The organism is Nocardioides salsibiostraticola (genome assembly GCF_054783655.1).
Genome location: NZ_BAAGQD010000026.1, coordinates 1 through 228,669, shown reverse-complemented (window position 1 = coordinate 228,669; position 228,669 = coordinate 1). Strand labels below are relative to the sequence as shown.

Below are 228,669 nucleotides of genomic sequence, written 5' to 3'. Positions count from 1 at the left end.
CCACGGGGTGGCCGAGACGGTGATGAAGAACTGCGAACCGTTGGTGCCCGGACCGGCGTTGGCCATGGCCAGCAGGTAGGGCTTGTCGAAGACGAGCTCGGGGTGGATCTCGTCCTTGAAGGTGTAGCCCGGGCCGCCGGTTCCGGTGCCGAGGGGGCAGCCGCCCTGGAGCATGAAACCGTCGATGACGCGGTGGAAGGCCAGGCCGTCGTAGAAGGGGCCCGTCTTGCCGTTGCCGGCGTCGTAGGACTTCTCACCCTTCGCGAGGCCGGCGAAGTTCTCGACCGTCTCGGGCGCGTGGTTCGGGAACAGGTTCAGGGTGATGTCGCCCCGGTTGGTCTTGAGCGTTGCCTTGTCGGCCATGGTTGCCTTCCGTCATGGGATGAGCACGTGCGTAGTGCCCGATGCCGTGGGTACCGGCAGGGTGAAATCACCCGCCGAGTTGCCCGTTGATCCTCCCATGGCCCCCAAGCCGCGCGGGCCGGGGTTGGTCGGCTCACCTCGACATGGTGGGATGAGACGGCGTGAACACCCGTGTTCGCGCGATGACCGAACATCCGAGAGTTGCATTCGATAGGAAGGGGCTCGGCATGGGCTTCGGCAAGAAGAAGACATTGATCGATCAGGCCGGCGACTACGTCGACTCCCTCAAGCCCCACGTCGAGGCGGCGATGGACTCGGCCCGCGACTTCGTCCAGGACACCGCGGTCCCCGCGTTCCACGACGCCAAGGAGAAGGCCGGACCGGCCATCGCCGACGCCCGCGTGAAGGCTGCCCCGGTGATCGCCGACGCCCGCGACAAGGCGGCCGCTGGTTTCGCCGACGCCAAGGTCAAGGCGGCGCCGTACATCGCCGACGCCAAGGAGAAGGCCGGACCGGCCATCGCCGACGCTCGGGAGAAGGCGGCAGCCAGCCTCGCCGAAGCCCGCGACAACGCCGGTGACCGTGCCGAGCAGGTCCGCGACCTGGCCGAGGCCAAGGTCGCCGAGGCCAAGGGTGAGCCGGCCCCGAAGAAGAAGGGCAAGCTCAAGCGCGTCGTGAAGTTCGCGGCCGTCGCCGGCGTTGTCGGCTTCGTGGCCAAGAAGCTGCAGGGGGGCAAGAACTCCAGCGACAACTGGCAGTCCTCCTACACCCCGACGCCTGCCCCGGCGTCGACCTCGACTCCCACGGCACCCACCCCGGTGACTCCCGCCGCCCCGCAGTCCGGACAGGAAGAGGACCCCTCTGGCTCCTCCCCCGACGAGGCCCTGGCCGACGCCACCGACGCGCCGAACCCGGTCAGCACCCCGGACAACCCGGCCGAGGTCATCGACCTCGAGGGTGACGACAAGGCCTGATCTGTGGTTTGCCGGGGGCTCAGCCCCCAGTGAACCGGACTCCTGACGTTCCCGGGGCACCTTCGCCCGGGGACGTCAGGAGTTTTCTTTCAGCGACCGGATGAAGCCGCCGTACGCCGTCTGCGTCGCAGCGCCCACCCACCCAGGAGCAGTGCTCCGCCCAGGACCGTGATCGCCACGTCGATGGGGGCCACGATCGAGCCGTAGTGGTCTGCGTCGTAGTAGCTCACCGGGCTGTTGAACCGCACCGACCACTCGAACGGGAACAGCAGCAGCGGCCCGTCGTTGTGGTGGACCGGGATGTCCAGGGCCGTGTGCACCGCACACCCCACGGCGAACGCCTTCAGACCGGCGCCCACCCGGGGCCGGCTGCGGCGTACGGCGGCACCCGCGGCGTACAGGCCCACCAGCACCAGCGGTGCATGCAGCAGGTTGTGGGCGACCACGAACGCCGGGTTCGAGTAGAAGTAGTCGTCGAAGATCGATTCGAAGGACTGGCCTACGCTCCAGCCCCGGCCGACCACGAGGTACGCCGTCGTGCCCGCCGTCATCATGAACAGGCCCAGGTCCGGCGCCAGGCCACCGAGGATGAACAGACGTCGTGTGGACCGGTCGGCGAAGAGCTTCCGGGTCTTCGACCATCGAGTCAGACCCACGTTGATGACCACGTGGGTGGGGGTGATCATGGGCCGGCGGTCTGGATCGTGTGGTGCGCGCCGTCCAGTTCCTCGGCGTACTCCTCCCGCACCCGAGCCGTGGCGCGACGCTCGGCCCAGAAGGAGACCACGGGGATCGTGCCGCTGAGCAGCGTGACGATGGTGAACCGCAGATCCCAGTCCGCCTTGCGGGAGAGCAGGAACGCGGTGATCAGGAAGATCATGTAGAGCCAGCCGTGGGCGACGCCGAGGTAGGCGGAGATGTCGGTCCCGATCCGCCAGCCCGTCCCCCCGGTCTCCGGGACGTTCGGGTCGACGGCCTTGGCCAAGAAGTCGGCGTCGAAGAGCAGGTAGCCGTAGTGCAGCGGCAGACCGACCAGGACGAGCACGATGAGCAGGACGCCGACCACGGCGGCCATCACGCGGTAGCGCTGCAGAGTTCCCTTCACGAACCCGACGCTACCGGCTCGGACCACGCCTGCTCGGTGGCGGTCTCGTCCACCACGAACCGCCACCACACGAACAGGGCGAAGGCGCCGAAGATCCACCACTCCACGGCGTAGAGGAAGTTGCGCAGCGCGGTGAACCGGCCCGCCGGAGGCAGCTGCTCCAGCGAGGCCGGCTCCAACCCGTCCAGGGGCGTGGTCGAGACGCCGTAGGCGCCGTACAGGTCCTGGTCGACCCGCTGGATGAGGTCACCGGTCCGCATCTGGGGCAGTACGTCGTCACTCGGGTCGTCGTCGGCCTGACCGGTGCCCTCGGTGGGTTGCAGCCAGGTCTCCACCGACGCGGATCCGGTCGGGTTCGGCGGGCCGTCCTCGAGGTCCGCGACCCAGCCGCGCACCACAGGCAGCGCGGGGTCATCGACCGCTCCGACGGCCAGGGAAGTCACCACCCAGTAGCCCTCGACCCCGTCGATCTCCCGTCCGGAGACGAACACGGTGCTGGCCGGCAACCACTCACCGGACAGGGTCACCGGTCGCCCCACGTCGCGACCCGGGAACGGGTCGTCGGGTCCCATCACGTCGGTGAGCGGGACCGGCGCGGACTGCGTCAGATCGGACTGCTCGGCGGTGCGGATGGCCTGCCAGGCGGACAGCTGCCACAGGCCCAGGGCCCCGGCGGCCATAACGCAGACGATCGCAAGCGCGGTGGCACCGATCAGTCGCGAAGTCAGATACCGGGCCACGGGCTCAAGGGTACGGACCCTGGGAGCGCGACTGTTTCGCGTCGGCTCCCACGGGTACCTTGCGGGGATCCCGACCGATCGATCGCGAAGGCCTACGTTGAACCCACTCACCCGTACGACCCTGGTGCTCATCACCGCCTCGTCGCTGACCCTGGTCGCCCAGCCGGCCCAGGCAGTTCAACCGGGTCAGGCGGCCCAGCCGGCCCAGGCAACAGCGGGTCGTACGCCGCTGGGTCCTGTGACTTCAGCGCAACGCACCTCTGCCCTGCGGATCACCGTGAGCAACGAACGCCAGTTGCGCCGCGCCGTCGTGCGAGCCAACGCCCGCGGCGGCGCGCGAACGGTCATCAGACTCGATCGGACCATCCGTTTCTCGACCACCCGGCCCACCCGGGGTCCCGCCACGCGCGGCGACCTCGATGTCTCCGGCAACGTCCTGCTCCTGGGTCGCGGGAAGGCGATCCGGGCCCGCGGCACCGACCGCATCTTCGACGTGCGCTCCTCGGGACGTTTGGTCCTGAAGTCGGTCACCCTCGACGGCGGCGATCCCGGACCAAGCACCTCCGGCGGCGCCATCCGCTCGACTGGTCGGTTGACGCTGCGCGGCAGCGTGGTCGACGGCAACTCGGTGACCGACGAATCACCCCGTGCGGTGGGCGGTGGCATCTCGATCGAGGGCGGCTCAGCGCGCCTGCTGGACTCCAGGATCTCCGACAACATCGGGCGTTGGTTCGGTGGCGGGGTGGCCATCCGCGGGGCCTCGGTGGTGATGCGGCGTACCGAGGTGAGCGGAAACCAAGCACGAAGGACCGATTTCCGTCAGCGCCGGATCTACGGGGGGAAGCACGGCGGAGGGATCTACGTCGGCGACCGGGGACGCCTCCTGGCCGATCGGGTGGTCCTCGAACGGAACATGGCGGAGATGAACGGTGGTGGACTGCTGATCGAGGGTGCATCCTCGGTGGGTCTGCGTGCCTCCACCCTGGTCGAGAACACCTCGTTCGCCCCAGACGAGGCCGGCTACGGCGGTGGCGGGATCTACGCCGCCGAGAGCGTCGTCGCCATCGCCGACTCGATGCTGAAGGCCAACTCCGCCTACTACTCATTCGGTGGCGGGATCCACGTGGACAGCGGAACCCTGACCATGACCGGTTCGCGGCTGCGCGCGAACGACGCGCGGGTCGCCGGGGGTGGATTGGCGGTGCGGGACGGCGCGGTCTCGATGGACTCCACGCTGACGTTGCGCAACTCCGTCGGTCTCAGGAGGTTCGACCCACCCCACCCAAGTGACACCTATCAGGCGTTCGGCGGTGGCCTGGCCCTCTACGGGCAGGGTGCGCTGGACGTCGTCGCCAGCGACATCGTCACCAATACCAGCGACGCTGGCGGAGGAGGAGTCTTCGTGGGCAGGTTGAGCCCGGGCGACGGCCCGCAGGGCTTCTCGCTGCGCAACTCGACGGTGCGTTCCAACGTGGTGACCAACAAATACGCGTGCTGCATCTCCGGCGGTGGCGGCGGGTTCTACCTCGAAGCCGGAGACGTTCTGCTCGACCAGGTAGCCGTGACCGACAACCGAGCGACCGGAAACTACTCGTCCGGTGCCGGATTGTTCGCGGACGCCGACGACCAGCACCGGTGGCCCTTGACGCTACGTCTGTCGAACTCGGTGTTCTCCGGCAATCGAGCCGCCACTTTCGGCGGCGGGATGTACCTCGCCGACGGTGAGCACGACCTGACCGACGTCGACATCATCGACAACCAGGCCGGACCGCACGAGGTCTCGGCGGCCGGCCACGGTGGAGGGTTGTACCTCAGGTCCGACGCGCCCGTGCGCTACCGCGGCGGTGTCATCGCCGACAACTCGGCCACCGAGGAGGGTGGTGGCATCTGGTCGGGCGGCCAGGACTTCGTCGGGACTGATCTGACGTTGCGGGACAACCGAGCCCCCATCGGTCCGCGCTACTGCTTCCGCAGCGTCGACAACTCCCTGAACGGGCGCTCGGTCGACCAGGAGTGCCAGTAGCCGCCTGCGGTAGCAGCGGCAGGCGTAATCTTCCCCAGCATGACCCATAGCGCCGTTCCGACTACCGAGTCCGCTGCGGGCACCGACCCCCTGACCGACCGGGAGGCCGCCGGCTTCGCTTCCGACTTCGACCGGATCGTCGGGTCGGTCGGTCAGGCGGTCCTGGGCAAGGAGCACGTCGTACGCCTGGCCACCACGTGCCTGGTCTCCGAGGGACACCTGCTGCTGGAGGACCTCCCTGGCACCGGGAAAACCATGCTGGCGCGCGCGTTGGCCAACACCGTCGAGGGAAGTCACGCCCGGATCCAGTTCACCCCCGACCTCTTGCCGACCGACGTCACCGGGGTGACGGTCTACGACCAGCACAAGGGCACCTTCTCCTTCCACCCCGGACCGATCTTCCACGACATCGTGTTGGCCGATGAGATCAACCGGGCCTCGCCCAAGACGCAGGCGGCGCTGCTGGAGGTGATGGAGGAGGGGCACGTCACCGTCGACGGAGTCACCCACTCGGTACACCGACCCTTCATGGTCATCGCCACCCAGAACCCCATCGAGCAGGCCGGCACCTACCGCCTGCCCGAGGCCCAGCTCGACCGGTTCCTGATGAAGACGTCGGTGGGCTACCCCGACGCCGAGTCGACCGAGGAACTGCTGCTGGGATCAGGCCTTCGCGACCGCGCCTCCCTGGCCACCGTCGCGGTGACCACCGCAGACCTCAACGAGATGGCGACCCTGGCCGGGCGGGTGTACGTCGACCGGGTCATCGTGCGCTACGTCCGGGAGCTCGCCGAGGCCTCCCGCACCCTGCCGCACGTGAAGATGGGTCTCTCCGCGCGAGGTGCCCTGGCGATGATCCGCGTGGCCAAGACCTGGGCCGCCTCGCAGGGTCGGGCCAGCGTCGTACCCGAGGATGTGACCGCGCTGGCCGAACCCGTCCTGTGCCACCGCGTGCTGCTGGACTCCCAGGCCCAGTTCAGCGGGGTCGGCATCAACGAGGTGATCGATCAGCTGCTCCGCACGGTCACCCCGCCCACCGTCCGCGCGTGATCCCCGCGACGTGATGAACCGACTGCGTCGCCGCCTTCCCGTGCTGATCAGGACGATCCTCGGTGGGATCACCCCCGCCGGACGGGCCGCCCTGCTCCTCGCGATCGCCGGGCTGACGCTGGGGGAGTACGCCGGCTACACCGAGTTCCGTCTTTTTGCCGCAGTGCTGGGACTGCTGTTCGTGGTCTCGCTGATCTTCACCGCGCTGCCCACCGTGGTCCGCGCCGAGCTCGACCTCTCCCCCGCCCACACCGTCGCGGGCAACGCGAGCCGCGCGGTTCTGAAGGTGACCAACCTGCGACGGATCCGGATGTACCACCCGCTGGTGATCGTCCCGATCAGTGCTCCCAACGGGGTCGTGCACGCCCGTGTCCCCGTCCGGCTCCCGGTGCTGCGACGCGGCGAACCGCACACCATGCCATTCGAGGTGCCGGCCCCGCGGCGCGGCGTACTGCGCGTCGGGCCGGTGGGGGCACGCCGGACCGACCCGCTCGGCTTCTTCTGGCGCCACGCCTCCTGGACCGTCCCGGTCGAACTGCTCGTACGGCCCCGGATGGTGCCGTTGGAGGCCATGGGCGCCGGGTTCGTCCAGGACCTCGAGGGCACCCCCAGCGACCAGGTGTCGATGAGCGACCTGTCCTTCCACGCGTTGCGCGAGTACGTCCGCGGCGACGACCTGCGCCATGTGCACTGGCGCTCCTCGGCCCGGACGGGACAGTTGTACATCCGGCAGTACCACGACACCCGGCGCAGTCACGCCGTCGTGATCGTCGACGACGACCGCGCCGCTTACTCCACCCCCGATGAGTTCGAGTTGGCGTTATCCATCGCCGCTTCGGTGGTTGGTCGGGCCGCCCTGGACGGCTACGACCTGAGCCTGGTCTGCGGGGTCGCCCACCTCACCGGGACCGCCGAGTCGGTGCTCGACGCCCTGTGTCGGGTCGAGTGGTCCGCCCGGGCCGACCTGGTCTCCGCGACCACCTCCGCCCGCTCCCTGATCCTGGCCGCGAGCCAGGTCATCGTGGTCAGCGGCGCCCACCTGTCCGACGAATCGGTCGAGCGCGTGCGCGCCGAGGCCACGGGAGAGGGCCAGTTGCTGACCCTGCGTGCCGACCTCAGCGGCGCCGAGGAGGCCACCGCCCGACCCGACCTCGTCACGGTCACCGACCTCACCCACCTCCCGGCCGCCCTGTCGGCGTACGCCGAACAGTCGATCGGATGAGCACCTCCCTCGCGGCCCGGATCCGGCCTCAACACACCGTCGACATCTTCTTCGTCGTCGCCCTGTCCGCGCTGGCTATGGTCGGCTGGTCCGCCACCTTCGCCGGTCCCGGTTGGTGGATCGCCGCGACCGCCGTGGCGCTGCTGGGGATCGCCATCGCGGTGGCCATCTCGGACGCCGGTGGTGGCGTGCAGTGGGTGTTGTTGGCCCTGATCGGTGTCTACCTGTTGATCGCCGGCCCCCTGGCCGTGGGTCGGGTGGAGTTGATCGGCCTGGACTCCTTCGAGGTCGGGATGACCCGGACCGGGTCGTCCTGGCTGACCCTGATGAAGACCCATCCGCCGGTGGATGCGACCGGGGCGGTGCTGATCCCGCCGGTGCTGTTGAGTCTCTTCGGTCCTGCGCTGGCGGTGTCGCTGTCGGTGCGGAGTCGTCGGATGCTCGCGCCCCTGATCCCCCCGAGCCTCGCCTTCGTCGCGGTGATCCTGATGGGTCAACACAGCACCACGTCGGTCATCGGTCAGGGGATGGCCTTCGCCGGGGTGGCCGTGCTGTGGATGCGGGTGCGGGCGTTGCGCGACGAGGAGAGCGGGACCGGACACGACCCGGCCCGCGGTCGTCGGATCGCCGCCAGCGTGGGCCTGATCCTGGCGGCCAGCCTGGCCGTCGTCGCCGTGGGCGCACCCACGCTGAGCCAGGCCACCGGACCGACGTCCGGCATCAGCGACGAGGAGATCATCCCGGCCATCCCGGACACCGAGGTCGACCCACCACCGGGAGCCGAGCGGTTCCTGCTGCGCGACCGCGCCGACCCCTTCGACGCCGAACGGCTCCGCACCCCGCTGGACCAGTTCCGCGACTTCACCCGACAGACCCCCGGGACCGAGGACAACGTCTTCGAGGACCGTCTGCTGCGGGTGGAGGGTGCGCCGACCGGGTCACGGATCCGGTTCGCGGCGCTCGACACCTACGACGGCCAACGGTGGAAGGCCGACAACAACACCGATCCGCTGCGGCTGGACGACCGGTTCCTGGGCGTCTCCTCGCAGATCGACAACCCTGCGAAGGGGAAGCGGGCCGAGGTGACGGTGACGCTGAGCGGGAAGTGGGACCTGCCCTGGGTGCCCACGGTCGGGGCCCTGCAGAGCTTCGAGTTCGACCGGTCGAGCAGCGCCGATCCGACCGACCTGCGCTACAACCCCGCCACCTCCACGGCTGTGATGAGCGGAGACCCGGCCACCCAGGAGCGCTACACCTTCACCACCGTCATCCCCGACACCTCACTGAAGCGCTCGGACGACGCGGCGCCGTACTTCGACGAGGACCTGTTCAAGCAGGCGCGGTTCATCGACGAGCCCACGACCCTGTTCCGCTTCGGTGCCGTGACCCGGATCGACGCGCTGTTCAAGGTCGCGGCGACGCTGAAGAAGATCGGGTTCTACAGCGACGGCATCTCGGGCTTCGAGTCACAGTTCGCCGCGGGACAGTCGGTCAAACGACTCGGCGAAGACTTCGTCCTGGCCCAACCCACCGTGGGCAACGACGAGCAGTACGCCGCCGCCTTCGCCCTGATGGTCAGCCGCATCCGGATCCCCGCGCGGGTCGTGGTCGGGGCCGTGGTGCCCAAGAACGGGCTGATCCGGGGTCGTGACGTGCAGGCCTGGGTCGAGGTGCGGTTGGCCGACGGCACCTGGCACACCGTTCCGACCGAACAGTTCATGTCGACGAAGCGACCCACCGGGGCCCAGGTGTTCGGGGGTCCGCAGCTGCGCGACTTCCCGGACCCGCCCGACCCGGAGGATCTCGAACAGGCCGAGCCCCAGCCGGAGGACCCCGCCCGGGAGGCCGACGAGCGTGACGAACCGCCCGTCGTGGACCGCGACTGGTGGTGGCTCCTGGTCGTCCCGCTGTTGGTGGTGTCGTTCGCGCCGCTGGTGCTGAAGACGGTGCGCCGACGTCGGCGACGGCGTACGGGCTCCGGAGCAGCACGGTACGCCGGGGCGTGGGCGGAGCTGATCGACCGGGCCCGCGACCTCGGCCACGACGTACCGCCAGGCCTGACCCGGCCGGCCCAGGCTCGGGTCCTCGCTCGAGGCGACCTGTTAGCCCTGGAGGCCGACCGGCGCACCTTCGCCAGCGCGGACCCCGGCGAGGAGGCGGCCGCCGAGTTCTGGGACCTCGTCGAGGGGGAACTCACCGATCTGCGCCACGAGGCCACCCTCTGGAGGCGGGTCTGGGCCCGGATCACCCCACGATCGCTTCGCCGGTCAGTCTGACCCAACAAAGTGGTCAGACCACTTGACCTCTGACCGGCCCAATGCCAGGCTCCGAGAATGCCCCTTCACCCCGTAGCCCGCCGGTCGGTCCCCGACGACGTCTTCGACCAGGTCCTGGGCGAGGTCATCTCCGGCGAGATCTCCCCGGGCGAGACCCTGCCCAGCGAACGACGTCTCGCGGAGGTCCTCGGCGTCTCACGTCCGGCCGTGCGGGAAGCCCTGCAGCGGATGGCGCAGACCCGACTGCTCGACGTACGACACGGAGGATCCACCACCGTCCGCGACTTCAAGCGCTACGCCGGACTGGACCTGCTCCCGGCCCTGCTGGTGCGAGCAGGGGGTCTCGACACGGTGGTCGTGCGCAGCATCCTCGAGGCCCGTCTCGCGATCGGCCCCGCGGTCGCCGCCCTCGCTGCGGGACGCGGCGGCCCGACGCTGGCGGTAGCGCTGACCGACTGCGTCGAAGCCCTGGGACGGACCGAGGACGGCGTCGAGCGCCAGGTCCATGCCTTGGAGTTCTGGGACCTCATGGTGGACGCCGCGGATTCGGTCGTGTTCCGGATGATGTTCAACAGCCTGCGCGCCGCCTACGAGCCGGCCCTGGAGGCACTGGCCCCGGTGATGGCCGAGGAGGTCGGACAGAGCGGGGCGTACGCGGTGTTGACCGCAGCGATCGGCGCCGGTGACCCCGAGACGGCCAAGGCGGCCGCCGAACGGGTCCTGCGCCCCGCGACCGACAGCATCCTGGCCGCCCTCACGGGCCTGGAGGAGTCATGACGAAGCCGGCGGACCGGGTCGAGGCTCAGGCCATCGAGCAGGTGGCGCGCGACGAGCGGCAGCTGCGAACCACCGGTCCGCGCAGGACCAACGTCTCCCTGCGGGAAGCCGCACGTCAGTTCTGGCGCCACCCGAGCCCCTACCTGATCGGAGGCTCCCTCGGAGCGACCATCGCGGTGCGGAGCATGCTGGGCCGAGGTGCCTGGTGGGAGCTGGCGATCCCCGTAGTCCTCGTGGTGTTGCTGCCGCTGATCGAATGGGCCATCCACGTGTTCGTCCTGCACTGGCGTCCGCGTCAACTCGCACGGGTGCGGATCGACTCGCTGCTGGCGCGCAAACACCGCGAGCACCACCGCGATCCGCGCGACCTTCCGTTGATCTTCATCCCGTGGCCGGCCCTGGTGTGGCTGCTCCCCGCGAGTGCCATCGTCGCCTGGTTGGCCATGCCGACTCCCCAGAGTGCGGGGTCGTTGCTCGTGTCGGTGCTCGCCCTGATGTTCGGCTACGAGTGGATCCATTACCTCGTGCACAGCGACTACCGGCCCCGTTCGCGGTGGTACCGCGCGGTCTGGCGCAATCACCGACTTCACCACTACAAGAACGAGAACTACTGGTTCACTGTCACCACCGCTGGGACCGCGGACCGTCTGCTCGGGACGTTCCCGCAGCCGACGGAGATCGAGACCTCCCCCACCGTTCGCAGACTGCACGAAAGTACCCCGTGATCCATCACCTGAACTGCGCGACCATGAACCCGATCGGCACACCCCCGGTGGTGGCGCACGTCCTGCTCGTCGAACGCACCGACGGTCTGCTGCTGGTCGACACCGGTTTCGGGTCGCAGGATCTGGCCACCCCGAAGCGCCTGGGGCAGCCCTTCCGCGCCCTGATGCGACCGGCCCTCGATCCGGCCGAGCCCGCGTTGGCCCAGGTCGAGCGCCTGGGCTTCCGGCGCGAGGACGTCACCGACATCGCGCTGACCCATCTCGACCTCGATCACGCCGGCGGGATCGGGGACTTCCCCCGGGCCCGCATCCACGTGCACGCCAACGAGCTCCAGGTGGCCCGCAATCCCGGGGCTCGTGACCGGGCCCGCTACGTCGCCGCCCAGTGGGGTCACGACCCGACCTGGGTGACCCACCGCGCGGACGGGGGCGACACCTGGCAGGGCCTCACCTCGGTGACCGCCCTGGATGACGACGTCGTCCTGGTGCCATTGCACGGTCACTCCGCGGGCCACTGTGGGGTCGCCGTACGCCGTCCCGAGGGTGGGTGGTTGTTGCACGCCGGGGACTCCTACTTCCATGCCGAGGAGACCGAGACGCCTCCCCGTTGCCCGGCGTCGCTACGGCTCTTCCAGCGGGTGGTCGCCCACGACAACCGTGCACGGGTGGCCAACCAGGCGCGGCTGCGAGAGCTACGGACCCCGGCGGACGACGTCACCGTCTTCAGCGCCCACGACGCGACGGAGTTCGCCGCGTTGGCTCGAGCTGAGTAGCAGGCCTCTAGGCAGGGCACGCCGCGAACGGCAGTCGGCCCTCGAGCGCGAGCGAGGCGGCCAGGACCGGGTCACCGAGATCGAACCCGATGCGGCCGCTCTGGGCGTCGGCGACCCCGCGCACGTACGCCGTGGCCACGTCGGGTTCGGCCAACGGGGGCTCGGCCAGGCTGCGGCGAGCGTTGAGGTCGGCGCGTCCCGGACCCACCCTGACCGTGGCCAAGGTGGATCCGAAGGTGATCGAGAAGGCGTCGAGGGGTTGGGTGCCACCCAGCGCCTGGGTCGTGGCGGCCGGTAGTGCCGTCAGCGGCCCGCCCAGCGCGGTCTCGGGGTCGACACAGGTCATCGCGAGGTAGACCGAGACGGCCGAGGGCGCGATCAGCGCGGCGACGTCGGGATCCGCGGCGAGGCTGTCCTCCTCCGCGCTCACGGCCCGCGACGACACGAGTCGATGCGCGATGTCCACCTCGCCGTCGACCAGGTCGCCCACGCCGTCCTCGACCGCGGCCTGCACCGAGCCCATGGACACGCCCTGGCGCAGCGCGAGGATCCAACCGGGCCCCTCGGGGGTCGTGAAGTCCGCCTCCCACACGACGTCGTCCTTGGTGAAGGCGTAGTCGGTGCGCAACTGCTGGTCGACCGGCCGCAGGAGGCCGCGGGTCAGGGTGGCGCTCTGGGAGAGGGTCTGACGCCAGAACTGTGCGCGCTCATCGACCGGGCTCGTGCTGTCGAGGTCCGGGGTCCCGAGATCGCCCTTGATGCGGGCGAAGTCGGTGAACCGTACGTCGGTCGCGGTGGCCGGGATGCGGGCGAGGGCCTGCAGTGCGGGCGTGGGTGCCGGCGCGGTCGTCGTCGGGGCCGGGGCCGGGGGCGCGGCCTCGGTCGCTTCGGGTTCGGCGGAGCAGCCGGTGGCCAACGAAGCAGCGATCAGCAGCGCACCGAGGCGGTGGTGGATCCCCATGCGCGGAGTGTCGCACTGTTCGGGGTGCTACGTCCTGCGGTGTCGCGGATGCCCCAGGATCAGAGAACCTGGAGTCGACCGGCCAGATCCCGTACGCGGGCGGCAATGTCGTCGCGGACCAGTCGCATCCGTTCGACACCTTCTATCCCGCGCTCGGAGGGTTCGTCGGTGTCCCAGTTCTCCCGTGCGGTTCCCTCGGGCGCCTCGACCACGGCCTCCCGGCCCAGGGTGATCACCAGATCGGCGGCGTCGATCATCTCGGCGGTGATGGGCTGGGTGCGCTGGTCGGCGATGTCGACGCCGACCTCGGCCAGGACCTCCACGGAGAGCGCGTTGAGGGAGGTGCCCGGACGCGTGCCGGCGGACTCCACCTCGACGCTTTCCCCCACGAGGTGTCGCGTCAGCCCGGCCGCCATCTGGGACTTGCCACCGTTCTTGACGCAGACGAACAGAACCCGCGGCGTCTCGCTCATGCCTTGCCCAGGGTGATCAGTTCGGGCGCCTCGGCAGGAGCCCCGCAGCAGCCGGCCGAGGTCGCGACGGCATCCGGTGCATCGAAGGCGCCCGCGCCGTTGCAGACCCCGGTCTCGGGCAGCACCAGCTCCACCCGACGAGCGGCCTCGAGGTCGCCGGCCAATGCGGCAACGACCGAGCGGACCTGCTCGAACCCGGTCATGGCCAGGAACGACGGAGCGCGGCCGTAGGACTTCATGCCGACGAGGTAGAGGTCGGCCTCGGGCTGACTCAACTCCAGGTAGCCGTGCGGCTCGACGTCGCCGCAGCTGTGGTGGTCCGGGTGGATCTGCTCGGCCAGGACCCGGGTCGAACCGAGCGCCGGGTCGAGGTCCAGGCGGACCTCGGAGAGGAAGGAGAAGTCGGGACGGAAGCCGGTGACCACGATGATCTCGTCGATGTCGGTGACCTGTTTGCCATTGACCGAGGTCACGGTGAGCCGGTCGTCGTCCTGGGCGGTGACGGACTCGGTGCGGAACTCGGTGACGTGGGTGACGTGACCCCGCTCGGCCGCGGCCTGCGCGTCCTGACCCAGCTTGCCGCGTTGCTCGAGCTGGTCGTTGTCGCCACCGCCGAAGGCCTCACCCACGCTGGGACGGCGCAACAGCCAGGAGACGGTGGTGTCCGCGTCCTGCTCCGCGAGCCGAGCGAGCCCGATGAGTACCCCTTGAGCCGAGGCCCCCTTGCCGGCGACGGCGACGTGCTTTCCGGCGTACCGCTGGGTGGTGAGGGGGTCGGTGAAGTCGGGGATCCCGTAGGTGATGCGGGCGGTGTTCTCGGCCTCGCCCAACGCGGGATAGCCATCGGCGCCCAGCGGGTTGGGCCGGGTCCAGGTGCCCGAGGCGTCGATGACCGCGGAGGCGAGCAAGCGCTCGTGCCCGGCAGCGGTCTGCACGTGAATGGCGAACGCATCGGCCTCCCGACCGGAGTCGACCAACAGGTCGCGGCCGGCGCGGGCCACCCCGGTGGCTCGGGCGTCATACCGGATCTGGCCGCGGTCCAGGCCGTCGAGAAAGGCGGCCAGGGGCGTGAGGTAGTGCTCGCGCCATTCGGCGCCGGTGGGGTACGCCGCGTCGTCCGGAGCGCTCCAGGTGCCCTGGGCCTCGAGAAGTCGCCGGGCCGCCGGGTCGATGAGTTCGGACCAGGCGGAGAACATCCGGACGTGGCCCCACTCCCCCACCGTCGCTCCAGCCTCGGGTCCCGCCTCGAGGAGGACGAAGTCGCGGTCGCGCTCGGCGGCGTTGGCTGCGGCGGCCAGACCGATCGGGCCGGCACCGATGATGGCGAGGGGCTGTTCCATGGTGTCTCCTAGGTATTCATCGAAGTAGGTCGATGAATAGACTGTATCGATGTCGGTCGATGAATACAAGGTAGGGTTCCTCAGGTGAGCACAAGTCCTACGTTGAGCCAGTCCGATGCGGAGAACTACGCCGAGTGGTTCGCCGTGCTGGCCGACCCGACCCGGGTGCGGTTGCTGCACGCCGTGTCCACGTCTCCTTCAGGTTCGGTGAAGGTAGGCGATCTGGCCAAGACGCTGGGGATCAGTCAGTCCACCTGCTCCCACCACGTCGAGTTGCTCCGCAGATCCGACTTCGTCGCGGTGGACAGGGTCGGCACCTCGAGCCTGGTGTCGGTCAACGCGGCCTGCTGCACCGGTCTGCCCCACGCCGCGGACGTGGTGATGGGCACCCTCGCCTCCGTGCCGTGCTGCCCCGAGGACCTGCCGACCGACGTGACCACCCGCGAGGTGACCGACGCGGATCTACCCACGATCCTGGCGATCTACGCCGAAGGCCTAGCCACGAGGAACGCTACCTTCGAGACGCAGGTGCCGACAGCGGAGGTGCTGCGCGCCAAGTGGCTGCCCGGGTTGGCCTGGGTCGCCACCGTCGACGACGAGGTCGTCGGCTGGACCGCGGTCATGCCGACCTCGACGCGCGAGTGTTACGCCGGCGTGGGTGAGACCTCGGTGTACGTCGCCGGGTCGGCCCAGGGACGTGGGGTCGGCAAGGCCTTGCTGCACCGGCAGGTCAACGAGGCCGATGCCGCGGGCATGTGGACGCTGCAGACCTCGATCTTCCCGGAGAACCGCGCCAGCCTGGCCCTGCACCACTCCGCCGGCTACCGCACGCTCGCCGTACGCACCCGTATCGCCCAGCTCGACGGCGTCTGGCGCGACACCGTCTTCCTCGAGCGCCGCGCCACCTGACACGAAGTCCGGCAAATGGCCCACCGAGGTGCGGCAAATGGCCCCGCTTGAACGAGTCAGAGACCCGTCGAAGGGCCAGTTGACGGCTTTCGAGGGGCCATTTGGCGAACTTCGCGGGCGGGTTCAGATGGTGGTGGAGCCTAGGAGATTCGAACTCCTGACATCTGCCTTGCAAAGGCAGCGCTCTACCAGCTGAGCTAAGGCCCCGTGAGGGTCAATATTCGGTTGTGGGGATCAAGGTTCCGTGGTCTCGACCAGCTCAACCAGCGGCTGGCGCTGGTTTCCACAGGGGCGACCAGCAGGTTTCAGGCGCGGTCGACGGTGTCGGTCGCCTCGGCCCACAGGGCCTGCTCTGCCTTGCCCTCTTGGACCTTCTTGTTCGCGAAGGCCGCGCCGACGCCGGCGAGTAGAACGAGGATGATCTTCTTCATCGTGGCTCCAACTGTGATCCATCGTGCTGCGGACAGGCAATCGATCTGAGAAATCGGGGTGGGCCTAACAGGACTTGAACCTGTGACCTCTTCCTTATCAGGGAAGCGCTCTAACCGCCTGAGCTATAGGCCCGCATCGGCAACTGCCAGCGGCGAACGTTACCCCACCGCTGGGAAGCCCTCATAATCTGGGTGGTGCTCAGTGCTGATCTTCGGCGAGGGTGACCTCGATGCCGCCCAGGAGCGCGGCGGCCATGTTGTAAAGGAAGGCACCCAACGTGGCGATCGCGGTCAGCAGTACGACGTTGACGGCGGCCACCAGCATGGTGAATCCGAGGACCCGGGAGGTCCCGACGTAGTTCTCCACGTCGAGGTCGGAGGTGCCAGGACCGCCGATGCTCTCCTGCACGGTCTGGTTGATCGAGTCCCACACACCCGCTGCACCGAGCACCGACCAGACCATGCCGACCGCCACCACGGTGACGATGCCGAACGCGATCGCGAGGAGGAAGGAGGTCTTCATGACCGACCAGGGATCGATACGGGTCAGTCGCAGGCGCGCCCGACGAGGTCCGCGGGGCGCCGACTTAGCGGCTTCAGCCTTGCGGTCCGCCGCTGCCCCGGTGACCCGCTCGGTGACCGAGCTGGTGGCTTCGGCGGCCTGGTTGAGCTTGGCCTGGATCCGCTCGGCGAGGCCTGGGCGTACGGCGGTGTCACCCGTGTCGGAGTCGTCCCCCGAGCGGGTTGCCGTGCCTGGGTTCGACTGGCCGGAACTCTCCGCCATCAGTCCTCAATCTCTCCGCAAGTCCTCGCCGCGGCCGGATCACTGTCCCCGGACCCGCGGTGTCCGCAGGGTGCAGACCCCCCGATTGTGACATCCGGGACCATATCCGACCATTCCGAGTCCGTCGCTCAGTCCTCGTCGTCGCTCTCGGGCGCCGCTTCGGTGGGCTCGTCAGACGCTTCCTCCGACGTCACATCGGCGGTCCCGGCCTCCATTTCATCCACAGGTCCGTCCACGGGTCCGTCCACAGGTGCATCAACGGCCGTTTCGTCCGTCGTACCCTCCGGGTTCTCCTCATCGACCTCGCGCGCCTCGACCGAGCGAGCCACGACGACCACGACGTCGTTCTTCTTCGGCGACACGAACTTCACGCCCATCGTGGAGCGTCCGGTGGCCCGGAACTGGTCGTTGATCGGGCTGCGCACGACCTGGCCCGCCTGGGTGATCGACATGACCTCGTCTCCCTCCTCGACGATGAAGCCACCGACCAGGACGCCACGGTCCTCGTTGGCCAGCGCCATGGTCTTGATCCCGAGCCCGCCACGGGACTGCAGGCGGTAGTCATCGATCCGGCTGCGCTTGGCGAAGCCCCCGTCGGTCATGGTGAACACGAACTGGGGACGCACCTCCTCGACCGCGGCCGCGGTGGGCTCGACCTCGGGGGTGTCCTCGGTGATCTCCGAGAGGCCTGCGGCCGCTTCGGCCGCGACCTGCTGGGCCCGGATGACCGACATCGACAGCAGGGCGTCGTCGTTGCGGAACTTCATACCGGAGACGCCTGAGGTCGCGCGACCCATGGGACGCAGCTGTGTGTCGTCGGCCCGGAACCGGATCGCCTGGCCCTTGCGCGAGACCAACAAGATGTCGTCCTCGGCGTAGACCAGCTCAGCGCCGATCAGGACGTCGTCGTCCTCACGGAAGTTGATCGCGATGACGCCGGCCTGACGCGGGCTGTTGTAGTCCCCGAGTCGGGTCTTCTTCACCAGCCCACTGCGCGTGGCCAACACGAGGTATGGCGCCTGCTCGTAGTCGCGGATCGCCAACACCTGGGCGATCGACTCGTCGGGCTGGAAGCTCAGCAACCCGGCGACGTGACCGCCCTTGGCGTCACGCGAGGCCTCGGGGAGGTTGTAGGCCTTGGTCCGGTAGACCCGACCAGCCGTGGTGAAGAACAGCAACCAGTGGTGGTTCGAGGTCGCGATGAAGTGCTCCACGACATCGTCACCGCGCAGGGTCGCTCCACGCACTCCCTTGCCGCCCCGCTTCTGGGTGCGGTACTGGTCGGCACGGGTCCGCTTGGCGTAGCCACCGCGGGTGATCGAGACGACCAGGTCCTCATCGGGGATGAGGTCCTCCATCGACAGGTCACCATCGGCGGCGATGATCTGGGTACGCCGCTCGTTGCCGTACTTCTCGACGATCTCGTTGAGTTCTTCGGCCACGATCCGACGCTGGCGGCTCATGTTCGCGAGGATGTCCTCGAGGTCGGCGATCTCCAGCTCGATCTCTGCCAACTGGTCGACGATCTTCTGGCGCTCCAGGGCGGCCAGGCGGCGCAGTTGCATGTCGAGGATCGCGTTGGCCTGGATCTCGTCGATCTCGAGCATCTCGATCAGACCCCGGCGGGCGTCGTCCACCTCGGGCGAGCGACGGATCAGGGCGATCACGTCATCGAGGGCGTCGAGGGCCTTGACCAGACCGCGCAGGACGTGGGCCCGCTTCTCGGCCTCGGACAGTCGGTAACGCGTCCGACGCTGGATGACGTCGATCTGGTGCTCGACCCAGTGGCTGATGAACTGGTCGATGGTCAGGGTGCGCGGCACCCCGTCGACCAGGGCCAGCATGTTGGCGGAGAAGTTGGTCTGCAGCTCGGTGTGCTTGAGCAGGTTGTTCAGCACCACCCGAGCGACCGAATCGCGCTTGAGTACGACGACCAGGCGCTGACCCGTGCGCGAGGAGGTGTCGTCACGGACGTCCGAGATCCCTTGGACCCGGCCGGAGTCCGCCAGTTCGGCGATCTTGAGCGCGAGGTTGTCGGGGTTGACCATGTAGGGAAGCTCGGTGATGACGAGCATGGTGCGGCCCTTGGAGTCCTCATCGATCTCGATGACCGCGCGCTGGGTCACCGAACCGCGACCGGTGCGGTAGGTCTGCTCGATGCCCTGGCGGCCCACGATCAGCGCGGCGTTGGGGAAGTCGGGTCCCTTGATCCGTTCGATGAGCGCTTCCTGCAACTCCTCGCGGGTCGCGTCGGGGTGCTCCAGCGCCCACAGGGCGCCGTCGGCGACCTCGCGCAGGTTGTGCGGCGGGATCGAGGTGGCCATCCCGACCGCGATGCCGGCCGAGCCGTTGACCAGCAGGTTCGGGAAGCGGGCCGGAAGGATCAGCGGCTCCTCGGACCGACCGTCGTAGTTGGGTCCGAAGTCGACGGTGTCCTCGGTGATGTCGCGGACCATCTCCATGGCCAACGGCGCCATCCGGCACTCGGTGTATCGCATGGCCGCAGCCGGGTCGTTGCCCGGCGAGCCGAAGTTTCCCTGACCGTTGATCAGCGGGGCCCGCATGACCCACGGCTGCGCGAGACGCACCAGGGTGTCGTAGATCGCGGTGTCGCCGTGCGGGTGGTACTGACCCATCACGTCACCCACGACGCGCGAACACTTCGAGAAGCCGCGGTCGGGACGGTAGCCACCGTCGTACATCGCGTAGAGCACGCGCCGGTGCACCGGCTTGAGGCCGTCGCGCACCTCGGGCAGTGCCCGACCGACGATGACCGCCATCGCGTAGTCGATGTAGGACCGCTTCATCGACTCGCGCAGGTCGATCGGCTCGATCCGACCGCCGGGGCCGGGTCCGTCGCCGCCGTCGCCGTCGCCGCCGCTAATCAGGTTCCCGGTGGACTCAGTCACGTGGGCTGCTCACTCTCGTTGCTTCTACGGTTATCTAAGAATTTGGGTAGAGAATTGAATAGTGGTCTCGACGAACTCGATGGCCGGTGGTTTCGAGGCTCAGGCCTGGCAGCCTTCGCACCTCAACCGGCGGCCGGGCTAGATATCGAGGAACCGAACGTCCTTGGCGTTGCGCTGGATGAAGGAGCGTCGCTGCTCCACGTCCTCACCCATCAGGGTCGAGAAGATCTCGTCGGCCTGAGCCGCGTCCTCCAACGTCACCTGAAGCAGGATCCGCTGCTGGGAATCCATCGTGGTCTCCCACAGCTCGTCGGCATTCATCTCACCGAGACCCTTGTAGCGCTGGACCGGGTTCTCCTTCGGCAACTTCTTGCCGTTGGCCAGACCGTCGGCCTGCAACGCGGTGCGCTCGGAGTCCGAGTAGACGAACTCGTGCTCGTGCGGCTTGTTCCACCGCAACCGGTAAAGCGGAGGCTGGGCCATGTAGACGAAGCCGTGCTCGATGAGCGGCTTCATGAACCGGAACAGCAGCGTCAGCAGGAGTGTGTTGATGTGGTGGCCGTCGACGTCGGCGTCAGCCATCAGCACGACCTTGTGGTAGCGCAGCTTGTCCAGGGTGAACTCCTCCTGGATGCCGGTTCCGAGCGCGGAGATGATCGCCTGGACCTCGGTGTTGGCCAGCACCCGGTCGATCCGCGCCTTCTCGACGTTGAGGATCTTTCCCCGGATCGGCAAGATGGCCTGGGTCCTGGGGTCGCGACCCTGCTTGGCCGAACCGCCCGCGGAGTCACCCTCGACGATGAACACCTCGCACTCGGCCGGGTTGGTCGACTGGCAGTCCGCGAGCTTGCCGGGCAGCCCACCGCCGCCGAGCAGACCCTTGCGGGACCGGGCCAGGTCACGAGCCTTGCGGGCCGCGATCCGAGCCGACGCGGCCGCCTGGGACTTGCGCACGATGTCGCGGCCCTCGGCCGGGTTCGCCGCGAACCACGCGTCGAGTTCGTCCTTGACGACCCGCTGGGTGAAGCCCTTGGCCTCGGAGTTACCGAGCTTGGTCTTCGTCTGTCCCTCGAACTGCGGCTCGGCCAACTTGATCGAGATGATCGCGGTCAGACCCTCACGGATGTCGTCACCGGAGACCCGGTCCTCGGGCTTCTTCATCAGGCCCCACTCGAGACCCCAGGTGTTCACCAACCCGGTCAACGCCGAACGGAACCCCTCCTCGTGCGTGCCGCCCTCGTGGGTGTTGATGGTGTTCGCGAAGGTGTGCACTGACTCCGAGAAGGTGGTGTTCCACTGCATCGCGATCTCGAGGCTCATGTGGTGCTCGACGCTCTCGGCGGTCTCGGCCTCGAAGGAGATGATCGTCGGGTTGGCTGCCTGCTTGGTGCGGTTCAGGTGCTCGACGTAGTCGACCAGGCCGCGTTCGTACTTGAAGATCTGCTCCAGGCCACCGGTCTCGACCTTCGCGATGTCATCGGGGTGCGAGGCATCGATGTCGTTGGCCACGGTCTCGTCCTCGACCGCGTCGGCGATCTCGTCGGCCGCGGCACGCTCATCGCGTACGACGATCTCGAGGCCCTTGTTCAGGAAGGCCATCTCCCGGATTCGTGAGGTGATGGTGTCCAGGGAGTAGCGGGTGGTCTCGAAGATCTCTTCGGAGGCGTAGTAGGTGATCGTGGTGCCGGTCCGCTCCCCGGCCTCCATCGGCCGCACCTGCTCCAGGGGCCCGTCGGGCACCCCGATGCTGAAGGTCTGGCGCCACTCGTTTCCGCGGTTGCGCACCTCGGCGATCACCTGGCTCGACAGCGCGTTGACCACGGAGATGCCGACGCCGTGTAGACCACCGGAGACCTTGTAGCCGCTGCCGCCGAACTTTCCTCCCGCGTGGAGCAGGGTCAGGGCCATCGTCAGAGCGGGCAGTTCCTGTCCGGGCGCGGTGTCGGTGGGGATGCCGCGTCCGTTGTCCTGGACCCGAATGCCGCCGTCTGCCTGGAGGGTGAGGATGATCCGGTCGCAGTAGCCGGCCAGCGCCTCGTCGACCGCGTTGTCCACGACCTCCCAGATCAGGTGGTGCAGTCCGCGCTCGGAGGTCGATCCGATGTACATACCGGGGCGTTTGCGGACCGCCTCGAGACCCTCGAGGACCTGGATCGCGGAGGCGTCGTAATCGCCGTTGCTGTCCCGCTGGATCGATTCGGACACGTTGTCGTCGCTCACGCGGGGGTTCCTCTTCACAGTTCGGGATCAGGCCACCAAAGAGCCGCTGGGTGAGCCCGAAGGAGTTCACCGACGAGTTCACCAGCGGCAGAACCCCATGATAGCCCGCCTAGGGGCTAGGGGCACGTATCTATCCACAGGAGGAGGAGACAATTTGTGCGCGATGGTGCCTAGGAGGGCTCTCAAGGCCACTACGAGCGCTGCGCAGGCCCGGATCTGGGGGCCCATACGTTCGAGGTCCTCCTGGTTCGCCTGTTCGATGGCCCGTCGATCACCCGTAGGTGTCGCGTGGACCGCGTCCGTCCCGGGCCGAGAGTCGTCCCTTCTTCCACGTCGGACCCTCCGGTCCCAGCACCTCGATCACCGTCACGGTCCCGTCGCCCAGGTCGGCGTTGAGGCGGCGTACGACGTCGGGGGCAAGCAGTTTGAGTTGAGTGGCCCAAGCCGTGGAGCTCGTGCGCACCACCAGTCGACCGTCGGCGAAGGACTCCGGAGTGGTGTGGGTGGCGATCTGGTCACCGACGAGCTCAGCCCACCGGGCGAACACGCCACGGACCCGGAGGTCCAGGGCCCAGCCCCGGTCATCGATGAGCCGGGCCACCTCGCCGTCGAGCATCTGCGGGTCCCGGTCGTCGGGGTGGGCGCCTGAGGATCGACCCGGTCGCCGCATCGAGTTGTCCGCCCCTTCGCGGGACTTGTAGCGACGCCGTGCGGCCGGGGTCGTTCCAGCCGTGGCCCTGGTCAGGGCTCGCGCCAGATCCAGGCCGTCGTCAGTGGCCGGCTCGGACGACCCCGATTGATCGGCCGGGGTCGGTGGGTTCGGCGTGGTGGGGTCCGGCTCGTCCTCACTCATGGACAACCGTGCCCTCTCGGACCAGGAAGCGATCACCAGCGAGGACCTCGGGCACGTCCGCACCGACCGCCGCGGTCACCAGGACCTGTTCGGCATCGGCCACCAGCGCGGCCAACTGTTCGCGCCGCTCGGTGTCGAGTTCAGCGAAGACGTCGTCGAGGATGAGGATCGGGTCGTCGCCGTCGCTGCGCAGCAAATCGTAGGAGGCGAGCTTGAGCGCCAGTGCGAAGGACCAACTCTCCCCGTGGGAGGCGTACCCCTTCACCGGCATCCGAGCCTCGGGGGGTCCGCCCAGGGTCATGACCAGTTCGTCGCGGTGTGGGCCGACCAGCGACACCCCTCGATCGAGTTCGTCGGATCGCCGACGTCCCACCTCGGCCAGCAGGGCCTCCTCGAGGTCGCTGCGCGACAGCGGCCCCGGGGGCAGCTCGAAGGAGCACCGGTAGGAGATCGCCGCATCGTCTCGCGTCGCCCCCCTGGCCACCGTCGTGTACGCCGTCGCGAGGTAGGGAGCCAGCTCGTCGACCAAGCGGCGCCGCTCGTCGAGCAACTCCGCTCCCACCCGGGCCAGGTTGGCGTCCCAGACCTCGAGGGTGGACAACGCGCTGTCCTGACTGGCTCCACGCCGGTGACCCGCGGTCTTGAGCAGGGAGTTGCGCTGCCGCAGGATCCGGTCGTAATCGGAACGGACGCCGGCCAACCGGGGCGCGCGCAGGATCAACAGGTCATCGAGGAACCTTCGACGGTCCGAGGGATCGCCTTTGATCAGGGTCAGGTCGTCAGGGGAGAAGATCACCGTCCGCACCAGACCCATGATCTCGCGCACCCGCGGCAATGTCGACTTATTGATTCGTCCCTTATTCGACTTTCCGGGGTTGATCTCCACCTCGAGGATCGCGGTCCGCTCGTCCTTGACCACCGCGGCACGCACCACGGCCTGCGGGCACCCGGCCCGGACCAGGGGGGTGTCGCTGGCTACGCGGTGGGAGGAGAGCCGCGAGAGGAAGTCGATGGCTTCCACGAGGTTGGTCTTGCCCTGGCCGTTGCGTCCGATGAACGCCGTCACCCCAGGGGAGAGCGGCAGGTCGAGACTGGAATAGGACCGGAAGTCGTAGAGGCTCAGGTGCGAGACGTGCACGTCAGGGCTCCGGACTCACGAGGGGTCACTGGGAGGAGGCCTCGCCACCGGGAGGCGGGTCGGTGTGCACCGCGTGGCCACCGAACTGGTTGCGCATGGCGGCGATCGCCTTCATGGCCGGACTGTCGTCCTGGCGCGAGGTGAAGCGGGCGAACAGTGAAGCGGCGATGACGTTCATCGGGACGGCGTGGTCGATCGCGGCCTGCACGGTCCAGCGCCCTTCTCCGGAGTCATCGGCGTACCCCCGCAACTCGTCGAGGTGGGTGTCCTCCTCCAGGGCGGCGACCAGGAGATCCAGCAACCAGGAACGGATCACCGTTCCTTCGCGCCAGGAGTCGAAAACCTCCACGACATTCTCGACCAGGTCGACCTTCTCGAGGAGCTCGAAGCCCTCGGCGTAGGACTGCATGATCGCGTATTCGATGCCGTTGTGAACCATCTTCGCGAAGTGCCCGGCGCCCGGCTTGCGGCCCGCGTGGACGAAGCCGGAATCACCCTCGGGGCGCAGCGCGTCGAAGGCCGGTTGGGCCTTCGCCACATCGGCGTCGCTGCCGCCACACATCAGGGCGTAGCCGTTCTGCAGACCCCAGACGCCACCAGAGACGCCACAGTCGACGAAGCCGACGCCCTGTTCGGCCAGGGTCGCGGCGTGCTCCTGATCATCGGTGTACTTGGAGTTGCCGCCGTCAACGACGGTGTCGCCCTCGTCGAGGTGATCGGCCAGGGCCGCGATGGTCTCGGCGGTCGGAGCCCCGGCCGGGACCATCACCCACACGACGCGTGGAGCCGACAGCGTCGAGCACAGCTCGGCCAGGTCTGCGACGTCGGAGAGCTTCGGGTCGCGGTCGTAGCCGACGACGGTCAGGCCCTTCTCGCGCATCCGGGTGCGCATGTTGCCACCCATCTTCCCGAGTCCGATGAGGCCGATCTCCATGGGCGTTCCCTTCGTGTGCGCGGGGTGGCTGGACAGCGAACCGGTCAGCTCAGGAGGCGACGCGGCATCAACAGGTAGCGGAATCCGGTGTCGGCGCCGTCGTTCGAGACGCCGCTGATGACCACGGGCTTGGCGGCCTGGGTGAAGGCGAGTTCGACGACGGATTCATCGATGGCGGTCAGTCCGTCGAGGAGGAACTGGGGGTTGAAGCCGGTGGTGATGTCGTCACCGGTGATTTCCGCGGAGATCGACTCCGAGGCCTGCGCCTCGTCGCCGGAGCCAGCGTCGAGGGTCAGCAGCCCGTTTCCGAAAGCCAACTGAACCGCTGAGTTGCGGTCGGCGACCAGGGACACGCGCTTGACCGATTCGATGAGCTCGGCCTTCTCGACCCTCGCGGTGGTGAGTTTCTCGCCCGGGAAGAGGCTGCGGACCTTGGGGAACTCACCGTCCAGGAGGCGGGTGGTGGTGCGGCGTACGCCGCCGGCTGCTTTGCCCTCGAAACCGATGATGCCCTCACCGGTCCCGGAGTTGGACAACGCAATGCTGATCTCGGACCCACCGGTCAGAGCCTTGGCGGTGTCGGCGAGCACCTTTGCGGGAACCAGCGCGGCCACGGACTCGTCCGGGGAGTTGGGGTCCCAGGTCAGTTCGCGGTGCGAGAGCCGGAAACGGTCGGTCGCCAGCAGCGAGATGGAGGATCCGTCGATCTCGATCCGGACACCGGTGAGCACCGGGAGCATGTCGTCGCGGCCGGCGGCGGTGACCGCTTGGGCGACCGAGTGGCTGAAGACGTCACTGGGCACGGTGCCGGTGGCGGTGGGCATCGCCGGGATCGCGGGGTAGTCCTCCACGGCCATGGTCTGCAGGGTGAACCGTGCGGAACCACAGGTCAGGGTCACCCGGACGCCGTCAAGGGTGAGCTCCACCGGCTTGGCCGGCAGACTCCGACAGATGTCGGCGAGGAGTCGACCACTGACCAGGGCTCGTCCCTCGTCGCTGACCTCCGCCGAGAGCGTGGCTCGTGCCGAGGTCTCGTAGTCGAAGGTCGACAGCACCAGGCCCTCGTCGCTGGCATCGATCAGGAGGCCGGCCAGGACCGGGGCGCTGGGTCGGACCGGGAGGCTACGAGCCGCCCAGGCGACAGCGTCGGCGAAAACATCGCGTTCGACTCGGAACTTCACGGTGTCGATCCTTCACAAGGGTCTGGGAGTTCCCGCTGTTGCGGGAGAGGGCTGATACCGGCCGGGGCCGTGGGGATTGCATCTTGCCATGCGTTGGGTCGGTGATGTCAGAGGGCGGAATGACAAGAGGTTGGTGACGGGCTGACAAGGGTTCGGCTTGGACGGTGTTGCGGGGCGCTGTGAGCGGCTCGGCCCGGGGTTCATCCACAGGCGGAGGCCCGAGAAGAGTTTGGCGAATGACCCGTTGATGAGAGGTCCGGAGTAGTCGTAGGAGCTGTGCACTTTGTGGAGAACTGTCGTCCGCGCAGGTGGCGGGGCGTGGCGTCCTCCACAGGGGGTGTGCAGGGAGTGTGCAGTTGCGGTCGGTCGCTGTGGAGGAAAGCTGGGTTGTGCGAAGAACAAGGTCGGGACTGCACAGATCCTCCCCATGTAGTTCGTACCCGGGGGACGGCGCGTTCCACAGGGAGGATCTGCTCTGCGGACCGCCAGTTCATGTGATGGGCGGTCCGCAGGTTCGGCACTTTCAGGATTGGCGGGCCTGGAGCTTGACGCGGTTGGTCAACTCACTGACCTGGTTGAAGACCGCCCGCCGTTCGGCGAGGAGCTGGTTGATCTTCCGGTCGGCGTACATCACCGTGGTGTGGTCACGGTTGCCGAACTGGGCGCCGATCTTCGGCAGGGACAGGGCGGTGAGCTCGCGGCATAGATACATCGCGATCTGACGGGCCATGACCAGGTGGCGTCCGCGACTGGGCCCGGTGAGCTCCTCGATGGACAGTCCGAAGTACGCCGCGGTCTGGGCGATGATCAACGGAGCGGTGATCTCGGGCTCGCCGCCCTCGGGGATCAGGTCCTTCAGCACGATCTCGGCCAGCGTCATGTCGACCTCCTGGCGGTTGAGGTTCGCGAACGCGGTCACCCGGATCAAGGCCCCCTCCAGCTCGCGGATGTTCGTCTGGATCTTGGAGGCGATGAACTCGAGCACGTCCGGGGGCGCGGTCAGCCGGTCCATGGCGGCCTTCTTGCGCAGGATCGCGATGCGGGTCTCGAGGTCGGGGGCCTGGACGTCGGTGATCAGGCCCCATTCGAAGCGGTTGCGCAACCGGTCCTCGAGCGCCTCGAGTCGCTTGGGCGCCCGGTCGGAGGTCAGCACGATCTGCTTGTTCGCGTTGTGCAGCGTGTTGAAGGTGTGGAAGAACTCCTCCTGGGTCTGGGTCTTGCCCTCGAGGAACTGGATGTCGTCGATGAGGAGTACGTCGACATCGCGGTAGCGCCGCTTGAAACGATCCTGGCGGTCGTCCCGGATGGCGTTGATGAACTCGTTGGTGAATTCCTCGCTGGAGACGTAGCGCACCTTCGCCCCGTTGTAGAGGCTGCGAACGTAGTGACCGATCGCGTGCAGGAGGTGGGTCTTGCCCAGTCCGGAGTCCCCGTAGATCAGCAACGGGTTGTAGGCCTTGCCGGGGGCCTCAGCCACAGCCACGGCGGCGGCGTGCGGGAATCGGTTCGAGGAGCCGATGACGAAGGTCTCGAAGCTGTACTTCGGGTTCAGCCGGGTCTCCATTGCGGTGGACCGAGCCGATTCTTGGGTCTCTGCCGCGGGGGCCTCATGGATGGGCGGGAGGTGGTGCACGTTATTTGTCGACTTGTCGACGAATCGATCAGTCGATGATTCGTTGTTCGTCTGGGCGCTGTTGGTGTGGGCCTCCAGAGCCGGGTTCACGGCCACCACGATGCGGATCTCTCGGGCGTAGGCCTCGGTGAGGCCGTCCTCGAGTTGGTTGCGCAGACGTCCCTCGACCTGGGAGCGGGTGAAGTCGTTGGGGACGGCGATGATTGCGCTGCTCTCGTGCAGGGTCATCGGCTCGCAGTGATGCAGCCACGCCTGCTGATGCGGCTGGAGATCTGAAACCAGCGAATGCCATGCCTCGACCAGGTCGGGTTCTGGTGCTGGTGGGTTCATCGGGGGGTTGGCGGGCCCCTGGGTGGTGTCGTCTTCGTCATGGGCCATGGGGGTCGCCCGCCCTTCTGTCCTGGTGTCGAGTCTTTGTCGTGGGATCTGTTTCCACAGACTTATCCACAGGATGTGTATCAATCGTCGTACCGAGGGGCACCCGGAGAACCTGGTGGCTTCTTCAACCCCGCTCCGCCGTCATATCCGCAGGTCAGAGAGGTTCGAGGACAGCATTTTCGGTGTCGTGTCGAGGGCCTGTGATCCAGGACCCGGTGCCTGCGGGGGAGTGGCGACTGTGGAAACCTAACCCCGTAGGGAGGTCTCCGGCAAGAGTTCATCCACAGGCTGACCGGCGCGCGGTCGCGAAGGCTCCCGCTCTCGATGAGGTCGGTTTGACCCCGTGGAATCCCAACGCGTACCGTTCATTGGTCATCGGTCGTCGACCGGTGCCGCAGGCTCACGGGTGGTCCCAGGACATGGGGCTCACCGTGGGGCGGCGGTGCCAGCCGAATCCGGGTGGGTCCCGCGCGCAGAACGGCGGGATGAAACCCAGCGATTTCGGGCACCATTGCCTGTTCCGTACGGACCAGCCAAGGTCACCAACAGCATCAATCGAGAGGCACGTCGTGAGCAAGAGAACGTATCAGCCGAACAACCGTCGCCGGCACAAGGTGCACGGCTTCCGTCTGCGCATGCGGACCCGCGCGGGCCGCACGGTGCTGTCGAACCGACGTCGCAAGGGCCGCAAGAACCTAGCCGTCTGACGCTGGGCAAACGCCTCGTGTCCGGGACCTGAGGATGCTTCCTCGCGACCACCGCCTGACGCACCCCGCGGACTTTTCCACGGCGGTGCGCGGTGGTACCCGTGCGTCCTCACGCCATGTGGTCCTCCACGCTCGCTGGAGCAACGAGGCCGCCGGTTCCACCGGCGACCCCGGAGGGACTCCCCGAGTCGGGTTTGTGGTGAGTAAGGCCGTGGGGGATGCGGTGACTCGCAACCAGGTCAAGCGGCGACTGCGACACCTGATGGCCGACCGGATGGATCAGCTCCCTCCGGCGGCCCTGGTGGTCGTTCGCGCTCTACCTGCCTCATCCGGTGCTGACTCCGCGGAACTCGGCGTCGGCCTGGATCGTTGTCTGGCTCGGGTCCTGCGTTGAGGACGGTGTCGTGAAGTACCTGCTTATCGGGGTGTTACGCCTCTATCGTGCGGTGATCAGTCCGCTCTACGGCCAAGTGTGCCGGTACTACCCCACATGTTCGGCCTACGCTCTCGAGGCGGTGCAGGTGCACGGAAGCGTGCGAGGTAGTTGGTTGGCGGCTCGTCGTGTGGGTCGCTGCCACCCCTGGGCCGAAGGCGGAGTCGATCACGTACCGCCCGTGAAATCTTCTGTATCCACCCAACAAGGAGCCTGAATTCATGGGAATCTTCGGCGACATCGGCGGCTTCATCATGACGCCGCTCTACTACGTCATCTCCGCCATCATGCTCGGTTGGCACGAGATCTGGACGTTGGTGGGACTGGACCCCGAGGGCGGTCTGTCCTGGGTGTTGTCCATCGTCGGACTGACCCTGGTGATCCGCACAGCGCTGATCCCGCTGTTCGTGAAGCAGATCAAGTCCAGTCGCAACATGCAGTTGATCCAGCCCAAGGTCAAGGAACTGCAGAAGAAGTACGGCCACGACCGGCAGAAGCTGGCCGAAGAGACGATGAAGCTCTACAAGGATGCGGGCACCAACCCGTTCGCCTCCTGCTTGCCGATCCTGCTGCAGATGCCGATCTTCTTCGCCCTGTTCCGGCTCATCGACTTCGCCGCGAAGAATCAAGAGGGACGAGGGTTCCTCACCGACGCCAAGGCCGTGGAGTTCGGCCAGGCGGAACTGTTCGGGCAGATCCCGATCAAGGAAACCTTTCTGCAGTCGGGTCCGTGGACCTCAGGTGGCGCCGACATCGGCGTGATGCTGCTCTCTGCCGTGCTGGTTCTGGCCATGACCGCCACCACGTTCATCACCCAGCGTCAGTTGATGAGCAAGAACATGCCGGCCGACGCGATGACCGGCCAGTACGCCCAGCAGCAGAAGATCCTGCTCTACGTCCTGCCCGTGGCCTTCGGTCTCGGTGGTGTGTACTTCCCGATCGCGGTGTTGATGTACTGGACGACCTCTAACCTGTGGACGATGGGTCAGCAGTTCTACGTGATTCGGAACAACCCGGCTCCCGGCACACCGGCCTTCGACGCCAAGCGTCAGCGTGACCTGAAGAAGGGCATCGGCGTCGCCGATGACGAGGGCACCGGCGGAGTGGCCACCCTCGTCGAGGAGGAGCAGCGTCCCGTCCAGCGTCAGCAGCCCAAGCGTCAGACGAAGGCGCAACGCAAGCAGTCCGCGGCCAAGGCGCAACCCCAGACCCCGTCCCAGTCGCCCTCCGAGACGCCGGGCACCGGCGCGGAGCCGTCGCCGACTAAACCCGTCGATCGCGGATCGACCCAAGCCAAGGGGCCGGCATACGGCCCGCCGATCAAGAAGAAGAAGCAGGGTGGCAAGAAATGAGTTCTGACGTGGATCAGGTCGAAGAGACTCCGGAAGCCGAGCAGACCGAGGAAGCCACCGAGCCCACCACGGGATCGAGCAGCAACCGCCTCACGTTGCTCGAGCGCGAGGGCGACATCGCTGCGGACTACCTCGAAGAGTTGCTGGACATCGCCGATCTTGATGGTGACCTCGACATGGACGTCGAAGGCGATCGTGCTGCCGTTTCGATCGTGGGCGAGAACCTCGGCCAGTTGGTTGGTTCTGACGGGCAGGTCCTAGAAGCCCTTCAGGAGCTGACCCGTCTCGCGGTGTACCGCGAAACCGGTGAGCGTTCACGTCTGATGCTCGACGTGGGCGGCCACCGCGCCCAGCGTCGCGAAGAGCTGGAAGCCCTGGCCGCGGATGTGGTCGCTCGGGTGCGGGAGTCCGGTGAGCGCGAGTCCCTCACCGCGATGTCGCCCTTCGAACGCAAGGTCGTGCACGATGCCGTGGCGGGGGCGGGTCTGGTCTCGGAATCCGAGGGGACCGAGCCTCGCCGCTTCGTCGTCGTCCTGCCGGCGGAGTAGTGGTGTTTCACGTGAAACTGCCCCGGTTGGGTCACGCGTGACGACCCGTTCACCTGGCGAAGTGCCCCCCGTTCCGGATTCGGTGCGGGGGGTCTTCACTTCCCCAGGTCTTGAAATGGCGCAGGAGTACGTCGGGTGGTTGGCCGATGCGGGAGTCGTGCGGGGTCTGATCGGGCCTCGTGAGACGCCCCGCCTCTGGAGCCGACACGTATTGAACTGTGCGCTACCGGCTCACCTGCTGCCCGAGTCCGGAACGGTGTGTGATGTCGGCTCCGGTGCTGGTCTCCCGGGTCTGGTGCTGGCGATCCTGCGACCCGATCTCGAGTTCACGTTGTTGGAGCCCTTGTTACGCCGAACCAATTTTCTCGACGAAGTGGTCGCTGACCTGGGTCTGAGCAATGTGGAGGTGTTACGCGGGCGCGCCGAGGAGTTCCATGGCACGCGTACCTTCGACGTCGTCTGTTCGCGCGCGGTTGCTCCCCTGGACCGACTGGTGGGGTGGTGCCTCCCCCTCTGCTCCCCCCTGGGTGAGGTGCTGGCCCTGAAAGGATCGAGTGCCGCTGAGGAGGTCGCTGAACATAGGGAGCACCTCCAAAAGTTGTCGGCCGGCACCCCTACGGTGGAGCAACTGATCCCCGCCGATGGTTCGGAGTCCACTTTCGTCGTCAGAATTCCCTGGGGAGACCCCAGCCGAGTATCTTTGCCACGCGGCCCCGGGTCCTCCCCCGCCAGTCGGCCGCGAACCTCTAGCAAGCGGAAGTCGAGGCGTTCCCAGTGAGCGATAGCGTCCCGCAGGACACCCCCACGGGGGTCAGCGAGACCGATCCGGCCTCTGTTTCACGTGAAACAGACGGCTCTCCTTCGGTTTCACGTGAAACCGAGTTCGTCGTGCGCACCGCGGCCGACCTGGCCGAGGGCCCGGAGTTCGACGACAACCTGACGCCTCTGGCCCGGGCGGCCCAGCACAGCTTGCTGGCCCGTCAGGCTACGACCGCCCGGCCCTCGGTGACCCGGCCGGAGGCCACCCGGATCTTCGTAGTGGCCAACCAGAAGGGCGGGGTAGGCAAGACCACCTCGACCGTCAACGTCGCCGCCGGCCTGGCTCAACTGGGCCAACGGGTCCTGGTCATCGACCTGGACCCGCAGGGCAACGCCTCGACCGCGCTGGCCGTGGATCACCACCGGGGGGTGCCGTCCACCTACGACATGTTGGTTGATGGGGTCCCCCTCCAGGACGTCATCTCGGCCTGTCCAGATATCCCCAACCTGGACGTCGTACCAGCCACCATCGATCTGGCCGGCGCGGAGATCGAACTGGTGAGCCTGGTGGCGCGGGAGAACCGGTTGAAGCGCGCCTTGTCTGCTCACCCGGGCATCGGGACCCAGGCGGAATCGGGAGAAGACCGGTACGACTACGTCTTCGTGGACTGTCCCCCGTCGCTAGGTCTGTTGACGCTCAACGCCTTGGTGGCCGGTGACGAGATGATGATCCCGATCCAGGCGGAGTACTACGCCCTCGAAGGACTCGGTCAGCTGATCGAGACCGTCGAGATGGTGCGGGCTCACCTCAACCCCACACTCAGCGTGTCCACGATCCTGGTGACGATGTACGACGCCCGCACCCGCCTCGCGGCCGGCGTCGCTCAGGAGGTGCGCGACCACTTCGGTGCGCAGGTGCTGAAAACCTCGATCCCGCGATCGGTGCGCGTCTCCGAGGCGCCGTCGTACGCCCAGACCGTGATGACCTACGACCCGGGCTCCCCCGGGGCCCTGAGTTACTTCGAAGCCGCGCGAGAGATCGCCACGAGGGGAACCACACGATGAGCGATTCACGTCAGCAGCGCCGAGGACTGGGTCGGGGTCTGGGGTCGTTGATTCCGACCGAGGCGCCCGGTACTCCCGGGTCGTCCGGTCCGAGTGCCGGGCCCACGGCCAGCGAATCGAACGGATCCGGAGCGGTCCCCCAGCAGGGACCCTCGGCTGCGGTGGTCGAGAACGCTATCCCCTCTGGTGCCTACTTCGCCGAGCTACCGATCGAGGAGATCGTTCCGAACCGGGTGCAGCCCCGCCAGGTCTTCGAGGAGGAGGCGCTGGCCGAGCTGGTTCACTCCATCACCGAGATCGGGCTCCTCCAGCCCATCGTGGTGCGCAAGCGGGATCAGGGCTACGAGTTGGTCATGGGGGAGCGTCGCTGGCGCGCCTCCCAGGTGGCGGGCCTCAGCGTCATCCCGGCGATCGTGCGTCAGACCGACGACGAGGACATGCTGCGCGACGCCCTGCTCGAGAACCTGCACCGCGCTCAGCTCAACCCGCTCGAGGAGGCGGCTGCCTACGGTCAGTTGCTGGAGGACTTCGGCTGCACCCACGAAGAACTCGCCTCGCGGATCGGTCGGTCCCGCCCGCAGATCAGCAACACACTGCGCTTGCTGCGCCTGACTCCGGCGGTGCAACGCCGAGTCGCGGCGGGCGTCCTGTCCGCAGGTCACGCGCGGGCACTTCTGGCGATCGATGACGCCGAGATCCAGGACCGGATGGCTCAGCGGATCGTCGCCGAGGGGATTTCCGTCCGCGGAATCGAGGAGATCGTTGCTGTCGGCGGCCTGGAGAAGGGTGAGGAGGCTCGGGTCAAGCGACGCAAGCCCACAGCCCCAGGGCTCGCTGACCTGGCCGAACGTCTCTCCGACCGCCTCGAGACCCGGGTGAAGGTGGATCTGGGTCAACGCAAGGGCAAGGTCACCATCGAGTTCGCCTCGCTGGATGACCTCCGCCGCATCGTGGACGTGATCGACCCGAGAAATCGAACCGACAAGCCGATCTAGTTACTAGTCCATAGGTCGCTTTGTCGATATAGCGCTAACGCGCTGGTTGAGGTGTGAGCGCAGCGAGCCTCGAAACCAAGCCCTGGTTCCCGTGTGGGCCGGGGGTCTCGAGGCTCCTCGCTGGCGCTCGTCACACCTCAACCACCGGCGGCGAGGGTTCAGCCCTTGGCCCTGCGGGCGGCTCGCTTGGCGGCTCGTTCGCGCTTCTCCTCGGCGTCGAGGCGCTCGGCCTCCTCCAACGTCGGGGCCGAACCACCGTGACGGGCCGGCAACCACCAGGATCCGGGAGGCTGCTCCTCCGGGGGATACTCCGCGATCGCCTCATCGAGCAACACCGACATGCGCGCCTTCAGCTCCGCGGTCTCGGCGACCGGGTCCTCACCGGTGGGATACAGGGGTTCACCGACCTTGATCACGATCGTCTTCCCGCGGGAGAAGTCCTTGTCGTGGTCCTTGGTCAGCATCCGCTGGGTTCCCCAGAGGATCACCGGCACCAGGGGGACCCCCGCGTCGGCCGCGATTCGCACTGCGCCGGTCTTGAACTCCTTGAGCTCCATGGCCCGCGAGATGGTGGCCTCGGGGAAGATCCCGACCGCCTCACCCTTCTTCAGGTAGTCCACCGCTGTGGCGTACGACGCCAGCCCAGCACCCCGGTCGACCTCGATGTGGTGCAGGGAGCGCATCAGCGGTCCACCGAACTTGTTGTCGAAGATCTCGCGCTTGGCCATGAAGCGCACCAGGCGACCCGAGGGGTTGGCGGCCAGTCCGCCGTAGACGAAGTCGACGTACCCGATGTGGTTGACCGCGAGCATCACCCCACCCTTGCGCGGAACGTGCTCGGCGCCGCTCATCCGGAAGGTCTGCCCCAGGGCGCGAAACAGGGTCTTGGCCGTCAGGATGATCGGTGGATAGGTGAGGTCGAGCAACGGGGACTCCTCGGACGCGGCGGACACGGGGTGGTTCCGCGAAGCGTACGACGTGCGAGGCCCCTAGCGCTGGGTGGCGAGAAAGTCCGAGATGCGGCCGATGGCCTCGGTGAGCATGTCCACGTCCGGAAGCGTGACGAGCCGGAAGTGGTCGGGCTTGGGCCAGTTGAAGCCCGAACCGTGGGTGACCAGCAACTTCTTGGCCCGGAGCAGCTCGATGACGAAGGCCTGGTCGTCCTCGATGGGGTAAACCTCGGGGTCCAGGCGCGGGAAGCAGTACAGCGCCCCCTGGGGTTTGACCGAGCTGACGCCGGGGATCTCGTTGAGCAGCCGGTCGGCGAGCATGCTCTGCTCGTAGAACCGACCGCCGGGCCCGATGAACTCCTCGATCGACTGATACCCACCCAGAGCGGTCTGGATCGCGTGCTGGGCGGGCACATTGGCGCACATGCGCATGTTGGCGACCAGGGTCAGTCCCTCCAAGAAGTCCTGGGCGACCTCCTTGGGCCCGGAGATCATCACCCAGCCTGCCCGGTAGCCGCACACGCGATAGGCCTTGGACAGCCCGCTGAAGGTCAGGCACAGGACGTCGGAGCCGGCCTCCTTGGCGGCGTGGTGATGCACCGCGTCCTCGAAGAGGATCTTCTCGTAGATCTCGTCGGCGAACACGACCAACTCGTGCCGGCGGGCGATGTCGATGAGACCGGCGACGATCTCCTTGCTGTAGACCGCGCCGGTGGGGTTGTTCGGGTTGATGATGACCAGGGCCTGGGTCTGCTCGGTGATCTTGGCTTCGATGTCGGCCAGATCCGGGTTCCAGCCGTTGGCCTCGTCGCACAGGTAGTGCACCGGCGTACCGCCCGAGAGCGTGACCGCCCCGGTCCACAACGGGTAGTCGGGGGCCGGGATGAGGATCTCGTTGCCGTCGTCGATGAACGCCTGCAGCACCATCGAGATGAGTTCGGAGACGCCGTTGCCGATGAAGACGTCCTCGACCTCGACATCCCGCAGACCGCACTGCTGGTAGTACTGCGCCACCGCCGTCCGCGCTGAGTAGATGCCGCGGGAGTCGCTGTAGCCCTGGGAGTCGGCCAGGTGATGGCGTACATCGGCCAGGATGGCCTCCGGCGCCTCGAACCCGAAGGGTGCGGGGTTCCCGATGTTCAGTTTCAGGATCCGGTGACCCTCCGCCTCCAATCGCTGGGCCTCGACGAGGATGGGTCCCCGCACGTCGTAGCGGACATTGAGGAGCTTGCGGCTCTGACGGATCTGGCGCACGCGGTCATCCTCGCAGGTCACCGGTCGGTGACGCGCCCGGGTTTAGGCATACCAACACCAACGGCCGCACCCTCGACGCGAACGTCGGGGATGCGGCCGGGTGATTTCAGGCTCGACCGAGAGGTCGATCAGGCCAGGTCGATCAGGCCAGGAACTCCTCGAGCTCCTTGAGCAGGGCAGCCTTCGGCTTGGCGCCGACGATGCTGCGGACGACCTCGCCGCCCTTATAGACGTTGATGGTCGGGATGCCGGTGACGCGGTACGACGCCGGGGTGACCGGGTTCTCGTCGACGTTCATCTTGTAGAACGTCATCTTCTCGCCGTTGGCGCCGGCGATCTCGTCGAGGATCGGGGAGACCTGACGGCACGGACCGCACCATTCGGCCCAGAAGTCGACGAGAACGGGCTGCTCGGCCTTGAGGACCTGCGCCTCGAACTCTGCGTCGGTGACGGGTGACATGTTGCCCATGGTGATTCCTAACTGTGGTTGTCGTGCTGGGATGTTGCGGGATGGATTGGCTCGGGTGGGACCGGGGTTGTTCGGGGTTGTTCGGGGGTGGTGCTGCGCTCAGGCGTTGACGGGCTGGGTTTCGGCGACCTCGCGGTCGGTGTCCTCGGCCGAGCCCGCGGTGGAGGCGGCGTGGTCGAGGTCGGCGAGGTACCGCTCGGCGTCCAGGGCCGCGGAGCAGCCGGTGCCAGCGGCCGTGATGGCCTGGCGGTAGTGGTGGTCGACCAGGTCGCCGGCCGCGAAGACGCCGGCCAGGTTCGTGGACGTCGAGGGGTGGTTGACCAGGACGTAGCCCTCGACGTCGAGGTCGATCTGGCCCGCGAGCAGTTCCGAACGCGGGTCGTGACCGATGGCGATGAACAGTCCGGTGGCGTCCAGGGGACTGGTCTCACCGGTGACGGTGTCGCGCAGGGTGAGGCCCTCGAGGCTCTCCTCGCCGTGGATCTCGGCGATCTCGGAGTTCCACACCATCTCGAGCTTCGGGTCCGCGAACGCGCGCTCCTGCATGATCTTGGAGGCCCGCAGTTCCCCGCGGCGGTGGATCAGGGAGACCTTGGAGGCGAACCGGGTCAAGAAGGTCGCCTCCTCGATCGCGGAGTCGCCGCCGCCGACGACCGCGATGTGTTGGTTCTTGAAGAAGAACCCGTCGCAGGTGGCGCACCAGGACACGCCGCGACCGGACAACTCGTCCTCCCGCGGCAGATCCAGCTTCCGGTAGGACGAACCGGTCGCCAGGATGATCGAGCGGGCGGTGTAGGTGTCGGTGGCCGTCTTCACGGTCTTGACGTCGCCGGTCAGGTCGACCTCGATGATGTCGTCGGAGATGATCTCCGCGCCGAACCGCTCGGCCTGGGCGCGCATCTCGTCCATCAGGGCGGGACCCATGATGCCGTCACGGAAGCCGGGGAAGTTCTCCACCTCGGTGGTGTTCATCAGCGCGCCGCCGGAGGTGACCGAGCCTTCGAACAGGAGAGGCTCGAGACTGGCTCGGGCGGCATACACGCCGGCGGTGTAGCCGGAGGGGCCGGAGCCGATGATGATCACATTGCGAAGGTCAGGCATCACACGTCACTTTCGGTGGGGTACGACGGCCTAACGGCACGTTCTGCCAGATCATTCCCGATCGGTCAACGTGGGGACCGCTCAGGGGCGCCGCCATGCGGACCTGTGCCGGACGCGCGACGGGCGTGTGACGCACCAGACGAGCTGTGGAACGGCTCAGCGACCCGTCGCGAAGGAGAGCGAGCGAACGATGTCGCCGGTGCCGCACTGGAGTACGTCGACGACCTGCGTCTTGCCGATGGGTGTGCGCAGGGCAAGCACGTTGGGGGTTCCCCCGTAGTAGATGGGGATCAGCCGTCCGCGCCCCCAGGCCGCCGGGGTGCACACGAAGTCGCCCACGAGGCTCAGCCCCGGGCCCAGCTCGGCGTCGGCGAGGTCGAGGTACCCGCTCTCGGAGACCGCCGCGCCACGGGCTGCCCGCATCACGCGCTGGACGGCCTGGTTCAGACCCCCACCGCCCAGAGCGATGGCGTACGACGCGGACTTGGTCGTGCGCTGGGTGTCCTGGTCGGCCGATGCTTCCGGGGCCGCCGCGAGGGGCGCCTCGAGGTCGCCCAGCGGGTCGGTGGCTCGGGTTCGGTCGGGCACGTCCTGCGAATCGGTGGCGCCGGCGTCCGCACTTGCCTCGAGGGCGGTCGTGGGGGCCGCGTCGGGTTCGGGTTCGTCGACGATGGCGTTGATCCCGATCCCGGCCACGACGACTGCTGCCGCGGCGAGCAGCAGACGCGACACGTTCCGGCGTCGGCGTCGGGTCAGGTGGTCGACGACCGGTTCTGCGCTCTCGCCGGGCACTCCCTCCAGCCCGTGCAGGACCCCGTCCAGACGGCGTACGACCTCCGGCGGAGTCGGTGAGTCGACTCGGGCGTCGGCCAGCAGTTGCCGCACACGAGCGTCATCCTTCGACGGAAGATCGCGCTCCTGGTCGGTCATCTGCAGTGTTCTCCTGAGGTACTCGGGGGGCGGCTAGGTGCCGGATGGGGTGTCGCTTCGGGTGGGTGGGGCACGTGGTGTTGTCGAGGATGAGACGGGTGAGGTCGACTCGTGGTTCCCGGTCGGGGGGGAGGGTTCGCCCGAAGCTACCTCCAGAAGGTCCCGGAGTTCGACGGCGAGGCGCGCACGCCCTCGCGAACAGCGGGACTTAACCGTACCCGTGGGGCAATCGAGCATCAGCGCCACCTCGGAAACGGGGTAGCCCTCCATGTCCACCAGCACCAGGGCGGCGCGCTGTTCGGGCGGCAGGGTGGCCAACGCCCGCAGCACGAGGCGACGTCGCTCGGCCACCACGCTCAGCTCCGCCGGATCCTGGGACTCGGTCGCCGAGGTGCTGGACGCGTCGCGATCCGGGTGATCCTCGCGATCGTCGGGAAGGGGTTCGGTACGCCGCACCTTCGCCGCGCGCAGCCGGTCCAGGCAGGCGTTGACGACGACGCGGTGAAGCCAGGTGGTGACCTGCGAGTCTCCCCGGAAGGTTTCCGCGCGTCGGTAGGCGGCGATCAGTCCGTCCTGCAGGCCGTCGGCGGCGTCCTCGGGGTTGCCCATGGTGCGCAGCGACACGGCCCAGAGCCGGTCCCGATGACGGGCGAACAGGATGCCGAAGGCCTCGGGCTGTCCGGCCACGTGCGCAGCCAGGAGTTCGGCGTCGGTGGGCCCAGAGTCGGGCCGGTCATCGGGCTGGTTGTCCGGCTCGGCGTCTTGTGGGGCGTCCGGTTGGTCCTCGGGTGGGGCCGGGACGCTCACCTGGAGGCCCCCCGCACCACGACCTCGGCCACGCGGCCGCGGAAGCGGTCCCCGTCCGCCGGAAGGGCGGTGAGCCAGACCACGAGGTATCGACCGGAGGGCGCCGAGTCGGGGGTCAGCACCAGACCCTCCTCGGTCGCCGTACCGGTGCTGATGGGCTCGAGGCCCTCGACGTCGGTGGGCACCTCGTCGGTGAGGTACAACTCGACGTCGGTCGGGGTGCCCTGGAAGAACACCCGGACGTCGGTGACCTCCGTGGTGGCGCCGAGGTCGATGGTCAGACCGACGCCGGTCTTCAGGCCCTGGGGTCCCAGCTGTTCGAAGTACCCCTCGGTCTGCCACACGGTGGAGCGATCCCCGTCGACGGCCAGCGGGGCGAGCTCGGGGTTCTCCTCCGGCACCGGCGTTCCGGCCGGATCGAGGTCGGTGGCCTGGAGTCCGGTCAGGGGCTCCGTGGTGGACGGGTCGGCGCTGGGGGAGGCGCTGTCGGTGGAGGGGTCGGCATCCGGCTCGGCCCCGGGCCCGCGGGTGACCGTGAACGCGACCAGGACAGAGACGGCCAGGACGAGCAGGGCCAACGCGCCGATGCCCAGGCGAACCCAGTTGCGTCCCGGGACCTCGTCCTCGGCCTCGAGCAACGCTCCGGCTCCTGGACCGGCACCGCTCTGCTCGACGGCGCGCTCGGTCGTAGCCCGACTTCCGCCCATGGTCTCCCAGGGCCAGAACCCACGCGGGACCGGCGCAGCGTCGGTGGAGGTGTCTCCGCTGAGGCCGTAGCCCGCTGGCGCGCTGGACAGCGCTTGCTCCGCCTGCGCGCGATCCACCGCGCGTTCACCCAACCGGCGAGGGGTGCGCACGGGTCCGCCGCCCTCGGGGTCGGGGGCGAACAGGGGCCGGGAGGCCGGTTCCTCGAAGGCGGGAGGCGGCTTGGGTCGGCTGGCCCTGGCCTGGAACCACTCGACGTCGTCCTCGTCGTCCCCGAAGATCGGCAGACCCGCCTCGGTGGGACGGTCCTCCTGCAGATCGGACGCTGCAGGCTGGGGTGGCGGCTGGGCCGGTGTTTGGGCCGGTGTTTGGGCCGCAGACTGGCTCGACGGCTGGGCCGGTGTGTGGGTCGGGGCCTGGGGCGGGGCTTGATTCACTGCCTGGCCTGGCTGATGCAGGGTGGCGATCGCGCTCGCGGCCAACTCAGGGGCGGCGGGCAGGACGACCTGGTCGGGTTCCCGGCGGTCCGGGCAACTGGCCAACAGGGCGGCGGGAATCCCGGCCGGGTCGCCGACGTACTCGGTGAGGTAGTCGCGGATCCCGGCGGCGGTTGTGATGTCACCCAGATCGCGTCGACCCAGGTGCGGGTGGAGGACGGCGTCACAAAGGACGTCGAGAGGCCGGGGGACCCCGGCGCGGACCCGTCGTGGGCGCAGGACCTGGTGATGCTCCGTGGGTGCCGGCGGAACGACCGACTCCGAGGGCCCGCCCCATCGGGTGGTCAGGGCGCAGTAGAGGAGGCCGGCCAGGTCGAGGACGTCGTTGCCCGGTCGGTCCAACGTCAGGCCCCGCAGGGCGGCGTCGACCCCATGGCCGATGATCCGGATCTCACCGTGCTGGTCGACCAGGATGTTCTCGGGGACGAGGTGCCCGTGCGGCACGTTCTGGGAGTGGGCGGTGGCCAGTGAATCGGCGACCTCGGCCACGAGCCAGGCGGCTCGTCGCGGTCCCAGGGGTCCGCGACTGATCAGCAGGTCGAGGGAGGTGCCGCTTCCCCACTCGTTGACGACGTAACAGACGCCCTCGGTCACTTCGGCGTCGAGCACTCGCAGCAGGCGGGCGTCCTGGACGGTGGCCGAGGAGCGAGCCGCCTTGAGCAGGGCCGTGGAGCGACGGTCCTGGGCGTCGAGGATGTGCAGCGCGACGGTGCGTTCCAGGACCTGGTCGTGGGCACGCCAGAATCGCCCGCCCCCGGTTTCGGTGAGCAGGTCCACGAGCCGATAGCGACCGGCGAGCACGTCGCCGGGTCGAATCGCCTGTCGCACACCGGTCCTCTCGATGGCCTTGCCCTGTGGGATCACTGTAAACGGATTGACCGGTGGCTGGGGGAGCAAACGGCCGATGTATCGCCCTTCGATCCGGGGCTCATCGACGCAGGCGTGCAGGAAGGCGGTCGGTGACCATCGTGATGATGGAGGTGACCTCGTGCAGGCGTACGGCCCGGGCGAGCAGGACGAAGGCGACGAGGTCGACCGCCGCGATCACCCCTGTGCGCAGGATCGCGACGGGGAAGGTCGCCTCACCGGTCAGGTGGCGCAGGAGCAGGGCGGTGGCCAGGGCCAGGCCCGTGGATCCCCCGACGACCAGCAGCAGTCGGGCCATGAATCGGACCAGCCTGGGTGTCTCGAGCCCACCGAGCCGGTGCCGCAGGACGGCGTAGGAGACCGCAGAGCCCACGACGTACGACGCGGTGTAGGCCAGGACCAGGGCCGGCGCGGTGAACGCGGCATCGGTCAGCGCGACCAGGGTGAGCGCCATGACGATGTTCGTGCCCGCCACGGCGCACTGGATGAAGAAGACCGTGCGGGTGTCCTCGAGGGCGTAGAAGCCCCGCAGCATCAGGTAGTGCAGGGTGAAGAAGATCAGCCCGGCCCCGAACAGGGAAAGGGTCGGCACGTAGCGGGGGTAGGTCTCCGCGGCGGCGAGGTAGCCCCAGATCAGCTTGGCCAGGTCCGGGGCCAGGAGTGGCAGCAGCGCCGCGAAGGGTACGACGACCGCCATCGCCGAGCGCACCGACGAGGCCAGGGAGCGGGCCACGGCGGCGTAGTCGTTCTCGGCGGCCAGCGCGGAGAGGCGGGGCATCACCGCGGTGGCCAGGGAGACGGTGATGATCGAGTGCGGAACCATCACGATCAGGAACGCGCCGGCGTAGATCACCGTGCCGGTGCCGTCGTTGCTCTCCGCGGGTCCACCGGAGCCCAACCGCACCACCACGACGTAGGCGATCTGGTTGACGATGATGAACAGCACCGTCCACAGACCCAGGCGCAGGGTGTGGCCCAGGCCGGTGTTGCGGAAGTCGAAGCGCGGTCGATAGGTGAAGCCCGCGGACTTCAGGTAGGGGATCAGGATGAGGAACTGGGCCACGATCCCCAGGGTCGAACCGATACCGAGGAGCAGTTCCTCGTTGGTGCTGTACGCCGCCGTCTGCTCGGCGGTCGTCGCGGCCCCGAAGACGAACAGGTAGGTCACCAGGACCAGGATCGCGATCACGTTGTTCGCGATCGGGGCCCACATCATCGGCCCGAACCGCTGTCGGGAGTTCAGGATCTGCCCGACCAGGACGAACATGCCGTAGAAGAAGACCTGCGGCAGGCAGTAGCGGGCGAAGTCGATGGCCGACTGACGTTGTTCGACGAGCTCGGGTCCGGAGTACTCGCCGTTGAGCAGGACGGCCATCACCAGCGGTGCCGCCACGACCAGGGCCGCGGTGGCGACCGCCAGGAACAGACCGGCCAGGGTGATGATCCGGTTGGTGTAGGCCTCGCCCCCGTCCTCGTCGTTGCGCATCGCGCGGACCAGTTGGGGCACCAGCACGGCGTTGAAGATCCCGCCCGCCAGCAGGATGTAGAGCATGTTCGGGATGGTGTTGGCGATGTTGAACAGCTCGGCGTGCACCTGGACGCCGAGGGCGGCGGCCAGCAGCGCCGATCGGACGAACCCGCTGGCGCGGGACACGATGGTCCCGGCGGCCATGACGGCGGTGGAGGCGAGGATCTTCTGGTCGTCGGTCTGATCCGATGTCGTCATGGGGCTGCCGTTTCGGGAGTGTGGGCCTGACGTCGGGTGGCGGCCCGTTCGCCGCGTACCCGGCGGAAGAGACGTACGCCGATGGCTCCGAACAGCAAGATCGCGCCGGAGCCCATGATCACCCAGATCACCCCGCTGACCTGCGCTGATCTGATCGGCAGCGAGTCGCTGCTGCCCAGGAGGTTCCCGGCGGAGTCGGTCAACATCAGCTCCACGTTGTGCACCCCGGCGTCGGCGGAGAACGCGGTGAGGTTGACCGAGGTGCGAGCGCCCGGGGCCAGGAGGATGGGCGGGACCGGGTCGATGGTGATCGCGCCGTCCTGTGCGACGGCCCGGATGTCGACGGTGACGGGCTGATTGAGCTTGTTCTCCACGATCGCGCCGAACTCCCCGCTGTCACCGGTCAGGGTCACGCCCGAGGGTGCGGTGATCTCGACCGAACGCAGACGTCCCTCGATCCAGGCCTTCGACACCAGCGCCGCGGTGCGCGCCTTCGCGGGAGCCTGGCGGGCGCCGTACGACAGTGAGGTGAGGGCCTGGTCGGCCACCGCGACCCCGATCCGGTCGTTGCGGGTGAGCAGGTTCTGCAGGCTCGCCCCGGCCTGGGCCAGCTCGGTGGCGGTTTGGAAGCTGGCTCGGTCCAGTTCCCGGCGACTCTGGGAGTCCGGGTAGACCAGGTCCTCGGCGTCGCGGGGTGATCCGTTGCGGGCGGTGGCGTCAGCCACGGTGGTCAGGTCGAGCCAGTCGACGTCCAGGCCGTTGAAGAAGTCGGCCCCGCCTGCGGGTCGCCACTTGGGGGGCAGCTGAACGACCAGGGGCAGTCGACCGGGACTGAGGAGTCGGACTGCGGCCTCGGAGAGCAGTCGCTGGCGCAGGGCTATGACCCCCAGTGGCCGCTGGGGCCCCGGTCCGCCGGCCGCGACACCGGAGGAGGTGACGGCGATACGACGACCGTCGACCGAGGCGACCCCGGGCACGTCGTCACCGAACATCTCGTCGGTCACCAGGACGGTCTCGTCGCCCACCAGACCGAACCCGGCGGGGTTCAGGTAGCCGGCGGGTGCGGCGATGGCGGGGTTGGGCTCGATGCCGAGCGAGGTGAGCACCCCGCCGGGCCGGTTGCGGGCCCGCTGATAGGCCGCGGGGTCCTGCTCGGCGGCTGCGGCGACGTCGAGGTCGCCGTAGGGGAGGGTGAGGACCTCCGAGTCGGCCAGCGCCTCGTCGAGGCGGTTGAGCCAGGCCTCGGCGTCGGTGGCCGTGGCCTCGATCTCGGGAGGAAGCAGGTCGGGTGCGTCGGTCGGCTCTGCCGGGGGCGGTTCGGGCACGGGGTCACTGCTCGACTCCGAAGGGCCCGGGGTCGATGCGTCGAGATCGCTCGGATCGGCCGTGGTCGGTGCCAGCGATCGGCCCCCGTTGCCGGTGCTGAGACGGCGTACGGCGTCGGGCAGGGCCGGGTCGACCAGCCAACTGACGGGCCGGTCCCCGGCTGCGGCACCGAAGTCGACGGCGGCCCGGAGCCGACCGCCGGGCGCGAGGGCCTTTCCCCAGGCGTCCGGGTCGGCCAGGGAGCCGTTGGGGGCGAAGTCCAGGTAGCGCCGCAGGGGGATGACCAGCGCCGTCTTGAGGGACCCCTGGGTGGACTCGGGGACGTAGGGCAGGAACGTGCGGGCCCGTCCGTCGGCGACCGAGGTCCCGTCTCGCGGGTCGGTCGCGCTGGATCCGATGGCGTGTACGCCGAACCAGTAGACCCCCGCCTCGGTCACGTCGAGCTCCGATCGCGGGATCGCCAGGGAGAAGACCGCGCTCTCACCCGGGGCGATGCGCTCGATCTTGTCCTCGGTGCCCGCGGCGATGATCCGGTCACCGACCCCCTGCTCCGGGTCGGTCTCGGTGGCCTGGGCCACCTCGACGGACGTGGTCATCGGGGCGTCGCCGAGGAAGGAGTAGACGTTGATGTTCTCCCAGTCGACCTCGTCGGCGTTGTGCACCTCGCCGGTCACCCGCAGGATCCCAGAGCGCGGGACGTAGGAGGGGTTGAGCGAGTCGATGGTGATGGTCAGCGGTGGGTCGTACTCCTCGTCGACCGCGGATGCCGCGGCCTGGACGGGCGGGGACGCCTGGCTGGGCGGGACCGGCAGGACCAGGGCCAACAGGAGCAGGGCCAGCAGGAGAGGGGTCAGCAGCAGGGTCAGCAGGGCTCCACGGCGCGCACACCCCACAGCTCTGACCACTCCGCGAGGGTATCGGGCCGGCGTACCGGTATCCCTCACGCTGCACCCCATCCCCCACGAAGTCCGCCAAATGGGGACGCGAAGTCCGTGAAATGGCCCCCCGAAAGCCGTGAAATGGCCCTTGAAGGTCACCGTGGCCCGATCTCAAAGGGCCATTCGGCGAACTTGGTGGGGCCATTTGGCGCACTTCGTGGTGAAGGCGGGGTGGGACCTAGACTCCGGTCGTGCCCGATTCGTCCCCCGCAACGCCCGCTTCGACCGCCACGCCCTCCTCGGGCGGCGTGCGTTCCTCGGGCGGCGTGCCATCCTCGAGCACAGCCCCCGACCCCGCGGCGCTGCCGACCCTCCAGGTCAGTGAGGTGCAGGCCTCGGTGACCCGGGAGTTGGACCGGATCGCCCCGGTGATCGACGAACTGGGCCGCCGCTTCGCCGACGCCGGGCACGAACTTGCCCTGGTCGGCGGGCCGGTGCGCGACGCGATGCTCGGTCGCCAGCACAACGACCTCGACTTCGCGACGTCCGCGCTGCCCGAGGAGACCGAGCGTCTACTCAAGGGCTGGGGACACGGACTGTGGGACATGGGCCGCGAGTTCGGCACGATCGGGGCCCGCAAAGGCGAGTGGATCGTGGAGGTCACGACCTACCGCTCCGAGGTGTACGACGCCACCTCGCGCAAGCCCGACGTCGACTTCGGCGACTCCCTGGACGGCGACCTGGGTCGACGCGACTTCACGGTCAACGCGATGGCGGTCCGGATGCCGGGCCGCGAGGTCGAGGACCCCTACGGCGGGGTGATCGACCTGGCGCACCGGGTCCTGCGGACCCCGGGCACCCCCGAGGACTCCTTCTCCGACGACCCGCTGCGGATGATGCGGGCGGCCCGGTTCGCCGCCCAACTGGGCTTCACCGTCCACCCCGACGTCGTCGCTGCCATGACCGCGATGGCCGAGCGCATCGAGATCATCTCGGCCGAACGGGTCCGTGACGAGTTGGTCAAACTGATCTGCGCGCCGTACCCCCGCCTGGGTCTGACCCTCCTGGTGGAGACCGGGCTCGCCGCCCGGGTGCTGCCTGAACTTCCCGCGCTGGCGTTGGAACGCGACGAACACCACCGCCACAAGGACGTCTACGAACACACCCTGACCGTGCTCGAGCAGTCCATCGAGCTCGAGGGCCGTCTGGGACTGGACGAGCCCGACTTCACCTCGCGCTTCGCCGCCCTGATGCACGACGTCGGCAAGCCCAGGACCCGCCGCTTCGTCGACGACGGGACGGTCACCTTCCACCACCACGACGTCGTCGGCGCCAAGCTGACCCGCAAACGGATGAAGGCGCTGCGGTTCTCCAAGGACCAGACCGAGGCCGTGTCCCACCTGGTCGAGTTGCACCTGCGGTTCCACGGCTACGGCTCGGGGGAGTGGACCGACTCAGCGGTACGCCGCTACGTGCGTGACGCCGGAGACCAGCTGCCCCGCCTGCACATCCTCACCCGGGCCGACTGCACCACGCGCAACCAGCGCAAGGCCGATCGTTTGCGCCGCACCTACGACGAGCTCGAGAAGCGGATCGAGAAGCTGTCCGAGGAGGAGGAGCTCAACTCGATCCGGCCCGACCTGGACGGCAACCAGATCATGGAGATCCTCGGGCTCGGCCCCGGCCGTGAGGTCGGCATGGCCTACAAGCATCTGCTGGAACTGCGGATGGATCGCGGGCCGATGACCCAGGACGAGGCACGCGAGGCCCTGACGGCCTGGTGGGCCGACCAGCAGCCGTGAGCCAGAAGTCATGAGTAGGGCCTCGAGTCTGGCGCAGCAGTGCCCCGAGTTGGGTCACCTCCGGTTGGGCTCCGCCCCCACGCCGGTGCGGCCGCTGGATCTGGCGTGGCCCGACGACCTGGAGGTCTGGGTCAAGGACGAGTCGGTGTTCGGTGACGGTGCGTGGGGCGGCAACAAGGTCCGCAAACTGGAGTGGATCCTGCCTGAGGCGCTCGCGCGCAAGCAGCGTGGAGGCACCGGGACGCTGTTCACCGTCGGAGGGATCGGCACCCACTGGGGCCTGGCCTGCGCGTTGTACGCCGCGGACGCCGGCCAGGGACAACTCAGAACCGTCCTGGGGTTGGTCGATCAGCCGGTCGACGACCACGTGCGCGAGCAACTGACCCGCCTCGAGGCCTCCGGCGCCACGATCTACCGCTATCCCACCGCCCGACGGCTCAAACTGGCCGCGCCGTGGATCCTGGCCCGGCACCGACCGTGGTACCTCCCCGCCGGGGGATCGAACCCGATTGGCACCCTGGCCTACGTCGACGTCGCCTTCGAGATCGCCGACCAGGTGGCCGCCGGGGAGCTGCCGGAGCCGGGCACCATGGTGGTGCCCGTCGGGTCCGGGGGCACGTACGCCGGCCTGGTCCTGGGCCTGCGTCTGGCGGGTCTGCGAACCCGGGTGCTCGGAGTGGTCGTCAACGACATGGTGCCGCTCGACGCGCGCACGATGGCTCGGCTCGCCAACCGGACCGGCCGGCGCCTCCGCGACCACGGCATGACCGGGGTGCGCGACGTACGCCCCGAGGAGCTGGACCTGCGCGGGGACTGGCTGGGGGAGAAGTACGGCGACCCCACTCCCGCCTCGGTCGCCGAAGTGGCCCGCGCGGCAGAGATCGGGCTCGAGATCGAACCCGTCTACACCGGCAAGGCCCTCGCGGCGATCCGGGATCTGGCGCGATCCCCGGCACCGTTCCCCGGCCCGGTCTTGTGGTTGAACACCCACGGTCCGCGCTGATCCCGAGGCGCGCGAGGCCCTGAGGGCCTGGTGGGCCGACCACCAGGCATGAGCCTGGCGCACTGCTCACCGGATCTGGCCGCCCATCTCTGACCGGGATAGGCTCCGACGGTCGCCACCCGGGGTGATCTTGGGGCTCACGAGGGGGGGTTCGATGTCGCAGGCACTCGACGAGTTCGCCTATCTCGGCCCCCAGATGATCTTCGGGTTGGACCCGCAGGGTCGATGCACGTTCTCGGTGGGTTCGGGACTCGGAGCGCTGGGGCTCGAGCCCGGCCAGTTGGTGGGCGCGGACCTTTTCGCCTTCTACGCCGAATACCCCACCGTCGTGAGAGACCTGAGGAAGGCAACGTCCGGTGAGACCTTTTCCAGCCAGGCGACGGTGAACGGTCGCCTGCTGCGGACCTCCTTTCAGCCGGTGCATGGCGCCGACGGCACGCTCGAAAGCTCCGTCGGAGTGACCACCGACCTGACCGAGCACAGGCGGGCGCTGGAGGATCTGAGCCGGTTCAGGGCCCTGGCCGACGACTCCCCCGACTACGTCGCCATCGCCGACACGGAGGGCCAGATCGTCTATGTGAACCCGCGGATCGCAGCGCTCGGGCTGTCCCTGTCAGCGCCCGACCTCCGGTCGACGCTCGTGGAGCTGGTGACCGAGGAACGCGCTGACGAGTTGGTCAATCGGTTGGCCAACGGTGAGCGATGGTCCGAGGACCTCGATGTGCACCCTCCCACCGGCGACGCCATCGTCCGGGCTCAGATCTTCCCCCTCCACGACACCGAAGGTGTACGCCGGCTCGGGGCCGGCTGGATCGCTCAGGACATCACCGAGTTGCGGGAGTCGGCGGCGACACTGCAGGAAGCCAACCACGGCCTGAAGCAGTTCCGCGCGCTGGTGGAGGCGTCGAGTGACTTCATCGCGATCGCCGGCATGGACGCCAGGATCCGGTACCTCAACCCCGCGGCCCGTGCCCTGGCCGGGGTCCCGCCCGAGGTGGATGTGTCCACCACGGTGATCTCGGACTACCTCACGCCCGAGGGCGTCGAACAGTCCGAGAGGGTGGAGCAACCGGCCGTCATGGAGCACGGTCGGTGGACCGGGGAGTCGACGCTGCGACGCGCGGACGGCAGCGCGATCCCGGTCGAGATCGTCAGCTTCCTGGTGCCGGACCCCGAGACCGGTGATCCCCTCGCCCTGGCCACGGTGCAGCGCGACATCACCGAGCGACGCACCGCAGAAGCAGTCCAGGAGGATTTCGTCGCTCTTGTCGCGCACGAGTTGCGCACCCCCCTCGCGTCGGTGAAGGGCTACGTCGAGATCGTGACCGAGTCCTTGGCGGTGCACCCGGACACCGCCGAGAGCCGCGACCACCTCGACGTCGTGTCGCGTAACATCCTCCGGATCGAGCGCCTGGTCGAGCAAATCCTCCGCGTAGCCGGTGAGAAACGAATGCCGCCCGGCGAGCGTCAGCCCCGCGACCTGGTCAGCATGGTGGAGCAGGCCGTGGAGTCCGCACGCCCGGCCGTCGAGACCGCGGGGCTCTTGTTCGAGCTCGAGACATGTCCTCCGATCGTGATGACCCTCGACGAAACCCTCGTCGAGGTGGTCGACAATCTCGTGTCGAACGCCGTGAAGTACACCCCCGCCGGTGGGCAGATCAGTGTGAGTGTCGCTCGCGACGAGGACGTCGCCGTGCTCACCGTCACCGACACCGGACCGGGCATCTCACCGAGCGAGCGGGATTCGATCTTCGAGAAGTTCGTCCGCGGGGATCTCGTCCAGCACCAGACGATTCCGGGGTTCGGCCTCGGGCTGTTCATCACCCGGGCGATCGTGGAGTCTCACCAGGGGGAGATCTCTGTCTTCGATCGACCCGGCGGCGGCACCCGGTTCGTCGTACGACTCCCGCTGACGACGTCCGATCCCGCCACCTAGAAGGCATCGAGATCCCGCCCCCTGATCAGCGCCGCAGCCGAGCGCGCCGCGTCGTACTCTTCGCCCATGAGCGAACCCACGTCACCGCAGTTGGAACAATCCGTCGAGATCGCCGCCGAGCCCGCCCAGGTCTGGGCGCTGGTCACCGACGTCCCCCGCATGGCTCAGTGGAGCCCCCAGGTCGTGCGCAGCAAGGTCAAGGGCGGTGAGGTCAAGATGGGCGCGAAGTTCTCGAACGTCAACCGCCGCGGCCCGCTGTTCTGGCCCACCACGGGCAAGGTCGTGCGCTGCGAGCCGCACCGCGACTTCGCCTTCCGGATCGCCGAGAACAAGACCATCTGGTCCTTCGAGCTCGAGCCGACCGCGACCGGCACCAAGGTCACCCAGCGTCGCGAGACCCCCGACGGCATCTCGAAGGTCTCCAAGGGCCTGACCAAGGTCGTCCTCGGCGGGCAGGCCAAGTTCACCGCCGAGCTCAGCGACGGGATGAAGCAGACCCTCGACCGGATCAAGGCCGAGGTCGAGAGCGGCACCGCCTCCTAGGCACGCCCCCCGCTCTCCCCGAACACAGACAACGCCCGCCCGGGATGACCCGGGCGGGCGTCGTACGTCGTGGGGAGGGTCCTACTGGTTGACCACGAACCCCTCGATGAAGCCCTGACCGCCGCTGATCACGACCCGGACCGTGTGGTTGCCGCCGCCGAAGCCGCGGAACGCGGACCGCTTGTTGAACGTCAAGCCACCACCCTGCTTCTTCATCGACAGGCTGCGAACCCGCTTGCCGTCGATGAACACGGTGGCCTGGCCGCCGTTCTTGGCCTTGGCCCGCACCATCATCAGGTAGTTGCCCCTGAAGTTCATGGTCAACACGTCCTGGCCGCGGCCCCTGCCCTGGGTGTCGCAGAAGACGGTGCGTCGGGCCTGCTTGTTGCGCAGCTTGCGCCAGGAGCCGTCGCGGTCGACGCGACCGGAGTTGCAGGTGACGTAGCGCAGCACCTTCAGGCGCTTGCGCACCGTGGTGGAGTTGCCGGCCTCATCGGTCACGGTCAGCGTGATCCGCTGGCGACCCGCCTGACGGAACTTCGTGTTGAAGGCCGCCGCGGTGGAGTCCACCGAGGATCCGCCGTCGTTGAGGTTCCAGGCGTAGGTCAGGTCCCTCGGATCACTGGTGTCGTCGGTGGTGCCGAGGCTGGACAGCGTGACGGTCTCGCCGGTGAAGGTGCGTTTGGTGCTCAGGGTGACCTTCACCCGCGGAGGCGTCGTGTCCTCGGTCGTGGGCGTGGCCGTCACCTTGATTTCCACCGAGTCGGTGTCGGACAGGCCGCCGGGGTCGGTCACCGTGACGGTGGCCGTGTAAGTGCCCGGAGTGGCGTACGACGTGGTCACGTCCCGGCCGCTGGCGTCGGAGGCGTCTCCACCGTCCCCGAAGTCCCAGTCATAGGTCAACGAGCCCGGCGTCTGGACGTCGGTACTGTCGGCCCCCGAGAGGGCGACGTCCTCGTTGATCGTGACCGAACTCGGGGTGGCGGTCGCCGCCGCCGTCGGAGCGGTGTTGCCCGCGGTGGGCTCCACGACGGTGACCTCCACCGACGCGGAGTCGTTGAGACCATCGGGGTCGGTCACCGTCACGGTCGCGGTGTAGGTGCCAGCCGTGGCGTACGACGCGGTGGCGTCGCGACCGGTGGCGTCCTTGACGGGGTCACCGTCGCCGAAGTTCCAGCTGTAGTCGAGATCGTTGGGCGTCTCGGTATCGGTGCTGCCCACGGCGGAGAGGGTTACGTCGACCCCGGTCTCCACGGTGGTCGGGGTGGCCTTGGCCTTGGCCGTCGGCGCCGTGTTGGGCTCCTCGGCCTCCGGCTCGTAGCCGGCGTCGAAGGCCTTACAACCGGCGCCGGTGACGAAGGTGACGTCGCCGGTGAGGTCGCCGTTGGAGGTGGCCGGACCGTTGGCGTTGCCGCTCATGGAGTCGACGGTGAAGTCGAGGCAGTCGTAGCGGAAGCGCCACGGGTTCGCGACATTCGGGTACGCCGGGTCGGTGGTGCCCTCGGCGGGGTCGTTGTAATTGTCCGTGTGACCCTCGCCGGCGTCACTGAACGACTTGCGTCCCGCCGCGGCGGTGAAGGCCGCGTCGTTCAGGTTCGGGCTCGCGCTCCCCGGGGTGGGGGTGGAGTCCAGCGGGGACTGGGCCGGCGGGTCGTCGGTGCCGGCGTTGCCGTACCCGTGTGCCTCGTCGGTGTAGGAGAGGTAGAGCCCCGCCTCCCAGCCGATGTCGCCGCGGCCGTCGATCTGGCCCTTGCCGTCGAGGTCGAAACCGGAGCGGTCGCGCATCTCGAGGTAGTAGGCGTGGTCGAAGTCGGCCTCGGACCCGGCGGCCACGTAGTTCCAGCCCTTGGTGCAGCGTCCACCGGGGTTGTCGGCCTTGCAGCCACCGTTGAAGACGAACGGGTCGTCGGGACCACCGGAGGTCTCGAAGTCGGTGTCGAGCAGGATCTTCTCGCCCGACGGCGTGGTCGCGGTGACCGAGACGTCGTCGATGAACCAGCCGGGACGGGCCAGGCCCGGGTCGGTGGAGTAGCTGAACCGCAGCACCGGGATGTCGGCGCCGACGAGCTCGGAGACGTCGTAGGTGTCGGAGAGGAAGAGCGACTCGGGGGTGTTGCCCGCGACGCGATCCACGGCCTCGGTGCCGGCGTCGTACGAACCGCTGGTGCCGGTCAGACCGTTGTCGTAGGCGCCGAAGCACCCGTTCTGGTTGGCGTTGCCGGGGATCCCGGCCAGCGAGGTGGTGTAGCCGTTCTCGGAGGCGTTCGAGGTGAACTCCTCCCCACCGTCGGTGGAGGTGAGTACGAAGCCGTAGTCGTAGTCCCACTCGATGTCCCACAGGGACTTGAAGTCGAGCTGGATCGTCGAACCGGCCGGCAGGTTCTTGGCCGCGGGGATGGCGAAGTCGAGGTTGTGCCCCCCACCGTCCGTGGCGCAGCCGAAGTCGTTGCCGGACCCGGAGAACCAGGCGTGGGTCTTGGACGCCTTGTCACCGGTGTCGAACTTCTCGGGCTTGATCAGTTGACGACCGGGCAACTTGGCGGCGTACATCAAGGAGTTGTTGACCTTGCCGTCCGCTCCGTCGGTCAGGGTGTACGGCGTCCCGTCGGGGCGCTCCCAGGTGATGGTCCCGGTGTTCTCCTTGGAGTCGGTCATCGCCTTGGCGTTGGTCGTCGCCGAGGGGGCGAGCACCTGCGGGACCACCCAACCGAGCTCCTGACGAGCGAAGGCGTCCATGTTCTGCGACTTGTCGGTCGCCATCAGGTTCCAGTCGCCGTAGGTGTCGCGGCCGCCGGTGGAGTAGAAGTCCGGCAGACCCAGCGAGTGGCCGTACTCGTGGCTGATCACCGACGCGGCGTCGATGGCCGTCTCGGGATTCACGTTGTAGGGGCCGACCCGCACGAAGACGGGGAACTCGGTGACCTCGGTGGTCATGTCACGACGCTTGGCGTCGGTGTAGAACAACTTGCGACCCTCGAGGTCCTTGAGCTGGTCGTCGGAGACGTACCCGGTCTGGCCGGTGGTCTCGTCGGTGTAGGTGAACTCCAGCGAGGAGCTGTGCGGCCAGATGTTGTCGTACGGCGCGGTGTCGCCTGGGGCGTCGGAGCAGGCGCCCAGTTGCGAGGCACCGTTGCCGCCGCAGCCGGCGTAGACGACCATGAAGAAGTCGACGACGCCGTCCTTGTCGGTGTCGAAGTCGGAGTAGTCGATCTCCGGGTCGGCGATGGCGGCGGTGTCGAAGACGAGCTTGCCGGTGGGTCCGCAGCCGGAGTCGATCTGCTGCAGCGCGGCCACACCACCCAGGGCTCCGACCAGGGCCGAACCGTTGGCGTCGGCTCCGTAGTAGCTGGTGTTACCGGGCAGGTTGTAGACCCCGCCGGTGATGCGCTCGGGGTAGTTGATCGGGTTCGGGATGGAGCCGGGCACGTCGGCCAGGGTGACGCCCGCGGGGCAGGTGCCGCCGGGGACGAAGTTGGTGAAGTCGAAGCCGGGTTCGTAGGAGAAATCGGCCGTGGCCTGCCCCAGCGAGGGGACGGTGCCGTTGGGGAAGAGCTGCCCCAGAGACATCTCCTGGAAGAGGTTGAAGGTCGAGCCCTCGAAGGCGGGGTCGTTGATGATGCGCTCGAGGTCGCCGCCGTCGTGGCCATCGACGTACGTGCGGTCGGTGTAGTTGACCGGCACGACCGGGAAGGGGCGGTCGCCGTAGCGGGCCGCGTCGTAGGACTCTGCGGGCGGGATGACCTTCGGTCCGTGGCTCGTCACGGTGTCGGTGCCGCCCGAGGTCAGGGTCGCGGTGGTCGACAGGTCACGCCAGACGATCGTGGCGAGTTCGCTGACCTTGGCGGCCTTGCTGTCGAGCACCATGGCCACGCGGCCCGGGGTCAGGCCATTGGCGGCGGGGACCGAGGGGAGGGTCCAGGTCACCGAGGTCGGACTGGCCACGGTGGCCGTGCCCGGAGCGTTGGCGCTGACGAAGGTGCTGCCGGTCGGGGCACTGACCTGCACGGTGGCGCCGGTGATGGCGGCGTCGGTCGGGTTGGTGACGATGACCGTCGAGGGGTAGGACTCGCCCGGCTTCACCCACCCCACGGAAGAGACGAAGCTGTTCTCGATCTCGAGACCGGAGGTGGCGGCTCGGACCACGACGGCACCGGCGCCGGCGTCCTGGGCGGAGAAGTCGTCGTACGACGCCTCGATCGCGCGCAGGGCCAGGGTCTGGGCCCCGCCGTTCTCGGGCAGGGCCCGGGAGACCGACCCGGGGATCGTGGTCGAGAAGGACCCGTCCGCCGCGGCGGTGATGTCCTGGGTGCCCAGCACCTTGCCGCTGGCGTCGGTGACGGCCAGGGTGAACTCGGCGGGTACGCCGTCCCCGATCGTCGCGACGGCGGCCGGCTTGACCGTGCTCACCGTGCCGGAAGCCTTGATCTGGTCACCTCGGCGTACCGAGGTGTCCTGGCCGTCGAAGGTCACGGAGAGGGCCTTCACGCCGATGCTCGAGGCACCACTCGGTGTCGGCTCGGCTGCCTGGGCCGGAAGGGTGAGGGGGGTCAGCGCGACCCCGGTGATCAGAAGCGTGGAGACCGCGAGTGTTCGGGCGCGGACAGACAGCCGAGAGGGCGTCATCGAAATCCTTACGAAGAGGGAGTATCGAGCAGTCAGACTCCTGCTCAACGACGCCTTCCGCCCTCGGGTTACGTCTTGTCTGACGATTTACCGGAGCGTCACCGCTTCCACCGACGTCTCACCAACGAGAACGTGGTGGACCCGACGCACCGAAGTGCGTCGAATCCACCACGTTGGTAGATCTCAATTCAGGCTTCAAGACTCACGCTGGGTGAGTCACGTGGCCTGGGTTCGCTGCTACTCCTCGCCAGCGATCTGTATTGCTGGCTCGGATCCGCAGCGTGACTCGCCTAGGGCGAACAGGTGAGGCCTGGGTTCGCTGCTACTCCTCGCCAGCGATGAAGGCCTCGACGCGGCGGCGGCCCTCGTCGTCAGGCAGCTGCACCGGCGGGGACTTCATCAGGTAGGACGAGGCGCTGATGATCGGGCCACCGAGGCCGCGGTCCATGGCGATCTTCGCGGCGCGGATCGCGTCGATGATGATGCCGGCCGAGTTCGGGGAGTCCCAGACCTCGAGCTTGTACTCCATGTTGAGGGGGACGTCACCGAACGCGCGACCCTCCATGCGGACGTAGGCCCACTTGCGGTCGTCGAGCCACGGGACGTAGTCCGAGGGTCCGATGTGGACGTTGCGGGCGCCGAGGTCGTGACCGATGTTCGAGGTCACCGCCTGGGTCTTGGAGATCTTCTTGGACTCCAGGCGGTCGCGCTCCAACATGTTCTTGAAGTCCATGTTGCCGCCGACGTTGAGCTGGAAGGTGCGGTCGAGGACGACGCCGCGGTCTTCGAACAGCTTGGCCATCACGCGGTGCGTGATGGTGGCGCCGATCTGGGACTTGATGTCGTCGCCGACGATCGGGACACCGGCGTCCTCGAACTTCTTGGCCCACACGGGGTCGGAGGCGATGAAGACGGGCAGCGCGTTGACGAACGCGACGCCGGCGTCGATGCAGGCCTGGGCGTAGAACTTGTCGGCCTGCTCGGAACCGACGGGCAGGTAGGAGACCAGGACGTCGGCCTGGGTGTCCTTGAGGACCTGAACGACGTCAACGGCTTCGCCGTCGGCCTCTTCGATGGTCTCGCGGTAGTACTTGCCGAGCCCGTCGAGGGTGTTGCCGCGCTGGACGATGACCCCGGTGGGGGGGATGTCGCAGATCTTGATGGTGTTGTTCTCGGAGGCCTGCGTGGCCTCGGAGAGGTCGAAGCCGACCTTCTTGGCGTCTACGTCGAAAGCCGCGACGAACTCCACGTCGTTGACGTGGTACTCGCCGAACATCACGTGCATGAGACCGGGCACGACGCCCTCGGGGTTGGCGTCCTTGTAGTACTCGACGCCCTGGACCAGGGACGTCGCGCAGTTGCCGACTCCCACGATTGCTACTCGTACCGATCCCATAGGGATTCCTTCCTGTCTGCCGCTGGGCTGGGTGCTCGTTGCGGGCGGATTGTTTCGTGACTTCGTTCAGGTGTGTGGATGCTCGGTGGGGCCAGCCGCACCGAGATTGCGTTCAGCGTTGATCAGGTCCGAGATCCACTGGACCTCGCGTTCGGCCGACTCCAGGCCGTGGCGTTGCAGTTCGGCGGAGTAGCGGTCGACCTCCTTCTCGGTGAGAGAGAGTTGGCCCTGGACCCGATCGAGCCGTTCTTGCAGACGCATCCGGCGCCCTTCGAGGACGCGGAGGCGGATCTCCATGTCGGTGCGGCCGAAGAAGGCGAACCGGATGTCGAAGTTGTCGTCCTCCCAGGCCGTCGGACCGACCTCGGACATCAGTCGCTCGAACTCGGCGGTGCCGGCCTCGGTGACCTGGTAGACGATGCGGGGCCTGCGCGAGACCGGTGCCGTGGTGGTGGCGGACTCCTCGATGAGGTTGCCCCGCAGCATCTTCTTCAGCGCCGGATAGAGCGATCCGTAGGACAGGACGCGACTCCATCCGAGCATCAGGTTGAGGCGTTTGCGCAGCTCGTAGCCGTGCATGGGTCCCTCGTGTAGCAGTCCGAGGACTGCCAACTCGATGGTCTCTGCGCGACGTGCCATGTGACCTATCGTAGCGATATATCTTCTGGTTGCGAATTCTCGATGGGTCTGGCGCGTCAAAGGTGATCCAACCGACAACCCGAAGAAGTGGGCGTGTCTGGACCGGTTGCGTACTCTGATCTGCTGGAGCATGCCCCGTGCCCACCCTCAGTGCTCGAACCTCGTAGAACGTCGGAGACCACATGGCAGGCAAGCGCAAGGTCGCGGAAGCGGCCTCGTCATCCCCCAAGACCTGGAAGAGCCGTACCCGCACGGCCCTGAAGTGGACCGGTATCTCTGGGTTGCTGGTCGTGCTGATGGCGGGGGTCGCCTTCCTATACCTCTACAAGACGGTCGACATCCCGAACCCCAACAAGGACTTCCTGACCGAGACGTCGAAGGTCTACTACGCCGACGGCGAGAGCGACCTGGGTGAGTACGTCACCCAGAACCGGGAGTCCATCCCGCTCTCGGAGATGCCCCAATCTCTCCAGGACGCGGTCATCGCGATCGAGAACCGCACCTTCTACACCGACTCGGGCATAAGCCCTACGGGCATCATCCGCGCCGCGTTCAGTAACGCGAAGGGTGGCAGCACCCAGGGCGCATCCACGATCACCCAGCAGTACGTCAAGATCCTCTACCTCACCCAGGAGCGCTCGCTGACCCGCAAGGTCAAGGAAGCGATCTTGTCGCTGAAGGTCCAGCGCACCCAGTCGAAGTCGCAGGTCCTCGAGGGATACCTCAACACCATCTACTTCGGTCGCGGCGCATACGGCGTCGAGGCCGCCGCCCAGACGTTCTTCGGCAAGCCGGCCAGCAAGTTGAACCTGCGCGAGTCCGCCGTACTGGCCAGCGTCCTGAACAACCCCACCAGCTTTGACCCCAAGAACGGCAAGGCGGCGCGCGAACGGCTGAAGGTCCGCTACGGCAACGTGCTCGATGGCATGGTCGAGATGGAGACCATCAGCTCGGCCGAACGCGACACGGCGATCCGCAAGCTGCCGAAGTTCAACAAGACCGAGCCCGACAGCCGCAACGGTGGCCAGAAGGGCCACATGCTGACCATGGTGCGCAGCGAACTGCAGCGCCTCGGCTTCTCCGAGGAAGAGATCGACGGCGACGGCCTCAAGGTCACCACCACCTTCACCCAGGACGCCATGAAGGCGGCCGAGGAAGGCGTGAACGAGGCCCGCCCCGAGGGCCAGGGGCTCGGCGACAAGAACCTGCACGTCGCGGTAGCCAGCGTGCAACCCGGAACCGGTGCCCTTCAGGGCTTCTACGCCGGCCAGGACTACCTGGAGTCCCAGATCAACTGGGCCATCGCCGGTGGTCAGGCGGGTTCCACGTTCAAGGCCTTCGCGCTCGCCGCGGCGATCGACCAGGGCTTCTCCCTGCGCGACACCTTCGATGGCAACTCGCCCTATGAGTTGGCCGACGGCACCGAGGTGGAGAACCAGGGCAACGACAGCTACGGCTCGCGGATCAGCATGATCTACGCGACTCAGAAGTCCGCCAACACGGCGTTCATCGACATGACTCTCGCCATGGACGACGGTCCCGAGGCGATCATCAAGATGGCCAACAAGATGGGCATCCCGCCGGAGGAGGCGACCAAGCAGCTCGGGTTCCCCAACCGGACGCCCGGCCTCCAGCCCGTCACCGGGGTCTCCCTGGGGTCCCAGACGGTCAGCCCGATCAACATGGCCAACGGATACGCCACCCTGGCCAACAACGGGGTCGAGGCCGAGCCCTTCATCATCGAGAAGGTCGAGTCCTCCACCGGCGAGACCCTCTACAACCACAAGGTCAAGACCAACCGGGCGGTCTCGGCCGACATCGCCGCCGACGTGTCCTTCGCTCTCCAGGAGAACGTGCGCGACGGGACGGCCTCGAAGGCCTCGGCGCTCGGTCGGCCGGTTGCGGCCAAGACCGGAACCGCCACCGCCACCGACCAGCAGGGCAACACCGTCGTTTCCTCGGCCTGGTTCGTGGGCTACACCCCACAGGTCTCCACCGCGGTGATGTACGTCCGCGGCAAGGGCAACGAGCAACTCGAGGGCTACCTGCCGCAGTTCTTCGGTAGCGCCTTCCCGTTGACGACCTGGCTGGCCGTGATGGGTCGGATCACCGAGGGCATGGATGTGGAGGAGTTCCCCGAGCCGGCGTACGTCGACGGTGAACCGCCCAGCAGCGGCTTCGAGCCCACGACCGGCAGCGCGCCGGCCCCGGCCCCGGCCCCGCAACCGACGAAGCAACCGTCCAAGCAGCCCTCGAAGCAGCCCTCGGAGTCGCAGACGCCGACCAAGACTCCGAAGCCGACCCCGACGCCGACGCCGACCCCGACTCCCACCCCCAGCCCGACCGGAGACGGCTGTGGTCTCCTGGGTTGCCCGGATCCGACGCCCACCCCGACGCAGCAGCCTTCGCAGTCGCCGACCGCGTCGAGCTCACCCTCCGCCAAACCCAGCGGACAGCCGTCGGCCACCCCGTAGTCGGAGCGGTGGGCGAGGGCATTCACCCCACCCAGGACGACTCGGTGGTCGCGACCTGGAGTGCGGGGATCGGCGGTCCCCTGGGGGAGCACGCCAGGACCGGGCGCAGTTGGTTCACCCCGACCCGGGTGATCCTGCTGTTGGTGGCGGTGACCTTCGCGCTGGGGATGCTCCAGAAGAACGCGTGCTACGACACCAACTGGCGTGACCCCGACGTCACGTACTCCCGCATGTGTTACTCCGACCTGCCGTTCCTCTACACCGGCCGGGGGTTCGCCGACCAGGCGTTCCCGTACACCGATGATGCGGACACCCGCTCGCGGTACGAGGCGATGGAGTACCCCGTCGGGATTTCCTACTGGGCCTGGGCCACCGCCAAGGTGGCCTACGTCGTCAACGGTTCCCCGGACCTGGGGCCTCGCTTCGCCACACCTGCCGACGAGGTCGCTGCGGATCTGACGGTGCAACGCGAGGTCCGGATCTTCGTCATCCTCAACGCGCTCGGGTTCGCTCTGTTGGCGATCGCCTCAGCCTGGTTGTTGACCCGGGTCAATCCCCGCCGGCCCTGGGATGCGGCGATCTTCGCGCTCTCCCCAGCGCTGCTCCTGACCGGGATGATCAACTGGGACCTGTTGCCGGTGGTGCTGGTGGCTGCGGCGCTGTGGTCCTGGGCCACGGGCCGGCCGATCCTCACCGGGATCCTGATCGGGTTGGGCACCGCCACAAAGCTCTACCCACTGTTCCTGCTCGGTGGGATCCTCGTGATCTGCCTGCGTCAACGACGAATGTGGGACTTCGCCCGGCTGACCGCGGTCGCGGTGGTGGTGTGGGTGGTGGCCAATGCGCCGGCGTACCTCTCCTCCCCGACGGACTGGAAGGTGTTCTGGACCTTCAACTCCGAACGCACCGCCGACCTCGGCTCCATCTGGTTGGTCATCGATCAGGCGGGTTCCCTGAACATCTCGGCCGACACGATCAACCTGGGGTCGTGGTTGTTCTTCGCCCTGTGGTGTGTGGGCGTCTTCGCGGTGGGGATGCGCGCACCCCTCACCCCGCGGCTGGCCCAACTCGGCTTCCTGATCGTCGCCGGGTTCCTGCTCGTCAACAAGGTCTACTCACCGCAGTACGTGCTCTGGCTCCTCCCGCTGGCGATCCTGGCCCGACCCCGCTGGCGTGATCAGTTGATCTGGCAGGCCGGCGAGGTCTTCTACTTCGCGGCGGTGTGGTGGTACCTCGGCGGGGCGATCGCCCCCGCGGGCGGAAGCGACGCCGGCGTGTACTGGGTGGCGATCATCGTGCGCCTCGCGGCACAGTTGTATTTGGTGACCGTGGTGACCCGTGACGTCCTGCGGCCCGACCTCGATCCGGTGGACCGTCCCGGCCCGCCTCAACCGACGATGAGGACCTCGTCGAAGTCCGTGGCGGTGTAGCGGACGCGTACGTCGACCCGCTCGCCGACCTCGGGGACCCGGGAGCCGGTCGGCAGGAAGAGCATCGAGGCCTGCATGTGCGGCGGTTCGGCGAACAGGCGCTGCTTGCCGTCGATCGAGAAGGGTGAGCGGACGAAGCCGACCGCGTCCAGGCCCCCCCGGGCCACCGTCGCGGCGCGTGCCTTGATGGAGGAGTCGCCCGTGGGGGCTTCCAGGCCGATGCCGTGGGCGGTGCCGCCGCTGACGATCAGCAGGTGTCCCGCCTTGGGCGCGGTGCGCGAGCGGTAGCCGAAGGCGTCTCCTCGCTCGAGGTGATGGACGTCGATGACGGTGGAGGTGACCTTCATGGAGCCCCGGTCGCCCAGCCAGAGCCCGGTGCCGGTGCGCGGTCGCAGCGTGTAGTCGGGGTAGGACGCGCGCAGTTGGCGCAACTCGTCGATGGTCAGGTGGCTGACCCACACGGTGGTGCCGGGGAGGTCGGCGGCCACCACGTCGTTGAGCAGTCGGGTGGTCTCGCTGAGGTGCGAACCCTGCTGGAGGGGCAGGTGGAGGGCGACCCCCTCGAAGCGGGCCCCACCGCCCTGCGCGGAGCGGACCTGATCGCCCATAGTCCAGAGCTCGCGGGCCGACATCCCGTGGCGACGCATGCTGGTCATCCGCTCGAGCACGAAGCGGGCCCGGGGGTCGCGGGCCACCAGGGCGGCGAGGTCCTCGGGTCGGCTGACGGTGTGGATAACCCGTGCGGCCAGGGCTGGGGCGAGGGGGGCGACGTACGGGCGCCATGGGGTCATCACGACCAGGCTGCCCTCGAAGCGCGTCTCGACCTCGCCGAGGTCGTCGTAGGTTCCGACACAGATGGTGTCGGCGCCCAGCCACTGCGCGCGGCGGGCCAGCCGGCCGGGGGTGAAGCCGTAGCCGTTGCCTTTGATCACCGGGGCCAGGCCGGGGGTGGCGTCGAAGGTACGCCGCAGATGGGCGCGCCAGCGCTCGCCGTCGACGGTGAGGGTCAGGCTCATGATCAGCGCCGCTTCATGTAGAGGTCGAAGGCTTTGTAGAGAACCCGGTTGAGGGGGAGGTCCCACTCGCCGGCGTACTCGACCGCCTGTCCGCCGGTCCCGACCTTGAACTGGATGAGGCCGACGTGGGAGTCGTCTGAGTCCAGGGTGTCGGTGATGCCGCGAAGGTCGTAGACCGTGGCCCCGGCGGCCAGCGCGTCGCACATCATCGCCCACTGGATGGCGTTGGAGCCGCGCACATCACGCTTCTCGGTGGAGGAGGCGCCGTAGGAGTACCACGCGTGCGTGCCGACACGGATCGCGATCGTGGCCGCCACCAGATCGCCCTCGTGCCGGGCGAAGAACAGCTTGATCCGGTCGGGGCTCTCCCCGCTCAGGGCCTCGACCATGGTGCGGAAGTAACCCAGCGGCCGGGGGGTGAAGTGGTCGCGCTTCGCGGTGTGGACGTAGAGGTCGTGGAATGCCTTGAGGTCGTCCTCATCGGTGGTCGAGCCGGTCGAGACCTCGACTCCGTGCTTGGCCGACTTCTTGATGTTGCGTCGCCACTGCTGGTTCATCCCCTTGAGAATCTGCTCCTCGGAAAGGGGCCCGTCCTGGTCGGCGAGGGGGACCTGGAAGACGTACTTCGGCTGGCCGGCGGCGAAACCTCCCTCGGTGACCTGCTCGCGCCACCGGAGTTCGCTCAGCTGCGCGATCACCCGGGCCCCCAGGGGCTCGCGGGTGTCGGGGGCGATCTGGCCCAGGCGGGCGACGGCATCGTCGGCAATCCCCTCCTTGACCTGCGCCGCGGTCCAGCGGCGGGTCACCACCGGCGGTCCCATCCGCACCCCGAAGGCGCCCTGCTTCTTCAGGTGCGCGGTCAGGGGGGTGAGCCAGGCGCCGAGGTCGTCGCACGACCAGTCGATCACCGGCCCCTCGGGCAGGTAGGCGAGGTAGCGCTTGACGCGAGGCAACTGGCGGTAGAGGACCAGGGCGGTGCCGACGATGATCTGACCGTCGAACCACCCAAGGGACTCCCGGCGCCATTCGCTCTTGACCCGGGCCCAGGCGGGGGTCTGTAGGAAGCTCGCCGAGGGCTGCGTGTCGAGGTAGGCGAGGTGCTCGGACTCGGAGATCTCACGGACGGTCAACACGAGTCCGAGGCTAACGCCTGCGGCCTAGAGGCGTTCGCGCAGCCAACCGAAGTCGCTGACGTGTTCCTCGGCCCCACCGGGGGTCTCGCAGATCACCGGTGCCCCTGCGTCCCGGATGACCGAGGCCAGCAGCGCCGGATCGATGTGACCGGCTCCGAAGTTGGCGTGTCGGTCGGCGCCCGAGTCGAACTCGTCGCGGCTGTCGTTGGCGTGGACCAGGTCGATCCGTCCGGTGATCGCGCGTACGTCGGCCACCACGGTCTCGAGGTCGTTGCCGCCGGCGTGGGCGTGGCAGGTGTCCAGGCAGAAACCGACCTGGTCGAACCCCTCGGCGCCCGAGATCGCGTCCCAGACCCGACCGATCCGATCGAGGTAGCGGGTCATCGCGTTGTCGCCGCCGGCGGTGTTCTCGATGAGCAGGGGGATCTTCAGATCGATGGCCTCGATGGCCTTGCGCCAGTTGTCGAAGCCCTTCTCGGGGTCGTCGGCCTTGTTGACGTGACCGCCGTGAACGATCAGACCCTTGGCGCCGATCGAGGCGGCGGCGTCCATGTGTTGCTGGAGCAGCTTGCGGCTGGGGATCCGGATCCGGTTGTTCGTCGTGGCCACGTTGATCAGGTAGGGCGCATGGACGTAGAGATCGACCCCGGCTTCGTGCGCATCGGCCTTCAACGCGTCGGGGCCTCCGGCGTACTCGATCACGGGACCCTTGTAGCTCTGCGGGTCTCCGAGGAAGAACTGGACCAGTGGGGCCTTGCGGGCGGCCGCCTCCGCAAGCGGATCGACCTGGTCGACGTGGGCTCCGATGGACAGGTCGGTGGAGTGGAGGTCGCTCATGACCTCACTGTAGGAGCACGGCTCACGGGCTGCTCAGGCGCCGGGATCGACCGTGGATCCGTCGTGATTGCGGATGCTCCCGTCGGGGTAGGTGATGGTGCCGTCGGCGTTCACCACGCTGTCGGTCGGGTGAGTCGTGTCGGCGTGGGTGGGGACCCTCTCGCCCGCAGGGGCCCGGTGGTCGGGGCTGTGACCGTCGGACGTCGCCGGGTTCTGGGGGGTGTAGTCCTTGGCGCGGTGGTTCACGTCGGGGTCGACGCGGTCGGCGCGGCGTACCTGGTCCTCGATGGACGCCTCTTCGGCCGCGTGCACGCGGCGCGCCTCGGCGGCTTTGGCCTCGGCCTTCTCCGCCTCCAGGCGGCGACCCTCGGCCTCATGGTCGGCCACGCGGACCTGCTGCTCTGCCTGTTGCAGTCCGCCGGTGTTCGCCACGGCCTCCGACCGCAGTTCGGCGGCCTGGAGCCGATCGCTCTCGACCCGCTTCCGACGGGTGGCGAGCAGGGCGACGCCCACCGCCAGCAGGACCAGGATGATGACGGCAGCCACGGCCACCACGATGATGATCTGCGAATCCACGAGATTGCCTCCGGTTCAACGGGCCGCGTCACCCGAGGTACGCGGCGGATTATCGGACGGTACCCGTTTCGGCGCGCTTCACCCCCTCGCCCGGCGGAAGCCCGGTTGTGGGCCGCTCCGTGCCCGAGCGCGAATTGCTTCGCCGCCGGTGTGCGCTGTTACTGTGTGATGTCTTTCGCGCGAGCCCACCGATTGGGTCGATCCGCATAGACGATGTGAAGCCCTCCTGCCACGGAGAGACCGTGGCCGCCGAGTCCAGAGGAGGTGGAGACCGCTTTGCGCCCATATGAAGTCATGGTCATCCTCGACCCCAGCCTTGAAGAACGAACGATCGAGCCGTCGCTCGACAAGTACCTCAACGTCATCCGTAAGGATGGTGGAACCGTCGAGAAGGTCGACGTGTGGGGACGCCGTCGTTTGGCCTACGAGATCAACAAGGGTCACGAAGGCATCTACGCCGTCCTGACCCTGAAGTGCGAGCCGGCCACGGTCAAGGAGTTCGACCGCCAGCTCACGCTGAACGAGTCTGTGATCCGTACCAAGGTGATCCGTCCCGGAGCCCGTTCACTCACGTGAGTGGGGCCCGTTCGCGGGCACCTGTGGATAGACGCTTTCCCTTGTCGGTGCCCCGCGCTTTGATGGGCCTCGACATCGCACGACATCAGCACGACACGGATCCAGACAGGGAGGCCTGAAATGGCAGGCGAAACCGTCATCACGGTGGTGGGCAACCTCACCGATGACCCCGAGCTGCGGTTCACCCCTTCGGGGGCGGCCGTAGCCAACTTCACCGTGGCCTCGACGCCGCGCACTCTGAACAAGCAGACCAACGAGTGGGAAGATGGCGAAGCCATGTTCCTGCGCTGTTCGGTCTGGCGGCAGTCGGCGGAGAACGTCGCCGAGTCGCTGCAGAAGGGTGCACGCGTCATCGTCAACGGCCGCATGAGGGCACGCACGTGGGAGACCCGCGAGGGTGAGAAGCGGACGTCCTTCGAAGTCGACGTCGACGAGATCGGCCCGTCCCTGAAGTGGGCGACCGCCAAGGTTGCTCGTGCAGGACGGTCCGGCGGCGGCGGTGGCGGCTACTCCGGTGGCGGCCAGGGTGGCGGTCAAGGCGGCAACCAAGGCGGCGGCTACTCGGGCGGCGGTGGTGGCCAGAGTGCCTCCAACGACGACCCGTGGGCCACGTCGGCTCCCCGTCAGGGCGGCTCGGACCAAGGCGGCGGAGGCCAACCGGCCAACGACCCGTGGTCCACTCCGGGCGTCAGCTCGGATGAGCCCCCGTTCTGATCCAGCTCCACATATCCATCGACCACTCGCACACCATTCCGGCTTCGGCCGGGCTCTATAGAAGGAGAGCACCACAATGGCTAAGGCAGTGATTCGCAAGCCCAAGAAGAAGGTTTGCCAGTTCTGCAAGGAGAAGGCGACTGGTGTCGATTACAAAGACACCACCCTGCTCCGGAAGTTCATCTCCGACCGCGGCAAGATCCGCGCCCGGAGGGTCACCGGCAACTGCGTGCAGCACCAGCGCGACGTTGCCATCGCAGTCAAGAACGCGCGTGAAGTCGCCTTGCTGCCCTACACGTCCACCGGACGCTGAGAGGAGCTGAGAAGACGATGAAGCTCATTTTGACGCAAGAGGTCGACGGTCTCGGTGCTCCCGGCGACGTGGTCGAGGTCAAGGACGGCTACGGCCGTAACTACCTCATCCCGCGGGGCCTCGGCCTGCGCTGGAGCCGCGGTGGCCAGAAGCAGATCGAGTCGATCAAGGCTGCCCGGGCGTCCCGCTCGGTGCGCGACATCGAGCACGCTGCCGAGGTCAAGACCAAGCTGGAAGGCGCCCCGGTCGACGTGACCGTGGCCGCCGGCCCCGGCGGACGTCTGTTCGGTTCGGTCTCCGTCAGCGAGATCGCCTCGGCGATCGGTGAGGTTTCCGGCGAGAAGGTCGACAAGCGCACGATCATCGTGGCGCAGCCGATCAAGTCGCTCGGCGCCCACACGGTGTCGGTCAAGCTGCACGAAGACGTCACGGCCCGCGTGGCCCTGAACGTCATCCCCGGCTGACCTCAGCACGCCTGTAGCACCACAGAAGCCGTCCCACCTTCCGGTGGGGCGGCTTCGTGCATTTGCCTTGTTACTGACCGTCGTTACTACTACCGGACTGTTACAACGGTCCGGTAGTAGTAACGACGGTCAGTAACTAACTCCGCGGCGATTGCTCGGTGGGGGGAGGGGGCGCCCCTGCCCACTCGCGCCCGGCGTAGGAGAAGCACAGGACGATCAGGCCGACCAGGGTGGCCAGCGCGGCCAACTCGGCGATCCCGGTCAGGGAGGAGAGGCCGGCTCCGAAGACCAGGACCGGGAGTACGGCGCTCACGGTGGCCCCGGTGACCACCAGTTGCAATCGGGTCGCCTCCCGCTTGTCGCCGGCCTCGCGGGCAGCAGCACTCAGCGCCCAGCAGAGTAGGCCGATGAAGCCCAGCCGGGGCAGTTCGCTGGCCCAGGCCAGCGACGGGTCGGCGTCGCTGAGAGCGTTGGAGACCGGCCCGGTCCACAGCGGGATCGAGATCAGGGCGGCCAGGATGCCGAGTGTCCACAAGGCGTTGCGCTGGGGCATCCCGGACGGCAGACCACTCAGGCCGTAGAGCACGAGGAGCCAGCCGAGGGGGTCGGGGTAGAGGTCGTAGCCCCCGAGACGGGCGTAGAGGACCAGGAAGACGAAGCCCATGGCCACCGCCTGCAACGGCTTCATGGTTCGCGCCGTCTGGTCATGGATCCACCCTAGAAGACGGGGCGGCCGCGCCCAGGACCATCCACCGACCGGTGCGCTCCCGGCCCACGAGGGTCAGGAATCGGCCGCCCATGAACACGCCGACGAACACGATCCACACCCCGACCAAGCCCGCGTCGCGGGTGCTGACGATCAGTACGACGGGAGTGTAGACGACCAGTACGGCGGCGCCGGCCCAGGCGAGAAACGTTCCGTCGCCGGCTCCGATCAGGACGCCGTCGAGAACGAAGACGATGCCAGCGACCGGTTGGGCGATCGCCGCCACGAGGAGCACCGGCACCAACAGGTCGAGGACCTGGGAGTCGGTGGTGAACAGTGGTCCGAGGAAGGGCCCGGAGGCGGCCAGCATCAGCCCGGTCACCACACCGGCGCCCAGACCCCACTGGGTCATCCGCCTGGTGACCGCGCGGGCCGAGACGCTGTCCCCAGCCCCGAGATAGCGCCCGGTAATGGCCTGGGCGGCGATGGCGATCGCGTCGAGGACGAACGCGAGGAAGCCCCAGATCGTCATCGCCAACTGGTGCGCGGCGATCTGCGCCGCACCGTCCGGTGGGACGGCCTGCCGTGTCACGGCGTACGCCGTCGCGAGGATGGCCGCGCGCAGGGTCAGGGTGCGGACGAAGAGCGCGACCCCCGATCGGGCCGCTGCTCGGATCCCGGCAAGGTCGGGCCCCAGCGGCGCGTGCTCGCGTCGGGCCGCCGCGATCACGACGACGACCAACGCCACTGCCGAGGCTGCCTGGGCGATCACCGAACCGACCGCGGAGCCGGCGATCCCCCAGCCGTTGAAGCTCCCGACGCCGTAGACGAGCACGATGTTGAGCACCACGTTCAGCGCGTTTCCCGCCACGGCGACGATCAGTGGGGTGCGCGTGTCCTGGAGTCCACGCAGCACGCCGGTCGCGGCCAACATCACCAAGAGCGGGACGGTGCCGAGGAAGGCGATGCGCAGGTACTCATCCGCGCGGGCGGAGACCTCGGCTCCGGCTCCGAAGAGCCCGATGAGTGAGTCGGAGAAGACGACACCCAGGGCGGTGACGACGCTCCCGATGATGACCGCCAGCCAGATCCCGTCGACGCCGAGGGCCAGCGCCCGCGGAGTGTCGCCGGACCCGAGATGTCGAGCGACGCCGGCGGTCGTCCCGTAGGCGAGAAACACGCACAGCCCGATGGCGGTCTGCAGGATGACCGCAGCGACACCCAGGCCGGCTAGTTCCGGAGTGCCCAGCCGACCGACGATGGCGGCGTCACTGAGGAGGAACAACGGTTCGGCCACCAGGGCCAAGAAGGCCGGCACCGCGAGCCGCAGGATCTCCCGATCGTGGGTGCGGCGGGAACCGGGCGCCATCGGTGGCCCTTCAGTGGTCAACGGTTTCCTTCACTGTCTCGCCCAGTGGATAACTCGGGTTCCCCTGTGGATAGCCGCCCCGGAGGGGGTTATGTCGACAAACGGGCACCCATCGGGCGGGCAGTGAGACGCTCAGCAAGATTCCTTCGATTTCATTTCTGTGCACACCCCCACAGCGTGCATTCGTGCAGGTCAGAGACGCATAGGATGCGTTGGTTGAATACTTATCCACAGGTCCCTCCCCAGGCTGTGCACAGCCTCTCCGCGTGTTGTCCACGGCTATCCCCAGGTTATCCACAGGGCCTGTGGATGGGGTGGTGGCCGGGGGCGGCTGAGACCCGTAGGTTCGCGCCGTGAGTCCCACTGTCGGTGGCCGACCCTAGCGTCGCGCTCACAGTCTCAGCCAGCCATCGAGGAGTCATCGTGAGCGTCACCGAATCCGACTCCGCCGGACCGAGCTTCCCCGACGAGCCACCCCCCTACGAGGACTGGAACGACGGTCCCGCCGCCTACGCACCCGGTGACGCCCCGCGCTCCGCCGGGGATCGGACCCCGCCGCAGGACATGGCCGCGGAGCAGTCGGTGATCGGCTCGATGCTGATCTCGAAGGACGCCGTCGCGACGGTGTCCGAGGCGCTGCGGGGGATCGACTTCTACCGGCCCTCACACGAGACCATCCATGACGCGATCATCGACCTGTTCGGCCGCGGGGAACCGGTCGACATGATCACGGTCGCCGCCGAGTTACAGCGCCGCGGTGAGCTCCAGAAGATCGGCGGGGCGCCGTACCTCCACACCCTGGCCGCCAACGTCCCGATCGCGGCGAACGCCGAGTTCTACGCCCAGATCGTCCGCGACAAGGCGATCCTGCGGCGTCTCGTCGACGCCGGCACCAAGATCGCCCAGATCGGGTACGCCGGTGAGGGTCACGTCGACGACATCGTCGACCGAGCGCAGGCGGAGGTCTACCAGATCGCCGACGGCAAGTCGAAGGAGGACTACGCCCCCCTGTCGGCCTTCATGGACCAGGTCCTCGACGAGATCGAGGCCATCGGGAACCGCGAGTCGGGGCTCTACGGCGTGCCCACCGGCTTCGCCGACCTCGACGACCTGACCAACGGTCTGCACGCAGGTCAGATGATCATCGTCGCGGCGCGTCCCGCCATGGGGAAATCGACTCTCGCGCTCGACCTGTGCCGGGCGGCGTCGATCCACAACAACCTGACCAGCTGCTTCTTCAGTCTGGAAATGACGCGCTCCGAGATCACCATGCGACTGCTCTCGGCCGAGGGCCGGATCCCGCTGAACCACATTCGCAACGGAAAGCTCAGCGACGACGACTGGGCGAAGCTGGCCCGCAAGATGGGCGAGGTCTCCTCGGCTCCCATGTTCATCGACGACTCCCCGAACATGACGATGATGGAGATCCGGGCCAAGGCACGTCGCCTCAAGCAGCGCCACGACCTCAAGCTCATCGTGATCGACTACATGCAGCTGATGACTTCGGGCCGCAAGGTCGAGTCCCGTCAGCTCGAGGTCTCGGAGTTCTCCCGGCAGATCAAGCTGTTGGCCAAGGAACTCGAAGTCCCGATCATCGCCTTGTCGCAACTGAACCGTGGTCCCGAGCAGCGAGGCGACAAGCGCCCGATGATGAGCGACCTTCGTGAGTCCGGCTGTCTCAGTGCCGACACCCGACTGATGCGCGCCGACACCAACGCCGAGATCACGCTCGGTGAACTGATGGAGTCCGGTGCCAAAGATGTCCCGGTGTGGTCCTTGGACGACCGGCTGAAGTTGGTGCCCAGAACTCTCACCCACGCGTTCCCGTCGGGGACCAAGCCGGTCTTCGATCTGACCCTGACCTCGGGGCGACGCATCCGTGCGACCGCGAACCACAAGTTTCTGACGCACGAGGGCTGGATGCCGTTGTCCGAGCTCCCCGTCGGGTCTCGCATCGGCTCCGTCCGGCACGTGCCGCCGCCGCTGGAGACGGTGCGCGGCAACGACGACGAGATCGTGCTGCTCGCCCACATGCTCGGCGACGGGTCGTTCGTGAAGCGTCAGCCGATCCGCTACGCCAGCGTGGACGACGCCAACCTGTCCGCGGTCGGTGAGGCCGCTTCCCGTCGTTTCGGGATCACCCCGAAGCGTGACGACTACCCCGCCGCGCGGGTCACCACGCTGCGTCTGCCGGCGCCGTTTCACCTGACTCACGGACGCCGCAATCCGATCGCCGCCTGGCTGGACGAAAGTTCGCTGTTCGGTCTGCGAAGCCACGAGAAGTTCGTTCCAGACTGGGTGTTCGCTCTGCCCAAGGATCAGGTCGCTCTGTTCGTACGCCACATCTGGGCCACCGACGGGTCGGTCGGCTACGACGAGAAGCGTCGCATCGGCCGTGTCTACTACGCCTCGACCAGTCGGCGCCTCGTCGACGACCTGGCGCGTCTCCTCCTTCGCCACAACGTGTTCACTCGGATCAAGCGCGTGCGCAAGGAGGGTTACCGCGACGGCTTCCATCTCTGTATTTACGGCGTGGAGAACCAGCTCCGGTTTCTCGACGAAATCGGCGTGCACGGGGCTCGCGGGGAGAAGGCGAGGGTTCTCGCGAAGCACCTGCGCGACGTCGTACCCAACACGAACGTGGACACGATCCCTCAGGAGGTGTGGGGCAAGGTCCGGACCGTTCTGTCCGAGCAGGACATGACGCACCGAAAGTTCGCCACAGCGATGGGCACCCAGTTCTGTGGCTCGACCATGTGGAAGCACTCTCCTAGCCGGCAACGGCTCGCCAAGGTGGCCGCCGTCCTCGACGACGCCGACCTGGAAATCCTGGCGACCAACGACGTGTTCTGGGACGCGGTGGCCTCCGTCGAGCCTGCCGGAGAAGAGCCCGTCTACGACGCGACGGTGATGGGCACCCACAACTTCGTCGTCGAGGGGATCGCCGCCCACAACAGCCTGGAACAAGACGCGGACATGGTCATCCTGCTCCATCGCGACGACGCCTACGAGAAGGAGTCCACCCGCCCCGGTGAGGCGGACCTGATCGTGGCCAAGCACCGTAACGGCGCGACGCGCGACATCACCGTGGCCTTCCAGGGGCACTACTCACGCTTCGTGGATATGGCCCACTGAGGCGGGCCCGATGCGACGATCGGCGAATCTGAGTTTGAATTATCCGCCGGGCGTTCCTTGATTTCGACGGCCAGTGGCAAGGGGCCGTTGGGGTGTGCTCACATGGAGAGGGTAGGCAGGAACAGGAACGAGCCGCCGAGGGCGATGAGCGCGATGGACCCGAAGGCGAAGACGGCCAGCGTAAGGGCCGCGCGAGGTGCCCGGACCCGCAGGAACAGACCCAATCCTGCCAGAAGGGCGGCAAAGACGCCGGGCACGGCCACGATGACCGCCATGACGTATCCGAGACCGGCCAGGCTCTCGTCCCCGCCGGGTTCCGGGACATAGGTGGCGGTCATGTAGGTGAAGAAGGCCGCGAGTCCGAGGAGCGCGAGTGCACCCAGGAGGGCGAAGGAGGCCAGCCAGGTGACGGGGCGCGTGTTGATGTCGGCGGTGGCGGGGCGCTCATGCAGCGTGCTCATGCGAACATCACGTCCACGTGTGTGACGAAGATTTCCATGAAGCCGATCGAGGGGGCGCCCAGGGTCTGTGTCATGTCTCTATCGTCGGCGAAGCGTGGCCGCAGCGAATCGGTACAGATACTCAGGTCCGACCCTTCAATATGCGGAGGCGTTCACGCCCACGACCGCACTTGAGAGTTTGGGTTGAGGCCTTTCGATGCGATCCGAATCGTGAAACGGTCTAGCCCGTTACGAATCGCAGAGGAGGACTCGATGACCATTCCTGACGCGACCCCGCATGGGCCGCACGAGAAGCTGTCCGTCTTTCTGGGGGACTGGCACGCCGAAGGCACCTCGTACGGCGGGGAGGACCAGTCGATGGCAAACCCCCACGCCGGACAAGCGCCGTGGCGAAGCGTTCACTCGGCGCGCTGGCACTCAGGCAACTACTTCGTCGTCCAGGAGGAGCGGGCGGATGGGCCGTTCGACACGTTGAGCCTGATGGGCTGGGACGCCGACGCCGGGCGCTACTTCCTGCGCTCGGTGGAGAATCACGGCTTCGCCCGTGACTACACCCTGACGCTGGATGGCAATGAATGGACGCTGACCGGCGAGCACGAGCGAGCGACCTTTCGATTCAGTGAGGACGGCCGAACCCAGGAGGTGTCGTGGGAGTGGAAACCCGACGACGACTGGTTGCCTCTGTGCGACCGCACCGCTCATCGCATCAACTGACACCTCGATCACGCTGGCCGTCGGGGAGGGCGTCCAGAGGACTCCGGTCACAACCAGCACCGGTAGTGCGTCACTCCTAGAAGACGACGAGCCAGTTGGGAGTAGGACGGTGGATCAGACCGCGGCCTTCGAAGCCGAACGACCACGCTTGCGGGGGCTCGCCGCCCGCATCCTGGGCGACCCCATCGAGGCCGAGGACATCGTGCAGCAGGCGTGGCTCCGGCTGGACAGAACCGATGCTTCGATCGAGGAGCTACCGGCCTGGCTGACCACGGTGACCTCCCGTCTGTGCCTGGATCGGCTTCGCAAGCGGACACCGGTTCCCGCTGCTGCGGTCGACGAGGTCGGCCCGGGCGACTCGGTCGACCTGAGCCCGGACCCCGTCGAGGACGTCCTCCTCGCCGAGGCCGTGGGAGCGGCGCTGCACCTTGTGCTGGACCGACTCAACCCCCGGGAACGGGTGGCGTTCGTGCTCCACGACAGTTTCGGTGTCGATTTCGACACCATCGCCAGCGTCCTCGACACGTCCCCGGAGGCAGCACGCAAGCTCGCGTCCAGAGCGCGGGCGAAGGTGCGGCTGCCGCCGGACGAGAACAGCGCGGCTTCGTCAGCGGTGGTGGACGCCTTCCTGGCCGCTGCCCGAGAGGGTGACTTCACCCGCCTTCTGGAACTGCTCGCCCCGGACGCGGTCATCGTCGGCGATCCGGCCGCGGTTCTGGTCGGCACACCCGCCGAGATCAGGGGGCAGCGCGAGGTGGCGACCTTCTTCAACGGGGCGGCAGCAGCCGCCCTGCCCGTGACCATCGCGGATCGACCCGGTGCGGCGTGGTTCCACCGTGGAGAACCCAGGGTCGCCTTCGACTTCACCGTCACTGACGGTGTGGTCGCACGCATCGACTTCCGGGCCGACCCCGCAGTCCTGGCCCTGATCGGGCGTCGTACGGACACGACCCGACCCTGACCATCACCACTCGCCAAAGAGAAGAGAACCCATGAAGACCATGACCTGCCGCGACCTCGGAGGCCCCTGCGACCTGAAACTGCGCGGAGACTCCGCCGACGAGATCATCAAGGCGCAGGACCGCCACCTCAAGGAGGCCGTGGCCGCCGATGACAGCGCCCACGAGGCAGCGCACAAGGAGATGAAGGGCCGCTGGCGGCACCCCAAGAAGTCGATGGGGTGGTACTCCGCGACCAAGAAGGCCTACGCCGAGCTGCCCGAAAGCTGACAGGCGGCGCGGACGGCTCAGTCCAGTGAGGCGACCTCGTCGACGCTCTGCACCACGGCGGGCCGCACCCCGGCTCCACAGTCGGGTTCGGGCAACACGTGCTCGGGGTCCGCGACGGTCACGTGGTGACCGTCCTGGGTCAACCGCAGGATCATCTCGAGCAGCATCCGCCGCGCAACTTCGTTGACGCTGTGCACGCGGCTCAGGTCCAGCACCACCTCGTGGGCCAGGCCCTCCGCCTCGGCGAGGTCCCGGGCGAACCGCTCGGCGCCGGCGAACTGCAGCGAGCCGAGCAGCGAGTAGATCGTCGCCGCCCCACCGTCGGCGTGTTCACCCGAGCGCATCCGACGGATGGCCGACCGGGCAGGCTGCGGCGGATCCATCATGTGCATCCCCATGTCCTCGGACAGGCGTCGACACACCTCGACCCCGCGGACGCTGCTTCCGTGTTGGTCCAGGCGGGGGGAGAAGGCGGCGATCCCGAGCTGCCCCGGGAGGGCGCCGATGATGCCCCCGGACACCCCGCTCTTGGCCGGGATACCGACCGTGGATATCCAGTCACCGGCCGAGTCGTACATGCCACAGGTCGCCATCACGCTGAGCACCTGCCGCACCACCCAACGGTCCACGACCTGCTCCTCGGTCAGCGGGTGCACCCCACCGTTGGCCAGGGTCGCCGTCATCAGGGCCAGGTCCCGGCTCGTGACCCGGATCGAGCACTGCCGCGTGTAGGCGGCCACCACGTCCTTGGGGTCCTCGCTGATGGAGTCGCGGCTGCGCAGCATGTTAGCGATGGCGTAGTTGCGGAACGCGGTCATCTTCTCGGACTGGTACGCCGCCTCATCGACCTCCAAGGGCCGACCGGCGAAGGCGGACAGACCCGCCAGGATCCGGTCACTGCGCTCGGCGAGCGAACAGTCGCCACCGACCAATGTGTGGGTGACGATGGCGCCGGCGTTGATCATCGGATTGAGCGGTCGCCCGGACGCCTTCTCCAGAGACAGCTCGTTGAACGCCTCGCCCGACGGTTCCACATCGACCTTCTCCAGGACCGCGGCCAGTCCACGGTCGGCCAACGCGAGGGCGTAGACGAAGGGCTTCGAGATCGACTGGATGGTGAAGCAGTCGTCCGCGTCACCCGCGCCGTAGACCGCGCCGTCCACCGTCGCCAGGACCACGCCCAGGCGATCGGGGTCGACGCCAGCCAACTCGGGAATGTAGTCGGCCACGGCACCGCTGGTGTCGGAACCGCAGGCTCCGAGGACCTCGGTCAGGTAGTCGGGAATCAACGCACGCATCCCAGCAGCATGACGCCCGAACTCCACCCGGAGCCAATCGGTTGTCCGACCACCGATCATTGCGACCCGTCGCGTTGGTCTACCTTCTCGTCAACGGTCAGCACTTAGGAAGGCAACCCACATGGGCACCATCAAGGTCAGGGAGTTCATCACCCTGGACGGCGACATCGGCGTACCGACGTTCACCTTCGACTTTCCCTCCCCCCTATGCGCACTGCCGGCGACCTTCACCCTGACGCACGCGGAGAAGTTCGACAACGGCGTCCTGCACCTGAGCTACGCGTCATGAGCTCGAGTGAGATCTGGTCGGTGGTCCACGCGGAGCGAGCCGCACTGATCAGTGACCTCGAGGGCCTCGCACCAGAACAGTGGGACACGCCTTCACTGTGTGAGGGCTGGACCGTGCACGACGTCGCCGCTCACCTGGTCGACTCCGCCCGGACGACGAGGATCGGGTTCCTCGTCGCCTTGGCCGCATCTCGCTTCGACTTCGACCGGCTCAACCAGCGCGGTGTTGATCGTGAGCGAGGCGAGGACCCCTCGGCGACGCTGACCCGGCTTCGCCAAGTGGCGGGTCGCACCAGCACTCCGCCGGCCTCGCTCGACACGCGCGTGGTGGAAGAGATCGTGCACGGAGAAGACATCCGGCGACCACTCGGTATCCACCGTGATTACCCGATCGATGCCGTGATCAGGGCGCTCAGACTGCAAGCCCGGACACCCGCGTCGTTCGGCGGTGCCAAGGAGTTGCTGGGCCGAGTCCGCCTGCAGGCCACCGACGCAGACCTCGCGCTGGGTGCCGGCCCCCTGGTGGAAGGGCCGGTGCTTGCGATGCTCCTGGTGGCCTCGGGCCGTCGATCCGCCGTGGACGAGCTCCGCGGCGAGGGTCTGGACGCATTTCAAGAGGCATAGTCAGCCCCGCGGACCTGGACCACCCCGGTTCTACGCGGGTGGTTCCGCGCGCCGGAGCAACTATGCCTGTTGAAATACGGTCGGGCGCTACTGCTCCGCGATCTTCTTGATCGCCGCGAGGGTCTGCGGGATGCCTTCGTAGGCCGCCCGGGTTCGGATCTCGATCTCCTCCTGGGCGCGGTCCCCGAACTTCTCGCGGAACATAGCCAGTCCACCGGGGAGGAACTCCCACTCCTCGGTGAGTTCGGTGCCCCCCTCTGCGGGGCTCATCCGGTATCCCCAGCGCACCAGATTGCCGCCGACCTGCCAGGCGAACTCGACGCCCGGCTCGGCCACCACGACCTGGGACCTCGTCTCCCACTCCCGCTCCGGGGTCACGTTGCGACCGGTGAACCACGCCCCCATCTGGGGGCCGGCGCCGTCCTCCCAGGAGCACGAGACGCAGATAGGGCTCCACTCCCCGGTGCGTCCGATGTTCGTCACGAGGTCGTAGAGCTCGGTCGGGGTCGCGTCGATCTGGATCGACTGCGCGTGGGTCATGTCCATGCCCGGGAGCCTAATGGGGCCCGACACAGGACGCCCCTCGTCGGGCGGCACCGTCCGTAAATGTGGACAGACTGTCGAGAGATTTAACCGTATTCATCCTCACGGGTGGTGGTTTCGTCGGGCGCCTCGTGGTGATCTGTGAAGGTCCCGCACACAACGGAAGGCTCGGCTATGAACATCGACAACTTCGACCTGGAGGGCATCGCGACGCAAGTGGTCGGTGCCGTGGTGATCCTCCTGGTGACCTGGATCCTCGCTCGTGTCGTCAAGACGGTCCTGACCAAGGGCCTCGGGAAGGTGTCCTTCCTCCAGAGCAGGGGTGAGGACGGGGAGAACCTCGCCGCCTCGCTCGGGACCATCGCCTCGCTGGTGATCTGGCTCCACGGTCTGATCGCCATCCTCAACGTGTTCCAGCTGACCGAGGTCGTCGCTCCGTTGCAGAACATGCTCAACCAGGGGCTAGCGGTCCTCCCGGGGATCATCGGTGCGGCCCTGGTCTTCTTCGTGGGCTACGTGCTGGCCAAGATCGTCCGGGAGATCGTCGAGATCGCCCTGCAGTCCGCCGGGGCGGACCACTGGCTCTCCCAGGCCGACGCCAGCGCCACCACCGACACCGGGGGCGACAACCCGGCGCCGATGAAGCTCTCCAAGATCGCCGGCCAGGTCGTGTTCGCCCTGATCCTCATCGTCATCTCGATCTCCGCACTGCAGGTGCTCGGCATCCGCGCGATCTCCGAACCGGCTACCGAGATGCTGTCGCTGATCCTGAACACCCTGCCGCTGATCATCGCGGCCGCCATCCTGCTGGGCCTGGGCTACTTGATCGCTCGCTTCGTGGCCCCAGTGCTCGAGAACGCCCTGCGCGGCCTCGGCACCGACCGCTCGATGAACGAACTCGGCGTGACCTCCGGGAGCACCAGCGCGTCGGCGTTGATCAGTCGCGGCGTGCAGGTGGCCATCATGTTGTTCTTCGCCGTCGCGGCGACGCGGGTCCTGGGTTTCCCCGAGATCACCCGCATCCTCGAGACCGTCCTGGAGATCGGTGGCCGCGTCGTCTTCGGTGGCGCGGTCATCGCCGCTGGTGTCCTGATCGCGACCATCCTCAGCCGCCTGGCCTCCGGTCAGACCGCGGTGATCATCCGGTACGCCACCATCGCGCTCTTCGTCGCTATCGGCCTGCAGTTCATGGGGCTGGCCGACATGATCATCACCCTGGCCTTCGGCTCGATCGTGATCGGTGGTGCTCTCGCGGCGGCCATCGCCTTCGGTCTGGGAGGACGCGACGCAGCCGCCCGTCAGCTCGAGCGGATGCAGTCGCGCCAAGCCAGCAGCACCACCCCGACCAGCCCCAGCGCCGGCACCACACCGTCCTACGGGAGTGACCCGCTGGGCTGACCGCCCGACGTGACCCGCGGCGTCGTACGTCCTTTTCGAGGACGTACGACGCCGCTGGAACATCTGAGGAACCCGTGCGGTTATGCCTCCCATGACTTTGACACCTAACGCCCAGACGCCCCAGCTCGCGCTGCCGCTCACCGCGGGGGGGACCACCGACGACCTCAAGCTCGGAGCCGGAGTCGACGGCCGCTTCACCCTCGTGGTCTTCTTCCGTGGCCTGCACTGCCCGGTCTGCCGCAAGCAGCTCGGCGAGCTCGACCGCAAGCTCGACGACCTCGCCGAGGCGGGGATCGGCCGCGTGGTCGCGGTCAGCATGGAGACCCCCGAGCGCAGCACTGAGCTCGTCGATTCCTGGAAGTTGGAGAACCTCTCCGTCGCGCACAGCCTCACCGAGGCGTCCGCACGGGAGTGGGGGCTCTACATCTCGACCGCCATCAACGACGGCGAGCCCGACCTCTTCAACGAGCCCGGCATGTTCGTGCTGGACTCCGACGGCTCCCTGTTCTGGAGCAGCGTCGCCTCGATGCCGTTCGGTCGACCGGCCCTCGACGACGTGATCGCCGGGCTGAAGTTCGCCCAGAAGAACGACTACCCGGCTCGCGGAGCCGCCTGACCGAAGGCGTAGGACTCCAGGGGAAAGGTGCTGGCGGCCCGATAGGCGTTCCACGTCGACGTCGGGCGTAACAGCGTCGCCTCCCCGTGTTGGTTGAAGTAGTAACTGTTCGCCGTGGCGCACGAGCCCAGGGTGAAGATCGAGTGCCCGACCCGGTCGCTCATCCGATCCAGGAACTCGGCGTTGGCCTGCTCGGTCACCTCGAAGGTGTCGGCGCCACGGCGATCCAACTCGCCGAAGAGCCGGTCCATGTGCCGCATCTGTGACTCGATGGTGGTGAAGTAGGACAGTCCCGAGTAGGAGTAGGGGCTGTTCAACGAGACGAAGTTCGGGAAGCCGGGTACGGCGATCCCCTCGAAGGCCTGGAAGCGGCCCTCCCGCCAGAATCGGCCCAGATCGACGCCGTCACGACCGGTGATACTGATGGCCGGGAAGTTCGCCTCCCACAGGTCGAAGCCGGTCGCGAGAACCAAGACGTCGAGATCGGTCCGCTCCCCATCGGCGGTGACGATGCCGCCCGCGTCGACGTGGACGATCGAGGTCGTCTCGAGGTGGACGTGAGGCTGGGTGAAGGTCGGGTAGTAGGTGTTGCTGAAGGTCGGCCGCTTGCATCCGAAGGTGTAGTCCGGGGTCAGCTGCTCCCGCAGCGTCAGGTCCTTCACCTGCCGCCGCAGGTGCCGACGGCACATCCGTTCCGCGCCTGCGTTGACCACCGGCAGCTGGTCGTAGTGCAACACCCCGGAGACCATCATCGTCTCAAGGAGCGCCGTACCCCCGACGCGCACCGCGCGCTGCAGCAACGGCACCTTCTCGAAGGCCGACCGGGCCGCCTTCGGCACCGGCAGGTCCGGTTTGGGGGCCACCCAGATCGGGGTGCGCTGGTAGACGGTCAGATCGCCGGCGACCTTCGCAAGCTCTGGGATCAGCTGTACGGCGGTCGCCCCGGTCCCGATGATGCCAACCCGTTTGCCCGTCAGATCGATGTCGTCGTCCCAACGGGTGGTGTGCACGACGGTGCCGGCGAAGGACTCGATGCCGGGGATGTCGGGCAGCTTGGGCTGCGAGAGGAAGCCGGTCGCCGTGAGCAGGAAACGCGCCGAGAGCACCTCTCCGGCGGTGGTGGTGACCCGCCACACGGAGCCCGACTCGTCCCAGACGGCCGCCTCCACGGTGGTGTTGAAGCGCATGTGGCGGCGCAGGTCGTAGGAGTCGGCCACCCGGGCGGCATAGGCCTTCAGCTCGGCCCCCGGAGCGAAGAGCCGGGTCCAGTGCGGATTGGGCTCGAAGGAGTAGGAGTAGGTCGAGGACGGGATGTCCACGGCCAGACCCGGGTAGTGGTTCACATGCCAGGTGCCGCCGAGGTCGGACTCGCGCTCGAGGATGACCAGGTCGTCGTACCCCAGACGGCGCATCTGGATCGCGGCCCCGATCCCGCCGAATCCGGCTCCGATGATCAGGGCGTCGTGAAGGGTGTCCATGGGGTCGACGGGAGGCTCCTGGGGGGTGCGCGCGGGGGTCGGAATCTTATGTCAGTTTCGGAATCCTATGTCACTTCTCAGGCGCGAACTCTAGACTCCACGAGGTGAACGCAGCAGCAAAACCACCGTCCCGGTCGCAGCTCCGTAAGTCGGCGTTGCGCCAAGAGATCGTCGACGCGGCCTTCGACGCCTTCGCCGAGCAGGGCTATCACGCCACCTCCATCGCTGACATCGCTCAGCGACTCGGCATCGGCCACGGAACGTTCTACCGCTACTTCAAGAACAAGCGGGACATCATCGAGCACGTGATCGATGGCCTGGTCGACGAGCTTCTCGAGACCCTCGCCGAGGACAACGCCCCGGAGGCCGTCACCACCCTGGAGGGGTACCGCTCCCAGTCCGTGCGCATCGGGGGAGCACTCGCGAAACTCTTCGGAGGCGACCCTCGGGTGCCACGTCTCCTGTTGTTCGAGGCACCCGGCGTCGACGCGGCCCTGCGCGAACGGGTGTTGGACTTCCTGGACTCCGCAGCCGACCTGACCGCCGCCTACCTCACCCACGGCATCGAGCACGGCTACCTACGAGCTGGCCTCGACGTACAGAACACGGCCCGGGCCCTGAACGGGATGATCCTCGGCGGCGTGGTGCACGGGGTCCGCCAGTGTGACCTCGAGGCTCAACAGGCGATGACGAAGGCCATCCAGAGCGTGATGTACGACGGGATCTCGGCTCCGCGGGCGCAGGACGCCCCCTCGGATCCCGGCTCGGACCCCGGCTCGGAACCCGTCGGATGACGGTGAAGTTGCGGACCCACCTAGAGGAGACGACCTGATGAAGCAGTTCCAGATCCACCGCGAGGACATCAGCCGCACCCGGGTCGTCGACACCCCCGACCCCGAACCGGGGTCGGGCGAAGCGCTGTTGAGCGTGCAGCACTTCGGGTTCACGGCGAACAACATGACCTACGCGGTGCTGGGGGACCAGCTCGGCTACTGGCAGTTCTTCCCCGCCACCGAGGAGCCGGACCAGTGGGGCGTGGTCCCGGTCTGGGGGTTCGCGGAGGTGATCGCCGAGCAGGGCTCGGGGCTCGAGGTCGGGGACCGACTCTTCGGCTACTTCCCGACCGCCACCCACCTGATGATCCGGCCCCAGGGTGACCCGGGCAGGACGGTCGTCGACACGACGCCGCACCGGGCGGCGCTGCCCGCGGCGTACAACAGCTATCAACGTGCTGCGGCCGACGCGGACCGGCTGACCGAGGATCTGCGGATGCTGTTGTTCCCCCTCTATCTGACCTCCTGGGCCATCGGCGACATGCTCGAGGACAAGGGCTTCTTCGGCGCTGACCAGGTGCTGGTGGCCTCGGCGTCCTCCAAGACAGCCCTCGGGGTCGCCTACGCGATCCGGACCGCGGCGAACCCGCCCGCCCTGGTGGGTCTGACCTCTGCGACGAACCGGGAGTGGGTGGAGGGTCTGGGGCTCTACGACCGGGTCGTGGTCTACGACGACGTCGAGACCGAGATCGAGAAGCGGCCCACCGTCATCGTCGACATGGCTGGCAACGGTCCGCTGCTGGGACGTCTCCACACCCACCTGGCCGAGGCGATGCGGCGTACGGTCAGCGTCGGCATCACCCACTGGGAGGACTTCGGCGCCCACCCGGACGTGATCGGGGAACGGACCGAGTTCTTCTTCGCGCCCACCGTGATCGCCGACCGCATCGAGCAGTGGGGGGCCGGCGAGTTCGTACGACGCTCGGAGGCCTTCATCAGTGAGGCCGCCAGTGCCAGCGCGGGTTGGTTGAGCATCGTCGAGTCTGCCGGGATCGACGCTCTTGGCGAGCTGTACGCCGAGGTGCGCACCGGTTCCGTCGACCCGAATGTCGGGTCCGTGGTTCGGGTCTGACCCTGGTGTGATCCGGAGAACCTGATTCCCTCCCAGATGGTCGCGAAACGGGTCCGCGGGCGACCATTCGGGAGGGACTGAGATCGGAGGGGTACGGCCTACCGGGCGTCCCCGAGGGTGGCGTGCTCGTCCCGCAGTTGCCGCTTGAGGATCTTCCCGCTCGGGTTCTTGGGCAGGGCATCAGAGATCACGACGTACTTCGGGGTCTTGAAGCCGGCCAGCACCGATCGGCTGTGCTCGATGACGGCCTCGGAGGTCAGCTCAACCCCAGGCTTGGGTACGACGACCGCCACCACCGCCTCCACCCACTTGGGGTGGAACACCGCGAACACGGCGACCTCGGCCACCCCGTGCAGGGTGTAGATCGCCTCCTCCACCTCCCGGCTGGCGACGTTCTCCCCACCGGTCTTGATCATGTCCTTCTTGCGGTCCACGACGTAGATCCGGCCTTCGTCGTCGACGTACCCCAGGTCCCCGGAGTGGAACCACCCGTTGCGGAAGGCCTCGGCCGTCTTGGCCTCGTCGTTGTAGTAGCCCAGGGTCGCGTGCGGGGATCGGTGCACGATCTCCCCGACCTCACCAGCGGGAAGGGTCACGTCCTCGTCGTCGACGATCCGCGTCTCGACGTTGAGGACGGCCCGACCCGCGGATCCGGGGGCTGTGAGTTGCTCCTCAGGTCCCAGCATCGTGGCGAGCGGAGACATCTCGGTCTGGCCGTAGAGGTTCCACAGATCTACGTCGGGAAGCCGCTCGGCCATCTCCTTGAGAATCTCGACCGGCATCGCGGAGGCACCGTAGTAGCCCTTCCGCAGCGAGGACAGGTCGGCGTTCTCGAACTCGGGGGCGCGCAGCAGCCCGATCCACACGGTGGGTGGGGCGAAGAACTTGGTGATCCGGTGCTCCTCGATCGCCGCCAACACCGCCGCGGGGTCGGGGCCCGGGAGGAGGACGCTGGTGCAGCCGAGGTAGATGTCGACCCCGAAGAAGACGTCGAGTTGGGCGGTGTGGAACAACGGCATCGAGTGCAGTTCCACGTCGTCGACGTGCATCGAGGCGTCCACCACACAGGAGACGTACTGCCACATCAGGGCCCGACTCGACAACAAGGCCCCCTTGGGCCGGGACTCGGTGCCGGAGGTGAACATCATCCGGATCGGGTCGTCGTCGGCCACGCTCACCGGGGGCGGGGTCGCCTCCCGGTCGAACCAGTCCTGGGCGTCGACCCATCCGTCCGGTACGGCGGTCCCCTGCAGTCGGATCAGCGCGCGGGTGGTGACCTCCGGGGCGGACTCGAGCGCGGCCCGGCCGACCTCCAGGAGACCGTCCTCGACCACGAAGGCCACCGCGCCGCTGTGCTGGAGGATGAACGCGACCTCGCTGGCCCCGAGCATGTAGTTGATCGGCACCAGCACCACTCCCACCCGGGCAGCGGCGAAGTCCAACACCCCGAACTGCCAACAGTTGTGGCTCAGCAGCGCCAACCGGTCACCCTTGACTAGCCCGGCCTCGGCAATGGCCGCGGCGGCGTGATCGACCAAGCGGTCGAAGTCGGCGAAGGTCAGCCGGGTGTCACCGTCGATGATGGCGAGCTTGTCGGGAAGCCTCAGCGCCGTACGCCGCGGGAGGTCGCCCAGGGAGTGCTGCCGGGCCTGGGACACGAGCGATGGGGTCGTTGCAGAAGTCGTTGCAGGGGTCATAGCGACGGAACCTACGCCGCATCCGACCTCCTGTCTGCGCCCACCCGGGAAGGAAACCGGCAGCCTGGTGGTTGTCAGGGTGTGACTGACACCAACACCGAACACTTCGACCTGATCATCATCGGCAGCGGATCGGGGAACTCCATCCCCGAGTACCTCTCCCACAAGTCGATCGCGATCGTCGAGCGCGGAACCTTCGGGGGCACCTGCCTGAACGTCGGGTGCATCCCCTCGAAGATGTTCGTGCTCCCCGCCGACGTGGCGGTGCAGGCGCAGAACAGCGCCAAGCTGGGCATCGAGACCTCCTTCGAGAGCGCCGACTGGGCCGCCATCCGGGACCGGGTCTTCGGCCGCATCGACGCCATCTCCGCCGGCGGTGAGGCGTACCGCGCCACCGGCACGGAGAACGTCACTCTGATCCAGGGCACGGCGCGCTTCACCGGCGACCGCACCTTCGACGTCGAGGGCCGCACGATCAGCGCCGACCAGGTGCTCCTCGCCGCGGGTTCCCGCCCCTCGGTCCCGCCGATTCCCGGCCTGACCGAGACCGGGTTCCACACCTCCGACTCCGTGATGCGGCTCGAGAGCCTGCCCGCCCGGATCGGCATCATCGGCGGCGGCTACATCGCCTCCGAGATGGGGCACGTGTTCTCCGGTCTGGGGTCGCAGGTCACCTTGATCAACCGGTCGCCGCAACTGCTGCGTGGCCAGGACGACGAGATCGCCCGTCGCTTCACCGAGGTGTTCGGGCAGCGCGTCGACCTGCGCCTGGGTTCTGTCCCCACGAAGGTCGAACGCCGAGGGAACGAGATCGTCATCCACAACGCTGGTGAGGAGATAGTGGTCGACGAGTTGTTGGTCGCCGCCGGTCGCGAACCCAACAGCGACCTGCTCGACGTGGAGACCGGGGGCCTGACCTGCCACCACCACGGGACCGTGGTGGTCGACGAGTACCTCCAGACCGCAGCCGAGGGTGTGTGGGCCATCGGTGACCTGGTGAACCAGTTCCAGCTCAAGCACGTCGCCAACCGGGAGGCCACCACCGCCTTCTGGAACATCGCCCACCCCCACGACCAACGCGCCGTGGACCACAAGGCTGTCCCCGCCGCGGTCTTCAGCAACCCTCAGATCGCCTCCGTCGGAATCACCGAGGAACAGGCCCACCAGGAGGGGCACGACTTCGTGGTCGGCAAGCGGGACTACGCCGGCACGGCGTACGGCTGGGCGCTGGTCGACGAGACGTCGTTCGCCAAGGTCTTGGTGGACCGGAAGTCGGGCCTGATCCTGGGCGCCCACATCATCGGAACCCAGGCGGCCACCCTGATCCAACCCCTGATCCAGGCGATGCAGTTCGACCAGACCGCCCGCGAGGTCGCTGAGGGTCCCTACTGGATCCACCCCGCGCTGACCGAGGTGGTCGAGAACGCCCTGATCGAGGCCGTCAACCAGCTCTGATCCGCCGCTGGTTGGAGTGTGAGGAGCGCTAGCGACGAGCCCGGTTCCGCACGGGGGTTGAGGTGTGAGGAGCGCTAGCGACGAGCCTCGAAACCAAGTGCCATCGACGGACCTGGGTGGCACGGTTGCGTGGTTTCGAGGCTCAGGCCTTGGCGGCCTTCGCTCCTCAACCAGCGTCGGGTTCCTAGCCGGCCTTCGCACCTCAACCAGCGCCGGGTTCCTAGCCGGCCCTTGCACCTCAACCAGCGGCGGGGCCCCGACGGCGTACCGTCGCAGCATGCGCATCGAGGAGCTCGACTACCAGGACACCCCGATCGGGGTGATCAGCCTGCGGCGCCGTCACGACCGGACCGTGGGGCGGGACGTCTACGAGGTCAAGATCGACGACGAGTTCCTGATGTCCAGCCTGTTCACGGTGGTCGAGCGCGAGTTGTCGCACCTCGGGTTGGCCCAGGCCCAGGGTGAGAACCTGCGGGTCCTGGTCGGGGGCCTGGGCCTGGGCTACACCGCGGTGGCCGCGCTGGAGGACCCTCGGGTCACCGAGCTCACCGTCATCGACGCGGTGGCAGCGGTGATCGACTGGCACGAGCGTGACCTGTTGCCCGAGACCGTCGGGCTCGCCGCCGACCCCCGGGTGCGTCTGGTGCAGGGCGACTTCTTCGCCCTGTCCGCTGCCGCGGAACTCCCCGATGCGCCGTACGACGCGATCCTGCTCGACGTCGACCACTCGCCGGCGAATCTGTTGCACCCCAGCCACGGGCCGTTCTACACGGCCGCTGGTCTGACCACCCTCGCGACGATGCTGGCGCCCGGCGGGGTGTTCGGGCTGTGGTCCGACGATCCGCCCGACCGCGGGTTCGAAGCGGCCCTGGCCGCTGTCTTCGCCACCTCGGCCAGCCACGTGGTGACCTTCCCCAACCCCATCACGGGCGGGGAATCGGCGAGCACGGTCTACGTCGCCGTGACACCAGCCGTGGCCCCGGCCTGACCCCGAGCCGCTACAGCGACTCGTCGAGCACCGGCGGGGCGCCGTTCTCCTCGACGACCTCCACGGAGGTCTCCGGCTCGCGGGCGTGGTCGGCGATGTGGATGACCGCATCACCGCTGTTGACCAGCGGCGCCTGGGTGCGACCGATGATGATTCCGTCCCGGTCGGAATGCACCAGACGGACCCGCTTGCCGAAGGAGTCGAAGAGCCCGCCCAGCTTCTCACCCTTGGCCACCCACTGCCCCAGGCTGACCTCGACGTCGAGGATGCCGGTGCCCCGCGCCCGGACCCAGCCGCTGCGCCAACAGTCCACGCTCGGCGGTGGCGGGTCCTCCTGGACCGGGTCGGTCATCTCGAGGGCAGCCAGCACACGGCGTACGCCGGCCACCCCGGCGTCGATGGCCCAGTCGTCCAGGCGCCAGGCCTCGCCGGCTTCGTAGAGCAGGACGGTAGCGCCCCGCTCGCGGGCGGCGTGACGCAGCGATCCGTCGCGGATCCGGGCGTGCAGCATCACCGGGGCGGCGAAGGCCTCGGCCAGCCAGCGGGTGCGCGGGTCCTCGAGGTCGGCGCGGATCTGCGGGAGGTTGGTCCGCCGGTCCGAGCCGGTGTGGAGGTCGATGCCCACCTCGCACTTGGCCACCACCTCGGTCATCATCAGGTGCGCGATCCGGCTGGCCAGGGACCCCCGGGCCGACCCCGGGAAGGAGCGGTTCAGATCCCGGCGGTCGGGCAGGTAGCGGTCTCCGGCCATGAAGCCGAGCACGTTCACGATGGGGATGGCGATCAGGGTGCCGCGGAAGGTTTTGGGGTTGAGGTCGGCGATGACCTGACGCACCACCTCGACCCCCACGGCCTCGTCACCGTGGATCGCGGCGTCGATCCACACCGTCGGCCCGTCCTCGCGGCCGTGCACCACACGCACCGGGAGGTCCACCTCGGCACCGGTGACCAGACGGGTGATGGGCAACGCCACCGATCGGGTGGTGCCGGAACGGATCCGGACGTTGCCGATCTCGAAGGAGGCACGAGCCACGGGTCACTTACCTCGGTTCTTGCGTCGGCTGCTGCGCGGTGGTCGACCGCCAACGTAGGAGCGACCTGGATCGACGAGGAACGCGCGGCGCAGTGCCTCGCGCCCCACCAGCATGCGGAACCCCATCTCGTCGCGACGACTCAGCGTCATCTCGGCGTCAACCGAGTGGCCGACGAGGCTGAGCTCCATCATCACCACCAGTCGTTCCTCGGTGTGCCCCGAGGAACTGCGCACCCCGCGTCGGTCCAGGATGGGGCTCTCCGCCACCACCGAGTCCTCGGCCGAGCGCTGCCAGGGGTGCACCGAGTAGCGGACCCACGGCGTCCCGTCCCGATCGAACTCCTCGAGATCGAAGGCGTGGATGGCCGAGGTGCGGGCACCGGTGTCGAGCTTGGCCTTCACCCACGGCACCCCGATCGAGGGCAGGCTCACCCATTCTCGCCAGCCGGCGATGGTGTGGGACGGCTCAGGTGTCACTCGTCGATCCTCTCAGGCGCGACCAGTCAAACAGGACAGCGGCACGGTCGACCCGCGTCAGGCTGACGGGACGAGCCAGATCTCCTCCTCGCCACCCGGAGAGCCGCCGAGGGCGAGGCATCGGGTTCTGGGCACGACCTGAACGTCGAAGATCTCTTCGATCCCGGTGGTGAACTCGAGGGTGGCGACCGTGGATCCGGTGGCTAGGTCGATCACGCCGAGACCACACTTGAGTTGGTCGTAGTACGCAGCGATCGGGACCCGCCCGAAGATCGCGGTCTCCCGGATCCGGGATAGCCCCACGAAGGCAAGACCTCCGTGAAGGGCGAGTCCGCGGGCGTATCCGGGCAGCAGCGCGACCACCTCGCGGCGACCACTCCCGAGATCGACCCGCTCCAGCCGGCCCATCCCGGAGTTCAACACGTACAGGGTGCCGTCGTGCCAGCGCGGTGAGTGGGGCATGGCGATTCCGGTGGTGACGACCTCTCCGGAGGCGACGTCGAGGATGGTGCCGGTGTCGGTGTCCAGTCCTCGCCATCCGGACGGTTGGTTGGTCTGGGCCATCACGGTGACGTAGGCCGGTGCTCCGTCGCGCATCGCGAGTCCGTTGAGGTGGCAGCGGTCCTGCCCGGCGAGGTCGGTGATGAACGGGGGTCGCCAGCGGGGGACGAAGCTGTGGTCGTCATCGAGCCCGGCCAGGCAGGAGAACAGGGTGTTGACCAACCACAGGTCTGGCTCCCCGTCGTGGTCGGTGCCCCAGGCCATCTCGTGGGAGTGGATCTTTCCGGTGACGTGGGTACGCCGAGGCAGGAAGCACCGGTCATACCTGCCGGCGGGTTCGATGCTCCCCGCGAGCCCGGAGTGATCGGTCAGGCACCAGACCTGGTTCTGAGACCCGACCGCGATCTGATCCGACCCGACCGCGACGCCCATCGCATGGTCGAACCGACGAAACGAGAACTGCGGCCGACCCTGATCGACGCCTACAGCAATCAACTGACCGGCTTGGTAGGTCGAGATCAACAGCGAACACCCTGCCGCTTCTAGCGTCTCGGCGAACGAAGAGCTGTGACGGAACCCGGCTTCGACGAACCCGTCGGCGCTCCCGGGGGTGCTCACCGCCGTTTGATGATGAAGGTGCGCTTACGGACTTCCCGGGTGCCGCCGGAGCGCTTGAACGCGATCTTCACGCGGACCTTGATGTGCGCCGTCGTGCGGCCCTGCTTCTTGGCGTTGCGAAGTTTGCGGTTCAACTTCTGACGCCCGGCCTTGGTGGGCTTCACCGTCAGCCGAGTCTCGCCAGCCCGGGCGAGGGTCTTTCTCTTCACCTTCACCGGGGAGTTCCCCAGCGGCTGCAGCCGCAGGGTGCCGGGGCACGGTACGACGACCCTGACCCCTCTGGTGCCCTTCTCGGTGTTGGCCCGGCCCTTCTTGCCCACGATGAATCGACCACCCGACTGGCCAGCGAGCGGGGGATCGTCAGTAACCCTCCACAAGTGCTCCTTTCTGTAATCAACGTCGTCAACGGTCGTGAAGTAGAGGACGCCTCCAACGTCGGTCATGGAGTACAGGGAGATGAAGCCAAGGGCGCAGATGTTGTCGACGCGCACGGTTCCCTCGTTGGTGCCGTCGGATCTCCACAATGGCCCTGAGTCGCCCGCTGGGTTGGTGAAGTACAGGGTTCCGGCGACGTCGGTCAGCCAAGACGGGTTGCGGGCCGCGCCGGATGTGTTGTATTCCACCGGGGTGGTCCCTGCGGTAGTGCCGTCGGACTTCCACAAGCGGTCGTTCAAGGCGACGAAGTACAAGATTCCGCCGACTTCCGTCAGGTTCCTCGGGCCGCTGCTTGATCTGCCCGGGATGATGTCTTTGACCAGGAAGGTTCCGGCCTCGGTGCCGTCGGATCTCCACAGCTCGTCCCCGGTCGTGCCGTCGTCGGCGGTGAAGAGCAAGGTGCCACCGACGTCGGTCAGGTAGTACGGGTCGTAGCTGTAGGGCCCGGGGTCTTGGCTCACGGTGCCGGGGGCGATCTCCTTGACCATCGTGGTCCCTGCGGTAGTTCCGTCGGACTTCCACAGCTCGTACCCGCTGGCGGCCGCGTAGGCCGTGAAATAGAGCGTGCCGCCGACGTCGGTCAGGTCGCTCGGCCGGCTGTCCGCGCCGCCAGGGTTGATGTCCTTGACCAGGCGGGTCCCGGTGGTGGTGCCGTCGGACTTCCACAACTCCATGGCGTTGGCTGAGTCGCTGGCCGAGAAGAACAGCGTTCCCCCGACCTCGGTCAGGTTGCTGGGGAAGCCACCACCGGTGCCGGGGTCGATCTCTTTGACCAGGGTGGTTCCGGTGGTGGTGCCGTCGGATTTCCACAGTTCGAGTCCGCGGGTGCCGTCGTTTGCGGTGAAGAACAGGGTTCCATCGACGTCGGTCAGGTTGCTGGGGTAACTGGTTGCGGTGCCGGGACTGATGTCTTTGACCAGGGTGGTTCCGGTGGTGGTGCCGTCGGATTTCCACAGTTCGAGTCCGCGGGTGCCGTCGTTTGCGGTGAAGAACAGGGTTCCATCGACGTCGGTCAGGTTGCTGGGGTAACTGGTTGCGGTGCCGGGACTGATGTCTTTGACCAGGGTGGTTCCGGTGGTGGTGCCGTCGGATTTCCACAGTTCGCGCCCGTGGGCGCCGTCGTTTGCGGAGAGGAACAGGGTTGCCCCGACGTCGGTCAGGTATCTGGCTCCGCCCGGGAACTCTGCGAGCCGCGCCAGCGAGTCGGGTTTGGGTGCCGCCGGGGCCGCGGGCGTCAGCGGCGCTGCAGGGACGGGCCCCGTCATGCCGGTGAGGGTGAACGCGCTGGCCACGACCACGGCACTCGACCTGGCGGCGATCCGTCGTGCGCGTCGTCGCCGCGACCGCAGAGCCGAACGTTGCTGGCCAATCCCATTGGTGATTCGTCGCCGCCGACTGCTCATGCCCCGGCACGCTACGCCCGGGAAGGGGTCGTGCGCGGACGATGATTTTCCGAAATTGGCGGGGCATGGCTCCGCGGCGCGTTGTTCGCGGAGGGGAGTTGTGCGGGGTCCCGCCCGCCCAGCCATGGTGTTGGATGGTCGCGATGTCTCACACTGATCTGCGCTGGACCCGATCGTCACTCCCCGTCGAGACCTGGAGGTCACGGCCATGAAGCTAGCCATCCTGTCGCGCGCCCTGGGTTCCTACAGCACCCAGCGGCTGCGGACCGCCGCGCTGGACCGGGGTCACCAGGTCAAGGTGCTCAACACCCTGCGCTTCGGTATCGACCTCGCCGGTGACGAACCGGACCTGCAGTTCCGGGGTAAGCCGATCTCGCACTACGACGCGATCCTGCCGCGCATCGGCAACTCGATCACCTACTTCGGCACCGCCGTGGTGCGTCAGTTCGAGCAGATGGACGTCTACACGCCCAACACCTCCAACGGCATCGCCAACTCCCGCGACAAGTTGCGCGCGAGCCAGATCCTGTCCCGTCACGAGATCGGGATGCCGGGCACCACCTTCGTGCGCGACAAGGCCGACGTGATCCCGGCGATCGAACGGGTCGGCGGGGCCCCCGTGGTGATCAAGCTCCTCGAGGGCACCCAGGGGATCGGGGTCATCCTCGCCCCCGACATCAAGGTGGCCGAGGCCATCGTGGAAACCCTTCACAGCACCAAGCAGAACGTCCTCATCCAGCGTTTCGTCAAGGAGAGCAGGGGCCGCGATATCCGGGCCCTCGTCGTCGGGGACCGGGTCGTGGCCGCCATGCGTCGGGTGGCCCAGGGAGACGAGTTCCGCTCCAACGTGCACCGCGGTGGCAGCGTCGAGGCTGTGGAGCTGACTCCCGAGTTCGAGAAGGCCGCCGTGCGGTCCGCCCAGATCATGGGCCTGCGGGTGGCGGGCGTCGACATGCTCGAAGGCGACTCAGGTCCGCTGGTGATGGAGGTCAATTCCTCCCCCGGACTGGAGGGCATCGAGCGGGCCACCAACCTCGACATCGCCGGGTCGATCATCGACTACATCGACAACCAGGTCGCCTTCCCCGAGATCGATGTGCGTCAGCGCCTGACCGTCTCGACCGGGTACGGCGTGGCCGAGATCGTGGTCCAGACCGGTTCGGACCTCGTCGGCCGGACCCTGGGCGAATCGGGGCTGCGCGAGCGCGACATCACAGCACTGACCCTGCAGCGCGCCACGAACGTCATCCCCAACCCGCACAGCCGCTATGTGCTCGAGGACGGCGATCGGATGCTGTGTTTCGGCAAACTCGAGGAGATGCGGTCGATGATCCCGGCTCGTCGACGCAAGAGGACCCGGGTCCGCAAGCTCCCGAAGGCTCCGATCCACGACGCGTGACACCCCATTATCCGCTTTACGGTAATTCGGACGGTCTGCCCCAAAACCTTCCGAAAGGCCCATCCGGCCCGTACGGTCAGGACTAGCCCAAATATCGGGGGACTAGCGCACTGGGGGGACAATTCGGTGATTCCGAAGTCTGTGTGCGCGGAAATGGGGCAGCATTATGGTGGCCGGTTCATCAGGTAATCGGATAACGACCATCGGATCGGGGGATCCACTGATGGCAGGTGATCCCCACGACCCTGCCTCCAGACCCGATCCCAGGATCGAGGCCGTCCGCGCGGTCCTGGCGGGAGGGGACGTCGACGAGGTCGCCCGACAAATGTCGATCGACCCCACCCTGGTGGAACGCTGGGTCACGATGTTCGTCGACGCCGGCACCGGGGCCGTCACCAACCGTCCCAACGACCAGACCGCCGTGCAGCGCGACCGGTTCCTGGCTGCGTTCGCCTTCGAGGTCCGTGCACCGTTGACCGTGGCCATGGGGTGGGCGGACCTGATGGGGTCCGGCGACCTGGACCCCGAGTCGTACGTCGGCACGGCGGGCCGCCTGCAAGCGGCCCTGGACGACCTCTCCGAACGGATCATCGACGCCGAGTTGCTGGTGGCGGCCTCCCTGGGTGGGCTGGTCCTGGAGAAGACGCGAGTCACCGCGGGTGAGATCTGCACCCTCCCGGGCCTCCCTCCGGTGCTCGGCGCAGGACCCAACATCGCCTTCGATGTCGACGTCGACCTGTTCCGCTGCATCGTGCGGGACCTGTGGAACGCCGCCGGACAACGACCCAGTCCGACCTCGCGTGGCCTCGAAGCCGTGGTCCGGGGGCCCTGGGTGGAGTTGAGCGTGACCCGCAAGGGCGACCCGATCGATGTCGATCATCTCCAGGCCCTCTTCGAACCCTTCGACCATGACCTGATCGGCAGCGGCGTCACCGTCGGCCTCTATCTCGCCCGAGCGCTCAGCGTGGCGCACGGGGGCACTATCGGAGTAGATCAAGATGATGACGGAGCGGTGTTCTGGGTCCGAGTCCCGCGCCACTCCACTCAACGGGGTCAAGACCCCACAACCAACGGAGGAAAGTCATGACTTTCAAACTCGCCTGTGGTGACGTGATGCCGGGTTGCGCCTCACGCTTCGAGAACGACTCCAAGGACGCCCTGATGAACGACGTGGCGATGCACGCCAAGGAAGATCACGGCATCACCGAGATCACGCCCGAGATCGCCTCGGCCGTCGAAGGCAAGATCCACACCGCCTGACCTCGCAGGGACCACCGGAGTGCCGGGTCGTCACTTGGCCCAGCGCGTCGGCATCTCCGTGGTGTCCAGCATCTCGGGCTGGCTCTCGTGGGCGGTGGAGAGCCTGGCCGCGAGCCGGCCGGTCCAGGGGTTCGCGCTGACGCCGTGCGCGACGATGCTGATCAAGATGGCCAGGGTGGCCGTCACGAAGATCGTGTCGGCGGCCGGACCCTCGATCTCGTCGACGACCAGCAGGGCGAAGAGGATCGAGGCCAGCCCGCGGGGCCCGAACCAGCCGATGAAGAAGCGCGTGTGGACCAGGGCGCCTGATCGCCATAGAGCGATGAGCACCGCGACGGTGCGGATCACCAGCAGACTCAGGGCGGCGTACAGCACCGAGGACCAAGTGACCTCGGCCAGGGCGGACCCGGCGAACAGGGCTCCGAAGATGAGGAAGGTTGCCGCGGTCAGCAGTTGGCCCTCGTCCTCGGTGAAGTCCACGATCTCGTGGCACTCCGTACGGGCGACGCGTCCGAAGGCGAGCCCGGCTACGAAGGCAGCCACGAAGCCGTTGCCGTCCAACAGTTCCGCACCGGCGTACGCCGCGGCTGCGATGGAGAGCACCCCGAGCTGTCGGTAGACCCCCTCGACCCGGCCGGCCATCGAACTGCGCTGCAGGATCCAGCCGGCACCGAGCCCGCACACGAGGCCGGCGGCCAGCCCGAAGCCGATCTGCTTGGCCACGAATGCCCCCCAGACGTCGAACCCGCCGCCCTCGGCAGCCGCCAGCGCCAGGAGCACCGCCACCACGGGCACCACGATCCCGTCGTTCAGGCCGCTCTCGACATTCAGTCCCTGCCGCAGTCGCACCGGTAGGCGCCGGTCGCTGACCACGGCCTGGCCCAAGGCGGCGTCGGTGGGGGCCAGGACCGCCGCGAGGAGCGCGGCCTCGGGCCAGGTGAACTCCGGGAAGACCAGCAGGGCGGCGAGGGTCCCCAGGATCAGCATCAGGGGAAGGCCGATTCCCAGCAGACGGGCGGGCAGCCACGCGTCGTGACGCAGGGCCCGCACGTCGATGCGAACCGCGTCGGTGAACAACACCAGGACCAGGGTCGCCTCCACCAGGATCGCCACCCCCTCACCCTCGAGCTCGAGGTCGAACAGACTCAGGCCCTGACCCCCGACGGCCAGTCCGACCACGGTGAAGACGATCGGGGCGGTGATGACCGAACGCGAGGCCGCCATCGAGAACAGCGAGAAGACGAAGAGTGCGAGAGCGACCACCAGGAGTTCGATCATGGTCCCATCGTCTCAGGCGCGTCGTTCCTTCCGATGTCATCGTTCTGTAGGGCAGGGTTGCTCGGGTGGCCGACCACGGACAGCTACAGTCCGAAGTGACCTGACTCCCGCCCGGAAGGCCCACTGATGGAACCGATCGAGGCCGTCATCTTCGACGTCAACGAGACCCTCACCGATCTGACCCCGATGCGGGATCGCTTCGTCGAGCACGGTCTCGCCGCCCATCAGGTCGACGCCTGGTTCGCGTCCGTCCTGCGCGAGGGCTTTGCTCTGACCAGCGTCCAGCAGATCGCGTCGTTCGCCACGATCGGGGGTGAGTTGCTGCACGGGTTGCTGCGGGCCGACATCCCCTCGGATGCGTCACGGGACGAGGCGGTCACCGCGATCCTGAGCGCGTTCAGCTCCCTGCCGGTGCACGACGACGTCCCCGAGGCCATCCGCGACTTGGCCGCACAGGGCCACGCCCTGGTCACCCTGAGCAACGGATCGGCGAAGGTGGCAGCAACCGTTCTCGAGGCGGCGGACCTGACCCGCCACTTCGACTCCCTCCTGTCTGTGGAGGACGCAGGGATCTGGAAGCCCGCCGGGGGCGCCTATGCCCATGCGTTGAAGCACGGAGGCTGGACTTCGGCGAAGTCACTACTGGTCGCCTGCCACCCGTGGGATCTGAACGGGGCCAGGGTCGCCGGCTTGGCCACGGCCTGGGTCAACCGGACCGGAGCGACGTGGCCGTCGTACTTCGCGGAACCGGACCTGACCATGACCGACCTGCGGGAACTCCCGGGCCTGCTGAAGGCTCCTGCCTGACTCACCGTTCCCTCCGAGATGGTCGTCCGGATAGGTGCGAGGCGACCATCTGGGAGGAAACGGGGTCTGTGGCCCCGGGTTGTGAGGGTGCTTCAGACGGCGGGCAGGTGCAGGGTGAAGGTGCTTCCACCGCCGAGCGTGGATTCCACCTCGATGCGACCGCGGTGCCGGGTCACGATCCGATCGACGATGGCCAGCCCGAGGCCGGACCCGCCACGGCTGCGAGCCTCGGGGTCGGCGGAACGGAAGAACTCGCGGAACAGATTCTCCTGATCCTCCGGCGAGATTCCGATGCCGGAGTCGGAGCAGGAGATGCGGATCTCGCGGTCCACGGGTTCTACCGTCAAGGTGACCGTGGAGTCCGGTGGGCTGTACTTCAGCGCGTTCGTGACGAGGTTGCCCAGGGCGCGGTCGAGTTGCCGTGTTTCTCCCAGGGCCCGGACGGGGCCCTCCGGCAAGATCACCTCCACGGACTGTCCGGACTTCTGTGCGGTCACTGCGGTCAGGTCGCGGACGGCCAGGGCCACGCTTCGTATGTCGACCGGTTCGAACGGACTGCCCGGATCGGGATCGCTGACTCGGGATAGCAGGAGAAGGTCCTCCACGATCGTCACCAACCGCTTGGCCCCGCGATCGGCCGCGGCGAGTGCGGCGGTCGCCTCATCGGCGGTGAGGTCCTCGACATCGAGGAACTCCAGGTTTCCCAGGATCGAGGTCAGGGGCGTGCGCAGTTCATGAGAGATGGTCGAGATCAGCTGATCCTTGTAGGCGTCGATGCTCTGCAGTCGTGCAACCAGGCGGTCCTGCTGGTTGAGGGTGCGCAGGTTGAGCACGGCCCGGCCCAAGTCGTGTCCGAGATCGAGTGCGGTCGAGGCCTCGACGTCGCTCCACCCGGGGTCGTGGCGGCCACGACTCAGCATCAGGGCGCCGAGGCACTGCTCGGCAGCTCCCAGGGGAACCACCATCAACGAACCGATCCGACGTTCGTCGAGGAACCGGCGGGTGACCTCCTGATCGGTCGGATCCAACTCGGTGCCGAGCGCTTGGTCCACGGTGAGCCGGATGACCTGCTGGCTCTCCCAGGCCGTGACCGCGAGAAGGCGGGTGACGCGGGCGACCTCATCGGTGGAGTCCCGGGCGCCGACGAGCACGGTGGAGGGTTCCTCGAGGAGATTCTCGTCGAAGACGTGCACCCAGGCCTCGCGCGCGGCGTACCCGGACTGAAGGGCTGTGCGGCAGTCGGCCACGATGTCGGACAGGGATGTCTGAGCGGTGGCCGTGCGTACGACGCGTCGGGCGATCTCGGCCATCCGGGTGCGCTGAGCGAGCTCGTCGTACTCCAACTCGTTGAGGATCGCCCGCAGGGCCTGGATCGCGCAGCGCTCCAGGATCCTGCGTCTGGCCGGTCCGGGTCGGCGACCGTCTCGAGGACGGTCGAACGACAAGATGGCGCGCAGTTCACCGTGTCGGTCGTAGAGCGGCGCGAGGAGCACGTCTAGGGGTCGCCAGGGCTTGTCATCGTCCGGCGGAGCGTTGTGACCTGCGGGGATGGCCCGGAAAGGAGCGGCGAGCTGGGTCAGGGGCCCCTCGGGTACGAACCTGAGGATGCCCCAGTCCTGCGCCTGGGACACCAGGGTCAGCAGATTGCCGATCGTGGTGCGGACGCCCAAGGCGGCGGCCACACTCGCCGGGTCTCCGGACACGGCGACCACTTCGAGTTCGTCCTGACGGACCAGGGCGATCCTCGCGATGTCGAAGCCACTGAACTCGGTGACCCCTTGAGCGATGACCTCGAGGCTGTCGAGCCGCAGCGCATCGCTCCAGAGCAGGGGCGGAGGAACCTGGGAGGCGTCCTGAGGTCCTGGCATCGAACCAGTGTTCCATCCCGCGAAGCGCGCGTGTCCTCGTCAGCCCCGACCCGGACCCCATGACCGGGTCGAGGCTGGCGAGATTCACGTGTCGCACGGCGGCCCGCCATCACCCCTGAAAGCGGGCCACCGTGCTTCTGGGGGAACAACGAGAACGGCCGCCTGAGGTTACGGAAGCAAAATTTCGGACGAAACTGGTCTAAACCAGCTCAAGTCGCGTTAAGTGGATGCCGATACCCCCTCTAGGGCCGCCATATCTTGACGTTTCTCATGGTTGCCCCTGAGCCGCCTCCTGAACGCTTGGTCCCCCGGAAAGCCCCATGACTCCCGAACCTTCCCCCGAAGTCAGCGCGCTGCGCGACCTCCATCGGGTCGTCATGCTCGTGCACTCGGGCCAGGACCTCACCGAGGTCCTCCAGGTCGCCGCGGAAGGAGTCGCCGCAGCCCTCGGCTTCGAGAGCGCAACCATCAATCTGCTTACGCCACGCGGTGACTACGAAGCCGTCACCTCGGTGGGTCCGGGTGCCGCACTGCTCCACGGGACGCGCAACGACCGCGCCGAGTTCGAGAGCGAGCTCAGCATCGCGGACGCCTGGGGTTCGCTGCGGTTCGTCCCAGCTGGTCGGTACGCCGTGCCGGCGGGTGTCGTGGTGTTCCGCCCCGACGAGGAGCCCTTGGACGTGCCCGACGCCTGGCACCCGGACGACGCGCTCTACGCGCCTCTTCGCGATCAGAGCGGCGAGATGCTCGGCATCCTCAGCGTCGACCTGCCCCTGAACCGTCGTCGTCCGAGTCTGCTCAAGCAGCAGTGCCTGGAGATGTACGCCGTCCAGATCGGTTTGGCGATCGCCCACGCCCGCGAGCGCGAGCGCCTCGAGCAGCGGGTGCGGCTGACCGAGGTCATCAGCAGCGTGACCAACGCGGTGGCTGAGGCCTCCGAACTAGACGTCGTACTGGACGCCAGCCTGACCCCGATCCGGGTCGGCTTCCAGGCAGAGTTGGCGTGGTTGAGGCTGTTCTCCGACGAGCAGGCGGGTTGGGCGGCGGCCAACTACGCCCGGGATCTGACCGACTGGTTGCGTCCGTCGCCGGCCGCGACGGGTGATGAACGGCCGGTGGTGCCGCAGGAGGACTTCGATGCTGCCGCGCAGTTGGCGCAGGCCTGCTGGCACCAACGCCGGCCCGTGGTCGTCACCGACTGTGGGCACGACACGAGCCGAGGGATGCTCACGCGTCGCGACCGTCAGCGGATCCTCGACTGGCTTCGGGGGGTCGAACTGGACACCTTCATCCTGTTCCCGGTGGGGACGGCCCACCACTGCGCGGGATTCGTCAGTCTGGCCCGGCGAGCGAGCGCCGGTGAGTGGACCCCGACCGAGGAGGACGCCGCCTCTGACGTCGGTCGTGAGTTGGGCCGGGCGATCAGCATGGCGCGGGCCCGCAAACGCGAGACACAACTCCTACGGAAGTTGGAGGAGATCGACACCCACAAGAACGAGATGATCGCCACCGTCGTCCACGAACTGAAGAACCCGCTGACCTCGATCAGAGGGAACCTCGAACTGATGGAGGACGACCCGGAGGTAGCGGACCGCGCGTCCTCGGCCATTGCCTTCAACGTCGATCGCATGCTCGGTCTGGTCCAGAACATGCTGACACTGAGTCGATTGCGCGACCCGCGCACCGAACTCCACGCCGTCCTGGTCGACCTGACCGCGATGGTGCTGTCGTTGGAGTCCCTGGTGGAGATCCAGGCCCAGCGATCCGGGGTGGTCGTCTGCTTCGAGAACGTCGAGGCGGACATCAGCTTCCACGGGAACCGGGAGGGGCTCGAGCGGATGATGGTCAATCTCGTTTCGAACGCCGTCAAATTCAGCGAGCCCGGCACCCAGGTGCGCGTCAGCCTGTCGGCCGCGGCCGACGCGGTGGAGTTCACGGTCGTCGATCATGGGCTGGGGATCTCGGTCAATGAACAGAACCACCTGTTCGAGGAGTTCCACCGCTCAGACGACCCGGAGGCTCGCGCGCGCCCGGGGACCGGGCTGGGACTGGCCATCGTGGCCAGGATCGTGGAGCGGCACGGTGGCCGAATCCGGGTGGACTCAGACCTCGGGGTCGGGAGCACCTTCGCTGTTCGCCTGCCCGTGGCTGGATGAGGACTCGTTCTCCAACGCCCGGTCGGTGCGGATGCGGCGTACGACCAGGGCCAGGGCGATGACGAGCAGCGCTCCGAGCAGGTAGGGCAGGAACGCAGGGAAGCCACCGGTGCCCATCTCGTCGAGTGTCTGAGCCTCGCCCGGAGAGTCCAGCGACAGGTCGGAACAGGCGGCGGTGAGGTCGTTGTCCGGGCGCTCGCCGCCGGCGACGACCTCGAAGGAGTACTTCCCGCGGATCAGGTCCCCGTCGTCGCTGGTGGCGGAATACTCCAGCGTGTGGACCCCCGGTTCCAGGGGGCCGGTGGTCGCGCACACAGCGGTCGCGTCCGCGGTCGTCTGCGCGGGCCCGACGGCGATCGGGTCACCGCCAGCGTCGAGGATGGCGATCAGAGCCCGACCCTCCTCGGCGAGATCGTCGAACTCGAGCGCGACCACGACTCCGCCCGGGGCCAACGAGTCACCAGGGCCGGGGCTCCCGTCGACGAGGTCGCCGTGAGCAAGGGCGGCGGGCGCGAACAGGCCCATCACCGCCCCGAGGAACAGGGTGGTGACCAGCGTGGTGAGGGAGGCCCTCAGGAGCTGAAGTCGGCGCATACGAGGCGGTTGTCCATCGAGTCGGCGGGGTGGACGATCGCGGAGGGAGCCAGGTCCTCGACCCGACGGTCATTGGTCACGGTTGCCTCGCCCGTGCCGTCATCGCTCGCGGTGAACCCGAGGTGCACCTCGTTCGGGGGCACCTCCTCGCCCTCGGGATCGAAGGCGAAGTGCGGACCACCGTTGTCCTCGCTGCACGACTGGGCGTGCAGGTGCGAGACGTACTCGACGCCCGGTTCGAGGCCACTGAGACGGATGGTCACCGTGGTGCCGTCGTCGTTCTGGGCCAGCCAGGCCTGGCCGGCGACGTCGTCGCTGCCCGGAGGAGCGGTGTCGAGGAGGGTGAAGGTGCCCTCGGTGACCTCTCCGTCCACCTCGTCGGCCGGGGTCGCGTCGGGCTGGTTCGCCTCCGACATGTCCATGCCGTCCATGCCGTCACCTGCGCCGGCGGAGTCGTTCATGTCGGGCATGTCGGACCCCTCCTCGGTGGAGGCGTCGCTGCCGCAGGCGGCAAGAGTGCCGGCCAGAGCGAGAGAGGCCAGTACAGCGGTCGTGCGTCGCAGACGGGTCATGAGGCAGAAGGTACCGGGACGGAGGGCTGTTCTACAAGTTGTAGAAATAACCGATCCTCAGTAGACCGATACCGACCCGAGCACGGCGACGCCCAGGACGTCGCCGACCTTGCGCACCACCCCGCCGGTGTCCCGGGCGGTCAGCCCGATGGAGCCCGAACGCAGTCGCACCGAGGAGTAGGGGCCGAAGAAGCCCACCTCCTCGACCGTGGCCTGGGGCAGCGTCGCGTCGTCGACGAGGTCGATCTGTTCGGGACGGATCACGATGGTGACGTCGCGGCCCTCGTTGGCGGCGACGTCGTACGCCGGCGACACGGTGAGGCTTCCCAGCCCGCACTCGACGCGACCGTTGGTGATCCTGGCGGGCAGCACCGTGGCGCCGCCGACGAAGGAGGCTACGTCGGTGTCGGCCGGGGCGGCGTACAGGTCGGCGGGGTGGGAGACCTGGGCGATCTTCCCGCCGCGCATGACCGCGACCCGGTCCGAGAGGGACAGCGCCTCTCCCTGGTCGTGGGTCACTAGGACCGCGGTCGTGCCGGCGGCCCGCAGGACTCGCACCACGTCCTGGCCGGTCGAGGTGCGCAAGGCGGCGTCGAGGGAGGAGAAGGGCTCATCGAGGAGGACGACGCCCGGTCGAGGTGCCAGGGCACGGGCCAGCGCCACCCGCTGCTGTTGCCCGCCGGACAGTTGGTGCGGCGAGGCGTCGGCGACCGCGGGGGGCAGGTTGGCCAGATCCAGCATCTCCGCGAGCCGGGCCTCGGTGCGGTCCTTGCGGGGCAGGCCGAACAGGATGTTGCCGCGCACGGTCAGGTGCGGGAAGAGCGCACCTTCCTGCGGGACGTAGCCGATCCGCCGTTTCTGGGGCGGGACCTGCTTCTCGTGGGTGGCCACGACCGATCCGTCGACGGAGACCGATCCGGCGTCGGGGTCCAAGAACCCGGCCAGGATGCGCAGCATCGTCGTCTTGCCGCAGCCGGAGGGCCCCAGGACGGCCATGATCTCGCCGGGGGCGACATCGAGGTCGACCTCGTCGAGCACCTTGAGGGATCCGAAGCTCCGGGACAGTCCGCGCAGGGAGACGGAATTGCCAGTGGGGTTGCCGGTGGGATGGCCGGTCATGCGCGCGACACCTGACGGCTGAGCATCCAGGTCGCGGGCACCGAGACCAGGATCAGCAGGAGGGCGTAGGGCGCGGCGGCGCCGTACTGCACCGAGGACGACTTGGACCAGAACTCGGTGGCCAGGGTGGTCGTCCCGATCGGGGAGAGCAGCAGCGTGGCGGTCAGCTCGGTGGAGACGGCCAGGAACACCAGGGCTGCCCCGGCGCCGAGGCCGGAGCGGATCATCGGCAGGGTCACCCGCCACAGGGTGGCAGGTCGGCTCAGTCCCAGGGAAGCCGACACGTCCTCGAGCACCGGCGCGGCGTGCTCCAGACTCGACCGTGCGCTGACCACGGCGCGGGGCAGGAACAAGATGGCGTACCCGAGGATCAGCAACGGTGCGGTCTGGTAGATCCAGGGAAGGTTCCGGGCTGCGATCGAGACCAGAGCGAGGCCGACCACGATCCCGGGCAGGGCGTGGGCGGCGAAGGTGGAGCGTTCGACCACGGTGCTGATCGGGCCGCGGTGGCGCACCGCGAGCCAGACCACGGGCAGGGCCAGGATGACGGTGACCACGGCGGCGGCGGCCCCGAAGGTGACGGTGGTGAGGGCGGCGGAGCCCAACTCCCCCAGCGGGAAGGCGGTCGAGGTGCCGACCAACAACCACTTGGTGAGGCTGGCCAGGGGGACCCCTAAGGAGAGGGTGACGACCAGCAGGGCGGCGATGATCGCGGGCGCCGTGAGGCGGCCCAGGCTCAGCAGTGTGGCCGGGCGGACGGTGCCGCTGCCGACCCGCCAGAGCGCCGCGTCGCCGCGCAGCCGCAACTCGATCATCAGCAGGATCAGGCAGAGCAGGAGGAGAACGCCGGACAGGATGTTGGCGGGAGCGGAGTTGAAGGCCGAGCGGTACTGGTCGTAGATCCCGGTGGTCAGCGTCGGGTAGTTCAGCATCCGCAGGGCGCCGAACTCGGCCAGGACGTGCATGCCGACCAGGAGCGCGCCGCCGAGGATGGCCGGTCGGACCCCCCGCAGGGTGATCTGGCGGAAGGTCGCCCAGGGTCCGTGGCCCAGGGACAGGGCCACCTCCTCCAGGGACGGGTCCAGGGTGCGGAAGGCTGCGAGCGTCGGCAGGTAGACCAGGGGGAAGTAGGACAGGCTGACGATGAACAGGGCGCCGGCGTAGCTCTGGACCGACGGCGTGAGCGAGACCCAGGCGTAGGAGTTCACGAACGCGGGGACGGCCAGCGGCGCGACGAACAGCACCCGCCACAGACCACGCAGGGGGATGTCGGTCCGCTCGACGAGCCACGCGGCCGCCACCCCGAGCGTCGTGCTGAGCGCGACCACGCCGACCAGCAGGGTCAGGGTGTTGGTCAGCAACGTGCCGACCCGGGGGCGCACCAGGACGTCGTACGCCGCCCCGGGACCGAGGTCGACGGCCGAGACCACGACGTACCCCAGGGGCACGAGGGTCATCAGCGCGACGGTGATCCCGGCGAGGGCCAGGAACAGGGGCGGTAGACCGTGGTGCTCCCGGCGGATGCGGTTCCCGGGTTCCTCCGTCAGATCCACGGGGGTGTGGCGCGTTCGTTCGAGCAGGCTCACAGGAAGCCGGCTTCCTCCATCAGGTCGACCACCTGGGGACCATTGAGGCTCGCCACGTCAACGGTGGGCGGCTCGAGGTCGGCCAACGGCATCACGTCACGGTCGAGGGGGACCTCGGGGTTGAGGGTGTACTCGAGGGCGTAGCTGTCGGCGATGATCTGTTGCCCGGCGGGGGAGGTGAGGTACTCGACGAACTTCTGGGCGTCCGCTGCGTCGTCGCTGCTGGCGAGAACGCCGGCTCCGGAGACGCTGAGGAATGCGCCGGGGTCCTGGTCGCCGAAGAAGTGCAGGGCCGAGTTGTCGGAGTCGGCGCCACTCTCCTCCTGGTCGCGGTACCAGTAGTAGTGGTAGATCACGCCGGCGTCGACCTCACCGGAGTTGACCGACTTGAGCACGACGTTGTTGCCGTCGTAGATCGTGCCGTTCTCCTTCAGGCCGGCCAGCCACTCGCGGGTGGCGTCTTCGCCCTCGGTGGCCAGCACAGCGCTGACGATGGCCTGGAAGTCGGCGCCGGTGGGAGAGAAGGAGATGCGGTCCTTCCACTCCGGGTCGGCCAGGTCGAGCAGCGACTCGGGCATGTCGGCCTCGGTCATGGTGTCGGTGTTGTAGACCATCACCGTCGAGCGAGCCGCGAACCCGGTCCAGTCACCGTCGGTGGGGCGGTACTCCGCGGGGATCATGTCCAAGGTGCCCTGGTCCAGCGAGGCGAGCAACCCCTTGCTGTCGACCAGGGACATGCCGGGGGAGTTCTCGGTGAGGAAGACGTCCGCCGGGGAAGCGTCGCCCTCGGCGACGATCTGGTTGGCCAGTTCCAGGTCGGACCCGTCGCGCATCTGCAACTCGATGCCGGTGTCCTCGGTGAACTGCTTGGCGACCTCGTCGATCAACTGCTCGTGCTGAGCGTTGTAGATGACCAGGGAGGGACCGTCGTCGCCGCAGGCGGTCAGCAGGGAGAGGCCGAGGACGGCTCCGGTGGCGCCCGCGAGCAGACGCATCCGGGAACGGGGGGAAGGCATGGGGAAGGCTCCTGAGCATTCGGGAGTTGATGTGTAGGTAAGGCTTACCTTTACTATAGCGTCTGTGCCTGATCTCGACTCCCCGGTGGTGCCCCCGCACTCTGCCCCCTCCCTCGACGAGGGGGTGGTGTCCGCGCTGCGTCGGCACGGTCCGCGCACGGCCCTGGTGGGTGGATCGGTCCCCGACGGAGCCCTGTCTTACGTCGATCTGGCCCGCCGCGTCAGCCAGGTGCGCGACCGGCTGGGCAGCACGCGACGTCTCGTGTTGATCGAGGCGACCAACGATGCGGACACGGTCATCACCTACCTCGGTGCACTGGCCGGCGGGCACCCGGTGCTGCTGACCGGCCCCGACCGGTCACCGGCCCTGATCGATCGGTTCGACGTCGACGTGGTGGCGTCGGGTGCCGAGATCACCGAGCGTCGTACCGGCACGGCGCACGACCTGCACCCCGACCTGGCGTTGTTGTTGTCGACCTCGGGCACCACCGGATCGGCCAAGTTGGTCAGGTTGTCGCGCGAGAACCTGTTGGCCAACGCCCGATCGATCGCCGAGTACCTCGCCCTGCGACCCGACGACCTCGCAGCCACGACCCTCCCGCTGCACTACTGCTACGGACTGTCGGTGCTGCACAGCCACCTGCTCGCCGGTGCCGGGGTCCTGCTCACCGACCGGTCCGTGGCCAGCACATGCTTCTGGGAGGAGTTCGAGGAGGCCGGCGCGACCTCCTTCGCCGGTGTCCCCCACACCTTCGACCTGCTCGAGCGGTCCGGCTGGGCCGAGCGCGACCTGCCGCGGCTGCGCTACACCACCCAGGCGGGCGGCCGGATGGCCCCGGAGGACGTACGCCGGTGGGCGGCCCGGGGTCAGCGCAACGGCTTCGACTTCTTCGTGATGTACGGCCAGACCGAGGCCACCGCCCGGATGGCCTACCTGCCTCCCGACCTCGCGGCAGCCGCCCCCGACGCGATCGGGACCCCGATCGCGGGTGGTCGTTTCGAGATCGAGGACGCCACCGGCGAACTGGTCTACTTCGGACCCAACGTGATGCTCGGGTACGCCGAGAACGCGGCCGACCTGGCGCGAGGGCGCGAGATCGACTCCCTGCGCACCGGGGACCTGGCGCGCCGACGCGAGGACGGCCTGTTCGAGATCGTGGGTCGCTCCAGCCGGGTGGCCAAGGTCTTCGGGCTCCGGGTGGACCTGGACCTGGTCGAGCGCACGCTCGCAGCGAGAGGCGTGGTGGTCGCCGCCGCGGACGGCGGGGACCGGCTCGTGGTGGCCGCCTGCTCGGCGGCGCGCCCGGTGGACGAGGGGCGGGTGCGCCGGCTGATCTCCGAGGAGTTCGGCCTACCTGCTGCCGGTGTCGTCGTGCTCGCCCTGGACGACCTGCCACGGTTGGCGTCCGGCAAGGTCGACTACTCCGCGCTGGTTGAGGTGCGAGGAGCGCCAGCGACGGCCCACACGTTGGTTGAGGTGCGAGGAGCGCCAGCGACGAGCCTCGAAACCACCGCAGCGGACCTCACCCACCTCTACTCCCGCCTGCTCGGCCGACCCGCCACCGAGAGCGACTCCTTCGTGGGGCTCGGCGGAGACTCCCTGTCCTACGTCGAGTGCTCCCTCCAGCTCGAGGCCGCGCTCGGTCGGTTGCCGGCCAATTGGCCGACCCGGACCATCGCCGACCTCCTCGCCGAGCCCCCGCGGTCGACCCGCCGGCGATGGGGGACTCCGGTGGAGACCAACGTGCTCCTGCGCGCCTTCGCCATCATCAGCATCGTCGGCACCCACGCCAACCTCCTGACCATGCTGGGCGGCGCCCACCTTCTCCTGGGGATCGTCGGGTTCAACTTCGGCCGCTTCCAGGTGACCGGGGTGGCGGGTCGGCCCCGACTGGCGCGGATGCTGCGCAGCATCGGGCGGATCGTCGTCCCCTCAGCGCTGGTCATCGGCACCGTCTCCCTGTACACCGAGGGGCTGGGTTGGCGTCAGATCCTGCTGGTGAACTCGCTGACCACCTCGACCTGGTCCGAGCCCGGTTGGTACTACTGGTTCATCGAGTCGCTGGTCTACACCCTCGTCGCGATGGCGGCCCTGCTGGCCATTCCGTGGGTGGCCCGACTCGAGGCCCGTTTTCGGTTCGGTCTGCCCTTCGGCTTGGCGGTCGCCGGACTGCTGACCCGCTACGGCGTGGTCTCGCTCGGTGGTGAGGACGAGATCCATCGCGCCCACGTGATCTTCTGGCTCTTCGCCCTCGGTTGGGCGACCGCGAAGGCCGACCGGTTGGGTCACCGGGTGCTGCTCTCGGTGCTGCTGGTGGCCTCGGTGCCGGGGTTCTTCTCCGGTTTCGAGCGCAACGCCTACGTGGTGATCGGGATGCTCCTGCTGGTCTGGGTCACCCAGCTCCGGGTGCCGGTCATCGTCGGCCGCCTGGCGGGTCTGCTGGCGGGAGCCTCCTTGTGGATCTACCTCGTGCACTGGCAGATCTACCCGCTGCTGGAGTACCGCATCCCCCTCCTGGCCACCCTGTTCTCCCTCCTCGCCGGTGTCCTGGCCTGGCGTCTCTCCACGAAGTTCGCCGAATGGGGCGTCGAAGTTCGCCAAATGGGAAGCCGAGGTTCGTCAGATGGGGAGCCGAGAACCGGATCCGGCCTCGACGTCAGGGTTTGACGGCATGGACCTTGGCCCCACAGGTGGTGGCCTTGGGGTTGGCGTCATTGGCGCCGACGGTGACCGAGTGCATGTAGTAGCCCTCGGCCTTGAGGTTCCACCGGGGCAGTGAGTAGGTGCCGTCCGCTGAGATCGTGCGGGTGGTGAACTTGTCATAGGGCGATGCTCCGCTGCGACACTTGGCCTGGGAGCCCCTGGCAAAAGGCCCGATCCGTTCGATCGTGACCTGCCGAGCGTCGTCTCCCACGCTGCCGGTCACCGTGAAGGTTCCCTTCGGGGCCTTGCCGACCTGAGTTCTGTTCCGTGTGACGAACACGCGCACCTTGGGACTGCCGGCGGTCACTTCTACCGTTCCGACGCTCCGCAACGAGCGCTTCACGCCAGCCACAGCGACCCGGGACGCGGCCTTCCTGACTGGCTTGCGCACGAGCAACCGGGTGTTGGGAACGCGGTTGACCTTCGTGTCGACCCGGTGAGTGCCTGCCTTTGGCGTCGGAATGGAGACGAGGGCCTGGCCGGATCCGTCGGTGTCTGCGGTTCGGGTGGCTCCCTGACTCCGCACTGTCAAGGGCAAGCCCTCCATCCCCGCCCCGGAACGCTGAGCCGTCACGGAGACGAGGATCTGCGCTTCACCCCCGGGTACGGCGGTGCCACGTTGGGCGGAGGTGACCAGGTAAGGCCCGGCGTACCGAGCCGACTCTCCGACCAGGGAGCGGGCCATTCGCTTCACGGCCCAGGGGCGCCCGGTGCGCAGGATGCGGTTCTTCCCCTTGGCTCGGCTCAGGCGGTACTTCCCACCCTCGAGGAGGTGCAGGAGCGAGGCATCGACAGCGGCGGACTGGACGTCGAACTTGACCGTGCCGTACTTCGCGAGGATGTACGCCGCGCGGCTGGTGGCGAAGCGACCCGCCGACACCTTGCGGCCCTGGCCGGAGAGCTTGGCGACCTTCTTCACCGGTCCGAAGCGGGGTCCGGACTCGCGGGCGGCGCGAGGATCGATGCGGTAGACCACTCGCTTGCTGAGCTTGCGAGCCCCGACCCACGGGGTCGCGGCGGTGTTGTCCTGGGCGATGCGGAAACCGGACCAGGGCCGGTCGGTCGGACGACTTGCTTCCGCCGGGGACACAGAGAGGCTGGCGCCCACCAGTGCCCCGAGCGCCGCAACGACAGCCATCCGAGTGGCGGGTGTTGATCGATTCATGAGGAACTGCCTTCCGAGTAGGTACTGGTGCGCTGTTGAGGTGACGCGTGAGTCACAGATCATCGGGATCGATGGGACCGGGCCCGTCGTCGTCGGGGTCGCGAGGACCCGGAGGTCCTCCACCCGTCCCGCCGGTGCCCTTGGGTGGGGGTTTGTCGGGCTTGGGCGGCGCGGGCCGGGGCGGGCTAGTCGCGGCCGGCGATGAGTCGGTCACGGGGGTTGGCTCGGGGGTTGGCTCGGAGGCCGGGACGGATGAGCCGTTCGGCTGACCCGAGGGCGCGGTGACCGCTGGTGGCGCCGCGATGGTGGCCCGACCACGCTCGGCGCGCTCACCGGGCACGTCAACCCTCCACTGCACATCTCCGGCGGGCAGGTCGACGAAGCGGACGCTCTTCGCACCTGCCTCCCTGACCCGGATGGTTCGGCGGCGGAGGACCGACCCGTCCGCCTCGAGGATGACCTTTGCCGACACCGCCCGCCGAACTGTCAGGGTCAAGCGGAGTTCGGCGATCCCGGCACGCGGGCGCACGGACTCGATCGCCCGTGGCGCGAAGGAGGCCCCGGGCAGGATGGTCTGCGCTGCGAGTCTCACGGAGATCTCGTCGGTGTCGGAGGGCCCCGGTGGGTCGGGGATCGTCGCGGCCGGCGGGGCCTCAAGGGGGTTCGGGGCGATAGGAGTCCCTGCCGCTTCGGCTTCCGCCTGGGCTGAAGCGGACTTCGGGGAGGTCCGGTCGCCCGCGTCGTAGGCGTGCACGACCAGGATCGCGGCGCTGACACCGATCGTTGCGGAGGCCGTCACGAGTACGGCGCGGTGGCCGAGCCTGATCAGCAGCGGTCGTCGGCCTCGGGGCCGGGCCCCTCGACCGGCCCTCCGACGGCGACGGGGTTGGCGCTGCGCCCATTCCTCATCGGTCAGGACAGGCAGGGCCGGCGTGCCGTCGGTCGTCGCGCGCAGGCGCGTTTCGTCGTCAGCCATCTGCTGACCCGCTGCCGCGACGCCGCGGCGTACCACCCGAGATGTGCATGGTTTCCCCCGAAAGAAACGTTCTCCGTACAACTCGGGAGCCTAAGTTGTGGCGCGGGAAATGGCACCCCCCTCCGACTCGGATCTGTGGAAAACTCCGCACTCGAGACTTCAGCCGCCTCACCGGTCCCATCCGCCTCATGCATCTCGGGGGTTGAGCGAAAGGCGGGCGGCCGCGATGCTGGGTCGGTGCTCCCACCCCGTGACCTGCGCCCGCTGCGATGGACGACCACAGTCGCGGTGACCTCGGTGGGTCTCCTCCTGCTCGCGGTCAGCCAGGGGTGGCTGGGCGAGGACGTGGGACGAGGCGCGAACTTCTGTGAGGCGGCTCGAGCGGGACTGCTCAAGCAGCCCGCCAACAGCCTGTCCAACGCCGGGTTCGTCGTCGCTGGCCTGATGGTCGCCTGGCGTGCCGGACGCCGTTCCGACCTGGGCGACACCTTGCCGCAACACCCCGGTCTGCCCACGGTGTACGCCGTCGTCCTGGTGCTGCTCGGCCCGGCCAGCGCGGCGATGCACGCCACCCAGTCCTCCCTCGGTGGCCACCTCGACCTGCTCAGCATGTACCTCATCGCCTCCTTCGCTACGGCGTACGCCGTGATGCGACTGTTGGGTCAGTCGACGCTGACGTTCGTCCAGGTGGGACTCCTCCTCGTGGCCGGTTGCGAGCTCGTGGAGGCGGCCGGGGCCGGGCGAGAGATTCCGGTGGTGATGTCCACGGGAAACCTCGCTTTCGGCACCCTGTTGGTGGTGGCGGTCGTCCTCGAAGTGGTGCTGTGGCGGCGCGGCGTCGAACGCACCGACCTGCGGTACGGCGCAGCCGCACTGGGCGCGATCCTGATCGCGTTCACGATCTGGAACCTCTCCAAGTCGCGCTGGTGCGACCCCGATTCCCTGCTGCAGGGGCACGCGGCGTGGCATCTGCTGTGTGCCGTCGTGGCGTACTTCTTGTTCCGGCTCTACGCCTCGGCGAAGGCCGAACAGCCCGAACCGGTCAGCCTCGAGAGCGCAGAACGTTGAGGTCGACCGGTCCGTCGACTCCGCTGACCGAGGCGGTCTGGCTGCGCTGCCACAACCACCACTTGCGGCCGGGAGGCTGGTCCCCGAGTCGGCGTACCCACTGGCGACGGTCGAGGTCGTCGGCGAATCCGTAGCGCTCCTCGAAATCGGGGAAGGAGTAGACGACCACGCGTTGCCCGGTGGCTTGCTCCACGACTTCGAGGAAGGCGCGGACCTCGGCGAGCAACTCCTCGCGCGCCGGCGGGCCGGTGCAGGAGCCGAGCAGCTCCAGGTCGACAGCCGGAGGCAGGGCGAGGCGTACGCCGGCATCGGTCTGGGCGGCCATCGTGGCGGCGAAGTGCTGGCCCTGCTCGCCGCCCGCTGAGCACAGGCTGAAGTAGTGATAGGCCCCGACCCGCAACCCGGCCGAGTCGGCCGCCCGGCTGTTGGCCGCGAAGCGGGGGTCGGTGAAGGTGCGGCCCTCGGTCGCCTTGAGGTAGGCGAAGTCCACCCGATCGCGGCTGACGGCCGCCCAGTCGATGGATCCCTGGTGGTGGGAGACGTCGATCCCCAGCAGCGGCGGAGTCGGCGGGGTTGGCTCGGGTGTGGTCTCCGGGGCGGGCTCGAGGGTCGGCTGGGGCGTCGGCTCGACCGTCGGGTCCGGGGTGGAGGACGGCGTACCGGTCAGTGGCGCGGACGCGCTCGGAACATCCGGGGTGGGTGTGGGGTTCCCCTGAGGAGACGCAGTGCTCGAGCACGCCGCGACCGACCAGAACAGACACAGGGTCACGAACGCGCGGAGCATGACGTCACTCAACCACTGGATCGACCTACGAGGAGCACCGATGCGCGCAGTGTGGAACGGCCAGACCATCGCCGAGAGCGACCAGACCGTCGTGGTGGAGGGCAATCACTACTTCCCGTTGAACTCCGTGGTCGACGGCGTCCTCAAGCCGTCGGACAAGACGACGGTGTGTGGGTGGAAGGGCACCGCGTCGTACTTCGACCTCGAGGTCGACGGCCAGACCAACGCCGACTCGGTCTTCCAGTACTTCACCCCCAAGCCCGCGGCCGCCGAGATCGACGGACACGTCGCCTTCTGGAAGGGCATCACCGTCACCGAATGACCCGTGAGTCGGCGCAACTTGACGCCGGATTCGGCCCCAGTCGGCGCGTCGTGTGCAACTAGCGCCGACTCGGTGACCTTGGAGCGGGTTGCCACGCTTGGGGGCATGGTGCGTTCCCTGCTTCCCCTGGCCCTCGCCGCGCTCGTCCTCTCCGGATGCGCGGGTGGATCGGGCGCGGACAACGAACCGAGCGACGGTACGACGACCGCGGACGTCGACTCGGCTCCCGCCGCCGAGCTGAACGCCACCGACTTGGCCACCGATCTCACCAGCCCCTGGGGTCTGGTCACCCTCGGGGACGGGTCGGTGCTGGTCAGTGAGCGCGACACCACCGACATCGTGCATGTGCTCTCCGATGGCACCTCCGAGGTCGTGGCCACCATCGAGGAGGCCCGCCCCGCCGGTGAGGCTGGGCTGCTCGGGCTGATCGCCACCCCGGACGAGAGCACCGTCTTCGCCTACTACACGGCGGAGAACGACAACCGGATCGTCTCGATGACCTGGGACGGTACGACGCTGGGCGCACCCGACGTCATCTTCGACGGCATTCCGATCGGTGACGGGAACCGTCACGAGGGCGGCGGTCTCGAGCTCGGGCCCGACGACCTGCTCTACGTCGGCACCGGCGAGACCGGGGTCAGCCCGGAGCTGGCCCAGGACCGAGAGTCCCTGGGCGGCAAGATCCTGCGCCTGACCCAGGACGGCGATGCCGCCCCCGGCAACCCCTTCGACTCCGCCGTCTATACGTGGGGTCACCGCAACGTCGAGGGCTTGGCCTTCGACGACCAGGGCCGGCTCTGGGCCTCGGAGTTCGGGGACAGCCGGTGGGACGAGTTGAACCTGATCGAGGCCGGCAACAACTACGGCTGGCCCGAGGTCGAGGGATCCGGCGGCGGCGACGACTACGTCGACCCGGTCGCCGTCTGGCGGACCGAGGACGCTTCCCCGGCCGGGCTCGGGTTCTGGGACGGCAGCCTGTGGATGGCGGGGCTACGCGGCGCGACCCTCTGGGAGATCCCGCTCGACGACGCCGCAGAGGGACCCGGTGCCGGTGAGCCGGTTGCTCATCTGACCGGGGAGTACGGCCGGTTGCGCAATGTCGAGCCCACCGCCGATGGTTCCGCCCTCGTGCTCGCGACCTCCAACACCGACGGCCGCGGCGACCCCGACCCTGGCGACGACCGCCTGCTCTCCCTCACCCGTTGACCACGAAGTTCGTCAGATGGGGCGCCGAAGTTCGTGAAATGGGGCCGCGAGAGCCGGTGCTACCGATGTCGACGCCCCATTCGGCGTACTTCGTGTCCCCATGTGCCGTACTTCGTGTCCCCATCTCGCGAACTTCGTGGTTAACGTTTGCCGGGGACGATGGCGCGCAGGACGCCCATCGCGGCGCCCTTGGTGAAGTTGGCCAGGCTGAAGTGGTCGTCCCACAGGGTGATGAGGCCGTCGCGGACCTCGAAGGTGCCGCAGACCCAGAACTCGTTGGCGAACCGGCCGAGCTTGATGACGTCGATGCGGTCGGTCAGGACGACGTTGCCGGTGGTCGCGACGTGGGTGAGGCGCGCCTCGAACCCGATGCGGCGCTTCTCCATGTCGCGCAGCAGACCGCCGACGCGCTTCTTCCCGCGGACCGTGGGCAGACCCGTGTTGCGCCACTCGACGTCCTCGGCCAGGAGCGCGACGGCCTGCTCGGCAGCACCGTCCTCGAGCAGGGTCAGGAAGCCGCGAACCACGATCTCTGCGTCAGGCATGGGCCTCAGCGTACCGATTCGGCCGATCGACGGATCCGCCGAAGCGCCACCTCGATGATCGCGAGGTACGCCGGCGCCCACACCGGGACGTCCATCCCGACCTCGCAGGAGTCGGCTCCGGTCGGTCGGACCCAATGCCCCGTCGCGGGTACGCCGGCCACGCGCCACCCCCAGCGAAGCTCGTCGGGCTCCTCGGTCCACTGGGTCACGGTGTAGGGGATCCACACCCCGACCGGGGTACGCACCGCCCCCGTCGCGCCGGGCCCGATCCGCGAGCCCGGACCGCCGTCGACGCGTGCGCCGGTCACCGAAGGACCCCATGAGGACCAGTGGGTGGTGTCGACCAGTTGCTCCCAGGCGGCTGCCGCCGGGGCGTTGACCTGAAGGGACCGCGACCAGTTCGCCATCGTCCTCAGACCTCCAGTTCCGGCTCGTCGGGGGAGGCCATCTGACCCTCACCCGCACACTGACTGAGGGTGATCTGCTTGTACTTTTCAAAATCCGGGGTCTCCACCGCGGCCGGGTAGTCCTCGGCGGGCAACTCGGCGTAGTACTCCACCGCCTCGAGCAGGTCATCGGCCAGACGCGATGGCTCCTCCTCCGCGGCCGTCTCGGCCAGCGGGAGTGCCTCCTCGAACCGGGACACGGTCTCCTCGAGGTCGCCCTGGTTGAAGGCGTCGATGCCGGCGCGGACCTCCGCGCAGGAGCTGGGTTCGTCTCGTGGGGGCTCCTCGGGGTCCGACTCATCCGCACCGGGCGGGGAAGCGCTCGGAGGTCTTGACTGCGCCTCCGGGCTCGGGCTCGCGCCATCCCCCGAGGACCCTCCGAGACCGCAGGCGCTCAGCGCGATGAGCAGCAACGACGCCACGAGAATCCTCACCTTGCCGAGGTTACCCCTGACGTGGATCGATGGTGGTCGTCGTGACGCGGTACCGCACGAAGGAGGGTACGACGAGCGCAGCGACCACCGTCCCGATCACCACCAGCACCCCGCCGCCAGCCGCCGCGGTCGCCGTACCGACCATGGCCGCGCTCGCGCCGTGGACCACGTCGGCCACCCGGGGGCCACCGGCGACCACGACGAGGAAGATGCCCTGGAGCCGACCGCGCACCGCGTCGGACGCCGCCGCCTGGAGCATGCTCATCCGGAAGGCCGCGCTGGCCATGTCGGCCGCTCCGCCGACGGTCAACATGAGCACCGCGACCCCCAGCATCACCGTGGGCCACCGTGACGCGAGGCCCACCGCGAGGCCGAAACCGATCATCGCGACCCCCCAGACCAGGATGCAGATGACCACGGCCTTCCCGTGGGCGGAGACGTGCGAGACCCACCCCGACAACACCCCGCCGATCACGGCGCCGATCGGGATGGCGGCGAAGAGCAGCGCGAAGGCCAGGCCACCGGCCTCCGGGCCGCGGAAGCTCTCGGCGGCGATCTCGGGGAACAGCGCGCGCGGCATCCCGAAGACCATGGCGATCAGGTCGACCACGAACGACATCAGCAGCACCGGCTGGGTGCGCAGATAGTTCAGCCCCTCGACGACCGACCGGAACCCCGGTGTCCCCGTGGCCGCACCCTCCACCGGCAACCGGGGCAGGCGGATCACGGCCGACAGCGTGGCGAACAGGGTGAACGTGTCGATGAGGTACAGCCACTGGAACCCGATGAACGGGATCAGCACCCCTGCGATCAACGGCCCGGCGATCGCCCCGGCCTGGAAGACCGTCATGTTCAGCGAGTTGGCGGCCGGCAGCAGCGCGGGTTCCACCAGTTTGGGCACGATCGCGCTGCGAGCGGGCTGGTTGATCGCGAAGAAGGCCTGCTGCACGGAGAACAGGCTCAACAGGAGCCAGACGTTGGTTCCGCCGGCCGCGGCCTGGGCCCAGAACAGCGCGCTGGTCACGATCAGCCCGACGGTCGAGCCGATCAGGAGGGTACGTCGATCGAACACGTCGGCCAGCGCCCCGCCGTACAGGCCGAACACCACGAGCGGGACGAGACCGAAGACCCCCGTCAGCCCGACGTACGCCGAGGAGCCGGTTGCCCCGTAGATCTGCGCCGGCACCGCCACCACGGTCAGCTGAGCCCCGATGACCGTGATGATGTTGGCGCGCCACAGTCGCCGGAAGTGTTCGTTCTTCAGCGGTCGGGTGTCGGCCACCAGGCCGCGGATCTGCACTCGCAGAATGTACGCGTCGTCCGGCCCTACCGCTCAGGGACGGCGCCCTGGACGGTCGGCCCGGTCAGACCAGAAGGACTACCGGGTTACTGGCCCGGGCCGGCGATGTTGAACATCCAGTGGATCCCGAACCGGTCGGTCAGCTGACCGAAGAAGTCACCCCAGGGCGCTGCCTCGAGCGGGTCCTTGATCGTGCCGTCGGCGGCCAGGCCATCCCACCAGCCGCGGAGCACGGTGTCTTCGTCGCCACTGACCGTGATCGGTCCGTTCGCCTGGTCGGAGCCGGGCATGTCCGACCCCATGAGGCTGACGCTGTCGTTGACCAGGAGGTCGGCATGCATCACCAGATGGTGCTGGTCCTCGGGCATACCGAGCCCGCCCATGTCGGCGTACTTCATCACGATGAACTCGCCGCCGAGGACCGAGTGGTAGAACTCCATGGCTTCTTGGGCTTGACCCTGGAAGGTGAGATAGGGATTGAGGCGCATGGTCGTGACTCCTTTTGGTCGTAGACGATTCACGCTAGTCCTCCCGAACCTTCCCGGCTAGCGTCTCGCCATGGCCCCTCACTACGACGTGCTCGTCGTCGGATCCGGATTCGGTGGCAGCGTCACGGCGCTGCGGTTGAGCGAGAAGGGATACCGGGTCGGGATCCTCGAGGCCGGGCGACGCTGGGCCGACGAGGACTTCGAGACCCAGACCTCCCAGGACATGTTGTGGGCGCCCCGCCTGGGCATGTTCGGACCGATGCGGATGAGCATGCTCGGGGAGATCTCGCTGTTCAGCGCGGTCGGGGTCGGGGGTGGTTCTCTGATCTACGCCAACACGCTCTACGAACCCCACGACGCCTTCTTCACCGACCCCTCGTGGGGACACATCACCGACTGGCGCTCGGAGTTGGCGACGTACTACGACCAGGCGCGCCGGATGCTCGGGGTGACCACGAACCCACGGTTGTGGCCGGTCGACGATCTGCTGCGCGAGGTCGCTGCGGACCTGGGCGTCGAGGACACCTTCCAGGCCACTGACGTCGGGGTGTTGTTCGACGAGAACGAACCCGGTCGCGACATCCCCGACCCGTTCTTCGGCGGAGCCGGTCCTGTCCGCAAGGCGTGTGTTCACTGCGCGCGCTGCACGTCGGGCTGCCCCTTCAACGCCAAGAACACCCTGCCGAAGAACTATCTCTACCTGGCTGAACAGGCCGGAGCCGAGGTGCACGCGCTGACCGAGGTCACCGACGTCCGGCCCCGTCCCGAAGGTGGGTACGCCGTCCGCACCCGACGGCCGGGCCGCGGCAAGCAGGACGCGGGGACCTTCACCGCCGACCAGGTCGTCTTCGCGGCGGCCGCCCGCGGAACCCAGCAGCTACTGCACCAACTGCGTGCGAACGGGTCGCTGCCCGACCTCTCTCCGCGCCTGGGCGAACTGGCCCGCTCGAACTCCGAATCGATCGTCAACGTGCTGGCCCGCGAGCCCCAGGGCTTCGCCCAGGGTGTAGCGATCACCTCCTCCTTCCACCCCGAGCCGCACACCCACGTCGAGTTGGTCCGCTCCAACGAGATGCAGGACAAGGCCGCCGCGATGAACGTCCCGCTGGTCGACGGCGGACCCGGACGGGTGCGCCGCTTCATCGTGGAGCAGGTCCGCGGCCCCGGAGCCTTCCTGCGCACCCGGCGCCTGAAGAACTCCTCCTCCCGCACGGTGAGCCTGCTGGTGATGCAGTCGTTGGACAACTCCCTCACCTCCTACCTGCGACGCGGCAAACTGCGCACCCGGGTGGGTGGCGGCACCCCGAACCCGTCGTGGATTCCGCTGGCCCACGACGTCGTACGACGGTTGGCGGCGAAGGTCGACGGCGACGCGACCTCACTGGCCAGCGACCTGGTGGGCACCCCTGCCACCGCTCACTACGTCGGGGGCGCCGTCATCGGAGACAGTGCCGACTCGGGGGTCGTCGACCCCTATCACCGGGTGTACGCCTACCCCGGGTTGCACATCATCGACGGGTCGACCATCGGGGCGAACCTGGGCGTCAATCCCTCGCTGACCATCACCGCTATGGCAGAACGGGCGGTCGCGCTGTGGCCGAACCGGGGCGATGAGGATCCTCGGCCAGCCATCGGGGCGGCCTACGTACGTCTCGACCCGGTGGCGCCGGGGTCACCCGCCGTTCCGGCCGAGGCCCCAGCGGCCCTGGTGTGGCTGGGCGTGCCCGAGCGCCCCGGCCCGGTCTGAGCCGGAATTACTCCTCGACCGCCCACCGCGGCACGATGAACAGACCCTCGGCCTCCACAGCAGCACCGTCCACTCCACCGATCTCGGCGGTCACCGTGACCTTCCGTCCGGTGTCGGAGACGACACGTCCGGCGAGCCACACCTCACCGAGGGGAAGCGGCCGGGTGTAGCGCAGCGTGAGGGTGCCGGTCATCGTCAGTTTCTTCATCGCGGAGGCGGTGACCCCCATCAGATGGTCGAGCAGCAGTGCACTCACCCCGCCGTGCACCAGGGTGGGGGGTCCCTCGTAGGCGGGACTCAGGGTCAGCCGTGCCGAGGTCGTCCCGTCCTGGTGTCGCTCCACCACCATCGGCGGGGCGATGGCGTTGCGCTGGCCGACGACCGCGTTGCCCCACTGCCAACTGCGTCCGGTGGCGTTGTACTGAACCCCGGCCGGCCCCGGACGCGTCCGATCGCGCAGGATCTCGGCGGCCGCCCGCAGATGCTCACGAGCCCGGGCGACCTCCTCGTCACCGACCTCGGAACGGATCGTGAGGTCGACCAGTTCACGGACGTCCTCGGTCAGCGGCACGTAGAGGTCGTAGATCGCGTCCACGTCGGCGTCGCTGAGGTCGGAGAGTTGGAAGAGGCCGCCGTACGCCGGTCGCCCCTGCTCGGGCGTCGTCACCGGGTTGCCCCGCCAGCGGCGCGCTTCGCCTTCGCGAGGGTGTCCTCGACGATCGAGTTCAAGCGGGCGCCCTGGGGCCAACCGGCGTAGTGGCTGAGGAAGATCACGATCTCGCGCAGTTCTTCCTCAGTGAGTTCCCCGTTGGCGTACGCCGCCGGAATCTGCAGACCCAGCACGTCCGCGGCACCCTGCCCGGCGAGCAGGCCGATCAACAGCAAACGGCGGTCGCGGTCGGTCAATCCCGGACGGGTCCAGATGTCGGCGAAGAGGTGGTCGGCGGTGTAGGCGAAGAAGTCGCCGGCGCCGTCGGTCAGGTCGAAGCCGTAGATCGCCTCCATCTTCTCCAGGCCTCGGCGGCGGGTCTCGGGAAGGTCGTCGAACTGACCCATCACTGCTCCTTCGTTGGTGGTGCATCGGTGGTCGGAGGCAACCCCAGCCCGGGCCCCAGTCGGGCGAGGGCGAGTTCGGCCAGCGGCACCTCGACCCCCAGCCGGTCGGCCAGATCGGTCGCGAAGCGCAGGTCCTTCTCGCCCAGGTCGCGCACGTGGGAGAACACCCCGAACCAGAAGTCGTCGGGGTCGAGCGGAGCGGTGGTCTCCCGGTGCATGATCGCTCCGGGGCCGCCGGTGATCGCGTCGGTATGACGCACCACGTCGCCCAGGACTTTCAGGTCGAGCCCGGCGGCCTCGGCCAACCGCTGGGCCTCGGTGGCGGCGGTGAAGGCGACGAAGTGCATCAGGTTGCGGGCCAGCTTCATGGCCGTGCCGGATCCGATCGGGCCGACGTGCAGCACCTGGGAGCCCATCGCCTGGAGGGCCGGACGGGCCGCAGTGAACCCCGCCTCGGAACCGCCGACGAGGATCGCCAGCGAACCGTCGGCCGCCCCCATCGCACCACCGGAGACCGGAGCGTCCACGAGGAGTACGCCGCGCTCGGCCGCGATGAGCTCCAACTCTCGCGGCGTCTCCGGGGCGACGGTCGAATGCACCGCGATGACCAGCCCGGGACGGGATGAGGCGAGGGCCCGGTCCAGGACCTCGCGCACCTGGTCGTCGTCTCGGACCATCACACACAGCACGTCGACCGCCGCGGCGAGTTCGCCGACCGAGTCGGCCATGGTGGCGCCAGCCGCCTGGAGGGCGACCAGGGGTTCGGGCGCGACGTCGTACACCGACAGATCGATCCCCTGTGCGACCAGACGCAGCGCCATCGGTCGACCGATGGCGCCGAGCCCCACGAAACCGACGCGCATCAGGCGGGCTCCGCGATGGTCTTGGTCTCGAGGTACTCCTCGAAGCCGGCCACCCCCATCTCGCGCCCGATCCCCGACTGCTTGTAACCGCCGAAGGGTGCGTCGGGGCTGAACCAGACCCCGCCGTTGACCGAGAGCGTGCCGGCGCGGATCCGGGCCGCCACCGCCTTCGCCCGCTCCAGGGATCCGGAGTCGACCGACCCCGAGAGCCCGTACGCCGAGTCGTTGGCGATCCGCACCGCGTCGTCGTCACCGTCGTGAGCGATCACCACGAGCACGGGACCGAAGATCTCCTCCTGCGCGACGCGTGAGGTGTTGTCGAGTCCGGCGACGACGGTGGGTTGCACCCAGAAGCCCTCCCGCTCGATGATCGCGCCACCGGTGGCGAAGGTGCCGCCCTCCTCGACCGCGAGCCGCAGGTAGGCCTCGACCCGGTCGCGCTGGACCCGCGAGATCACCGGCCCACACACGGAGCCCGGATCGCTGGGATCCCGAGCCCCGATGGACTCCATGGTCGCGGCGGCCACCTGCACCGCCCGGTCGTACTCCGCCCGGGGGACGACCAGCCGGGTGGTGATCGCGCATCCCTGGCCGGCGTGGATGCAGGCGGCGAACGCGGCAGCGCCGGCCACCGCGCTCACATCGGAGTCGTCGAGGGCGATCGCAGCGGACTTGCCGCCGAGCTCGAGGAAGACCCGCTTCAGGGTTGACGCAGCGGCGGCCATGAGCGCCTTGCCCACCTCGGTGGAGCCGGTGAAGGACACCATGTCGATGCGCGGATCGGTCGACAGCCCCGAGGCCACCTCGTTGGAGCGTGGGGTCACGATGTTCAGCACCCCGGCGGGGAGATCGGTGTGCTCGGCGACCAGACGACCCAGCTCGCAGGCGACCCAGGGGGTCTCCGGGGCCGGCTTCAGCACCACCGTGCAGCCGGCGGCCAACGCAGGGCCGATCTTGGCGAGATTGATCTGGGTCGGGACGTTCCACGGGGTGATGGCCGCGACCACCCCGACCGGTTCGCGGCGTACGGTCCGGCGCGAAGGGATCCCCATCGGCTCGGCGACCCCCAGGTCGGTCTCGAAGTCGTACGCCGCGGCGAGGTCCGTGACCCACGCGAGACCCTCGACAGGGACGTCGAAACCGGCGGCGGCCATCAGCACCGCAGGCATCCCGACCTCCGCGCGGGTCAGCGCCCGGAACTCCTCGGCGTGGTCGATCAGAGCCCGGTGCAGTTGCCGCAGGCAGCGCACCCGCAGGTCGACATTCACCGACCAGTCGGTCTCGTCGAAGGCCCGTCGGGCGGCCGTCACAGCGGCGTCGACGTCCGCGGCCGTGCCGTCCGGAGCTCGGCCGATCTCACGCCCGGTGGCCGGGTCGATGATCGGGTAGGAACCGCCGTCGGAGGCGTCGACGAGCCTTCCGTCGATCAGCTGCTTCGCGGCGGGGGTCGCGAGGTCGGCTGGGTCGGTCGGGCTGACGGGGCTGGTCGGACCGGTCACCGGATCAGCGTCGCTTCACGGACGTCACGGGCACCGAGGCGAAACCACGGACGCTGACCGAATGGACCCGGAGACAGTCCTCGTGGGCCACGTCGATCGAGCGGACCCGGTTGACCAGTTCGCGCAACGCGATCCGGGCCTCGAGGCGGGCCAGGTTGGCGCCGAGGCAGAAGTGTCGGCCGCCGCCGAAGCTGACCATCTGCGCCAACTCCGATGCCGGGCGGTGGATATCGAAGACGTCGGGGCGGTCGAAGACCCGTTCGTCGCGGTTGGCCGACCCCAGGGCCAGCGCCAGTTTGGCGCCGGCCGGAGCGACCCTGCCGTGGAGCGCTACGTCCTGCAGGAGGTGTCGGGCCAGGACCTGGGTGGAGGTGTCGTAACGCAACGTCTCCTCGATCCAGGGCTCGACCAGTCCACCTACACCCGCGGGACCGGGGGCGGCAAAGACGTCGGCGTACTGCTCCTCGTGGCGGGTCAGGTGGAACAACGCGTGACCCAGCAGCTTCGTGGTGGTCTCGTTGCCCGCCACGACCATCAGGAAGAGGAACGCGATGATCTCCTCGTCGGTCAGCCGGTCCCCTGCTCCTGCCACGTTGATGGCTCCGTCGTCGGTGTCCATCCGGGCCGCGATCAGGGCGCTGGTCAGGTCCTCGGTCGGTCGCCGGCGTCGCTGGGCGACCATGTCGGCGTAGTAGACGACCAGCTCGAGCGCCGCGCTGACACCGGCGGCGGGTACGTCGTGGACACCGTCCTCGCGGTGCACGACCAGGTCAGCCAGGCGGCGTACCTCGTCACGATCGGCCACCGGAACCCCCATCAGTTGGGAGATGACGTCCATCGGGAGTTTGCTGGCGAAGTCGGTGATCCAGTCGAACCCCTGCCCGCTCTCGGCGAGGTCCAGGCATCGGGTGAGGTACCGATCGGTCAACTGTTCGATCTGCGGAGCGAGTTCGGTGACGCGACGGGGGGTGAAACCCTTCGAGACCAGGGAACGCAACCGCTGCTGCTGATCGCCGTCCATCCCGAGGAAGGACATCATCTTCGGGGCGTGCGGACCCCAGGCGCTGGGCTCGAGGGAGACGCCCATGGCGTTGGAGTAGACGTCCTCGGTGCGGAAGGCCCGGTGGACGTCCTCGTGGCGGGTCAACACCCAGAAGTCGTGGGTCTCGTTGTGGTGCAGCGGTTCCTCGGCCCGGCAGCGCGTGTAGACCGGGTAGGGGTCCTCCTGGAAGCCGTAGTCGAAGGGGTCGAAGGCAATGGGCTCGACGGCGTCGGCGTGGCTCACAGGTCGTGTCCTTTCAGGATGACGGCAACCACGGCTTGGAGTTGGTCGGCCATCTCGGCATAGGTCATCAGCCCCATCCCGCCCTGGAGCAGTGCTCCGAAGAAGGCCAGGGTGACGGCTTCGAGGAGGTGCGGATCGGCGTCGGGTCCCAGCGCGGAGTGGAAGCGGCTCACGAACTCGTGACCGATCTTCACCCGTAGGCGCTCTACGTCGGGGTCGGTCCCGAGCAGCGCCGGGGTCACGGCCGCGGCGAGGTGTGGGGCCTGTGCGAGCCGCTCGACCAGCCGCCGGGTCACCCGTTGGAGTCGCTCGACCGGGTCCGCCGTGGTCGGTTCCACCGGCGGGTCCTCGACCAAGAATCGCCAGAACAGCTCGGCGAACAGATGGTTCTTCGAGGCCAGATAGGTGTACGCCGTGGCGGGGGAGACCCCCGCCCGGGTGGCGACCGATCGGACCGTGAGCGCCTCGTGCCCCACCGCACCGAGTTCGGCGAGACCGGCGACCATCAACCGCTCGACGGTCTCGGCCTGGCGGGCGTTGAGGCTCTGGCGGGAAGAACTGGACACTTGACTGGACACCTGTTCAGAATGCCTGGAATCGACGCTTCTGTCCAGCGGTCGTGCGGTCGCCCGGGATCGCCGAGTTGGAGGTCGCCGGTTGACTTGGCCCATGAGGATCAAGCCAGTGAAGCCCGGCCCCGGCCAGGAGTCCGCGTGGGACTACCCGCGACCGCCGGCCCTGGACACCAGCAACGAGTCGATCGTGATCGAGCTGGGCGGGATGGTCATCGCCCGGTCCACAACGAGTTGGCGGGTGCTGGAGACCAGCCACCCCCCGACGTACTACCTCCCGCGCGAGGCGTTCGTCGAGGGCGTCCTGCGCCCCATGAACGGAGCGACCTGGTGTGAGTGGAAGGGGAAGGCCTCCTACTACGACCTCGTCGCCGGCGACACCGTGGTGGCGGCCGGGGCCTGGAACTACCCCGAGCCGACGGCGCGCTTCGCCGCCCTGAGCGACGCGATCTCCCTGATGCCCGCCACCGTGGACCGGATCACCATCAACGACGAGGTGGTGACCCCCCAGGAGGGCACGTTCTACGGCGGTTGGATCACCAGTCGGGTGGTCGGACCCTTCAAGGGAGCCCCCGGCACCGGGCACTGGTGAGAGTCGGACCTACGCCGGGTCGTCGGTGGCGCGGGTGAAGGCGCTGGCGTACGACGTCGTACCCACCGCGATCGAGTAGGTCTCGTAGAACTCCTCGATGCCCCGCCGCTGGGCTGATCGGTGCCGCGGGTGTTCGCGCCACCCCGCGTGGGCTGCGGGATCGGCGAACGTCACCACCGTGGCTCGCTCCCCGTCCTCGGCGACGAAGGTCTTGGTCTCCACGAACCCCGGCATCGACCGGGCCAGCTCGGCGACCACCGCGAGTTCGTCGGCGTACTGCGAGGTCGACTCCGGGCGAAGTCGGTTGCGGAAGACGGTGACGACCTGACCGACGCGGGGCTCCATGGAACGATTCTGCATGAGAGGTGGCGAGGGTGGGCTCGACCACCGAGAACCACCCTGGCCGTACCGTTGCGCTGTGACTCTCGAACCCCTCTCGCTGCCCGCCGACGACCACGCCGAGACCTGGGTCAGGGACCGTGCCGAGCACGGCCTGGCCGCCGCCCGCCGTCTGGCCGACGACTTGCGCAGCGGACCCGCTCGCGACGCTGCGGCGACGCTGAAGGAGTGGGACGAGCTGAACCTGCAGCTCGGCAATGTCGCCGCGATGGGCTCCCTGCTCTCCAACGTCCACCCGGGCGAGGCCGTGCGCACCCTGGCCGAGTCGGTCGAGCAGGACGTCAGCCGGATGGCCACCGAGCTCGGTCTCGACCGTGCCCTCTACGACGCCTTCGCCGCCCTGGACGGAAGCGACCTCGATCCGACCGCCCAGCGGTACCTCACCAAGGTCCTGGCCGACTTCACCCGCGCCGGCGTCGACCGGGACGAGGAGACGCGCGCCCGGATCACCTGGATCAACGAACGCCTCACGCAGCTGGACCAGGAGTTCTCGCGCAACATCCGTGACGACACCCGATCGATCCGGGTCACCCCCGAGCAGCTGAAGGGCCTCCCTGCGGACTGGCTCGAGGCGCACCCCGCCGACGACGAGGGCCTGGTCACCGTGACCACGGAGTACCCCGACGCCCTGCCCACCCGGATGTACGCCGAGGACGCCGGCGTCCGTCGCGAGATCGCCGTGGCCTCCCTCTCGGTGGGGTGGCCGCAGAACGACACGCTCCTCAAGGAACTCTTCGCGCTGCGCCACGAACTCGCCACGCTGGTCGGGTACGCCGACTGGGCGTCCTACGACGCCGACGTGAAGATGATCGACTCGGGTCCGGCCATCCCGGAGTTCATCGACCGGATCGCCGCGGTGGCGCGTCCGGCGATGGAGCGCGACCGCGCCGTACTCCTCGAGCGCCTGCAGCGCGACGTCCCCGAGGCGCAGGGGTTGGAATCTCCCGACTCGATGTTCTACACCGAGATCGTCCGTCGCGAACAGTTCGAGGTCGACTCCCAGCAGGTGCGGACCTACTTCGACTTCCCCAAGGTGCGTCAGGGTCTCCTCGACGTCACCGCGCGGCTCTTCGGGCTGCGCTACGAGCCGGTCGTCGACGCCACGGTGTGGCACGAGGACGTCACCGTCTACGACGTGTACGACGCGCGCACCGGTGTCGGGGCTGGTGTCGAAGGCGGGACCGACCAGGCCAGCTTCGGTCGCATCTATCTCGACCTGCACCCGCGAAAGAACAAGTTCAACCACGCCGCCCAGTTCACGCTGACCGACGGGGTCGCGGACCGGCAACTGCCCGAAGGGGTGCTGGTGTGCAACTTCTCCCGGACCCTGATGGAGCACGACCACGTGGTGACGCTGTTCCACGAGTTCGGACACCTGGTGCACCACGTCCTGGCCGGTCGCGGGGAGTGGGCGCGGTTCGCCGGCGTCTCCACCGAGTGGGACTTCGTCGAGGCGCCGAGCCAACTGCTCGAGGAGTGGGCCTGGGACGCCGACGTGCTGGCGTCCTTCGCCACCAACGCCGCGGGCGAGCCGATCCCGGCCGACCTGGTCACCGCGATGGTGCGCGGGGACGACTTCGGCAAGGGCATCCAGGCCAGCTCGCAGATGTTCTACGCCGCGATGTCCTACTGGTTCCACACCGAACGACCCGAGGACCTGACCGCGCGGACCCGCGAACTCCAGGAGCGCTACGCCCCGTACCCCTACCTGGACGGCACCCATATGTTCGCCAGCTTCGGTCACCTCGGCGGCTACTCCTCGGCGTACTACACCTACATGTGGTCGCTGGTCATCGCCAAGGACTTGTTCAGCGCGTTCGACGGCATCGACCTGGCCGCAGCCGGGGCCCCCGACGGCCCCGACGGAGCCGCAGGCACCGGGGTCGCGGGTCGCTACCGCGACGCGATCCTGGCTCCCGGTGGCAGCAAGGACGCCGCGGACCTGGTCGAGGACTTCCTGGGGCGCCCGTTCACCTTCGACGCCTACGCCGAATGGCTCGCCCGATGAGCGACCTGTCGGCCGGGCCGCGGATCGCCATCCCCGACCTCCTGGCCGAGTTCGACACCGCGCGTGCCTACACCGAGTCGCTCTACGCGGACCTGAAGTCCGATGAGGTCTTCTGGCGTCCGCACGAGAACTCCAGCGCCATCGGTTGGCACCTGGGCCACCAGGCGGCCGTCACGCACTTCATGGTCCGCAACCTCACGGCCGCCGAGCCTTCGCTGGATCCCGAGCTCGACCGGCTGATGGACGCGGCCACCGCCGAGTCCGCCCGTGGCCAGTTGCCGGTGCTGGACCGGATCCGGGACTACCGGGCGGCCGCCGCCGATCGGCTCCACGTGCGGATGACCGACATCGTCGACGGACGTGTGGGTGCCCCGCAGCAGCTCTCCCACATCGCGGTGGGTCTGATCGTGGCGGTCACCAACCACGAGTACCAACACAGCCAGTGGATCGGGGAGGTCCGCAACCGGGACCTGGGCCACGCCCTTCCCGAACGACCCACCTCGGAGTTGATCTGTGAGATCGACGGCTACTTGATGGTCGGCTGACGGTCGGCTGACCCGACTGGTCCACGGCATGAAGTGCCGGGGTTCGGGGTACAGGCAGGGTATGACGACCTCGGCGCCTGCCCTCATGCGCGTGGTCGGGCGCTCGCGATTCCTGGGACAGATCGCCGGGGTCGGGTCGACGAGCGGGGTGCGCATCGTCGTCGGCAACTGGGCCGACAGCCCGCTGGGCTCGTTCGGCGACGCCATGGTCGAACTACCCGGCGGACATCGCATCCTGGTTGCCCCCTCCGGGGCGGTGGCCAACTTCATCGGGGCGACGTACCGCTTCGACGAGATCCGCGTCGAGCCGTTCGACCTGGTCGACGACGGGTCCACCTGGTCGATCCGTTCGGCCTCGCTGCACCTGGACTTCGAGGTGGGGCGTCGGACGTGGCTCGGCGCCCTGCTGCGGCTGGTCCCCCGGACCGTGGCCCACGCGCCCCGGTGGATCTCCCTGATCGACCTGATCGCGCGGCTGGTGTTGCGTGGGGTGCGGGTCGCGGGAGAGACCGTGAACGGCCGCAAGGAGTGGTACGGCGCGACCGACAACCGTGTGGTCACCTCGCTGGCGGGCACCTTCGACGGCCGCGACCTGGGTGCGCTCGCCCCGGTGGAACCCTCACCCCGGTTCGGGTTCTCCTCGACTCCGCCCCGACCGTCGGTGACCCGGATCTGCACCACGGTCGAGGTGCCGGCCGCGGGTTAGCCGAGCTTTCGGTCGATGGTGTGATCGGGCGCGGAAACCCTTCGCGAAGGACGGGTTTCGGCATGCCTCGATGATGACGCGCCACCGGCCCGGAAGCCGCGCAAGGTTCGCGACGATCCGGGCCGGGCGGTGTTGTCGGGGTCGATCAGGGGTCGATCAGGCGTTCGCGTTCGCGATCGCGGAGACGTCGAACTCGAGCTTGACCTTCTCGGAGACCAGCACACCGCCGGTCTCGAGTGCGGCGTTGAAGTTCAGGCCCCAGTCTGAGCGGTTGATGGTGGTGCCGCCCTCGAACCCGATCCGCATGTTGCCGAACGGGTCGCGCGCCGAACCGGTCTCCTCGAAGGGGATCTCGACGGACTTCGTGGTGCCCTTGATGGTCAGGTCGCCGGTGATGGTCCACTCCGAACCGTCGCGGGTCACCTCGGTGGAGACGAAGGTGATCTCGGGGTTCTCCTCGGCGCCGAAGAAGTCGGCGGACTGGAGGTGACCGTCGCGGTCGGCGTTGCCGGTGGTGATGCTGTCGGTCTTGATGGCCAGGCGCACCGAGGAGGCGGCGGGGTTCGCGGTGTCGACGGTGGCCTCACCGGTGAACTCGCCGAACTGTCCGCGGACCTTGGTCACCATGGCGTGGCGGGCGCTGAAGCCGAGGCGGGAGTGGGAGGGGTCGATCGTGTACTGGCCGGTGATGTCACTCAGGGCGGTGGTGCCCGTGTCGAACTCAGTCATGGTGGTGCTCCTTCGGGAGGTAGTTGGTTGTACTTACAACTAACTCAAGCAAGGCCCATCCCGATCTATTCCGCCCTCCCCCAATCTTCTGGTGAGTCGGCGCAACTTGACGCCGAAAAGGGCCCGAGTCGGCGCTAACTGCGTCAACACGCGCCGACTCAGCGGAAGGCGGAGGTCCCGGTGAGGGCCTGGCCGATGACGAGCTGGTGCACCTCGGCGGTGCCCTCGTAGGTCAGGACGGACTCCAGGTTGTTGGCGTGCCGCATCAACGGCCACTCCAGCGTGATCCCGGCGCCGCCCAGGATGGTGCGGCACTCGCGGGCGATCTTGATCGCCTCGCGGGTGTTGTTCAGCTTGCCGACGCTGATCGCAGGCGCTTCGAGCCGGCCCTCATCCTTCATCCGGCCCAGGTGCAGAGCCAGCAGCATGGCCTTGTTGAGCTCGACGCTCATGTCGGCCAACTTCGCCTGGGTGAGTTGGTACGCCGCGAGGGGCTTGTCGAAGATGTCGCGCTGTGCGGCGTACCGCAGGGTCGCCTCGAGGCAGTCGCGGGCGGCTCCGACGGAGCCGAAGATGATGCCGAAGCGGGCCTCGGTCAGGCACGACAGCGGGCCGGAGAGCCCGCGAGCCTCGGGCAACATCGCCGAAGCGGGGACCCGCACCTCGTCCAGGATGAGCTCTGAGGTCACCGAGGCGCGCAGCGACATCTTCTGCTTCACGTCGGCGGTGCTGAACCCGGGGGTGTCGGTGGGAACGATGAATCCGCGGATGCCTTCCTCGGCCCGCGCCCACACGATCGCGATATCGGCCACCGAGCCGTTGGTGATCCACATCTTGTTGCCGGTGAGGATCCAGTCGTCACCGTCGCGGACGGCCCGGGAGCGCATGCCGCCGGGGTTCGAGCCGAAGTCCGGTTCGGTCAGTCCGAAGCAACCGATCGCCTCGCCGGCCGCCATCTGCGGCAGCCACTCCTGCTTCTGCTCCTCCGAGCCGTGGGAGTAGATCGCCTGCATGGCCAGGGAGCCCTGGACCGAGGCGATCGACCGCAGCCCGGAGTCGCCGGCCTCCAACTCCAAGCACGCCAGCCCGTACGCCGTGGCGCTGGTCCCGGCGCAGCCGTAACCCTCGAGCTTCATCCCGAGCAGTCCGAGCTTGCCGAACTCCAGGGCCAGGTCCCGCACGGGCACCTTGCCCGCGTCGTACCAGCCGGCGATCTCGGGCTTGAGGCGATCCTCGACGTAGGAGCGCACCGTGTCCCGGATCGCCCGGTCCTCGTCGTTGATCAGCGCATCGGTGTCCAGCAGGGCCAGGGGAGACATGGAATCGGTCACCACGCCATTGTCACCCGTGGAGCCAACGCATCACAGGAATGACCCCGAGGAGGGGGTGTGTGCGGTGGTTCAGGCGGCAGCTACGACGGCGATAGGCGCGACAGCGGCGGCGACGGGGACCGCAGGTGCGGCACTCGGGTCGACCCAGCGCGCTTCGAGGCGTTGGCGGCCATTGTCGTCCTGAACGCTGACCCAGCGCATTTCGCAGGCGGTCTGCCCCTGCGAGGTCATCTGGCTGTAGGCCATGAGACATCTCCTGTTCATCTGCTGTTCACCAGACTAACACGGTCCCCAATTCGGGCGGTCAGATGTCCGAGAACCGCCCTTTTTGCCCCACCTGAGGGCCGGATCTGCGCCGCAGAGGGGGTTGTCGCACCCCGCGGGGTGCGGCCGCTTCGAGGAGACGGGCGACCGGAAGGTCCCACGCGCAGAAGACTGTGACGCAACCTTTTTTCCGTCGAATCGAGACGTGGGCCCTATTACCACTACCGTTGGCGAGTGAACAACGCAGAACCGGCCTCCGAGACCAGCCCAGCAACCGACCCCACTTCGCCGGGCGACGAGCCCACTCAGACCCCTCCAGCACCAGACGCTGGCCCGACCTTCGCCGACCTCGGCCTGGGTGACGCAGTCCTCAAGGCGCTGCGCGACGTCGGATACGAGTCCCCCTCGACGATCCAGGCGCAGACGATCCCGCCACTCCTCGCGGGTCACGACCTCGTCGGGCTGGCCCAGACCGGGACCGGCAAGACGGCCGCGTTCGCGCTGCCGATCCTCGACCAGCTCGACGTCAAGCAGAAGACCCCGCAGGCGCTCGTCCTGGCCCCGACCCGTGAGCTCGCGCTCCAGGTCTGTGAGGCCTTCGAGAAGTACGCCTCCCACTCCCGTGGCGTCAAGGTCCTGCCCGTCTACGGCGGCCAGGGCTACGGCGTCCAGCTCAGCGCGCTGCGCCGCGGTGTCCACGTGGTCGTCGGAACCCCCGGCCGGATCATGGACCACCTCGAGAAGGGCACGCTCGACCTGACCGAGCTGCGCTTCCTGGTGCTCGACGAGGCCGACGAGATGCTCAACATGGGCTTCGCCGAGGACGTCGAGACGATCCTGGCCGACACCCCGGACGACAAGCAGGTGGCCCTGTTCAGCGCCACGATGCCGGCCGCGATCCGGCGGTTGTCCAAGAAGTACCTCACCGACCCGGTCGAGATCACGGTCAGGAACAAGACCACGACGTCGGCGAACACCACCCAGCGCTACCTCATCTGCTCCTACCCGCAGAAGGTCGACGCGCTCACCCGCATCCTCGAGGTCGAGAACTTCGAGGGCATGATCGTCTTCGTCCGGACCAAGAACGAGACCGAGACCCTGGCCGAGAAGCTGCGCGCCCGCGGCTTCTCCGCGATGGCCATCAACGGTGACGTCGCGCAGAACCAGCGTGAGCGGACGGTCAACCAGCTCAAGTCGGGCAAGCTCGACATCCTGGTCGCCACCGACGTAGCCGCTCGCGGGCTCGACGTCGAGCGGATCAGCCACGTCATCAACTACGACATCCCCACCGACACCGAGTCCTACGTGCACCGCATCGGTCGCACGGGCCGCGCTGGCCGCAGTGGGGACGCGATCAGCTTCGTCACGCCGCGCGAGAAGTACCTGCTCAAGCACATCGAGAAGGCGACCCGTCAGCCGCTGACCCACATGCAGCTGCCCACGGTCGACGACGTGAACTCGACCCGACTGGCCCGCTTCGACGACCAGATCACCGAGGCGCTCTCGCACGCCCAGATCGGGTTCTTCCGTGACGTGGTCACCCACTACCTCGGCGAGCACGACGTCCCCGAGGTCGACGTGGCCGCCGCACTGGCGATCGTCCTGCAGGGCAAGCAGCCCCTGCTGCTCGAGCCGGAGCCGCAGCGCCCCGCCCGCAGCGAGCGCCCGCAGCGCGACCAGGACGACCGTCCGGGCCGCGGCAAGGACCGCCCCGAGCGCAGCGAGCGCTCCGGGAACTCCTCGCGAAGCAGCCGTGGCAGCCAGAGCAACGTCCCCATGGCGCCGTACCGGATCAGTGTCGGGAAGCGTCACAAGGTCGAGCCGCGCCAGATCGTTGGCGCCATCGCCAACGAGGGCGGCCTGTCCCGTGGGGACTTCGGTCACATCGCCATCCGCCCGGATCACTCGATCGTCGAACTCCCCGCGGATCTGTCGAGTGAGTCGTGGGAGAAGCTCAAGGGCACCCGCATCAGCGGCAAGTTGATCGAGTTGCAGAAGGACACCGGCCCGCCGGCGCGATCGGCCCGCAAGGAGTTCGGTTCCGACTCGGACTCCGACGGCCCGCCGAACCGATCCAAGAAGCCGCGGCACAAGAAGAACTTCTCCAACGACTGAGTCGACGCCCGGTTGCTGAACCGCCAGATCGCCGAGTGACACCTGACGCAGGATTCTCCAGCGCTGAACCCTGCAGGGTGTGTCACTCGGCGCTTTCGTGATGGTGATGCTGGCGCCCTGCACCGAGTCGTTCATCGAGGATGTCGGCTCCGGCTGATACACAAGGCGCATGTGGGAGAACCGTCGTCGCCGAGTGCGGCTTGCCGTGTGCGCGTCGAGCCTTGCCCTGCTCGCCAGCGCCTGTGATGCGATCACCCCGGGTCCCGACGGGCCCGAGCCGGAGCCCGCGGCCGAGGCGTTGGCCACGGCCCTCGCGGCCGGCGATCTCACGGGGTTGCCCCTGTCCGGCGCGACTGCCGACGAGGCCACGACGACCTACTCCGCGATCCTCGAGGGCATGGGCGAGATCCAGCCCGCCGTGACCGTCGCCCAGGTCGAGCGGCTGGAGGGCGCCGACCCCGAGCCCGACACCGCCACCGCCACCCTGACCTGGACCTGGCCGCTGGGTGAGGGCGGTGTCGATGGCGGGGCCACCGACGGAACCACAGACGGAACCACAGACAGGCCCACCGAGTGGACCTACGACGTCACCGCCGACCTGAGCCTCGAGCCCGGTGAGGGGCAGGAGTGGCAGATCGCCTGGGACGAGAGCCTCATCGAACCGTCCCTGGCCGGGTCCGCGGTCCTCGAGGTGAACACCTTCACGGGCAGCCGTGGCGACATCACCGGGGCGCGGGGGCTGGCCATCGTCACCAACCGTCCGGTGGTCCGCGTCGGGATCGACCGGACCCTGGTCGGCAAGGGGCGCGCGGTCCGTTCGGCCAGCGGGCTGGCTCAGTTGGTGGGGGTCGACGCGACGTCGTACGCCGACCGCGTGGAGGCGGCCGGCGACCAGGCCTTCGTGGAGGCCATCACCTTCCGGGCCGATGAGATCCCGCCGGCGGTGCGTGACAACTACGAGAAATACAAGGGCGCCCGGCTGATCGGCACCGACCAGCCCCTTGCACCCCGTAGGGGTTTCGCGGCCCCCATCCTCGGCAGCGTCGGCGAGGTGACGGCCGAGATGATCGAGGCCGAACCCGACCGGTTCGAGGTGGGCGACACCGCCGGGCTCTCGGGGCTTCAGGCCCGCTACGACGAGCAACTGCAAGGAGAATCGGGCGTCGCCGTCACGGCGGTCGGGTCGGACGGCAAGGAGCGGGAGGTCTTCCGATCCGAGGCGGTCGACGGCGAGCCCCTGGTCCTGACGATGGATCTCGATCTGCAGATCGAGGCCGAGCTGGCCCTGGCTGACGTCGGACCGGCCAGCGCATTGGTGGCGATCCAACCCAGCACCGGCAACATCCTGGCCGCCGCGAACGGACCCGGGACCGGTGGGATCAACCTGGCGACCTTCGGTCAGTTCGCACCGGGATCGACCTTCAAGTCCGTCAGTGCCCTGGCGCTGCTCCGCTCGGGGCTCGAACCGAGCAGTCAGGTGTCCTGCAGCCCCACGATCACGGTGGACGGCAAGTCCTTCAAGAACTATTCCGACTACCCCAGCAGTGGGATCGGCCGGATCCCGTTGCGCACGGCGGTCGCCAACTCCTGCAACACCGCCTTCATCGCCGAACGGGGTCGATTGAAGGACGGCGATCTGGCCGCGGCCGCAGCCTCCCTCGGGTTGGGGGTCGACCACGACCTCGGCTTCCCGGCCTTTTTCGGGTCGGTGGAGCCGGCGACCACCCAGACCGGTGCCGCGGCTGCTCTGATCGGTCAGGGCACCGTCCTGGCTTCCCCGATGGCGATGGCCACAGTCATGGCCTCGATCCAAGGGGGTTCCCTGGTGGTGCCCCGGCTGATCGAATCCGTGACCTCGCAGCCTCCGTCCGGGGTGGCGCCCCTGAAGCCCGCCGAGGCCGCGCAGGTCAAGGGTCTGTTGCGTGGCGTGGTGACCGATGGCAGTGGTCGGGGGCTGGCGGACATCCCGGGCCCGGACATCATCGCCAAGACCGGCACCGCTGAGTTCGCCGACGGCAACCAGATCCGCACCCACGCCTGGATGATGGCCGCTCAGGGTGACCTCGCGGTGGCCGCGTTCGTCCGGGTCGGCGACTCCGGGTCACAGACCGCCGGGCCGATCCTGGAGCGCTTCATGCGAGCAGCCCGTTGATGCTCGCCGTGCAGTCTGACCCCGGGTGGGTACCGTGCAAGAAATGGAGCGAGCCCCCCGCTGCATGGGGTCAGCGAGGGGCTCTGTCGTCTCCAAGGTGCTCCCTCCGAAGGACGACACGCAGAACTATACGTCTCACCTCCAATCACGTCACGGAAAATTTCTTGACCAACCAATTGATGGGCGATTACCAATGAGTGGACTGGACCGCATTCCGACCGAGAACCGCCAACTCTTCATCGGCGGTGCCTGGCGAGGCTCGTCGACCGGAGCGACCTTCGAGGTCATCGACCCGGCGGACGGGTCGGTCCTGGCCGAGGTGGCGGACGGCAGCACCGCGGACGCGGCCTCGGCCCTCGACGCAGCCGTCGCGGCCGGACCCGAGTGGGCGGCGACCCCGCCGCGGGAGCGTGGCGAGATCCTGCGCCGATGCTTCGAACGGGTCACCGAGCAGGCCGACGACTTCGCCGAGATCATGAGCCTGGAGATGGGCAAGACGATCGCGGAGGCCAAGGGCGAGGTCGGCTACGGCATCGAGTTCTTCCGCTGGTACGCCGAGGAGGCGGTGCGCATCCACGGCCGCTGGATGACGGCACCGGCCGGTGGCAGTCGTCTGTTGACCGTGAAGAAGCCGGTCGGCCCCTGTGCGTTCATCACCCCCTGGAACTTCCCGCTCGCGATGGGGACACGCAAAATCGGTCCGGCGATCGCGGCCGGGTGCACGATGGTCATGAAGCCCGCGGCCCAGACGCCTCTGACCATGCTGGCCCTCGCGGCCGCTCTAGCCGAGTCCGGCCTTCCCGACGGGGTCCTCAACGTCATCACGACGACCGACTCCAGCGGGTTCAGCACGACCCTGCAGGGCGACGACCGGCTGCGCAAGATCTCCTTCACCGGGTCGACCGGGGTGGGCAAGAAGCTCGTCGAGCAGTCCGCCCGGGGACTGCAGCGGGTCAGCATGGAGTTGGGCGGCAACGCCCCGTTCCTGGTCTTCGGCGACGCCGACGTCGACGCGGCCGTCGAGGGCGCGATGGTCGCCAAGATGCGCAACATGGGGGAGGCCTGCACCTCGGCCAACCGGTTCCTGGTCCACACCTCGGTGGCCGAGGAGTTCGCTGAGAAGCTCGCGGCGAAGATGTCCGCCCTGACGATCGGTCGCGGCCAGGACGACGGCGTCGACGTCGGACCGCTGATCACCCCCGAGGCCGTCGAGTCGGTCAGTGAGTTGGTCGCCTCCGCCGTCGAGTCGGGAGCCCGGATCGTCTGCGGCGGTTCCGCCCCGGAGGGTGCCGGGTACTTCTACGAGCCGACCGTGTTGGTCGACGTCCCCGCCGACGCGCGGGTCAACTACGAGGAGATCTTCGGACCCGTCGCCCCGATCAGCACCTTCACAGAGGAGGCCGACGCGATCCGTCGCGCCAACGACACCGAGTACGGCCTGGCCTCCTACGCCTACACCCGCGACATCGCCCGGGTCATCCGGCTGGCCGAGTCCCTGGACTACGGCATGGTCGGGATGAACACCGGTCTGGTTTCCAACCCGGCCGCCCCGTTCGGGGGGATGAAGGCCAGCGGCTTCGGTCGCGAGGGCGGATTCGAGGGGATCGAGGAGTACCTCGAGACGACGTACGTCGCGCTTCCCGCCGACTGACCGGGAACCGACCCTCCACCCTCGTGCCACGATGAACTGATGCGGACGAGGGTGGGGGCACTGGCGGTGGGTTGTGTCCTGGTGCTGGCGGGGTGTGGCTCCGAGGCAGGTGAGAAGGCGGGGGAGAACGGGGACGTGGGCCCGGTCTCCCCGGCCCCGGTCACCGGGCTCGCCTCGAGCGACCCGACCCCGCAAGGGACGACGAAGAAGCCGGGGCTCAGCCGGACCGAGCGGGAACAGGCCCGGCTCCAGGCCGAGGCGGAGGCCCAGGCGCAAGCCCAGGCCCAAGATCAGGGGGAGGGATCGGGAGCCGATCCGGTTCTGGGCGCCGACATGAGTTGGCCACAGTGCCCCAAGGGACTCGGCCTCCCCGAGAAGCGCACCTTGGGTGCGCCGTTGCCCATCGACGCGGCGCAATACATCGTCGTCGGGCTCACCAACGGTCCCGGCTTCGTGGTCAACCCGTGCCTGGCCGAGCAGGTCGACTACGTGCGGCAACGCGGCAAGCAGATCGCGGCGTACGCCGTGTCCAGCTTCCCCGACAACGTCGCGCTCGCCACCTACGGAGATGACGGCCCCTTCGACGGGAGCACCCGGCTCGGGGCGTTGCGCAACACCGGCTACCAGCAGGCGGGCTACAACGTGGCCTCGATGAAGCGCACCGGATTCCTGAGCCCCGTGGTGTGGATCGACGTCGAGCCGGTGCCGGACTTCGCGTGGAGCAGCGATCGCGAGGCGAACGCGGCGGTCGTGGAGGGCGTGGCGCGTGGCTACACCGACGCGGGCTACCGGATCGGGGTCTACTCCACCGCCTACCTCTGGGAGCAGGTCGTGGGTGGGCTGCGACTGGGGATCCCGGAGTGGCGGGCGGCCGGGCAGACATCACGCGCCGAGGCCCTGAAGCGATGTGGGGAGGCCAGTCAGATTCAGGGCGGTCCGGCGGTCCTGGGTCAGTGGGTCGAGGACAACCGGGACATGAACGTCACCTGCCCAGGGATCGCCGGTCAGATGGAGCGTTGGTTCCACCAGTACTGACCGGCATCGGTCAATGCCCCATCCGATCCCCGATCGGCTACGGATGGTCCGTGTAGCCTGCCCGCGACGTCGCCGCCCACGCGCGACCGAACCCGAGAAGGATCCACCGTGCCTGCCAAGCGACTCTCCCCCTGCCCCGACGGCTCGCAGAAGTGCGTGTCGACCCTGGACACCCAGAAGTACTGCGCGATGGACCCGGTCCCGTTCACCGGTTCGGCGGCGGAGGCCAAGGCGGCGGTGCTCGCGGTGATCGCCGACCACTCCCGGACCTCGGTGACTGCCGATGAGGCGGATTACGTCCAGGCCGTCTTCAAGACCCGGGTGATCCGCTGGAAGGACACCGTCGAGTTCGAGATCGACGACGAGGACAAGGTCGTGCACTTCCGCTCCGAGTCGGTCCCCTACGCCGGATCCGACCTGGGTGCGAACCGGAAGCGGATGACCAAGGTGCGCGCCGAACTGGTCGGCAAGCTCGCCTGAGCAGCCTCTGCGAGGACGGGTCGGTTCCGCTCAGACGGTGGTGCCGAACAGCGGCGCCAAGCCCCTGCGGGAGCGGATGCCGAGTTTGCGGTAGACCCGCGACAGGTGCCACTCGACGCTCTTGACGCCGACGTCGAGTCGTTCGGCGATGACCCGGTTCGAGTGGCCGTGGGCGGCTAGTTCGGCGACCCGACGCTCGGCCTTGGTCAATCCCGACAACCGCTCGGACTCCACGGGGGCAGACGCCTCGTCGAGGCGATCCAGCACACGGCGTACCCGAGCGCGCAGCGGCCACAACTGCTCCCGGCCGGCGTACGCCTCCGCCTGCCGCAGGAGTTGGACCGTTTCGTTGTGGGTGCCGGGTTCGTTGCTCAGGGCCAGCATCTCGGCCAGGTCAGTGGCGATCTGGGCGGTCAGCCGCTCGGTTGTTGCCCCCTCCACGGCGGCCAACGCCTCGCGCAGCAGCGCCACCCGTCGACCACCGCTGTCGCAGGCGGCGACCGTGCGAAGAGCCAGGGCCAGGGCGGGCTTCGAACCGGACTCCACCACCAGGTCGAGGTGGTCGGCGGCCAACGCCGCTGCGCCGCCGGTCCTGGTGTGGAGAAGGGCCAGACTGGCGCCGGTGCGCCATGGGATGAGCATGGACATCCGGGCGTCGGAGCCGATGTGGGCACCGGCGGCGGCGAACAGATCCGCAGCCTGCTGCGGGTCGCCCAACGCGGCGGCCAGGGTTCCTTTGCCGTACAGCGCCAGGCCGGCCGCGGTCCCCGCGGTGTCGAGGTGTTCGGTGAGTTCGTCGCCGGCCGCCATGGCCTCGAGGAGGTCGCCGCGGGCGAGACGGCATTCGAGGATGACGGTCCGCACGGCGGCGCGGTGGATGTCGGTGGCGCTGGAGAAGGTGGGGAAGTCCCGGTCAGCCTCGGCGCGGGCCAGGGCCCGGCCGATCGCACCCCGCTGGAGCAGCGTGCGCAGCTCGCCGAGGGTGGCTACCGGGGCAGGAGCGCTCGCGTCCAGGTCCGGGTCGAGGTGGGTGTCCAGCGACCGCTCGGAGATGGTCGACGTATTCGTCGGCTGAGCGTTGGGTTCCCCGGGCATGGCACCAGATTAGGACGCAGGATGACCGATTGAGGGGGAATGGCGGAATTGCGCCGTGCGGGAGTTTCACCGGCCGGCCGGTGAAACTGGACCTTGGACGAGAAAGTTTCATCGGCCAAGGTCCAGTTTTATCGGTCAAGCAGTGACACCAGCCAGCGTCAGTGCGCGCTGGGCCAGGGGTACGGCGGCCTCCCGATCGGCGGGGACGAGTCCGATGCGCGTACGCCGATCCAGCAGGTCGTCGACGTCGCAGGCGCCCTCGTGGGTGATGCCGAAGAGAAGCTCGGCCAGCGTCACCGGAATGGTCGACGAAACCGGCGCGAGGAGCTCGGCGTCGGGCAGACCCGTCACCGCCCGGGCCGATTCGAGCACCAGCTCCGCGTCGGTGCCGTAGCGCCGGATCAGACGCGCGGGGGCTTCCAACCGGGCCAGGTCGGAGCGGGGCGCGGCTCCGAGGAGCGGCAGATTGCGGGTGCGGCACTCCCCGGCGCGCAGGTCACCGTGAGTCACCGCAGCGTCGACCGCGTCCTGGGCCATCTGCCGGTAGGTGGTGAGCTTGCCGCCGACGATGGTCACGACACCGGATCGGCTGACCAGGGTCGCGTGCTTGCGGGAGAGATCGGCGGTGGAGTCCTCGCCGGCCACGTCGAGCAGCGGGCGGAGTCCGGCGAAGGCGCCGACGACGTCGCTGCGGTGCAGCGGACGGGTGAAGGCTGCGGACACGACGTCGAGCAGGAAACCGATCTCGGGTTCCGAGGGGGTGGGGACGTCGGGGATGTCGCCCTCGATCGGCTCGTCGGTCAGGCCGACGTAGATGGTGCCGTCGGGCTGGGGCAGCACCAACACGAACCGGTTGGTCTCCCCGGGCACGGGTGCGAAGACCGACACCGACAGGCCGGGCAGTGCCTGCGCGCGCAGCACCAGGTGGGTGCCGCGGCTCGGGCGCAGGGTGACCTCCTCGACCAGGTCCCCGGCCCACACACCGGCCGCGTTGACCACCGCGCCGGCGGTGACTGTGTGCTCGGCGCCGCTGAGCTCGTCGCGCAGCCGTACCTCGGTGCCCGTGGCCGAGAGCACCCGGGATCGGGTCCGCACGTGGGCGCCGTGATGGGCCGCCGTACGGGCGATGGTGGTGACCAGACGGGCGTCGTCCTCGAGTTGGCCGTCCCAGGAGAGCAGCCCCCCGCGCAAGCCGGCCGATCGCAGTGGTGGCGCCATCTGGAGGACCTCGGTCGCGGAGAGTCGACGAGGTTTGGGCAGCGTCTCGACCCCGGTCCGGGCGGAGCGGCGTAGGGCGTCGCCGGCCAACAGCCCGGCCCGGGTCAGCGCGGCCTGGAGGCGGGTGACCGAGGAGGACAGGGGGACGACCATCGCCATCGGGCGAGTCAGGTGGGGAGCGGTGATCTCCATCAGGATTCCGCGTTCGACCGCGCTCTCGTGGGCCACCCCGACCTGTCCGTTAGCCAGGTAGCGCAGGCCGCCGTGGACGAGTTTGGAGGACCAGCGCGACGTACCGAAGGCCATGTCGTGGGCGTCTACCGCCAGCACGGAAAGGCCGCGGGAGACGGCGTCCAGGGCCACACCGGTGCCGGTGACTCCGAGCCCGATGACCACGAGGTCGACGTGGGTGGGGGCGTCAGCTAGCCCGGCCCGGATGCGCGTCGGGGCGCTCACGGCTGCAGCGCCCGGGTGAGGAGTTCGGTGAGCTCGGCATCGAGTTGCTCTTCGGTGCAGTCGTCGTCCAGGACGGTCTGGGCGGAGAACACGAACCCGTAGCCGGTGAGCATGAGGGTGCGGGCCAGGGTGGTCGGGTTGCCCGGCCGGATCTCGCCCGCGTCCTGGCCGGCACGCACGGCCGCCTCGGTCAGGTTGAGCACCAGGTTCTGCGAGCGCCCGCGGCGGTAGAACAGGTAGGGGAGGATCAACTCCGGGTCCAGCTCGACGATCCGGACGAACAGCTCGTTCTCGCGCAACTCGTGCACGGTCGCGGTCACCTGGGCCACCAGACGGTCTACGCCGCTGCGTTGGTCCTGCTCGCGGACCACCGCCTCCACCACCCCGGACCATTCCCGCGCCATCAGGTCACTGAGGAGCTGGGGCATGTCGGGCCAGGTCCGGTAGATCGTCATCCGCGACACCCCGGCGCGACGAGCCACCTCGGTCAGCGTCGTACGCCGCCAGCCCACGTCGAGGATGCAGTGACGCGCGGCATCGAGGTAGCCGTCCCGGGCCTCGCGGGGCCCCTCCTTGGAGGCGGCGGTGCCACCCGCCTGGTCGGTCGACGCAGCGCCCGGCTGGGTGCCCGGCTGGTCCGCGGCGTCGAGACCACTTTGGTCGGAAGGGTTGTTACGAAGTGACGACATGTGTAACACTGTAACACATGACCTCATCACGCCCGCTCGTCGAACAGTCCGAGATGCACCCCCAACGGTGGGGCGACCCGGCCTCCCAGACGCAGTTGCCAACCAGCGCCCGGGACCTCGTCGAGATGGCCTTCGGCCTGACCGAGAACCCAGCCAGCGACGCCGTGGACCTGCCGCCGGTGGGGATCTCCTCGACCCTGGTCGACCACCTCAAGGACCTGTTGGGTGCGGCCCAGGTGCTGACCGACGACGCCACCCGTCGGCTGCGCACCCGGGGCAAGTCGACCCCGGACATGCTCAAGGCCCGCGCAGGAGACCTCACCGATGCCCCCGACGTGGTCGTCCGCCCCTCCACGCACGACGAGGTTGCCGCCATCCTGGCCTTCGCCGTCGAGCACCGGCTGGCGGTCGTCCCGTTCGGGGGCGGTACGTCGGTGACGGGCGGTCTGGTCGCCCGGACCGGTGGGTACGCCGGCTGCCTCTCGCTGGACCTGATCCGGATGAAGGCGCTCATCTCGGTGGACCACACCTCGATGACCGCGACCCTCGAACCCGGCCTGCGCGGACCCGAGGCAGAGGCGCTGCTGGCCGCCGAGGGGCTCACGCTGGGGCACTACCCGCAGTCCTTCCAGTACGCCACGATCGGCGGATTCGCCGCCACCCGCTCCAGCGGGCAGTCCAGCGCGGGCTACGGCCGCTTCGACGCCCTGGTCGTCGCGCTGCGTGTCGCCACGCCCCGCGGTGAATGGCGGCTGGGCAGCTCGCCGGCCAACGCCGCCGGACCGGACCTGCGCCAACTCGTGTTGGGTTCCGAGGGGGCCTTCGGTGTCATCACCGAGGTCACGGTCCGGGTCCGAGCGCTCCCCGAGACGCTGGTCTACGAGGGTTGGCGCTGGCCCTCCTTCGCCGTCGGCGCCGAAGCGATGCGGACACTGACCCAGTCGGGTCTGCTGCCGACGGTCATCCGGTTGTCGGACGAGGCCGAGACCTCGATCAACCTGGCCAACCCCGACGCCGTCGGCGGTGCGGGCGACCCCGGCTGCCTGATGATCACCGGCTACGAGGGGACCCCCGCAGCGGTGGAGGCCAAGCGGACCGCCGTGACCTCGGTGCTGACCGGGTTGGGCGGGACGAACGTCGGCACCGACCCCGGTGACGCCTGGGCCCACGGACGCTTCAACGCGCCCTACCTGCGCGACTCCCTGCTCGACGTCGGCGTCCTGGTCGAAACCCTCGAGACCGTCACCTGGTGGTCCAACCGGGATGCCCTCTACACCGCGGTGAAGACCGCGCTCGAGACCTCTCTGGGCGAGGGCACGATCGTGCTGTGCCACATCAGCCATGTCTACGAGACCGGCTGCTCGCTCTACTTCACCGTCGCTGCGACCGGTGCTGCGACGGGCGGCCTGGAGCGCTGGCTCGCTGCGAAGGCCGCCGCCAGTGACGCCATCACCGCCACGGGCGGCAGCATCACCCACCACCACGCGGTCGGCACCGACCACAAGCCGTGGCTCACCGCGGAGATCGGCGAGCTGGGCGCCTCGGTGCTGCGCGCCGTCAAGGCCGACCTCGACCCGACGGGCATCCTCAACCCGGGGGTGTTGATTCCGTGAGTGGTCCCGTGACGCGGTCCTTCACCTTCCTGGTCAACCCCAACTCCGGTGGGGGGGCCGCCCCCGAGGCCGTCGTCCCCGTTGCCCGGTTGCTGCGGGACGCAGGCGCCCGGGTCGACGTGACCTACTCACCCGGACCCAAGTCCATGGGCGGGTTGGTTCACGAGGCGGTCGAGCGCGGCGACGTCGTGGTCTCGGTGGGAGGCGACGGGATGCTGTCGTCGCTGGCCGGTTCCGTGCACGCCGTGGGAGGCACCCTGGCCGTGGTGCCGGCCGGGCGGGGCAACGACTTCGCCCGCATGCTCGGTCTTCCCGAGACCCCCGAGGGGGAGGCGAAACTGCTGCTCGAGGGCGAGGCCCGTCGGGTCGACCTGATCTCCTGGACGGTGCCCGGAGCGGCTCCCCGGATCATCGCCGGCTCGGTCTACTCGGGAGTCGACGCCCACGCGGCGGAGATCGTGGACCGGGTGACCTGGTTGCCTCGCTCGTTGCAGTACCCCTACGCCGCCCTGCGCGCCCTGGCGACCTACCGTCCGGCCCGCTACGTCGTGTCGGTCGACGGGGTCGACCACAAATTTTCCGCCTCGAACGTGGTCGTCGCGAACTCGGCGTACTACGGCAAGGGCATGAAGATCGCGCCCGCCGCGGTCGTGGACGACGGCCTGCTCGACGTCGTGGTCATCGAGGCCACCTCGAAGGTGGCGCTGATGCGGGCCCTGCCGACGGTCTACGACGGTGAGCACGTGTCCCGCCCCGAAGTCACCATGCTGCGCGGCCGACGGGTCGAGATCCGGGCCGACGGCGCCCGCGGCCAGGTGCCCGTCGGCGGCGACGGCGAGCCGCTGGGCGTCGTACCGGCCCTGGCCGGTGCGCCCGGTGTCGCCGAGGTGCTTCCGGGGGCGTTGTCGATCCTGGCGTGACCCGGGGTGGGAGTCCCCGGTTCGCCGGGGACTCCGACGCTGCCACGCGGTACGACGAGTGGCTCAGCTGCTCTGAGTGGTCTGCGGCTTCCACTCATAGGGTTGAACGATCACGAAGCCCGGGCCGTGGAAGGCGTACTGGAAGGCCTCTCCGGATCCCCCGCGGATCAGCGAGGACATCTTCATCGAGTTCACCACCTGAGGCACGAGGTTGGCCGACCAGGCGACGCAGGCCTGGGTGTCGACGTACGTCGGCTGCTGGGAGCAGTCCAGCAGCACCGGCTTGCCGACGGTGCACAGCGCGACCGTGCCGGTCCCGGTGACGGTGGTGTTGAACAGGCCGCCAGCGAGGATGCCCGCACCCTTGGTGCGGTTGATGTCCCAGTTCAGGGCGGCGTCGAAGGCCAGGAGGTTGCGGCCGTTGATGCTGATCGCGTCGCCGGTGAGTTCGACGAGGTAGATGTAGCCCGATTCGTTGGCGAAGAACACCTCGCCCTGGCCGTGGACCCGCATGAGCGGGTTGTCCTCGGCGGTGACCATCTTCTTGAGCAGCTTGCCCATGCTGCCGGCCTTCTCGTGCTCGAACTGGATCTGGCCCTGGTAGGCCACCATCGAGCCCTTCACGGCCAGCACCGGTTCCCCGAGGGCGACCCGGAGCATCTGGGAGTTCTGCTGGACGAACCGTTGGGTCGTCTCGTTCTCTTGCAGGGATTGGTCGAAGAGTTCGCTGCGCATGGGGCCATCCAACACGCTGGGCGGACCTGAGACCAGAGTCAGACCGGAGTCAGACGATGTCGAACACCCACACCAACAACAGCGTCGGCACACCGGCGGCCACGGTGTGCGCCGGCTCGTCGGTCATCTCGAACGCATCGCCCGCGGCCAACGGCTCGGCCATCGAGGAACGGGTCAGGGCTCCGGTCGCGACGTAGGCGTGGACCAGGGGACCGCTGGGGAGTTCGGCGGGGGATCCGGGCTCGAGGTGCAGCGCGTAGAGCGTGGCGTCGGGTCGGGGCCGGGCGATCTCGACCAGGCTTCCCGGCTGGACCGCAGGCGTCGAGACGTCGTACGACGTGGGTCGGGCGTCGTCCGCCGGCCGAACCCAGGCCTGGACGAAACGACACAAGCCGTCCTCGGTGGCGTGCTCCGCGTGCTCGACCCCACCCTCCGCCCCGTCGCCGGTGCTGAGGACCGCGACGGACCCGGCGGGCACGATCACCGATTCGCCGGATGCGTCGGTGTGCCGCAGGGCCCCGGACACGACGTACGACACGATCTCGAGGTCGGCGTGCTGGTGCAGATCGAACCCGCGTCCAGCCCCCAGGAGGTGGTCGTCGTGGCAGACCATCGGCCCGATGGCGAGCCGTTCGGGGTCGTAGCGCTCCCCGAACGACAGCGAATGATGGGTCATCCGACCCTCGGATCGTTCTGCGAACCGGGCGGAACCCCGGCGAATCTCTACCGTCACGTGCAAGATTGTGCCGGTGCCCCCTACTCGCCGTCCCGCACTACCCCCTGGGTTCAGCTTCGGCGTGAGCAGTTCTGCGCTCCAGATCGAGGGTGGCGAGGCGCGCGGGCAGAGCATCTGGGACACCTTCGCGACCCTCCCGGGTCGGATCGCGGACGGGACGACGCCAGCGATCGGAGCCGATCACTACCAGCGCTACCGCGAGGACATCGACCTGATGAGGCGGCTCGGCGTGGACGCCTACCGGTTCTCGTTCTCCTGGCCGCGGATCCAGCCGACCGGCAAGGGCCCGGCCGACCCGGCGGGCCTGGACTTCTACGACCGCCTTGTCGACGGTCTTCTCGAAGCCGGGATCGAGCCGACCGCGACCCTCCTCCACGGCGACCTGCCCAGCGAGCTGGAGGCCGACGCCGGGTGGATCAACCGCGCCACCATCGACCACTTCGCCCAGTACGCCGCCCTCCTCGGTGAGCGGTTCTCCGACCGGGTGGCGCACTGGATCCCGATCAACGAACCCAATGTGATCGCGCTGGTGGGGTACGGCACCGGTCGGTATCCCCCCGCCCGTGCCCTCGGCTTCGCCTGCCTTCCGGTGGCCCACCACCTGCTGGTCGCCCACGGTCGGGCGACGGTCGCACTGCGTGATGCGGGAGCCCGCAGTGTGGGGTGTGCGAACCTGCACGCCCCGATCTGGCCCGCGAGCGAGGACGCCGCGGACGTGGGGGCGAGCAAGTGGTTCGACTCGATCTGGAACGGCATGTGTCTCGAGACGATGCTGCTCGGTCGCCTTCCGGCCGATCTGGCCCCGATGCTCGAGGAGTTCGTCGAGGAGGGCGACCTCTCCATGATCCGCCAACCGCTCGATTTCTACGGCGTGAACTACTACAACCCGCTGAAGATCGGCGCTGCCGCGGAGGACGCGATCACCCCCTTCGTGGTGCAGGAGATCCTGGGCTACCCGACCACCGACCTGGGGTGGCCGATCGTGCCCGACGCGCTGCGGGAGTGGCTGGTCATGCTCCGCGCCCGCTTCCGCGCGGCGCTGCCGCCGATCGTGATCACCGAGTCGGGGTGTTCGGACAACACGCCCCTCGACGCCGACGGGGTGGTCGACGACCAGGCGCGCATCGACTACCTCGACGCCCACCTGAACGCGGTCGCCGAGGCCGCCCAGCGCGGGGTCGACGTACGCGGGTACTACGCCTGGTCGCTCCTGGACGGCTGGGAACTGATCGACGGTTACACCCAACGCTTCGGCCTGGTCGACGTCGATCACGAGACCCAGGTGCGCACGCCCAAACGCTCGTTCCAGTGGTACGCCGACAAGATCGCCTCGCAGTCCCCCTCGCTCGGCTGATCCGCTTGTTACTGACCGTCGTTACTACTTCCGGACCGTTATAACTGTCACCTAGTAGTAACGACGGTCAGTAACAAAGCCAGTCACACCGAGTAGCGGACCGCCAGCACCTCACGTACGGCATCGGCGTCGTACGGCTCACCCAGCCAGGCGAACATCGGCTCCAGGACACTCGGGTCGGCGACGTACTCGTCGTAGTGGATGCGGTACGCCGCGTCGCCCAGCGACTCGGCCAGGGCCAGGATGCCCTCCTCGACCCGGGCGAGCCCGTCGGCGTGGTCGCCCTGAGCCCACCAGCCGCTCGCCAGCACCGAGGCGTGGTCACGGGTGTTGATCAGGAACTTCGCGCCCGGGAAGACCTCACGCAACCAGGCGACGTACTCCTCCAGATCGGGTTGGTACCACCGGATCTCCTTGAACCCGGTCACCCGGGTGTCGGGTTTCGGGCGCAGTACCGTCTCCACGGCCAACCGCCGGATCAGCTTGATCGATCGCTCCGGGGGAAAGTCGCCGATCCCGAAGAAGGGATCGGTCTTCATCCGCAGCCGCTTGATGGGTTTGCGGGTCGATTCGGTGAGCATCGTGCGGTGGAACTCGAACAGGTGGTGCAGGGCGTCCCGGTTCTCGCCGCGGATGAGGTACCCCGGCAGCGAGTTCAACAGCCCGGCCACCAGGGTCGACCCCGACCGGCCGTAGGTGACCACGAAGAGGTAGTCGAGGTCGTCGCGGTGGGCGTTGCTGGGCACGGGGGCAGTCTGTCAGTCACACGTTCGCCCCGCCCATCTACTAGCGTGTGCGCCATGGCCCCCGACGGATCTTCAGCTGCCCCAGCCGCCCCGGCGGCCCATGGTGCGGGCCGCAAACGCCGGGTCGTCTTCGTCGTCGGCTCCGGCCGCAGCGGCACCAGCACCATGGCCGGCACCCTCCAGGCCCTCGGCATGCACGTGCCCCAACCCGAGGTCACCGCCGACGAGAGCAACCCCAAGGGGTTCGGGGAGCCGCAATGGGTCGTCGACTTCCACACCGAGCTACTGGCCCGCGCCAACGTCGCGGTCTCCGACTCCCGCCCCGCCGCGTGGTTCGAGTCCGGCAAACTCGCCACCGACGAGGCGCTGCGCGAACGGCTCCACGAATGGCTGGCCGGGCAGTTCGAGATCGCCCCCGAACTGGTCGTGAAGGACCCCCGCCTGGCCTGGTTCATGGGTCTGTGGCGCTCGGCGACCCTGCGCTGCGACGCGGCCCCGGCGTACGTCACCATGCTCCGCCCGGTCACCGAGGTCGTCGGCAGCAAGGAGCGCTACTACGCCGCCCGCTCCGGTGAGATCAACCGCACCGCCGCCTGGGTCAACATGATGCTCCACACCGAGCGCGGAACCCGCGGCTCGACCCGCGCCTTCGTCCGGTACGCCGACCTCCTGGACGACTGGACCGTCCCGCTCGCCGGCGTCGGCCAACGCCTCGACCTCGATTCGGTCAACTCCGCTTCGGCCAACAAGGTCCGCGCGGTCCACTCCTTCATCGATCCCGGCCTGCGCCGCGTCCAGCTGACCTGGGACGACATCGAGGTCCCCGCGCGGCTGCGCGAGATCGCCGAGGAGTCCTGGCAGGGCCTCAACCGACTCGCCGATCCGGACGGGGACACCCCCGAGGTCCACGACCAGCTCGACGAGCTGCGGGCGGCGTACTCCGACTACTACGGCGAGGCCGAAGCGGTCGCAGCCTCGTCCGCCTTGGCCGCGCACCGGGCCGGAAAGGCGGCCGGTCATCCCTCCGAGCCGACCCAGGGCCTGGTCCGCCGCGGTTCGGACCGCGTGCCCCACGGCGTCCGCGCGATGGTGCCCGAAAGCGCTCGCCGCAACCTGCGCAAGGCGCTGGGCCGGGAGCGATGAGCGCTTCGGTGGACGGGGCCCGAGCCGCAGACATCGCCTGCCGCGAGGGCGATCCGGGGTACGACGTCCGCTGGGCCTGGCACGACGGCCCCCTCAAGCCGGGACTGACGTGTGTGTTCCGGGTCAAGAACGAGGCGCGGAACCTGCCGTGGGTGTTGCCGCCGATGTTCGAAGCCGTCCAACACGTCGTCCTGGTCGACAACGGCTCCGACGACGGGACCCTCGAGGTCGCCCGACGGGTGGCCGAGGAGTGCGGGGCGAGTGACCGGTTCACCGGGACGACGTACCCCTTCTCGGTGAGTCGCGCCGGAGGCGAGCACCTGGCCACCCCGCCCGATTCGGTGCACTCACTGACGCACTTCTACAACTGGTCGTTCTCCCACGTGCGCACGGCGTACTCGATGAAGTGGGACGGCGACATGGTCCTGACCCGCGACGGGGTCGGGATGCTCGCCGACTTGGCCTGGCAACTCGAGGACTCCAACGCGGTCGTGGCCATCCCGCGGCATCCGATCACGATCGAGAGCGAGTCGGTGGGCTGGATCGACCTCGGGTTCCGGTTTCTGGAGCCGTGGATCTACCCCATGGGGCCGGAGTTCACCTACGTGAAGGCCTTCGAATGGGAGGTTCGCGAGTTCCCCGAGACCTCGGAGCGGATCATCGCGCCCGAGGGGCTGACGGTGGAGCTCAAGTGGCTCGACGCCGACGAGTTCGGCCACTGGACCAACCCCGAGGACTTCGAGGCGGCCCGTGCTCCGCGCAAGCGCCGCGAGTGGTTGGTGGACTCCTCGGTGCGTGCCGGTCGGGGTGCCGAGGTGCCGGGTCTGGTGCGGATCGAGGCGCCCCCGGGCGAGCACATCGTCGACTACGTGACCGGCACCTGGCTCCAGCAGGCCCCGCGTCCCCTGGTGCAGCGGCAGGCCTGGCGTGATGTGTGAGTCCCCACGCTGGTTCAGGTGTGACGAGCGCAGCGAGGAGCCTCGAAACCTGGTGACCGTTCTCGCTCACTTGGGTCTACACGATGCTTGGTTTCGAGGCTCAGGCCTGGCGGCCTTCACACCTCAACCAGCGCCAGGGCCCCTCGCACCTCGGCATGCCCGAGGCACGAATGCCTGAGCCACAGGCCGTCCGCGGGTTTCTCGACCAATCACCCGACGCGCTGCACCTCGACGGGACCCCTGGCCTGCCGGGGAAGTACCCCCGCGTCCTCGTCTCCGTCGCGGACGTCGCCGAGCTTCGCGCCACCGAGGTGGCCAGGGGAGTGAAGTCCCCGGTGATCGGGGTCTACCTCGCCTCCGCCGACGCCGCCCTCTCGCTGCGGCCCAAGCCCGAATGGCCGCGCCTGCTCGCGATCCGCAGCAACGAGGCCGCGGACGGGCAGGGCTGGATCACCGTGCTCCGCTTCGCCCGCCAGGTTCCGGTGGCCGAGGTGACCGCCGAACTCGGTCGACAGGCGGTCTGGCCCGACCGTCGTGGCAACGAGGGTCTGTGGGAAGTGGGCGCCGACAAGGTCGAGCCGGACGACCTCGGCCGGTGGCAGACCGACGAACCCGGACCGTTCGACGAGCGGGTCCTCAACCCGATCGGATTCGTCGAGGCCACCGACCCCCGCGTGCTCGACCTGGCCGAGATCGATCTGTACGGCGGGGTGACGGCCGGTCTGGTCGCCTCCCTACGTCCGTACGCCGGGGTTCACGCCGACTGGTCGATCCCCGAGATGAACACCGCCGTTGCTCAGTTGGCGATGGCCGGGGTCCCGCTCATCGCTGCGGACTCGCCCCCCGCGTTGCGCGCCATCGGGCCAGCCCTGGCGGCCCCGGTCGATCTGGCCGATCCCGTCGCGCGCGAGGAGCACAGCATCGTGCTGCGCCGGGCCGCGTTGGCGGCGTACTCCACGTCCGCCTGGCGGCGCCGTGTCGGCAGCGACCTCGGGATCAGGGTCGCGGCCCCCCCGTCGGTCAGCGTCGTGTTGGCGACCCGACGGCCCGAGATGTTGGACCACGCGTTGGCCCAGATCGCGCGTCAGCGCGGAGTCGCGGACCTGGAGGTCGTGGTCGCCCCCCACGGGTTCGAGCCCGACCTCATCCCTCTGCGCGAAGCACTGCCGGGCCGGGCGGTGACGGTGCTGGCCCAGCCGGAGACCGCGGTGTTCGGCGACGTCCTCGCCACAGCGGCTGGCGCCGCGTCCGGGGACGTGGTCCTGAAGATGGACGACGACGACTGGTACGCCCCCGACTTCGTCGCGGACCTGCTCCTGGCCCGTTCGTACTCCGGCGCCGAGATGGTCGGCTGTGCCCCCGAGTTCCACTACCTCACCGAGCAGGACCTCACCATCCGTCGCGGCCACCCGGCTGAGCTCTACGCCCGATTCGTCGCGGGAGGCACGATGATGATCGACCGCGCGATGCTCCGCGAGATCGGCAACTTCCGCTCGGTGCGCAGGTGGGTCGACGCGCAGTTGCTGGCGGCCGTCTTCGCGGCGGGCGGGACGGTCTATCGCACCCACGGTCTGGGCTACGTCCTGCGCCGCAACCCCGGTGGCCACACCTGGGACGCCGACCTGGAGTTCCTCCTGGATCCCGACCGGATGGCCGCGTCGTACCCCGGCTTCCGCCCCAGTCGCCTCCTCGAACTCCCCTGACCACGAAGTTCGTGAAATGGCCCCGCGAAGTTCGTGAAATGGCCCCGCGAGGTCGCGGTCGAGGGCCATCTGCCGCCCCTCGAAGGGCCATTTGGCGAACTTCGCGTCCCCATTTGGCGAACTTCGTGGGGGATTCAGGTGAGGGAGATGGCCAGGCGGTCGACGAGGTGGGTGAGGCGCTCGGGGCTGGTGGCGAAGTTCAGCCGGATGTGGCCGGTGAGGCCGGGGTGGAAGTCGTGGCCCGCGGACACCCGGATCCGACCTCGTTCGAGCGCGAACGCTGCCGGGTCCGCGTGCCCGTAGGGGCGCAGGTCGATCCAGGCGAGATAGGTGCCTTCGGGTCGCCGCATTCGGGCCGCGGGCAGGTGGGTGGCCAGTAGTTCGGTCAGTAGGGTCCGCTGATCATCGAGGCGGGCGACCAGCGCGTCGAGCCAGCCATCACCGGACTCGTACGCCGCGATCGCGGCGATCACACCGAAGGGCGACCACGAGTCGTTGACGACCATGGGAGCCCCGGCCAACCGTTCGCGGGACGATGCATCCGGCACCACCAACTGGGCGCACCGCATCCCCGCGGTGTTGAAGGCCTTCGACGCGGCAACGACCGCGACCGCGTGATCGCTGGTCCCCTCGAGATCGAGGTAGGAGGTGTGCGAGGCCCCGGGCAGGACGAGCGGGGCGTGGATCTCATCCGAGATCACCCGAGCTCCATGGCGCAGTACGACGTCGCGTACACCCTCCAGCTCGGCCCGGGTGAAGACCCGGCCCCAGGGGTTGTGGGGCTGGGTGAGGAGGAGGGTCCGGGCGCCGGCCGCGAAGTGTGCGTCGAGCTGGTCCAGGTCGAGCTCGGCCCGCTCGGCGTCCGGGTCGACGATCAGATCGACCCGGTCCCGGCCGGTGACCTGCGCGACCTCGAGTTGCGGGGTGTAGGCGGGCACCAACATCACCATGGGACCGGGCTCGCTGAGCACATCGAGAGCCACCCGGACCCCCGCGGTCACATCGACCACCGGCAGCACGGTGTCGGGGTCGACCACCTGTCCGTAACGCCGAGCCGCGAATCCGGCGTACGCCTCACGTAGTCGCGGGTCCCCACCGAATCGGGGATAACCCAGCTGCCCTCGGTCGACGGCGGCGTGCAGCGCTTGGGCGATCACCGGGGCCGGGGCGTAGTCCATCTCGGCCACCCAGGCGGGTGTCACGTCCGCCGGGCAGCTTCCCCACTTCTCCGGCATCGCCGCCCGGCACTGCTCATCGGTGAGGTCGACGATCACGAGTCGGAGCCGTAGGCGGTGGCGGCGGACTCCAGGATCCCGGGAGCCGCGGCCGTGGGGATCCACGGGAGTTCGAGTCGATCACGGTCGTCGGTGTAGCGCGGCACCACATGCAGGTGGAAGTGGAAGACGGTCTGCCAGGCGACCTCGCCCCAGCAGTTGAGCAGGTTGACGCCGTCCGCGCCCAGGTCGGCCACCGCCTTCCGCGCCATCCGCTGCGCGGTCAGCGAGCAGGCGGCCAGATCCTCGGGGGCGATCTCGCCGAGGTCGCGGCTGTGCTCCCGCGGGATCACCAGCAGGTGCCCCTCGGTGGCGGGGTTGATGTCGAGGAACGACACGGTCCGCTCGTCGGAGTCGATGATCGTGGCGGGCGCTTCACCGGCGACGATGGCGCAGAAGATGCAGTCACTCATGGAGTGACCCTAACGACGGTCGTAGCCAGACATACACAATTCGAGAACCGGTCCCTCAGGTGGCGCAACGGCGCGGGATCGGGAAACGAAAAAACGATATGTGTATGTCTGGCTACGAGCATCCGTTCAGAGAGCGGCGACCACGCGGGTCCCCTGCTCGATCGCACGCTTGGCGTCGAGTTCCGCGGCCACGTCGGCGCCGCCGATCAGGTGGCGGTCCTCAGCATCGAGCCCGCGCACCGACTCCTGCCCGGCGCACAGCACGACGTGGTCCACGGCGAGCACCTGCGGCTTGCCGTCCACGGTGATGTGGAGGCCCGCGTCGTCGATCCGGTCGTACGACGCCCCGTTGACCTGGACGATCCCGGACTGCTTGAGCACCGCCCGATGTGCCCAGCCCGACGTCTTGCCCAGGCCGATCCCGATGGGGGTGGTCTTGCGCTGGACCAGCGTGACCTCGCGGATCGGCTCGCGCGGCTTGCGTTCGGTCAGGCCGCCGGCGTGTAGGGACGGGTCGCCGACGCCCCAGTGGGACATCCAGTCCTCCATGGTGTCGGTGGGGTCGTGGGTGAGCCAGTGGCTCACGTCCACACCGATCCCGCCGGCGCCGATCACGGCTACCTTCTTGCCGGGCACGACCTTGCCGGAGAGCACGTCGGCGTAGGAGACCACGCTCGGGTGATCGACACCCGGCAGGTCGGGGATCCGAGGCACGACACCACTGGCCACGATGACTTCGTCGAACGGCTCCAGCGCAGCCTCGTCGGCCGTGGTCGAGAGACGCACGTCGACACCGAGCACCTCGAGGCGGCGTGTGTAGTAGCGCAGCGTGTCCGCGAAGTCCTCCTTGCCGGGGACCGCCATCGCGAGGCGGAACTGTCCGCCGAGCTGATCGTTCTTCTCGAAGAGGGTCACCTCGAAGCCGCGTTCGGCAGCGGAGACAGCCGCAGCCAGCCCGGCGGGACCCGCACCGACCACGGCGACGCGAGCCGAACGCTTGGTCGGCCCGAGCACCAACGTGGTCTCGCGGCAGGCCCGCGGGTTCACCAAGCAGGACGCCTTCCGGTTGGCGAAGACGTGGTCCAGGCAGGCCTGGTTGCAGGCGATGCAGGTGTTGATCTCGTCGGATCGTCCGGCCTGGGCCTTCACCACGAAGTCGGGATCCGCGAGCAACGGGCGGGCCATCGACACCAGATCGGCCTGACCGGAGGCGATGATCTCTTCGGCCATCTCGGGGGTGTTGATCCGGTTGGAGGCGCAGACCGGCACGGACACCTCCGCCTTGAGGCGGGCGGTCGCGTCTCGCCAGGCGCCGCGAGGGACCTGGGTGATGATCGTCGGCACCCGAGCCTCGTGCCAGCCGATGCCGGTGTTGAACACGGTGACCCCGGCCTCCTCGAGGCCGTGCGCGAGAGCCAGCACTTCCTCCCACGTCTGACCGCCCTCGACGAGGTCGAGCAGGGAGATCCGGTAGATCACGGGGAAGTCGGCGTCGACCTGCTCGCGCACCCGTCGCATGATCTCGAGCGGGAACCGCATCCGTTTCTCGGCGGACCCACCCCAGGCGTCGGTGCGGTCGTTGGTGCGTTCGGCGAGGAACTGGTTGATGAGGTAGCCCTCGGACCCCATGATCTCGACCGCGTCGTAGCCCGCCTTGACCGCCAGCGCGACGGAGTCGGCGAAGTCGGTGGCCGTCTGGTCGACCGCTTTGGTGGACAGGGCGCTGGGCTTGAAGGGGCTGATCGGGCTCTTCTTGTTGCTGGCGCTGACGTTGAGCGGGTGGTAGCCGTAGCGCCCCGCGTGCAGGACCTGCATGGCGATCGCGCCGCCGGCTTCGTGAACGGCGTCGGTGACGTCGCGGTGCCGCATCGCCTGCAGCCGCGTGGTCATCTCCGAGGCGAACGGCTTGAGCCATCCGCGCTTGTTGGGCGCGTAGCCGCCGGTGATGATCAGGCCGACCCCACCCCGGGCGCGCTCGGCGAAGTACTCCGCCAGAGCGGGCAGGTCCTTGGCCCGGTCCTCGAGTCCGGTGTGCATCGATCCCATGACCACGCGGTTGCGCAGGGTCAGCGACCCGAGGGTGACGGGTGCGAGCAGGTGTGGGTAGTTCACGGTGCCTCCGGTGATGGGTGTTCGCTGGGCTGTCTGCGGTCGAGGTATTCGGTGAGCCAGGTGACCCAGGTCTGTTCGGTGAGTACGCCGCCACGCAGGACGAGGTACTGGTCCAGCGCGAGCCCACTCAGTGAGTCCGGATCGGGGTAGTCCCGCTTCATCAGCTGTTCGTAGTGGCCCAGCCGGGTCTGGTGGTCGGCGAGGTTGGTGCGTACGACGTCCAGCACCGACTCGACCTCCCCGAAACTCGCACCCCGCAACTTCACCGCGAGTTCGCTGCGCAAGGCGTGCGGTTCGGTCGGTTGGGCGAGCCAGACGCTGAGGGCCTGCGACCCGGTCGAGGTGACGGCGTACTGCTTCTGGGTGGGCTTGCCGGGGGCGTGGACCTCGCTCGCCTCGACCCACCCGTCCTTTTCCATCCGGCCCAGCACGCGGTAGATCTGCTGGTGGGTGGCGTGCCAGAAGAAGCCGATGGAACGAGCGAAGCGGTGCGACAGTTCCTGGCCGGACGCTGGCTGCTCGCTCAACGAGACGAGCAGCGCGTGTTCGAGGGCCATGACGAAACCCTGCCACGGGTATGCAACGAGTTGCAAACAGACGTGACCGGGGTCTCGTCCCGCACCGTGACGGCGTCGGTGACAGCAGTTCTGTCATGATCGCGCCCATGAGCAACGACACGAGCATCGAGTTGGGCAAGGGCACCGGGCCGCTGAAGGGCGTCAAGGTGGTCGAGATCGCCGGCATCGGACCGGGGCCGCACGCCTGCATGATCCTGGCCGACCTCGGGGCCGACGTGATCCGCCTCGAACGGCCCGGCGGGCAGATGTTCTCCGGCGGGGCCACGATGTTGCTCAACCGAGGCCGCCCCAGCGTCGCGATGAACCTCAAGGACCCCGAGGCGGTCGCCACGGTGCTGGAGTTGATCAAGGGTGCCGACGTGCTCGTCGAGGGGTTGCGACCGGGCGTGACCGAACGGCTCGGTCTCGGCCCGGACGACTGCTTCGCGGTCAACGAGCGCCTGGTCTACGGCCGGATGACCGGTTGGGGCCAGGACGGACCGCTGGCCAAGGCGGCCGGCCACGACATGAACTACATCGCCATCACCGGCGCGCTGTTCGGCCTCGGTCAGGACCCGGCCAAGCCGCACTTCCCGGGCAACCTCGTCGGCGACTTCGGTGGCGGGTCGACGTACCTCGTCATCGGGATCCTGGCCGCGCTCCTGGAGAGCAAGCTGTCCGGCAAGGGGCAGGTCGTCGACGCGGCGATCGTGGACGGTACGGCGCACCTGAACACGATGACCTCCGCCTTCTTGGCGCAGGGCGGCTACAAGGAGGAGCGGGCCGCGAACCTGCTCGACGGTGGCGTGCCGTTCTACGACATCTACGAGACCTCCGACGGCCTGCACATGTCGGTCGGCGCCCTGGAGCCGCAGTTCTTCGACGCGATGGTCACCCTGCTCGACATCAAGGACACCTGCCCCGGCCAGCTCGATCTGGAGCGGTACGACGAGATGCGGGACCTGCTCACCGAAACCTTCGCGTCCCGGACCCAGGCCGAGTGGGTCGAGGTGTTCGAGGGGACCGACGCCTGTGTCGCCGGCATCCTGCCGCTCACCCAGGCCTCCCAGCACCCGCACCTGGTGGCCCGGGAGACCTTCGTCGAGCGGGATGGGATGACGCAGCCCGCCCCCGCGCCGCGCTTCTCCCGCACCGGGGCGACGCTGACCCTGCCGCCCTCGACCGAAGCCGGCGAACACACCCGCGCCGCGCTGACCGCGTGGGGGATCGCGGATGTCGAGGGCCTCCTCGAACGCGGCATCGCGGTGCAGCCGGAGGGATGACCGGTGGATGTGACCTCACTCACGACTGCTGAATAGTCGTCAACAGCAGGTTAGATTAGGAACATGCCTTCCGTGAACAGCCCCGAACACGTCGACGTCCTGATCATCGGAGCCGGCCTGTCCGGCATCGGAGCGGCGTGCCAGTTGCGCACCTCGCACCCGAACCGATCCATCGCGCTCCTCGAGACGAGGGACACCAGCGGCGGCACCTGGGATCTGTTCAAGTACCCCGGCATCCGCTCCGACTCGGACATGTTCACCTTCGGCTACCGGTGGCGGCCGTGGGCCAGCGACACCGCGCTGGCCGACGGTGAGTTGATCCTGAACTACGTGCGCACCGTCGCGAAGGAGTACGGCGTCGACCGGCTCATCCGCTACCGCCACCGCGTCACCGGCGCCGACTGGGATAGCGCCACCTCGCGCTGGACCGTGCGGGTCGACATCGACGGCGAGCCCACCACCATCACCTGCAACCTGTTGTGGGGAGCCTCGGGCTACTACAACTACGACCGGGGCCACGTCGTCGAGTTCCCCGGCCAACAGGACTTCACCGGTCAGGTCATCCACCCGCAGCACTGGCCCGAGGACCTGGACTACACCGGGAAGAAGGTCGTCGTGATCGGCAGCGGGGCGACAGCGGTCACCCTGGTGCCGTCGATGGCCGACAAGACCGAACACATCACGATGCTGCAGCGCACCCCGACGTACATCCTCCCGATGCCCAACCGGGACCCGCTGGCCAAGCTCCTCGCTCCACTGCCGCAGAAGGTGGTCTACCCCATCGTGCGGTGGAAGAACGTGCTGATGATGGTCGGCAGCTACAAATTCTCGCGTCGCTTCCCGGACGCGATGAAGAAGGTCGTGCGCAAGGCTGCGGAGGCGAGCCTGCCCGATCACGTGTCGTTCGACGAGCACTTCCAGCCGGCGTACAACCCTTGGGACCAGCGCCTGTGCGTGATCCCCAACGGCGACCTCTTCAAGGCTCTGAGTTCCGGGGACGCCTCGATCGTCACCGACACCATCGAGACCTTCGACGAGACCGGGATCCGGCTCACCTCGGGGGAGCACCTCGACGCCGACATCATCGTCACCGCCACCGGGCTGAGCATGAAGCTCTTCGGCGGCATCGACTTCTCGGTCGACGGGGAGAAGGTCGACCTTTCCAAGTCGATGGCTTACAAGGCACTGATGCTCAGCGGCATGCCCAACTTCATCTTCACCATGGGCTACACCAACGCCTCCTGGACGTTGAAGGCCGACCTGGTCGGCGAGTACGTCGCCCGCCTGCTCACCCACATGGACCAGACGGGCTCCACTGCGGTGGTGCCGGTGCGTGACGAGAAGGTGGGGGAGCGGCCCTTCATGGATCTGTCGTCGGGCTACATCCAGCGTGCGATGGACGACCTGCCCAAGCAGGGCGACCAGGCGCCGTGGCTGCTGAAGCAGAACTACCTGACCGACGTACGCACCATCCGCCGCAGCGACATCGACGACGGGGTCCTCAGCTTCTCCTGACCGGTGGGCCCCGGGCCGACCCGCCGCGTGACGTCGGCCACTTCCGCCCGTGAACCGGCGTCGTAATGCGTCCAGAACACACGCGTACCACTACGGTGTGACCACCAGTCCGGCAAGTCTTGCCCCGGACTCACGCGTAGCCGGTCACTCGGAGCGGCACGCCCCTCGATCAGATCCTGCATCGGGGCCGCTACTTCGCACCCCGCAACCGGCGGGGTCAGCTTGGTGAGACACCCACCAACGTGAGTGATACCAACATGTCTTCAGAATTCGCCACCCTCGGCGTGCCCAACAACCTTGTCCGCCTCTTGGCCGACCAGGGCATCACCGACCCCACCCCCATCCAGCGCGCGACGCTGCCCGACTCCCTGGCCGGACGCGACGTCCTCGGCCGTGGCCGCACCGGCTCGGGCAAGACCTTCGCGTTCCTCCTCCCCCTCGTCGCCCGGCTCGTCGACACCGGTCGCCCGGCCGAGTCCCGCAAGCCCCGCGCCCTGATCATGGCCCCGACCCGGGAACTGGTCGGCCAGATCAACGAGGCCCTCAAGCCGATGGCCAAGGCCAACAACCTGACCACCGTCACCGTCTTCGGCGGCGTCGGCCAGGGCCCGCAGGTCACCGGACTGCGCAACGGCGTCGACATCGTGCTGGCCTGCCCCGGCCGCCTCGAAGACCTCATCAGTCAGCGTCACTGCGACCTGTCGAACATCGAGATCACCATCCTCGACGAGGCCGACCACATGGCCGACCTGGGCTTCCTGCCGGCGGTACGCCGCATCCTCGAGCAGACTCCCCGCAGCGGTCAGCGACTGCTCTTCAGCGCCACGCTGGACAAGGCGATCGACGTCCTGGTCAAGAAGTTCCTGACCAACCCGGTCACCCACCAGGCCGACTCGGCCCAGTCGCCGGTTTCCAAGATGGACCACCACGTCCTGCAGATCACCCGCGACAGCCGCGTCCCGGTCCTGGTGGACCTGGCCAGCGCGCCGGGCCGCACCGTGGTCTTCACGCGCACCAAGCACGGCGCCAAGGCGTTGGCCAAGCAGCTGAACAAGAACGGCGTACCCGCCGTCGAACTGCACGGCAACCTCAGCCAGGGCGCCCGCACCCGCAACATGGATGCCTTCCACGAGGGCAAGGCCACCACGTTGGTGGCCACCGACATCGCCGCCCGCGGCATCCACGTCGACGACGTCGCGCTGGTCATCCACGCCGACCCGCCGGCCGAGCACAAGGCCTACCTGCACCGCTCGGGCCGCACGGCGCGCGCCGGTGCCGCCGGCACGGTCATCACGTTGATGACCAGCGAGCAGGTCCGCGACGTGCGTGACCTGACCCGCGCAGCCGGCATCAAGCCGACCATCACCCGCATCGACGGTTCGAACCACCCGATCCTGGTCACCCTCGCCCCCGGCGAGCGGACCACCGTTCCGGGCGGACTGGTCGTGGCGATCCCGCCGGGCACCGGTGGCGTCGGCGGCGGTCGCTCCACCCGCGGGAACTCCGCCGGTGGCCGCGGTCGCGGACCCAAGGGCGGCCAGGGCGGCCCCAAGACCGGGCAGGGCGGCGGTCAGTCGCAGGGTCGGTCCCGCACCCAGGGCGGCAAGGGCGGCCAGGGCGGTCAGGGCTCCGGTGGCGTTAAGCCGGCCGGCGGCGGCAACCGCAGCCGCGGTCGCAGCGGCGCCTCCGCGGGTGCTGCCGGTGGACGCTCGGGTGGCGGCCACAGCGCCGCCTCGTTCAGCTCGCGCTGATCCGTCACGCAACCTGGGGTGAGCCGCAGCACGTTCTGTTTGGCTCCACCCCGGGTTGGGCACTGTAGACGCAAAGGGCGCGACGTCCAGGTCGTGCCCCCGATGCGAAGGAGGCCCCCATGGGAGCCGACGACAAGCTGAGCAACAAGGGCCAGGACCTCAAGGGCAAGGTCAAGGAGTCCACCGGAAGCGCCGTGGGCAACGAGAGCCTCGAGGCCGAAGGCAAGGGCGACCAGGCCGAGTCCTCGGTCAAGCAGGGCGTCGAGAAGGTCAAGGACGCCGCTGGCGACGTCAAGGACGCTTTCAAGAAGTAGTCCTCATCACGCAATTCTTTGTTCGCCCCTCCGTCCTCGTAAAGTCGAGGACGGAGGGGTGATTGCATTGTCGAACTGGGTCAAACGGTCGCTGTGGGACGTGGTTCCGCGCGACCAGCAGGACACGCCGACGGAGTTGCGGCGCCGGCAGTTGGTCACCGCGGGCTTCGTCGCCCTCGGTGCCGTGGTGCTCGCCATGTCGCTGCGCATCGAACCCGGCAACGTGTGGTTCTACCCCGCGACACTCGGGTTGGCCTCGGTCTGGGCCGTGGGTGCCCTCACCTCGGGTCGCCTGCACCTGGGGCGGATCGCCTGGGGTGACGGGTTCGCCCGACCGATCATCACCCCCATCGTCATGGGCCTGATCCTGGGTCTGGTCTTCGTCGTCGGCGCCCTGGTCATCCGGGAGATCCCGTTCCTCGCCGACCAGGTGAACTCCATCCTCGAGTACGCCGACGCCGGCTCGCTGCCGATCCTGGTGGTCATCACCGCGATCAACGGGATCGCCGAAGAACTCTTCTTCCGCGGAGCGGCCTATGCCGCGATCACCCGGCACCCCGTGGCCTGGACGACGCTGGCGTACGCCGTGGCGACACTGGCCACCGGCAACGTGATGCTCAGCTTCGCCGCCCTCATCCTCGGCGTGGTGGTCGGCCTCCAACGCCGAGCCTCCGGCGGCATCCTGGCCCCGATCCTGACCCACGTCACCTGGTCGTTGTCGATGCTGCTGATCCTGCCGCTGGTCATCACCTGACCGTGGGTCCGGTGATCGCTGGACGACACGCGATGCGCGGGGACTACTGGCGGACCGTGGCGCCCTCGATGGGTCCGACCTCGTCGTAACGGCTGTCGTCGAGCAGCACCGAGCGGAGGAAGCCGACCGAGTAGTGCTCGGTCACGTCGAAGGCCCGCGCCAACGCCGCCGGGTCGTCGCAGGCGCCACCGACCTGGGCACGGACCGCCTCGGCCGCACCGTCCGGCACGGCGTCGCCGCCGTTGTCGATTGCCTCCGCGATCGCGCAGACGTCGGTGACCGAGGAGTGACCGGCACCGTCGATGAGCACCAGACGCGAGTCGCCGGTGCTGCGGCTGACCGGTCGGGTCGACTGGTTCTCCACCGGGGTCGTGCGGTCATCGCTCCCGGTGACGATCAGCATCGGCACGTTGATCGACTCCAGGTCGGCGTTGCTGAGGAGCTCCGAGTAGGGCGCGAGGGGAACGATCGCGTCGACCCGCGGGTCACCGGGGATGCCGTCGTACCCACCGGCCGCAGCCAGCGCCGTGAACCCGCCGAAGGAGTGGCCCATCACAGCGACCTTCTCGATGTCGACCAGTCCGGCGGCGATCTCCTGGGACTCCAGACGATCCAGGACGACGCCCACGTCGAGCACCCGGTTGGTGGCGGTGACCTTCGGCGAGGTCTGGGTGCCGAGCAACTGGTCGATCGCGGTGTTGCCGGGATGGTCGGGAGCGACGACGACGAACCCGTGCGAGGCCACCGTCTCGACGATGGACGCGCTCTGTTGGCGCAGGCCACCCGACCCGTGGGAGAACACCACCACCGGGAACGGACCCTCCGCCGAGGCGGGGCTACCGGTGGTGGACAGGGCGGAGTCGAAGGCGACGCCGGGGATCAGTTCGTACGGCGTGGGGGCGCTGTTCGTGTCGGAGGGGTACCAGACCTCCACCGAGAAGGTGCGGTCCTCGCGGGAGGCGTCCACGACCTGCTCGGTGCGGCGTCCGACCGCGAACGGGCCCGGCTCGGAGGGGGCGGAAGCCTCGCCTGTCTCGGGATCCTCGGCGTCGGCCGACTCGGAGGCGGAGGGGTTGGCCGAGGTGGCGTCGGGCCGCGGGTTCGTGATGTTCTGCGCGGCGTCCTCGGTTCCGGAGCAGCCCGCGAGGGTCAGTCCGGCGACCGCGAGTGCCGCAGCGATGGCGTGATGACGAGCGGGACGAGTCATGGGGATCCTCAGGGGTGATGGAAGTGGCGGCTCGCCGCCGGGGGTGGGGCTGTGGTGCATCAGGTGCGTGAGGTGCGTCAGGCCTTGGATTCCTCGATCGCCTGGCGCACGGCCTCCTGGTAGGCGATCGGCTCACCGGGAACGACCTGGAGGATCGAGAACTCGGTGCAGACGACCTCGGTGGCCATCGAATCGATCAGGTTGCGACCGGTGGTGACGTCGACATCGGTGACGAAGGAGATCCACCGCGAGGACAGCGAGGGGCTCAGCACCGGGACGGTCATGATGAACACCCGGCGACCGTTCATCACCTCGGCGGCCTGCTGCAGCATCTCGAGGTAGCTCAACTGCTCCGGACCGCCGATGTCGAAGGTCTTGCCCAGCGCATCGGGATTGTCGATGACCCCGTCGAGGTAGCGGATCACGTCGTCGACGGCGATCGGCTGAGTGCGGGTCTGGGTCCACTTCGGGACCACCATGGCGGGCAGGTTCTTGACCAACTGTCGGGTGATCTCCCACGAGATCCCCCCGGCTCCCACCACGATCGCAGCGCGCAGCACCGTGACCGGAACACCGGCCTCGCCGAGCAGTCCCTCGACCTCACGACGCGAACGCAGGTGCGGTGAGAGGTCCTCGCCCTCGGCACCCAACCCGCCGAGGTAGACGATCTGGCGTACGCCGGCCCGCTGAGCCGCGGCGCCGAAGGCTCGTGCGGCGTCGGCGTCCTTCTTCTCGAAATCGTCGTCGTCGAGGGAGTGGACCAGGTAGATGGCCACGTCGGCACCGCTCAGCGCGTCGCCCAACGTCTCGGGGTCGTGGACGTCGCCGTAGACCGCAGTGCCCGGGCCGTCGTACTTCTTCGGGCTGCGGGTCATGGCCCGCACGTCCAGGCCGCGGTCGTTCAGGACGGGGACGAGGCGGCTGCCGACGAAGCCGGTGGCGCCAGTGACGAGAACGGTGGTCATGGGTCCACCCTAGGCGGCGGCTCGAACCGGGGGACATTCATCACGACCGGCCATGGTGAGGCGGACCACACCACCGGTTGCGCGGATCCCTTGACGACAATGACAGTAAAGGTGTCACAATCAAGGTGGCGGCGCTCCGGCGTACCGCTCTCGAACTGTGCTCCACGCGTCACCAACCTCACGACAAACGAACTAAGGACGGTCATGGCAGAAGCATTCGTGTACGACCACATCCGCACGCCGCGCGGCAAGGGCAAGGCGGCGGGCTCGCTGCACGAGGTGAAGCCGGTCGACCTGGCCGTCGGACTGCTCGAGGAGATGCGCAAGCGCAACCCCTCCCTCGACGTCAACCGCGTCGACGACGTCATCCTCGGGGTCGTCTCCCCGGTCGGTGAGCAGGGTGGCGACATCGCCAAGACCGCCGCGCTGACCGCCGGCTACCCCGACACCGTCGCGGGCGTCCAGCTGAACCGCTTCTGCGCCTCCGGCCTCGAGGCCGTGAACCAGGCCGCCGCTCGCATCCGTGGTGGCTTCGAGGACATGCTGCTCGCCGGTGGAGTCGAGTCGATGAGCCGCGTGGCCATGGGCTCCGACGGTGGCGCCTGGGCCCAGGACCCCGCCACCGCGCTGACGACCGGCTTCGTGCCCCAGGGCATCGGTGCCGACCTGATCGCCACGATCGAGGGCTGGAACCGCGACGACGTCGACACCTACGCCGCCGAGTCCCACCACCGTGCCGCCAAGGCGCAGGCCAACGGCTACTTCGACCGCTCGCTGGTCCCCGTCGTCGACATCAACGGCCTCACCGTCCTGGACCGTGACGAGACCGTCCGCCCCGACACCAGCCCCGAGGGTCTCGCCGGCCTCAAGCCGAGCTTCGCCCAGATGGGACGCGACGGCGGCTTCGACGATGTGGCGCTCGAGAAGTACCACTGGATCGAGAAGATCAACCACGTCCACCACGCCGGGAACTCCTCCGGCATCGTCGACGGCGCCGCCCTGATGGCGATCGGCTCCGAGGCCGCTGGCTCCGAGATGGGTCTGACCCCTCGTGCCCGCATCATCTCCGCCGCCGTGTCCGGCGCCGACTCCACGATCATGCTGACCGGACCGGCCCCGGCCGCCCGCAAGGCACTCGCGAAGGCCGGCCTGACCGCCGCCGACATCGACCTGTGGGAGATCAACGAGGCCTTCGCGGCCGTCGCCATGCGCTTCATGCGCGACATGGACATCAGCCACGAGGTCACCAACGTCAACGGCGGCGCCATCGCCATGGGCCACCCCCTCGGAGCCACCGGCGCGATGATCCTCGGCACCCTGATCGACGAGCTCGAGCGCCGCGACCAGAAGCGCGGCCTCGCCACGCTCTGCGTCGGCGGCGGCATGGGCATCGCCACGATCGTGGAACTCGTCTGAGTCACGACGCCCTGACGGACCCCACACTCTTCTAGAACAGGACCACAACCAAGCATGAGCACAGCAACTGACAGCACCACCGAGACTGCCGTCCGTTACGACAAGGACGCCGACGGCATCGTCACCCTGACGCTGGACGACCCGAACGCCAGCGCCAACACGATGAACCCGCTCTACCTCTCGTCGATGGCCGCGGTCGTCGACCGGCTGTACGACGAGTACGCCGAGGACGAGAACTCCGTGACCGGCGTGGTCATCGCCAGCGCGAAGAAGACCTTCTTCGCCGGCGGAAACCTCAAGGGCATGGTCACCACCACCAAGGACGACGCCGCGGATGTCTTCGCGATGGCCGAGGGCGTCAAGGCCGGCCTGCGCCGCCTGGAGAAGTTCCCCCGCCCGGTCGTCGCCGCGATCAACGGCGCCGCGCTCGGCGGTGGCTACGAGATCTGCCTGGCCGCGCAGCACCGCGTGATCGTGGACGATCCGAAGGTCGAGATCGGTCTTCCCGAGGTCAGCCTCGGACTGCTCCCCGGCGGTGGCGGTGTCACCCGCATCGTCCGCATGCTCGGCCTGCAGGCCGGTCTGATGGAGGTCCTGCTCCAGGGCACCCGCTTCAAGCCCGGTCCGGCCAAGGAGAAGGGTCTGGTCGACGAGCTCGTCGCGACGCGTGAGGAGCTCGTTCCGGCCGCGAAGGCCTGGATCAAGAGCAACCCGGACGCCGCGCTCAACCCGTGGGACGCCCCCGGCTACAAGATGCCCGGCGGCACCCCCAAGTCGCCCGCGTTGGCGGCCTTCCTGCCCGTGTTCCCGGCGCTGCTGCGTCAGCAGACCAAGGGTGCGGTCTACCCCGCAGCCCGGGCGATCCTGTCCGCCGCGGTCGAGGGTGCGAGCACCGACTTCGACACCGCCTCGCGGATCGAGTCGCGCTACCTGACCAGCCTGGTCGTCGGTCAGGGATCGAAGGACATGATCCAGGCGTTCTTCTTCGACCTGCAGGCCATCAACTCCGGTTCGCTGCGTCCCGATGGCTTCGATAAGTGGACGGCGACCAAGGTCGGCGTACTCGGCGCCGGGATGATGGGTGCGGGCATCGCCTACTCCTGCGCGCGCGCCGGCATGCAGGTCGTCCTGAAGGACGTCGCCCAGGAGAGCGCCGACAAGGGCAAGGCCTACTCGGAGAACCTGCTGGACAAGGCCATCTCCCGGGGCAAGAGCACCGAGGAGAAGAAGGCCGAACTGCTCGGCCGGATCACGGCGACCACGAACCCGGCCGATCTGGCTGGCTGCGACCTGGTCATCGAGGCCGTCTTCGAGGACCCCTCGCTCAAGGCGAAGGTGTTCGCGGAGATCGCCCCGCACGTGAACCCGGACGCGCTGCTGTGCTCCAACACCTCCACCCTGCCGATCACCGAACTGGCCACCGGCGTGGACCGTCCCAAGGACTTCATCGGTCTGCACTTCTTCAGCCCGGTCGACAAGATGCCGCTGGTCGAGATCATCCGCGGTGCCGAGACCTCCGATGAGGCGCTGGCCAAGGCGTACGACGTGGTCATGGCCATCCGCAAGACCCCGATCGTTGTCAACGACAGCCGTGGGTTCTACACCTCGCGGGTCATCGGCACGATGGTCAACGAGGGTCTGGCCATGCTGGGCGAGGGGGTCCACCCGATCTCCCTGGACCGCGCGGCCACCCAGGCCGGCTACCCGGTCGGCACGCTGCAGCTGACCGACGAGCTCAACATGGAGCTGATGACCAAGATCGCCAAGGCCAACAAGGACGCCGTCGAGCGCGACGGTGGCACCTACACCCCGCACCCCGGTGAGGCCGTGATCGCCACGATGGTCGAGGCCGGTCGTCCCTCGCGTCTGTCCGGTGGTGGCTTCTACGAGTACACCGACGGCAAGCGTCAGGGTCTGTGGTCCGGTCTGGCCGAGCACTTCCCGGTGGCTTCGGAGCCGCTGCCGCTGCAGGACATCAAGGACCGGATGCTCTTCGCCGAGGCCCTCGAGACCGCCAAGTGCTTCGAGGAGGGCGTCATCACCTCGGCGGCCGCCGCGAACATCGGCTCCATCATGGGCATCGGCTTCCCGCCGATGACCGGTGGTGCGGCCCAGTTCATGACCGGCTACGAGGGCGCCGACGGCGAGATCGGTCTGGCCGCCTTCGTCAAGCGTGCCGACGAGCTGGCCGCGGCGTACGGCGACCGGTTCGAGGCCATCGCCTACCTGCGTGACCTCGCCTCCTCGGGTGGTTCGTTCCCCGCCTGACCCGCGAGTCGGCGCAACTTGACGCCGTGAAGCAGCCGAGTCGGCGCAACTTGAAAAAGTTGCGCCGACTCGTGCGTTCGCAGGGGAGGGGAGTGGTCCGATCGGACATTTTCCGAAACCCTCACGGTTTTGGGCTGTGCCCTGACCAGGGCTCAGGGAAGATGGGTCGGTGACCCACACCCGTCCTCTCGTCGAGGTCCGCAGCCTGCATGTCCGCTTCGGCGAAGTGGAAGCCGTTGCGGGCGTCGACCTGGTCGCGCACGCCGGCGAGGCCACCGCCCTGCTCGGACGTAACGGCGCAGGGAAGTCCACGACGATGCGGGTCCTGGCGGGCGTCGTACCCCCGACCGCCGGCACGGTGCTCGTCGCCGGGTACGACGTCCTGCGCGACCCGTTGAACGTGAAGCAGGCCGTCGGCTACTGCCCCGACGTGGGAGGGCTCGTGCCCCGGGCGACCCCTTGGGAGCACCTGCAACTCTCGGCCCGGCTGCGCCGGATGCCCGACTGGGAGCCCCGCGCCCGCGACCTGTTGGAGCGTTTCGAACTCGGCGACGTGGCCCATCGGGTGACCGCCGGCTTCTCCCACGGCATGGGCCGCCGACTCAGCGTGATCCTGGCCGCGCTGCACGACCCCGAGGTCCTGCTGCTCGACGAACCGTTCGACGGGGTCGACCCGATCGGCGTCGAGGCGACCTTCGAGGTGATCAGCGACGCCCGCTCCCGAGGCGCGTGCATCCTGGTCTCCACCCACCTGCGCGAACTCGCCGTCCAGGCCTGCACCAGCGTCAGCGTGTTGCGGGGCGGTTCGGCGGTGGCCACGGTCGCGGCCGCCGAGATGGCGGGTGAGGAGGGTGCACGTGCCTATCGCGGTCTCCTCGACTGACCAGGTCCACTTCCGTCCGCTGCCCGCCCTGTTCGTCGCGTCCCGACGAGCGGTGGCCGACCTCGGTCCGCTGCTGTCGTTCCGGGTGCGCCAGATCCGGTCGCGCCGAGGTCTGCGGTGGGCGGCACTCGGGCTACTCGCCATGACCGTGGGTGCCGCGACGCTCCCCGCGTTCTTCCCCGATGCCGGCGCCGCCGACGGCCGGGCCTTCGACTTCCTGGTGCTGTTGCCCACTGCCTTGGCCGGGTTCCTGGTCCTCACCACCGTGTCCGCGGCCGCCTCGGGTGGTGGGCGGGAGTTGCTGGCCCGTGACCCCGCATCGGTCTACCCGATCAGTGCCACCACCGACCACCTCGGCGCGCTCATCCTGGCCCCGCTCAACATCGCGTGGATGATCCAGGCCTGGGCGCTGATGGGCGTGACCGCCTTCGCCCTCGGGCCGGGCGTGGTACTCGTTCGGGCCCAGGTCGTGGTCCTGGTGTGGCTGGTCCTGGCGACGTCCTTCGCCCAGGTCCTGGCCTGGTCGCTGGAGGCCGCACGTCGGGTCCCGCACGGGGTGGGCGGCGTACGCGCTCTGACCGTGGCGATCCTGGGCATCGCCCTGGGGCTGCAGATCTCCGGCAACCTGCTGAGGGTCTTCGACCAGCTGCCCACCCGAGCGGTCGTGATCGCGATGATCACCGACTCGATCGGTCGGTGGGCGGTCACGGTGCTGATCCTGGTGGCCGTGGCGTTGCTGGCGATCGTGATCGGGGCGATCCCGGCCCACGTCGCCTCGCGCCGGGTTCCCAAGGACGAGTTGTCGGTCGAAACCGGTCGTTTCCCGGCCCGGGGGATGCCGCGGTCCCCGTTGGCCGGGCTGGTCCGTACCGACCGGGCGTCGGTGTGGCGCGCCGTACCGATGCGCCGCGGACTCGCCGTGCTGGCCATCGGCCCGGGAGTCGTCGCGGTGCTGGGCAACCTGCCGTGGAGCTCGATGACGATCCTGCCCGGGCTGGTGGCCTCGGGCGGGGCGCTGCTGTTCGGGGTGAACTCCTGGTGCCTGGACGGCCGTGGAGCCCTGTGGCGCGAGAGCCTGCCGGTCGACCCGCGAGACGTGTTCGACGCCCGAGCGGTGGTGTTGGCCGAGTTCTTGTTGGTGGCCTCCTTCGTGACCATCGGGCTGGGTGCGATCCGGGCGGGGGTGCCGTCGGTGGTCGAGGCGACCGCCATCGCCTGCACCCTGCTCGTGGTGACCGTTCAGGTGGTCGCCGCCGGCATGCGCTGGTCGGCGCAGAAGCCGTACGCCGTGGACCTGCGCTCGGCTCGGGCCACCCCGGCGCCGCCCCTGTCGATGGTCGGGTACTCCACCCGCCTGGCGATCTCGACGACCATGACCGGCCTGGTCTTCTCCGGGCTGGCGCAGGTGCCGGGATGGCACTACTCGGTGTTGATCGCGATCCCGTTCCTCGCCTGGTCCGGGACCCGCCTGCTGCGCACGCGCGCCGGGTGGGTCGACCCGGTGCAGCGCGCCCGCATCATCACCACCGTCGCGGTGTGACCGGTACAGCGGTGCCCGGGGCCTGTCCAGGCAGGTGAGACCGGCTCAGGCCGCAGCGATGGCGCAGTCGCTCTGAGCCTGGGTCAGGACGTCCAGGGCGGTCGCATCGGGGTCGCCGGAGAGTCCCGCCACCAGCGCAGCACGAATCTGCTCGGCGCTGAGGCTCTCCTCGAGACAGGCGGCGAAGACGCTCTGGTCGACCGCCCCACGGCTTTGCGCCGCGACGGCACGAGTCGTCTCCTCAACGAAGTCGACGCACTCGAACTGGGCGTCCACCCAGTGGCCGGCGAGCCGCTCGTCCAGCACAGGTAGGGCGGTGACCACGGCCCCGCCGGTGTCGATGAGGCCCGTTTGGCGAAGCCCTTCGGTGCCGGTGCGGGAGAAGAACTCCTTGGCGAAGCAGTCGGCGGCGGTGGTGTCCTCGGTCGTCGGGTTGTCCCCGGTCCACAGGGCGGCCAGACCGGCCCGGACCTGTTGGGCGCTGGTGTCGGCGGGGGGCGGCGGGGGCTCCGCCCGCTCGTCGGTGCACCCACTCAGCCCAACGAGAAGAACCAGGGTGAGAAGGGGCGATGAGAACCGGACCGATGGTGCCACGTGATGATCGTCGCACCCCCGAGCACTAATGTGCAGGGGTGGACTTCTCAGCCTCTCCCAGAGCCGCCGATCTGACCGCCCGAGTACGCCGTTTCATCGACGAGGAGATCACTCCCGTCGAGGCGTCATACCACTCCGATCTGGCTGCTCTGCGCCAGAGCGGTGACCCGGCTGCGGCGTGGCAACCGCTGCCGATCATCGAGGAACTCAAGGCCAAGGCCCGGGCCGAGGGCCTGTGGAACCTGTTCCTCCCGGCCGAGCACGCAGGCGAGTACGCCGCCCGCTTCGGCACCGATGGTGGCGAGGGTCTGACCAACGTCGACTACGCCCCCATCGCGGAACTGACCGGCCGGTCACACCTCGCGCCCTTGGTGTTCAACTGCAACGCCCCGGACACCGGCAACATGGAGGTGCTGCTGCGCTACGGCACCCAGGCGCAACGCGACGAGTGGCTCGAGCCCCTGTTGGACGGGAAGATCCGGTCCGCCTTCACCATGACCGAACCCGACGTCGCCTCCTCGGACGCGACCAACATGGGGGCCACCGCCGTCGTGGACGGGGACGAGGTCGTCATCAACGGCCGCAAGTGGTGGTCGACCGGCGTTGGTCACCCCGACTGCAGGATCTTCGTCTTCATGGGCCTGACCGACCCCGACGCGGACCGACACCACCGCCACTCGATGGTCCTGGTGCCGCGCGACACCCCCGGGGTGAAGATCGAGCGGATGCTCAACACCATGGGGATGTACGACGAGCCCCTCGGCCACGGCGAGGTCTCCTTCACCGATGTCCGGGTCCCGGTGTCGAACATCCTCAGCGGCCCCGGTGAGGCGTTCTCGATCGCGCAGGGGCGGCTCGGACCCGGGCGGGTGCACCACTGCATGAGGTTGATCGGGTTGGCCGAGATGGCGCTGGAGCTGGCCTGTGAGCGTTCCCTGGCCCGCTCCGCCTTCGGCAAACCGTTGGCCAACCTCGGTGGCAACCGCGAACAGATCGCCGACGCCCGCATCGCCATCGACTCGACCCGGCTACTGGTTCTAAACGCCGCCTGGAAGCTCGACGTCGGAGGCCCGATCAACGCGCTGTCCGAGGTGGCCCAGATCAAGGTCGCGGCCCCCTCGATGGCTCAGAAGGTGATCGACTTCGCCATCCAGATCCACGGTGGCGGCGGGATGTCCGACGACTTCCCGCTGGCCGGTGCCTGGACCCAGGCTCGTGCCCTGCGGCTGGCCGACGGTCCCGACGAGGTGCACCGGGGTGTGATCGCCCGGCTGGAGCTGGGCAAATACGGAGCAAGCCGATGACGGGTCGTGTGCCTGAGGACCAGCCGGGGCTCGGTGTGGAACACACGACCCGAGTGGACGACGAAACGGGAGCAAGCCGATGACGGGTCGTGTGCCTGAGGACCAGCCGGGGCTCGGTGTAGGACACACGACCCCGTCCGCGGAAGGGGAATCGGCCGGAGGTCGCCGCGTGCTGATCACCGGCGCCGCCTCCGGGCTCGGGAAGGCGTTGGCCGACCGGTGCGAGGCGCGCGGGGATCGGGTGCTGCGCACCGACCTGACCCCGGGGTCCGACGTGAAGCTCGACATCACCCGTGACGAGGACTGGGCCGCCGCGCGCGACCACGTCCAGAAGACCTGGGGCGGTCTCGACGTGCTGGTCAACAACGCCGGGGTCGCCGGCGGTGGACGACTCGATGTCGCCGGCCTCGACGAGTGGCAGTGGATCACCGAGATCAACCTGTTCGGTGCGGTCCGCGGGACCGCCACGTTCACCCCGATGTTCAAGGAGCAGGGCAGCGGCACCTTCGTCAACGTCGCCTCACTCGCGGGACTGGTGCACCCAGCTGGGATGGCGTCGTACAACGCGGTGAAGGCGGCCGTCGTGGCCCTGACGGAGACGACCGGACACGAGTTGGCGGCGTACGGCGTCACGGCTCACGTCGTGTGCCCGTCGTACTTCCGGACCAATCTCATGAGCTCGGTCCAGGGCAAGGACGCGGCGTTGAGCGCCACCCTGAGCAAGCTCGTTGACGAGTCCCCGACCTCGGCCGACGACATCGCGGCTGCGGTCCTCGAGGGTCTGGACCGGGGCGACGAGGTCATCATCCCCGACGAAGCGGCGCAGATGGCCGTGGATCTCAAGCGCACCGACCGTGCGACCTACGACACCGTGATGCGGGCCCAAGCGGCCAAGCTGGACAGGAGTGCACCATGAGCGAGGTCCCAACCGACGCCGACAGCGGCAACCCGGCCAAGCCGGTCCGGGAGGAGGACTCCTTCGACGTCGAGGCGGTGGCCGGGTGGTTGCGCGAGCACCACGCCAAGCTCCCCGACGGCTGGGAGGTCGCGCACCTCGACGGCGCTCCGGAGGTGAAGCAGTTCCCGGGTGGGGCGTCGAACCTGACCTACCTGCTGCGCTATCCCCACGGGGACCTCATCCTGCGCCGTCCCCCGTCGGGGGTGAAGGCCGCCGGGGCCCACGACATGGGCCGCGAGTTCGGCGTGCAGGACGCTCTCGCGCCGGTCTTCCCGTACGTCGCGACGATGGTCGGTCACTGTGTGGACGAGTCGGTGATCGGCTCCGACTTCTACGTCATGGAGAAGATCGCGGGCACGGTTCCGCGCCGGGACCTGCCCTTCACGCTCACGCCCGACGACGCCGGGCAGTTGTGCCGCAACGCCTTCGACGTCCTGATCGCCCTGCACTCGGTCGACGTGGAGTCCGTGCCGCAGTTGGCCGCGATGAGCAAGGGTGACGGGTACGTCGCCCGCCAGATGTCGGGATGGACCCGCCGCTTCGGCGACGCCCGGACCGAGGACACCGGTGACTGGTCGGACATCATCGCCTGGCTCGAGGCCAACGCCCCCGCCGACGTGGCGCAACGACTGATCCACAACGACTTCCGCTTCGACAACCTCGTCCTCGACGGCGATGACCCGATGCGGATCGTCGGGGTGCTCGACTGGGAGATGGCCACGGTCGGCGACCCGTTGATGGACCTCGGCGGGGTGCTGTCCTACTGGGTCCAGGCCGATGACGACGAGTTCTTCCAGATGTTCCGGCGGCAGCCGACCACCGAGCCCGGCATGTGGACCCGGCAACAGGTGGTGGACCACTACTGCGCCGAGATGGGCTTCGAGATGACCCCCGAGCGCTGGCGCTTCTACGAGGTCTTCGGGCTGTTCCGGCTCGCCGTGATCGCCCAGCAGATCTGGTACCGCTACTTCCACAAGCAGACCACCAACGAGCAGTACGCCGTGTTCGGTCCCGCTGTGGGCTACCTCGAGTCGCGGTGCCGGTCGATCCTGACCGCCGCGGGTGAACTCTCCTAGTGGGGCAGATCCTGCTGGTCCGACATGGCCAGGCGTCGTTCGGGGCCGAGGACTACGACGTGCTGTCGCAGACCGGGTGGGCGCAGGGGCGTCGGCTCGGCTCCTTCCTGGGCGACCAGGGGCTCGCCCCGACGGCCCTGGTGCGCGGCGACATGCGCCGGCATCGTGAGACGGCCGAGGCGATGGTCGAGACGTCCGGGTGGCCGGTGCCGGCTACCCAGATCGATGCGGGGTGGGACGAGTTCGACCACGTGGGCATCGTGTCGGCGTACCCCGACCTGCCCTCCGGTGAGATGGACCGCAAGCTGTTCCAGCAGGTCTTCGAGGCGGCAACCGCCCGGTGGATCGCGGGGGTGGGTGACTACCCGGAGACGTACGCCGACTTCGTCGGGAGGGTCCGGGGTTCGCTGGCGCGCGCCTGCGAGCAGGCCGGGTCCGGTGAGACGGTGGTGGTCGTGACCTCCGGTGGTCCGATCGGGGTGGTGGGTGCGGCCCTGGTCGACCCGGAGGCGGACGCCGCGAGCGCGGCTCGGATGTGGGCGCGCTTCAACACGGTGGTCGTGAACACGGGCGTGACCCGGATCGTCGTGGGCTCGACCGGTCCCCGGTTGCTGACCTACAACGAGCACACCCATCTCGACGGTGAGCACCTGACGTACCGGTGAATGCGGAACCGATCCGGCGGGCGACCGTGAAGCCGGCGCTCGACCCGTTCCCGGCCGGCTGCGGTGTCTGACCAGACCGCGAACGCGATCGTGGCCATCGTTCTGGGCAGTGCGATGGCGGTGCTGCTGGTGATCCCGGTGGCGGCCGTGCAGTACCGACGCGACGGACGGTTCGGCCCCGGGGACCTGACCGTCCTGCTGACCTCGGCGATCTACGGGTTGTCGCTGTGGACCTACACGCTGCTGCCGTTGCCCTCGAGCGGTGCCTTCACCTGCGTCGGCCGCCAGACGGAGCTGTTCGGGTCGGTGCGGCCGATCTGGCAGCGCGACATCGCCGGGGTCGCCGACCTGTTGCGGGACCCGGTGTTCCTGCAGGTGGCGCTCAACGTGGTGCTGTTCGTGCCGTTGGGTTACTACGTACGCCGGGTGCTGGGTCGCGGGGTGGTGGTGTCCGCGCTGCTCGGGCTGGCGACCTCGGCGCTGATCGAGACCACGCAGGCCACGGGTGCCTGGACGATCTATCGCTGCGCCTACCGGGCCTTCGACGTCGACGACCTGTGGGTGAACACCCTGGGAGCGATCGCCGGTTCGGTGATCTCGCTGGTGCTGGTCCGTCGCCGTGGGCGTGACCGGCCGCGCCCGACGCGGGTGACGCTGGGTCGACGCCTGATGGGGGTGACCTGCGACGGGTTGTTCGTCGTACTCCTGGCTGTGGTGGTGGCGCTGGTCCGCCGCGGCTACGTGATGTACGGCCCCGGCGTACGCGATCCGGACGTGCGTGCGGCCCTGCTGTTGGGCGTGCCGTTGGCGGTGGAGGCGGCGTGCGTGTTGCTGCTGGCGCGGACGGTGGGGGAACTCATCGTGGACCTGAAGGCTGTTCCGCGGCGGCGGCGGTTGGGGTGGCTCTCGAGGGTGTCGATGGTGGTCCTCGGTGTGGCGCCACCCTTCGTACTGGCCTTGTTCTTGGAACGGCGGACGGCGGCCGTCGCGCTGGCGGCGTACGGACTGGTCACGCTGGTCGGCCTGTGGCGCACGCGAGAGCATCGGGGCTTGAGCCACCTGTTGTCCGGGGTGGATCTGGTGATCGATCAACCGGCCCAGCGGGCTTCGGTGGAGCGCCTGTCAGGCTCGGGCCCGTGATGACCGTTGCGAAGCACGCCGTACGTCTCCTGCTGGCGGCGATCCTGCTCGTCGCGGGCGTCGCGCACTTCTCGAAGACGCAGGAGTTCCTGGGGCAGGTGCCCGATTTCTTCCCGGCCCGGACCGCCGTGGTGCAGGTGTCGGGTGTGATGGAGGTCGGGTTGGGGCTCGCGTTGCTGCTGGCCACCGGGCGCGGCCGGGTGCTGGCCGGCGTGGTGGTCGCCGCCTTCTTCGTCGCGGTCTTTCCCGGGAACCTGTGGCAGTTGGTCAACGGCTCGGACTCGTTCGGACTCGACTCCACGACCGCCCGGGCCCTCCGGTTGCCGTTCCAACCGCTGCTCATCGCTGCCGCGCTATGGAGCACCGGAGCGTGGACGGCCTGGGCATCGTGGCGAGCTCACCGGGCCGGGAACGGTCCCCGCTCCTGACCTTGGCCGAGGAAACTCACGCTTGGACGATAAAACTTTCTCGTCCAAGCATGAGTTTCACCGGCCGGCCGGTGAAACTGGCGCGCCGGTCGCTCAGACCATCTTCTTGAAGATCGGGAGGGGGGCGTGTCGCATGACGGGGGCGAGGATGGACCAGGGCAGGGCGGGCACGCAGGCGTCGGCGACCTGCTTCTCGATCGCGGAGACCATCGAGCGCACGCCCTTCTCGGTCGTGGCCATCAGCGGAGCCTTGTCGGCGACCTGATCGTTCATCTCCGAGGCGATGTAGCCCGGGTAGAGCACGGTCACCTTGATCGGCGATCCGTGCAGCTCGTTGCGCAGGCCCTCCGCGAGGTGGGCGACGCCGGCCTTCGTGGCGGCGTACGTCGCCATCTGCTTGGGCAGCCCACGCATCGCCGACATCGAGGAAACCATCACGAAGTGCCCGGCGTTCTGCGCCCGGAAGATCTCCATGGCGGCCTCGGACTGGGCCAGGGCGGCGACGAAGTTGGTCATCGCCGTCTCCTTGTTCGCCGCGTAGTTGCCGGTGCCGATCTTGGCGCCCTTGCCGAGGCCTGCGTTGATGACGACCTTGTCGATGGTGCCGAAGTCGGTTGCGAACGCCGCGAAGACCTCGAATACCTGGTCGTCGTCGTTGACGTCGAGGGCGCGGATCTCGACGCGACAGTCGGGGGCGAATACCGCGATCTCTGCCTTGAGTTCCTCGAGGCGCTCGAGTCGGCGGGCGCACAGGGCGAGGTCGTGGCCCTTGGCGGCGAACTGGCGGGCCATCTCGGCGCCGAGGCCGGAGGAAGCTCCGGTGATCAGGATCGTGGACATGGGCCGAGTCTGTCAGGTGGCCGAGCGTGCGGATCGCCGACATAGGCTCCTGACATGTCGACTCGGATGCCGACCCCCACCCTCGACGACCCGGCGGGTTGGGTAGGGGCGCACCTGGGCCACCTTGCCTGCGACGAGGCCGTGAAGTCGCCGCGGTTCACCGGAGGTCAGGGGGCGGCGGACGCGGCTGTTGCGGCGTACGACGTCACGGGGTACGCGCGTTCACGAAGCCAGGTCTGGCCCCCGTCGCGTCGGGGAGCGTCGGGACTGTCGCCGTGGATCCGACACGGGCTGTTGCCCCTGCCGCGGATGTGGGGGGAGGTGGCCGACGGTCCGGCCAACGACGTACGCAAGTTCCGCGACGAGCTCTTGTGGCAGGAGTACGCGCGCCACGTCTACGCCCGGTTGGGTGCCGGGCTCGACGCGCCGTTGCGGGCGTTGCCGTATCAACGCGATGAGCCGAGCGACGATCCGTGGGACCGGCAGATGCGCTGCATGGACTCGGTGATGACGGAACTCGAGACCGCCGGGTGGCTGGTCAACCAGACCCGGATGTGGCTGGCCTCGCAGTGGTCGGTTCGCCATGGGGCGGAATGGCGTACGGGCGAGGACGCGATGTTCACCCACCTCCTCGACGGATCGCGCGCGGCCAACCGGGTCGGGTGGCAGTGGACGACGGGCTCGGGGAACGGCAAGCCCTACGGGTTCTCCCGGTGGCAGGTCGAGAAGCGGGCACCGACGTGGTGCAAGAAGTGTGAACTGCGGGGCGCCTGCCCGGTTGAGGACTGGCCCGACGGCACGGTGGAGGCCACCGAGCCCGATTCCCGTCTGCGTTGGGACGACGACCTCCAAACGACGGCTGGTCCCTCGGTGGTGCACTCGGTGGGCGCTGCCGACGCGGTGTGGCTGACCGCTGAGTCCCTGGGCGACGACGACCCGGCCCTGGCCGCGAACCCGTCGCTCCCTGTCGTGTTCGTCTTCGACGAGCCACTACTGAGGCGCCTCCGCCTGTCCGGCAAGCGGCTGGTCTTCCTGAGCGAATGCCTGGCCGACCTGGCGCAGCGCCGCGAGGTGGAGGTCCACCTGGGCGACCCGGGTGCGGTCCTGGCTGACCGGCCACTGGCCAGCACCTTCGCTCCCGTGCCGGGCTGGCGTCGCAGGGCGGAGCGGCTGAACGTCGTCGAGACGCATCCCTGGCTGTGGCTGCGTCGTCCGCACGACCGCTCGATCCAGTCCTTCAGCGCCTGGCGCAAGGGGCTCACGTAGGCGACCTTGGACGAGGAAACTCATGCTTGGACGATGAAACTTTCTCGTCCAAGCATGAGTTTCACCGGCCGGCCGGTGAAACTGGCGCGCCGGGCGGCCAGCTAGACGGGGCGCAAGATCAACCAGGCCCCGAGGGCGAGCGCGCCCAGGTTGACGAGCAGGAAGACCCCGACCCAGAACAGGCCGGGAATCTTCGTCAGTCGGGCCAACGTGTCCGCGTCCGATCCACTGGCACCGCCCCGACGGCGTTGAGCCTGCAACTCCAGGACGGGTTTGGGGGCGGCGATGAGCAGGAACCAGGTGCCGGCGTACGCCGTGAGGGACTGCACCTGCTCGCTGCCGAACCAACTCACTGCGAAGACCAGGCCGCCGGCGACCAGAACGGCGTAGAGCCCGTAGAAGTTGCGGATCTGGAGCAGCAGCAGCGCCAACAGGATCAGCGATCCCCAGAGCACCCCGAGCGCGTGCCCACGAGAGAGGAGGACCGCAGCGGCGAGTCCGAGCAGAGCCGGCCCGACGTACCCAGCGAACGCGGTGGCCACCATGCCCGGGCCGGTGCGCTTGCCCTTCGAGACCGTCAACCCGGAGGAGTCCGAGTGCAGTCGGATACCGGACAGCCTGCGGCCGGACAGGAGCGCGGCGACCGCGTGGGCTCCTTCGTGGGCGATCGTGACCACGTGGCGACTGATCCCCCAGGTCGGCGAATACATCACGACCACGAGCGCTACCCCCGCGGTCGTCCACACGGCCTCCCTCGCCGGCGCGGTCTGGGTGCCCACGATCTCGGTCAGTATCTCGCGCAACGACTCCATTCGCTCACCGTAACGACCGGGTCGCGACACCCCGCGCGAAACCGACAGGGGATGCACAGGTCCATCAGGGCGCTGCTTCAGAACCGCGACGCACACTCGGATCATCCGCCACCACGAAAGGTCCCCCGATGAATGATCCGACGAATGATTCGCCCGACAACCAGTCCGCATCCGGCTCCCGCTGGGAGCCCACCGACCCGCCCACCGAGCCCACCGAGTCCACCGACTCCCTCGAGCAGGAGGGGGCAGGACCGAACGCCGCGGCCTCCGCCCCGACGGACGACACCGCTCAGTTCGCGGCGGTCTCCCGGGCCCAGAGCGCCCGCGCCACGGCAGCCAGTGGTGGTCGGTGGGCCCGCGCTCGCAAGGGTCTGCTGGGTGGCGCCGCCGCGCTGATCCTGGTCGGGGGCACGGCCGGCTTCGCGATCGGACAGGCGGCAAACGGGGCCGACGATCGGGACGGCATCACCCCGGTCGACGTCGAGAGTGGCGTGGATGGCGACCAGTCGGGGATCCCGGACCGCAGTGAACTCGGCGGCCCCGGTGGGCTCGGCGGCCCCGGCGGCCCCGGCGGTCCTGGCGGTCCTGTTCAGGGCGACCCCGAACTGGACGGTGAGCTGGACGGCGATCTGAGCGGTGGTGCAGGCGACACCGGATCCAACACATGACCGTCCTCGCCCCCGACCGCCAACGGATCGGCCAGTCCGACGACGTGGGACGCCGGGCCCGCCGTGACGCCGGCGTGCGGCAGGCGACCCTGGGCCTGATCGCCCTCGGCATGCTCTGGGTCGGATTCCTCTGGGCCCGGGGCGGTGGGGTCGCCGACCTCGGGGGATGGGGCGGCGGGTTGCTCTCGACGGGTCGGTTGACCGGTCTGATCGCCTCTCTTCTCCTGCTGATCCAGGTCTTGATGATGGCGCGGATCCCGATCCTGGAGAAGGCCTGGGGCCAGGACCGGCTGGCTGCGCTGCACCGCCTGATCGGCTTCGCATCCTTCAATCTGATGCTGGCCCACGTCGCGCTGATCACCTACGGGTACGCCGCCGGCCGACTGGCCGCCGTCCCCGGTACGGCCTGGGACCTGACCCTCGACTATCCCGGCATGCTGCTAGCCGTCGCGGGCACCGCCTGTCTGGTCATGGTGGTGGTCACCAGCATCCGGGCCGCGCGAAGCCGTCTGCGCTACGAGTCCTGGCACCTGCTGCACCTCTACGCCTATCTCGGCGCCGGGCTGGCCCTGCCGCACCAACTCTGGACCGGCCAGGAGTTCCTGCGCTCCACCGCGTCCACCGTGTTCTGGTGGGGGCTGTGGGCGGCCGCGCTGGCCGCGGTACTCGTCTGGCGGATCGTCGGACCCCTCGCGCGCAGCCTGCGCCACGACCTCCGCGTGTCCTCGGTGGTGCGGGAGGAAGAGGGTGTCGCGTCGGTCTACCTGCGCGGTCGTCGGCTGGGCTCCCTGCCCGTCGAGGCCGGTCAGTTCCTCACCCTGCGATTCCTCGCGGGTCCCGGCTGGACCCGCGCACACCCCTTCTCGCTGTCCGCAGCGCCGGATGGACGCAGCCTGCGGATCACCGTGAAGGATCTCGGCGACGGGAGCCGGGCACTCCAGCATCTGCGTCCCGGGACCAGAGTGCTCTTCGAGGGACCGTACGGGCGACTCAGCGCCCGAACCCGTACGACCCGGCGGGTCCTGCTCATCGGTGCCGGCGTCGGGGTGACCCCTCTACGAGCGCTGGCCGAAGGACTGGCCTACGCGCCGGGAGAGGCGATGCTGATCCACCGGTGCGCCCAGCGACCCCTGTTCTCCGACGAGTTCGACGTCCTGACCCGCGAACGGGGGCTCCAGGTGATCACCGTTCCGGGCCCGCGTCGTACGCCGGACTCGTGGCTCGGCGCGGGGGCGTGGCCGGTGCAGGTCGCGTCGGACGCGGACCTGTTGGCCGCGTGGGTTCCGGATCTGCGTGAGCGAGACGTGTACCTCTGTGGGCCCGCGCCCTGGACCGAAGCGGTGGCCTCGACCCTGCGGGGTCTCGGCGTGGGCGAGGCCCACCTCCACATCGAGGAGTTCCAATGGTGACCGAGGTGTCTGGTGGGCGACGGATCTTGATGGTGGCGGTCTCGACGCTGGTGGTCGTGCTCCTGCTGTTCAGCTACCGCACCTCGACGAGCGGAGCCGGACTGTCGGTGTCGTCGGGTCAGCAGGTCACCATCAGCTCAGGGGCGACGGCGCAAGCCCCCGAGGCGGACGTCGAAAGCACCGTCAGTCAGACCTTCACGGGCACCGCGGTCCAGACCCGCTACGGGCCGGTGCAGGTCGAGGTGACGATCAGCGGATCGACGATCACGAACGTCTCGGTGCCGCAGTACCCCAGCGGCGACCGACGGGACGCGGAGATCAACGGTCGGGCCCTCCCGATCCTGGTCCAGCAGACGGTCGCCACCCAGAGCGGCGACGTCGACATGGTCAGCGGCGCCACCTACACCAGCGAGGGCTACCGCGAATCGCTCCAGGCTGCCCTGGACGCGGCGGGGCTCTGACCCTCACGGTCCGGGATGCAAACCGAACTACTGACAGAACAAAGCGAATCAGGCCGAAATCGGCCCTTTCTGGGCAGAAATTGCTCGTTCTGTCAGTAGTTCGGTGGAGGCCTCAGCCCTTGGGCTGGTCGATCACCACGGTGCTCACGATCTTGTCGGCGAACGTCTGGTTCTTGTCGTCCCACAGCGGCCAGAGGTAGCCGAGGTAGCAGGGGAGGCTGTCGACGATGTGAGCCAGTTGGCGCACGAACGTCATCCCTCCCCCGATCGGCTGCCCGGTCTGCATGCCGATCAACTTGATGCCGAGAACTCCCTTGCCGATGGAGTAGCCGGTCTTGCCCTGCTTGAGCACGGTGTTCCAGATGAAGAAGCCGAAGTACGTCGCGAAGCCCAGCACGATCAGCAGGATCGGTGCGGCACCGATGTCGTTGTTCTCGATCATCACCGTGCCGTCGGTGGTGGTGGTCTCGGCGCCCGCGAAGATCAGGGCGTAGCCGATCCACAGCGGGATGGCGGCCACCATGGTCAGGACCACGTCGATGATGAGCGCGCCGACCCGCTTGCCCCAGTGTGCGTAGTTCGCCGGGGCGCCGGAGTAGGCGTACCCCGGCTGGCCATACGGCTCGGGCTGGCCATAGGGGTTGGGCTGGTTCGGGTCGGGTGGAGGCGGGCCGTACTCGGACATGGGGGGCTCCTCTCAGAGGGACGATCAGGCAGCCCGAGCCTAGGGTGAGTCGACGTGACGCGGCAGTAGATACCGAGTATGCATTCGTGCTATACATACTCGGTATCCATCCCACGTCCCTCGGAGGCACCATGTCGGTCAAGCAGGCGTTGTTGGCATTGCTGGAGCAGGAGCCGATGTACGGCTACCAGTTGCGAGCCGAGTTCGAGCAACGAACAGGGGCGACCTGGCCCCTGAACGTCGGGCAGGTCTACACCACACTGACCCGACTCGAGCGCGATGGACTGGTCGAGGGATCGGGCGAGGCGAACGACGAGGGGCACCTCATCTACGCGATCACCGCAGCGGGACACGACGAGGTGGCGGCGTGGTTCACCACGCCGGTCGAACGATCCCGACCGCCCCGCGACGAGCTGGCGATCAAGCTGGCCCTGGCCGTGACGGTCCCGGGAGTCGATGTCGGCACCGTGATCCAGCGCCAGCGCAGCGCCACGATGTCGGCACTGCAGGACTACACCCGGTTGAAGCGGCAGGACTCCACGCGGACCGGAGCCAACGATGCCGACGGGAGCGGGATGGCCTGGAGCCTGGTGCTGGACTCCCTGGTCTTCTCCGCCGAGGCGGAGATCCGATGGCTCGATCACTGCGAGGCGCGGTTGCGTCGTGCCGCCATCGGGGGCGCCACGATCGGATCCCGGAGTGTCGTCGAGGTGTCCGAGGAGGTCCAGCGATGACCCCCCTCACGCGCGAGCAGGCGCGCCGACTGGCCGCCACCGAGCGCCGTTGGTTGGCCGAGTCCGCAGATCGCCTGCGTCGACCGATCCACACACGCCCCTCGATCGCCACCCGCACCAGCGTTCGCGAGGCCCAGCGATGAGCGACGTCGTGCTCGAACTCGACCGGGTCACCCGGATCCACGGGGAGGGGTCCACGGCCGTCCATGCGCTGCGCAACGTCTCCTTCCGGGCGTACGCCGGGGAGCTGGTGGCCGTGATGGGCCCCTCGGGCTCGGGCAAGTCCACGTTCCTGACCCTGGCCGGCGGGCTGGACAGTCCGACCGAGGGAGCGGTCCGCATCGAAGGCGTCGACCTCGGCGAGCTGGGGCAGCAGGGTCGGGCGCGGATGCGGCGTACCGCCTTGGGCTACGTCTTCCAGGGCTTCAACCTGATCCCTGCGCTGACCGCGGCGGAGAACGTCTCGCTCCCGCGGGAGCTCGACGGGCTCCGCGCCCGAGCCGCCCGCGCCGAGGCACGCGCCGCGCTCGAGGAGGTGGGGATCGGCGAGCTGTGGGACCGCTTCCCCGACGCCATGTCCGGTGGGCAGCAACAACGCGTGGCCATCGCCCGGGCCATCGTCGGAGACCGACGGCTGATCCTGGCCGACGAACCCACCGGCGCCCTCGACACCGAGACCGGTGAGGAGATCCTGAAACTGCTGCGGTCCCGCTGCGACGCCGGAGCGGCCGGGGTCCTGGTCACCCATGAGCCTCGGCACGCTGCGTGGGCCGACCGGGTGGTCTTCCTGCGCGACGGGGTGGTGGTCGACGAGTCCGGGTCGTCGCCGGTGGACGCCCTGCTCGACGACCGGTTGTCGTCGTGAGTGATCGAGCCTCCGCTCGGGGAGGATGGCGGGTGGCGCTGCGGATGGCCCGACGTGACGCCCTGCGCAACCGCGGTCGCAGCCTGCTGGTGCTGATCATGATCGCCCTCCCGGTGCTCGCGGTCACCACCGCCGACGTACTGCTCAACACCCAGGACGTGTCCTCGGTCGAGTCGATCTCCCGCCGGCTCGGCGGTGCCGAGGCGTTGATCAGGGTCGAGAGTCAGAGCGCGGACCGGGTAGTGCAGGCCCCCGATCCCGAGACGCTGAACTACACCGAAGGCAACAGCGGTGTGCCGCTGACCGCGCCGGTGCTGAAGAAGCAGCTTGGCGGTGCCCGGCTTCTGGCGCAGCGCGAGGGCGAGATCCGGTTCGAGACCGACAAGGGCGTCACCTTCGCCGTCGCGACGGAGCTGGATGCCACCGATCCGCTGGCTGCCGGGCTCTACCGGCTGACCGCGGGTCGGTTCGCTCAGAGACCCGATGAGGTGACGGTCAACGCGGCCGTGCTCGAGAAGGGGTACGCCCTCGGCGATTCCCTTCGCCTCGAGGACGGATCGGCGACCCCGACCATCGTCGGCATCGCGGAGTCCGCCGGCCTGCGGACCTACCCCGTCGTCGTGGGCCAGGCAGGCGGACTCCTGCCCGAGCGCGTGAGTACGTCGTGGCTCGTCGGCGGCGACCCGGTCTCGTGGACGAAGGTGCGGGAACTCAACGAGCTCGGCGCGATCGTGCTGTCCCGGTCGGTGCTGCTCGATCCGCCGTCGCAGTCCGAGGTGGATCCGCAGGTGCAGATGTTCGATGACGGGACCCGGGGCGACATGATCGCCGTGATCGTGCTGATCGTCGTGATGGCCTTGATGGAGGTCGTCCTCCTGGCCGGCCCGGCCTTCGCAGTAGGGGCCCGACGGCAGTCCCACAGCCTCGCGCTGATGGCCGCCGCCGGTGGCACCCCGGCCCAGTCGCGACGATCGGTCCTGGCCGGGGGTCTGGTGCTGGGCGCTGCGGCGTCCGCCGCGGGCGTCGCCCTCGGCATCGGTCTCGCGGCGGCACTGGTGCCGGCGCTCCAGAATCGCTCCGCCGCCTACTTGGGACCCTTCGACGTACGTCCCCTCCAGATCCTCGGGATCGGTGCCTTCGGTTTGGCCAGCGCCGTCCTGGCGGCCGTCGTTCCGGCGTGGATCGCCTCCCGGCAGGACGTGGTCGCGGTCCTGGCGGGGCGGCGGGGCGACCGCAAGCCGTCCCTGCGGTCCCCGGTGTTGGGTGTGCTCCTGCTGGTGGCGGGGGTCGTCGGGGCGGCGTACGGCGCAGTGGGGAACTCCGGGGAGATCCTGATTGCCGGCGCTGCGGTGGTGTCGGTGCTGGGCATGGTCCTGCTGGTTCCGGTGGTCATCGTGGCGCTGGCTTCGGTGTCGAAGGGCTTGCCTCTGGTGATCCGGTACGCCGTGCGCGACGCCGCCCGACACCGGACCCGCACCGTGCCCGCCGTCGCGGCGGTGGCGGCGACCGTGGCGGGAGTCGTCGCCCTGGGAATCTCGACGTCCAGCGACGAACTGCAGAATCGCGAGACGTACCAGCCGGAGCTTCCGCAGGGTGCCGGGATCGCGGTCGTCTACGACCGACGTCCCGACTGGGCGGGGATCCGGCGGGTGGTGTCCCGCGAGGCGCCCGCGGCCGACGTGGCCGAGGTACGGGGAATCCTCGAAGGGAACAGCGGCGGTTACGCCGACCTCCGCGTCGGGGTGCGAGGTGAGGCACGGCTCACCGAGACCTTTGGCTCGGCGGCGGGCTCCAGCCTGCTGGTCAGCGACGGTCCGATCCCTCCGGTGATCCTCGGACTCACCGAGGCCGACCGACAACGCGCGGAGGGCGAGTTGGCGGCTGGACGGGTGGTCGCGTTCGCCGACCGGGCCATCGACGTCGACGAGATCCGGGTGGCGGTCCGCCTGTACGACGAGAAGGGAGAGGCGACGCAGGAGAGCTCACGGGTCGTGGTGCCGGGGACGGTGATCCCGCTGGTCGGGACGTCGTACGGCGCCCCTCAGGGCATCATCCCGACCCGGGTCGCGACCGGTCTCGGTCTGACCGCGGTCACCGTCGGGCTGGCCACGACCGGGGAGCCGATCTCCCAGGACCAGGAGCAGTCGATCGTCGAGTCGTTGGCGGCGATCTCAGATACGATGTACTTCACGGTGGAGAACGGGTACGAAGCCACGGACGAGGCTGCGATCATCCAACTCGTCCTGGCCGGACTCGGGGCCGTCCTGATGCTCGGCGGCACCCTGACCGCCACCTTCCTGGCGCTCTCGGACGCCAAGCCGGACCTGGCCACGCTGGCGGCGGTTGGGGCCGAGCCCCGCACCCGGCGGGGGGTGGCGGCGTCGTACGCCCTGGTCGTGGGGTTCGTCGGTGCCCTGCTCGGGGCCGGAGTCGGGTTCATCCCCGGGGTGGCGATCAGCTACCCCCTGACCCGCAGTTTCGGCGATCCCACCGCGGCCGCGCACTACCTCGACATCCCGTGGTTGCTGATCGCCGGGTTGGTCGTCGTACTGCCCCTGGTCACCGCCGCGATCATGTGGCTCTCCGCCCGCTCCCGCCTGCCCCTGGTGGCTCGCCTCGACTGACCCTGCACTCGGCTGGGAGACCTCCGTCGCCCAACTCCACCTGCAGCCACCCCCTCCAACCCTCCACCCCCTCAGACCCTCAGTCCCCCAGTGCGAGGAGCCGGGCGTCGGCCCCGCGGGTGGACATCGCCATCGCGCCGATCGGAAGGCCGGGGCTGGGGGTCGGGACCGAGATCGCGGGGACCCCGGCCAGGTTGGCCACCACGGTCCAGCAGTCGGTGTACGGCGCCGCCATCGGGTTGGCGAGCTCCTCGGGAGTGGTCTCGCCGTCGAGTAGCGGCGCGACGGTCGGCATGGTGGGCGAGACCAGCACGGGGCAATGAGCCAGCGCGGCCCGCACCTGAGCCACGAGTCGCTCGCGGGTCACCTCGGCCGCCTGCAGGTCGGGGTGACCGAGCAGGGCACGTCCGTAGTCGTATCGGCGTCGGAGCTCGGGCCCGGCCAGACCGGTGTCCATCCAGGGATCGAGCCAGTCCAGGGCGGCGACCGAAGTCAGGTTCATATAGGCGGACAGTGCCGAGGGGGCATCGGGTACCGAGGCGCGCTCGATGCGTACGCCGCGAGAACGCAGCCGGTCCAGCCAGGCCTCGAAGGCGGACAGGACGTCGGGGTGGTTGCGGGCGGTGACGAGCTCCTCGACCACGGCGACGCGGTCCGGCAGCAGGGCCTCGGCCCGGGGCCGGTCCGCCATCACCCCGAGCAACAACGCCATGTCGCCGGTTGTGCGGGCCAGAGGGCCCACCCGGTCCAGACCGACGGAGAAGGGAGCCACGCCACCGAGGGGCACCAAGCCGGGTGACGGGGCGAGCCCGACGACCCCGCACTGCGAGGCCGGCTCTCGGATCGAACCGCCGGTGTCGGTGCCGACTGCGAAGGCTGCCATCCCCGCCGCGACCGCAGCCGCGCAACCGCCTGAGCTTCCGCCCGGGCTGCGTCGAGGGTCCGCGGGGTTGCGGGTCGGTCCGTACGCCGACGTCTGGGTCGAGGCGCCCATCGCCACCTCGTCCATGTTGGCGCGGCCCAGCAGCACGGCTCCTGCGGCCTTCAACCTTCGAACCACCGGGGCGTCGCGACGAGCAGCCCGGCCGGAGTGTGCGAGCGATCCGCACGCTGTGATCTGACCGGCGACGTCGATGTTGTCCTTGACGACGAAGGGCACGCCGGCGAGCGCCCCCGTGGATCGGCCGGGTCGGCTGTCCAACTCCTGTGCGGACTCCAGCGCGCGCTCGGCCTGGAGGAGCACCAGCGCGTTGAGTTCAGGATCGAGCAGGGTGATTCGATCCAGATAGGCGGCGGTGACCTCCGCCGCCGACAGCACTCCGGCGCGCACCCGACGGGCGATGTCCCCAGCGGCCATCGCAGTCAGCGCTGTCGGTCGGCTCGGGCCGCCGGCGGGGTTCGTAGGGGGATCGTCGTACCGCATGCGCTGAGCCTGCACCGTGTGGGCGCCGAAGTTCGCCAAATGGGGACGCGAGATCGCAGCCGGGGGAATCTCGACGCCCCATCTGACGAACTTCGTGATAAAGAATCAGGCTTGACTGTTTGTTGAAAGCCGGGGCATGCTGTCTGGGTGACCACGAACACCGCCCGGGTGCCGCAGGAGGAGCGGAGCCGCGCGATGCGCGCCCGACTGCTCGAGGCGACCATGGAGTGCTTGGTCGAGCGCGGCTTCGGGGGTACGTCGACCACCCTGGTCTCCGAGCGGGCTGGCGTCTCGCGGGGGGCCCAGCTCCATCACTTCCCGACCAAGAACGACCTCGTCCTCGCCGCCGTCGAGCATCTGACCGAGGTGCGCGGTGCGGAGTTGGCTGCGGCCGCCGCCGCGCTGCGCAACACGGGCGGGCCACGCCAGACCCGCGCCGTCCTCGGCATGCTCGCCGACCATTTCACCTCCCCGGTCTTCACCGCCGCCCTCGAACTCTGGGTCGCCGCACGCACCGACGATTCCCTGATGGCTGCCGTCGCCCCGCTCGAACAGCGGGTCGGACGTGATGCCCACCGACTCACCGTTGAGGCCCTCGGAGCCGACGAGTCCCAGCCGGGCACCCGCGAACTCGTCCAGGCCACCCTCGACCTGGTGCGCGGCCTCGGACTCGCCAACACGATCACCGACGACGCGCGTCGTCGGGATCGGATCCTCGACCAGTGGGCCCGCACGCTCGACCACGCCATCCAGGCCCCCACATCCGACCAGACACCCACCGGCAGCCACCGACAGGACACCGCATGAGTGACAACGAAGCCAGCCGCACCGAACTCCTCGAGGGACTGCTCTGCGACCTGACCGCGGAGGGCGACGCCCTGCGCGCCGTGGTGATCGACCTCGACAGCGCCGGGTGGGAGACCCCGACCCCGGCCGCCGGGTGGTCGGTCGCGACCCAGGTCGCGCACCTGGCGTGGACCGACGAGACGGCCACCGTTGCAGCCACCGCGTCCAGCGACAAGGAGGCGTGGGACGCCATCGTCCTCGAGGCGATGGAGGACCCGACCGGCTTCGTGGATGCGAGCGCGGAGCAGGTGGCGCAACTCGCCCCCGAGGCGCTGCTCGCCCGCTGGGACGCCGCCCGTCCGCGCCTGGCCGACGCCCTGCGCGCCATGCCCGCAGGCGAGAAGATGCCCTGGTTCGGCCCGCCGATGTCCGCTGCGTCGATGGCCACGGCCCGGTTCATGGAGACCTGGGCGCACTCGCTGGACGTGTACGCCGCCCTCGACGTCGACCCCCCGGTCACCGACCGCATCCAGCACGTCGCACACCTGGGCGTCCGGACCCGCAACTTCGCGTTCAGCGTCCACGAACTGACCGCCCCGGCCGAGGAGTTCCGCATCGAGTTGGCCGCCCCCTCGGGCGAGACCTGGACCTGGGGCCCGATCGACGCGGCACAGCGGGTCACCGGGTCGGCGTACGACTTCTGCCTGTTGGTGACCCAGCGGGTGCACCGGGCCGACACCGACCTGGCTGCGACCGGACCGGACGCCGGTCGGTGGCTCGACATCGCTCAGTGTTTCGCCGGCCCGGCGGGTGAGGGGCGGGCGCAAGGATGAGCAACTCCCTGATCGTCGGCAACTGCTCCGGCTTCTACGGCGACCGTCTCTCGGCCATGCGCGAGATGCTCGAGGGCGCCCCGAACGGACAGAGCCTCGACGTCCTCACCGGTGACTACCTCGCCGAGTTGACCATGCTGATCCTCGGCAAGGACACGATGCGCGACCCCAGCCTGGGGTACGCCCGCACCTTCGTCCGCCAGGTCGAGGACTGTCTCGGACTCGCCCTCGAGAAGGGCGTGAAGATCGTCACCAACGCCGGCGGACTCAACCCGGCCGGGCTCGCGGACAAACTGCGCGAGGTGGCCAACGGCCTCGGTCTGGACCCGACGATCGCCCACGTCGAGGGGGACGACGTCCGTGCCCTCGCGGACACCTACCCTGCGCTCCAGGGCGCTCTCACCGCCAACGCCTATCTCGGCGGCTTCGGGATCGCCTCGGCCCTGACCGCCGGCGCCGACATCGTCGTGACCGGCCGCGTCACCGACGCCTCGGTCGTCGTCGGCCCCGCCATCGCGCACTTCGGCTGGACCCCGGAGTCGTACGACGCCCTCGCTGGCGCGGTCGTGGCGGGCCACATCATCGAGTGCGGAACCCAGGCCACCGGCGGCAACTTCTCAGGCTTCAAGGACCTGCCCCACAACGGACGTCCCCTCGGCTTCCCCATCGCCGAGATCGCCGCCGACGGGTCCTGCGTGATCACCAAGCACGAGGGCACCGGCGGCGCGGTGACCGTGGACACCGTCACCGCCCAACTGCTCTACGAGATCCAGTCGACCCGCTACCTCAACCCCGACGTCACCACCCACCTGGACTCGATCGAGGTGGCCCAACAGGCGCCCGACCGGGTGGCGGTCACCGCCGTCCGCGGGGAGGCGCCACCGGAGAAGTTGAAGGTCTGCGTCAACGAACTGGGCGGCTTCCGCAACGCGATGGAGTTCGTCCTGACCGGCCTCGACATCGACGCCAAGGCCGACTGGTTGCGCGCCCAGTTGGAGCCATCGCTGGTCGCCGAAACCGTGTCCTGGACCCGGACGCCGATGCCCACCGTTGACGCCGAGACCGAGGAGGGCGCCTCCTGCCTCCTGCGCTGCACCGTGATGGATGCCGACCAGGCCAAGGTGGCCAAGGCCTTCACCGGACCGGCCGTGGAGCTCGCCCTCGCGTCGTACCCCGGGTTCACGATGACCGCGCCTCCCGGACCCCCGACGCCGTACGGCGTGTACCGGCCGGAGTACCTGCCCCGCTCGGCGGTCGCACACACCGTCGTCCACGCCGACGGACGGCGCGAGGTGGTCGCCGACCCGACCGAGTTCTCGGACGCGGCGGTCACCACGGTGGAGGGCCAGCGCCCCTCGCCGTACCCCGCCCGATCGGACACGATCACCCGCCGTTCCGCGCTGGGCACCTTCGTCCACGCCCGGTCCGGGGACAAGGGTGGCGACGCCAACATCGGGCTCTGGATCCGGCACAGCGACGACGTCACCCCCGAGCAGTACGCCGCCCGCGTCCAGTGGCTGACCAAGCTGATCACCCCCAAGAAGGTGCGCGAGCTGGTGCCCGAGGCGGCCGACCTGGACATCGAGGTCTACATGCTGCCCAATCTCGGTGCGGTCAACGTGCTCATCCGGGGGCTGCTCGGCCGAGGCGTGGCCGCCTCCACGCGGTTCGACCCGCAGGCCAAGGGCCTGGGCGAATGGGTCCGCTCGCGGATGGTGCACATCCAGGAGGACCTGCTGTGAGCCGTGCGCCCATCGACCACCAAACCAGGAGCCACCCATGACCGCCGTACTGGAACCCGTCACCACAGCCGAGGAACGTCAGGCCCTGCGCGAGGTCGCGAAGGAGTTCACCCGGCGTGAGATCGAGCCGCACCTGCAGGACTGGGAGGACGCTGGCACGATGCCGCGCGAGCTCCACATCGCCGCAGCGCGTCAGGGACTGCTCGGGGTGGCCTTCCCCGAGGAGGCCGGCGGCTCGGGCGGAACGCTGCTCGACTCGGTCGCCGTGCAGGAGGCGATGCTCGAGGCGGGTGCCTCGAGCGGCCTGATCGCCGGGCTGTTCACCAGCGGTATCGCGCTGCCCCACATCATCGCCTCGGGCAACGTGGACCTCATCGACCGTTTCGTCCGCCCGACCCTGGCCGGGGAGAAGATCGGGTCCCTGGCCATCACCGAACCGGGCGGCGGGTCGGATGTGGCCGGCATCGGCACGACAGCACGCTTTGAACCAGGGAGTGATGGTGGCAGTTACGTCATCAACGGCTCCAAGACCTTCATCACCTCCGCGGTCCGCGCCGACTTCGTCACCACCGCCGTCCGCACGGGTGGACCGGGGCACGCGGGGGTCAGCCTGATCGTGGTGGAGCGTGATACTCCCGGCTTCACGGTCACCCGGTCGCTGAAGAAGATGGGCTGGCACTGCTCGGACACTGCCGAGTTGTCCTACGTCGACGTCCGGGTCCCGGCCGCGAATCTGGTCGGCGCCGAGAACTCCGGCTTCTATCAGATCGCCGAGCAGTTCGTGGTGGAGCGGATCGCGCTCGCGGTCCACGCCTACGGGATCGCGACCCGCTCGCTGGCCCTGACCGCGGCGTACTGCCAGGAGCGCGAGACCTTCGACAAGCCGCTGATCGCCAACCAGGTCGTCCGCCACAAGCTGGTCGAGATGCGACGTCAGGTCGAGGTCGCCCGGGTCTACACCCACGACGTGGCCCGTCGACACGTTGCGGGCGAGAACGTCATCGCCGAGGCCTGCCTGGCCAAACAGACCGCCTGCGACGCCGCGACGTACGTCTGCGATCAGGCCGTCCAACTGCATGGCGGCGCCGGCTACATGCACGGCACCGAGGTCGAGCGGCACTACCGCGACGCCCGCATCCTGCCGCTCGGCGGCGGCGCCACCGAGGTCCTCACCGACCTCGCGGCCAAACTCCTCGGCTACACCCCTTCAACCCCCAGAGGCACCCGATGATCCAGATACTCACCCCCATGACCGACGAGGTCACCGTGTCCATGAACGCACCCCGGGCCGCCGTCTGGGACCTGGTCTCCGACGTGACGCGCATCGGTGAGTTCTCCCCGGAAACCTTCGAGGGCAAGTGGACCAGGGGCTCCACCGGTCCGAAGACCGGCGCGACCTTCGCCGGCCACGTCAAGCGCAACGGGGTCGGCCCGACGTACTGGGCACCCTGCAAAGTCACGAACTGTGTGGAGGGCGAGCTGTTCGAGTTCGCCGTGATCGCTCCGAACGGGCCGCTGAACAACTGGGGTTACCGGTTGTCCGAGAAGGGCGGAGTCACCCAGGTCACCGAGTACTACCGCCTCGAGCCGGCGCTGCCGATGAAGCTCTACTGGATGCTGCTCGGCCGGTTGCGGGCGCGGACCAATGAGAAGGGCATGCGCACGACGCTCGAGCGGATCAAGGCCGTAGTGGAAGCCGAGAACTCCGATGGTTGAGGTGCGAGGAGCGCTAGCGACGAGCCTCGAAACCACGCACCGCGAGGCGATGCTCAGCAAGCTCGAGTCGCTGGACGCCGAGCACGCCAAGGCCGTCGCCGGGGGTGGCGAGAAGAGCAGCGCGCGCCACCACGGCCGCGGCAAACTGCTGCCCCGCGAGCGGATCGAACTCCTCGTCGACGAGGGCTCCGCGTTCTTGGAGTTGAGCCCGTTGGCCGCCTGGGGATCCGACTTCACCGTCGGTGCCAGCGTGGTCACCGGCATCGGGGTGATCGAGGGCGTGGAGTGCATGATCACCGCCAACGACCCGACGGTGAAGGGTGGCGCCAGCAACCCGTGGACGGTGAAGAAGATCTTCCGCGCCTCCCAGATCGCACAGGAGAACGGTCTCCCGACGATCTCCCTGGTCGAGTCCGGTGGTGCGGATCTGCCCACCCAGAAGGAGATCTTCATCCCCGGTGGCAAGCTGTTCCGGGACATCACCCGGGCCAGCGCCCGCAAGGAACCCACCATCGCGTTGGTGTTCGGCAACTCCACCGCCGGCGGCGCCTACGTGCCCGGGATGAGCGACTACACCGTCATGGTCAAGGAGCGCGCGAAGGTGTTCCTCGGCGGCCCACCGCTGGTGAAGATGGCCACCGGCGAGGAGTCCGACGACGAATCGCTCGGCGGCGCGGAGATGCACGCCCGCACCTCGGGCCTGGCCGACTACCTGGCCGAGGACGAACGCGACGCGATCCGGATCGGCCGACGGATCATCGCGCGGCTGAACTGGCGCAAGGCAACCCCGGCGCAGGTTGAGGTGCGAGGAGCGCCAGCGACGAGCCTCGAAACCAGCCGCGGAGCGTCGTACGCCGAACCCGCCGTCGACCCCGACGCCCTGCTGGACCTGATCCCCGCGGACCTCAAGGAACCCTTCGACCCCCGCGACGTCATCGAGCACCTCTGTGACGGGGTCAGCGCGACCAACGGTGCGGTCTTCGACGAGTTCAAGCCGCTCTACGGCTCCTCGTTGGTGACCGGCTGGGCGAAGATCCATGGTCGTCCGGTCGGCATCCTGGCCAACGCCCAGGGCGTGTTGTTCAGCGAGGAGGCCCAGAAGGCGACCCAGTTCGTCCAACTGGCCAACCAGTCCGACACCCCACTGCTCTTCCTGCACAACACCACCGGCTACATGGTCGGCAAGGAGTACGAACAGGGCGGCATCATCAAGCACGGCGCGATGATGATCAACGCGATCAGCAACTCCACCGTGCCGCACCTGACGGTGGTGATGGCGGCGTCGTACGGCGCGGGCAACTACGGCATGAACGGCCGCGCCTTCGACCCCCGGTTCCTGTTCACCTGGCCCTCGGCGAAGTCCGCGGTAATGGGTCCCAAGCAGTTGGCCGGCGTACTCGAGATCGTGGCGCAGCAGTCCGCCGAGTCCAAGGGCGAGACCTTCGACGTCGAGGGGTTCAAGGGGATCAAGGAGGTCGTCGAGGCTCAGATCGAGGAGCAGTCGTTGCCCTACGTGCTCTCCGGGATGCTCTACGACGACGGGGTCATCGACCCCCGCGACACCCGCACCATCCTCGGGATCTGCCTGTCCGTGATCGAGAACAAGGCCTACGCAGGCACCGACCGCTTCGGGGTGTTCCGCCCGTGAGCACCCTGACGATGGTTGAGGTGCGAGGAGCGGTAGCGACGAGCCTCGAAACCGAGCAACCGATCTCCAGAAAATTCTCGACGACGCTCACGAGGTTTCGAGGCTCAGGCCTTGGCGGCCTTCGCACCTCAACCAGCGTGTGCTCGCCTCCGCTGGTTGAGGTGCGAGCGCAGCGAGCCTCGAAACCAAGGAGCCACACATGATCACGCGACTGATGGTGGCCAACCGGGCCGAGATCGCGAGCCGGGTCTTCAGGACCTGCCGTGACCTCGGCATCGAGACCGCGGCCCTGCACAGCGACGCCGACGCGGATCTGCCCTACGTGCGGGAGGCGGACTACGCCGTACGACTGCCGGGCAACAGCCCAGCTGAGACGTACCTCGACGCCGACCTCGTGCTGGACGCGGCACGGCGTGCAGGCGCCGACGCGATCCACCCCGGCTACGGCTTCCTGTCCGAGAACGCCGCGTTCGCCCGCGCCGTAAAGGCGGCTGGTTTCACGTGGATCGGGCCGGCTCCCGAGTCGATCGACTCGATGGGCAACAAAATCGAGTCGAAGAAGTTGATGGAGGCCGCTGGGGTCCCGGTGCTGACCAACTTCACCGCCGAGACCGCGACCGAGGCCGACCTGCCGCTGTTGGTGAAGGCCAGCGCCGGTGGTGGAGGTCGGGGGATGCGGATCGTGCGCACCCTGGCCGACCTGCCCGGCGAGATCGAGAAGGCCCAGGCCGAGGCGCAGTCCGCCTTCGGCGACGGCACCGTCTTCGTGGAGCCGTACGTCGAGCAGGGGCGTCACATCGAGGTCCAGATCGTGGGCCATGCCGACGGCGTCCTCGTCCTGGGTGAGCGCGACTGCTCCCTCCAGCGCCGCCACCAGAAGATCGTCGAGGAGTCCCCGGCGCCGTTGTTGCCGGAGGCCACACGCCGGGCGCTGCACGAAGCTGGCCACGCTGCCGCGGCCAGCATCGGGTACCTCGGCGCGGGCACGGTGGAGTTCCTCTACGACGCCGCCCGGGACTCGTTCTTCTTCCTCGAGATGAACACCCGCCTCCAGGTCGAGCACCCGGTCACCGAAGCCGTCCACGGAGTTGATCTCGTCGCACTGCAGATCGCGGTGGCCGAGGGCCGGGTCGTGTGCTCCACGCCGACCGATGGGTCGGGCGCAGGCACACAACCCGAACCCGACGGCCACGCCATCGAGGTCCGCCTGTACGCCGAGGACCCGGCCGCCGACTACCAACCGCAAAGCGGTCGCCTGTCCACGTTCGAGATCCCGGCCGGCGAGGGCGTCCGGGTCGACACCGGCTTCGAATCGGGCAGCGAGGTGTCCACGCACTACGACGCCATGTTGGCCAAGGTCATCGTGCACGCTCCGACCCGGGAGCAGGCGGCGCGTCGACTGCGCGACGTACTGCGGCGAGCGAAGATCCACGGCCTGGTCACCAACCGGGACCAGTTGGTGCGGATCCTGGGCAACCAACGCTTCCTGGCCGGAGAGGTCGACACGGGTTTCCTGGCCGATGATGACACTGCACAGTCCTTCACTCCCGGCACCGCCGACCAACAGGGCGTTGCCTTCTTCGCGGCGGCGATGGCTTGGGTCGCGGCGGAGACGGCTGATCGGTCGGTGCAGGGGGGTATCGCGGTCGGTTGGCGCAATGTCCACTCCGCCCCTCAGATCGTCACCTTCGACTACGCCGGGACCGAGGTCCAGGTCGGCTGGCGATACGGGCGCTCCGGTCCAGAGTTCGTCGACGTCTACGGCGAAGTGTCCGGCGTACGCCTCGTCGCTTGCGAGCCACAGACCGACGCCTGGCGGGTGACCACCGATCACGGTGGGCTGCGATCGACTCACGCCGTAGCGATCGCGGATCATCGCGTCGATGTGGATGGCGCAGTCGGTCATCTGGCTCTAACCCGGGTTCCTCGTTTCGTCGATCCCGCGGATGCGGTGGCCAGCGGGAGCCTGCTGGCGCCGATGCCCGGGACGGTCGTGAAGGTCGCCGTCGAGCAGGGGGACGAGGTCGCGGCGGGGGACGTCGTACTCGTCCTGGAGGCCATGAAGATGCAACACACGGTGACCGCGCCCACCGCGGGCACCGTCACCGAGATCAACGTCCAGCCCGGTGCGCAGGTCGCCTCCGGAGAAGTACTCGCCGTCGTCGAGGAATCGAGCGGCTCCACCACCGAGGAGAATCCATGACCGTCAACTCATTCACCGAGACCGAGGAGCGCATCGAGCTGCGCAAGCAGGTCGCGAAGCTCGCCTCCAAGTACGGCCGGGAGTACTTCACCGAGAAGGCCCGCAGTGGCGGCAAGACCAGCGAGCTCTGGATGGAGATAGCCAAGAACGGTTACCTCGGGATCAACATCGCCGAGGAGTACGGCGGCGGGGGCGGCGGCATCGGCGACATCGCCGCGGTGTGCGAAGAGCTCGCCGCCCAGGGTTGCCCGTTGCTGCTGATGGTCGTCTCCCCGGCGATCTGCGGCACCGTCATCGGCCGCTACGGCACCGAGGCGCAGAAGCAGAAGTGGCTCCCCGGCCTGTGCGACGGCACCGGGACGATGGCCTTCGCCATCACCGAGCCCGACGCCGGCACCAACACCCACAACATCACCACCACCGCGCGCCGTGACGGTGACGGCTGGGTCCTGAACGGTCGCAAGATCTGGATCTCCGGGGTCGACGAGGCCTCCAACGTCCTGGTCGTCGCGCGCGCCGAGGACGCCAAGACCGGCAAGGTCAAGCCGGTGCTGTTCGTCGTACCCACCGACGCCGAGGGCTTCGAGGCCACCGCGATCCCGATGGAGATCGTCTCCCCGGAGAACCAGTACCAGGTGTTCATGGACGACGTGAAGCTTCCCGGTGACGCGCTCGTCGGCGACGAGAACGGTGGACTGGTCCAGCTCTTCGCCGGCCTCAACCCCGAGCGGATCATGGCGGCGGCGTTCTCGCTCGGCCTGGCCCGGCACGCGCTGGAGAAGGCGTCGCAGTACGCCAAGGAGCGGGTCGTCTTCGACGTACCGATCGGCGCCCACCAGGCCATCGCCCACCCGCTGGCGCAATCGCACATCGAGATCGAACTGGCCCGCCTGATGAACCAGAAGGCAGCCGCACTGCTCGACTCCGGCGACGAGATGGCCGCCGGGGAGGCCGCCAACATGGCCAAGTACGCCGCCGCCGAGGCCGCATGCGATGTCGTCGACCGTGCCGTGCAGACCCACGGTGGTAACGGGGCCAGTCAGGAGTACGGCATGGCCGGTCTCCTGGTCGCCACCCGTGTGGGACGCATCGCTCCCGTGAGCCGCGAGATGATCCTGAACTTCGTCTCCATGCACAGCCTGGGCCTGCCGAAGTCCTACTGACCTCCACTCACTCGTGATTCCCACGCACCAGGTGCGTGGGAATCACGAGTGAAGGCCGCGCGGCGGGTACTCCATACTGGTCACATGTCTGACGCGTGGGGGATCGGTGGCGCCACCGCGCTGTCCCTGTATGCGCCGGACGCTGCCGCGGCGTTCACCGAGATGGTGCGGGTGCGTCCCACCGACCTCAACCAGGTCGTGTTCGAATCGATGCGGGCGGCAACGGCGCACGCCATCGACCTCACCCCGCTGCCGGGAGCGCGGGTCGTCGACGTGCCGCCGCTCGGGGTGGTCGCCTTCGCCGAACAGTTCGCTGTCGACGTCTCCATCATCGACGACGAGATCCGCACCGACTGGGCCTCTGAACTGGGTCGTCAGTTCGTCTCGGCGACCCAGATGGTCTTCGTCGCCGATTACGGCCCCCGTGTGCGGACCACCCTGGACGCTCTCTTCGGGAGGGACGAGTGGTTCGAACCGCCGATGCTCCCGGTGGACGACGCCTGGCCGGTGATCGAGAACTTCACGCGAGCGGTCGCCCGTTTGCGGGTGCTGGACGACCTCACCACCGAACTGGTCCGGTTGCGCGGGGCTCGCCAACACGAGTGCCGACTGTGTATGTCGCGCCGCAGCCTGGCCGCAGTCGAGCAGGGAGCCGACGCGGAGACCTTCGCCGACATCGACGACTACCGGTCCAGCACCCTGAGCGACCGGGCCCAAGCCGCCCTCGGCCTGACCGACGCGATCATCTGGACCCCCGCCACGATGCGACCGCGCGACCTCGCCGCAGCCCGCGAGCACCTCAGCCCGGCCGAGGCCGTCGAGGTGGTGCTCGACGTGGCCCGCAACGCCACGAACAAGATCGCGGTGTCGCTCGCCGCCGACGAGGCCGAGAATCCCACGAAGGTCGCCCTCTTCGAGGTGGACGACAACGGAAATCTGACGTTCCCGTGATGGGCCGACAACCCGACTCGAGGGGGCCCGGATGGGGCTGATCGGGGCCGCGGACAGGGCCCAGCGGCGGCGTACGTCGATCGGGTTTCCGCTGGCGGTGCTCTACAAGTTCTTCGACGACCAGGGGAACTACCTTGCCGCGACCCTGACCTACTACGCCTTCATCGCGATCTTCCCACTGCTGCTGCTGGCCTCCTCGATCCTCGGTTTCCTCCTGCAGGGGAATCCGGATCTCCAGGCCTCGGTGCTCAACTCGGCCCTGGGTCAGTTCCCGATCATCGGTGACCAGTTGGGTCGACCCGAGGGGCTGACCGGTTCCACCTCCGCGGTGATCGTCGGGGCCCTCGCTGCGTCGTACGGCGCGATCGGGCTGGGCCAGGCCACCCAGCATCTGATGGCCACGGCCTGGTCGGTGCCGCGCAACAGCCGACCGAATCCCGTGTGGCAGCGGCTCAAGAGCCTGATCTTGTTGGCGCTCTCGGGGTTGGCGGTCCTCGGCGTCTCGGTGTTCTCCGCGACGGTGAGCAACGCCGACGCCCTGGCCATGAACGACATGGAGGTGGGAGGAGCGGTGCGCTGGCTGATCCGGATCAGCACGTTCCTATGCGTGGGGCTCGTCCTGACCGGACTGTTCCGACTCGCTGCACCGCGGTCCCATCGGTTCGGCAAGGCGGCGCCGGGTGCCTTCTTCGTCGCCGGCGGCCTTCAGCTGCTGCAGCTGGCCGGAACCGCCTACGCCACCAAGGTGATCGCCGGAACGAGCAACATGAACGCCACCTTCGGCCTGGTTCTTGGGTTGATCGGACTGATCTACGTCGCGGCCGTGATCGTGGTCCTGGGAGTCCAGGTGAACGTCGTCCTCGCGCGACGGCTGTGGCCGCGTGCGCTGCTGACGCTGTTCACCGACGCGGTCGACCTCACCGACGCCGACCGGCACGCCTACGCGCTGTACGCCCAGATGCAGCGGCACAAGGGGTTCGAGACGGTGGCCGTCTCGTTCGTGGGCCGCGACGGGCGGACCCACGAGATGATCGTTGATCCGGAGGAGACGTGACCGAACGTGGGTCGCGGGTGTGAAACTCTGGAACGGGTCGGGTTAGGACGTTGTCGAGCGCAGGCGGCCGCGCAACGATGACAGCTGGTCCTCCCGCAGCTGCAGACCGCGCGTCAGGTAGCCGTCGAGGTCGCCGTACTCCACCTTCACCGCGTGGTACGCCGCGTTGAGGTAGTCGCCGTCGGCCACCATCACTCGCTCGTAGACGTCGACCTTGTCGGCACCGAGGTGTTCCTCGACCAGTCCGAGGTACTTCACGCGGGTGGCGGTCGAGACGGTGTTGGTGAGCAGGTAGTCCTCGAGGATCAGATCGGGGTCGACCCCGGCGACGTGCAGGAGGAGGGCGGACGCCCAGCCGGTGCGGTCCTTGCCAGCGGTGCAGTGGAAGAGGTGACCGTCCGAGCCGTCGGCGAGTCGCCCGAGGAGGTTGCCGAAGGCGTCGCGGGCTCCGGGATGCCGCACGAAGGTGCGGTAGACCTCGCGCATCGTTTCGGTGGCGACCTCACGATCGGCCAGCGAGGCGACCTGATCCATGGGGATGCCCTTGACCTCCAGGTGCTCCCAGGAGGCGCCGGGGACGTCGGCGTCGGGGTGCGCCTCGACCTCGTGGCTGTCTCGCAGGTCGTAGATCGCGGTGATCCCCAGGTCGCGGATCTGGGCGGCGTCCTCGCCGGAGAGGGTGAGTTCGTTGGAGCGGAAGAAGACACCCTTCCGCACGGTGCCGCCGCCCAGGGTCGGGTAGCCGGGGCCGGCCACGTCACGGAAGTTGTCGGCCGACGCGAGTCGGACCAGGTCCTCGCCGGTGCTCTCGTCGCTCACAGAGCAAAGTGTAGGCGGGCCCGTAGACGCCCCGCCCGGCCCGTCTACGGTTGCTGGGGCGGGCGGTGCGGGTTCATGATCGCGTCGGTGCCGCCGTCGATGGTGACGACCGACCCGACGATCAGGGACGCGGCGTCGGAGAGCAGAAAACCGATCGTGGCGGCGACCTCCTCGGCGCGGCCCGGGCGACCCAGAGCGGTGGGGTAGGCGTCGGCGAACGGCCCGAAGACGGGGTCCTCTCTCAGTTGGTCGGTCATCGCCGTGGCGATCAGCCCGGGGGCGATGGCGTTGACCCGGATCCCCGCGCCGATCCAGTCGGGGGAGGAAGCGGTACGCCGCGACCAGGTCGCGATCGCTGACTTGGTCGCCGGATAGACCTGCACGGCCTCGGTGGTCGCCGCCGCCGTACGCGCGGCCTCTTCGTCATCGGCCAGGCAGGCGGTGACGACCCCTCCGGCGTGGTCGGCCCAGCCGGGTTGGCAGGTGACCGAGTTGGACGAGATCACCACGACCGCCGCCCCGCCGACGCTCTGCGCGGCAGCGAGCTGGTGGCGCAACCCGGACACCAGGCCCACGGCGCCGAAGTAGTTGACCGAGGCGACCAGGGCCGGGTCGATGTCGGTCAGGCCCGCGACCCCGGCGCAAGGGACGACACCGTGGACGACGTCGGCCATCGCCGCGACCGCGGCTACCGCGGAGGCGCGTCCGTCGGGGGTGGACAGATCGGCCACCACCTCGGCGTCGCGCAGGTCGACGGTGATCACCCGGTGTCCGAGGTCACGGAGCATCGCGGTGGTCGCGGCTCCGATCCCGGAGGCGGCACCGGACACGACGTAGGTCTTCATGGGCTCAGGGTAGGGCCGGTGCCCGGCCCGTGGGGGCTACTTCTTCTTCGGAGGGAGGGGGAAGAAGAAGGAGGTGCGTTCGGCGTACTCGGGGTAACCGTCGCGCTTCATCATCGTCTTCTCCAGCAGCTTCCCCCCGGTGCCGAAGACCAGGAAGAACGTCATCGCGAGGGGCGAGAGGATGGTGAGGAGACCCGGCAGCCAGCCACTGGCCAGCGCGCCGACCAGCCACAACCCCCACCAGACCGAGGCGTCACCGAAGTAGTTCGGGTGGCGGGTGTAGCGCCACAGCCCCTGGTCCATCACCACAGGGCGCTCATCCTTCGGAATCTCCTTGTACGCCGCCAACTGCGCGTCGCCGACCGTCTCGAAGAAGACCCCGATCAGCCAGACCACGATGCCGACGATGACCACGGGCCACCAGTCCACGTCGCTGATCGCGCCGACCATGACGGGGATGGAGATGAACCACATGGCCGAACCCTGGATCGCGAAGACGCGCTTGATCGCGACCGGGAGGCCGACCTGGTCCAGGGTGCCGCCGAGCATCGATTCGTAGCGGGGGTCCTCGCCGTGGCCGATCGCGCGCCGACTGATGTGCCAGGCCAGGCGTCCACCCCAGAGCGTGACCAGGGCGACGAGGATCCAGCGACGAGCGTCGTTGCCCTCTCCGGAGACCTGGCCGATGAGCGCCGAGACCCAGGCGATGGCTACGAAACCGAGCGGCCAGGTGATGTCGACGACGGCGACCCGGTTGAGCTCTTTGGCGGCGAAGGCCGTGATCGCCATGGCGGCGATGACGACGCCCAGACCGGCCCCGAGAGTGATGAAGAGATAGGAGTCCACGGGTCGAGTCTGGCCCATGAGCGGTGAGTCGGGGTAGCGCTGGCGTGAACCAACCCTCCCCGGATCAGCAGCGACGAGCAGTAGATCGGCAGCCGATCAGCAGCCGACGTTGGTGATGTCCCCGTCGCTCCGCTTGCCGCGGCCTTTCTTCGACAGCGAGTACGCCGAGCAGTAGTAGAAACTCAGGAGAGGATCACGCTGCAACCGCACGCTGTCCCAGCGGCCGTTCCCGGCAGGCTCGAGGTAGCGGTAGGACGACTTCAGCATCCGCCCTGCCCCGCCCCGGTGCTTGAGGTACCGGTCAAGCCAACGCTGGGTGTAGACGCTGGTCAGAGCCTGGCCGTAGCGGCTGGCGGGCAGGGCGAGCGGAATGTCGGTGTACTCCAAATGGGTGGAGGCCCGCGGCACGACCAGCATCGAGTCGACCCCCGCCTTCTTCCACGAGTCGAAGCCCGACTGCTTCTCGCGACGAGGGTCCGGACCGTCGGGCGAGGTTGAAGGGGTCAAGGAGCTGTTCCCGGACAGGAACCATGGAGAGACGGTGAAGCCGTACTCCGACTGCACGGCCAGGGCCGGCACGACCGGGCGGTTGCCGGTGCCGTCGATCGGTCCTGTTGTGGCCGCGCCGGCGAGCTTGTCCAGGGCGACCACGGCGGCAACGCGCTTGTCGATGCCCTGGACCTTCGAGATGGCGGCCGCGCCGAGGGAGTGCCCGATGAGGGCGATGCGCTTGTTGCGACCGGGGGTCGCCGTACGCCGATCGCGGGACCGGTCGAACTGGCGCCAGTAGGGGTTGAACCGGTTCACGCTGGCTCCGGCGGAGCCGGGGTTGCGGTAGCCGCGCTGGGGGGTCGAGGTGAAGAACGACAGGGCGTCGCGGGTGCCGACGACGAAGTTGGACAACTGCTGGGACGGGACGCCGGGGCACCCGAGCATCTCGTCGTCCTGGGGTTCGGCGAAGGGGTTGCAGAACGGAAGAGCGTTGTTGTTCTGGTGGGGGAGCGTCTCGCTCTGGCCCTGTCCCTGCACGTCGTAGGTCAACACGACGTACCCGCGCTCGGCGAGGTCCTGGGCGAGCCATTCGTACATGCCCTCGGCGCCCTGCACCGATCCTTCGGTGAACACGACGCCAGGGAAGGGGCCCTTGAGCTTGCGGCCGGTGTAGGGGTCGCGCGCGTTCTTCTTGGGGCGGTAGACCGTGCCCTTGAGTAGGGCGCCGTACCGGTTGGTGAACGCGACGCGCCGCGACCGGCCGCGGGTGCCCTCCCAGTCGGCACGCAACGGGTTGCCGATGTTCCAACCGGGGAAGAGGAGCCCCGGGGTGATCGCGAGGCGGGTCGGGTTGGCCGCCTGGGCGAGCAGTTGGGCGGCCGTGGCGGGCCCGACCTCGGTGGTCAGGGCCGTCAGGTACGCCGGGTTGCGCAGCTGGCCGCCGGGGCCGGTGATCCGGCCGTAGGCGTCGCCGATGTTGGCGGTGTCGCGGGCGACGTACGCCGGAGAGCCGGGGGTGGGCCCGTCCGGGGCGGCGAGCGCGGGCTGGGGGGCAAGGGCTCCGGTGGCCGCCAGAGCGAGCGCGGCGAAGCCGATCAGGGGTGAACGCATGCTCGGTTCAACGATCCATGGCCACCTAGGTGACGGCACCCTCCGCTGGTTGAGGTGTGACGAGCGCAGCGAGACCCGGGCCTCGCTGGTTGAGGTGTGACGAGCGCAGCGAGGAGCCTCGAAACCCGGTTCCGTCAACGGGAACTTTTTCGTCCCAGGAATCAGGTTTCGAGGTTCGGGCCTGGCGGCCCTCACACCTCAACCAGCGTGAGCCTCCCCGCGGGGCTCGAGCACGAAGACGGGGATCTCGCGGTCGGTTTTCGTCTGGTAGTCGTCGTAGTCCGGCCACACCGCGGCCGCGCGTTCCCACCACAGCCGACGCTCATCGCCCTCGACCCGGCGGGCGACGTACTCCTGCGCGGTCGGGCCGTCCTGGACGTCGACCTCAGGGTGGGCCACGAAGTTGTGGAACCACGCCGGGTGAGTCGGTGCGCCGCCCTGTGAGGCGACGGCGGCGTAGGTGCCCTCGTGCTCGACGCGCATCAGCGGCGTCTTGCGCAGCTTCCCCGACTTCGCGCCACGGGAGGTGAACAGCACGATCGGTACGTCGCGCATCGTGTTGCCCTCTGCGCCATCGGTGCGTTCGTAGAGCGCCACCTGGTCGCGCACCCACTCGGACGGGCTGGGCTCGTATTCACCTTCGAGGGTCATGCCTCTGTCCTACCCCATTGCCGGGAAACTGTCACCGATAGCCTCCACCCATGAGCGCCATCGACGGAGTGTCGGAGATCTTCGACACCGAGGCCTGGGACGTCGTGCCCGGCTTCGAAGACCTGACCGACCTGACCTACCACCGCGCCAAGGCGCACGGGACGGTGCGGATCGCCTTCGACCGTCCCGACGTCCTCAACGCCTTCCGGCCACACACGGTCGACGAGTTGCTGCGGGTGCTCGAGCACGCGCGGATCTCCTCCGATGTCGGGTGCGTGTTGCTGACCGGGAACGGACCGAGCGACAAGAACGGCAAGTGGGCGTTCTGCACGGGTGGGGACCAGCGGATCCGGGGACGGGCGGGCTACCAGTACGAGACGTCCGGCCACGACGACGCCGGCGCGCCGCCGAACCCGATCGACAAGGCCAAGCTAGGGCGGCTGCACATCCTGGAGTGCCAGCGGTTGATCCGCTTCATGCCCAAGATCGTGATCTGCGTGGTTCCGGGCTGGTCCGCCGGCGGCGGGCACAGCCTGCACGTGGTGTGTGACCTGACGATCGCCAGCGCCGAGGAGGCGCGCTTCAAACAGACCGACGCCGACGTGGGTTCGTTCGACGGTGGCTTCGGGTCGGCGTACCTCGCACGGCAGGTGGGCCAGAAGTTTGCCCGCGAGATCTTCTTCCTCGGGGACGAGTACTCCGCCGATGACGGCGTCCGGATGGGTGCGGTCAACCGCGCCGTACCCCACGCCGAGCTCGAGGCCACCGCATTGGAGTGGGGCCGCAAGATCAACGCCAAGTCCCCCACCGCCCAGCGGATGCTGAAGTACTCCTTCAACCTCATCGACGACGGCCTGGTGGGTCAGCAACTCTTCGCCGGCGAGACCACCCGGTTGGCCTACATGACCGATGAGGCCACCGAGGGCCGCGACCAGTTCCTCGAGAAGCGCGACCCCGACTGGTCGCCGTTCCCCTGGTACTACTGAGCCTTTCGCCTGCGCCTAGGCGCGAACAGGGGAGATGAATCGGCACCAGGTGCCGATTCATCTCCCCTGTTCGGTTAACGCCTCGAGCCCTTCGACGGACGGCTCCTCACCCCTCGCGATCGTCGACCGTGTTGTTCTGTGCCCGTTTTATTTGCTTTGTACCCCTTGAAACCAAACAAACAAAGGTGTATAAAGAGACCCACAGATTGAGACGCAGATCACAACATCGTCGCCGAAGGCATCCGAGCAACCTCGTCACCGAAGGCGGGGAGCGGCCCGAAGACGTCGAGCGAGCCGAGGAGCGAAGCACGATGATGAGCGCAGAAACCAGGCAGCGCCCGAGCGGGTCATTCGGCCGAACCGACGTCGAGGTGGATGCCTGATGACGTCACCCGCCGCCGCAGGGCCCTACCAACTGCCCGACCGCAACCTCGGGCTCGACCTGATGCGAGCCACCGAGGCGGCCGCGATGGCCGCCGGACGGTGGGCCGGCCTCGGAGACAAGGAAGGCGGCGACGGTGCCGCCGTCGACGCCATGCGCCAGGTGCTCGCCGCGGTGCAGATGCGAGGGGTCGTGGTCATCGGTGAGGGGGAGAAGGACGAGGCCCCCATGCTCCACAACGGGGAGGAACTCGGGGACGGCACTGGCCCCGAGATGGACATCGCCGTCGACCCGGTCGACGGTACGACCCTGCTGGCGAACGGTATGCCGAACGCGATCGCGGTGATCGCGGCCGCCGACCGCGGCGGCATGTTCGACCCCAAGGACGTCTACTACATGGAAAAACTCGTCGTCGGTCCTCGGGCCGCCGGCAAGGTGGACGTGACCGCGCCGCCTGAGGAGACCCTGCGCGTGGTGGCCGAGGCCAAGGGTGGGTCGATCTCCGACGTGACCGTCGCCGTACTCGACCGGCCTCGGCACGCCGAGCTCATCGGGCGCCTGCGTGCGGCCGGTGCCCGGATCAAGCTCTTCCCCGACGGAGATGTGGCGGTCGCTATCGCGGTAGCCCGCCCCCAGTCGGGCATCGACGTGCTCATGGGGGTCGGGGGCACCCCGGAGGGCGTCATCACCGCCTGCGCCATGAAGGCGATGGGCGGGGAGATCCAGGCCCGGTTGTACGTCGCCGACGACGAGCAGCGACGACGAGCCCTCGCGGCAGGTCACGACCTCGACCGGGTGCTGGGGCAGAACGATCTGGTGACCTGCGAGAACACCTTCTTCGTGGCCACCGGGATCACCGACGGTGACCTGCTCGCCGGGGTGCGCTACTCCGACGGCGGCGCTCAGACGCGGTCGCTGGTGATGCGTTCGCAGAGCGGCACCGTGCGTGAGGTCAACAGTGATCACGCGCTCAACAAGGTTCTCCGTCACGCCGGGGACCACCCATGAGGATCAATGCTCTCGCAGACCCGTCCCGCCAGTGGCTGAATCCGGTGAACCGAAAGGCAGTGATCTAACGATGGACAAACTCGTCTACCACTTCAGCGAGGGCAACAAGGACCAGAAGGATCTGCTCGGCGGCAAGGGCGCCAACCTGGCCGAGATGACGCGTCTCGGGCTGCCGGTGCCCCCCGGGTTCGTCGTCACCACGGAGGCGTGTCGCCACTACCTCAAACACGATCGCCTGCCGGACGACCTGCGTGTGCAGGTCACCATGGCCCTGCGCCGACTCGAGGACGAGGTCGGGCGCCGGCTCGGCGACTCGGTCGACCCGCTCCTGGTGAGCGTGAGGTCGGGCGCGAAGTACTCGATGCCGGGGATGATGGAGACGGTGCTCAACGTCGGCCTCAACGACTTCTCCGTCAAGGGTCTGATCGAGGCCTCGGGGGACGAGCGCTTCGTCTGGGACTCCTACCGACGCTTGATCCAGATGTTCGGCAAGACCGTGCTCGGCATGGACGGCGACGACTTCTCCCGGGTGCTCGACGCGACCAAGGAGGCCAAGGGCGTCACCAGCGACCTCGAACTGGACACCGACGACCTCCGCCAGTTGGTCGAGGACTTCAAGGCCGTGGTCGAGGAGAAGAGCGGACGCACCTTCCCCCAGGACCCGCGCGAGCAACTCGACCTGGCCACCCGGGCCGTGTTCGAGTCCTGGAACACCGACCGCGCCCGCATCTACCGCCGCCGCGAGCGCATCCCCGAGGAAGCCGGCACCGCGGTGAACGTCTGCACGATGGTCTTCGGCAACCTGGGCGAGACCTCCGGCACCGGCGTCTGCTTCACCCGGGACCCGGCCACCGGCAAGCCCGGGGTGTACGGCGACTACCTCGTCAACGCCCAAGGGGAGGATGTCGTCTCCGGGATCCGCAACACCCTGTCCCTCGACGACTTCGCCGACGTAGACCCGGCCTCGCACGCCGAGCTGCGCAAGATCATGCGGCGCCTGGAGACGCACTACCGCGACCTGTGTGACATCGAGTTCACCGTCGAGCGCGGCAAACTCTGGATGCTGCAGACCCGCGTCGGCAAGCGGACGGCCGCGGCGGCGTTCCGCATCGCTACCCAGTTGGTGGACGAACAACTGATCACCATGGACGAGGCGCTCGAGAGGGTCGGCGGGGCGCAGCTGGCCCAACTCATGTTCCCGCAGTTCGACGTCACCGCCGAGCGCACGTCCTTCACCCGGGGGATGGCAGCCTCACCCGGCGCCGCGGTGGGTCGGGTCGTCTTCGACTCCGCCACCGCAGTCGCATGGGCCGCGAGCGGTGAGCCGGTGGTGCTGTTGCGTAGTGAGACCAACCCTGAGGACCTCGAGGGGATGATCGCCGCAACGGGGATCCTGACCAGCCGCGGCGGCAAGACCTCGCACGCGGCGGTCGTAGCCCGAGGCATGGGCAAGACCGCCGTCTGCGGAGCGGAGGCGCTGCGGGTCGACGAGGAGAACAAGGTCGCGCACGCCGAGGGTGTCGAGGTGCATGAGGGTGACGTGCTCTCGATCGACGGCTCGACCGGTGAGGTCTTCCTCGGCCAGCTTCCGGTGGTCGCCTCGCCGGTGGTGAAGTACCTCGAGGAGGGCCTCGAGCCGGCTCTCGAGGAGGTGGACGAAGGCACCGCTGACCTCATCCGGGCCGTGGATCGTCTGCTCGCCCACGCCGACTCGGTGCGGACCATGCAGGTGCGGGCTAACGCCGACACCGGTCACGACGCCCAGCGGGCACGCCGGATGGGTGCTCAGGGGATCGGTCTGTGCCGCACCGAGCACATGTTCCTCGGTGACCGCCGCGTCCTGATCGAGCGAGTCATCCTCGCCGGCACCACCGCCGAACGCGAGGAGGCGCTCGCCGCGCTGCTGCCGCCCCAACGGGAGGACTTCGACGAGCTCCTCGCCGCGATGGACGGACTCCCGACCACGATCCGCCTGCTCGACCCCCCGTTGCACGAGTTCCTGCCGGACCGGTCCGAGCTGATGGTCAAGGTGGCCAAGGCTGAAGTGCAGGGGTCTCCGGTGGAGGACGACGTACGACTGCTGGCTGCGGTCAACCGGCTCCACGAGTCCAATCCGATGCTCGGCCTGCGCGGGGTACGACTCGGGTTGACCGTGCCCGGTCTGTTCGCCGGTCAGATCCGCGCGGTCGCCGAAGCGGCGGCCCGTCGGATCAAGGACGGCCACGACCCGAAGCCCGAGATCATGGTGCCGCTCGTCGGATCGCTGATGGAACTGCACCTCGTGCGGGAGGAGGCCACCCGGATCCTCGCGGAGGTCGGTGCCGCCGAAGGGGTCACGCTCGACATCCCCGTCGGCACGATGATCGAGCTTCCCCGCGCCGCGCTGACGGCCTTCCGGATCGCCGAGGAAGCCGACTTCTTCTCCTTCGGCACCAACGACCTGACCCAAACCACCTGGGGATTCAGTCGCGACGACGTAGAGGCCGCCTTCTTCGCGGCGTACCTCGAGAAGGGTGTATTCACGGTCTCCCCCTTCGAGAGCCTCGACGTCGACGGTGTCGGCCGGCTCGTCGACGTCGCCACCCGCGAGGGTCGCCGTACGCGTCCGGGCCTGAAGGCCGGAGTCTGCGGCGAGCACGGAGGGGATCCCGAATCGATCCACTTCTTCCACCGGGTCGGTTTGGACTACGTCTCCTGCTCCCCCTTCCGGGTCCCGGTCGCTCGACTCGAGGCCGGTCGAGCCGTCCTGGGCAAGCCCGAGGAGGACACCTCGGACGACATGGACATCCAACGCGCCTAGTCACATCATGTGGTGTGTTCACGCACGGGTCGGGGACACGTTTCCCCGACCCGTGGGTGGGAACCCGGTGGCCCTACTAGGCTCACCGTCGTGGCCCATCTCCCAGTCGACCTCTGAGCGCCTGTGCCACGACCGATCCTCGCGCCGCTCGCGAGCCTGGCTCGCCCGGCCCTGTTCCCGGCCTTGGTGATGGCTCTGTCGCTGGCTCTCTCGGCCTGTGCCGAGCAGACCTTCGAGGGTTCGGTCAGCCGGACCGATCTGGAGGGAGAGGTCGCCGATCTCTTCCCCTCGGGGAACCCCTCGATCCCCCTCGCCGTCGCCTGTGAGGGCGGGATCGACAGCACGGTGGACGCCACCCAGACCTGCCGGATCGCCCGGGTCGACGACGACACCCGGGACAGCTTCGTGCTCGTCCGCGTCGCCGCCGTGGTCGATGACCAGACCCGGATCAGCGCGCGACCCTTCGTCCCCGCTGACCGGGTCGCCGGGGTGATCCTCCGATCGTTGGTGGCCGACGGCTACCTGGTGGACCAGGTGACCTGCGAACGTGAGCTGGACGGAGAGGTCGACGCGTCCGTGGACTGCACGGCCACGCCGGCCACGAAGGGGAACGACGGTGCCATCGTCGCGACCGTGACCAGGGTGGCGGGACTCAAAGTCGCCTTCGACTACGAAGTGAGTGCTTCATGACCGCCCTGCCCCGCATCGTCGTCCTCACCGGAGCCGGTATCTCAGCAGAGAGCGGCGTACCCACCTTCCGTGACGCCGACGGACTCTGGGAGGGCCACCGGGTCGAGGAGGTGGCCAGCCCCGAGGGGTACGCCGCCGACCCGGTGCGGGTCCAGAACTTCTACGACGCCCGGCGTCGGGCGCTCGACCTGGTCGAACCGAACCCGGCGCACGAGGCGCTGGCCCGCCTGGAGCAGGCCCTGGGCGACCGGTTCCTGCTGGTCACCCAGAACATCGACGACCTACACCTCCGCGCCGGGTCTTCACGCGTGGTGCACATGCACGGCGAGCTGCGTTCGGCGCTGTGCGCGCACTGCCGCACCCGGATGCCGTGGCGAGGCGACCTGGGGGCCGCGCTCGTGGATGAGGCACCGCGATGCCCCGCGTGCGGGCAGCGTGCCCTGCGTCCGGACGTGGTCTGGTTCGGTGAGGTGCCCTATCAGATGCCCCGCATCATCGCCGCCCTCTCGACCGCCGACCTCTTCGTTTCCATCGGTACCTCCGGGGCGGTCTACCCCGCTGCAGGATTCGTCCAGCACGCCGCCGACCAGGGGTCCGCGACCCTGGAGCTGAACCTCGAACCGAGTGAGGGCACCGACCTGTTCGCCGACGCACGCCACGGCCCGGCCGGTCTGCTGGTGCCCGCGTGGGTCGAGGAGCTGTTGGGTTCGTAGACCTCGAAGATCGGTTCTGCGGGCCGCCCACGCGGTGGAAGGTCGCCGAGGTGGGCGTCGGTGTGGTCTGATCTTTCGCATGATTGCTATGAAGCGGGCGTCGTACGCCATCGGTTCGGTTCTGTTGGCTTCGACGTTGGCGGCGTGTGGCGGCTCCTCGCCGGGGAACAGTGGTGCGGACGACGACGGCGACAGCGCCGCCGCCGAGGAGTTCGTGGCCCAGTCGGCCGACGAGATCGTGAAGGCAGCCATCGCCGACATGGAAGGCCTCACCTCGGTGCAGGTCAACGCCGACATCGAGACCGCCGATGCGGCGATCAGCCTCGACCTGCAACTGTCCACCAACGGTGACTGCACCGGCACGGTCGGCCTGGACGGCGCCACCGCCGAGGTGCTCTCCGCTGGCGGCTCGTCCTGGTTCAAGCCGGACGCCGAGTTCTTCGGCCAGGTTCTCCCGCCCGAGCAGGTCGACGCGGTGGTGGAAGCCGTCGACGGCAAGTACCTCGCCGACGACCAGGATCAGTTCGCCTCCTTCTGCGACCTGGAGGACCTGTTGTCGAACATCACGGACTTCAACGCCGACGACGATGTCACCAAGGGCGACGAGGACGAGGTCGACGGGCAGGGAACCATCATCATCGAAGGCACCACTGACGACGGTGACCCCTCCCAGGCGTTCATCGCCACCGGCGACAAGCACTACATCCTGAAGTTCGCCGCCACCGGTGAGGAGCCGGGCGAGGTGACCTTCTCGAAGTTCGACGAGGACTTCGAGGTGACGGCACCGTCCGACGACGAGGTCGCCGACCTCGGCTCGTTGGGTTAGTCCGCGAGTCGGCGCAACTTGACGCCGGGAAGGGGCCGAGTCGGCGAGTCTTTTTGAATTAGCGCCGACTCGGCGGGAGGCGGCGCCGTGACAGCGGTCGCTGACTGCTGTGATCTGACCGCGTGGCCCCGGATACGATCTGCGCCATGAAGCGCGAGATCTACGACGAAGACCACGAAGCCTTCCGCAGCTCGGTCAAGGAGTTCCTCGACCGCCAGGTCGTGCCGAACCTCGAGGAGCACGCCGCCAACAAGGCGATGCCGCGTGAGTTCTGGTTGGAGGCCGGCAAGCAGGGCTTCCTCGGTCTGGAGATCCCCGAGGAGCACGGTGGCGCCGGGGCCGACGACTACCGCTTCAACGCTGTCCTCATGGAGGAGCTCTCCAAGGTCAACGCCGCCCTGTCGTCCTGTGTGGGTATCCACGCCGACATCGTGGCGCCGTACCTCGTGGAGCTGACGACCGAGGAGCAGCGCAAGAAGTGGCTGCCCGGTGTGGCCAGCGGGGAGATCCTGACCGCGATCGGGATGACCGAGCCCTCCGGTGGGTCCGACCTCGCCGCGCTGCGGTCCACCGCGGTGCGCGACGGGGACGACTGGGTCATCAACGGCTCCAAGACCTTCATCACCAACGGGTACTCCGCCGACATCGTCGTCACCGCCGTACGCACCTCGCCGGAGAAGAAGGCCAAGGGCATCACGCTCTTCGCGATTCCCTCGTCGGCCGAGGGCTACAGCAAGGGCCGCAAGCTCGACAAGGTCGGTCAGGACGAGTCCGACACCGCCGAGATGTTCTTCGAGAACATCCGCCTCACCGACGACGACATCGTGGGCGAGCTCGACAACGGCTTCATCCACATGATGCAGAACCTTCCGCAGGAAAGGCTCGGCTGCGCGATCTCAAACCTCGCGCACGCCAAGCAGATCCTGATCGAGACGCTGGAGTACTCCAAGGAGCGCAAGGCGTTCGGCGCCGGCATCGGGTCTTTCCAGTCCAACAAGTTCCTGCTCGCCGAGATGTTCACCCAGATCGACGTCACCCAGGCCTACATCGACCAATGCGTCGTCGCGCACGACAAGAAGGATCTGACGCCGGTCGACGCGGCCAAGGCGAAGTGGTACTCCTCGCAGATCCAGAACGAGATCCTCGACCACTGCGTCCAGATCTTCGGCGGCTACGGCTACATGAACGAGTACCGCGTGGCCCGCGCCTGGCGCGACGCCCGGGTCTCCAAGATCTGGGCCGGTTCCAACGAGATCATGAAAGAACTCATCGGCCGCGACCTCGGGCTCTGATCCACCTCTGCTGAACCCGTTCGAACCCACTGAGTGGAGCCTCACCTTCGTTGCGAGGCTCAGCTGAGCCTAGGACGATGGGGTCATGGACGCTGACCTGATCGACCCCGTTGACCCCTCCTTGGAGCCCGGTCCGCATGACGATGAGCCCCACAACCTGGGGATCGGCAGCCGGCTGAACTGGCTGCGTGCCGGGGTGCTGGGGGCCAACGACGGGATCGTCTCGACCGCCGGGATCGTGGTGGGCGTCGCCGGGGCGACCAGCGACCGCAGCGCGATCGCGATCGCGGGTGTGGCGGCGCTGGTGGCGGGCGCGATCAGCATGGCCGCCGGTGAGTACGTCTCGGTGAGCACCCAACGCGACTCCGAGCTGGCGCTGCTGGAGAAGGAGCGCCTCGAACTCATCGAGGAGCCCGAGGAAGAACTGGCCGAGTTGGCCGGGATCTACGCCGGCAAGGGACTCGACGAGGACCTCGCCCTCGAGGTGGCGCGACAGTTGACGGCCCACGACGCTCTCGGGGCCCACGCCGAGGCCGAGTTGGGCATCGACCCGAACGAACTCACCAGTGCCTGGCACGCGGCTGGCGCCTCGATGATCTCGTTCTTCATGGGCGCACTCCTGCCGCTGATCACGATCCTTGCCTTCGGCGACTCGCTGCGCGTGCCGATCACCGTCGTCGCGGTGGCCGTTGCGCTGGCCATCACGGGATACGTGAGCGCCAAGCTGGGCTACGGGCCCGCCGGACGTGCGGTTCTGCGCAACATGGGCGGAGGCATCTTCGCCATGGTCATCACCTTCCTCGTCGGCTCGGCCTTGGGCACCCAGATCGGCTGAGCCCCCACGAAGTTCGCCACATGGGTCTTCGAGGTTCGCCAAATGGGGCCGATCGCGATCTCGACGCCCCATCCGGCGTACTTCGTGTCCCCATCTGGCGAACTTCGTGGGGCCATTCGCCGTACCTCGTGGGGCCATTTGACGGACTTCGTGGGTCAGGAGTGGGTCATACGCGGGGAGGGGCGACGCTCCTCACACGCCCGAGGAATGGAAGGAGCGAGCGCCGGGACCGTTTGTGGCCTACCTTGCCCGAGTGAGAATCGCAGTCGCCAGGGAGACCCGTGAGGGTGAAACCCGTGTAGCCATGGTGCCGGAGCTGGTCGGGAAACTGACCGCCCTCGGTATCGAGGTCACCATCGAGCCAGACGCCGGACGAGGCGCCCAGTACCTCGACGAGGAGTACGCCGAAGCCGGCGCTCGCGTCGATCCCGACGCGGTCGAGCAGGCCGATGTCGTGGTGTCGGTGCAACCGCTGTCGACCGGCACGGTCCGGCGCCTGCGTGAGGGCACCGCCACGATCAGCTTCCTGCCGGTCAACTTCGAGCACCACCTGGTCGCCGACCTGCGGGACTGTGGGGTCACCAGCTTCGCCATGGAACTCGTGCCGCGGATCTCGCGCGCCCAGTCGATGGACGCGTTGTCCTCCCAAGCCCTGGTCAGCGGGTACCGCTGCGCCATCGTGGCCTCCGGGATGCTGCGCCGGTTCTTCCCCCTCAACATGACCGCGGCCGGCACCATCCAGCCCGCCGAGGTCGTCGTCCTCGGAGCCGGGGTCGCCGGTCTGCAGGCCATCGCCACCGCCAAGCGCCTCGGCGCCGTCGTGCGGGCGTACGACGTGCGCGCGGCCGCCGCCGAGGAGATCCGGTCGATGGGCGCCAAGGCCATCGAACTCGATCTCGAGACCCTCGAGGGGTCCGGCGGCTACGCCCGGGAGATGACCGAGGACCGCGCCGCCCGTCAGCGCGACCTGCTGGCGCCGTACATCGCCAAGGCCGACGCGCTGATCACCACCGCCGCCGTACCCGGTCGCACAGCCCCGATGCTGGTCACCGCCGAGATGGTCGAGCAGATGAAGCCCGGCTCCGTGGTGGTCGACCTGGCCGCCGAGACCGGCGGCAATGTCGAGGGCTCGCAGGCCGGGCAGGTCGTCCGGATCGGCAACGCGCAGGTGTGGGGCGGGTTGAACGTCCCCGCGCAGATGCCCGGGCCGGCCTCGAAGCTCTACGCCCAGAACATCGTCAACATCGTGACCCTGATGACGACCCCCGCCACGCTCGGCACCGAAGCCAGCGAGGGCCAGGAGGCTGTGGCCGCCGCCCCGGCCGCGTTCACCCCCGACTTCGAGGACGAGATCGTGATCGGCGCCTGCGTCACGCACGCCGGAACGATCCGCCACGAACCCACCCGCGCCGCCCTGGAAGGGGACGCATCATGACCGCGTTGAACAACGACATCATCTGGCTGACGTTCTTCATCCTCAGCGTCTTCGTCGGCATCGAGGTGATCTCCAAGGTCTCCTCGACCCTGCACACCCCGCTGATGTCCGGCGCCAACGCCATCCACGGGATCATCCTGCTCGGCGCGATCATCGTCGCCGGTGAGGCCGAGAGCGCCATCGGCATCACCGTGGGTCTGCTCGCCGTAGTCCTGGCCGCGATCAACATGGTGGGCGGCTTCCTGGTCACCGACCGGATGCTGCAGATGTTCACCCGCAAGAAGCCCGCGAAGGTCAAGACCGGCGAGGGGGCGGGTAACTGATGGAGACCATGCCTACCTGGGTCCAGCTCGTCTACCTGGCCTGTGCGATCAGCTTCATCCTCGCGCTCAAGGGGCTCTCGGGTCCCAAGACCGCCCGCAACGGCAACCTGCTCGGAGCCGCTGCCGCGACCGTCGCGGTCGCCCTGCCGTTCTTCTACCTCGAGCTCGAGAACAAGACGCTGATCCTCATCGCCATCGCGATCGGTACGGCGGCCGGTGCCTTCGGCGCCCAGCGCGTGCAGATGACCCAGATGCCGCAGATGGTGGCCCTGTTCAACGGGGTCGGCGGTGGCGCAGCAGCGCTGGTGGCGCTGCTCGAACTCAGCAAGCTGGTCGAGATCGACGACCTCGCCGGTGACGGCGCCTCCAAGGCGTTCCTGGTCGCCACCGCGTTCACGATCTTCGTCGGTGCCGTCTCCTTCGCCGGGTCGGTCATCACCTTCGCCAAGCTCCAGGACCTGATGACCTCCCGGCCGGTGGTCTTCCCGGGTCTACCGGTCGCGTTCATCGGCGGCTTCGTCGCCGCTCTGGTGCTCTCCGGTCTGACCGTCGCCGAGCCCGTCATGTGGGCCGGCATCGTCCTCGGCTTCGTGGGCCTCCTGGTCGGCGTCCTGCTGGTGCTGCCGGTCGGTGGGGCCGACGTACCGATCGTCATCTCGTTGCTCAACGCGTTCACCGGTCTGACCGTGGCCGCCGGCGGTTACGTCCTGCAGAACACCGTGCTCCTCGTGGCCGGAACGCTCGTCGGGGCCAGCGGTACCTTCCTGACCCTGCTGATGGCGAACGGCATGGGCCGTTCGGTCACCAACATCCTCTTCGGAGCGCTCAAGGGCGGTTCGACCCTCGGCGCCGGGGTGGCCTCGGACCGACCGGTCAAGAGCGCGACCCCCGAGGATGCAGCGATCATGCTGACGTACGCCGAGCGCGTCATCATCGTCCCCGGCTACGGCCTGGCCGTCGCACAGGCCCAACACACGCTGCGCGAACTCGTCGACGTCCTCAACGAACGCGGCGGCAAGGTCGACTACGCCATCCACCCCGTCGCCGGTCGGATGCCCGGTCACATGAACGTCCTGCTGGCCGAGGCCCAGGTGCCCTACGAGCAGCTCATCGAGATGGACGACATCAACGCCGACTTCAAGGACGCCGACGTGGTCCTGGTCGTCGGAGCCAACGACGTGGTGAACCCGGCGGCCCGCACCGAGCCCACCGCCCCGATCTACGGGATGCCGATCCTCAACGCCGATGAGGCCCGTCAGATCATCTTCATGAAGCGCTCCATGCGCCCCGGGTTCGCCGGTATCGAGAACGAACTGCTCTTCGACGAGAAGACGTCGATGCTCTTCGGTGACGCCAAGGACTCGATGAGCAAGCTGCTCAACGCGGTCAAGGCGCTGTAGGTCCGACCAGCCGTCAAGCACGAAGGACCAGCCCCGAGGGGCTGGTCCTTCGTGCGTTTCTGAGAGCTGTTCGGCTACTGGGCCAAGCCGTAGAGGCGGTCGCCGGCGTCACCCAGGCCGGGGACGATGTAGCCCTTCTCGTTGAGGCGCTCGTCCAGGGCGGCGGTGACGACGGTGATCGGCACGTCGATGCCCTCCAGCCCGGCTTCCAGATTGGCGACGCCCTCGGGGGCCACGAGCAGGCACACACACGTGATGTGGTCCGCGCCGCGGTCGGTCAGGTAGCGGATGGCCGCGGCGAGGGTGCCGCCGGTGGCCAGCATCGGGTCCAGGACGTAGCACTGGCGGCCCGACAGATCGTCGGGAAGGCGCTCGGCGTACGTCGAGGCTTCGAGCGTCTCCTCGTTGCGGACCATGCCCAAGAAGCCGACCTCGGCGGTCGGCAGCAGGCGCATCATCCCGTCGAGCATGCCCAGCCCCGCGCGCAGGATGGGCACGACCAGCGGCTTCGGCGTGGCCAGCCGGATGCCGGTCGTGGGCGAGACGGGGGTGACGATGTCGTGGGGCTCGACCCGTACGTCGCGCGTGGCCTCGTAGGCGAGCAGGGTGACGAGCTCGTCGGTGAGGTTGCGGAAGGTCGGCGAATCGGTGTCTTGGTTCCGCAGGACGGTCAGCTTGTGGGCCACCAGCGGGTGGTCGACGACGTGGGTGCGCATGGGGGGAGCCTAATGCCGGTCGACTCCGCGACCCAGGTGGCTCTTGGCCTGAGGCCCCCCGCATGTCACTCTGATAGCGACTTCGCGGTTCGGCGGGTCCAAGGTGTACGAGGAGCGAGATGGACGATCAGCTCGACGGCGTCGATTTCGCCGTGGCAGCGCATCGCTACCACGGGGACTGGCGACTCTACGAGCTGGCGCACGACACGTTGAGCGACGTCGAGACCCTCAGCCAGGCGTTGACCCGGTTCCCCGGTGAGAGTGGTGCGATCGGGTTGGTCGCGATCGACGAGGACTTTTTCGTGGTCGTCCGGGTGCTCGACGGACGGACCCGGGTGTTGCTCTCCGACGTCACCGCCGCCGAGGAGTGGGAGCTGGCGGACTCGGTGACGGTCTTCCTGGGTCTGCCCAGCCTGGAGGAGAGCGACGAGCCCGAACCCGCCGGTGACCTGGCGCTGCTCGAGGATCTGGGTATGAGCGGCGCCGACCTGGCCGTCCTCATCGACGACGACGAGCTATACCCCGACGAGGTCCTGTCCCAGGTGGCGGTGCGCCTGGGATTCGGGCAGCACTTCGACGACATCGTGGGTCTCACCTCGGCATGAGTTCCCTGATCGATCGCTGGAGTACGCCGATGCGGGTGGCACTCGAGGAGGCCCAGCGGGCGCTGGCCACGGGCGACGTACCCATCGGCGCGGTCGTCGTCGACCCCGACGGCCACGTGGTCGCCACAGGGCGCAACGTCCGAGAGGCCGACCACGACCCGACCGGTCACGCCGAGGTCGTCGCACTTCGGGAGGCTGCTCGCCTGCGAGGTGAGTGGCGCCTGTCCGGCTGCACGCTGGTGGTGACCCTGGAGCCGTGCACGATGTGCGCAGGTGCCGCCGTCCTGTCGCGGGTGGACCGCGTCGTGTTCGGGGCGTACGACGCCAAGGCCGGTGCCGTGGGCAGCCTGTGGGACGTCGTCCGCGACCGCCGGCTCAACCACCGACCCGAGGTCGTGGCCGGGGTGCTCGCCGAGGAGTCCGCCTCGCTGCTCGACCGTTTCTTTGCCGATCAGCGGTCATCGGTCGACATCTGAGGCGATTGGCGAGCCGACCAGACGCTCGGGTAACGTTCCCTCCGGTGGCGTGTCCGAGCGGCCGAAGGTGCATCACTCGAAATGATGTGTGGGGTCAAACCCACCGTGGGTTCAAATCCCACCGCCACCGCCAAGGTCCCTCTTCGTCGGGGGCCGAGAAGTGTCACGAACCCCGTCCGGGTGCATTCTCGGACGGGGTTCGTTGCTTCCCCGATCGGTGGGAGAGTTGGTGTTAACCCGCGTCATAGCCACACGTGGAAGCCGTCGTTAGACTGCTGTGACCAATTATCAGACGGGGGATGTCCGCATGCCATCCTATGCCGCTGATCGACCCTGGCCCGGCGCCAGCAGTTGGTCAGACCCGTTGTCGCGCGATGCCCTGGAGGCGGTCGCTCAGGGGTCTCGCCGGATGATCGGATTCCAGGTCTGTGCCATCAACGTGCTCCACCGCGACCGGTTCCGTACGGTGGCGGTCGCTGGCGACGACGAGGCCCGCGAGACCCTCATGGACTCCGAGCTCGAGTCGACCGTGCTCCTGTACGAACTCACGCGCGCCGATCGCTGGGGCAGCCGTTTCCGCTTCGTGCCGGCCGAGCGAGCCGGTCAGGGGCGGGCGTGGGGTTGGAGTCCCGTTGTGGAGAAACCGCTCGTGGGTGACGCCTGGGACCCGGAGGACCTCCTGATCGCTCCGCTCTTCGACGGGCCCGGGGAAATGATCGGCATGCTCTCGGTGGATGTGTCGGTCGACGGCTTGCGCCCCGGCCCGGAGATCCACTCCTCGCTGGACGCCTACGCCGAACAGGTGGAGCTGACCCTGCGCGTCGCCCTGGATCGCGACGAGGTGGCCGAGCGGGAGCGCCTCGGTGGGGTGGTGCGTGACATCGTCCGCATCGCGATGGGATCCACCTCGCTGCCGAGCATCTGGACCAACTGTGAGCGGCCCGTGCTCGAGGGCTTCGCAGCCCGCGAGGTCTGGGTCCACCAGATCCTGGGTGAGGACCGACTCTCGCCGTCGCACCCGTTCATCGGGGTGTCCGAGCTCAGGATGGCCTCGCGGGAGGTCGCCCAGAAGATGTGGGCCGAGCAGGCGGTCCGGCCTCGCGGCATGCGGAAGACCACGCCGGAGTACCGCTGTGTCGACATGACTCACGAGGCGGTCGAGGTGCTGGCCTCCCACGACGCGGACCGGCTCCTGATGGTTCCCCTGGGCTCCGGTGATGAGTGCGTAGGGCTGCTCACCCTGGTGCGGGGGCGCACGGATCCACCGTGGAGCGCGACCGAACAGCGGCTCGCGTTGGTGTTGGCCCACGACTTCGGGCACGCGGTGTTCACCGCCTGGTCCAACGAGCAGCGCGAGGAGCTCGTCGTACGCCTCCGTGAGACCAACGAGTCCCGGAAGAACCTGGTCGCCACCCTGACCCACGAACTCAAGAGCCCCATCACCGTCCTACGCGCCCACCTGGAGAACCTCGAGGAGCCGGGGGAGGACCAGCTGCCACGGGCCCTGCCGCCCATGCGCCGCGCCGTGACCCGGCTGACCACCATGGTCGACGACCTCCTGCTGCTCGCCCGACTTCAGACCACCGCCACGCCGGTCCTGCGGCAGCCGGTCGACCTGACCGAGATCGCCGCCCAGGCCCTCGCCGAGTACGCCGACGTGGCGGCTCTCAACGGACAACAGATCAGCCTGGAGAGCGACGAGGCGGACCCCGCCTCGTGGTGGGCGCTCGCGGACCCCAACGACCTACGGGTGGTGGCGTCGAACCTGGTGAGCAACGCGTTGAAGTACACCCCCACCGGGGGTCGGGTCCGTCTGCGGGTCGCCCGCGAGGGGATGGACCACATCGTCCTCGACTGCATCGACGACGGCATCGGGATCGACTCCGAGGACGTGCCGGGGCTCTTCGAGGAGTTCGTCCGGGCCGAGGACCCACGGGCGCGGTCGCAGCCGGGGGCCGGGCTCGGACTGTCCATCGTGCGGCGCCTCGTACATCTGAACAACGGCCGGATCGAGGTCGACTCCGAACTCGACGGCGGCAGTACCTTCCGGGTGGTGTTACCCCGCAGCGACCCGTATGCGGCTGCGGAGGTCGCGGGGGATGCGGAACTCGCCTGAACCGAGGCGCGTCCCAGCAGGGTCAGACCGCAGCCGCGGCCGTCGGGTCGGGCTTCGTCGGGTCGGGTCGGGCGTACCGCCACATCGCGATGACGCCCACGACCGGTCCCGGTGCCAGGACGAGGAACGCGTACTGCCAACCCACCCAGGCCGCCAGCAGGGGCACGACCTGGATGGTCACCACGGTCAGCATGAATCCGGCGGCCGTCTGCACGGTCAGTGCGGTTCCGACGTAGCGCTGGTCGGCGGTCTCGCTCAACGCGGTGGAGAAGACGCCGGAGTCGGCGATCACCGAAGCGCCCCAGACGCACAGGAAGGCCAGGAGTACGGCTCCCGGCGCGGCGAAGGCCAGCGGTGAGAGCAGGCAACACAGGCCGCTGACACTCAACGCCCCGATGGCCGACGAGGACCGGCCGAACCGGTCCGAGGCCCACCCCCCGATCAACGCCCCCACGAGTCCGGCCAGGCCGATGGTCACGAAGGCCGTCAGGCTCACCGCCGAGGAGAAGCGACCGCCGTCCCCTACCGTTCCCTCGCGGCTGACGCTGACGAACACCGGCAACCAGGTCCACAGGGCGTAGAGCTCCCACATGTGGCCGAAGTACCCGATATTGGCCAACCGCGGTCGCCGCTCGCGGAAGACCGACAAGACGTAGCGGGCCTGGGGTGTGGCCGATCGGGCCAGCAGCGGTCCCGGGCGGATCAGGGTCAACGCCACCACGCCCCCGCTGAGCGCGACCAGGGACGCGACTCCCATCACGGCGCGCCAGGGCAACGGGCCCAAGCCACTGATGAGGTGCGGCAGTGCCGAGCCCAACGTCAGCGCACCGATCAGGACTCCGAACCACCGACCCCGGTCCACCGATTGCGACCAGGACGCCATCAGTTTCATCCCGACCGGATAGATCCCGGCCAGGAAGAAGCCGGTCAGGAACCGCAGGGGTACGGCGCTCCCCAGTCCGTCGGAGAACGCGGCCAGCAGTGCGGTACACGCCGCCGCCCCGGCCGCGGCGACGAAGATCAACCGTTGAGGAGGGACCCGGTCGGCCAGGTTGAGCACGCTGGAGGCCAAGGCCCCGAGAGCGAAGCCGATCTGCACCGATCCGGTGAGCCATACCGCCGCGGCGCTCGACAGTCCCCACTCCGCGCGCAGGCTGGGGGCGATCGCGGTGGCCGAGAACCACACGCTCAACCCCAACACCTGGACCACGGCAACCAAGGAGCGTTGGGTGAAGGCGGAGGTGGGGGCCACGAGGGCAACTGTGACAGGCCGACCCATCACCACCGTGACCATCGACCGGGCAGGAGCCCGGAACGCCGTCGATGGGCCGGCCGCAGCCGCCCTGGCGCACGCCTTCCGCGACCTCGAGTCCGTCGACACCACCAGCGGCAACCGGATCGAGGGCGCCGCACGGTTCGCCGGTGGTGCGGGGCGCCACGTCTCGGCGTACCGAGGGCGCAGGGTCAGCGCTGCGGAGCCTCGCTGGCGCAGACGGCGATCAGAACGGCCGGGCTGCTGCTCGAGGTGTGCACGGCCCATCCGCGGTCGAACGTCACGTGCTTCAGCGTCCCTGTCCCGGTCCTGATCAGGGCGGAGGGCGGGATCACGTCGGGACCCAGGCCGTCGGTGGAGCACTCGAACGCGGCGATGGCGTCCTGGACCGTCACATCGAAGGCGGTCGGGGCCTCACCGCTCGCACTCTGGGCGGACACCCCCTGCGGGACGAGGAACGCAGCAGCGAAACCCATCGCCACCAGACAGGACACCGCGGCGGCCTGGAACAACCGGAGAGCGAGGACGGCGGGCGCGCGAGCGCCATCGGCGGTCCGCACAGGGGGGAAGGGCATGGGGTGCTCCGAGCTGCAGCGGGGGGACTGCATGGGGGGATGAGCGAGCGTCAGCCCTTCCGAGTGGCTGTGGTTGGTTCAACGGCCACATCCCCCGGTGGTCACGGTGGTCTAGACCGGCCTGGTCGTTGAGAGTGGCTGAGAGTGGCTGAGGGTGGCTCAGGGTGAAGACGGGTCAGCGCTTCGACTGAACCGCGCCGCGGCACAGGGCGACGAAGCGCCCCGGTCGGGTTCCGGTGTAGACGGCCCATCCCTCGTCCTGCGACACGTGCTGCACCGAGTCGTCGACGATCACCAGTGCGGACCACGCCTGACTGGTCGTGGGCACCGGTTGGATCGAGCACCGGTGGGTCCGCATTGCGGCCGTCACCGAGGGTCGCAATCGCGCGGGCACGGTGCTCCCCAACAGCGCAGTGGGGGTCGGCTCGGTCATCAGTCGCGGCACGTCCCTGTCGCGGGGGGAGGTGCCGTACGACAGCAGCAGGACGGCCATCGCCATCACCACACCAGCGAGCATGAACAGGCGCACGCCAGAGCGAAGCCTGCTCGTCGGTGCGGAGTCGTGCATGAAGCGATCAACGATCCCCAGGCACTCAGGTCACGTGCGCGTCGGCCCGTGTTGGTTGTAGGGAAGGATGGGCCCATGACTTGGTTCTCCTCGCCCGCCGACGTCACGACACGCCTCGCGGAGGTGGGATACCTCGCGGATGCGACGACGTCGACCACCGTCTACTTGGCCGGGGTCCTGGAGAAGCCGCTGCTGGTCGAGGGTCCCGCGGGCGTCGGCAAGACGGAGTTGTCCAAGGCCATCTCGCGAGCCACCGGGGCCGACCTGGTGCGGTTGCAGTGCTACGAGGGTCTCGACGAGGCGCGGGCGTTGTACGAATGGAACTACAAGAAGCAACTGCTTCGCATCCAGAGTTCTCAGGGCAGCGACCAGGAGTGGTCGGAGACCCACGACGACATCTTCACCGAAGAGTTCCTGCTCACCCGGCCGCTGCTGACCGCGATCCGCCGCGAGGAACCCACCGTGCTGCTGATCGACGAGGTCGACAAGACCGACGTCGAGGTCGAGGGGCTGCTCCTCGAGGTCCTCTCGGACTTCCAGGTCACCATCCCGGAACTCGGCACCATCGAGGCGGTACGCCGCCCCCTGGTCGTGCTGACCTCCAACGCCAGCCGCGAACTGTCCGAGGCGGTCAAGCGACGCTGCCTCTACCTGCACCTCGACTACCCCGACGCCGAGCGGGAGCACCAGATCATCGCCTCGCAGGTGCCTGGCCTGGACGATCGGGTCACCGAGCAACTGGTCGCCACCGTCGGACGGTTACGGGACCTGGAGCTGAAGAAGGCGCCCTCGATCGCCGAGTCGGTCGACTGGGCCCGCACCCTGATCGCGCTGGAGATCCGGACCCTGGACGAGAAGGCCATCGACGACACCCTCGGCGTGATCCTCAAGCACCGCTCGGATCAGGAGCGGGCGGTCAAAGAGCTGAAGTTGCGGACCCGCTCGTGAGGCCGAGCGCGCGCGATGACCGAGGTACGGGTGGGTCGTGCCCGCGCTGGTTGAGGTGCGAGCGCAGCGCCCCCCCGCGCTGGTTTGGGTGCGAGCGCAGCGAGCCTCGAAACCAAGCAACCGGTCCCACCCGGGTCCCCGACATCGGTCACCTGGTTTCGAAACTCAGGCCTGGCGGCCTTCGCACCTCAACCAGCGACGTGGTTTCGCTGTGAGCGGTCTCGTCGAGCGGCACATCGCCTTTCTGGAGGCGCTGCGCGGAGCAGGTCTCTCGGTGTCGCTGGCCGAGGACCTCGACGCGGTCGCGGCGCTGTCGGCCCTGGGGTGGTCCGATCGTGACGCCATCCATGCGGGGTACGCCGCAACGCTGGTCAAGAAGCAGGTCCAGCGCCCCATCTTCGACTCCTTGTTCGACATCTACTTCCCTCGGATGGTCGGTTCCGGAGTCCGCGGCGCCGAGCAGGCGGAGGCGGACGAGGACGGGGAGCAGAGCCCGGTCCGCGACAACGCCGAGGCTTTGGCCGATTTCCGAGAGGCGCTGGCCGAGGCCCTCGAGCAGGGCGACGAGCAGCGGCTGGCCCAGTTGGCGGCCGAGATGGTCGGCCGGTTCGGCGCGATGCCCGGTCGGGGTCCGGGCCTGTCGTCGTGGTCGGCGTACACCGCCCTGCAGCGCGTCTCCCCGACCGAGCTGATCGACAAGATCGTGGCTGGGCTGATGGCGGAGGGGCGCACCGAGGAGGAGGCCCAGAAGGTCTCCGGTCGGCGCGTCGGTGAGTTCACCAAGCGGGTCGAGGACGACGCCCGCCGCCGGATCGCGGAGGAGAAGGGACCCGAGCACGTCGCCAACGTGGCGTTGCGGCCCAGCATCGACCGTCTCGACTTCACCTCGGCGCGACGGACCGATCTGGAGCAGATGCGCCGCGAGATCCACCCGCTCGCCCGGCGTCTGGCCACCCGGCTGACCCAGGAGCACCACGCCAAACGACGCGGCCCGCTGGACTTCCGGCGTACCGTCCGGGCCTCGATGTCCACCGGGGGCGTCCCCCTGACCACCCATCACAAACCCAAGCGTCCGCACCGCACCGAGCTCGTCGTCCTGTGTGACGTGAGCGGATCGGTGGCCAACTTCGCCCAGTTCACGCTGCTGCTCGTCTTCGCGTTGCGCGATCAGTTCCAGGGCGTGCGGGCGTTCACGTTCATCGATCACGTCCACGAGGTGACCCACCACTTCAAGCCGGGTGCCGATGTCGTCGAGGTGATGAGCGACCTTGCCGCCAGCACCGCTCACGCGGCCCTGTGGGGGCGGACCAACTACGGTCGCGCGCTGGGCAAGTTCGAGGAGTCCTATGGTGACATCGTCGGCCCGAAGTCCTCGCTGCTCATCCTCGGGGATGCCCGATCGAACTACAGCGACCTGCACGAGGACGTGCTCGAGCGGCTGGCCGGCGCCGCCCGCCACTCGTGGTGGCTCAACCCCGAGGCCCGCCGCCACTGGGGCACCGGCGACTCCGCCGCCCCGACGTACGGCGCCTTCGTCGACATGATCGAGTGCCGCAACCTGACCCAGCTCGGCGAGTTCGTGCACGACCTGGCTGTGTAGAACTTCGGCTGTAACTGACTGTTACTACTTCTAGCCTGCGCATATATGCGCGCCCTAGAGGTCGTAGCAGTCAGTTACAAGTGCGCGAGACGAGCGGGGCTACGGGCTCAGGCGCGCGGAGCGTGGCGGTGCTTTCGCCGGGGCCCCGACGTTCACCAAGGGCACCGGGTAGGTAGCGGCGTCGACCGGAGGCGTGCCCACCTGATGAAGCACCAGAGCCAGCCACGCCGACGCCACCTGCGAGGCGGCGTACTCCTCTCGGGCCGGGTAGCGGTCCTGGGACCGGGCGATCTCTGCATCTGCGCTGTAGGTGCGGCCGCTGTCGCGGCTGGCGCCGAGTTGCAGCTGCCCCGCGGCGTGTACCGCCAGCGCTTCTCGAGCCGACCAGGATCCCTCCGGAGCCAGCCCCAGAGCCACGGCGTGGGCGTCGAGGCTCATCAACGGAGCACGTCGCGTGGTGCCCCAGTCGCTTCCCTCGGGGAAGTACACGTCGGTGGGGAACGTGTCATCGGGCCGATAGATGGTGCCGCCGGGTGCCAGGTAGCGCTGGCCCCTGCCCGCGGCAGACACCTCGCCCTCGGTGAAGTCCAGGGTGCTGAAGGCGCCGTAGACCAACTCCGCCTGGTGGCTGGCGGCCTGGGTGACGGACCCACCTGCCAGCATCGCGAAGTCGTAGCCCCACCACAGCATCTGGATGTTGCCCATGTAGTCGGGGTGCAACAGGTGGTGATTGATCACGGTCCCGTCATCGAGTGCGTTGGTCCCCGACAGGCGATCACGCAGGGGTACGCCGTTGATCACCTGGTCGCTGAGGAGGTCCCGCGGCGCCGCGAAGGCCGATGCTTGGAGCTGAATCTCCTGCGCCCGGTAGCGCGCGGTGGCCTCGCTGGCGGGCAGCATCGCGACGGCGAGGCTGAGGAGGGAACCGTTCCATGCGGATTCTTCGGCTGCGGTGTTGCCGGTGCGGCCGGGATTGACCGCTCCGGCGCGGTCCTTCCAGTACTCCGCCGGGCGGGTGAGGAGGCGGTCGGCCTCCGAGCGCACCATCGCCTCGACGTAGGTCCGAACGGGCTCGGGTTGCTCGTCCCAGACCAACCAGGCCGCTTGCGCAGTCAGCGCGGCCCAGTGCGCACTTTGCCAGCTGTGACCCCAACCGCCTGGGGTCACCGAGCGGTGTTGGCACGAGATGGAGCCCACCAAGGAGGTCACGTACTCGTTGGCCGTCTGCCGGTTGCTTCCGACCTCGGAGGTGTCGTGAACGTCCGTGGAGAGAGCGGTCGCGACGGTCAGCGCTGACATGGCGGGACCTCGGTAGGCGATCTCCTTGTTCGGGTTCTGCGAGCGTATGTCGATGAAGTTCTGGTACCGCAACGGCTCCCAGGTCTCTTCGTCGTGCGAGTTGAGTAGATAGCGTTCGACGCGCTGTAGTGCCTTGCGGACGTCCGCGACCCCGTCGCCCTGCGGGACGGGAGCAGCACCGGTGAGTCCCGTGGGTGCGACGATCCGGCTCGCGGCCAGTTTCCGGGGGGCTGCGGTGGGACAGAGTTCACCTTGTTTGTCCGCCGAGGTGCTCCACGGCGCAGGCGTCATGCCCGTCCTCGGTCGGCGGACGAACACGGTCGACCACTGCTTGCGGCGTACTGGATGTCCCAGCAGTCGCCATGAGTTGCGGCGCACGATGCCGATGCCGTCTCGCCCGTTCCCGTTCCAGTCACCGGCGACGGCCGCATCGTTGCGGCGGTGTTTCACGAAGCGGGTGAGTGACCGTTTCCACGACCGGGAGTTACCGCGGGCCGCCTTCTTCAGCCGCCAGGTCCCGCCGAAGTAGCTGCCGACGCTGTCTCGGCCGCGCTTGCTCCAATCACCCACCACCGGGGTCCCGTAGCGGCGACCGAAGTTGAACTTGCGCCACGTGCGGGGTGAGGGCGCGCTCGCGGCGTACCCGGGGAGGGACAAGAACCAGGTTCGTCCTCGGACGACGCCGATGTCCGTGCGTCCATCCCCATTCCAGTCTCCTGCCACGGGACGATCTCCCTTGATTCCGTACTTGAACGTCACGGAGGGCTTCAGGTTGTGGCTCGGCCCGATCATCGACTCGTAGAACTTCCACGTCCCCCGACGGAAGATGGCGGGGGTCTCCACGCCGTTCTCGAACCAGTCGCCCCAGATCAGGGTTCCGCCGAAAGCAGTCGCAAGACGGGTGTCGACAGGTCCGCTCCCGCTCTTGGTGCGGGCGAACGCGACGCCACGTCCTTGATAGGCCGGAACGGTGCGGGTGGGTATCGACCCAGCGACGGTGCCTGCCCCTACAGCAGGGGAGGCCGCGGACGGCTGCGATGTCGAGGGGGGACTTCCTGCTGCTCCCGAAGCGGTAGGGAGCAACGTTGCGACGATCAAGACCGCAGGGAGCACGAGTAGCAGGTATTTTCGGACATGATGATTCCCCTGCGTCCCCATGGCGGGGATTCAAGCACGCATATCGAACGGCTGAGTCCCTTTCGGCATATCGGCAACTGGAGTGGTCAGCCCGCGAGGTACCCCAGGCCGCGCAGGCGTTCTAGCTCGGCTTGGAGCTCGGGATGCTCCGCCGCGTCTGCGGCGCGGGCCCCGGTGACGTAGTCCCCCCTCGGGTCCGATCCGGTGTCGACCACCACGGTGAGTCGGTTGGCTGCGCCCGCGTTGATCAGGGAGCCCAACATCGCCACGGGGTCGGCCCGGTCCTCCAGGGACAGCATCCGCGTGGAATCGGGCAAACGGGGGGCGCTGGCCGAGGGCGCTCCGGCGGTGATGACCTGCTCGACGACCCATCGCTCCGATGGGACCTGCGAGGCGATCCGGGCGGCCGCGGCGCCGCCCAGGCCACGCCCGACCAGCATCAGGTACGCCGTCCCCTCGGCTCCCTCGACCCCCTCGGCTCCCTCGACACCACTGGTCAGCAGGGCAGCCTCGATCGCCCGCACCACCCGCTCGGCGTACGCCGTGGGGTCGCCGTCGACCAGACGCAACCGTGACGTGGTGCCGACGTCGGGGCCGGGCAGGTAGGCGATGAAGCGGCCCGGGCCGACCCGATCCACCGCCACCGACGAGTTGCCCTGTGTCAACCTTCGCTGTGTTTCATGCGGCTTGTGGTGGTGTTTGGTTCAGGACGCGTTGGAGCGCGTTATGTCGGTCGGGGTGGTAGGTG

The 228,669-nt window shown here is 68.5% G+C and carries 209 protein-coding genes and 3 tRNA genes (1 of these 212 only partly in view); 114 read left to right on the top strand and 98 right to left on the bottom strand.

The annotated features are described in order from the left end of the window. Positions 1–363, bottom strand: partial view of a peptidylprolyl isomerase gene (locus ACYVLV_RS15620; protein WP_460811330.1) — the 5' portion only. 141 nt of this gene lie to the left of the window's left edge; only the first 363 of its 504 coding nucleotides appear in the window; its start codon is at positions 361–363; the stop codon falls past the left edge of the window. Positions 364–590: 227 nt separating this feature from the next. Here ACYVLV_RS15620 and ACYVLV_RS15615 point away from each other — a divergent pair, with 227 nt between their 5' ends. Continuing rightward, positions 591–1,337 (top strand): hypothetical protein, encoded by a 747-nt coding sequence (locus tag ACYVLV_RS15615; protein ID WP_460811329.1) that lies wholly within the window; start codon positions 591–593, stop codon positions 1,335–1,337. 89 nt (positions 1,338–1,426) lie between these two features. Here ACYVLV_RS15615 and ACYVLV_RS15610 read toward each other — a convergent pair whose 3' ends face one another. From ACYVLV_RS15610 to ACYVLV_RS15600, 3 genes are read right to left on the bottom strand one after another with little or no spacing between them, the layout of a single operon-like run. Then, positions 1,427–2,023: a hypothetical protein gene (locus ACYVLV_RS15610; RefSeq protein WP_460811328.1), complete on the bottom strand. Its 597-nt coding sequence runs from the start codon at positions 2,021–2,023 to the stop codon at positions 1,427–1,429. Next, entirely contained in the window at positions 2,020–2,442 is a 423-nt protein-coding gene (locus tag ACYVLV_RS15605; protein ID WP_460811327.1) for a DUF3817 domain-containing protein, read from the bottom strand. The genes ACYVLV_RS15610 and ACYVLV_RS15605 overlap by 4 nt, the downstream gene beginning before the upstream one ends. After that, a complete protein-coding gene (locus ACYVLV_RS15600) occupies positions 2,439–3,182 on the bottom strand; it encodes an SURF1 family protein (RefSeq protein WP_460811326.1) in 744 nt (247 codons plus the stop codon). Before ACYVLV_RS15600 ends, ACYVLV_RS15605 begins: the two co-directional genes overlap by 4 nt. Positions 3,183–3,279: 97 nt before the next feature. Between ACYVLV_RS15600 and ACYVLV_RS15595 the strand changes: the two genes are divergently transcribed. Genes ACYVLV_RS15595 through ACYVLV_RS15565 form a run of 7 tightly spaced genes read left to right on the top strand, consistent with a single transcriptional unit; the run spans position 3,280 to position 12,028 of the window. Further along, a complete protein-coding gene (locus tag ACYVLV_RS15595) occupies positions 3,280–5,205 on the top strand; it encodes a hypothetical protein (protein WP_460811325.1) in 1,926 nt (641 codons plus the stop codon). A gap of 39 nt (positions 5,206–5,244) precedes the next feature. After that, entirely contained in the window at positions 5,245–6,255 is a 1,011-nt protein-coding gene (locus tag ACYVLV_RS15590; RefSeq protein WP_460811324.1) for an AAA family ATPase, read from the top strand. Between the two features lie 13 nt (positions 6,256–6,268). Then, positions 6,269–7,477, top strand: coding sequence for a DUF58 domain-containing protein (locus ACYVLV_RS15585; RefSeq protein WP_460812228.1), 1,209 nt, complete (start codon positions 6,269–6,271; stop codon positions 7,475–7,477). Further along, entirely contained in the window at positions 7,474–9,753 is a 2,280-nt protein-coding gene (locus ACYVLV_RS15580; RefSeq protein WP_460811323.1) for a DUF3488 and transglutaminase-like domain-containing protein, read from the top strand. The genes ACYVLV_RS15585 and ACYVLV_RS15580 overlap by 4 nt, the downstream gene beginning before the upstream one ends. Positions 9,754–9,810: 57 nt before the next feature. Then, a complete protein-coding gene (locus ACYVLV_RS15575) occupies positions 9,811–10,530 on the top strand; it encodes a FadR/GntR family transcriptional regulator (protein ID WP_460811322.1) in 720 nt (239 codons plus the stop codon). Continuing rightward, on the top strand, positions 10,527–11,255 hold the full coding sequence (locus ACYVLV_RS15570) for a sterol desaturase family protein (protein ID WP_460811321.1): 729 nt from the start codon (positions 10,527–10,529) through the stop codon (positions 11,253–11,255). The genes ACYVLV_RS15575 and ACYVLV_RS15570 overlap by 4 nt, the downstream gene beginning before the upstream one ends. Continuing rightward, positions 11,252–12,028, top strand: coding sequence for an MBL fold metallo-hydrolase (locus tag ACYVLV_RS15565; protein WP_460811320.1), 777 nt, complete (start codon positions 11,252–11,254; stop codon positions 12,026–12,028). Before ACYVLV_RS15570 ends, ACYVLV_RS15565 begins: the two co-directional genes overlap by 4 nt. A gap of 7 nt (positions 12,029–12,035) precedes the next feature. On the opposite strand, the gene ACYVLV_RS15560 is transcribed toward ACYVLV_RS15565, so the two are convergent. Genes ACYVLV_RS15560 through ACYVLV_RS15550 form a run of 3 tightly spaced genes read right to left on the bottom strand, consistent with a single transcriptional unit; the run spans position 12,036 to position 14,802 of the window. Then, positions 12,036–12,989, bottom strand: coding sequence for a hypothetical protein (locus ACYVLV_RS15560; RefSeq protein ID WP_460811319.1), 954 nt, complete (start codon positions 12,987–12,989; stop codon positions 12,036–12,038). A gap of 59 nt (positions 12,990–13,048) precedes the next feature. Beyond that, a complete protein-coding gene (locus ACYVLV_RS15555; RefSeq protein ID WP_460811318.1) occupies positions 13,049–13,462 on the bottom strand; it encodes an arsenate-mycothiol transferase ArsC in 414 nt (137 codons plus the stop codon). Further along, positions 13,459–14,802 (bottom strand): NAD(P)-binding protein, encoded by a 1,344-nt coding sequence (locus tag ACYVLV_RS15550; RefSeq protein WP_460811317.1) that lies wholly within the window; start codon positions 14,800–14,802, stop codon positions 13,459–13,461. Before ACYVLV_RS15550 ends, ACYVLV_RS15555 begins: the two co-directional genes overlap by 4 nt. Positions 14,803–14,886: 84 nt before the next feature. Here ACYVLV_RS15550 and ACYVLV_RS15545 point away from each other — a divergent pair, with 84 nt between their 5' ends. After that, positions 14,887–15,711, top strand: coding sequence for a helix-turn-helix domain-containing GNAT family N-acetyltransferase (locus tag ACYVLV_RS15545; RefSeq protein WP_460811316.1), 825 nt, complete (start codon positions 14,887–14,889; stop codon positions 15,709–15,711). Between the two features lie 131 nt (positions 15,712–15,842). Here the strand turns inward: ACYVLV_RS15545 and ACYVLV_RS15540 are convergent. The 11 genes from ACYVLV_RS15540 to dnaA form a co-directional block, all read right to left on the bottom strand. Further along, positions 15,843–15,918: transfer RNA gene (locus ACYVLV_RS15540), tRNA-Ala, on the bottom strand. Positions 15,919–16,016: 98 nt separating this feature from the next. After that, on the bottom strand, positions 16,017–16,142 hold the full coding sequence (locus ACYVLV_RS15535; RefSeq protein WP_460811315.1) for a DLW-39 family protein: 126 nt from the start codon (positions 16,140–16,142) through the stop codon (positions 16,017–16,019). Positions 16,143–16,201: 59 nt separating this feature from the next. Beyond that, positions 16,202–16,275: transfer RNA gene (locus ACYVLV_RS15530), tRNA-Ile, on the bottom strand. A 66-nt stretch (positions 16,276–16,341) separates the two neighbouring features. Beyond that, positions 16,342–16,926, bottom strand: a complete 585-nt coding sequence (locus ACYVLV_RS15525; protein ID WP_460811314.1) for a DUF3566 domain-containing protein — start codon at positions 16,924–16,926, stop codon at positions 16,342–16,344. Positions 16,927–17,054: 128 nt separating this feature from the next. Further along, a complete protein-coding gene (gene gyrA, locus ACYVLV_RS15520) occupies positions 17,055–19,733 on the bottom strand; it encodes a DNA gyrase subunit A (protein WP_460812226.1) in 2,679 nt (892 codons plus the stop codon). A gap of 240 nt (positions 19,734–19,973) precedes the next feature. Then, positions 19,974–22,055, bottom strand: a complete 2,082-nt coding sequence (gene gyrB / locus ACYVLV_RS15515) for a DNA topoisomerase (ATP-hydrolyzing) subunit B (protein ID WP_460811313.1) — start codon at positions 22,053–22,055, stop codon at positions 19,974–19,976. 271 nt (positions 22,056–22,326) lie between these two features. After that, complete coding sequence (locus tag ACYVLV_RS15510; protein WP_460811312.1) at positions 22,327–22,908, bottom strand: DciA family protein; 582 nt, start codon at positions 22,906–22,908, stop codon at positions 22,327–22,329. Next, positions 22,901–24,046 (bottom strand): DNA replication/repair protein RecF, encoded by a 1,146-nt coding sequence (recF, locus tag ACYVLV_RS15505; protein ID WP_460811311.1) that lies wholly within the window; start codon positions 24,044–24,046, stop codon positions 22,901–22,903. Before recF ends, ACYVLV_RS15510 begins: the two co-directional genes overlap by 8 nt. A gap of 25 nt (positions 24,047–24,071) precedes the next feature. Further along, positions 24,072–24,980, bottom strand: a complete 909-nt coding sequence (gnd, locus tag ACYVLV_RS15500; protein ID WP_460811310.1) for a phosphogluconate dehydrogenase (NAD(+)-dependent, decarboxylating) — start codon at positions 24,978–24,980, stop codon at positions 24,072–24,074. Positions 24,981–25,024: 44 nt separating this feature from the next. Next, complete coding sequence (gene dnaN, locus ACYVLV_RS15495) at positions 25,025–26,161, bottom strand: DNA polymerase III subunit beta (protein WP_460811309.1); 1,137 nt, start codon at positions 26,159–26,161, stop codon at positions 25,025–25,027. Between the two features lie 523 nt (positions 26,162–26,684). After that, positions 26,685–28,124, bottom strand: a complete 1,440-nt coding sequence (gene dnaA / locus ACYVLV_RS15490) for a chromosomal replication initiator protein DnaA (RefSeq protein ID WP_460812224.1) — start codon at positions 28,122–28,124, stop codon at positions 26,685–26,687. A 617-nt stretch (positions 28,125–28,741) separates the two neighbouring features. On the opposite strand from dnaA, the gene rpmH reads away from it, so the two are divergent. The 8 genes from rpmH (at position 28,742) to ACYVLV_RS15450 (ending at position 34,031) form a co-directional block, all read left to right on the top strand. Next, positions 28,742–28,879, top strand: coding sequence for a 50S ribosomal protein L34 (gene rpmH, locus ACYVLV_RS15485; RefSeq protein ID WP_460811308.1), 138 nt, complete (start codon positions 28,742–28,744; stop codon positions 28,877–28,879). A gap of 34 nt (positions 28,880–28,913) precedes the next feature. Further along, positions 28,914–29,273 carry a ribonuclease P protein component gene (gene rnpA, locus ACYVLV_RS15480; RefSeq protein WP_460811307.1) on the top strand — a complete coding sequence of 120 codons (360 nt, stop codon included), beginning with the start codon at positions 28,914–28,916 and terminating at the stop codon, positions 29,271–29,273. Continuing rightward, positions 29,212–29,529, top strand: coding sequence for a membrane protein insertion efficiency factor YidD (yidD, locus tag ACYVLV_RS15475; protein WP_460811306.1), 318 nt, complete (start codon positions 29,212–29,214; stop codon positions 29,527–29,529). The genes rnpA and yidD overlap by 62 nt, the downstream gene beginning before the upstream one ends. Before the next feature lie 4 nt (positions 29,530–29,533). Then, positions 29,534–30,664: a membrane protein insertase YidC gene (yidC, locus tag ACYVLV_RS15470; protein ID WP_460811305.1), complete on the top strand. Its 1,131-nt coding sequence runs from the start codon at positions 29,534–29,536 to the stop codon at positions 30,662–30,664. Further along, entirely contained in the window at positions 30,661–31,212 is a 552-nt protein-coding gene (locus ACYVLV_RS15465; RefSeq protein ID WP_460811304.1) for a Jag family protein, read from the top strand. Before yidC ends, ACYVLV_RS15465 begins: the two co-directional genes overlap by 4 nt. Beyond that, positions 31,130–31,990, top strand: a complete 861-nt coding sequence (rsmG, locus tag ACYVLV_RS15460) for a 16S rRNA (guanine(527)-N(7))-methyltransferase RsmG (protein ID WP_460811303.1) — start codon at positions 31,130–31,132, stop codon at positions 31,988–31,990. Before ACYVLV_RS15465 ends, rsmG begins: the two co-directional genes overlap by 83 nt. Positions 31,991–32,100: 110 nt before the next feature. After that, positions 32,101–33,036: a ParA family protein gene (locus ACYVLV_RS15455; RefSeq protein WP_460811302.1), complete on the top strand. Its 936-nt coding sequence runs from the start codon at positions 32,101–32,103 to the stop codon at positions 33,034–33,036. Then, a complete protein-coding gene (locus ACYVLV_RS15450; RefSeq protein WP_460811301.1) occupies positions 33,033–34,031 on the top strand; it encodes a ParB/RepB/Spo0J family partition protein in 999 nt (332 codons plus the stop codon). The genes ACYVLV_RS15455 and ACYVLV_RS15450 overlap by 4 nt, the downstream gene beginning before the upstream one ends. Before the next feature lie 158 nt (positions 34,032–34,189). Here ACYVLV_RS15450 and ACYVLV_RS15445 read toward each other — a convergent pair whose 3' ends face one another. The 9 genes from ACYVLV_RS15445 to ACYVLV_RS15405 all read right to left on the bottom strand — a co-directional run bounded on the left by ACYVLV_RS15445 (position 34,190) and on the right by ACYVLV_RS15405 (position 45,568). Next, positions 34,190–34,984, bottom strand: a complete 795-nt coding sequence (locus tag ACYVLV_RS15445; RefSeq protein WP_460811300.1) for a lysophospholipid acyltransferase family protein — start codon at positions 34,982–34,984, stop codon at positions 34,190–34,192. A 36-nt stretch (positions 34,985–35,020) separates the two neighbouring features. Beyond that, entirely contained in the window at positions 35,021–36,235 is a 1,215-nt protein-coding gene (locus ACYVLV_RS15440; RefSeq protein ID WP_460811299.1) for a pyridoxal phosphate-dependent aminotransferase, read from the bottom strand. Between the two features lie 142 nt (positions 36,236–36,377). Beyond that, positions 36,378–36,704, bottom strand: coding sequence for a thioredoxin (gene trxA / locus ACYVLV_RS15435; RefSeq protein WP_460811298.1), 327 nt, complete (start codon positions 36,702–36,704; stop codon positions 36,378–36,380). 99 nt (positions 36,705–36,803) lie between these two features. Beyond that, a complete protein-coding gene (gene trxB / locus ACYVLV_RS15430; RefSeq protein WP_460811297.1) occupies positions 36,804–37,805 on the bottom strand; it encodes a thioredoxin-disulfide reductase in 1,002 nt (333 codons plus the stop codon). Positions 37,806–37,961: 156 nt separating this feature from the next. Continuing rightward, a complete protein-coding gene (locus ACYVLV_RS15425; RefSeq protein ID WP_460811296.1) occupies positions 37,962–38,735 on the bottom strand; it encodes a hypothetical protein in 774 nt (257 codons plus the stop codon). Between the two features lie 33 nt (positions 38,736–38,768). Then, positions 38,769–39,542 carry an RNA polymerase sigma factor SigM gene (gene sigM, locus ACYVLV_RS15420; protein ID WP_460811295.1) on the bottom strand — a complete coding sequence of 258 codons (774 nt, stop codon included), beginning with the start codon at positions 39,540–39,542 and terminating at the stop codon, positions 38,769–38,771. Next, complete coding sequence (locus ACYVLV_RS15415; RefSeq protein WP_460811294.1) at positions 39,539–41,572, bottom strand: protein kinase family protein; 2,034 nt, start codon at positions 41,570–41,572, stop codon at positions 39,539–39,541. Before ACYVLV_RS15415 ends, sigM begins: the two co-directional genes overlap by 4 nt. A gap of 100 nt (positions 41,573–41,672) precedes the next feature. Further along, on the bottom strand, positions 41,673–43,337 hold the full coding sequence (gene murJ / locus ACYVLV_RS15410; protein WP_460811293.1) for a murein biosynthesis integral membrane protein MurJ: 1,665 nt from the start codon (positions 43,335–43,337) through the stop codon (positions 41,673–41,675). Beyond that, positions 43,334–45,568: a DUF6049 family protein gene (locus tag ACYVLV_RS15405; protein WP_460811292.1), complete on the bottom strand. Its 2,235-nt coding sequence runs from the start codon at positions 45,566–45,568 to the stop codon at positions 43,334–43,336. The genes murJ and ACYVLV_RS15405 overlap by 4 nt, the downstream gene beginning before the upstream one ends. 299 nt (positions 45,569–45,867) lie before the next feature. On the opposite strand from ACYVLV_RS15405, the gene ACYVLV_RS15400 reads away from it, so the two are divergent. From ACYVLV_RS15400 to ACYVLV_RS15385, 4 genes are all read left to right on the top strand, one after another. Continuing rightward, entirely contained in the window at positions 45,868–47,343 is a 1,476-nt protein-coding gene (locus ACYVLV_RS15400; RefSeq protein WP_460812222.1) for a CCA tRNA nucleotidyltransferase, read from the top strand. Between the two features lie 10 nt (positions 47,344–47,353). Next, positions 47,354–48,346: a 1-aminocyclopropane-1-carboxylate deaminase/D-cysteine desulfhydrase gene (locus tag ACYVLV_RS15395; protein WP_460811291.1), complete on the top strand. Its 993-nt coding sequence runs from the start codon at positions 47,354–47,356 to the stop codon at positions 48,344–48,346. Between the two features lie 154 nt (positions 48,347–48,500). Then, entirely contained in the window at positions 48,501–50,282 is a 1,782-nt protein-coding gene (locus ACYVLV_RS15390) for a PAS domain-containing sensor histidine kinase (RefSeq protein WP_460811290.1), read from the top strand. 66 nt (positions 50,283–50,348) lie between these two features. Continuing rightward, on the top strand, positions 50,349–50,825 hold the full coding sequence (locus ACYVLV_RS15385; RefSeq protein WP_460811289.1) for an SRPBCC family protein: 477 nt from the start codon (positions 50,349–50,351) through the stop codon (positions 50,823–50,825). An 81-nt stretch (positions 50,826–50,906) separates the two neighbouring features. Here ACYVLV_RS15385 and ACYVLV_RS15380 read toward each other — a convergent pair whose 3' ends face one another. The 3 genes from ACYVLV_RS15380 to ACYVLV_RS15370 form a co-directional block, all read right to left on the bottom strand. After that, positions 50,907–55,448 carry a PKD domain-containing protein gene (locus tag ACYVLV_RS15380; RefSeq protein WP_460811288.1) on the bottom strand — a complete coding sequence of 1,514 codons (4,542 nt, stop codon included), beginning with the start codon at positions 55,446–55,448 and terminating at the stop codon, positions 50,907–50,909. A gap of 322 nt (positions 55,449–55,770) precedes the next feature. Then, positions 55,771–56,844 carry an inositol-3-phosphate synthase gene (locus tag ACYVLV_RS15375; RefSeq protein WP_460811287.1) on the bottom strand — a complete coding sequence of 358 codons (1,074 nt, stop codon included), beginning with the start codon at positions 56,842–56,844 and terminating at the stop codon, positions 55,771–55,773. Positions 56,845–56,910: 66 nt separating this feature from the next. Next, complete coding sequence (locus ACYVLV_RS15370; RefSeq protein ID WP_460811286.1) at positions 56,911–57,483, bottom strand: PadR family transcriptional regulator; 573 nt, start codon at positions 57,481–57,483, stop codon at positions 56,911–56,913. A 182-nt stretch (positions 57,484–57,665) separates the two neighbouring features. On the opposite strand from ACYVLV_RS15370, the gene ACYVLV_RS15365 reads away from it, so the two are divergent. Together ACYVLV_RS15365 and ACYVLV_RS15360 are read left to right on the top strand one after the other, a co-directional pair. Further along, the gene (locus ACYVLV_RS15365) at positions 57,666–59,957 is read left to right on the top strand and encodes a transglycosylase domain-containing protein (protein WP_460811285.1); all 2,292 of its coding nucleotides are present in this window, start codon (positions 57,666–57,668) and stop codon (positions 59,955–59,957) included. Next, positions 59,852–61,387, top strand: coding sequence for a glycosyltransferase family 87 protein (locus tag ACYVLV_RS15360; RefSeq protein WP_460811284.1), 1,536 nt, complete (start codon positions 59,852–59,854; stop codon positions 61,385–61,387). Before ACYVLV_RS15365 ends, ACYVLV_RS15360 begins: the two co-directional genes overlap by 106 nt. On the opposite strand, the gene ACYVLV_RS15355 is transcribed toward ACYVLV_RS15360, so the two are convergent. The 4 genes from ACYVLV_RS15355 to ACYVLV_RS15340 are packed head-to-tail and all read right to left on the bottom strand — an operon-like array spanning position 61,345 to position 64,949. Continuing rightward, on the bottom strand, positions 61,345–62,403 hold the full coding sequence (locus ACYVLV_RS15355; protein ID WP_460811283.1) for an alanine racemase: 1,059 nt from the start codon (positions 62,401–62,403) through the stop codon (positions 61,345–61,347). The genes ACYVLV_RS15360 and ACYVLV_RS15355 overlap by 43 nt on opposite strands. Positions 62,404–62,405: 2 nt before the next feature. Continuing rightward, the gene (locus tag ACYVLV_RS15350; RefSeq protein WP_460812218.1) at positions 62,406–63,533 is read right to left on the bottom strand and encodes a lipid II:glycine glycyltransferase FemX; all 1,128 of its coding nucleotides are present in this window, start codon (positions 63,531–63,533) and stop codon (positions 62,406–62,408) included. A gap of 27 nt (positions 63,534–63,560) precedes the next feature. Further along, complete coding sequence (locus ACYVLV_RS15345; RefSeq protein WP_460811282.1) at positions 63,561–64,373, bottom strand: deoxyribonuclease IV; 813 nt, start codon at positions 64,371–64,373, stop codon at positions 63,561–63,563. 33 nt (positions 64,374–64,406) lie between these two features. Further along, a complete protein-coding gene (locus ACYVLV_RS15340) occupies positions 64,407–64,949 on the bottom strand; it encodes a hypothetical protein (protein ID WP_460811281.1) in 543 nt (180 codons plus the stop codon). A gap of 276 nt (positions 64,950–65,225) precedes the next feature. Between ACYVLV_RS15340 and rpsF the strand changes: the two genes are divergently transcribed. The 4 genes from rpsF to rplI all read left to right on the top strand — a co-directional run bounded on the left by rpsF (position 65,226) and on the right by rplI (position 67,016). Beyond that, a complete protein-coding gene (rpsF, locus tag ACYVLV_RS15335; protein ID WP_460811280.1) occupies positions 65,226–65,525 on the top strand; it encodes a 30S ribosomal protein S6 in 300 nt (99 codons plus the stop codon). A gap of 120 nt (positions 65,526–65,645) precedes the next feature. After that, positions 65,646–66,239: a single-stranded DNA-binding protein gene (locus ACYVLV_RS15330; RefSeq protein ID WP_460811279.1), complete on the top strand. Its 594-nt coding sequence runs from the start codon at positions 65,646–65,648 to the stop codon at positions 66,237–66,239. A 76-nt stretch (positions 66,240–66,315) separates the two neighbouring features. Next, positions 66,316–66,552, top strand: coding sequence for a 30S ribosomal protein S18 (rpsR, locus tag ACYVLV_RS15325; RefSeq protein ID WP_017933521.1), 237 nt, complete (start codon positions 66,316–66,318; stop codon positions 66,550–66,552). A 17-nt stretch (positions 66,553–66,569) separates the two neighbouring features. Continuing rightward, on the top strand, positions 66,570–67,016 hold the full coding sequence (rplI, locus tag ACYVLV_RS15320; RefSeq protein WP_460811278.1) for a 50S ribosomal protein L9: 447 nt from the start codon (positions 66,570–66,572) through the stop codon (positions 67,014–67,016). 136 nt (positions 67,017–67,152) lie between these two features. On the opposite strand, the gene ACYVLV_RS15315 is transcribed toward rplI, so the two are convergent. Both ACYVLV_RS15315 and ACYVLV_RS15310 read right to left on the bottom strand, forming a co-directional pair. After that, positions 67,153–67,704: a hypothetical protein gene (locus ACYVLV_RS15315; RefSeq protein WP_460811277.1), complete on the bottom strand. Its 552-nt coding sequence runs from the start codon at positions 67,702–67,704 to the stop codon at positions 67,153–67,155. Positions 67,705–67,720: 16 nt separating this feature from the next. Beyond that, positions 67,721–69,091, bottom strand: a complete 1,371-nt coding sequence (locus ACYVLV_RS15310; RefSeq protein WP_460811276.1) for an MATE family efflux transporter — start codon at positions 69,089–69,091, stop codon at positions 67,721–67,723. Between the two features lie 564 nt (positions 69,092–69,655). Between ACYVLV_RS15310 and ACYVLV_RS15305 the strand changes: the two genes are divergently transcribed. After that, the gene (locus ACYVLV_RS15305) at positions 69,656–72,226 is read left to right on the top strand and encodes a replicative DNA helicase (protein ID WP_460812214.1); all 2,571 of its coding nucleotides are present in this window, start codon (positions 69,656–69,658) and stop codon (positions 72,224–72,226) included. Between the two features lie 98 nt (positions 72,227–72,324). Here the strand turns inward: ACYVLV_RS15305 and ACYVLV_RS15300 are convergent, their stop codons facing one another. Further along, positions 72,325–72,687 carry a hypothetical protein gene (locus ACYVLV_RS15300; protein WP_460811275.1) on the bottom strand — a complete coding sequence of 121 codons (363 nt, stop codon included), beginning with the start codon at positions 72,685–72,687 and terminating at the stop codon, positions 72,325–72,327. A 252-nt stretch (positions 72,688–72,939) separates the two neighbouring features. Between ACYVLV_RS15300 and ACYVLV_RS15295 the strand changes: the two genes are divergently transcribed. The 3 genes from ACYVLV_RS15295 to ACYVLV_RS15285 all read left to right on the top strand — a co-directional run bounded on the left by ACYVLV_RS15295 (position 72,940) and on the right by ACYVLV_RS15285 (position 74,630). Beyond that, positions 72,940–73,401, top strand: a complete 462-nt coding sequence (locus tag ACYVLV_RS15295) for a hypothetical protein (protein WP_460811273.1) — start codon at positions 72,940–72,942, stop codon at positions 73,399–73,401. Between the two features lie 109 nt (positions 73,402–73,510). Continuing rightward, positions 73,511–74,362 (top strand): sigma-70 family RNA polymerase sigma factor, encoded by an 852-nt coding sequence (locus ACYVLV_RS15290; RefSeq protein WP_460811271.1) that lies wholly within the window; start codon positions 73,511–73,513, stop codon positions 74,360–74,362. Between the two features lie 31 nt (positions 74,363–74,393). After that, a complete protein-coding gene (locus tag ACYVLV_RS15285; RefSeq protein WP_460811269.1) occupies positions 74,394–74,630 on the top strand; it encodes a DUF1059 domain-containing protein in 237 nt (78 codons plus the stop codon). Between the two features lie 17 nt (positions 74,631–74,647). Here ACYVLV_RS15285 and ACYVLV_RS15280 read toward each other — a convergent pair whose 3' ends face one another. Next, positions 74,648–75,928 (bottom strand): glutaminase, encoded by a 1,281-nt coding sequence (locus tag ACYVLV_RS15280; RefSeq protein ID WP_460811267.1) that lies wholly within the window; start codon positions 75,926–75,928, stop codon positions 74,648–74,650. 121 nt (positions 75,929–76,049) lie between these two features. On the opposite strand from ACYVLV_RS15280, the gene ACYVLV_RS15275 reads away from it, so the two are divergent. Further along, positions 76,050–76,217, top strand: a complete 168-nt coding sequence (locus ACYVLV_RS15275; RefSeq protein ID WP_460811265.1) for a hypothetical protein — start codon at positions 76,050–76,052, stop codon at positions 76,215–76,217. Continuing rightward, the gene (locus tag ACYVLV_RS15270; protein ID WP_460811263.1) at positions 76,214–76,840 is read left to right on the top strand and encodes a maleylpyruvate isomerase family mycothiol-dependent enzyme; all 627 of its coding nucleotides are present in this window, start codon (positions 76,214–76,216) and stop codon (positions 76,838–76,840) included. Before ACYVLV_RS15275 ends, ACYVLV_RS15270 begins: the two co-directional genes overlap by 4 nt. Positions 76,841–76,927: 87 nt before the next feature. Here the strand turns inward: ACYVLV_RS15270 and ACYVLV_RS15265 are convergent, their stop codons facing one another. Next, on the bottom strand, positions 76,928–77,386 hold the full coding sequence (locus ACYVLV_RS15265) for an SRPBCC family protein (RefSeq protein WP_460811261.1): 459 nt from the start codon (positions 77,384–77,386) through the stop codon (positions 76,928–76,930). 171 nt (positions 77,387–77,557) lie between these two features. Between ACYVLV_RS15265 and ACYVLV_RS15260 the strand changes: the two genes are divergently transcribed. Together ACYVLV_RS15260 and ACYVLV_RS15255 are read left to right on the top strand one after the other, a co-directional pair. Continuing rightward, a complete protein-coding gene (locus ACYVLV_RS15260; protein WP_460811260.1) occupies positions 77,558–78,781 on the top strand; it encodes a mechanosensitive ion channel in 1,224 nt (407 codons plus the stop codon). Positions 78,782–78,872: 91 nt separating this feature from the next. Then, the gene (locus ACYVLV_RS15255) at positions 78,873–79,397 is read left to right on the top strand and encodes a peroxiredoxin-like family protein (RefSeq protein ID WP_460811259.1); all 525 of its coding nucleotides are present in this window, start codon (positions 78,873–78,875) and stop codon (positions 79,395–79,397) included. Here the strand turns inward: ACYVLV_RS15255 and ACYVLV_RS15250 are convergent. Beyond that, entirely contained in the window at positions 79,373–80,875 is a 1,503-nt protein-coding gene (locus ACYVLV_RS15250) for a flavin-containing monooxygenase (protein WP_460811256.1), read from the bottom strand. The genes ACYVLV_RS15255 and ACYVLV_RS15250 overlap by 25 nt on opposite strands. A 104-nt stretch (positions 80,876–80,979) precedes the next feature. Between ACYVLV_RS15250 and ACYVLV_RS15245 the strand changes: the two genes are divergently transcribed. Together ACYVLV_RS15245 and ACYVLV_RS15240 are read left to right on the top strand one after the other, a co-directional pair. Beyond that, positions 80,980–81,669: a TetR/AcrR family transcriptional regulator gene (locus ACYVLV_RS15245; protein ID WP_460811255.1), complete on the top strand. Its 690-nt coding sequence runs from the start codon at positions 80,980–80,982 to the stop codon at positions 81,667–81,669. Between the two features lie 37 nt (positions 81,670–81,706). Then, positions 81,707–82,780 (top strand): DUF2855 family protein, encoded by a 1,074-nt coding sequence (locus ACYVLV_RS15240; RefSeq protein WP_460811252.1) that lies wholly within the window; start codon positions 81,707–81,709, stop codon positions 82,778–82,780. 98 nt (positions 82,781–82,878) lie between these two features. Here ACYVLV_RS15240 and ACYVLV_RS15235 read toward each other — a convergent pair whose 3' ends face one another. After that, the gene (locus ACYVLV_RS15235; RefSeq protein ID WP_460811251.1) at positions 82,879–84,477 is read right to left on the bottom strand and encodes a fatty acyl-CoA synthetase; all 1,599 of its coding nucleotides are present in this window, start codon (positions 84,475–84,477) and stop codon (positions 82,879–82,881) included. Positions 84,478–84,558: 81 nt separating this feature from the next. Between ACYVLV_RS15235 and ACYVLV_RS15230 the strand changes: the two genes are divergently transcribed. Both ACYVLV_RS15230 and ACYVLV_RS15225 read left to right on the top strand, forming a co-directional pair. After that, a complete protein-coding gene (locus ACYVLV_RS15230) occupies positions 84,559–85,932 on the top strand; it encodes a mycothione reductase (RefSeq protein WP_460811247.1) in 1,374 nt (457 codons plus the stop codon). A gap of 277 nt (positions 85,933–86,209) precedes the next feature. Next, positions 86,210–86,920: a spermine/spermidine synthase domain-containing protein gene (locus ACYVLV_RS15225; protein WP_460811245.1), complete on the top strand. Its 711-nt coding sequence runs from the start codon at positions 86,210–86,212 to the stop codon at positions 86,918–86,920. 10 nt (positions 86,921–86,930) lie between these two features. Here ACYVLV_RS15225 and ACYVLV_RS15220 read toward each other — a convergent pair whose 3' ends face one another. From ACYVLV_RS15220 to ACYVLV_RS15205, 4 genes are read right to left on the bottom strand one after another with little or no spacing between them, the layout of a single operon-like run. Further along, on the bottom strand, positions 86,931–87,953 hold the full coding sequence (locus ACYVLV_RS15220; RefSeq protein WP_460811242.1) for a succinylglutamate desuccinylase/aspartoacylase family protein: 1,023 nt from the start codon (positions 87,951–87,953) through the stop codon (positions 86,931–86,933). Positions 87,954–87,956: 3 nt separating this feature from the next. After that, positions 87,957–88,430 (bottom strand): ATP-dependent zinc protease family protein, encoded by a 474-nt coding sequence (locus ACYVLV_RS15215; RefSeq protein ID WP_460811241.1) that lies wholly within the window; start codon positions 88,428–88,430, stop codon positions 87,957–87,959. A gap of 57 nt (positions 88,431–88,487) precedes the next feature. Further along, a complete protein-coding gene (locus tag ACYVLV_RS15210; RefSeq protein ID WP_460811239.1) occupies positions 88,488–89,549 on the bottom strand; it encodes a TIGR03032 family protein in 1,062 nt (353 codons plus the stop codon). After that, positions 89,546–91,249 carry an ELWxxDGT repeat protein gene (locus ACYVLV_RS15205; RefSeq protein WP_460811237.1) on the bottom strand — a complete coding sequence of 568 codons (1,704 nt, stop codon included), beginning with the start codon at positions 91,247–91,249 and terminating at the stop codon, positions 89,546–89,548. The genes ACYVLV_RS15210 and ACYVLV_RS15205 overlap by 4 nt, the downstream gene beginning before the upstream one ends. A 346-nt stretch (positions 91,250–91,595) precedes the next feature. Here ACYVLV_RS15205 and ACYVLV_RS15200 point away from each other — a divergent pair, with 346 nt between their 5' ends. The 3 genes from ACYVLV_RS15200 (at position 91,596) to ACYVLV_RS15190 (ending at position 94,046) form a co-directional block, all read left to right on the top strand. After that, positions 91,596–92,786 carry a RimK family alpha-L-glutamate ligase gene (locus ACYVLV_RS15200; RefSeq protein ID WP_460811236.1) on the top strand — a complete coding sequence of 397 codons (1,191 nt, stop codon included), beginning with the start codon at positions 91,596–91,598 and terminating at the stop codon, positions 92,784–92,786. A 223-nt stretch (positions 92,787–93,009) separates the two neighbouring features. After that, positions 93,010–93,873: an ATP-binding protein gene (locus ACYVLV_RS15195; RefSeq protein WP_460811234.1), complete on the top strand. Its 864-nt coding sequence runs from the start codon at positions 93,010–93,012 to the stop codon at positions 93,871–93,873. Continuing rightward, on the top strand, positions 93,870–94,046 hold the full coding sequence (locus ACYVLV_RS15190; protein WP_460811231.1) for a DUF1059 domain-containing protein: 177 nt from the start codon (positions 93,870–93,872) through the stop codon (positions 94,044–94,046). Before ACYVLV_RS15195 ends, ACYVLV_RS15190 begins: the two co-directional genes overlap by 4 nt. 30 nt (positions 94,047–94,076) lie before the next feature. Here the strand turns inward: ACYVLV_RS15190 and ACYVLV_RS15185 are convergent, their stop codons facing one another. Next, positions 94,077–95,324 carry a cation:proton antiporter gene (locus ACYVLV_RS15185; protein WP_460811229.1) on the bottom strand — a complete coding sequence of 416 codons (1,248 nt, stop codon included), beginning with the start codon at positions 95,322–95,324 and terminating at the stop codon, positions 94,077–94,079. 126 nt (positions 95,325–95,450) lie between these two features. On the opposite strand from ACYVLV_RS15185, the gene ACYVLV_RS15180 reads away from it, so the two are divergent. Beyond that, entirely contained in the window at positions 95,451–96,131 is a 681-nt protein-coding gene (locus tag ACYVLV_RS15180) for a haloacid dehalogenase type II (protein ID WP_460811227.1), read from the top strand. 92 nt (positions 96,132–96,223) lie between these two features. On the opposite strand, the gene ACYVLV_RS15175 is transcribed toward ACYVLV_RS15180, so the two are convergent. Beyond that, the gene (locus ACYVLV_RS15175; protein ID WP_460811225.1) at positions 96,224–97,999 is read right to left on the bottom strand and encodes a sensor histidine kinase; all 1,776 of its coding nucleotides are present in this window, start codon (positions 97,997–97,999) and stop codon (positions 96,224–96,226) included. A 320-nt stretch (positions 98,000–98,319) separates the two neighbouring features. Between ACYVLV_RS15175 and ACYVLV_RS15170 the strand changes: the two genes are divergently transcribed. Beyond that, positions 98,320–100,155 (top strand): ATP-binding protein, encoded by a 1,836-nt coding sequence (locus ACYVLV_RS15170; protein ID WP_460811224.1) that lies wholly within the window; start codon positions 98,320–98,322, stop codon positions 100,153–100,155. On the opposite strand, the gene ACYVLV_RS15165 is transcribed toward ACYVLV_RS15170, so the two are convergent. From ACYVLV_RS15165 to ACYVLV_RS15145, 5 genes are read right to left on the bottom strand one after another with little or no spacing between them, the layout of a single operon-like run. Continuing rightward, a complete protein-coding gene (locus ACYVLV_RS15165) occupies positions 100,102–100,749 on the bottom strand; it encodes a copper resistance CopC family protein (protein ID WP_460811222.1) in 648 nt (215 codons plus the stop codon). The two genes, ACYVLV_RS15170 and ACYVLV_RS15165, sit on opposite strands and share 54 nt — an antisense overlap. Continuing rightward, a complete protein-coding gene (locus ACYVLV_RS15160) occupies positions 100,728–101,321 on the bottom strand; it encodes a hypothetical protein (RefSeq protein ID WP_460811221.1) in 594 nt (197 codons plus the stop codon). The genes ACYVLV_RS15165 and ACYVLV_RS15160 overlap by 22 nt, the downstream gene beginning before the upstream one ends. Before the next feature lie 57 nt (positions 101,322–101,378). Continuing rightward, on the bottom strand, positions 101,379–102,440 hold the full coding sequence (locus tag ACYVLV_RS15155; protein ID WP_460811220.1) for an ABC transporter ATP-binding protein: 1,062 nt from the start codon (positions 102,438–102,440) through the stop codon (positions 101,379–101,381). Further along, positions 102,437–104,026 (bottom strand): ABC transporter permease, encoded by a 1,590-nt coding sequence (locus tag ACYVLV_RS15150; protein ID WP_460811219.1) that lies wholly within the window; start codon positions 104,024–104,026, stop codon positions 102,437–102,439. The genes ACYVLV_RS15155 and ACYVLV_RS15150 overlap by 4 nt, the downstream gene beginning before the upstream one ends. Continuing rightward, positions 104,023–105,042 (bottom strand): iron ABC transporter substrate-binding protein, encoded by a 1,020-nt coding sequence (locus ACYVLV_RS15145; RefSeq protein ID WP_460811218.1) that lies wholly within the window; start codon positions 105,040–105,042, stop codon positions 104,023–104,025. The genes ACYVLV_RS15150 and ACYVLV_RS15145 overlap by 4 nt, the downstream gene beginning before the upstream one ends. Before the next feature lie 64 nt (positions 105,043–105,106). Here ACYVLV_RS15145 and ACYVLV_RS15140 point away from each other — a divergent pair, with 64 nt between their 5' ends. Further along, complete coding sequence (locus ACYVLV_RS15140; RefSeq protein ID WP_460811217.1) at positions 105,107–107,710, top strand: AMP-binding protein; 2,604 nt, start codon at positions 105,107–105,109, stop codon at positions 107,708–107,710. Here ACYVLV_RS15140 and ACYVLV_RS15135 read toward each other — a convergent pair. Next, positions 107,700–108,911, bottom strand: coding sequence for a hypothetical protein (locus ACYVLV_RS15135; protein WP_460811216.1), 1,212 nt, complete (start codon positions 108,909–108,911; stop codon positions 107,700–107,702). The genes ACYVLV_RS15140 and ACYVLV_RS15135 overlap by 11 nt on opposite strands. A 52-nt stretch (positions 108,912–108,963) precedes the next feature. Next, positions 108,964–109,887, bottom strand: coding sequence for a hypothetical protein (locus tag ACYVLV_RS15130; RefSeq protein ID WP_460811215.1), 924 nt, complete (start codon positions 109,885–109,887; stop codon positions 108,964–108,966). A gap of 237 nt (positions 109,888–110,124) precedes the next feature. Here ACYVLV_RS15130 and ACYVLV_RS15125 point away from each other — a divergent pair, with 237 nt between their 5' ends. Further along, entirely contained in the window at positions 110,125–110,955 is an 831-nt protein-coding gene (locus ACYVLV_RS15125) for a ceramidase domain-containing protein (RefSeq protein ID WP_460811214.1), read from the top strand. Here the strand turns inward: ACYVLV_RS15125 and ACYVLV_RS15120 are convergent. After that, a complete protein-coding gene (locus tag ACYVLV_RS15120; RefSeq protein WP_460811213.1) occupies positions 110,930–111,739 on the bottom strand; it encodes a GH25 family lysozyme in 810 nt (269 codons plus the stop codon). The two genes, ACYVLV_RS15125 and ACYVLV_RS15120, sit on opposite strands and share 26 nt — an antisense overlap. On the opposite strand from ACYVLV_RS15120, the gene ACYVLV_RS15115 reads away from it, so the two are divergent. Both ACYVLV_RS15115 and ACYVLV_RS15110 read left to right on the top strand, forming a co-directional pair. Further along, the gene (locus ACYVLV_RS15115) at positions 111,738–112,061 is read left to right on the top strand and encodes a DUF427 domain-containing protein (RefSeq protein ID WP_460811212.1); all 324 of its coding nucleotides are present in this window, start codon (positions 111,738–111,740) and stop codon (positions 112,059–112,061) included. The genes ACYVLV_RS15120 and ACYVLV_RS15115 overlap by 2 nt on opposite strands. Before the next feature lie 105 nt (positions 112,062–112,166). Beyond that, entirely contained in the window at positions 112,167–113,267 is a 1,101-nt protein-coding gene (locus ACYVLV_RS15110) for a PQQ-dependent sugar dehydrogenase (protein WP_460811211.1), read from the top strand. 140 nt (positions 113,268–113,407) lie between these two features. Here the strand turns inward: ACYVLV_RS15110 and ACYVLV_RS15105 are convergent, their stop codons facing one another. From ACYVLV_RS15105 to ACYVLV_RS15085, 5 genes are all read right to left on the bottom strand, one after another. Next, positions 113,408–113,812, bottom strand: a complete 405-nt coding sequence (locus tag ACYVLV_RS15105) for a limonene-1,2-epoxide hydrolase family protein (protein WP_460811210.1) — start codon at positions 113,810–113,812, stop codon at positions 113,408–113,410. A gap of 5 nt (positions 113,813–113,817) precedes the next feature. Next, complete coding sequence (locus ACYVLV_RS15100) at positions 113,818–114,219, bottom strand: SRPBCC family protein (protein WP_460811209.1); 402 nt, start codon at positions 114,217–114,219, stop codon at positions 113,818–113,820. A 5-nt stretch (positions 114,220–114,224) separates the two neighbouring features. Next, positions 114,225–114,692, bottom strand: a complete 468-nt coding sequence (locus ACYVLV_RS15095; RefSeq protein ID WP_460811208.1) for a hypothetical protein — start codon at positions 114,690–114,692, stop codon at positions 114,225–114,227. A gap of 10 nt (positions 114,693–114,702) precedes the next feature. Next, positions 114,703–115,992 carry an MFS transporter gene (locus ACYVLV_RS15090; protein ID WP_460811207.1) on the bottom strand — a complete coding sequence of 430 codons (1,290 nt, stop codon included), beginning with the start codon at positions 115,990–115,992 and terminating at the stop codon, positions 114,703–114,705. 86 nt (positions 115,993–116,078) lie between these two features. Then, positions 116,079–116,480, bottom strand: coding sequence for a VOC family protein (locus ACYVLV_RS15085; protein WP_460811206.1), 402 nt, complete (start codon positions 116,478–116,480; stop codon positions 116,079–116,081). 70 nt (positions 116,481–116,550) lie between these two features. Here ACYVLV_RS15085 and ACYVLV_RS15080 point away from each other — a divergent pair, with 70 nt between their 5' ends. Next, positions 116,551–118,227, top strand: a complete 1,677-nt coding sequence (locus ACYVLV_RS15080) for a GMC oxidoreductase (RefSeq protein WP_460811205.1) — start codon at positions 116,551–116,553, stop codon at positions 118,225–118,227. A 7-nt stretch (positions 118,228–118,234) separates the two neighbouring features. On the opposite strand, the gene ACYVLV_RS15075 is transcribed toward ACYVLV_RS15080, so the two are convergent. The 6 genes from ACYVLV_RS15075 to ACYVLV_RS15050 are packed head-to-tail and all read right to left on the bottom strand — an operon-like array spanning position 118,235 to position 123,508. Next, on the bottom strand, positions 118,235–118,894 hold the full coding sequence (locus ACYVLV_RS15075; RefSeq protein WP_460811204.1) for a PaaI family thioesterase: 660 nt from the start codon (positions 118,892–118,894) through the stop codon (positions 118,235–118,237). Further along, positions 118,891–119,283, bottom strand: coding sequence for a carboxymuconolactone decarboxylase family protein (locus ACYVLV_RS15070; RefSeq protein WP_460811203.1), 393 nt, complete (start codon positions 119,281–119,283; stop codon positions 118,891–118,893). Before ACYVLV_RS15070 ends, ACYVLV_RS15075 begins: the two co-directional genes overlap by 4 nt. Beyond that, positions 119,283–120,263 (bottom strand): NAD(P)-dependent oxidoreductase, encoded by a 981-nt coding sequence (locus ACYVLV_RS15065; protein WP_460812212.1) that lies wholly within the window; start codon positions 120,261–120,263, stop codon positions 119,283–119,285. Before ACYVLV_RS15065 ends, ACYVLV_RS15070 begins: the two co-directional genes overlap by 1 nt. After that, the gene (locus ACYVLV_RS15060) at positions 120,146–121,645 is read right to left on the bottom strand and encodes an aldehyde dehydrogenase (RefSeq protein WP_460811202.1); all 1,500 of its coding nucleotides are present in this window, start codon (positions 121,643–121,645) and stop codon (positions 120,146–120,148) included. The genes ACYVLV_RS15065 and ACYVLV_RS15060 overlap by 118 nt, the downstream gene beginning before the upstream one ends. 4 nt (positions 121,646–121,649) lie before the next feature. Continuing rightward, the gene (locus tag ACYVLV_RS15055) at positions 121,650–122,930 is read right to left on the bottom strand and encodes a cytochrome P450 (protein WP_460811201.1); all 1,281 of its coding nucleotides are present in this window, start codon (positions 122,928–122,930) and stop codon (positions 121,650–121,652) included. Then, positions 122,927–123,508 carry a TetR/AcrR family transcriptional regulator gene (locus tag ACYVLV_RS15050; protein WP_460811200.1) on the bottom strand — a complete coding sequence of 194 codons (582 nt, stop codon included), beginning with the start codon at positions 123,506–123,508 and terminating at the stop codon, positions 122,927–122,929. The genes ACYVLV_RS15055 and ACYVLV_RS15050 overlap by 4 nt, the downstream gene beginning before the upstream one ends. Positions 123,509–123,599: 91 nt before the next feature. Between ACYVLV_RS15050 and ACYVLV_RS15045 the strand changes: the two genes are divergently transcribed. Continuing rightward, positions 123,600–124,094, top strand: coding sequence for a DUF427 domain-containing protein (locus tag ACYVLV_RS15045; RefSeq protein WP_460811198.1), 495 nt, complete (start codon positions 123,600–123,602; stop codon positions 124,092–124,094). 9 nt (positions 124,095–124,103) lie between these two features. Here the strand turns inward: ACYVLV_RS15045 and ACYVLV_RS15040 are convergent, their stop codons facing one another. Further along, positions 124,104–124,439 carry an antibiotic biosynthesis monooxygenase family protein gene (locus tag ACYVLV_RS15040; protein ID WP_460811196.1) on the bottom strand — a complete coding sequence of 112 codons (336 nt, stop codon included), beginning with the start codon at positions 124,437–124,439 and terminating at the stop codon, positions 124,104–124,106. Between the two features lie 73 nt (positions 124,440–124,512). Here ACYVLV_RS15040 and ACYVLV_RS15035 point away from each other — a divergent pair, with 73 nt between their 5' ends. The 3 genes from ACYVLV_RS15035 (at position 124,513) to ACYVLV_RS15025 (ending at position 127,752) form a co-directional block, all read left to right on the top strand. Continuing rightward, positions 124,513–126,501, top strand: a complete 1,989-nt coding sequence (locus tag ACYVLV_RS15035) for a M3 family metallopeptidase (RefSeq protein ID WP_460811194.1) — start codon at positions 124,513–124,515, stop codon at positions 126,499–126,501. Further along, on the top strand, positions 126,498–127,046 hold the full coding sequence (locus ACYVLV_RS15030) for a DinB family protein (protein WP_460811192.1): 549 nt from the start codon (positions 126,498–126,500) through the stop codon (positions 127,044–127,046). The genes ACYVLV_RS15035 and ACYVLV_RS15030 overlap by 4 nt, the downstream gene beginning before the upstream one ends. Before the next feature lie 61 nt (positions 127,047–127,107). Further along, a complete protein-coding gene (locus ACYVLV_RS15025) occupies positions 127,108–127,752 on the top strand; it encodes a hypothetical protein (RefSeq protein WP_460811190.1) in 645 nt (214 codons plus the stop codon). A gap of 156 nt (positions 127,753–127,908) precedes the next feature. Here the strand turns inward: ACYVLV_RS15025 and ACYVLV_RS15020 are convergent, their stop codons facing one another. The 3 genes from ACYVLV_RS15020 to ACYVLV_RS15010 form a co-directional block, all read right to left on the bottom strand. Further along, entirely contained in the window at positions 127,909–128,481 is a 573-nt protein-coding gene (locus tag ACYVLV_RS15020; RefSeq protein WP_460811189.1) for a YceI family protein, read from the bottom strand. A gap of 158 nt (positions 128,482–128,639) precedes the next feature. Further along, positions 128,640–129,800 (bottom strand): acyl-CoA dehydrogenase family protein, encoded by a 1,161-nt coding sequence (locus ACYVLV_RS15015; protein ID WP_460812210.1) that lies wholly within the window; start codon positions 129,798–129,800, stop codon positions 128,640–128,642. A gap of 81 nt (positions 129,801–129,881) precedes the next feature. Continuing rightward, positions 129,882–130,058 (bottom strand): hypothetical protein, encoded by a 177-nt coding sequence (locus ACYVLV_RS15010; RefSeq protein WP_460811187.1) that lies wholly within the window; start codon positions 130,056–130,058, stop codon positions 129,882–129,884. A gap of 252 nt (positions 130,059–130,310) precedes the next feature. Between ACYVLV_RS15010 and ACYVLV_RS15005 the strand changes: the two genes are divergently transcribed. The 5 genes from ACYVLV_RS15005 to ACYVLV_RS14985 all read left to right on the top strand — a co-directional run bounded on the left by ACYVLV_RS15005 (position 130,311) and on the right by ACYVLV_RS14985 (position 137,509). Continuing rightward, a complete protein-coding gene (locus tag ACYVLV_RS15005; RefSeq protein WP_460811185.1) occupies positions 130,311–132,191 on the top strand; it encodes a DEAD/DEAH box helicase in 1,881 nt (626 codons plus the stop codon). Positions 132,192–132,360: 169 nt separating this feature from the next. After that, a complete protein-coding gene (locus tag ACYVLV_RS15000) occupies positions 132,361–134,343 on the top strand; it encodes a penicillin-binding transpeptidase domain-containing protein (protein ID WP_460811183.1) in 1,983 nt (660 codons plus the stop codon). A gap of 193 nt (positions 134,344–134,536) precedes the next feature. Further along, on the top strand, positions 134,537–135,994 hold the full coding sequence (locus ACYVLV_RS14995) for an NAD-dependent succinate-semialdehyde dehydrogenase (protein ID WP_460811180.1): 1,458 nt from the start codon (positions 134,537–134,539) through the stop codon (positions 135,992–135,994). Positions 135,995–136,033: 39 nt separating this feature from the next. After that, a complete protein-coding gene (locus ACYVLV_RS14990) occupies positions 136,034–137,029 on the top strand; it encodes a hypothetical protein (RefSeq protein ID WP_460811176.1) in 996 nt (331 codons plus the stop codon). A gap of 108 nt (positions 137,030–137,137) precedes the next feature. Further along, positions 137,138–137,509: a DUF1499 domain-containing protein gene (locus tag ACYVLV_RS14985; protein ID WP_460811174.1), complete on the top strand. Its 372-nt coding sequence runs from the start codon at positions 137,138–137,140 to the stop codon at positions 137,507–137,509. Between the two features lie 30 nt (positions 137,510–137,539). Here ACYVLV_RS14985 and ACYVLV_RS14980 read toward each other — a convergent pair whose 3' ends face one another. The 3 genes from ACYVLV_RS14980 to ACYVLV_RS14970 form a co-directional block, all read right to left on the bottom strand. After that, the gene (locus tag ACYVLV_RS14980) at positions 137,540–138,604 is read right to left on the bottom strand and encodes a LuxR C-terminal-related transcriptional regulator (RefSeq protein ID WP_460811172.1); all 1,065 of its coding nucleotides are present in this window, start codon (positions 138,602–138,604) and stop codon (positions 137,540–137,542) included. Positions 138,605–138,739: 135 nt separating this feature from the next. Further along, positions 138,740–140,278: a glycerol-3-phosphate dehydrogenase/oxidase gene (locus ACYVLV_RS14975; protein ID WP_460811171.1), complete on the bottom strand. Its 1,539-nt coding sequence runs from the start codon at positions 140,276–140,278 to the stop codon at positions 138,740–138,742. Next, the gene (locus ACYVLV_RS14970; protein WP_460811168.1) at positions 140,275–140,967 is read right to left on the bottom strand and encodes a TetR/AcrR family transcriptional regulator; all 693 of its coding nucleotides are present in this window, start codon (positions 140,965–140,967) and stop codon (positions 140,275–140,277) included. The genes ACYVLV_RS14975 and ACYVLV_RS14970 overlap by 4 nt, the downstream gene beginning before the upstream one ends. 17 nt (positions 140,968–140,984) lie before the next feature. Here ACYVLV_RS14970 and ACYVLV_RS14965 point away from each other — a divergent pair, with 17 nt between their 5' ends. Together ACYVLV_RS14965 and ACYVLV_RS14960 are read left to right on the top strand one after the other, a co-directional pair. Beyond that, the gene (locus tag ACYVLV_RS14965) at positions 140,985–142,580 is read left to right on the top strand and encodes an FAD-binding oxidoreductase (RefSeq protein ID WP_460811165.1); all 1,596 of its coding nucleotides are present in this window, start codon (positions 140,985–140,987) and stop codon (positions 142,578–142,580) included. Beyond that, positions 142,577–143,500 (top strand): diacylglycerol/lipid kinase family protein, encoded by a 924-nt coding sequence (locus tag ACYVLV_RS14960; protein WP_460811163.1) that lies wholly within the window; start codon positions 142,577–142,579, stop codon positions 143,498–143,500. The genes ACYVLV_RS14965 and ACYVLV_RS14960 overlap by 4 nt, the downstream gene beginning before the upstream one ends. 63 nt (positions 143,501–143,563) lie before the next feature. Here the strand turns inward: ACYVLV_RS14960 and ACYVLV_RS14955 are convergent, their stop codons facing one another. Together ACYVLV_RS14955 and ACYVLV_RS14950 are read right to left on the bottom strand one after the other, a co-directional pair. After that, positions 143,564–144,235, bottom strand: a complete 672-nt coding sequence (locus ACYVLV_RS14955) for an AIM24 family protein (protein WP_460811162.1) — start codon at positions 144,233–144,235, stop codon at positions 143,564–143,566. 49 nt (positions 144,236–144,284) lie between these two features. Then, positions 144,285–144,968 (bottom strand): pirin family protein, encoded by a 684-nt coding sequence (locus tag ACYVLV_RS14950; RefSeq protein WP_460811159.1) that lies wholly within the window; start codon positions 144,966–144,968, stop codon positions 144,285–144,287. Positions 144,969–145,032: 64 nt separating this feature from the next. Here ACYVLV_RS14950 and ACYVLV_RS14945 point away from each other — a divergent pair, with 64 nt between their 5' ends. Continuing rightward, complete coding sequence (locus tag ACYVLV_RS14945; protein ID WP_460811158.1) at positions 145,033–146,325, top strand: glycoside hydrolase family 1 protein; 1,293 nt, start codon at positions 145,033–145,035, stop codon at positions 146,323–146,325. 83 nt (positions 146,326–146,408) lie between these two features. On the opposite strand, the gene ACYVLV_RS14940 is transcribed toward ACYVLV_RS14945, so the two are convergent. Continuing rightward, complete coding sequence (locus ACYVLV_RS14940) at positions 146,409–147,071, bottom strand: sulfotransferase (RefSeq protein WP_460811156.1); 663 nt, start codon at positions 147,069–147,071, stop codon at positions 146,409–146,411. 54 nt (positions 147,072–147,125) lie between these two features. Between ACYVLV_RS14940 and ACYVLV_RS14935 the strand changes: the two genes are divergently transcribed. The 3 genes from ACYVLV_RS14935 (at position 147,126) to ACYVLV_RS14925 (ending at position 150,855) form a co-directional block, all read left to right on the top strand. Further along, on the top strand, positions 147,126–148,214 hold the full coding sequence (locus ACYVLV_RS14935) for a sulfotransferase family protein (protein WP_460811153.1): 1,089 nt from the start codon (positions 147,126–147,128) through the stop codon (positions 148,212–148,214). Continuing rightward, entirely contained in the window at positions 148,211–149,152 is a 942-nt protein-coding gene (locus tag ACYVLV_RS14930) for a hypothetical protein (RefSeq protein ID WP_460811152.1), read from the top strand. The genes ACYVLV_RS14935 and ACYVLV_RS14930 overlap by 4 nt, the downstream gene beginning before the upstream one ends. A 170-nt stretch (positions 149,153–149,322) precedes the next feature. Continuing rightward, positions 149,323–150,855, top strand: a complete 1,533-nt coding sequence (locus ACYVLV_RS14925) for a glycosyltransferase family 2 protein (protein WP_460811150.1) — start codon at positions 149,323–149,325, stop codon at positions 150,853–150,855. 134 nt (positions 150,856–150,989) lie between these two features. On the opposite strand, the gene ACYVLV_RS14920 is transcribed toward ACYVLV_RS14925, so the two are convergent. The 4 genes from ACYVLV_RS14920 to ACYVLV_RS14905 form a co-directional block, all read right to left on the bottom strand. Then, positions 150,990–152,129, bottom strand: coding sequence for a MalY/PatB family protein (locus tag ACYVLV_RS14920; protein ID WP_460811148.1), 1,140 nt, complete (start codon positions 152,127–152,129; stop codon positions 150,990–150,992). Next, a complete protein-coding gene (locus ACYVLV_RS14915; RefSeq protein WP_460811147.1) occupies positions 152,126–152,542 on the bottom strand; it encodes an HIT family protein in 417 nt (138 codons plus the stop codon). The genes ACYVLV_RS14920 and ACYVLV_RS14915 overlap by 4 nt, the downstream gene beginning before the upstream one ends. 126 nt (positions 152,543–152,668) lie before the next feature. Further along, a complete protein-coding gene (locus ACYVLV_RS14910) occupies positions 152,669–154,654 on the bottom strand; it encodes an FAD-dependent oxidoreductase (RefSeq protein ID WP_460811145.1) in 1,986 nt (661 codons plus the stop codon). After that, positions 154,651–155,211: a PadR family transcriptional regulator gene (locus ACYVLV_RS14905; protein WP_460811143.1), complete on the bottom strand. Its 561-nt coding sequence runs from the start codon at positions 155,209–155,211 to the stop codon at positions 154,651–154,653. The genes ACYVLV_RS14910 and ACYVLV_RS14905 overlap by 4 nt, the downstream gene beginning before the upstream one ends. A gap of 107 nt (positions 155,212–155,318) precedes the next feature. Between ACYVLV_RS14905 and ACYVLV_RS14900 the strand changes: the two genes are divergently transcribed. The 5 genes from ACYVLV_RS14900 to ACYVLV_RS14880 all read left to right on the top strand — a co-directional run bounded on the left by ACYVLV_RS14900 (position 155,319) and on the right by ACYVLV_RS14880 (position 160,828). After that, positions 155,319–156,494 (top strand): CaiB/BaiF CoA transferase family protein, encoded by a 1,176-nt coding sequence (locus ACYVLV_RS14900; RefSeq protein WP_460811141.1) that lies wholly within the window; start codon positions 155,319–155,321, stop codon positions 156,492–156,494. A 63-nt stretch (positions 156,495–156,557) separates the two neighbouring features. After that, on the top strand, positions 156,558–158,009 hold the full coding sequence (locus ACYVLV_RS14895; RefSeq protein ID WP_460811139.1) for a flavin-containing monooxygenase: 1,452 nt from the start codon (positions 156,558–156,560) through the stop codon (positions 158,007–158,009). A gap of 257 nt (positions 158,010–158,266) precedes the next feature. Next, on the top strand, positions 158,267–159,760 hold the full coding sequence (locus ACYVLV_RS14890) for a DEAD/DEAH box helicase (protein WP_460811137.1): 1,494 nt from the start codon (positions 158,267–158,269) through the stop codon (positions 159,758–159,760). 119 nt (positions 159,761–159,879) lie between these two features. Then, on the top strand, positions 159,880–160,074 hold the full coding sequence (locus ACYVLV_RS14885) for a CsbD family protein (protein WP_460811135.1): 195 nt from the start codon (positions 159,880–159,882) through the stop codon (positions 160,072–160,074). A gap of 58 nt (positions 160,075–160,132) precedes the next feature. Beyond that, on the top strand, positions 160,133–160,828 hold the full coding sequence (locus ACYVLV_RS14880) for a CPBP family glutamic-type intramembrane protease (RefSeq protein WP_460811132.1): 696 nt from the start codon (positions 160,133–160,135) through the stop codon (positions 160,826–160,828). A gap of 43 nt (positions 160,829–160,871) precedes the next feature. Here the strand turns inward: ACYVLV_RS14880 and ACYVLV_RS14875 are convergent, their stop codons facing one another. Both ACYVLV_RS14875 and ACYVLV_RS14870 read right to left on the bottom strand, forming a co-directional pair. Beyond that, positions 160,872–162,035: an alpha/beta hydrolase family protein gene (locus ACYVLV_RS14875; RefSeq protein WP_460811129.1), complete on the bottom strand. Its 1,164-nt coding sequence runs from the start codon at positions 162,033–162,035 to the stop codon at positions 160,872–160,874. Between the two features lie 77 nt (positions 162,036–162,112). Then, positions 162,113–163,000 carry an NAD(P)H-binding protein gene (locus tag ACYVLV_RS14870; RefSeq protein WP_460811127.1) on the bottom strand — a complete coding sequence of 296 codons (888 nt, stop codon included), beginning with the start codon at positions 162,998–163,000 and terminating at the stop codon, positions 162,113–162,115. Between the two features lie 204 nt (positions 163,001–163,204). On the opposite strand from ACYVLV_RS14870, the gene ACYVLV_RS14865 reads away from it, so the two are divergent. From ACYVLV_RS14865 to ACYVLV_RS14850, 4 genes are all read left to right on the top strand, one after another. Continuing rightward, a complete protein-coding gene (locus ACYVLV_RS14865) occupies positions 163,205–164,416 on the top strand; it encodes an acetyl-CoA C-acetyltransferase (protein WP_460811124.1) in 1,212 nt (403 codons plus the stop codon). Between the two features lie 54 nt (positions 164,417–164,470). Then, entirely contained in the window at positions 164,471–166,684 is a 2,214-nt protein-coding gene (locus ACYVLV_RS14860; protein ID WP_460811123.1) for a 3-hydroxyacyl-CoA dehydrogenase NAD-binding domain-containing protein, read from the top strand. 169 nt (positions 166,685–166,853) lie between these two features. After that, positions 166,854–167,567, top strand: coding sequence for an ABC transporter ATP-binding protein (locus tag ACYVLV_RS14855; RefSeq protein ID WP_460811121.1), 714 nt, complete (start codon positions 166,854–166,856; stop codon positions 167,565–167,567). Continuing rightward, positions 167,542–169,107: a hypothetical protein gene (locus ACYVLV_RS14850; RefSeq protein WP_460811119.1), complete on the top strand. Its 1,566-nt coding sequence runs from the start codon at positions 167,542–167,544 to the stop codon at positions 169,105–169,107. The genes ACYVLV_RS14855 and ACYVLV_RS14850 overlap by 26 nt, the downstream gene beginning before the upstream one ends. A gap of 45 nt (positions 169,108–169,152) precedes the next feature. Here the strand turns inward: ACYVLV_RS14850 and ACYVLV_RS14845 are convergent, their stop codons facing one another. Continuing rightward, a complete protein-coding gene (locus tag ACYVLV_RS14845) occupies positions 169,153–169,701 on the bottom strand; it encodes a hypothetical protein (protein WP_460811117.1) in 549 nt (182 codons plus the stop codon). Between the two features lie 38 nt (positions 169,702–169,739). Here ACYVLV_RS14845 and ACYVLV_RS14840 point away from each other — a divergent pair, with 38 nt between their 5' ends. From ACYVLV_RS14840 to ACYVLV_RS14815, 6 genes are all read left to right on the top strand, one after another. After that, positions 169,740–171,005, top strand: coding sequence for an acyl-CoA dehydrogenase family protein (locus tag ACYVLV_RS14840; protein WP_460811115.1), 1,266 nt, complete (start codon positions 169,740–169,742; stop codon positions 171,003–171,005). A 91-nt stretch (positions 171,006–171,096) separates the two neighbouring features. Further along, positions 171,097–171,921, top strand: coding sequence for an SDR family NAD(P)-dependent oxidoreductase (locus ACYVLV_RS14835; protein ID WP_460811113.1), 825 nt, complete (start codon positions 171,097–171,099; stop codon positions 171,919–171,921). Continuing rightward, complete coding sequence (locus ACYVLV_RS14830) at positions 171,918–173,039, top strand: phosphotransferase family protein (protein WP_460811111.1); 1,122 nt, start codon at positions 171,918–171,920, stop codon at positions 173,037–173,039. Before ACYVLV_RS14835 ends, ACYVLV_RS14830 begins: the two co-directional genes overlap by 4 nt. After that, positions 173,039–173,704, top strand: a complete 666-nt coding sequence (locus ACYVLV_RS14825) for a histidine phosphatase family protein (protein WP_460811109.1) — start codon at positions 173,039–173,041, stop codon at positions 173,702–173,704. The genes ACYVLV_RS14830 and ACYVLV_RS14825 overlap by 1 nt, the downstream gene beginning before the upstream one ends. A 63-nt stretch (positions 173,705–173,767) precedes the next feature. Then, positions 173,768–174,844, top strand: a complete 1,077-nt coding sequence (locus tag ACYVLV_RS14820) for a VanZ family protein (RefSeq protein WP_460811107.1) — start codon at positions 173,768–173,770, stop codon at positions 174,842–174,844. Then, positions 174,844–175,272, top strand: a complete 429-nt coding sequence (locus tag ACYVLV_RS14815; protein WP_460812208.1) for a DoxX family protein — start codon at positions 174,844–174,846, stop codon at positions 175,270–175,272. The genes ACYVLV_RS14820 and ACYVLV_RS14815 overlap by 1 nt, the downstream gene beginning before the upstream one ends. Before the next feature lie 93 nt (positions 175,273–175,365). Here ACYVLV_RS14815 and ACYVLV_RS14810 read toward each other — a convergent pair whose 3' ends face one another. Continuing rightward, the gene (locus tag ACYVLV_RS14810) at positions 175,366–176,112 is read right to left on the bottom strand and encodes an SDR family oxidoreductase (protein WP_460811105.1); all 747 of its coding nucleotides are present in this window, start codon (positions 176,110–176,112) and stop codon (positions 175,366–175,368) included. A 54-nt stretch (positions 176,113–176,166) separates the two neighbouring features. Between ACYVLV_RS14810 and ACYVLV_RS14805 the strand changes: the two genes are divergently transcribed. Further along, positions 176,167–177,378, top strand: coding sequence for an FAD-binding domain-containing protein (locus ACYVLV_RS14805; protein ID WP_460811102.1), 1,212 nt, complete (start codon positions 176,167–176,169; stop codon positions 177,376–177,378). A gap of 101 nt (positions 177,379–177,479) precedes the next feature. Here ACYVLV_RS14805 and ACYVLV_RS14800 read toward each other — a convergent pair whose 3' ends face one another. After that, positions 177,480–178,190, bottom strand: a complete 711-nt coding sequence (locus tag ACYVLV_RS14800) for a M50 family metallopeptidase (protein WP_460811101.1) — start codon at positions 178,188–178,190, stop codon at positions 177,480–177,482. 128 nt (positions 178,191–178,318) lie between these two features. Between ACYVLV_RS14800 and ACYVLV_RS14795 the strand changes: the two genes are divergently transcribed. From ACYVLV_RS14795 to ACYVLV_RS14785, 3 genes are read left to right on the top strand one after another with little or no spacing between them, the layout of a single operon-like run. After that, on the top strand, positions 178,319–178,858 hold the full coding sequence (locus tag ACYVLV_RS14795; protein WP_460811099.1) for a hypothetical protein: 540 nt from the start codon (positions 178,319–178,321) through the stop codon (positions 178,856–178,858). Further along, the gene (locus tag ACYVLV_RS14790; RefSeq protein ID WP_460811096.1) at positions 178,855–180,267 is read left to right on the top strand and encodes a ferredoxin reductase family protein; all 1,413 of its coding nucleotides are present in this window, start codon (positions 178,855–178,857) and stop codon (positions 180,265–180,267) included. Before ACYVLV_RS14795 ends, ACYVLV_RS14790 begins: the two co-directional genes overlap by 4 nt. Next, positions 180,264–180,728 carry an FMN-binding protein gene (locus tag ACYVLV_RS14785; RefSeq protein WP_460811095.1) on the top strand — a complete coding sequence of 155 codons (465 nt, stop codon included), beginning with the start codon at positions 180,264–180,266 and terminating at the stop codon, positions 180,726–180,728. Before ACYVLV_RS14790 ends, ACYVLV_RS14785 begins: the two co-directional genes overlap by 4 nt. A gap of 112 nt (positions 180,729–180,840) precedes the next feature. Here the strand turns inward: ACYVLV_RS14785 and ACYVLV_RS14780 are convergent, their stop codons facing one another. Further along, entirely contained in the window at positions 180,841–181,413 is a 573-nt protein-coding gene (locus ACYVLV_RS14780; RefSeq protein WP_460811094.1) for an RDD family protein, read from the bottom strand. Between the two features lie 86 nt (positions 181,414–181,499). Here ACYVLV_RS14780 and ACYVLV_RS14775 point away from each other — a divergent pair, with 86 nt between their 5' ends. Genes ACYVLV_RS14775 through ACYVLV_RS14760 form a run of 4 tightly spaced genes read left to right on the top strand, consistent with a single transcriptional unit; the run spans position 181,500 to position 185,636 of the window. Next, the gene (locus tag ACYVLV_RS14775) at positions 181,500–182,147 is read left to right on the top strand and encodes a PadR family transcriptional regulator (RefSeq protein ID WP_460811091.1); all 648 of its coding nucleotides are present in this window, start codon (positions 181,500–181,502) and stop codon (positions 182,145–182,147) included. Further along, positions 182,144–182,290, top strand: a complete 147-nt coding sequence (locus ACYVLV_RS14770) for a hypothetical protein (RefSeq protein WP_460811089.1) — start codon at positions 182,144–182,146, stop codon at positions 182,288–182,290. Before ACYVLV_RS14775 ends, ACYVLV_RS14770 begins: the two co-directional genes overlap by 4 nt. Further along, complete coding sequence (locus ACYVLV_RS14765) at positions 182,287–183,012, top strand: ABC transporter ATP-binding protein (protein WP_460811087.1); 726 nt, start codon at positions 182,287–182,289, stop codon at positions 183,010–183,012. The genes ACYVLV_RS14770 and ACYVLV_RS14765 overlap by 4 nt, the downstream gene beginning before the upstream one ends. Next, positions 183,009–185,636: an ABC transporter permease gene (locus ACYVLV_RS14760; protein ID WP_460811085.1), complete on the top strand. Its 2,628-nt coding sequence runs from the start codon at positions 183,009–183,011 to the stop codon at positions 185,634–185,636. Before ACYVLV_RS14765 ends, ACYVLV_RS14760 begins: the two co-directional genes overlap by 4 nt. A gap of 79 nt (positions 185,637–185,715) precedes the next feature. Here the strand turns inward: ACYVLV_RS14760 and ACYVLV_RS14755 are convergent, their stop codons facing one another. After that, entirely contained in the window at positions 185,716–187,059 is a 1,344-nt protein-coding gene (locus ACYVLV_RS14755) for an amidase (RefSeq protein ID WP_460811082.1), read from the bottom strand. Positions 187,060–187,206: 147 nt separating this feature from the next. Here ACYVLV_RS14755 and ACYVLV_RS14750 point away from each other — a divergent pair, with 147 nt between their 5' ends. The 10 genes from ACYVLV_RS14750 to ACYVLV_RS14705 all read left to right on the top strand — a co-directional run bounded on the left by ACYVLV_RS14750 (position 187,207) and on the right by ACYVLV_RS14705 (position 199,155). Continuing rightward, positions 187,207–187,866, top strand: a complete 660-nt coding sequence (locus ACYVLV_RS14750; RefSeq protein WP_460811079.1) for a TetR/AcrR family transcriptional regulator — start codon at positions 187,207–187,209, stop codon at positions 187,864–187,866. Continuing rightward, complete coding sequence (locus ACYVLV_RS14745; RefSeq protein WP_460811077.1) at positions 187,863–188,678, top strand: TIGR03084 family metal-binding protein; 816 nt, start codon at positions 187,863–187,865, stop codon at positions 188,676–188,678. The genes ACYVLV_RS14750 and ACYVLV_RS14745 overlap by 4 nt, the downstream gene beginning before the upstream one ends. Next, positions 188,675–190,420, top strand: a complete 1,746-nt coding sequence (locus ACYVLV_RS14740; protein WP_460811075.1) for an acyclic terpene utilization AtuA family protein — start codon at positions 188,675–188,677, stop codon at positions 190,418–190,420. Before ACYVLV_RS14745 ends, ACYVLV_RS14740 begins: the two co-directional genes overlap by 4 nt. A gap of 37 nt (positions 190,421–190,457) precedes the next feature. Beyond that, the gene (locus ACYVLV_RS14735) at positions 190,458–191,651 is read left to right on the top strand and encodes an acyl-CoA dehydrogenase family protein (protein WP_460811073.1); all 1,194 of its coding nucleotides are present in this window, start codon (positions 190,458–190,460) and stop codon (positions 191,649–191,651) included. Positions 191,652–191,668: 17 nt separating this feature from the next. Beyond that, complete coding sequence (locus ACYVLV_RS14730) at positions 191,669–192,136, top strand: SRPBCC family protein (protein WP_460811071.1); 468 nt, start codon at positions 191,669–191,671, stop codon at positions 192,134–192,136. Positions 192,137–192,185: 49 nt separating this feature from the next. Next, positions 192,186–193,784, top strand: a complete 1,599-nt coding sequence (locus tag ACYVLV_RS14725) for an acyl-CoA carboxylase subunit beta (RefSeq protein WP_460811069.1) — start codon at positions 192,186–192,188, stop codon at positions 193,782–193,784. 199 nt (positions 193,785–193,983) lie between these two features. Further along, entirely contained in the window at positions 193,984–195,987 is a 2,004-nt protein-coding gene (locus ACYVLV_RS14720; RefSeq protein ID WP_460811068.1) for an acetyl/propionyl/methylcrotonyl-CoA carboxylase subunit alpha, read from the top strand. Continuing rightward, the gene (locus ACYVLV_RS14715) at positions 195,984–197,150 is read left to right on the top strand and encodes an acyl-CoA dehydrogenase family protein (RefSeq protein WP_460811067.1); all 1,167 of its coding nucleotides are present in this window, start codon (positions 195,984–195,986) and stop codon (positions 197,148–197,150) included. The genes ACYVLV_RS14720 and ACYVLV_RS14715 overlap by 4 nt, the downstream gene beginning before the upstream one ends. An 84-nt stretch (positions 197,151–197,234) precedes the next feature. Continuing rightward, entirely contained in the window at positions 197,235–198,101 is an 867-nt protein-coding gene (locus tag ACYVLV_RS14710; RefSeq protein ID WP_460811065.1) for a carboxymuconolactone decarboxylase family protein, read from the top strand. Between the two features lie 31 nt (positions 198,102–198,132). Then, positions 198,133–199,155, top strand: coding sequence for a YihY/virulence factor BrkB family protein (locus ACYVLV_RS14705; RefSeq protein ID WP_460811063.1), 1,023 nt, complete (start codon positions 198,133–198,135; stop codon positions 199,153–199,155). Between the two features lie 42 nt (positions 199,156–199,197). On the opposite strand, the gene ACYVLV_RS14700 is transcribed toward ACYVLV_RS14705, so the two are convergent. The 5 genes from ACYVLV_RS14700 to ACYVLV_RS14680 all read right to left on the bottom strand — a co-directional run bounded on the left by ACYVLV_RS14700 (position 199,198) and on the right by ACYVLV_RS14680 (position 203,918). Continuing rightward, positions 199,198–199,974 carry a tyrosine-protein phosphatase gene (locus ACYVLV_RS14700; protein WP_460811062.1) on the bottom strand — a complete coding sequence of 259 codons (777 nt, stop codon included), beginning with the start codon at positions 199,972–199,974 and terminating at the stop codon, positions 199,198–199,200. Between the two features lie 44 nt (positions 199,975–200,018). After that, positions 200,019–200,819, bottom strand: a complete 801-nt coding sequence (locus ACYVLV_RS14695; RefSeq protein ID WP_460811060.1) for an SDR family oxidoreductase — start codon at positions 200,817–200,819, stop codon at positions 200,019–200,021. Between the two features lie 36 nt (positions 200,820–200,855). Further along, on the bottom strand, positions 200,856–201,665 hold the full coding sequence (locus tag ACYVLV_RS14690) for a DUF1295 domain-containing protein (RefSeq protein WP_460811058.1): 810 nt from the start codon (positions 201,663–201,665) through the stop codon (positions 200,856–200,858). A gap of 96 nt (positions 201,666–201,761) precedes the next feature. After that, complete coding sequence (locus ACYVLV_RS14685; RefSeq protein WP_460811055.1) at positions 201,762–203,267, bottom strand: alpha/beta hydrolase family protein; 1,506 nt, start codon at positions 203,265–203,267, stop codon at positions 201,762–201,764. Positions 203,268–203,465: 198 nt separating this feature from the next. After that, on the bottom strand, positions 203,466–203,918 hold the full coding sequence (locus ACYVLV_RS14680; RefSeq protein ID WP_460811052.1) for a nitroreductase family deazaflavin-dependent oxidoreductase: 453 nt from the start codon (positions 203,916–203,918) through the stop codon (positions 203,466–203,468). Between the two features lie 50 nt (positions 203,919–203,968). Between ACYVLV_RS14680 and ACYVLV_RS14675 the strand changes: the two genes are divergently transcribed. The 11 genes from ACYVLV_RS14675 to ACYVLV_RS14625 all read left to right on the top strand — a co-directional run bounded on the left by ACYVLV_RS14675 (position 203,969) and on the right by ACYVLV_RS14625 (position 216,608). Next, positions 203,969–204,904 (top strand): 1,4-dihydroxy-2-naphthoyl-CoA synthase, encoded by a 936-nt coding sequence (locus tag ACYVLV_RS14675; protein ID WP_460811050.1) that lies wholly within the window; start codon positions 203,969–203,971, stop codon positions 204,902–204,904. 382 nt (positions 204,905–205,286) lie between these two features. Continuing rightward, a complete protein-coding gene (gene glpX, locus ACYVLV_RS14670; protein ID WP_460811048.1) occupies positions 205,287–206,294 on the top strand; it encodes a class II fructose-bisphosphatase in 1,008 nt (335 codons plus the stop codon). A gap of 70 nt (positions 206,295–206,364) precedes the next feature. After that, positions 206,365–209,094: a pyruvate, phosphate dikinase gene (gene ppdK / locus ACYVLV_RS14665; RefSeq protein WP_460811046.1), complete on the top strand. Its 2,730-nt coding sequence runs from the start codon at positions 206,365–206,367 to the stop codon at positions 209,092–209,094. 123 nt (positions 209,095–209,217) lie between these two features. After that, complete coding sequence (locus ACYVLV_RS14660; protein WP_460811044.1) at positions 209,218–209,784, top strand: hypothetical protein; 567 nt, start codon at positions 209,218–209,220, stop codon at positions 209,782–209,784. Continuing rightward, positions 209,781–210,497: an NAD-dependent deacylase gene (locus ACYVLV_RS14655; protein WP_460811042.1), complete on the top strand. Its 717-nt coding sequence runs from the start codon at positions 209,781–209,783 to the stop codon at positions 210,495–210,497. Before ACYVLV_RS14660 ends, ACYVLV_RS14655 begins: the two co-directional genes overlap by 4 nt. 79 nt (positions 210,498–210,576) lie before the next feature. Then, a complete protein-coding gene (locus ACYVLV_RS14650) occupies positions 210,577–211,323 on the top strand; it encodes a hypothetical protein (protein WP_460811040.1) in 747 nt (248 codons plus the stop codon). A gap of 146 nt (positions 211,324–211,469) precedes the next feature. Continuing rightward, positions 211,470–212,615, top strand: coding sequence for an acyl-CoA dehydrogenase family protein (locus ACYVLV_RS14645; RefSeq protein ID WP_460811039.1), 1,146 nt, complete (start codon positions 211,470–211,472; stop codon positions 212,613–212,615). Positions 212,616–212,700: 85 nt separating this feature from the next. Next, complete coding sequence (locus ACYVLV_RS14640; RefSeq protein ID WP_460811037.1) at positions 212,701–213,450, top strand: VIT1/CCC1 transporter family protein; 750 nt, start codon at positions 212,701–212,703, stop codon at positions 213,448–213,450. A gap of 253 nt (positions 213,451–213,703) precedes the next feature. Then, on the top strand, positions 213,704–214,885 hold the full coding sequence (locus ACYVLV_RS14635; RefSeq protein ID WP_460811034.1) for an NAD(P) transhydrogenase subunit alpha: 1,182 nt from the start codon (positions 213,704–213,706) through the stop codon (positions 214,883–214,885). Continuing rightward, positions 214,882–215,208, top strand: coding sequence for an NAD(P) transhydrogenase subunit alpha part 2 (locus tag ACYVLV_RS14630; RefSeq protein WP_460811033.1), 327 nt, complete (start codon positions 214,882–214,884; stop codon positions 215,206–215,208). The genes ACYVLV_RS14635 and ACYVLV_RS14630 overlap by 4 nt, the downstream gene beginning before the upstream one ends. Beyond that, entirely contained in the window at positions 215,208–216,608 is a 1,401-nt protein-coding gene (locus tag ACYVLV_RS14625) for an NAD(P)(+) transhydrogenase (Re/Si-specific) subunit beta (RefSeq protein WP_460811031.1), read from the top strand. Before ACYVLV_RS14630 ends, ACYVLV_RS14625 begins: the two co-directional genes overlap by 1 nt. Before the next feature lie 74 nt (positions 216,609–216,682). On the opposite strand, the gene upp is transcribed toward ACYVLV_RS14625, so the two are convergent. Further along, on the bottom strand, positions 216,683–217,324 hold the full coding sequence (upp, locus tag ACYVLV_RS14620; protein ID WP_460811030.1) for a uracil phosphoribosyltransferase: 642 nt from the start codon (positions 217,322–217,324) through the stop codon (positions 216,683–216,685). A gap of 119 nt (positions 217,325–217,443) precedes the next feature. On the opposite strand from upp, the gene ACYVLV_RS14615 reads away from it, so the two are divergent. From ACYVLV_RS14615 to ACYVLV_RS14600, 4 genes are all read left to right on the top strand, one after another. Further along, positions 217,444–217,929 (top strand): tRNA adenosine deaminase-associated protein, encoded by a 486-nt coding sequence (locus ACYVLV_RS14615; protein WP_460811029.1) that lies wholly within the window; start codon positions 217,444–217,446, stop codon positions 217,927–217,929. A gap of 29 nt (positions 217,930–217,958) precedes the next feature. After that, positions 217,959–218,405 (top strand): tRNA adenosine(34) deaminase TadA, encoded by a 447-nt coding sequence (tadA, locus tag ACYVLV_RS14610; RefSeq protein WP_460812205.1) that lies wholly within the window; start codon positions 217,959–217,961, stop codon positions 218,403–218,405. Between the two features lie 43 nt (positions 218,406–218,448). Then, positions 218,449–218,538: transfer RNA gene (locus tag ACYVLV_RS14605), tRNA-Ser, on the top strand. 174 nt (positions 218,539–218,712) lie between these two features. Beyond that, entirely contained in the window at positions 218,713–220,521 is a 1,809-nt protein-coding gene (locus tag ACYVLV_RS14600; RefSeq protein ID WP_460811028.1) for a sensor histidine kinase, read from the top strand. 22 nt (positions 220,522–220,543) lie between these two features. On the opposite strand, the gene ACYVLV_RS14595 is transcribed toward ACYVLV_RS14600, so the two are convergent. The 3 genes from ACYVLV_RS14595 to ACYVLV_RS14585 all read right to left on the bottom strand — a co-directional run bounded on the left by ACYVLV_RS14595 (position 220,544) and on the right by ACYVLV_RS14585 (position 222,898). Next, entirely contained in the window at positions 220,544–221,773 is a 1,230-nt protein-coding gene (locus ACYVLV_RS14595) for an MFS transporter (protein WP_460811027.1), read from the bottom strand. Between the two features lie 212 nt (positions 221,774–221,985). Next, on the bottom strand, positions 221,986–222,369 hold the full coding sequence (locus ACYVLV_RS14590; protein ID WP_460811025.1) for a hypothetical protein: 384 nt from the start codon (positions 222,367–222,369) through the stop codon (positions 221,986–221,988). A 175-nt stretch (positions 222,370–222,544) separates the two neighbouring features. Then, positions 222,545–222,898, bottom strand: a complete 354-nt coding sequence (locus ACYVLV_RS14585) for a hypothetical protein (RefSeq protein ID WP_460811023.1) — start codon at positions 222,896–222,898, stop codon at positions 222,545–222,547. A gap of 114 nt (positions 222,899–223,012) precedes the next feature. Between ACYVLV_RS14585 and ACYVLV_RS14580 the strand changes: the two genes are divergently transcribed. Both ACYVLV_RS14580 and ACYVLV_RS14575 read left to right on the top strand, forming a co-directional pair. Next, a complete protein-coding gene (locus ACYVLV_RS14580) occupies positions 223,013–223,885 on the top strand; it encodes an AAA family ATPase (RefSeq protein ID WP_460811022.1) in 873 nt (290 codons plus the stop codon). Positions 223,886–224,096: 211 nt separating this feature from the next. Then, complete coding sequence (locus tag ACYVLV_RS14575) at positions 224,097–225,485, top strand: vWA domain-containing protein (protein WP_460811020.1); 1,389 nt, start codon at positions 224,097–224,099, stop codon at positions 225,483–225,485. Positions 225,486–225,584: 99 nt separating this feature from the next. Here the strand turns inward: ACYVLV_RS14575 and ACYVLV_RS14570 are convergent, their stop codons facing one another. Next, positions 225,585–227,627, bottom strand: coding sequence for a hypothetical protein (locus tag ACYVLV_RS14570; RefSeq protein ID WP_460811019.1), 2,043 nt, complete (start codon positions 227,625–227,627; stop codon positions 225,585–225,587). A 380-nt stretch (positions 227,628–228,007) separates the two neighbouring features. After that, a complete protein-coding gene (locus tag ACYVLV_RS14565; protein WP_460811018.1) occupies positions 228,008–228,586 on the bottom strand; it encodes a hypothetical protein in 579 nt (192 codons plus the stop codon). Positions 228,587–228,669 lie beyond the last annotated feature (83 nt).

Coding starts and splice junctions, on each gene's coding strand:
- ACYVLV_RS15265 (WP_460811261.1), bottom strand. CDS start 77,386: ATGGACATGACCCACGCGCAGTCGATCCAGATCGACGCGACCCCGACC.
- ACYVLV_RS14735 (WP_460811073.1), top strand. CDS start 190,458: ATGACCGCCGTACTGGAACCCGTCACCACAGCCGAGGAACGTCAGGCC.
- ACYVLV_RS15225 (WP_460811245.1), top strand. CDS start 86,210: ATGCGCATCGAGGAGCTCGACTACCAGGACACCCCGATCGGGGTGATC.
- ACYVLV_RS15165 (WP_460811222.1), bottom strand. CDS start 100,749: ATGCGCCGACTTCAGCTCCTGAGGGCCTCCCTCACCACGCTGGTCACC.
- ACYVLV_RS14745 (WP_460811077.1), top strand. CDS start 187,863: ATGAGTGACAACGAAGCCAGCCGCACCGAACTCCTCGAGGGACTGCTC.
- ACYVLV_RS14725 (WP_460811069.1), top strand. CDS start 192,186: ATGCTCAGCAAGCTCGAGTCGCTGGACGCCGAGCACGCCAAGGCCGTC.
- ACYVLV_RS15080 (WP_460811205.1), top strand. CDS start 116,551: ATGGCCCCTCACTACGACGTGCTCGTCGTCGGATCCGGATTCGGTGGC.
- ACYVLV_RS15280 (WP_460811267.1), bottom strand. CDS start 75,928: ATGCGTGCGTTGATTCCCGACTACCTGACCGAGGTCCTCGGAGCCTGC.
- ACYVLV_RS14755 (WP_460811082.1), bottom strand. CDS start 187,059: ATGCGGTACGACGATCCCCCTACGAACCCCGCCGGCGGCCCGAGCCGA.
- ACYVLV_RS15085 (WP_460811206.1), bottom strand. CDS start 116,480: ATGCGCCTCAATCCCTATCTCACCTTCCAGGGTCAAGCCCAAGAAGCC.
- ACYVLV_RS14815 (WP_460812208.1), top strand. CDS start 174,844: ATGACCGTTGCGAAGCACGCCGTACGTCTCCTGCTGGCGGCGATCCTG.
- ACYVLV_RS14655 (WP_460811042.1), top strand. CDS start 209,781: ATGACCGCCCTGCCCCGCATCGTCGTCCTCACCGGAGCCGGTATCTCA.
- ACYVLV_RS15205 (WP_460811237.1), bottom strand. CDS start 91,249: ATGACGGGGCCCGTCCCTGCAGCGCCGCTGACGCCCGCGGCCCCGGCG.
- ACYVLV_RS15270 (WP_460811263.1), top strand. CDS start 76,214: ATGAGCTCGAGTGAGATCTGGTCGGTGGTCCACGCGGAGCGAGCCGCA.
- ACYVLV_RS15425 (WP_460811296.1), bottom strand. CDS start 38,735: ATGACCGACCAGGAGCGCGATCTTCCGTCGAAGGATGACGCTCGTGTG.
- ACYVLV_RS14790 (WP_460811096.1), top strand. CDS start 178,855: ATGACCGTCCTCGCCCCCGACCGCCAACGGATCGGCCAGTCCGACGAC.
- dnaA (WP_460812224.1), bottom strand. CDS start 28,124: ATGAACCCACCAGCACCAGAACCCGACCTGGTCGAGGCATGGCATTCG.
- ACYVLV_RS15585 (WP_460812228.1), top strand. CDS start 6,269: ATGAACCGACTGCGTCGCCGCCTTCCCGTGCTGATCAGGACGATCCTC.
- ACYVLV_RS14830 (WP_460811111.1), top strand. CDS start 171,918: ATGAGCGAGGTCCCAACCGACGCCGACAGCGGCAACCCGGCCAAGCCG.
- ACYVLV_RS14935 (WP_460811153.1), top strand. CDS start 147,126: ATGGCCCCCGACGGATCTTCAGCTGCCCCAGCCGCCCCGGCGGCCCAT.
- ACYVLV_RS14675 (WP_460811050.1), top strand. CDS start 203,969: ATGAGCGCCATCGACGGAGTGTCGGAGATCTTCGACACCGAGGCCTGG.
- ACYVLV_RS14705 (WP_460811063.1), top strand. CDS start 198,133: ATGGGGCTGATCGGGGCCGCGGACAGGGCCCAGCGGCGGCGTACGTCG.
- ACYVLV_RS14640 (WP_460811037.1), top strand. CDS start 212,701: ATGGACGCTGACCTGATCGACCCCGTTGACCCCTCCTTGGAGCCCGGT.
- ACYVLV_RS14870 (WP_460811127.1), bottom strand. CDS start 163,000: ATGACCACCGTTCTCGTCACTGGCGCCACCGGCTTCGTCGGCAGCCGC.
- ACYVLV_RS15105 (WP_460811210.1), bottom strand. CDS start 113,812: ATGCCTGACGCAGAGATCGTGGTTCGCGGCTTCCTGACCCTGCTCGAG.
- ACYVLV_RS15615 (WP_460811329.1), top strand. CDS start 591: ATGGGCTTCGGCAAGAAGAAGACATTGATCGATCAGGCCGGCGACTAC.
- ACYVLV_RS14900 (WP_460811141.1), top strand. CDS start 155,319: ATGAGCAACGACACGAGCATCGAGTTGGGCAAGGGCACCGGGCCGCTG.
- ACYVLV_RS14715 (WP_460811067.1), top strand. CDS start 195,984: ATGACCGTCAACTCATTCACCGAGACCGAGGAGCGCATCGAGCTGCGC.
- ACYVLV_RS14780 (WP_460811094.1), bottom strand. CDS start 181,413: ATGTCCGAGTACGGCCCGCCTCCACCCGACCCGAACCAGCCCAACCCC.
- ACYVLV_RS15355 (WP_460811283.1), bottom strand. CDS start 62,403: ATGAGCCTGACCCTCACCGTCGACGGCGAGCGCTGGCGCGCCCATCTG.
- ACYVLV_RS15040 (WP_460811196.1), bottom strand. CDS start 124,439: ATGGAGCCCCGCGTCGGTCAGGTCGTCACCGTCTTCCGCAACCGACTT.
- ACYVLV_RS15610 (WP_460811328.1), bottom strand. CDS start 2,023: ATGATCACCCCCACCCACGTGGTCATCAACGTGGGTCTGACTCGATGG.
- ACYVLV_RS15170 (WP_460811224.1), top strand. CDS start 98,320: ATGACTCCCGAACCTTCCCCCGAAGTCAGCGCGCTGCGCGACCTCCAT.
- ACYVLV_RS15535 (WP_460811315.1), bottom strand. CDS start 16,142: ATGAAGAAGATCATCCTCGTTCTACTCGCCGGCGTCGGCGCGGCCTTC.
- ACYVLV_RS15555 (WP_460811318.1), bottom strand. CDS start 13,462: ATGAGCGAGACGCCGCGGGTTCTGTTCGTCTGCGTCAAGAACGGTGGC.
- ACYVLV_RS15295 (WP_460811273.1), top strand. CDS start 72,940: ATGACCATTCCTGACGCGACCCCGCATGGGCCGCACGAGAAGCTGTCC.
- ACYVLV_RS15190 (WP_460811231.1), top strand. CDS start 93,870: ATGACTTTCAAACTCGCCTGTGGTGACGTGATGCCGGGTTGCGCCTCA.
- ACYVLV_RS14615 (WP_460811029.1), top strand. CDS start 217,444: ATGGACGATCAGCTCGACGGCGTCGATTTCGCCGTGGCAGCGCATCGC.
- ACYVLV_RS15145 (WP_460811218.1), bottom strand. CDS start 105,042: ATGCCTTCCCCCCGTTCCCGGATGCGTCTGCTCGCGGGCGCCACCGGA.
- ACYVLV_RS15345 (WP_460811282.1), bottom strand. CDS start 64,373: ATGAGCGACCTCCACTCCACCGACCTGTCCATCGGAGCCCACGTCGAC.
- tadA (WP_460812205.1), top strand. CDS start 217,959: ATGCGGGTGGCACTCGAGGAGGCCCAGCGGGCGCTGGCCACGGGCGAC.
- ACYVLV_RS15300 (WP_460811275.1), bottom strand. CDS start 72,687: ATGAGCACGCTGCATGAGCGCCCCGCCACCGCCGACATCAACACGCGC.
- rnpA (WP_460811307.1), top strand. CDS start 28,914: ATGCTTCCTCGCGACCACCGCCTGACGCACCCCGCGGACTTTTCCACG.
- ACYVLV_RS15015 (WP_460812210.1), bottom strand. CDS start 129,800: ATGTCTCCCCTGGCCCTGCTGGACACCGATGCGCTGATCAACGACGAG.
- ACYVLV_RS15510 (WP_460811312.1), bottom strand. CDS start 22,908: ATGAGTGAGGACGAGCCGGACCCCACCACGCCGAACCCACCGACCCCG.
- gnd (WP_460811310.1), bottom strand. CDS start 24,980: ATGGAGATCGGCCTCATCGGACTCGGGAAGATGGGTGGCAACATGCGC.
- ppdK (WP_460811046.1), top strand. CDS start 206,365: ATGGACAAACTCGTCTACCACTTCAGCGAGGGCAACAAGGACCAGAAG.
- ACYVLV_RS15070 (WP_460811203.1), bottom strand. CDS start 119,283: ATGGGTCAGTTCGACGACCTTCCCGAGACCCGCCGCCGAGGCCTGGAG.
- ACYVLV_RS15250 (WP_460811256.1), bottom strand. CDS start 80,875: ATGGACACCCTTCACGACGCCCTGATCATCGGAGCCGGATTCGGCGGG.
- ACYVLV_RS15375 (WP_460811287.1), bottom strand. CDS start 56,844: ATGGGATCGGTACGAGTAGCAATCGTGGGAGTCGGCAACTGCGCGACG.
- ACYVLV_RS15260 (WP_460811260.1), top strand. CDS start 77,558: ATGAACATCGACAACTTCGACCTGGAGGGCATCGCGACGCAAGTGGTC.
- ACYVLV_RS14720 (WP_460811068.1), top strand. CDS start 193,984: ATGATCACGCGACTGATGGTGGCCAACCGGGCCGAGATCGCGAGCCGG.
- ACYVLV_RS15240 (WP_460811252.1), top strand. CDS start 81,707: ATGAAGCAGTTCCAGATCCACCGCGAGGACATCAGCCGCACCCGGGTC.
- ACYVLV_RS14925 (WP_460811150.1), top strand. CDS start 149,323: ATGCCTGAGCCACAGGCCGTCCGCGGGTTTCTCGACCAATCACCCGAC.
- ACYVLV_RS15200 (WP_460811236.1), top strand. CDS start 91,596: ATGAAGCTAGCCATCCTGTCGCGCGCCCTGGGTTCCTACAGCACCCAG.
- ACYVLV_RS14980 (WP_460811172.1), bottom strand. CDS start 138,604: ATGCCCGGGGAACCCAACGCTCAGCCGACGAATACGTCGACCATCTCC.
- upp (WP_460811030.1), bottom strand. CDS start 217,324: ATGCGCACCCACGTCGTCGACCACCCGCTGGTGGCCCACAAGCTGACC.
- ACYVLV_RS15010 (WP_460811187.1), bottom strand. CDS start 130,058: ATGGCCTACAGCCAGATGACCTCGCAGGGGCAGACCGCCTGCGAAATG.
- ACYVLV_RS15385 (WP_460811289.1), top strand. CDS start 50,349: ATGAGCGAACCCACGTCACCGCAGTTGGAACAATCCGTCGAGATCGCC.
- trxA (WP_460811298.1), bottom strand. CDS start 36,704: ATGGGCAACATGTCACCCGTCACCGACGCAGAGTTCGAGGCGCAGGTC.
- ACYVLV_RS14600 (WP_460811028.1), top strand. CDS start 218,713: ATGCCATCCTATGCCGCTGATCGACCCTGGCCCGGCGCCAGCAGTTGG.
- ACYVLV_RS14650 (WP_460811040.1), top strand. CDS start 210,577: ATGATTGCTATGAAGCGGGCGTCGTACGCCATCGGTTCGGTTCTGTTG.
- ACYVLV_RS15330 (WP_460811279.1), top strand. CDS start 65,646: ATGGCAGGCGAAACCGTCATCACGGTGGTGGGCAACCTCACCGATGAC.
- ACYVLV_RS14800 (WP_460811101.1), bottom strand. CDS start 178,190: ATGGAGTCGTTGCGCGAGATACTGACCGAGATCGTGGGCACCCAGACC.
- ACYVLV_RS15030 (WP_460811192.1), top strand. CDS start 126,498: ATGAGCGACCTGTCGGCCGGGCCGCGGATCGCCATCCCCGACCTCCTG.
- ACYVLV_RS15000 (WP_460811183.1), top strand. CDS start 132,361: ATGTGGGAGAACCGTCGTCGCCGAGTGCGGCTTGCCGTGTGCGCGTCG.
- ACYVLV_RS14810 (WP_460811105.1), bottom strand. CDS start 176,112: ATGTCCACGATCCTGATCACCGGAGCTTCCTCCGGCCTCGGCGCCGAG.
- trxB (WP_460811297.1), bottom strand. CDS start 37,805: ATGCCTGACCTTCGCAATGTGATCATCATCGGCTCCGGCCCCTCCGGC.
- ACYVLV_RS15180 (WP_460811227.1), top strand. CDS start 95,451: ATGGAACCGATCGAGGCCGTCATCTTCGACGTCAACGAGACCCTCACC.
- ACYVLV_RS14630 (WP_460811033.1), top strand. CDS start 214,882: ATGACCGCGTTGAACAACGACATCATCTGGCTGACGTTCTTCATCCTC.
- ACYVLV_RS14695 (WP_460811060.1), bottom strand. CDS start 200,819: ATGAAGACCTACGTCGTGTCCGGTGCCGCCTCCGGGATCGGAGCCGCG.
- ACYVLV_RS15185 (WP_460811229.1), bottom strand. CDS start 95,324: ATGATCGAACTCCTGGTGGTCGCTCTCGCACTCTTCGTCTTCTCGCTG.
- ACYVLV_RS15120 (WP_460811213.1), bottom strand. CDS start 111,739: ATGCTCCGCGCGTTCGTGACCCTGTGTCTGTTCTGGTCGGTCGCGGCG.
- ACYVLV_RS15100 (WP_460811209.1), bottom strand. CDS start 114,219: ATGGCGAACTGGTCGCGGTCCCTTCAGGTCAACGCCCCGGCGGCAGCC.
- ACYVLV_RS14885 (WP_460811135.1), top strand. CDS start 159,880: ATGGGAGCCGACGACAAGCTGAGCAACAAGGGCCAGGACCTCAAGGGC.
- ACYVLV_RS15580 (WP_460811323.1), top strand. CDS start 7,474: ATGAGCACCTCCCTCGCGGCCCGGATCCGGCCTCAACACACCGTCGAC.
- ACYVLV_RS15465 (WP_460811304.1), top strand. CDS start 30,661: ATGAGTTCTGACGTGGATCAGGTCGAAGAGACTCCGGAAGCCGAGCAG.
- ACYVLV_RS15155 (WP_460811220.1), bottom strand. CDS start 102,440: ATGACCGGCCATCCCACCGGCAACCCCACTGGCAATTCCGTCTCCCTG.
- ACYVLV_RS15370 (WP_460811286.1), bottom strand. CDS start 57,483: ATGGCACGTCGCGCAGAGACCATCGAGTTGGCAGTCCTCGGACTGCTA.
- ACYVLV_RS15310 (WP_460811276.1), bottom strand. CDS start 69,091: ATGGCGCCCGGTTCCCGCCGCACCCACGATCGGGAGATCCTGCGGCTC.
- ACYVLV_RS14965 (WP_460811165.1), top strand. CDS start 140,985: ATGACCTCATCACGCCCGCTCGTCGAACAGTCCGAGATGCACCCCCAA.
- ACYVLV_RS15550 (WP_460811317.1), bottom strand. CDS start 14,802: ATGGAACAGCCCCTCGCCATCATCGGTGCCGGCCCGATCGGTCTGGCC.
- ACYVLV_RS14865 (WP_460811124.1), top strand. CDS start 163,205: ATGGCAGAAGCATTCGTGTACGACCACATCCGCACGCCGCGCGGCAAG.
- glpX (WP_460811048.1), top strand. CDS start 205,287: ATGACGTCACCCGCCGCCGCAGGGCCCTACCAACTGCCCGACCGCAAC.
- ACYVLV_RS14730 (WP_460811071.1), top strand. CDS start 191,669: ATGACCGACGAGGTCACCGTGTCCATGAACGCACCCCGGGCCGCCGTC.
- ACYVLV_RS15160 (WP_460811221.1), bottom strand. CDS start 101,321: ATGACCCGTCTGCGACGCACGACCGCTGTACTGGCCTCTCTCGCTCTG.
- ACYVLV_RS15255 (WP_460811259.1), top strand. CDS start 78,873: ATGACTTTGACACCTAACGCCCAGACGCCCCAGCTCGCGCTGCCGCTC.
- ACYVLV_RS14795 (WP_460811099.1), top strand. CDS start 178,319: ATGAATGATCCGACGAATGATTCGCCCGACAACCAGTCCGCATCCGGC.
- ACYVLV_RS15130 (WP_460811215.1), bottom strand. CDS start 109,887: ATGGCTGACGACGAAACGCGCCTGCGCGCGACGACCGACGGCACGCCG.
- ACYVLV_RS14580 (WP_460811022.1), top strand. CDS start 223,013: ATGACTTGGTTCTCCTCGCCCGCCGACGTCACGACACGCCTCGCGGAG.
- ACYVLV_RS15560 (WP_460811319.1), bottom strand. CDS start 12,989: ATGGGGATCCACCACCGCCTCGGTGCGCTGCTGATCGCTGCTTCGTTG.
- ACYVLV_RS14770 (WP_460811089.1), top strand. CDS start 182,144: ATGACCCCCCTCACGCGCGAGCAGGCGCGCCGACTGGCCGCCACCGAG.
- rsmG (WP_460811303.1), top strand. CDS start 31,130: ATGCCGTGGCGGGGGCGGGTCTGGTCTCGGAATCCGAGGGGACCGAGC.
- ACYVLV_RS14875 (WP_460811129.1), bottom strand. CDS start 162,035: ATGACTCGTCCCGCTCGTCATCACGCCATCGCTGCGGCACTCGCGGTC.
- murJ (WP_460811293.1), bottom strand. CDS start 43,337: ATGACGACATCGGATCAGACCGACGACCAGAAGATCCTCGCCTCCACC.
- rpsR (WP_017933521.1), top strand. CDS start 66,316: ATGGCTAAGGCAGTGATTCGCAAGCCCAAGAAGAAGGTTTGCCAGTTC.
- ACYVLV_RS15275 (WP_460811265.1), top strand. CDS start 76,050: ATGGGCACCATCAAGGTCAGGGAGTTCATCACCCTGGACGGCGACATC.
- ACYVLV_RS15110 (WP_460811211.1), top strand. CDS start 112,167: ATGGTGCGTTCCCTGCTTCCCCTGGCCCTCGCCGCGCTCGTCCTCTCC.
- ACYVLV_RS15395 (WP_460811291.1), top strand. CDS start 47,354: ATGAGTAGGGCCTCGAGTCTGGCGCAGCAGTGCCCCGAGTTGGGTCAC.
- ACYVLV_RS14625 (WP_460811031.1), top strand. CDS start 215,208: ATGGAGACCATGCCTACCTGGGTCCAGCTCGTCTACCTGGCCTGTGCG.
- ACYVLV_RS14680 (WP_460811052.1), bottom strand. CDS start 203,918: ATGACCCTCGAAGGTGAATACGAGCCCAGCCCGTCCGAGTGGGTGCGC.
- gyrA (WP_460812226.1), bottom strand. CDS start 19,733: ATGAAGCGGTCCTACATCGACTACGCGATGGCGGTCATCGTCGGTCGG.
- ACYVLV_RS15115 (WP_460811212.1), top strand. CDS start 111,738: ATGACGTCACTCAACCACTGGATCGACCTACGAGGAGCACCGATGCGC.
- ACYVLV_RS14905 (WP_460811143.1), bottom strand. CDS start 155,211: ATGGCCCTCGAACACGCGCTGCTCGTCTCGTTGAGCGAGCAGCCAGCG.
- ACYVLV_RS14685 (WP_460811055.1), bottom strand. CDS start 203,267: ATGCGTTCACCCCTGATCGGCTTCGCCGCGCTCGCTCTGGCGGCCACC.
- ACYVLV_RS15525 (WP_460811314.1), bottom strand. CDS start 16,926: ATGGCGGAGAGTTCCGGCCAGTCGAACCCAGGCACGGCAACCCGCTCG.
- ACYVLV_RS15025 (WP_460811190.1), top strand. CDS start 127,108: ATGACGACCTCGGCGCCTGCCCTCATGCGCGTGGTCGGGCGCTCGCGA.
- ACYVLV_RS15380 (WP_460811288.1), bottom strand. CDS start 55,448: ATGACGCCCTCTCGGCTGTCTGTCCGCGCCCGAACACTCGCGGTCTCC.
- ACYVLV_RS15195 (WP_460811234.1), top strand. CDS start 93,010: ATGGCAGGTGATCCCCACGACCCTGCCTCCAGACCCGATCCCAGGATC.
- ACYVLV_RS15590 (WP_460811324.1), top strand. CDS start 5,245: ATGACCCATAGCGCCGTTCCGACTACCGAGTCCGCTGCGGGCACCGAC.
- ACYVLV_RS14990 (WP_460811176.1), top strand. CDS start 136,034: ATGCGGACGAGGGTGGGGGCACTGGCGGTGGGTTGTGTCCTGGTGCTG.
- ACYVLV_RS15450 (WP_460811301.1), top strand. CDS start 33,033: ATGAGCGATTCACGTCAGCAGCGCCGAGGACTGGGTCGGGGTCTGGGG.
- ACYVLV_RS14970 (WP_460811168.1), bottom strand. CDS start 140,967: ATGTCGTCACTTCGTAACAACCCTTCCGACCAAAGTGGTCTCGACGCC.
- ACYVLV_RS14955 (WP_460811162.1), bottom strand. CDS start 144,235: ATGCGCAGCGAACTCTTCGACCAATCCCTGCAAGAGAACGAGACGACC.
- ACYVLV_RS14890 (WP_460811137.1), top strand. CDS start 158,267: ATGTCTTCAGAATTCGCCACCCTCGGCGTGCCCAACAACCTTGTCCGC.
- ACYVLV_RS15285 (WP_460811269.1), top strand. CDS start 74,394: ATGAAGACCATGACCTGCCGCGACCTCGGAGGCCCCTGCGACCTGAAA.
- ACYVLV_RS14805 (WP_460811102.1), top strand. CDS start 176,167: ATGTCGACTCGGATGCCGACCCCCACCCTCGACGACCCGGCGGGTTGG.
- ACYVLV_RS15390 (WP_460811290.1), top strand. CDS start 48,501: ATGTCGCAGGCACTCGACGAGTTCGCCTATCTCGGCCCCCAGATGATC.
- ACYVLV_RS14765 (WP_460811087.1), top strand. CDS start 182,287: ATGAGCGACGTCGTGCTCGAACTCGACCGGGTCACCCGGATCCACGGG.
- ACYVLV_RS15575 (WP_460811322.1), top strand. CDS start 9,811: ATGCCCCTTCACCCCGTAGCCCGCCGGTCGGTCCCCGACGACGTCTTC.
- ACYVLV_RS14740 (WP_460811075.1), top strand. CDS start 188,675: ATGAGCAACTCCCTGATCGTCGGCAACTGCTCCGGCTTCTACGGCGAC.
- ACYVLV_RS15135 (WP_460811216.1), bottom strand. CDS start 108,911: ATGAATCGATCAACACCCGCCACTCGGATGGCTGTCGTTGCGGCGCTC.
- ACYVLV_RS14995 (WP_460811180.1), top strand. CDS start 134,537: ATGAGTGGACTGGACCGCATTCCGACCGAGAACCGCCAACTCTTCATC.
- ACYVLV_RS14590 (WP_460811025.1), bottom strand. CDS start 222,369: ATGCCCTTCCCCCCTGTGCGGACCGCCGATGGCGCTCGCGCGCCCGCC.
- ACYVLV_RS14930 (WP_460811152.1), top strand. CDS start 148,211: ATGAGCGCTTCGGTGGACGGGGCCCGAGCCGCAGACATCGCCTGCCGC.
- ACYVLV_RS15365 (WP_460811285.1), top strand. CDS start 57,666: ATGGCAGGCAAGCGCAAGGTCGCGGAAGCGGCCTCGTCATCCCCCAAG.
- ACYVLV_RS14860 (WP_460811123.1), top strand. CDS start 164,471: ATGAGCACAGCAACTGACAGCACCACCGAGACTGCCGTCCGTTACGAC.
- rplI (WP_460811278.1), top strand. CDS start 66,570: ATGAAGCTCATTTTGACGCAAGAGGTCGACGGTCTCGGTGCTCCCGGC.
- ACYVLV_RS15305 (WP_460812214.1), top strand. CDS start 69,656: ATGGCCGCGGAGCAGTCGGTGATCGGCTCGATGCTGATCTCGAAGGAC.
- ACYVLV_RS15175 (WP_460811225.1), bottom strand. CDS start 97,999: ATGCCAGGACCTCAGGACGCCTCCCAGGTTCCTCCGCCCCTGCTCTGG.
- ACYVLV_RS14710 (WP_460811065.1), top strand. CDS start 197,235: ATGTCTGACGCGTGGGGGATCGGTGGCGCCACCGCGCTGTCCCTGTAT.
- ACYVLV_RS15020 (WP_460811189.1), bottom strand. CDS start 128,481: ATGACTGAGTTCGACACGGGCACCACCGCCCTGAGTGACATCACCGGC.
- ACYVLV_RS15315 (WP_460811277.1), bottom strand. CDS start 67,704: ATGAAGCCGTTGCAGGCGGTGGCCATGGGCTTCGTCTTCCTGGTCCTC.
- ACYVLV_RS15045 (WP_460811198.1), top strand. CDS start 123,600: ATGAGGATCAAGCCAGTGAAGCCCGGCCCCGGCCAGGAGTCCGCGTGG.
- yidC (WP_460811305.1), top strand. CDS start 29,534: ATGGGAATCTTCGGCGACATCGGCGGCTTCATCATGACGCCGCTCTAC.
- ACYVLV_RS14895 (WP_460811139.1), top strand. CDS start 156,558: ATGCCTTCCGTGAACAGCCCCGAACACGTCGACGTCCTGATCATCGGA.
- ACYVLV_RS14645 (WP_460811039.1), top strand. CDS start 211,470: ATGAAGCGCGAGATCTACGACGAAGACCACGAAGCCTTCCGCAGCTCG.
- ACYVLV_RS15570 (WP_460811321.1), top strand. CDS start 10,527: ATGACGAAGCCGGCGGACCGGGTCGAGGCTCAGGCCATCGAGCAGGTG.
- ACYVLV_RS14915 (WP_460811147.1), bottom strand. CDS start 152,542: ATGAGTGACTGCATCTTCTGCGCCATCGTCGCCGGTGAAGCGCCCGCC.
- ACYVLV_RS15235 (WP_460811251.1), bottom strand. CDS start 84,477: ATGACCCCTGCAACGACTTCTGCAACGACCCCATCGCTCGTGTCCCAG.